Source organism: Micromonospora sp. NPDC005710 (assembly GCF_040630995.1).
Classification (GTDB): Bacteria; Actinomycetota; Actinomycetes; order Mycobacteriales; family Micromonosporaceae; genus Micromonospora.
In genome coordinates this window covers 70398-296070 of the sequence record NZ_JBEXYP010000002.1, presented here as the reverse complement: position 1 = coordinate 296070, position 225673 = coordinate 70398, and the positions used below count along the sequence as shown (strand labels likewise).

Sequence of the window (225673 nt, the reverse complement as noted above, 5' to 3'; positions counted from 1 at the left end):
GAGGTCACTCTCCGGCCGGCGGACCCGGATCTGTTGTGAGCGGCGAGGAGCGCGGGCCGGACGTCGGCCTGGGGGACTGGACGCCGGAGTCGCTGGATGTGCCGGGCGAGGTGCGGGCGGTGGTGTCCGCCCCGCATCCGGTGCTGAGTCGGGCTGCGGACGAGGTTGATCCCACGGCCAAGGAGACGGTCCAGCTCGCTGCCGATCTGGTGGCCACGATGAGGGTTTCCCCGGGTTGTGTGGGTTTGGCCGCGCCGCAGGTCGGGGTGGGTGCTCGGGTCTTCGTGGTGGATGTGACGGGGCACCCGAAGGCGGTGACCGTGCACGGCGCCTTCGTGCTGTGCAACGCGCGGGTGGTCGAGGCGACGCGCTGGAAGCCGGGCCGGGAGGGCTGCATGTCGGTGCCGGACCTGACCGGGGACGTGAAGCGGGCCAGTCGGCTGGTGGTGGAGGGTGACCTGCCGGGCAGTGGGGAGCCGGTCCGGTTGGTGACCGACGGGTTCGAGGCTCGGGCGTTGCAGCACGAGATCGACCACTGCGCGGGGCTACTCTTCCTGGATCGGGTGGCCGGTGCGCACGCGGTCTATCAGCGCAAGGTCTACCTGTGATCGGGTGCCCGGCCGTCCTCAGTGGACGCTGTGCTGAGCGCCCCGGGGTGGCTCCGGCGCGTCGCGGCGCACTGCCGGGTACGGCGCGGCTACGGTGGAGGGCATCATGCGTCTGACGGTCGGCCCCCTGCCACCCGCCGTGTACTGGCGGCGTCGCGCCGTCGTACTCGGAGCGGGCTTTCTGTTCCTGATTGTTCTGCTCTATTCCTGCACCGGTTCGGATCGTTCCGGTAAGGAGCCGAAGGCGGGAGGTTCGCCGTCGGCTGCGACGCCTGGTCCCGCCGGGCCGTTGCTGACACCGCAGACCGGGGCCCCGTCATCGTCGTCGTCCGCTGACTCGGGTGCGACGAATCCGAGCCCGGCGATCACCAGCAACACTCCGCCGCTGGGCGCGGCGGCCGGTTCGGAGGACGACGGCACCTGCACCGACGGGGAGATCAGCGTCGTCTCGTCGGCGAGCCCGACGTCGGTGCAGCGAGGCACGGTGGCCGAGCTGCAACTGAGGATCAAGAACACGTCGAACCGGACGTGCAGTCGCAACGTCGGCGCCGACCTTCAGGAGATCTTCATCAAGTCCGGTGCCGAGAAGATCTGGTCGTCGGACACCTGCGCCAAGGTCCAGGGCTCGGACGTGCAGACCTTCACGCCGAACTTCGAGCGCTCCTACGAGGTGCCCTGGAACGGGCGGGACACCAGCCGTTGCGACGGTGCGCTGGCCGGCGGCCCGTTCCCACCGATCGGGTCGTACCAGGTGTTCGCCCGGGTCGGCACGAAGCTCAGCGAAGCGGTGAAGCTCACCGTCACCGGCTGAGCCGGCTCAGACGTAGCGTTCCAGGATGGATGCCTCGGCGAGCCGGGACAGCCCCTCGCGGACGCCACGGGCCCGGGCGTCACCGACGCCTTCGACTGCTTGCAGGTCTTCCACTGTCGCACCGAGCAGGCGCTGGAGGCTGCCGAAGTGCAGCACCAGGCGGTCGACGACGGCCACCGGAAGTCGGGGCACCTTGGCCAGGAGTCGGAAGCCGCGCGGACTGACCGCGGCGTCGAGCGCGTCGGACGCGGCCGGGTAGCCGATCGCCTTGGCCACCGACACCAGGTCGATCAGTTCGGTGGCGCCGAGCAGGTCCAGTTCGACGAGGGCTTCGTCCAGGGTGCGTGATTTGCGGCCGACGGGGAGGTAGTCCCTGATGACGAGGGTGCGGTCGGCGTCCACGCCGGCCATCAGCTCGTCGAGTTGCAGCGCGAGCAGGCGGCCGTCGGTGCCCAGCTCGACCACGTAGCCGGCGATCTCGTCGGCGATCCGGCGGACCATCTCCAGTCGCTGCACGACGGCGACCGCGTCCCGCACGGTGACCAGGTCCTCGATCTCCAGGGCGGAGAGCGTGCCGGAGACCTCGTCCAGCCGGAGCTTGTAGCGCTCCAGGGTGGCGAGCGCCTGGTTGGCCCGGGAGAGGATGGCCGCCGAGTCGTCGAGCACGTGCCGTTGGCCGTTGACGTAGAGGCTGATGATCCGCATCGACTGGCTGACCGATATGACCGGATAGCCGGTCTGGCGGGCCACCCGCTCGGCGGTGCGGTGCCGGGTGCCGGACTCCTCCGTCGGGATGGACGGGTCGGGCATCAGGTGCACTGCCGCCCGGACGATCCTGGTGCCGTCGCTGGAGAGCACGACAGCGCCGTCCATCTTGCACAGCTCGCGGACCCGGGTCGCGGAGAACTCCACGTCCAGCGCGAAGCCGCCGGTGCACAGGCCCTCGACCACCTTGTCGTAGCCGAGCACGATGAGCGCGCCCGTGCGGCCCCGCAGGATGCGCTCCAGACCGTCGCGCAGGGCGGTGCCCGGGGCCATCAGGGCAAGATTGGCCCGCAGCGGATCTCCGGCACTCCCGGCGGCTCCCGCTGTCACGCTCACGCTGATCGGGCGGGCGGGCGAGCCCACGGCGCCGGTGCGGGCCTGGGGCGGCGCTCCGGCTGGCTTGGTGGTATCGCGGTCGATCGGCACGGGCACAGTCTACGGACTGCCGTGCGGTGGGTGCTGTCGTGGTTACTGTGATGTGTCACGATGCCGCCCTCTTCCCTGTTTCGCGCTTGCGACGTGGTGTCCGGTTTCGCCGCCCCCGTCGGCACCGTGGGTCACTCGGCGGACGCACGGGCCGCATGGTGCAGGGCCGAACGGACGTCGGTGACCTCGGTCACCCGCATCTGCTCCGGGCCGGCACCGGTGCTGGTCGGGCCGCAGCCGGGAGGCACCAGGGCCACCTTGAACCCCAGCCGGGCCGCCTCGGCCAGCCGGCGCGGCACCGCACCGACCCGACGCACCTCGCCGGTCAGCCCCACCTCGCCGATCGCCACCAGGTGCGGCGCGATCGCCAGGTTGAGCCCGCCGGAGGCGACCGCGAGCGCCACCGCCAGGTCGGCGGCCGGCTCCACCACCCGGATCCCGCCCACGGTGGCCGCGAAGACCTCTCGGTCGTGCAGGGTCAGCCGCTCGGTGCGCCGTTGCAGCACCGCGAGCACCATCGCCAGCCGCGCCGAGTCGAGGCCGGAGACGGTGCGTCGGGGAGAACCCGCCACGGTCGCGCCGATCAGCGCCTGCACCTCGGTGACCAGCGCCCGCCGCCCCTCCATGGCCACCGTCACGCAGGTGCCGGGGACCGGCTCCGCGTAGCGGGTCAGGAACATCCCGGACGGGTCGGCCAGGCTGCTGATGCCGCCCTCGTGCATCTCGAAGCAGCCGACCTCGTCGGCCGCGCCGAACCTGTTCTTCACGCCGCGCACCAGGCGCAGCGACGAGTGCTTGTCGCCCTCGAAGTGCAGCACCACGTCGACCAGGTGCTCCAACACCCGAGGGCCGGCCACCTGGCCGTCCTTGGTGACGTGCCCGACCAGCACGATGGCGATGCCCCGCTCCTTGGCCACCGAGACCAGCGCGGCGGTGACCGCGCGGACCTGGGTCACCCCGCCCGGCACCCCCTCGGTGCCGGTGGTCGAGATGGTCTGCACCGAGTCGAGCACCAACAGGCCCGGCTTGACCGCGTCGAGGTGACCGAGCACCGAGGCCAGATCGCGCTCCGCAGCGAGGTAGAGCTGCTCGTGCAGGGTGCCCATCCGCTCGGCGCGCAGGCGCACCTGACTGACCGACTCCTCACCGCTGACCACCAGCGAGGGACTGCCCGCGTTGACCGCCCACTGCTGCGCCACATCGAGCAGGAGGGTCGACTTGCCCACGCCGGGCTCGCCGGCGAGCAACACCACGGCGCCGGGGACCAGGCCGCCGCCGAGCACCCGGTCGAGCTCGCTCACCCCGGTGGGACGGGCGCGGGCCGGAGCGGCGCTGATGGTGGCGATCGGTCGGGCCGGCTCGGACGGCATCCGGGAGCTGACCACCCGACCGGAGACCGTCGGACCGGTCACGGTGTGCTCGACCACCGCCCCCCACTCGCCGCACTCGGGGCAGCGCCCCACCCACTTGGGCGGCTGGTGCCCGCAGGCGTCGCACTGGTAGGCGGGACGCGGGTCGCGGGCGGCGGACCGACCACGGGCGGCACCGGCCGTGCCGCCACGCGGGGGAGTCGATCGGGAGGTGGTCACATCAGGACGCTAGCCCTCGCGTACGACGAAAACACCCCGGCGTGGTGGTCACCACGCCGGGGTGTTCGTCGATGTGCCGGAGGGGTCACTCGTGGGTGGTGCCGCCCTCGTTGCCCTCGTAGCCACCCTCGCGCTCGATGATCGGCGACGGTGGGGCGGCCGGGGTGAGCGGCACCGCGACCGGTGCCTGGCCGGTGACCGTGTTGCCGTTGCCGAAGTCGAAGGTCACGACGACGTTCTGACCGGAGCGCAGCGCCTCGGTCAGGCCGACCAGCCGGAGCTGGGTGGTGGCCTCGGAGTTGAACTGGATGTAGCTCAACGGGGCCAGCTCGATCCGGGCCGGCTGGCCGGGAGCGGAGGGACTGGCCGATCCGGACGCCCGCGCCGACTCCGGGGCGGACGGGGTGGCCGACGACGACCCGGTCTCGGAGGGCGTCACCGACGGGCTCGGTGAACCAGAGGTCGTGTTGGAGGGGCTGGCCGAGCCGGACTCCGAGGCGGACGGCGACGGGCTCGCCGAGCCGCCGCTGATCACCACCTCACGGGCGCCCTCGGTGGTGACGGTGACGGTCACCGTCTCCTTGGAGTCGTTGTAGATCACCGCGCCGAGCCCCGCGTCCTGCCCGGCCTGGTAACCCTCGGTGCCCGGGTAGTCCACCAGCAGGCCCCGCACGGAGAAGGAGCCGTTGTTGGTGGTGAGGTTGACGCCCTGGACCGACGGCTCCTTCAACGCCGTCTCGGCGATCTGACCGGCGCCGCAACCGGAAGTCAACAGGCCGGTCGCCGCAATCCCGGACAGCAACAGAACCGCCCGCCGGGATCCCCTGATCGAGCGCGTCACGTCGGTCCTCCTCGTCACAATCCCCACCCGGGCCGTACGCCGGGCACGGTGGCCATACCCGCGCAGACCGCGCTCCAGGGTAGTTGGGACTGATCGAGGCCCGCACGCGGACCCGGCAATGCCACCTGCCCGGGCGGCGTTCAGACCACCCGACCGCTCGCCACCAGCAGAACCACGTCGATGAGGGCCACCAGCATCACCGCCCGGAAGGCCGCCACCGGCCGCCGGCCGGCCCGGACCGCCGAGCGCTCGGCGTACCAGCTCAGTGGTGGCACCACGGCGGCCGTGCCGACCGCCGCCCAGCCGATCGCCGACGGCGGCCCGGGTGGTCCGAGGACCAGTGTCGCGGTCGCCGCGAGGAGGAGACCGGCCGCAGCCACCCGGCTGCCGGCGGCGCCGAGCCGGTGTGGCAGGCCGCGCACGCCGGTGCGGGCGTCGTCGGCCAGGTCGGGCAGCACGTTGGCGAAGTGCGCGCCGGCGCCCAGGCAGGCCGCCGCCGTCACCAGCCAGACCGGCGGTGCCGGTTGGCCGGGCAGTGCCACCACCACGAAGGCGGGAAGTGCGCCGAACGACACGGCATAGGGCAGCACCGAGAACGCGGTGGCCTTGAGCGGCCAGTCGTAGAGCAGGGCGGAGACCAGGGCGAGCGTCAACCAGAACGCCGCCGTCGGGTTCGTGGTCAGCGCCAGCAGTGGGCAGGCCACCGCGGCGGTCGCGGCGGCCCAGGCCGTGACGCGTCGGCCGACCGCGCCACTGGCGACCGGTTTGTCGGTACGCCCCACAGTGGCGTCCCGCTCGGCGTCCAGCGCGTCGTTGGTCCAGCCGACGGCGAGCTGGCTGGCCAGCACGGCGAGCACCACGGAGACGATTCCGGCCGGCCGGTGGCCCACTCCCCAGGCCAGCAGACCGGCCACCGTGGTCACCGCCGCGGCCGGTTCCGGATGGCTTGCTCTGACCAGCCCTAACACCCTCGACGACATAAGGGAAGTCTGGTCGTTACCGAGCAGTCGTGCCACGCTCGGTGCCATGCGAGACGTGGCTGCGGCGGAGGCGTCCACCGGCCCGAGGGTGCTGCCGCGGAACGACCCGCGTCAGTACGACGATCTGGCCGGCGAGTGGTGGCGGCCGGATGGCGCCTTCGCGATGCTGCACTGGCTGGCGAAGGCCCGTGCCGCGATGGTGCCGCCGGCGACCCGTCCGGACGCGTTGCTCGTCGACCTGGGGTGTGGCGCCGGCCTGCTCGCGCCCCACCTGGCCGGTAAGGGCTACCGCCACGTCGGGGTGGATCTGACCCGGTCGGCGCTCGTCCAGGCGGCCGAGCACGGGGTGCTCGTGGTCCAGGGTGATGCGACAGCGGTCCCGCTGCCCGACGGCTGCGCCGACGTGGTCTCCGCAGGAGAGTTGTTGGAGCATGTGCCGGCCTGGCCGCGCGCGGTGGGCGAGGCGTGCCGCCTGCTGCGCCCCGGTGGCGTCCTGGTGCTGGACACCCTCAACGACACCGCGGTGGCCCGGCTCGTCGCGGTCCGGATCGCCGAGCGGCTGCCGACGGTGCCGCGCGGCATCCACGACCCACAGTTGTTCGTGGACGCGAACGCGCTCGTGGCCGAGTGTGCCCGACATGGCGTCGACCTGCGCCTGCGGGGCATCCGTCCGCAGGTCGGCGGCATGCTCGCCTGGCTGCTGCGCCGTGTCCTCGCGACCCGGAGGCCCGGCGCGGTGCCCACCGGCCGCGCGCCGCTCATCGTGCCGACCCGGTCGACCGCCGTGCTCTACCAGGGCCGGGGGGTCCGCAAAGGATAGTCAGGCCGTGGCGGGGTATGGAACGCCCAGGAGGGGACGAGATGACGGTGCACGCGCTTGAGGCAGCACGCCGGTTGGCGCCGCGGTTCGCCGCGCGGGCGGCCGAACACGACCGGGACGGTTCGTTTCCCGTGGACGACTTCGCCGACCTGCGCGAGGCCGGCCTGTTCGGGCTGATGGTGCCCCGGGCGCTCGGCGGCCTGGGTGCCACCTTCGCCGAGTACGCCGCGGTGGCAACCGAACTTGCCCGGGGCAACGGCGCGACCGCCCTGGTGTTCAACATGCACGCCTCGGTGACCGGTGCGCTGGGCGCGGTGACCGAGGAGTTGGCCGAGGCGCTCGGGGTGCCGGACGAGGCGCTGGCCGCCCGCGACCGGTTGCTCAGCGCGGCGGCGCAGGGCTCCTGGTACGCGGTCGCGATGAGCGAGCGTGGTGCGGGCGCGCGGCTGTCCCAGCTGACCACTGCGTACGAGCCGACCGACGGGGGTTGGCATCTCAAGGGCAGCAAGACCTTTTGCTCCGGTGCCGGGCACGCGGACGGTTACCTGGTGGCGGCACGCAGCGCGGCCGACCAGTCGGTGGTCTCACAGTTCCTGGTGCCGGCCGGTGACGGGCTGACCGTGGAGCCGACCTGGGATTCGCTCGGCATGCGCGCCACCTCCTCCCACGATCTGCACCTGGACGTGAGCGTTCCTGCCGACCGGCTGCTCGGCGGGGTGGAAGGGCTGGCGCTGGTGGTGGCCCAACTGATGCCGCACTGGCTGGTGGCCAGTTACGCGGCCGTCTACGTGGGGGTGGCCCGCGCGGCTATCGACGCGGCGGCCGAGCACCTCAACGCCCGCAACCTGGCGGGTCTGCCGGCGGTGCGGGCCCGACTGGGTCGGGCGGACGCGGCGACGGCCGCCGCGCAGCTGGTGGTGGCCGAGGCGGCCCGCCGGGTGGACGAGGCACCGGGTGACGAGGAGACCAACCGCTGGGTGTGGCGGGCGAAGCTGCTTGCCGGCACCACTGCCGCCGAGGTGGCGGCGTCGGTGCTGGAGGCGGCGGGCACCTCGGCCACCCGCCGTGGGCATCCGCTGGAGCGGCTCTACCGCGACGCCCGCTGCGGCTCACTGCACCCGGCCACGTCCGATGTCTGCGCCGACTGGCTCGGCATCGCCGCGTTGGGCGGCGACCCGGATCGTGACGGATCGGCACCGCGTTGGTGAGCCCGCGCCACCGGGCTCGTACGGAGGAACGACCAGCCGACGGGGCTGGTGGGACGGCCAGGGGGAGGACAGCATCTGACGAGAGGTGGGGATCGTGTCCGTACCAGTGATCGCGGGGCTCGGGACAGCGCAGCCGCCGTCCGCTTCGCAGGACGATTTGTGGGAGGGCTTCTTCTCCCGGCACTTCTCCGGCACCACCCGGTCGTTGGCCCAGCGGATCTTCGCCAACTCGGGGGTGACCCGGCGGCAGGCGGCGGTCAATCCGCTGCTGGAGGACGTCTCGGACTGGCCGACCGAGCGCCGGATGCGCCGCTACCAGGTGGAGGCGCTGCCGCTGGGCAAGGAGGCGGTGGGTCGCGCGTTGACTGCGGCCGGGCTGGACGCCGGCGACATCGGGCTGTTCATCGTCTGCTCGTGTACCGGGTACGCCACCCCGGGGCTGGACATCCTGCTCGCCCGGGACCTGGGCATGGCCGCGGACACCCAGCGGATGGTCATCGGTCACATGGGCTGTTACGCGGCGCTGCCGGGGCTCGGCGCGGCGAGTGACTTCGTCACCGCCCGGGGGCGTCCGGCGCTGCTGCTCTGCGCGGAGCTGACAAGCCTGCACATCCAGCCGTCGAGCGCCCGGGTGGACACCCAGCAGATCGTCTCCCACGCGCTCTTCTCGGACGCCGCGGTCGCCGCCGTGGTCGTGCCGGGTGGCCGGGGGTACGCCGTACGCGAGGTCACCGCCGTCACCGACACCTCGACCGCCGACCACATGACCTGGGACGTCACTGACGCGGGCTTCCGGATGGGGTTGTCGCCGAAGGTGCCGCAGGTGTTGTCGAGGCATGTCCGCGGGCTTGTCGACGACCTGTTGGCCCGGCACGGCGTGGCGAGTTCCGAGGTGGACGGTTGGGCGGTGCATCCGGGTGGGCCGCGGATCCTCAACGTGGTCGAGCGGGAGTTGGCGTTGCCCCCGGAAGGGCTGGCGGCGTCCCGGGCGACGCTCGACGAGCACGGCAACTGTTCCTCGCCGACGGTCCTGCTGATCCTGGACCGGCTGGGTCGGTCGACACCTGCGGCCCGGCGCATCGTCATGCTGGCTTTCGGCCCCGGGCTCACCCTGTACGCCGCCCTGCTCGATCGACAGGACTGAACCTCCGGCCGGTACGCTCACGGGGTGGATGCGACATCGGACGACAGGCTGCGCTCGGTGGTGCTGTTCGGCGCTGCGGTGGCCGTCCTGGCCGTCGGTGGCTGGTGGTGGCAGTCCGCCGCGCCCGCGTCGACGGCCGGATCGGTTGTCCCTCCGGCGGTGCCATCGGTCGGGCCGAGCGCCAGCACCCCGATTGAACGCTTTCTCCTGCCGGAGGAGCCTGACGAGCGGGTGGCGGTGCGGATGGACCCGAACACCGGCGAGGTTCTCCGGGTGCGTAGCGCTCCGCGGGCGGTGATCGACCCGGCGACGGGCTCGATCACCGACATCGAGGGCGATCCGGCGGTGCTCTTCCCGGCGGGTGACCTGCCGTCGTTCCGCGACACGATCTGGCGCGAGGAGCGGGAGTTCTATGCCGGCCAGGAGGTGACCCGGCAGGCTGGCGGCGACGGTGCCCGCTTCCTGCTGCAGTACCGGTGCACGCGCCTGGGCGCGATGGTGGTGACGAGCACCGGGGCGGAGATCGTCGGTCAGACGCGGATCGACTGTGACGGCACGATCGCCAACGCGGAGGTGCTGCCGGGTGACGGGCCGTTCCGGGTGTCGCTGTTGGCCGGCGACCGGCCCATCGACATCCAGGCGCAACTCGTCGCGCTGCCCCGGTAGGCGCCGTGGGTCAGCCGGCCAGGGCGCTCAGGTCGTCGCGGTAGGAGTCGACGGTGCGAAGGTCGGGCAGCACCCGGGCCACCGTGCCGGTGCGGTCGACGAGCACGGCGGTCACTGTGCCGGGGCGGGCTGGTTGGCCCAGGAACGAGCGCAGCCCTCCGGCGGGGTCGGCCAGGGCGCGCGCCTGCGGGTCGATGCTGGGCCCGACCGGTGGCGTTCGCCCGCCGGTGACGGTGACCACGGAGACGCCGACGGGTGCGGCCGCCAGGGCGTCGGTGACCCGGTCCGGGCAGGGGCAGCCGTCCAGCAGAATGATCATGGCGGGTAGCAGGCCGCGCAGCGGCACTGGTGCGTTGTCCGCGTCGACCAGGTCGAGTGCGGGCAGCGGTCGCCCGGTGAGGGTCGCGGGCGGTGCGGCGGGGGCCGGGGTCGGCCGGTCGGCGCCTCGACCGGTGCGGGGCCAGGTGACCGCCAGCAGACCGGCCAACGTGGTGAGGACGGCCACCAGCAGAACCACGAGCGGCAGGCCCAGGGCCCGGAATGCGCCCGGGATACGGCTGGCCTGGCGCAGCTCACGGCGGATCTGAGCGGCCTCGGCGGCCAGCGCGGACGCGTCGTCGGGAACCACCACCCGGCCCCATTCGGGCGGCAGGCCGGGCAGGCCGTCGGGCGGCCCGTGACCCTCTGCGTCCGGCTTGCCCATCGGACCCCCTGAAGCGTCTCGAGAGCGGAGTGCGGCTCGGTCTCCAGGGTCGCGCACCAGGGGCACCTCCCGCTACATCTGGGCGCGGTTCCGCTGGCCGGGCTACCATGGGAGGAGCGCATAGCCCTTGATCTCGACGTTCCGCTCACCCGTACCGGGCAGTCATTTCCGCGTTACGGAGCGTGTTTGAACCATCGGTTTGACCGCCTGTCAAGCTGAAGCAAGACCTCTCACAGGGCCCCTGAGCTGCGCCAATGGTCAGGACATCGGAGAGACATCAGTGCCTGACCGTGTTACCCTAGACACAGCGAAAGGGGTTTCGAACCTATGGTTTTCAGTGTCGGCGAGACCGTTGTTTACCCCCACCACGGGGCCGCACTCATCGAGGCAATCGAGACTCGGATCATCAAGGGCGAGCCTAAGAAATATCTCGTCCTGAGGGTCGCGCAGGGTGACCTGACGGTCCGGGTGCCCGCCGAGAATGCCGAGATCGTGGGCGTCCGTGAGGTGGTCGGCGAAGAAGGCCTCGGTAAGGTCTTCGACGTTCTGCGGGCTCCGCACACCGAGGAGCCGACCAACTGGTCGCGGCGTTACAAGGCCAATCTGGAAAAGCTGGCTTCCGGCAATCCGCTGAAGGTCGCCGAGGTCGTGCGTGACCTGTGGCGCCGGGAGCGGGAGCGGGGCCTCTCTGCGGGCGAGAAGCGGATGCTCGCCAAGGCCCGCGACATTCTCGTCGGCGAGGTCGCGCTGGCCGAGAAGAGCACCAAGGACGAGGCGGAGTCGCTGCTCGACAAGGTCCTCACCGAGGCCTAGTCCGCACAGCATCGTCGTACCCACTTCGTAGTGAAGAAACCACCAAGGACCGCGACGTGACCGCGCAGCTCAATCCGCGCGGTGACGTCGCGGTCCTTGTGCCTGCGGCGGGTGCCGGCGTCCGGCTCGGCCCCGGCCGACCCAAGGCGCTGCGCCTGCTCGCCGGTGAGCCGCTGCTGGTGCACGCCGTGCGTCGACTGGCAGCCGCGCCCTCGGTGCACACCATCGTGGTGGCCGCGCCGCCCGCCGACGTCCAGGCCGTCCGGGAGCTGCTGGCCCCGGTCGCCTCGGTGATCGTGGTGCCCGGTGGTGCCGAACGGCAGGCTTCGGTGGCCGCCGCGCTGGCCGCGGTGCCCGCCGGCCCGACGATCGTCCTGGTGCACGATGCCGCCCGGGCACTCACCCCGCCCGACCTCGTCGAATCCGTCGCGGCGGCGGTCCGTCACGGGTACGCCGCGGTGATCCCGGTCCTGCCGGTCGTCGACACGATCAAGGAAGTCGGCGCCGACGAGGTGGTGCTCGGCACCGTCGACAGGTCCGCCCTGCGCGCGGTGCAGACCCCGCAGGGTTTCCAGCGGGCCGTGCTCAGCGCCGCGCACGCCGCCGCCGGTGACTCTCTCACCGACGACGCCGGGCTGGTCGAGAAGCAGGGCGTCGCGGTGACTTGCGTGCCCGGCTCGGAGTACGCCCTGAAGATCACCCGACCGTTCGACCTGGCTCTGGCCGAGCATCTGCTTGCCGGGGCGGGTTGACGCGTACCCTCTGATCATGATCGTTCCCCGGGTGGCCATCGGCACCGACGTGCACGCGTTCGAGCCGGGTCGACCCTGCTGGGTGGCCGGGCTGCTCTGGCCCGACCAGGACGGCCTCGCCGGGCACTCGGACGCCGACGTGGCCGCCCACGCCGCCTGCAACGCGCTGCTCTCCGCCGCCGGTCTCGGTGATCTCGGTTCCGCCTTCGGGGTGGGCCAGCCGGAGTGGGCCGGCGCGTCGGGGGTGGCGCTGCTGACCGAGACGGCCCGCCGGGTACGGGCCGTGGGCCTGGAGATCGGCAACGTGTCCGTGCAGGTCATCGGCAACCGCCCCAAGATCGGCCGGCGTCGCGCGGAGGCGCAGGAGGTGCTCTCCGCAGCCGTCGGCGCCCTGGTCACCGTCTCGGCGGCGACCACCGACGCGCTCGGCTTCGCCGGCCGCGAGGAAGGCTTGGCCGGGGTCGCGGTGGCTCTGGTGTACGACGCGCCGGCCGCCTAAGCTCCCCGCGATGTCCAGCGACCCCGCCCCCGACCAGTCCGCCGCCGACGGTTACGTCCAGCGGGCCCAACTCCTCGCCGAACTCGGTCGCTACGACGAGGCGGCCGGGGAACTGGCCTACGGGTTGGCCCTCCAGCCCGACGACGTGGACGCACTGACAATGCTGGCCCGGGTGCACCTCGCCGCCAACCGCCCGGCCGAGGCGCTCACCTCCGCCGACACGGCAGTGGCCGCCGCGCCCGAGGCCCTACCCCCGTTGGTGGCCAGGGGGATGGCCCTGGCCGATCTGGAGCGCTACAGCGAGTCGGCGACCACCGCCGACCGGATCCTCGCCCTCGGCCCGACCGACGCGTACGCCCAGCGGAGCGCGGCGGCGATCCTGGCCGGCGCCCGCAACGGTCAGCCGGCGCTGAACGCGGCCTGGCGCGGCGTCGAGTTTGCCCCCCAGGAGCCGCAGGCGCACCTGGTGCTCAGCCTGGTCGCCGCCCGCCTGAACCTGTTCGACCTGGCCGAGCGGGCCTACCGGGAGGCGTTGCAGCTCGACCCGCGGATCGCCGAGGCCGGTCACGACGTCGGGGTCATGCGGTTGGAGCAGCGCCGTTGGTCGGAGGCGCTGGAAGACATCGCCGAGGCGGTGACGATCAGCCCGAGCCGGATCGACTCGCCACGGACCCTCGCCCACGGGCTGCACCGCCTGGTGCTCTACGGCGCGGGCTGGTCGTTGGTGGCGGCACTGCTCGTCGCGTTCGCGGCGTCGGCGAACGGCGGGTTCTCCCGCATCGTGGCGGTGCTCGCCGCGCTCACCGGCGGGATCGTCGTCTGGCAGCTCGCGGCTCGGCTGCCGGGGCTGACCCGGACCGTCCTGCCCGCCCTGCTGCACTCGGACCGCGCGATGGCCCTTGCCGTCTACGCCGTGGCCGCCGCACCACTGCTGTTGCTGGTGTACGCGGTGGTCGGCTCCCCATGGCCCCTGGTGCTGGCCATCGCCGTCACGGCGGTAGCCGAGTTCGCCATCTTCACCAGAACCGCTCTCCGGTAACCCAACCAACCCCACGGGCGACTACACCGAACGTCGTGCCCAGGTCCAGGCGTAACCCTCGTCTTCGCAGGCGGTGGCGGCGTCGCAGAGGTCCAGTGGGCGGAAGGTGTCGACCATGACAGCCAGTTCGTCGAAGTAGTCCGCGCCGATGGAACGCTCCGCGGCACCCGGCTGGGGGCCGTGGGTGAAACCGGACGGGTGCAGGGAGATCGAGCCCTGCTCGATGCCGGAGCCGCGCCGCGCCTCGTAGTTGCCGCCCGTGTAGAACAGCATCTCGTCGGAGTCGACGTTGTGGTGGTTGTACGGCACCGGGATCGACTGCGGGTGGTAGTCGACCTTGCGGGGCACGAAGGAGCAGATGACGAAGTTGGGCCCCTGGAAGGTCTGGTGCACCGGCGGGGGCTGGTGGATGCGGCCGGTGATCGGCTCGAAGTCGTGGATGGAGAACGCCCACGGGTAGAGGTGCCCGTCCCAGCCGACCACGTCGAACGGGTGGTTCGCGTAGACGTGGCGGGTCCAACCGCGTCGGTGCCGGACCAGCACCTCGACCTCCTCGCCGTCGACGAGCAGCGGGGCGTCGGGGCCCCGGACGTCCCGTTCGCAGTACGGCGAGTGCTCCAGGAACTGGCCGCGTACGGAGAGGTAGCGCTTGGGTGGGCCGATGTGCCCGGACGCCTCGACGGCGAGGAGCCGGACGGGCTGGTCGCCGGTGGGCACCAGCCGGTGGATGGTCGAGGTGGGGATGACGACGTAGTCGCCGGCGACCGCGTCCAGCACCCCGAACGGTGACTCGACCCGCAGGGTGCCCGCCTCGACGTACAGGCAGTGGTCGCCGGTGGCGTCGCGGAACAGCGGCGAGGGTCGGTCGGCGAGGACGTACCCGATCCGTACGTCGTCGTTGGCGAGCAGGTACTGCCGGCCGAGGATCGGGTCGGCGCCGCCGGTGTCCAGTTCGTGGGTGCGCAGGTGGCGGGGCTTGAGCGGCAGGTTCGGTGCCCGGGTGAACGCGGCCGGGGTGAACTCGTCGGCGGCCAGAATCGCGGTGGGGGCGTACCGGTGGTAGAGCAGTGACGAGTCGGAGGAGAAGCCCTCCTGGCCCATCAGTTCCTCGGCGTAGAGGCTGCCGTCGGGCTGCCGGAACTGGGTGTGGCGCTTACGCGGCACCTCGCCGACGCTGCGGTAGTACGGCATCTCGCCTCCCGATATGTCCCGTTCACCGGCCGAAGGCGTCCGATAATCGGACGCTGTTGTCCGTTCCTCGTAGCGTCCCGTACATTCTTGTTCCGTGTCAACGCAGGTGCCCGCACTCCTCCACGGCCTGGTGGACGACGCCGCCGTCTTCCCGCCCGGCAGCGCCGCGCTGCACGAAGCCCTGACCGCGCACCGCCAGCACCGCGCCGGCTGGTACGCCGACCTGGTCGGCCCGCTACTGATCCCCGCCTCGACAGTCACCGCCGGCAAGCTGAACGGTCTCGTCGACCCGAACGAGAGCCTGGTGATCGGGCTGATCGGTGACACCGGGATCGGGAACCTGCCGATCGCGCTGTCGCGTCTCGCCCCCGACGGCGTGACATCGCGTCAGGTCGAGGTGGCGGTCGCCAAGCGCGGCGAGGACCCGCTGCCCGGCATCGCCGAGCTGCTGCGACTGACCGACGCGCTGGCCGGCGTGGAGGCCGTCTACGCCGAACTGCCACTGACCTTCGGACTGATGGGCGCGCTTGACGCGCTCGTCGCCGCACGGGCCGACGGGGTGCCGATCGCCGCCAAGTTCCGCACCGGCGGCCTGGCCGCCGAACTCTTCCCCACCCCGACCGAGCTGGCCGCGGTGATCTGCGCCTGCCGGGACCGGGGCCTGCCGTTCAAGCTCACCGCCGGGCTGCACCAGGCGGTGCGACACCTGGACCCGGAGACCGGGTTCACCCACCATGGGTACGCCAACGTGCTGGCCGCCACCCTCGCCGCCGCCGACGGTGAGAGTGCGCGCGCGGTCGCCGAGCTGCTGACAATCGTCGACCCGCGCCCCCTGGTGCAGCGGGCGACGGCACGGCTCGACGGGCCTCGCCCCCTGTGGGTGGGCTTCGGCTCGTGCAGCATCCTGGAACCACTTGACGATCTGATCCGGCTTGGGCTGGTGAACGGGGGCTACGACGCATGACCTGGGTGACCGGCGCCGACGGATCGCCGTACGGGGTGACGAACCTGCCGTACGGGGTGTTCCGGCAGAACGGGGGTCCGGCGCGGATCGGCGTACGGATCGGCTCCTGGGTCCTCGACCTCGCCGCGGCGGAGGCCGCCGAGCTGGTGCTGGCCGCCGGGACGCTGGGCCGGCCCGTGCTCAACGACTTCATGGCGTTGGGTCGTCCGCAGTGGACGTCGGTGCGGCAGCGGATCACCGAGCTGCTGACCGACCCGGCGCACCGGGCCGCAGTGGAACCTCTGCTCGTGGCCCTCGACGACGTGGAACTGCTGCTCCCCATCGACGTGTCCGATTACGTCGACTTCTACTCCTCGGAGCACCATGCGGCGAACGTCGGGCAGATCTTCCGTCCCGGCCAGCCGCCGTTGCTGCCCAACTGGAAGCACCTGCCGATCGGCTACCACGGTCGGGCCGGCACTGTGGTCGTCTCCGGCACGCCGGTGACCCGGCCGACCGGGCAGCGGGCCTCCGCCGAGGGCCCGGTCACCGGCCCGTCGGTACGCCTCGACATCGAAGCCGAGGTCGGTTTCGTGGTGGGCGTACCCAGCGCTCTGGGTGACCGGGTCGCCGTGGACGACTTCGCCGAGCACGTCTTCGGGGTGGTGCTCGTCAACGACTGGTCGGCCCGGGACATCCAGGCCTGGGAGTACCAGCCGCTCGGCCCGTTCCTGGGCAAGTCGTTCGCCACCTCGGTCTCGGCCTGGGTGACGCCGCTGGACGCGCTCGCCGACGCCAACGTGGCGGCCCCCGACCAGGATCCGCCGGTGGCCGACTACCTGCGCGACGTACCGCACCTGGGGCTGGACCTCCGGCTGACGGTCGAGTGGAACGGCGAACAGGTGAGCGAGCCCCCGTTCGCCACCATGTACTGGACTCCCGCGCAGCAGTTGGCGCACCTCACCGTCAACGGTGCTTCCCTGCGTACCGGTGACCTGTACGCCTCCGGTACCGTCTCCGGCCCGGACCGGGGACAGGTCGGCTCGTTCCTGGAGCTGACCTGGGGCGGGGCCGAGCCGGTCAAGCTGGGCGACGAGACCCGTACCTTCCTGGACGACGGCGACACGGTGACCATCACCGCCACCGCTCCCGGCCCGGACGGCACCACCATCGCCCTCGGTGAGGTGTCGGGCACGGTGCGTCCGGCCCGCTGAGCGCACATCCGCCATCCGTCTCGTGCACGGGACCCGTGATCGCACCGGCTGTGCGATCACCGGCCCTGGTTGATCCGTTGATCGTCCGGATTCCCTTGCCACACCGCGCAATCCGAGCCGGGCTCTGTCCGGCCGTCAGCGGTGGGGCAATCCTGACGTACACGGAGGTAACAACTATGAACGATCTTGCGGGCGCGGTCTGGCGTACCAGTAGCCGCTCCAACGACCAGGGGCTCTGCGTGGAGGTGGCGGACAACCTGGTCGACGTCCATGGTCTGGTCGGAGTCCGCGACTCCAAGGACCAGGCCGGTCCCACACTCGCGGTCAGCCCGCCTGGGTGGACAGCGTTCATCGGCGCGATCCGGGCCGGTCGCTTCGAGCGCTGACCGCCGCTTCGGCACCGGTCGACGACGACCGGTGCCGAAGCGACAGCCGAATCGGACAGAGTGGCCTCCGGGTGGTGGAAATGCCGCTACCGGGGCCCCGCTCGGCCCTCACTCCGCGTACCGTCGGGGACACGGGAGGGTGACATGTCGACGGTGGCGATTACCGGGATCATCGAGGCGCACGCTGTCGACGTCTGGCGTCTGCTGACAGACCTGCCCGGCCGCGCGGCCCGGCTGACCGCAGCCGGCCCGATCGAGGTGCTCACCCCGGGTCTGTTCGGGCCGGGCACCTCCTGGCGCGAGGAGCGGGTCCAGCCGGGCGGCGGCACGCTGACCGAGGAGTTCCTGGTGGTGGAGGCCCTCGCGCCGCAGCGTCTGGTGCTCTGTTCCTCCGGTGCCGGCGCCGACTACCGCATCACCTGGAGCCTGCGACCGGTTCGGCGCCGTCGTCGAGGCTGCACGGCGATCACCGTCACCCAGGAGGCGGTGCCCACCGCTCCGTACGGTCGGGTGGTGGCGTTGCTGCTCGGCGGCCTGGCCGCGCGGGCGGTCGAGGCGGCGCTCTGGCGTGATCTCGCCGACCTGTCCGTGGCGGCCGGTGCCATCGGCTCCGTCGAAGCCGCCTGAGCGCCAGCCGGCCAACTCCCCTCGCCGTGACCTGACCGGGGTCCGACCCTCCCCGCTGGGTAGGGTGCCGGGCGGAGGTGCGGCATGAGGTTCCCGAGAGGCCGGCGGCTGCTGGTGATCGCGGTCGCGGCGCTGCTTGCGACGGCGGCCGTCGCGGTCATCGTCCACCGGGTCCTCGCACCGGCAGAGGTGAGCACCGTGGCGCGGGCCGACTACCCGGCCCCGGCCCGACCCGCGGCCGGAGTGATCGGCCGGTTGCCGGTCGCCCCGCTCATCGTCGACGGCAGGCTGCGGGTGTACGCCGCACACCGCCAGGTCTACGCCGACCGGCCGGTCGACGGGCGGTACCGGACCAGCCCGTACTGGTCCTACCGGCGGTGGCCGGCGGAGCTGACCGGGGTGGTGGCGAGCGGCGGCACTGTGGTCAGCCGCTGGTCGGACGGCCGCCTTGTCGCGCTCGACGCGCGGACCGGCGGGGTGCTCTGGCGGGCCGACGGCCCGAAGCCCGCCGCGACCGAGTCGCCGGTGCGGCGTACCGGGGCGGCGACCGTCTGGGATGCGCCTGGCCTTCAGCTCACCGACCTCCCCGACGGGCGGGTCGTGCTCGTGGTGACCGGGGACGCCCAGGCGCGTGGGGTCGAGCTGAGCGGCGGTCGGGAGCTGTGGCGGGTCGAGTTGCCCGGCCGGTGCCGCAGCGACGTCGGCACCACCGCCGCCGGCCAGTTGATCGGTCTGGACACCTGCGCCGGGGCAGCCACGCTCGAGTTCCGGGACGCGGCGACGGGTGCGGTGCGGGAGCGTTGGCGACCGCCGGGCGGCCCGGACGCGTTCGTGGTGACGCCGCTCGGCTGCCGTACCGGCTGGTCGGACTGTCTCGGGCTGCGTACCGCCGGGCCGGGCGACGAGGGCGGTCAGGGTTGGCTGGTGGGTGCCGGCCCGCCGGTCCCCGCCCCCGCGCTGGACCCGGCCGGCGCCGCGCTGGTCGGTGAGCAGTCGGTCGCCGTGCTCGACGGGGCCGTTGTGGGTCGGTCGGCGCGTACGGGCACCGAGCTGTGGCGGTCCGAGGGCCTGGACGCGGCTCGGGTGCTGGCCGGGCAGCCCGGCCGGGTGCACCTGCTGACTGAGGCGAACGACCTGGTGACGCTGGATCCGGCGACCGGGAGGCAGGTGTCCCGCTTCGTGCTGAACGTCGGCTCGGACGGGACCGGCTGGGCGCCCGGGGCGGTGACCGCCGAGGACGGGTTCGTCGCGATCGAGCGGCTTCGCAAACCGGTCGACCCCACCGGCGACGACCGGCGCTACTACTACACCGGCGAGGCGGTCATCCTGGCCGCCACCTGATCGTGGCGTCTTCGACAGCGGAACACCCAACCGTTCCATTCTCTTTGTCGTAAAAGGGTATGTTTTTCACGGTTCAGGTTTCCGGTGGAAGGGGTCGGCGCATGGCCAGGACAGCAGCCAACTACCTCGTGGGCGGGGCGCTCGCCGCCGCCGCGAGCCTGGCGTTGGCGGCGTCGCCGGTGCTGGCCGCCGACCCCGCCTCGGCGCGGGGATTCGGTGTCGTCCGGGTCGAGCCGTCGGCGGACACCGGCGTCACCTTCGAGATCGTGCCGGCGTCGCCGACCCCGCCCCCGACCCAACCGCCACCCACGTCCACGCCGACCGCACCACCGCAACCCACACCCAGTCACGGCGAGTTGCCGGTCACCGGGACGGGCGGGTCGGCGCTGCTGCTCGCCGCACTGGGCGCAGCCCTGATCGTCGTCGGCTGGTTCGCCGCCCGCCGGAGACGGCCGAGCTGACCGTCTCCTGCGCCCGCCCGGTATGACCGCTGACCCTCAGACCACTGCGGCCTCGGCCGCAGCCAGGAACGCGTCGTTCTCGGCCGGGGTGCCGATGGTGACCCGGACCCCGTCCCCGGCGAACGGCCGCACGATCACCCCGCGCGCCTCGCACGCCTTACCGAACGCCACCGCCCGCTCGCCCAGCGGCAGCCAGACGAAGTTGGCCTGGCTGGTCGGCACCTCGGGCACGAACTTCCGCAGCGCCTCGGTGACCCGGTCCCGCTCGGCGACGACCAGGGCGCAGCGGCGCTCCATCTCCGCCACCTGGGTCAGTGCGGCGAGCGCACCGGCCTGGGCCGCCGTGCTGCTGGAGAACGGGGTCGCCACCTTGCGGATGGCGGCCGCCACCACCGGCTGGGCAACCAGCCAGCCCATTCGCAGCCCGGCGAGGCCCCACGCCTTCGACAGCGTGCGGAGCACCGCGACGTTGGGCCGGTCCAGGTAGTCGAGGCCGTCCGGCACCTCCGTGTCGGTGACGAACTCCCGGTACGCCTCGTCGATCACCACGAGCACGTCGTCCGGCACCGCGTCGAGGAACCGGTCCAGCTCGGCCCGGCGTACCGCCGTACCGGTGGGGTTGTTCGGGTTGCACACGAAGATCACCCTGGTCCGGTCGGTCACCGCCGCGGCCATCGCCGCCAGGTCGTGCCCGTGCCCGGCGTCGTTGGGCACCCGCACGCTCGTCGCGCCGCTCGTCGCCACGATGATCGGGTACGCCTCGAACGACCGCCACGAGTACAGCACCTCGTCACCGGGCAGACAGGTGGCCCGCACCAGGTGCTCGGCGAGCGCCACCGAACCGCAGCCGGTGGCGATCCGGTCGGCGTCCACCCCGTACCGCTGGGCCAGGGCGTCACGCAGCGCGACAACGCCCATGTCCGGGTAGCGGTGCGAGGTGGTGATCGCCTCCGTGACGGCCTCCACCACGCCGGGCAGCGGCCCGTACGGCACCTCGTTGCTGGCCAGCTTGATGGCCTCCGCCAGGCCCAACTCACGGGCCAGGTCGGCAGGGCTGCGCCCCGGCACGTAGCTGGGCAGCGCGTCCAGGTCGACGCGGGTCAGCCGCAGCGCCGGCTGGTGACGTCCGGAGTCGGTCATGGGGTGTCTCCCGGGGGCTGGTTGCGGTCGTTCGAGGGGGCGGGATCGGTGTGGTGCGGCACCTCGACGACCACCGTCTGCGCACGCTTGTCGTGCAGCGCCTGACGCAGGGGGTGATCAAAGAGGGGGGACAGGGCATCGACCAGTTGCAGCACCAGGCCGAGCCCGGCGCAGTACCAGAGCAGAGTTGGCAGACCCATCGTGCTCCACCGGCTCAGCGCCCGGCGTACGCCAAGCGGCTGGTCGGCGGCCAACGGCACCGCCCGGATCCGCATCAACCGCTTGCCGAAGGTCTGCCCACCGGAGGCCATCGTCGGCACCTCGTACGCCAACCAGAGCGCGGTGGCGATCAGCAGGATCACCACCAGCAGGGACTCGACCTGTTGGCTGGGGATCGGCAGGTCACTGCGGGAGGTGTCGCCGCGCGCCGCGCGCCGGAAGGCCTCCTGCCAGAACGGCGCCCACTCCTGCGCCCAGCGCCAGACGAACCAGCCGTTGACGAGCACGTTCAGTGCGAAGAGGATGCCGAAGTCGATCAGCCGGGCGACGAACCTCCGGCCGTACCCGGCGAGCCTGAGGCCGTGCGGCCGCGGCTCGGGCGGTCTTCCCGGCCAGCCGGGAGGGCCCCCTTGTGGCGCCCAGCCGGGAGGCTGGCTCTGCGGACCCCAGCCCGGAGGCCCGCCCTGTGGACCCCAGCCCGGGCCGTGTCCCGGTTGCGGGCCGTATCCCGGAGGTGGACCCTGCTGCGGCGACCAGCCCGGCGCGCCCGTCACCGAGTCAGGGGTGGTCGACGCCGCGGGCGCGGCGGGAGTCACCGGCGGGGGCGGCGGCTCGGGCGGCGGCGGGCCGTCCGGCGGGACGGCGTCGACGGGAATGGGCGCGCCGAGCCAGCCCTCGCCGTCCCAGTAACGCCGGGTCTCGGTGGCACCGGGGTCGACGTACCAACCAGGTTCAACACTCACGCCGTCGCTCCGCTTCGCTTCGCGGCGGCGCGAGGCGCCACGCTACTGAGCCTGCTGGTTCGCTCGCTGCGCTCGCTCACGGGGACACCTTAACGACGACAGTTCCCGCTAACCCGGCATGGCGGTGAGACGGGGCGTACCCGTGGGAATGTGGGCCGGGTTGCGGCGCGACGCCGCCGGTGGTGGGTCGGGGCCCACCGGCCGGCGGCGTCGGGTACGACAGAGGTTGCGTCACGCTGGCAAGTGTTACAGGTTGCCGCGGGCTTCCTGCTCCCGCTCGATCGCCTGGAAGAGCGCCTTGAAGTTGCCCTTGCCGAAGCCCAGCGAGCCGTGCCGCTCGATCAGCTCGAAGAAGACAGTGGGGCGGTCCTGGACCGGCTTGGTGAAGATCTGGAGCAGGTAGCCGTCCTCGTCCCGGTCGACCAGGATCTTGCGGGCCTTCAGCTCCTCGATCGGCACCCGCACGTTGCCGATCCGCTCGCGCAGCTCCGGGTCGTCGTAGTACGAGTCCGGGGTGTCCAGGAACTCCAGGCCCGCCGCGCGCATCGCGTCGACGCTGGCCAGGATGTCGTTGGTGGCGACGGCGATGTGCTGCGCGCCGGGGCCCTGGTAGAACTCGAGGTACTCGTCGATCTGCGACTTCTTGCGGGCGATCGCCGGCTCGTTGAGCGGGAACTTCACCTTGCGGGTGCCGTTCGCCACGACCTTGCTCATCAGCGCCGAGTAGTCGGTGGCGATGTCGTCGCCGACGAACTCCGCCATGTTGGAGAAGCCCATCACCCGCTTGTAGAACTCGACCCACTCGTCCATCCGGCCCAGCTCCACGTTGCCGACCACGTGGTCGACGGCCTGGAAGAAGCGCTTCGGCTGGATGCCGGCGTCGATCATCGGCTGTCGGTCCACGATCGGGCCCCGGGCCACGAAGCCGGGCAGGAACGGGCCGGTGTAGCGGGACCGGTCGACGAGCGTGTGCCGGGTGTCGCCGTATGCGGCGATGGCGGCCATCCGGACGGTGCCGTGCTCGTCGGTCACCTCGTGCGGCTCGACGACGCTCGCGGCGCCCTGCGAGAGGGCGTGCGCGTACGCGGCGTCCACGTCCGGGACCTCCAGCGCGATGTCGCTGATCCCGTCGCTGTGCCGGGCCACGTGCTCGGCGCCGTCGGCGTCGGGGCGCACCGCGCCGGTCAGCACGAACCGGGCCGAGCCGCTGGTCAGCACGTACTGGGCGTGGTCCCGGTAGCCCTGCTCGGGGCCGCGGTACGCCACGCAGGTCATGCCGAAGGCGGTGGAGTAGTAGTGGGCGGCCTGTTTGGCGTTGCCGACCAGGAAGTGCACGTGGTCGAGGCCCCGGACCGGGAACGGGTCGTGGCTGATGTCGTGGTCGACAGCGCCGACGAGCCGGTCGACGTCGACGTCCTCGGTCGACTTGGGTCGGTCGATCGCCTGGGTCATCGTGGGCTCCCTCGCGTACCGGCCGGCCTTGTGGGCCGCCGTGGTCGGTTCTTGTGGGGAGGATCGCTGTCTCGACATCGGGTGGGCAACTGGTGCCAGAAATGCTGGTCAGGTTGCGCATTCGGTATGGTCATTACTTATGAATGGTGAGCAGAATGTACAGCTCGACGCGCTCGACGTGCGCTTGATCGAACTGCTCGCCGAGGAGCCGCGGATCGGGGTGCTGGAGTGCTCCCGGCGGCTCGGGGTGGCCCGGGGCACCGTGCAGGCGCGGCTGGACAAGCTCGTCGAACGGCGGGTCATCACCGGTTTCGGGCCCGAGATAGCGCCTGCCGCGATCGGGTTCGGGGTGACCAGCTTCGTCACCCTGGAGATCAGTCAGCGGCACGGCCACGACCCGGTCACCGCCCACCTGGCTGCCATCCCCGAGGTGCTGGAGGCGCACACCATCACCGGCTCCAGCGACCTGCTCTGCCGGATCGTGGCCCGCTCCAACACCGACCTGCAACGGGTCATCGACCAGATCGTCTCGTCCGCCGGCATCACCCGGGCCTCGACGATCATCGCGCTGGCCGAGCAGATCCCCTACCGCACGCTGCCGTTGGTGCGCAGCGCTGTTCGGGCCGAGGGAAGGGTGCTCTAACACCTCCGAGCGCAGAAAGCGCGGCGACACGGCGGCGCGGGCGTACGGAAGATCCGCGATCGTGGCTACGGTGTGCGGGTGGCGAAGGGGAGCGTGCGCGGTGGGCTGCTGCTCGGCCTTGCCGTGGTCGTCGCGCTCGCGGCGACAGGGGTGTGGAATCCGTTCCCGGGCCTGTGGGACTGGGTGGACCGCAGCGAACCCATCTCCGAACCGGACGTGGTCTGGCAGCAACGGGTCGGCGGCACTCCGCGCAGCGTGACAATCGCCGGCGACGCCGTCGTCGTCGAGCAGCGCACCCGGGTCGAGGCTCGCAGCCTGGCCACCGGCGCGCAGCTCTGGGAGCGCAAGGCGGACTGGGCGGCGGTCGCCGGCGGTGACCGCGACCCGGTCGTGGCCGTGGGCAAGCTCCTGGTCAAGGGGTACGAACTCCTCGACCCGACGACCGGGGCGACCCGACGACGTGACGATGACGCGGTTGCGGTCTGGACGTACCGCAATCTGCTCCTCGACGCCCGTTGCACGGAGGCCACCGACTGCACCCTGAGCGCCTGGGACCCGCGCGGCACCGCGCCGCTCTGGACGGCCTTCCTGCCCGGGGTGCACAGCGGCCTGCTCGCCGACAACCCCGGTCTGCGCGGCACCCGGCGGCTCACCACCACCCGGATCGACGACGGCGTGGCCGGGGCGGAGGCCGCGCCACCGCTGCTCGGGTTCCCCGTCGACGGTCGGGTCCACGTGGTGGACACCGCCACCGGCCGGGTGTTGCAGAACGTCGAGCCCGGCCGGGAGGAGCGGCTCTCCGTGGTGGGTGGCCGGCTGCTGCGGATCTCCGCCCGATCCCAGGACGGCACCTGTTACTTCGCCATCTCCGCCCGGGACTCGGCGACCGGGCAGGAGGCCTGGCAGCGGGCCGGCATCAACCTGCGGACCGCCGACTCCGCCGGCTGCGTGCAACGCGAGGACCCGCAGGGCGCCCGGAACGTGCTGATCGGTGTCGCCCCGGACGGCCGCGAGACGGTCATCGACGGGTACGACGGCCGGCTGCTCTGGGTCGGTGAGCCGGGCACCAAGTTGATCGCCGTGGACGACCGTTCGGCGGTGTTCCGGGCCGCCGACAAGCGCTCTGTCGTCGCCCGGGAGCTGGGCACCGACAAGGTGCTCTGGACGCGGCCGGCGAGCGGCAAGGCGGGGGCGTCCCTCACCCCGTACGCGGCGGTGGTGGCCGACGAGAAGCCGTCCCGGCTGGCGGCGGTGGACCCGCGTACCGGCCGGGAACTGGCCGTCCTGCGTACCTCGGCGAACGCCCTCGCCGTCGGGTCGCAAGGCATGATCATCGGCGAGGGGCGGGAGATCGGGTACGTCCGGTTCGGCACGTCCGGAAACTCGCCCGCCCGTCCGCCCGGCGAAGGTGGGAATCCCGGGCCGGGCGGCACCGGCCCCGGTGCGCCGAACAATGACGACTGCGGCCCGAAGCGCGAACTCTGCCCGGACCCGGACGGCGGCAAGGACGGCTGAAAGGGCGGCCCACCTCATGTTCCGGAGGGCAGCCGGGCGCGGCGCGCCTGGTAGATGAGAGCGGCGTCCCAGCACCCGCCCGGCGGGTGGGAGTGATCGACCGGTCTGCCCTAGGCTTGCCGCTCATGAGCAGTGCCGCCGCATTCTCGTACGCCCCTCTGCTGCCGACCGGCCCGGACCAGACGGACTACCGCCTGGTCACCGACGAGGGCGTGGACGTCGTACACGGCCCGGGAGGCCGCCGGTTCCTCACCGTGGAGCCGGCCGCGCTCACCGCGCTGACCGCCGAGGCGATGCACGACATCGCGCACTTCCTGCGCCCCGCGCACCTGGCGCAACTCCGGGCGATCATCGACGACCCGGCCGCCTCGCCGAACGACAGGTTCGTCGCGCTGGATCTGCTGCGCAACGCCAACATCGCCGCCGGTGGTGTCCTGCCCATGTGTCAGGACACCGGCACCGCCATCGTGATGGGCAAACGCGGTCGGCACGTGCTGACCGACGGTGCCGACGCGGAAGCCATCTCCCGGGGCGTCTACCAGGCGTACACCAGGCTCAATCTGCGCTACTCCCAGCTCGCCCCGCTGACCATGTGGGACGAGCGGAACACCGGAAGCAACCTGCCTGCCCAGGTGGACCTGTACGCCGAGGACCCGGACGGGCACCCCGACGCGTACAAGTTCCTGTTCATGGCCAAGGGCGGTGGCTCGGCCAACAAGTCGTACCTCTACCAGGAGACGAAGGCGCTGCTCAACCCGGTGCGGATGATGCAGTTCCTGGAGGAGAAGCTGCGGCTGATCGGCACCGCCGCCTGCCCGCCGTACCACCTGGCGGTCGTCATCGGTGGCACCTCCGCCGAGTACGCGCTGAAGACCGCGAAGTACGCGAGCGCCAAGTACCTCGACGCGCTGCCGACAGCGGGTTCGATGAGCGCCCACGGTTTCCGCGACCTGGAGTTGGAGGCGGAGGTGCTGGAGTTGACCCGCAACTTCGGCATCGGCGCCCAGTTCGGCGGGCGGTACTTCTGCCACGACGTACGGGTGGTCCGGTTGCCCCGACACGGCGCGTCCTGCCCGGTGGCGATCGCCGTCTCCTGCTCGGCGGACCGCCAGGCCGTTGCCAAGATCACCCCGTCGGGCGTGTGGCTGGAGCGGCTCGAAACCGACCCGGCGCGGTTCCTGCCCGACGTCACCGACGACTCCCTCGACGCCGAACTCGTCGTCCGGGTCGATCTGAACCGGCCGATGGACGAGATCCGCGCCGAACTGTCGAAGTACCCGGTGAAGACGCGCCTCTCGCTCTCGGGGCCGCTCGTGGTCGCCCGGGACATCGCGCACGCCAAGATCGCCGAGCGGTTGGACGCCGGTGAGCCGATGCCGCAGTACCTCCGTGACCACGCGGTCTACTACGCCGGCCCGGCGAAGACCCCCGAGGGGTACGCGTCCGGCTCGTTCGGCCCGACCACCGCCGGCCGGATGGACGCCTACGTGGAGAAGTTCCAGGCCGCCGGCGGCTCGCAGGTGATGCTGGCCAAGGGCAACAGGTCCGCTCAGGTGACCCGCTCCTGCCGGCAGCACGGCGGTTTCTACCTCGGCTCCATCGGCGGCCCGGCGGCCCGCCTCGCCCAGGACTGCATCAAGCACGTCGAGGTGCTCGAATACGCCGAGCTGGGCATGGAGGCGGTCTGGAAGATCGAGGTGGAGAACTTCCCCGCCTTCATCGTTGTCGACGACAAGGGCAACGACTTCTTCGCCGAGGTCACCAAGCCGGTGCTCACCGTCGGCCGCCGCTGACCCCACCCGGCACGCGAACGGGCGCCGGGCGAATTCGCCCGGCGCCCGTCCTGTCGTCCGTGCTCTGCCGACATCGGTACGCCCGCCCCGCTGGGGTGGGACGGGCGCACCGCCCCCGTCGGATGCCGTCACCGACAACCTGTAACGAGTGTGCTGCGCACCGCTGTCGATCCGCTCTCACATCGCTATCACCACGCTGTGTCGGGCGGTGACAACGGGACTACGCTGCTGGTTGGTGTGCCACGGGGGTGGAGGAACAGATGCGGTTCGGGATCCTGGGGCCTCTGCGGGTTGGTGGTGGCGAGTCCACTGTCACCGCGGGTCGGGATCGGGTCGTGCTCGCCACGCTGCTGCTGCGGGCCGGTCGGCTCGTGCCGGTCGACGAGTTGGTGGACGCCGTGTGGGAGGACAGCCCCCCAGCCACCGCGCGGGCCCAGTTGCAGACCTGCGTGTCCCGGTTGCGCCGTCGGTTCGCCGAACTCGACCTCGCACCCGAACTCATCGTCACCGACCCGGTCGGGTACGGCGTCCGGACCAGCCCGAACGACCTGGACGCCCATGTCTTCGTTCGGGGGGTGGAGACGGCCCGGGGCGCGGTGGTGGCCGGCCGGTTGGCCGAGGCGCGTACGGGTTTCCGTTCCGCCCTGGCGCTGTGGCGAGGGCCGGCACTCGCCGGCATTCCGAGCGTCAGCGTCCGTCGTCGCGCGCAGACGCTCGACGAGCAACGCCTCACCGCGCTGGAGGAGTGTGTCGACGTCGAGCTGCGGCTCGGCCGGGCCGCGGAGCTGATCGAGGAACTGGCGGAGAGCGTCGATCGGCATCCGTTGCGGGAGCGCCTGCGCGGTCAACTGATGCTGGCCCTGTCGTCGGTCGGGAGACAGGCGGACGCCCTCGCCGTCTATCGGGAGGGCCGGCAGACGTACGCCGACGAGTTGGGCATCGAGCCGGGCGCCGAGTTGCAGGAGCTGCACCAGCGGGTACTCGCCGGTGACCTCGCCCTGGCCGGTCGACCGGCCCAACCCGTCGGCCCGGTCCGTTCACTGCCCCGGGCGATCGGGGATTTCATCGGCCGGCAGGAGACGGTGGCCCGCCTGGTCAAGGAGATCGAGGAGGACGGCACCCGGATCCAGGTGGTCGACGGAATGGCTGGCAGCGGCAAGACCACGCTCGCCGTTCACGTCGCGACAGCGCTCGCCGACCGCTATCCCGACGCCCAGCTCTTCATCGATCTGCACGGGCACAGCGAACGCCAGCCGTTGACGCCGGCCACCGCCGTGGCGGCCCTGCTGCGCCAGCTCGGCGTGCCGGCGGAGCGGGTGCCGGAGAACCTGGACGACAGGTTGGCGCTGTGGCGGATCGAGTTGGCCGGTCGGCGGGCGTTGGTGGTGCTGGACAACGCCGGCTCCGCCGACCAGGTTGCCCCGCTGCTGCCCAACGGCCCGCACTGCCTGGTCCTCATCACCAGTCGTCGTCGACTGGTCGGGCTCGACGAGGGTCGTCCGTCGTCACTGCCGGTCCTCGACGCCGACGAGGCGATCGAACTGCTCGGCCGGGTCGCCGGGGTGGATCGGATCGCCGCCGAACCGGAGGCGGCGGCCGAGGTGGTGCGTCGCTGCGGCCACCTGCCGCTCGCCATCCGGTTGGCCGGCGCTCGGCTGGCGCACCGGCCTCGCTGGCGGGTCGCCGACCTCGCCGAGCGGCTGGTCACCGGGGCGGGGCCGTTGGCCGAGCTGACCGCCGGGCAGCGCTCGGTGGGTCAGGCGTTCGCCCTGTCGTACGAGCAGGTTTCACCGGCGGCGCAGCGACTGTTCCCGCTGCTCAGCCTGTATCCGGGGGGACGCCTCGACAGTCGGGTGGCCGCCGCCCTCGCCGAGCTGTCCCTGACCGACACCCAGGACGTGCTGGACGAGTTGGTCGACGCGCACCTGGTGGACGAGGTGCAGCCGGGCTGGTACGGCTTGCACGACCTGCTCCGCGAGTACGCTCGGCTGCTGCTCGCCGGCCCGGAACGGCAGACGGAGCGCCGGGCCGCCCTGGAGCGGTTGCTGGACCACCATCTGTCCATCACGTTGGCGATCGCCCGGAAGATCGAGGCGGCGGGCAGTCGCCGCAACATTCCCGCGGACACGCCCCGCCGTCCGGATCTGATGGCTGTGCCGGTGGCCGAGGGGCGGGCGTGGTTCGAGGAGAACCACGCCGGGCTCACCGCCCTCGTTCGGGTCGCCGACGAGGAGGGCTTCCCGATCCACTGCTGGAAACTCGCTCGGGCCTGCTGGCGGCTCAACTTCGACGGCGGGCACCTCGACGAGCTGATCGAGACCCACACGATCGGGCTTCGGGTCGCCGAGCGGCTGGGCGACGACGAGGCCATCGCCCTGATGCTGAACTACGTCTCCTCGGCGTATTTCCGGCTGGCCCGCTTCCCGGAGGCGATCCGGTCGATTGAGGTGGCGCTCAGGCTGCGCCGCCAGCTCGGGCTGCGCGGCGACGTGCTCAGCACGCTGTGGAATCTCGGCGTCTCGTATGCCTCGAACGGTGACTTCCGGCAGGGCAAGGTGAAGTTCGACGAGGCGCTCGGCATGATCCGCAGCCTGGACGACGCGCATGAGCTGACCAATCTGCTGCACAACCTGTGCTACGCGTTGATCCGGTGGGGGCGGTACGACGAGGCGCTGCGGCACGCCCGGCTGCACCTCCTGCTGGCTCGACAGGCGAAGGACCTGCGGCAGACCCACAAGGCGCTGGGACAACTCGGAATGATTCGGCACCGGATGGGCGACCTGGGTCCTTCCCGCCGACTGCTGCGGGTCGCGCTGTCCCTCAAACGCCAACTGGGCGACCGTTTCGGCGAGGGGGAGGTGCTCAACGAGATCGGCGTGATGGAACGCGTCGCCGGCGATCCGGAACGTGCCGCGGCGCTGCACCGGGACGCGTTGGTGGCGATGATGGAGACCGGCGACCGGATGGGGGAGTACGCCTCACGCAATCTGCTCGCCCGGGCGATCCTGGAGCAGGGGGACGCTGCCAGCGCGCTCGACCTGCACCGCCGGGTGCTCGCCGACACCGGCCGGCTCGGAGCCCGCTACGAGAAGGCCCGGGCGTTGGAGGGCATCGCCCGCTGCGTACGGGCCACGGATCCGATGGCGGCCCGCGCGCACCTGGAGCAGGCGCTGACGCTGTTCCGGCAGATCGAGTCGCCGGACCGGCACGAGGTCGAGCGGCTACTGGCCGAGTTGGGCTGACGGATCATCTGCGAGTCGGCCACGGGCGCGGCAGGATGGTGAGCGTGACGACTCCAGAGGCGACCGGTTACCGCATCGAACGCGACTCGATGGGCGAGGTCGAGGTGCCCGCCGAGGCGCTGTGGCGGGCGCAGACCCAACGTGCGGTGCAGAACTTCCCGATCTCGGGCCGGGGCCTCGAACCGGCCCAGATCAAGGCCCTCGCCCAGATCAAGGGTGCGGCGGCCGAGGTCAACGGCGAGCTGGGCGTCATCGACGCCAACGTGGCCGCCGCCATCGCCGCCGCCGCCGCGCACGTGGTCGACGGTGGCTACGACGATCAGTTCCCCGTGGACGTGTTCCAGACCGGCTCGGGCACCTCGTCGAACATGAACACCAACGAGGTGATCGCCACCCTGGCGAGCCGTGAGCTGGGCTCACCGGTGCACCCGAACGACCACGTCAATGCCTCCCAGTCGAGCAACGACGTCTTCCCGTCCTCGATCCATTTGGCGGCCACCCAGTTCATCGTGGAGGACCTGCTGCCGTCGCTGGCGCACCTGGCAGCCGCGCTGGAGGCCAAGGCGGCGGAGTTCGACACGGTGGTCAAGGCCGGGCGTACGCACCTGATGGATGCCACACCGGTCACCCTCGGCCAGGAGTTCGGTGGGTACGCCGCCCAGGTCCGCTACGGGATCGAACGGCTGGAGGGCGCGGTGCCCCGACTGGCCGAGCTGCCGTTGGGCGGCACCGCCGTGGGCACCGGGATCAACACCCCGCTCGGCTTCGCCGCCGCCGTGATCGACAAGCTGCGCGAGTCGACCGGGTTGCCGCTGAGCGAGGCGCGTAACCACTTCGAGGCGCAGGGCGCGCGGGACGCGCTGGTGGAAACGTCGGGGCAGTTGCGGACCGTGGCGATCGGCCTCTACAAGATCGCCAACGACATCCGCTGGATGGGGTCCGGCCCTCGCGCGGGTCTGCGTGAGCTGCGCATCCCCGACCTTCAGCCCGGCTCGTCGATCATGCCGGGCAAGGTCAATCCGGTGGTCGCCGAGGCGATGCGGCAGGTCTGCGCCCAGGTCATCGGCAACGACGCGACGGTAGGTTTCGCCGGCTCGCAGGGCGACTTCGAGCTGAACGTGATGCTCCCCGTGATGGGCCGCAACCTGCTGGAGTCGATCCGGCTGCTCTCCGCCGTGAGCCGGCTCTTCGCCGACCGCCTGGTGGCCGGCCTGGTCGCGGACGCCGAGGTCTGTCTGGCGTACGCCGAGGGCTCACCGTCGATCGTCACCCCGCTCAACCGCTACCTGGGGTACGACGAGGCCGCGTCGATCGCCAAGGAGGCCCTGGCCAAGCAGTCCTCGATCCGCGAGGTGGTGATCTCCCGGGGGCACGTCGACTCCGGCAAGCTCACCGAGACTCAACTGGACGAGACGTTGGACCTGCTCCGGATGACCCACCCCTGACCTGCCTGCCTGCCTTGCCCTGGTCAGGGTAGGTGCCGTGGTCTCGCCCAGCCGAGGAAGCGGGTGAAGAGCGCGGCCGGGTCCGGGCCGTCGTGCGGGTTGAGTCGGTACAGGTCGGCAGCCGCCTCATGCAGGACCGTGCACAGGTAGATGCTCAACCCGATCCGGTCCTGCGCGTACTCGCGGCGGAGGGTGAGTCGGGCGATCGGGCACGGCCAGGGCGCGGCACAGACCCGGCAGAGCCAGAGCGGGCGCAGCGGCAGGTGCGGCCGGCAGGAGCTTGAGGTGAGCCTGCCCTCGGTGCTCCGGGTCATGGTTGGCCCTCCTTTGGAGCTGAATCGTTCGTGGCATCAACCCCCGCGCCGCTCGGCCGCTCGCCGACCCGCGCTGACCGGGCTGCTTGCGCTGACCGTGCTGGTCGCGTTGGCCGCGTCAAGATCGCGCTCTGTCCTGGATGTAGTGGCCTGGGTGCGTCGGGACACCACTACATCCAGGATCGAGCGTCATCTTGGAGGGTGGTTGGCTTTCGTCGGGGTGGGACCGCCCGGCACGGGGGAGCGGGCGGTCCCGTACGGCACCGGCAGATCCCGGGGGACGGGGAGCGGTGCCGCACTTCACAGTCTGGTGATCAGACGACTACGGTCGGAAGGGTTTGGCCGCCTCGTCATAGTCGCCCTGTTTCGGGTGGTACCACCGCTGGCGGCCGGCTGGAGATGATCGTCGGCGGGGTGGAGGGCGGGCACGGCATGGCCGATGGACAAATGACGGCGGCGGCGTTCCTGGTCGCGGAGCTGCGCCGGGCGCGGGTCCGGCGCGGTTGGAGTCAGGACGAGCTGGCCAAGGCGGTCAACTACTCGGCGTCGATGGTCAGCGCCGTCGAGCTGGGCCAGCAACCGCCCACCGCCAAGTACCTGGAACTCGTCGACCGCGCCTTGGAGACCGGCGGCCTCTTCGGCCGCATGTCCACTGAACTGGTCAGCCTGGACCGGGCGCAGCCCTGGCTACGCGGCTGGCAGGCGATCCTTAGCCAGGCGCGCACACTGCGGTGGTACGAGCCCCGCTACGTGCCCGGGTTGTTCCAGACGGAGGCCTACGCGCGGGCGGTCTTCGAGGCGGGTGGCCTGCTCGCTCCCGAAGAGGTCGACCGGCGACTGATCGCCCGGATGGACCGTCAGGACGTGCTGCACAGCGGACTGTCAGGTCCGTGGCCAGGAGCTGGACCAGCCGAAGGATCTGTTGCGGTTGCAGCGGGTCTGGGAGGCTACGTTGGGTGAAGCCCTGCCCCCGCAGGCGTCGATCGAGTTGATGAACGAGGTGGCCGAGTCGTGGAGCTGACCGTTGCTCGATGGCGCAAGAGCAGCCGCAGCAACCAGGACGCCAACTGCGTCGAGGTGGCGACGAATCTTGGGGACGTCGTCGGGGTGCGAGACAGTAAGGACTCGGACGGGCCCGTGCTCGTTGTCGACGCGTACTCCTGGCGGCTCTTCGTGGCCGCGCCTCCGCGCTGACCCGACCGCCTTGCCCGCGACGGTCGTCGGGATCTTCGGCGCACCCCCACCGGGGGAAAAGGGGTCGACGGGGTCCTCGACGGTCCGGATGATCCGGGCTATGGGTGACGAGGGCGCTGTTGTGCCGGCGGGGACCGAGCGGCTGCTGTTGCGGCGGCTGACGATTGCCGACGTGGACGCGCTTGTCGAGTTGGACAGCGACCCCGAGGTGATGCGCTTCCTGACCGGTGGTGTCGCGACCCCGCCGGCCAGCGTGCGGGACGAGCAGTTGCCGAGGTTGCTGGCGCAGTACGACAGGCATCCCGGGATGGGGCGGTGGGCTGCGCACGATCGGGCGTCCGGCGAGTTCCTGGGCTGGTTCGCGCTCGACCCGTCGGAGGACGGCGCCTCGGCCGAACTGGGCTACCGGCTGCGCCGCGCGACGTGGGGGCGAGGGCTTGCCACCGAGGGGTCACGGGCGCTGGTCCGTTACGCCTTCGACACCGTCGGGGTACGTCGGGTCTGGGCCCAGACGATGACTGTCAACGAACGTTCCCGGCGGGTCATGGTGAAGGCCGGGCTGCACTACGTGCGGACCTTCCACCTGCAGTGGGACGACCCGATCCCGGGCACCGAGCAGGGCGAAGTGGAGTACGAGGTACGGGCCGAGGAGTGGGCGAGCGGCGGTCAGGAGCGGCCGGCGGCCCGGCGGGCGCGGTAGGCGGTCACCGCGGCTCGGTTGCCGCAGCCAGCCTCGCAGAACCGTCGGGACCGGTTGCGGGACAGGTCGATGACCACGTTGTCGCAGTCCGGGTACTCGCAGATCCGTAGCCGGCTCAGCTCGCCGGCACGAACCAGGTCGGCCATCGCCATGGCGGCCTCCACGGCGATCCGGGTCGCCAGCGGCGCGTCGCGGGGCACGGCGTGCAGGTGGTACGGCTCGTCGTCGTGCTCGATGAGCTGGGGGAGCGCCTTGTGTTCCAGCAGCAGGCCGTTGACCATCGCGACGATCTCGGGTGGTTCGGCGTACCAGATGCGGCGCAGTTGGGGCCGCAGCTCCCGGACCGACCGCAGCTCGGCGTCGGTGTGCTCGTGCCGGCCGCTGTAGGAGTAGCGGACGAAGAACGCGTCAAGTGCCGCGATGTCGGGCAGCAACTCACCGTCCCGACCTGCGGTGTTCACAAGCGCCGTGGCGGCGATCAGCGAACATTCGGTGTCATGAGCGAATAGCAACTTGACTCCTGTCATGGCTTCCGCCTAGCGTCATCGGCACAAGGATAGTTTGCTCATGACACAGTGCCCATCCCGAGGAGCGCGACATGCACTCACGACCTGCTGCCGGCGTCGGGTTGGCGCTGCTCTCCGCAGTCACCTTCGCCACCTCCGGAACCTTCGCGCGGTCGCTCATCGAGGGCGGCTGGTCGGCCGAGTCCGCAGTGATCGCCCGCGTCGGCGTGGCCGCCCTGGTGCTGGCGATCCCCGCCCTGCTGTCGCTGCGGGGCCAATGGGACGTGCTGCGGAGCAACGCCACCTCCATCGGGCTGTTCGGGCTCCTCGGGGTAGCGCTGGCCCAGGTGTGCTTCTTCAACGCCGTGCGTTACCTGCCGGTCGGTGTCGCGCTGCTGCTGGAATACCTGGGCATCATCCTCGTCGTGGTCTGGATGTGGCTGCGCCACGGGCAGCAGCCCCGCCGGCTCACCGTCGCCGGTTCGGTGGCCGCGCTCGCCGGGCTGGCGTTCGTACTCGACCTGGCCGGCACCGCCGACTTCGACCCGGTGGGCGTGCTCTGGGGGCTGGGCGCAGCGGTCGGCCTAGCCGGATACTTCGTGCTCGCCGGGCGGGTCGACCCCCGGCTGCCCTCGGTCGCCATGGCCAGCGGCGGAATGGCAGTCGGTGCCGCGGTACTGCTCCTCATCGGGCTGACCGGCCTGCTGCCGCTGCACGCCACCTTCGGTGAGGTCACCTTCGCCGGGCAACCCACCAGCTGGTTGGTGCCCATCGCCGGGCTGTCGCTGGTGGCCGCCGTCATCGCGTACCTCACTGGTGTCGCCGGCATCCGGATCCTCGGCCCGCGCCTGTCGTCGTTCCTCGGGCTGACCGAGGTGCTCTTCGCGGTGCTGATCGCCTGGCTCCTGCTGAACGAGCTGCCGACCGGTTGGCAGTTGTTCGGCGGCGCACTGATCATCGCCGGGGTCGCTCTGGTACGCGTGGACGAGTTGCGAGGGTCGCCGACGACGGCTGCACCAGTGGCGGCATCGCCAGAGCCCGAACTGGCGCTCGACGGGCGCTGAGCCCGCGCGGGCGGTGCGTTCGGCTCGGGCGGGTGGTGCGTTCCGCGCGTGCGGTGCGTTCCGCGCGGTAGGGCGTTCGGCTCGGGCGGGTGGTGCGTTTCGCGCGGGGGCGGTGAGAGAGTGGGCGTCGTGCTGACCACAGTGGTGTTCGACGCTGACGAGACGCTGCTGGACCTGCGTCCGGCGGTCACGGGCGGGCTGGTGACCGTCCTCGACGAGATGCGGCGACGCACGCCGGCGGCGGCCGGGGTGACGCTCGGCGAGCTGGAGTCGGACTGGGGCGCGGTCTTCGGTGAACTGAGCGCCGCCCCGGTGGCGGAGATCCGGCGCGCCGCACTGGCCCGTTCGCTGGCCCGCGCCGCGCTCGTCGACCACCTGGACGAGATCACCGACCTCTTCTTCGCCCAGCGCTTCGCGCTCACCCGACCGTTCCCGGACGTACCGGCGGCGCTGGCCACGCTGCGCGGACGGTACACGCTGGGCTTCGCCACCAACGGCAACAGCCGCGCCGAACGGTGCGGGCTCGCCGGCGAGTTCGCCTTCGAGTTGTACGCGCACGAGAACGGCCTGCCCAAGAAGCCGGCCCCGGAGTTCTACGCCGCGGTTGTCGCGGCAGCCGGCGTGTCAGCCGGGCAGGTCGTGTACGTAGGCGACTCGTGGGAGCACGACGTGGTGGCGCCTCGGCGGGCCGGCCTGCGATCGGTGTGGCTGAACCGGCACGGCCTGCCCCGCCCGGCAGGCTGCACGCCCGACGCCGAAGTCTCCAGCCTGGCCGACCTGCCGGCCGCGCTCGCGGGTCTCGGAGTCGACGCGGTAGGTGTGTGACGCGACGCGACGCGGCCGGGCGTGTGTCGGTGCGGGCGGTTTGAACTGGCTGGATTCACTGCCATAACGGGCGCTCAACTGGCGTAATCCGGATCGGTGTTGTGTGATGGCTGCCACGTCCCTCAACGAGAGGATCCGATGTGGTGAGCAAGCGCTTCACCGCCCGTACGGTCGCGACCGCGGCAGTGCTGGCACTTACGGCTACGGGGTTGGGTGTGCCGGCCAACGCCGAGCCGAGCAACTCCCGCACCTTCACGGTCGTCGCCGAGGATGGCGTCTCCGTCGACACTGCCGTCGCCGCGATTCGGGCGGCTGGCGGCACTGTGGTGTCGCGGTCCGACGAGGTCGGCATGTTCCAGGTCAGCAGCGACCGGGCCGACTTCGCGGCCAGGGCGACCGCCGCGCCGACGCTGATCGGCGCCGCCGAGCAGAAGGCCATCGGCCGCAAGCCGAAGCTGGACCGGGTCGAGCAGGAGCACCTGACGGCCGGTGCCCGTGCCGGTGCTGCCGGTGCGGCCAAGAAGGGTGCCAAGCTCGACCCGCTCGACGACAAGCTGTGGGGTCTGGAGATGATCCGGGCCGACAAGGCCCGCAAGATCGAGCCGGGCGACCGTCGGGTGACCGTCGGCGTACTGGACACCGGCGTCGACGCCAGCAACCCGGACATCGCGCCGAACTTCAACTGGTCGCTGTCGCGCAACTTCGCGCCCGACCTGACCGACGTGGACGGCCCCTGCGAGGTGGCGAGCTGCCTCGACCCGGTCGGCACCGACGACGGCGGGCACGGCACCCACGTGGCCGGCACCATCGGCGCCGCGGCCAACGGCTTCGGCCTTTCCGGCGTCGCCCCGAACGTTTCGCTGGTCGAGCTCAAGGGTGGCCAGGACTCCGGCTACTTCTTCCTCGACCCGGTGGTCAACGCTCTGGTCTACGCCGGCCGGTCCGGCATCGACGTGGTCAACATGTCGTTCTACGTCGACCCGTGGCTCTACAACTGCACCGCGAACCCGGCTGACTCGCCGGAGGACCAGGCCGAGCAGCGGGCCATCATCAAGGCGATGAAGCGGGCGCTGGTCTTCGCGCACAACAAGGGCGTCACCCTCGTTGGTGCGCTCGGTAACAACAACGAGGACCTGGGCGCGCCGCGCACCGACGTGTCGAGCCCTGACTACGGAGCCGACCCGTACCCCCGGCCGATCGACAACGAGAGCTGCTGGGACCTGCCCACCGAGGGCCCGCACGTCATCGGTGTGTCGTCGGTCGGCCCGTCCGGCAAGAAGTCGGACTTCTCCAACTACGGCACCGAGCAGATCTCGGTCGCCGCGCCGGGTGGTTGGTTCCGGGACGGCTTCGGCACCGACACCTTCCGTACCGACGCCAACATGATCCTCTCGTCGTACCCGAAGCACGTGCTCCAGGAGGAGGGGTCTGTCGACGCCGACGGCAACATCGTCGCCGGCTTCGAGGATTCGGTCTTCAAGCAGTGCAAGGCAAACGGTGAGTGCGGTTACTACACGTACCTCCAGGGCACGTCGATGGCGTCCCCGCACGCCGCCGGTGTCGCCGCGCTGATCGTCAGCCGGTACGGCAAGGCGCAGGGTCGGACTGGCTTCGGGATGGCGCCGGACCAGGTCGAGCAGCACCTTTACCGCACGGCCGCCGAGCACGCGTGCCCGGAGCCGCGCCTCCAGCAGTATCGCAACGAGGGCCGGGACGAGACCTACGACGCCTACTGCGCCGGTGGGGTCAACTTCAACGGTTTCTACGGCTACGGGATCGTCGACGCCTACTCGGCGGTGAAGACCCCGCTCAAGCCGAACGCCCGCCCGTAGCGCACGTCGCACTGCGGTGGCCCCACCGCCACCGTGCCCCGGGGCCCGGTCGACACGTCGTCGACCGGGCCTCGGGTCGTCTCTGCCCGCCGTCACGGCCGTCGCCGCCCCGATGACCGGCCATGATCGACTCGGTTTGCAGGAAAGTGCGGTGTTGGTGAGTGAAGGATGGAGCGGTTTCCAGGAACCCGAGTCGATCCTGGTCATGTGGACGGCCCCTGGCGCCAGCCGCGGCTGACCAGCGCGTCGCGTACCTCTCGCAGTACCGCCGGGAACTCACCGTGCAGCCGCCGGCTGGTCACGTGCAGAACCAGCCAACCCGCGCCGACCAGCAGATTGAGCCGGCGGCGATCGCGGTGCAACTGCTCCACGTCGGAGTGCCACTGGCCGTCGTACTCCACCGCCACCCGATATTGCGGCCAGGCCAGATCGGGATGCAGAACGATGCCGGTGGGCAGGCGCACCGGATGTTGAACCGCCGGGCGCGGTAGCCCGCCCAGCACCAACCGCACGCGCAGCTGAGATTCCGGCGGAGACTCGGCTGCACCGTCGGCCAGGTCGAACACCCAACGCGCTCGCCGGCCACCGGGGCGGTCAGCATTGCGGGCAGCCATGGCGGCAAGAGTGTCGCGGTCGGCAAGCCCCTGCCCGAGCAGCGAGTCGACGATAGCTACTGCCCGGATCGGGTCGAGCCAGACAGCCGTCTCCCAGGCGGCCCGCCCCGGATCGGACCGGGGGACGGGGAGGTCCCGCTCCCTGGACGCGGGCGGACTGGACGCCGCCCACCCATCGCCTCGACCGGCCACCAGCAAACCCCCTGCTGGGGCGGGCCGGGCAGCCGGGCGGGACAGTTGCCGTACCGGGCGTGGTGCTGTCCCGCCGGCAGGTGGGCGCCCCGCTCCCGCAGGTCGCGCTGAATCACATCTGCTTGCGGCGCTCGACCGCACCTCGTTCGGCGGTTGGCTCGTGCCGGTTGGTTGGCTCGTGCTGGGTGGTTGGCTCGTGCCGGTTGGTTGGCTTCTGCTGGGCGGTTGGCCTGTGTCCGGCGGTCGGGCTGCGGTTGGCTGATGCCCTGAGGTCGGGGGGCGGCTCACCTGCGGTGGGCGGCCCGATGGCCGCCTCGTGCCGGCCGGGCGTCGTGTGGTTTGCGCGGCTGGGTCGGGGACCTCACTCGCCACGAGCGGGGTGATGCTGTTGACGTGCACGCGGAGGCCGCGCTGTGGGCCGATCCGTAGCGGTCGAGGCACGAGAACGTGCACATCGTCGGTGAAGCTCGCGGCATGTTGGACGCCGTGCAGGTAGGCGGCCGACGGGCCGCCGACCACCACCCCGGGCGGCAGCCGGAGGAGAGCGGCGCGGCAGGCGAGAGCGTGGTCCCGGTCCAGCCGCGAATCGGCGTAGATGTCGTGGCGCAACCGCACCCAGGCGGAGTTGCGCAGCTGATGTTCGGTGAGCAGGCCGTCCCGGACAGCGTCGGAGCCGCGGAAGACCTGCCAGGCCAGGGCATCGGGGCGATGCGGACGTGGGGGCATGCCGAGCAGCTTGCCGACCACCTACCGGCCACCGGAACCCCTGTGGACAACTCGGCCCCTCGCGTGCCGCCGACCCTGTGGACAACCACGAACCCGCCTGTCGATCGTGCTATGGATCGCGGCGCACCAACCGCGAACCGAAGCGCCGGCGACGGCCGGAGTGGCCAGGTCGTGCTCACCCTGAAGAACACCACCGAGGACGCCGACCGATCGGGCATGAGGGCGCTGTCGTCGGTCCGCGCGCTCCACCGACCCGGGGCCGACCCGAAGCTGACCCGGTGCCGGCAGCCGCGTCAGGATGCCGGCGGGGTCGGTGATCTACTCGCGTTCCTGGAAGTCGCGCGGTCGCCGGCCTCGGGACACCGCGACTTCCGTGAACGCGAGTGGATCAAGCCCTGGCCGCAGCCGGAAGGGGCGTACGGGTGTGGCGGCGGTCAGCTGAGGGCTGTGGTGATGGCTCGGGCGGCGGCCAGAACCTGGGGGCCGATCGTCTTGACGTCCAGTGGAGCGAGCGCGACCACGCCGACGCTGGCCTCCAGGCCGGGTACGCCGAGCACCGGCGCGGCCACCCCGTACGCCCCGGCCTGCAACTCTCCGCTGCTGTCCACCGGCTCTGCCACACCGGCCCGGCCGGCGAGGATCGCCCGGCCGGCCGCTCCCCGGTCCAGTGGATGCCGTGCCCCGGCGCGGTATGCGACGTGGAACGACGTCCAGCTCGGTTCGACCACGGCCAGGGCGACGCCCTCTCCCCCTTCGACGACTGTCAGGTGCGCTGTCGCGCCTGCCTGTTCGGCGAGGCGGCGTAGCGCGGGCAGCGCGCCTTCGGCGAGCAGTGGCTGGGCGCGTCGGGCCAGGTGCAGCAGTCCGGCTCCGAGGCGCAGCCGGCCGTCTCCGTCGCGGCGGAGCATGCCGTGCCCGGTCAGGGCACTGACGAGTCGGTAGACGGCGGCCCGGCCGATGCCGAGTCGGTTCGCGGCCTCGGTGACGGTCAGGCCGCCGGGGGCGTCGGCGACCAGGTGCAGCAGCCGCAATCCCCGGTCCAGCGTCTGCGACGTCTCCCCGCCCCGGCCCGTGACAGCGTCGGCTGGCCCGGTGGCCCGGTCGGGGGCCGGGTCGGGGGCCGGGTCGCTGGGGGCGGTGGGGATGGTCGGTGGGTCACCGGAGCCACCGGAGCGTGCGGTCGCATCCACGCCTGGCAGCGTACGACCCGGCACCGGCGGACCCGGACAGGCACGGACAGCTACCCTTGTACGGTGACGCTACGCCTGTATGACACCGCCACCCGATCGGTGCGGGACTTCGTCCCGCGGGAAGCCGGCAAGGTGGGGGTCTACCTGTGTGGTCTCACCCTCCAGGCCCCGCCGCACATCGGCCACCTTCGCTCCGGCGTCAACTACGACGTGCTGCGCCGTTGGCTGTTGGCCGCCGGTTACGAGGTCACGTTCATTCGCAATGTCACCGACATCGACGACAAGATCCTGGTCAAGGCGGGTGAGCAGGGTCGACCGTTCTGGTCGATCGCGTACGCCAACGAGTTGCTGCTCGCCGAGTCGTACCGTGCGTTGAACGTGTTGGCGCCCACCTACGAGCCGCGCGCCACCGGGCACATTCCCGAGATGCATGAGCTGATCACGAAGTTGATCGCCGACGGGCACGCCTATGCGGCGAGTGACGACTCCGGTGACGTCTACTTCGACGTGGCGTCCTGGCCGGCGTACGGGTCGCTGTCGGGTCAGTCTCCGGACGCCATGCAGTCGGCCGGGGACGCCCCGGATCGGGGCAAGCGGGACCCGCGCGACTTCGCGCTGTGGAAGGGCGCCAAACCGGACGAGCCGGCGGACGCGTACTGGCCCTCGCCGTGGGGGCGGGGCCGCCCGGGTTGGCACATCGAGTGCTCGGCGATGTGCTGGCGTTACCTCGGGCCGGAGTTCGACATCCACGGCGGTGGCCTGGACCTGACGTTCCCGCACCACGAGAACGAGATCGCCCAGTCCCAGGCGGCCGGGTTGCCGTTCGCCCGCTACTGGGTGCACCACGGCCTGTTGAGCATCGGCGGGGCCAAGATGGGCAAGTCCGCGGGTAACGCGTTGGGCCTGGCGTACGTGGACTCGCTCGGGGTGCGGCCGGTGGAGCTGCGCTACTACTACGCCGCCGCGCACTACCGTTCGGTGATCGACTACTCGGAGGATTCGCTGCGCGACGCGGCGACCGCGTACCGGCGGATCGAGGGTTTCGTGCAGCGGGCCGCCGAGCGGGTCGGCGCCGGGCAGTTGGGTGAGCTGCCTGCCGGCTTCGTCGCGGCGATGGACGACGACCTCAACACGTCCGCCGCGCTGGCGGTGTTGCAACAGCACATTCGGGACGGCAACACCGCGCTGAGCGTCGGTGACGATGTGACCGTCCGCACCACGCTGGCCGTGGTGCGGGCAATGCTGGATATTCTCGGGATCGACCCCCTCGACCCGGCCTGGACCGGTGGCGGCCGATCGGACGATCTTCGCGCCGTGGTGGATTCCCTGATCGCGCTGGCCCTGGAGCAGCGTGCGCAGGCGCGGGGCCGCAAGGACTGGGCCGCCGCGGATGCGGTGCGGGACCAGCTCAAGCTGGCCGGCGTGGTGGTCGAGGACACCCCCCAGGGCCCCCGTTGGACTATTGGAGAGCAGGACTGATGGCCGGCAACTCGCAGCGCCGTGGCCGGCGACTGACGTCGAAGGCAGGCGCCCCCAAGGGCACCGGCGGCAAGAACAAGGACTCGTTGGCCGGGCGGGGTCGCACCCTGCCCGCGGACGAGCGGCCGTGGCACAAGGGTTACTCGGGCACCGAGAAGCTGCCCCAGCGCACCGCCTGGAAGCAGGACAAGGAGCGCCGCGCGGCGGCCGATGAGGGGCGCGCCCCCAAGATCGGTCAGCCGGGCAGCAAGGACACCACCTGGGGTCGGGGCGGCGGTCGGGGCGTTCCGGCCGGTCGGGGTGCGAACACTGGCGGTCGGGGCGGCAAGCCCACCGGGCGGTCCGGCCCCCGGGTCGCGCCGGGTCGCAAGTCGAACCCGTCGAAGGATTCTCCGGAGTTGCTGGTCGGGCGTAACCCGGTGCTGGAGGCGTTGCGCGCCAACGTGCCGGCAACGGCGCTGTACACGGCCCAGGGCATCGACATGGACGACCGGATCAACGAGATCATCCGGACCGCCGCCGACCGGGGCATCGCCAACCTGGAGATCAGCCGCGCCGAGTTGGACCGGATGACCGGCGGGGTGCTGCACCAGGGTGTCGGTCTGCAGGTGCCGCCCTTCGCGTACCAGCCGTTCGAGGACCTGGTCGCCGCCGCCCTGGAGCAGCAGGCTCCGCTGCTCGTCGCACTGGACGGTGTCACCGACCCGCGCAACCTGGGCGCCGTGATCCGGTCGGCTGCCGCGTTCGGCGCGCAGGGTGTCTTCGTACCCGAGCGTCGTGCCGCCGGGATCACCGCGACCGCCTGGCGGACAAGCGCCGGCGCGGCCGCGCGGGTGCCGGTGGCGCAGGTGACCAACCTGACCCGGTCGCTGAAGGCGTGCCGGGACGCCGGCTTCATGGTCGTCGGCCTGGATGCCGACGGCGACACGGACCTCTACAACCTGGAGGCCGCTGTCGGTCCGCTGGTGGTGGTGGTCGGTTCCGAGGGGCGCGGTCTGTCCCGCCTGGTCGGGGAGACCTGCGACCTGACCGTCAGCATTCCGATGATCTCCGAGGTCGAGTCGCTCAACGCCAGCGTGGCAGCGGCGGTCGCCCTGGCCGAGGTCGCCCGTCGGCGTTCCGTCGAGCTGTAGCGCACGTCCCGAAGGCCCCCTCCCGCCACTTGCGGGAGGGGGCCTTCGTGGTCAGATCTGACGGGTCCACGCCCGCCGTGACGGTAAGAGGACGGCCAGCCGTGCCGAGTCACCCCGCGGAGCCGTGTCAGCACTGGCACCACGGGATGAAGAGCCGCTTCGGGTACGACGACAGGGGCGGCCCGCCGAAGCGGACCGCCCCTGTCGGTACGGCGTTACGTCAGATCCGGCCACCGGTGGCGGCGTGGAAGACGTGGCTGCGACCGGCGACCGGCTTGACGAACACGGTGTCACCCATGTTCGGCATGTTGCGCCGGTCGGTGCGGACGACGAAGCGCTCCGAGTTGCCACCCAGCGCGGCGTGGCCGTAGACGTTGGCGTCCGAGCCGAGGTCCTCGACCAGCTCGACCACGACCGGCATGCCGCCCTCGGTCGGGCTGACCAGCTCGCAGTCCTCCGGGCGGAAGCCCACGGTGACCTTGCCGTCGCCACCCTCGGCGCGGGCCGCCTCGACCTGCTCGCGGGTCAGCGGGATCTGCAGCTCGGCGAACTCGGCACCCCGCTCGTTGAGCGGAACGGTCTTGATGTTCATGGCGGGCGAGCCCATGAAGCCGGCGACGAACACGTTGGCCGGGGTGTCGTAGAGCGCCCGGGGGGTGTCCACCTGCTGGAGGACACCGTCGAGCAGCACCGCGACCCGGTGACCCATGGTCATGGCCTCGACCTGGTCGTGCGTGACGTAGACAGTGGTGACGCCCAGCTTGGCCTGGAGCGACGCGATCTGGGTACGGGTCTGCACGCGGAGCTTGGCGTCGAGGTTCGACAGCGGCTCGTCCATGAGGAAGACCTGCGGCTCGCGGACGATCGCCCGGCCCATCGCGACACGCTGCCGCTGACCACCGGAGAGCGCCTTCGGCTTACGGCCCAGGTATTCCTCCAACTGGAGCAGCGCAGCCGCCTCCTTGACCCGCCGGTCGATCTCCGACTTGGAGGTCTTGCGGAGCTTCAGGGCGAACGCCATGTTCTCGTACACCGTCATGTGCGGGTAGAGGGCGTAGTTCTGGAAGACCATCGCGATATCGCGGGCCTTCGGGGGGAGGTGAGTGACGTCACGCTGGTCGATGTAGATCGAACCGGCGTCCACGTCCTCCAGGCCGGCGAGCATCCGCAGGCTGGTGGACTTACCGCAACCGGAGGGGCCGACCAGGACGAGGAATTCCCCGTCGCCGATTTCGAGGTCCAGCTCGTTGACGGCGGGACGCTCTTGGCCCGGGTAGACCCGGGACGCCTTGGAGTAGGTGACAGTAGCCATGGTGAAGCGCTTCCTTTCACCGGCAGGAACGTGCCGGACGATCCGAGTGAAGGAGCAGACCGGCACGTGTCCGTGCCGGTGAGCAGACGGCGGGCCGGTCGCGAGGGCGCCCGGTTGTCGTCCGTGTCAGTGAACCGTAAACGCGTTTACCCGTGCTGCCAAGGCGGGGGTGCGCCGAGCCCACCAGGCGGGCTACGCATTCCGGTCACTCGGGCACGGGCGGACATCAATCGACGCAGCTTCAAGCGTGAGTGCGTCGGGTTGTTGACGATTCCCGTGGTCGGGAGGCCTGGGCATCGGGATTACCGGACGTCAGTCGCTATGCTGACCTCGACGCACGCGCCCCTGTAGCTCAGCTGGCCAGAGCACTCGCCTTGTAAGCGAGATGTCGCCGGTTCGATCCCGGCCGGGGGCTCCAATTACATCAGACCTTTTCGGGCGGCACTGCCGCGAGTCGATCAGTCGACAGTAGCCGCACGGTTACTGGCAACGACGATATGCGCCCGTCCGTCCCGGACGGTGCCCACCGGGTGTGGCGGCTCCGCCGAGGCCATCGGATGACCTGTCGGTCGCGGCCGGATCAGGGCCGTCGATCCGCTGTCCGACCGTGGGGGGCACCGCGCGTCGATCATTTTCGCTATCGTGCCTCCGTCCCGCCTCCAGGCGGCGGTCCACGGGGGAACCACAATGAAACAGCGCACCACCCTGCTCGTGCTGGGTCTGACCGGCGGTCTGCTCATTGCTGCCGGGTGCACTCCCAAGACGGAGCCGACGAGCGCCGAGAAACCGGTTCAGGTCACCACTGCCGTGCCGTCGCCGACGCCCGACGCCCGCAGCGAGCTGGTCGCGGAATTACAGCGGTCGCAGGGGGTCGCCCACCGGTACGCGGTGCGTGGCGGCCTGCCCGAGGGGCAGAAGGTCACCGGCACGGGCGCCTTCGACCCGAAGAAGCGCCGATTCCAGTCCACCGTCGCGGTCACCGGCGGGAAGTACCCGTCGGCGGGAAGCCGGATCGTGATCGGCACCGACAGTTACGTACGGCCTTCCGACGACAAGGACTGGGTGCACGTCGATCTGAAGCGGGTGAAGCGCGACGACATCTTCCTGCGCTTCGACTGGGTCGACCCGACCGGTCTGAAGGCGTTCACGTCGTCGATCATCTCGGTGGATCGCGTCGATCCGCACACCTACGCCGGCCGATTCGACCCCAACGGCAACAGCACCACGTCGTTCCTTCCCGTGGGCGCACCGAGCATCGTCTCGATCGGCACACGCCTGGCACCGTTCAGGATCACCACCGACGACGCGGGTTGGGTCACCTCGATCACTGTGGAGTTGAGCCCCAACGACGGCCCGAAACTGACGATGACGACCACCATGAAGGATCACGGCAAGCCCTTGAAGATCAACGCACCGAAGGGTGCCGGTGAGGCCGCCGACTTCTATTACCGCAAGTGACGGCCCGGCCGTGGCTGGCAGGTGTCGGTTCTGGCGCGCGGGTGCCGCTGACCAGGCGAGAGAACTCCTGGCGGTAGCCTGGGCTCCGGCGGCGAGCGGAGTGAGGCCGGGGGGTCGATGAGTCGCGCGGTGGAGGAGTCGAACCGGGCGATGCTGCGCGCCCGGGACGCGATGGACCGGGCGTACGCGGAGCCTCTGGACATTCCGGCGCTGGCCCGGATCGCGCACGTCTCGGAGGCGCACTTCATCCGCACCTTCCGGGCCACCTTCGGTGAGACCCCGCACCGTTACCTGCAACGTCGTCGGGTGGAGCGGGCGATGGCCTTCCTGGTGGAGACCGATCGGGACGTCACGGACATCTGTTACGCCGTCGGCTTCGGAAGCCTGGGTACGTTCAGCCGGACGTTCCGGCAGATCGTCGGAGAGTCGCCCTCGGAGTTCCGGCGGCGACGTGTCGCGGCGGCGAACGTGCCGTCATGCTTCGCCAAAGCCTGGACCCGTCCCAGCAGTTTTGGATAAGCAGCAGGTCACGGCCTACGTCTAGCGTCATGGGCATGACGATGAACGCGATCAGCCGCTCCCAGATATACGTCCTCGACCAGGACGCCGCGCTTGACTTCTACGTCAACAAGCTCGGCATGGAGGTCAACACCGACCAGGACCTCGGCTTCATGCGGTGGCTCACTGTCAACCTGCCCGGCGACCCGCAGCGGGAGATCCTGTTGGAGAAGCCGGGCCCGCCCGCGCTGGACCCGGCCACCGCGGAGCAGGTCCGGGAGTTGCTCACCAAGGGCGCCCTCGGTGGGTACCTCTTCATGACGACCGACGACGCCCGCAAGACCCACGAGGATCTGGTGGCGAAGGGTGTCGAGATCACCGACGAGCCGACCGAGCGCCCGTACGGGATCGACTTCGGCATCCGGGACCCGTTCGGCAACCGGATCCGCATCGGCCAGATGTTCTCCCAGGCGTAGGGGTCGGTGCTGAGCCACACCGCGGCGAGCGCCTGAGCCGACAGCCGCAGACCGGGAGGTACGGGGGCACCCCCGTACCTCCCGGTGTGATGGGGTGGGGTCATGGTGCCCCGGTTGCTGTACCTGACCCGACACGCCGAGCAGGATCTGTCCGAGCTGGAGGGGACCGAGGCCGGGGAACCGGATACCGGCCTGTCGGAGCGGGGCCGGCGGCAGGCCACCCTGCTGGGCGAACGACTGCGGGGCCGCCGGTTCGCCGCCGTCCATCACGGGCCGCTGCTCCGGGCCGCGGAGACCGCCGCGCTGATCGCCACGTCGCTGCCCGAGGTTCCGGTGTACGAGACGGAGCTGGCCGGCGACCACCTCCCACACGACACGGACCCGGCCGGCCTGCCGTCCGCGTACGCCGAATTTCTGACCCAGTTCTCGGCGGCCGAGCGGGTCGACGGGCCGCGGGTGACGGCGGACGCGGTGCGGCGGTTCGCCGGCCCGGTCGCCGAAGGGCCCGGCGGTGGCGAGCCGGTCCGCGAGCTGGTCGTGACGCACAGCTTCCTGATCGCCTGGCTGGTGCGGCATGCCCTGGATGCGCCGGAGTGGCGGTGGCTGGGCTTGAACTCGCACAACGCGGGGCTGACGGTCATCCGGTACGGCGCGACCGGCCCGCCGAACCTGGTCGCCGTCAACGATGTGGCCCACCTGCCGCCGGAGTTGCGGGGCACCGGCCTGCCCCCGGACTACCTGACGTAGGTCGCTGTGGTCCGCAGGAGCAGCTTGACCACCGCCTGGGTGGCGGGCGGTGGCGGCCCGTCGGTCGGGCAGTCGACGTACCAGGTGTCGTTGTCGGCCACTGTGAGGCGGTAGTTCATCACGTCCGCGCAGTTGGTAGCCGTGCTGGGCCGCCGCGCCTCGCCGGCGAGCCGGGGGTCGGCGGTCAGGCCCGCGAGGGTGGCCTGATCGGCAGGTGTGAGCCGGCCGTTGCGCCGACTGCCGGCCCGGTCCGTCACCGTCCACCGACCGTCCGGCTCGACGGCGATGGAGTCACCGCGCCCGGCGAAGCCACCGGAGATCCGCACCGTCACCCGGGGGGCCGCGCCGCCGGCTTCGGGGCTTGCCGTGGGGGCGGCGGTCGGCGGCGGAGCGCCGGTGGTCGGAGCGGACAGGGTCGTGCCGGGGCTGCTCGGCTGCTGGTCAGGGGTGCTGTCGGCCCGGTCGGCGCTGGTGCAGCCGGCCAGGAGGGCGACAAGTAGCGCGATCGTGACGCCGGTGATCGGGGCGGGTCTCATGGTCGTCGGACGCGCGGCTCAGGGTGTTGGTTCCCCCGTCAAGTCCCATCATCCGAACGGCCATTGCCGATGTCTGGAAGCAGTCGAGGGCTTTTCTCTTCGCGCATGTATCGCTATATCTACATGTGTGACTACCCCCGTCACACTCTTCTCCTTCCAGGAGGGCACGTGAAAAGACCCCTTGCCGCAGTCAGTGCAGCGCTGCTCACCAGCGGCCTGCTGACCTGCGTCGTCACCACGGCGCACGCGGCTCCGCCCAACTCGCCGGACGCCTCCGCCGTGGCCCGAGCGGCAACCGTCCTACAAACGAACCCCGGCGCGGTCCAGGGTTCGAGCGCCGAGTCCTACCAGGTGCACAGCACCAAGGTGGACCCGAGCGGCGCCGCGCACACCCGCTACACCCGGACCTACCAGGGCCTGCGGGTGTACGGCGGTGACTTCGTCATCCACACCGCGCCGAACGGCACGTACGCCGGCAGTTCGGTCGGACTGGCCGCACCGCTGACCCTCGCCACCTCGGCCAGGACCACCGCGGCAGCCGCGAAGAAGGCCGCCAGCTCCCGGTTCGCCGGTAAGGCCGAGGCGGTGGGCACGCCGGAACTGTTCGTGGACGCCAGTTCCGGACAGGGTCGGCTGGCCTGGGAGACAGTGGTCAGCGGATGGCAGCCCGACGGGCAGACCCCGTCCCGGCTGCACGTGATCACCGATGCCACCACCGGCGCGGCGGTCGGCGCGTTCGACGAGATCGAGTCGGTGACCGGCACGGGCAACAGCCTCTACTCGGGCTCGGTGAGCGTCGACACGACGCTCTCCGGCAGCACCTACCAGATGGTCGACCCCTCGCACGGCAACGGGTCGACCTGCGACATGAACAACGGCACGTCGAGCTGCACCACCTTCACCGACGCGGACAACACCTGGGGCACCGGGGCCACCTCCAGCCGGCAGTCCGCGGGCGTGGACGCCCACTTCGGTGCCGCCAAGACGTTCGACTACTACAAGAACACGCACGCCCGCAACGGCATCTTCGGCAACGGCACCGGCGTGCCGAGCCGCGTGCACTACGGCAACAACTACGTGAACGCCTTCTGGGACGGCTCCCGGATGACGTACGGCGACGGCTCGAGCAACTCCCGCCCGCTGGTCGCGCTCGACGTGGCCGCGCACGAGATGAGCCACGGCGTGACCGAGAACGTCGTTCCCGGTGGTCTGACCTACTCCGGGGAGTCCGGTGGTCTGAACGAGGCCACGAGCGACATCTTCGGCAACATGGTCGAGTTCTACGCCAACACCTCCGTCGACCCGGGCGACTACCAGGTCGGCGAGAAGATCAACATCAACGGCAACGGGACGCCGCTGCGCTACATGTACAACCCGTCGCTTGACGGCTCCTCGGACAGCTGCTGGTCCACCAGCACGAAGAACAAGGACGTGCACTACTCGTCCGGCGTCGCCAACCACTTCTACTTCAACCTCGCCGAGGGCACCGGTTCCACCGCGTACGGCACCTCACCCGTCTGCGGATCCGCCCCCGCCGTGACCGGCATCGGCCGAGCCAAGGCCGAGAAGATCTGGTTCCGGGCGCTCGACGTCTACTTCACCTCCAACACGGCGTACGTCAGCTCCAGCAACCCGGCGAACACCGCCCGCGCCTACAGCCTGCGGGCGGCCACCGACCTGTACGGCAGCTGCTCCACCGAGTACAAGGCCGTGCAGTCCGCGTGGACCGCGGTGAACGTGGCCGGCAACGACGCACCCTGCTCGACCGGCAACGACTTCTCCGTGACGCTGTCGCCGACCGCAGGCTCGGTCAACCCGGGCAGCTCGGCCTCCACCACCGTGTCGACCGCCACCACCAGTGGCTCGGCGCAGACGGTGACGTTCTCCGCGTCCGGCCTGCCGAGTGGGGCGAGCGCCGCGTTCAGCCCCGCCTCGGTGACCTCGGGCGGCTCGTCCACCCTCACCATCAGCACCTCGGCGAGCACGCCGCCGGGCACCTACTCGGTCACCGTGAACGGCGCGGGCGCTGTCACCCGCAGCGCCACCTACACGCTCACCGTGAACGGCACCGGTGGCGGCTGCACCGCCCCGGGGCAGAAGCTGGCCAACCCGGGCTTCGAGTCCGGCGCGACCGGCTGGTCGGCCTCCTCCGGCGTGATCACCAACGACAGCGGCCAGGCTGCTCGCACCGGGTCGTACAAGGCCTGGCTGAACGGGTACGGCACCACCCGCACCGACACCCTCGCCCAGTCGGTGAGCCTGCCGGCCGGTTGCTCGTCGTACACGGTCAGCTTCTGGCTGCACATCGACTCGGCCGAGACCACCACCAGCGTCGCGTACGACACGCTGCGCGTGCAGGTGCTGAACTCGGGCGGAACGGTACTGGCCACGCTGGCGACCTACTCGAACCTGAACAAGGCCACCGGCTACAGCCAGAAGTCCTTCTCGCTGGCGTCGTACGCCGGTCAGACTGTCAGCCTGAAGTTCACTGGCGTGGAGGACTCCTCGCTCCAGACGTCCTTCGTGGTCGACGACACCGCGGTCACCGTCTCCTGACCTGACGGCCCACGTGCGGGCCCGGCGACCACCCCTCACGGTGGTCGTCGGGCTCGCGTCGTTATGGTCGCGGCAGCGGGGCGACGACGGCAGATCGGCGCCGCCGGGCAGGTGACGCGGGAAGGAGCCGACGTGTCGGACGCGGAGTTGACCGTCGAGGTGACCGGGCCGGTCGCCACAGTGGTGATGCACAACCCGGCCCGGCGCAACGCGATGACCGCGGCCATGTGGCGTCGCCTGCCCGAACTGCTCGACCGGTTGGAGCCCGACCCGGCCGTACGATCGCTGGTGCTCACCGGCGCGGGCGACGCCTTCTGCGCGGGTGCCGACCTCGGTGACCTGGCCGAGCTGCTGGACGCTGGTGACACCAGCATCGCGGTGGCCGCCGAGGATCGACTGGCCCGGTTCGCCAAGCCGACGATCGCGGCCATCCGGGGCGCCTGCGTCGGCGGTGGGGCACAGCTCGCTGTCGCCTGCGACCTGCGGATCGCCGCGGACGACGCCCGTTTCGGCGTACCGCCGGCCCGGCTCGGGCTCGTCTATCCGGCGCCGACGACACGCCGGCTGGCCCGGCTGGTCGGCCCGTCCGCCGCCAAGCATCTCCTGTTCACCGCCGAACTGATCGACGCCGAGCGCGCCCTGCGGATCGGCCTGGTCGAAGAGGTGCTACCTGCCGACCGGCTCGCCGCACGGGTGGACGAGCTGACCGCGACGATCGCCCAACGGTCGCCGCTCAGCATCACCGCCGCCAAGGAGATCATCGACGAGCGGGCCGAGCCCGCCCGGATCGCCTGGTGGCACCGGAAGGTGGTGACCACCGGGGAGGCACGGGAGGGGGTCGCCGCGATCGCCGAACGCCGACAGCCCCGCTTCGCCTGGCGGCCCCCGACCGGCGACTGACCCGGCCGACCCGCTCCCACCCATCGCAACACCTCGATCCCGGGTACCTGAACCTCGGGCCGGTACGGCAGGCTGTCGGTCGTGCAGCGTGATCAGTTGCTTGCGGGCCGCTACCGGCTCTTGGAGCGCCTCGGCAGCGGTGGCATGTCGGCGGTGCACCGGGCGTACGACGAGGTGCTCGAACGGGACGTGGCGGTGAAGGTGCTCGTCGCCTCGGACACCAACGCCCGACAACGGATCCGGGGTGAGGCCAAGGCCGCGGCCCGGCTGTCGCATCCGCATGTCACGAGCGTCTACGACTACGGCGAGTCGGCGTTGGACGGTGACCAGGTTCCGTTCGTGGTGATGGAGTTGCTCGGCGGGCACACCCTCGAACGGCGGTTGGTCGTCGGGCCGTTGCCGCCGCGCGCCGGTCTGCGGGTGTGTGCCGAGGTGGCTTCGGCGCTTGCCGCCGCCCACGACCAGGGGTTCGTGCACCGTGACATCAAGCCGAGCAACGTGATGCTCACACCCACCGGCGCGAAGGTGCTCGACTTCGGCATCGCGGCAGCCACCGGTGCCCCGGAGATCGACTTCGAGGGGCGGTTGCTGGGCACACCGGCGTACCTGGCGCCGGAGCGGTTGCAGGCCGGCGAGGTGTTGCCGGCCAGCGACGTGTACGCCCTCGGCCTGCTGCTGCATCGGGTGCTCACCGGCCGGCTGCCCTGGCCCGCCGAGGAGCAGGCGGGGACGCTCAGCACGTACGCGCACCTCGAGCCGGACCCGCTGCCCGAGATCGAGGGTGTGCCGCCCGAGGTGTACCGGCTCTACCGTTGGTGCCTGGCCGGTGACCCCGCCGACCGACCGTCGGCCGCCGACGCGGCCCGCATCCTGCTCGCCGCCGCCAGCGGGGCCGCCGCCAGCGGGACTGCCGCCGTCGCCGACCCGAAGGTAGACGTCATCGAGCAGATCAGCACCGCGACCGGTGCTGAGCCGACCAGGGCTGAGCCGACCAGGGCCGAGCCGACCGGTGCTGAGCCGACCAGAGCTGAGCCGGCCGGTGGTTCGCCCGGGCGGCCCAGGAGGCGCGGGCCGGGGCGTCGGGGGCGGGCCATCCTGACCGTCGGGGGTGCCGTGATCGCCGCGGTGGCGTTGGCCGGGTCGCTCGGTGACTTCGGTAATCGTCGACCGGGGCAGAGCACCCCGCCGACCGGCAGCGGTACGGGCACCACAGCGGTGGGAATGCCCCACACCGAGCAGCCGATCGAGGTGCTCGACGCCGGACCGTCAGCCGTGCCGCCGATCCGGACCACCGCGTCCGCCACCCGGACCGGCCCCACGACCGGTCCGGGTGGCTCGGTGGCACCGGGCCCGCCGCCGCCCACCGCCGCGGGCCCGGCCCCGACCCGGGTCGCGCCGACTCCCGCGCCCACCGCCACAGCGGGCAGACCCGTCGAGGCGCGCGGCGGGACGGTCGTCGTTCGTTGCGTGGGTAAGTCGGTCGAGGTGCTCGAGGTGGTGCTCGCGCCCGGATTCCGGGTCGAGGCGTACGACCCGGGGCCGGCGAGGAACATCACCGTCGAGTTGACGTCCACGGCGTACCGCAGCGAGATCCGGGTGCAGTGCCCCGGTGGCCAGGTGAAGTCGAAGGTCAGGGAAAGCGCCGCCTGATCGGGGGCCGGCGGGTGCCGCGCCCGGGACGTACCCGGGGCGCGGCCCCCCGTTCCCGCCGGCCGGTCCGTCACCGCCCCGCCAGCGCCCCCCAGCCCGGGTTCACCGGTTCCCGGCGCAGCGGCATGCCCGCCTCCGCCGGTGTCCGGTCCCCCTTGCGCTGGTTGCAGGCGTAGCAGGCGGCGGTGGTGTTCTTCCAGGTGTTCCGGCCGCCGCGCGAGCGGGGCAGGATGTGGTCGATGGTGGTGGCCGCGCCGCCGCAGTACGCGCAGCACCTGTCGTCGCGGCGCAGCACACCGGCGCGCGACCAGGCCGGCCCGGAGTTGAACCTCCACCGGGTGACCACGAAGCGGACCAGGCGCACCACCCGGGGCATCGGGAAGACCCCGATCACCCGGTCCGGCTCGGCCTCGTGGATCTCGGCCACCCGACGGCAGAGCATGCGGACGGCGTGTTGGACGGTGACCCGGTGCAGCGGGCCGAGGTCGGCGTTGATGACGAGGACGGCGTCCACCGGAATCTCCCTCCGTGCTGGTGGCGAACAGGACGACGACGAGCGGGACGACGCCGGGTCGGACAGCAGAAAGCCGCCCGGTCCGGCTGTCGGACGGGGCGGCTGGGCGCGTACGGGTACGCGTCAGTCGGGCCGGCCCGCCCGGGGACCTTCCGCTCGGTAACCGTCACGGGGCAGCGTCGACAGCGCGGCGGTGACGTGCCACATCGTCATGACCTGCTCCCGTGGTGGTGGTTGACAGTGCGCGCTCACGGTAGGTCGACGCGGGACGTACCGGCAACGTATTTCGATCGACCGGTCTCCTCGGGGCGTCGCTGGCGGCGGGTGCGGGGAGTTGCCGCTTTCGCCGCCACCTGGGCGGTGGTGAGCGGCCGGTTCAGCCGTAGGGCCATCCGTGCGGTGAGTTCGCTGTCGAGCAGGGGCCTGTTGACCTCGCCCGCGACCGCCAGCGCGGGCCCGGAGACCGATCGCCAGATCGCGGCCAGCCCGGCGCCCAGACCCACCAGGGCGACGGTGGCCCGGGTGGTCGGTGAGCCGGCGGCCGCCGCGGCACTCACGCCGACGACAGCGAACAGCACCAACAGCAGGGGTACGAGCACCGGCCAGAAGATGCCCCGGGCCGCCTGCGCCACCAGCCGACGGTCCCGGATGATCAGGTTCCTGGCGATCACCGCGTAGTCCTCCTCGTCGAGCAGGTCACGGGGGTGCAGACCGCCGGTGAGCACGTCGCGCCAGAGGTCACCCTGGCCACGTAGGGCCCGGCTCAGGGCGGCGGGCGCCGGCTCGGTCGGATCCCCGCGGCCGGCGCTGTCGACAGCGCTCGCCCAGGCGGCCATCGACCGGCGCACCACGGCGGCCGAGTAGGGCGGCAGAACGCTTGCCAGCTCGTCCAACCATCTGCTGATCTGGACCTGCCGGCCGCCGAACTGGCGCAGCAACTGTGTGACGTCGCCGGCTCGGACGGTGTCGGCCACCGATCGGCCCAGCCGGTAGGCCAGCCCGACCCGGTGGTTGGCGGCCATCGCCCAGCGCAGCACCTCCACGTTGAGGTCGTCGAGGGCGAGCAGCAACGGCACCGGGTCGGCGGGGTCGGGCCGGCCCAGGTCGGGCAGCAGGGCTCGGGCGGCGGCCGTGTCGGGCACCGGCCCGGTGTGCCGGGTGAGGTCGGCGATCTGGGCCAGGGCGACGTCCACCCCGTCGAGGTACATCCGCATCCGCCGGTGGGAGGACATCTCGGTGAGGTTGGAGAGTTTGGCCGGCGGTACGGCGGGACGGGCCTCGACGAAGGCGCGCGGCTCGGCGTGCTGCCCGTGGTGGTAGGCGTCCGCCATCCACCAGCCCAGCCGGAGCGCTGTGACGATGCAGGCGCGTTCGTCGCGGATCAGCGGGTACGCGTCGTCGCGGCCGATCTCGTCGATCGACGAGCCGTTCTCGGTGCCGGCGCGATGCAGTGGTGACATCTCCCGCTGCCCTCCCGCCTGGCCGATCGACGGTTGATCATTCGAGCGTACGGCAGCGTACCGTGGCTTATGTTGTGTTTTGTCGTTTCGGGCCGGTGCGGCCGGCCAGCAGCCCACGCGGCCGGATCGAGCGCACCGGCTCGGCAGCGCCGCCCTCGGCGCGCAGGATGTGGTTCGCCGCGATGATCCCGGTCGCGGCCGAGCGTTCCATCAACGCACTCGGGAAGTCCGTGGCGATCCCGTCGCCGGCCAGGTAGATGCCGTCAGCGTCGGTGCGTACCCCCGGTCGCCAGGCATGGCTGCCCGGCGTGAACGCCGGCGCCTGCGCCTCGACCCGGGCTCGCAGCTCGCGGACCCGCAGGTCGCCGGCCTCCGGCCAGAGCGCGACAAGCTCGCGGCGCATCCGCTCGGCCAGCTCCTCGGCGGGCACGCCGGGTTCGCAGGCGTACGCGTGCAGCTCGATCACCGACCCGCCGGTCTGCTGCGCCCAGCGCCGCGGCTCGTTCTCCAGTCGGTGGTACAGCGTCACCGAGTCCAGGGTGGGCTGGCGGGACACGCCACTGAACACCGCCCGACCGGCTGCCACGTCCCCGTCACACCAGTAGCGCGCCACCGCGTACGGCGGGCCGGGGGTGCCGAAGGCAGGCATCTTCGCGGCCAGCTCCGGGGCCTGCTCGGCCAGGTCCGGGGAGGCGGAGACAAGCGCGGCGAGCGCCGGCGGGTCGACGGCGAGCACGACGTGACCGGCCGGATGGCTCTCACCGTCCGTGGTCGTCACCCGCCAACCCTCGCCATCGCGGTGCACCCCGGTGGCGGCGCAGCCGGTGAGGACCCGGCCGCCGTGCTTCTCCACGTGCCGGGTCAGCGGCTCCCAGATCGCCGTGGCGTAGTCCTCGTCCGGGCAGTCGAAGGCCAACCCCTCCGGGTTTCCGAGCAGGTAGAAGTGGAACTGGGCGACCATCTCGGCCGCCGACATCTCCGCCTCGTGGTTGAAGAACGAGTGCGAGAACACCTCGAACAGCATTGCCCGCGCGCGGTCCGGCAGCCGCAGCGACGCCAGCAACTCGTCGGCGGTGGTGTCGTCCAGCTCGGCGTAGGTGCGCACCGGGTCGTAGGTGAGCAGCGGCAACGCGGCGTCCCGATCCATCAGCCGCAGGTCGGCCAGGCGCAGGCTGGGGCTGCGCAGCAGCAGTGCCAGCAGATTCGCCGGAGGTGCCGGCGGCAACTTGCCGAACTCCTCCGTCGGCCACTGCTCGCTCAGGATCGGGTAGCCCGGGATGGGCTTCAGGAAGCCCAGATCACCGTCGACCCGGCGGAGGATGGACCGCCAGTTGTAGTACTGCCGGAAGAACGCGTGAAAACCGTGCTCGTTCTGCTGGCTGCCGTCGGCGAGCGCCTCCGGCCAGGCACCCAGTCGACCGCCGAGCGTGGGTGCCGCCTCCAGCACCGTGACCGCCACACCCCGTTCCGCCAGCACCACAGCCGCCGACATGCCGGCGATGCCGCCACCCACCACGAGCGCCGTCGTCGGTCGCGGCACCCGGTCGGCACCACCGCCGCCCGGGTCCACCTGATGCTGCCGTACGCCAATCAACCGACCTACCACTTGCGACAGCGCCATGGGGGCCAGTCTGCCCCACTTTCGGCTCAGTCGACTGGTAAGCATCGGCGGGGACGGTCCGAGGCGGGCCAGACGTACTCCAGATCCTCCGGTACGTCATCGCCGAACAGCGGGCGGTAGTGCGCCGGATCCTTGCGCAGCAGCGACGAGCGGTGGCTCAGGTGCAGGTCGTCCCGGCCCAGCCACGGTGGCAGCTCACCGGCACCGGCCAGCTCGTCCTGCGTTCGGATCACGCCGGCCCCGCAGGCGGCGGCCAGGTCGACTGTCATCGTGGTCGCGCAGGTGTCCGCCCGCCCCGGCTCGGTCCACACCGCGCACATGTCCAGCCCGTAGCGGACGAGCGCCTCCTCGTACCCGGCCCACATCTTCACGGCCGGGTGGTTGCGCCAGCCGTACCCGGGTCGGGTGAGCCCGCGCAGCACCTGGATGGCCTCCACCCGCTGCTTGCCCAGCCGCTTCTGGTCCAGCGTGCGGGCGCTGGCCAGAAAGCCCGGGTACGGGAGGAACGTCTGCATGTCGCTGCTCTACCCGTCGCCGACCCGGACATACCTGGTCGCGGGATGATCCGGACGGGGTCGCCCACGGTGGCCGTGCTGATTACGATCCGGGCATGGCGGAGCCGTGGCGGGACCGGGCGCGACGGGCGGTCGAGTGGAACTGGCGGCTGCGATCCGTCGGTGATCCACGCCCGCACTACGTGATCTGCGGGAAGGACGCGCTCGCCTACTACGTGGCCCGGGCGATGCTCGAATCCGAGCTGCCGCTGGGTGGGGCCCGGGTGACTGTGGTCGTTCCGGAGCGCTACCGCAGCAACGGCCCGGACGTGGCCGGGCTGCGCGGGGTCCGGGTGGTCCGCTCGGACCGGCTGGACGTGGACACCTTCGAGGCCGCCGGCCTGGCCGGCGCGACCGGGCTGGCCCTGCTGCACCAGGACGACGTGGGCAACCTGTACGCCGCACTGTGCGCCCAGGCCGTCGACCAGCGGGTCCGCCAGGTGCTGCGAATGTTCAACGGCACCCTCGCCGACGGCGTACGCAAGCTGCTCAAGGCACCGGTCGAGGTGCTCTCCGACGCCGAGATGGCCGCACCGGCCTTCGTGGCCGCCGCGCTCAACGAGGTCGACCCCAGTTCCTTCCAACATCGGGACAAGACCCTGCGGGTGGCGCGGCGGGCCGATGTCCGACCGCAGGACGTGGTCTGCGCGTTGGCGCACGTCACCGAGGCGCACGGGGTGGTGCTGCTGCCGGCCGAGCAGGCCGGCGCCGACCTGGTGCTCGCCGAGGCGACCGGCCAGCCGGCGGGCACCGAGGTCGCCGCCCGCCGGCTGGTCCGCGCGCGTCGGCGCCGCCGCCCGGTCACTGTGGTGATGGGCGCGATCCGTGGCTTCGCCACCCGCAAGATCGGCATCGCGGTGATGGCGGTGCTCGCGCTGATCGCGGTGCTGGGGGCGCTGATCTCCCGTGCCGAGGACGTCTCTCCGCTGGAGGCGCTGTACCTCACCCTCGTCACCACCCTCAGCGGCGCCGATCCGGACACCACGAAGGCGGCAGACGCGCAGATCATGCAGGTGGTGCTCAACCTGGCCGGGTTGGCGCTCATCCCGCTGATCACCGCCGTCGTGGTGGACGGCATCGTCAACGCCCGGCTTGCCCTGCACACCGGCCGCCTGCAACCCGCGCGGGTCGGGCACGTGGTGGTGATCGGCCTGGGCAACGTCGGCACCCGGGTGGTCGCGCAGCTGCGCGAGTACGACGTCGAGGTGGTGGCGATCGACAAGAACCCGGAGCCGCGCGGCGCGGCCCTGGCGCGCCAACTGGAGGTGCCGCTGATCGTCGGCGACGCGGCGCTGCCGGAGACGCTCGTCGCCGCCTCGGTGGCCGACTGCCAGGCGCTCGTGGTGGCGTCCACCGACGACGTGGCCAACCTGGAGGCGGCGCTCGCCGCCCGCGATCTCCGTGCCGACCTGCGCGTGGTGCTCCGGCTCTTCGACGGTGACTTCGCCGAGCGGGTGGAGGAGACCTTCGCGCTCGGAGTGTCCCGGTCGGTCTCCTACCTGGCCGCTCCGGCATTCATCGGGGCGCTCACCGAACGTGCCGTGATCACCACCATTCCGGTCGACCGGCACGCGCTCCCGGTCGCCGAGGTGCCCGTCGCCCCCGGCTCCGAGTTGGACGGTCGACCGCTCGACGTGGTGAACCGGGACGGCCAGGTCCGGCTGATCGCCCGCACCCCGGCCGGTGGTGCCAGGACGATCTGGTGGAAGGACCTCGACCCCCGTCAGGTGATCTTCGCCGGTGACCGGTTGACAGTTGTCGCCCGGCGACGCGGGTTGGACTGGCTGACGCGGCAGTGCGCCCCGCCCGCTTACCCGGTCCCGGTGCCTCGGCCCGGCGGCCCGGTCCACGGCGGGTCGAAGATCCCGGTGGCGGCGTCTCCGCCGGTGCCCGGCCCGACGGACCCCGAGGTCGCCGCGTCCGCACCTGGCGCGGCGCATCCCGTTGCGCCGGCCGAGGCCGCTTCCTCGACGACCGCCGGCCTGCCTGACGAGATGACCCGCCGGCAGGACGCGGCCGGTGAGGTGAGCTGACCACGGTGCGGAAGTTCCGTGACGGCGCTGATCGGGAGGCAGGAACCGGCCGGCGTTGAGCGACAATCAGTGGCATGCGTTTCCGCATCCTGGGGCCGACCCAGGTGGTGCTGGCCGACGGGCGAGAGGTTCCCGTGGGCGGCCCACGGCTGCGTGCGTTGCTGGCGCTCCTCCTGCTCGACGCGGGCCGGGTGGTGTCCGCCGAGCGCCTGATCGACGGCCTGTACGGGGAGCATCCGCCCCGGGGCGCGGCGAACGCGCTCCAGTCCCAGGTGTCGAGGCTGCGCCAGGCTCTGCCCGCCGGGCACGATCCGGTCGAGTTCCACCCGGCCGGTTACCGCCTGGCGGTCGATCCCGACGAGGTCGACGCGTACCGGTTCGAGCGGCTCGCCGAGGCGGGACGACGCGCGCTCGTCGACGGCGACTGGCAGCGGGCGTCGACGGTGTTGCGCGAGGCGTTGGAGCTGTGGCGTGGTCCCGCTCTGGCCGATGCCGTCGGCCCGGCCGGCGCGCCGGTGCAGGCGGCCCGGTTGGACGAGTTGCGGCTGGCCGCGACCGAGGATCGGGTCGAGGCGGACCTTGCGCTGGGCGTACACGGCACGCTCGTCGCGGAGCTGCGTGAACTGGTCGTCGCGCATCCCCTGCGGGAGCGCCCGCGGGGCCAGCTCATGCGGGCGTTGGCCGCGCTGGGTCGGCCGGCGGAGGCGCTTGCCGAGTTCGAGGACGCCCGGCACACACTGGCCGAGCAGTTGGGCACCGACCCGTCGGCGGAACTGGCCGCCATCCACGTCGCGGTGCTGCGTGGTGCGGAACGCGGGCCGGCCGATCCGGCGCTGCCGAGCCAGCTCACCACGTTCGTCGGGCGGGAGGAGGAGCTCACGCGGGTCGGCGAGCTTCTCCGCGAGCGTCGGCTCGTCACCCTCACCGGGCCCGGGGGAGCGGGCAAGACCCGCCTGGCGATCGAGGCGGCGGGCCGGGTCGACGGGGAGGTCCGTTTCGTCGAGCTGGCCGGGCTGACCGACGGTCCGGACGTCCCGCAGGCGGTGCTGAGCGCGCTCGGCCTGCGCGACGCGGGCCTGCGCGCCTCCGGCGAGTCGGGCTGGCAGACCACCGATCGGCTTGTCGAGGCGCTGGCCGAGCGGCGGCTGCTGCTGGTGCTCGACAACTGCGAACACGTCCTCGTCGACGCGGCCCGGCTGCTGAGCGCGTGCCCGGCGATGCGCGTCCTGGCGACCAGTCGGGAGCCGCTCGGGCTGGCCGGCGAGGCGCTGTGCCCGCTCTCCGGGCTGACAGTGCCCCCGATCGGCGCGTCCGCGTTCCACGCCGGCGAGTACGCGGCGGTCGGCCTGTTCGTCCAGCGGGCCGTCGACGTCGCGCCCGACTTCCGTGTCACGCCGGTGAACGTCGAGACGGTGCTGCGGATCTGCCGGGCCCTGGACGGCCTGCCGTTGGCGATCGAGTTGGCCGCCGCGCGCCTGCGTGGGCTGCCCGTCGCCGAGGTGGCGGCCCGGCTCGACGATCGGTTCCGGCTGCTCTCGACGGGCAACCGGGCCGCTTCGCCTCGACACCGCACCCTCCGGGCGGTGGTCGAGTGGAGTTGGGATCTGCTGAACGACGCCGAACGGGAGGTGGCCCGACGGCTGACAGTCTTCGCCGGAGGGGCCACGCTGGAGGCGGCCGGGCGGGTCTGCGAGCTGCCCACCGCCGAGTTCGTCGACGCGCTCACCGGTCTGGTCGACAAGTCCTTCGTGGAGATGACCGGCGGCCGGTACCGGATGCTCGAAACGGTGCGGGCCTTCTGCGCCGAGCGTCTCGTCGAGGCCGGTGAGGCCGACCGGCTCCGCCGCGCGCACACCGCGTACTTCCTGGAGTTCGCCTGGACCGCCAGCGACCATCTCCGGTGCGCGGAGCAGCTGCACTGGTTGCGACGGCTCGACGCGGAACGCGACAACCTGCATGCGGCGTTGCGCCGCGCCACTGCCGCCGGCGACGCGTCCGACGCGGCCGGGATGGTCGCGGCCCTGTCGTTCTACTGGTGGCTGCGCGGAATACGCGGGGAAGGGGCGCGGCTCGCCACCGACGTCCTCGAACTGCTCGGCACCGAAGCGCCGCCGGGGCTCCGCGAGGAGTTCGCCCTGTGCGTCTACAACGCCTCGCTCGCGGGCTCCGGCCACCTGCCGTCCGTCGGGACGCAGTCGTCAGTGATCCGCAGCCTCGACCGGCCGCCGCGACAGCCGTTCCTGCTGTACCTGTCGGGGATCTCGACCGGGCCGCCGGCCGGTGGTGCCGATGATGTCGACGAGCTGATGGGGGAGCTGCGGCGGCTGGTCGGCCCGGACACCTGGATCACCTCACTCGGTGCGATGGGCAGTGGCGCGTCGCTGATGTGGAGTGGTGAGTGGGACCGGGCCCGGACGGCGCTGACCACCGCGCTCGACGGCTTCCGCAGCAGCGGGGACCGGTGGGGCACCATGATCACGCTCGGTGCCCTCGGCGAGCTGGCCGCCTGGCGGGGCGACCCGGAGGCGGCGGGTGCGCACATGGATGAGGCGATGGGGTTGGTCGAGGCGCTCGGGTCGGCCGTCGACCAGGCCGACATGCTGCGTACCCGGGGGGAGATAAGGCTGCGCGCCGGTGACCTCGCGGCGGCGCACGACGACTTCGCCGGCGCGTTGCTCCTCGCGCAGCGCAGCGGCGCGCCCGAGTTCGTGGCCGCCGCCCGCCTCGGCCTCGCCCAGGTCGCCCGGTTGCGCGGTGATTTGGCCGCCGCGCGACGGTTCGGCGAGGAGGCGTTGGCCGGTGGGCTCACCGGGTGGTACGTCGGCGAAGCCGCCCGAGCGGAGATCATCCTCGTCCTCACGCAGATCACCGAGGCGGAGAAGGCCGGTGCGGCGCCGTCAGCGGACGGTGCGTGATCCGTCAGCGCCCGACCGCACCGTGGGGGCATGACGACATTCGAAGTGGTCGCCGAAGGGCTGGGCAAGCGGTACGGCCCGACCCGCGCGCTCGACACGTTCGACCTGACGGTGCCGCCCGGCACTGTCCACGGGCTGCTGGGGCCGAACGGGGCGGGCAAGACGACTGCCGTGCGGATCCTCACCACGCTGCTGCGCTTCGACACGGGACGGGCGACGGTGGCCGGGTACGACGTGCGGCGTCAGCCGGACGAGGTCCGTGCCCGGATCGGGCTGACCGGGCAGTACGCCGCTGTCGACGAGATCCTCAGCGGCCGGCAGAACCTGGAGTTGTTCGGCCGGCTGTTCCGGCTCGGCCGGGGGGAGGCCCGTCGACGCGCCGGCGAACTGCTGGAACGGTTCGGGCTCGACGAGGCGGCGGGTCGCTCCGCCGGTGAGTACTCGGGTGGGATGCGCCGCCGGCTGGATCTGGCCGCCAGTCTGATCCGTACGCCGCGGGTGCTGTTCCTGGACGAGCCGACGACCGGCCTGGACCCGCGCAGCCGCAACCAGGTGTGGGACCTGGTCCGCGGTCTCGTCGCGGACGGGACCACCGTGCTGCTCACCACGCAGTACCTGGAGGAGGCCGATCAGCTCGCCGACCGGATCTCGGTGATCGACGCGGGTCGGGTGGTGGCCGAGGGCTCACCGGACCAGTTGAAGGCGATGACCGGCGGCGACCGGATCGAGGTGGTGGTCCGCGACGCGGCCGAGGTGAGCCTCGCTGCCCGTCTCGTGGAGCGGATCTGCGGCGTGGAACCCGAACTCGACCCGGAGGTCCGCCGGCTCAGCGTGCCGGTGCGTGACCGCGTCGCCGGACTGGTCGACGTGGTACGCGCGCTCGACGACGCCGGGATCGCGGTCGAGGACATCGGCCTGCGGCGCGCGACGTTGGACGAGGCGTTTCTGTACCTGACCGGGCACCGACCGGACGAGGCCCGCGAGCCCGTCGGGGCGGGACGAGAGGCGGACGTGACATGACCACCGCAATCGCTGACGGCTGGACGATGACCAGGCGGAACATGACGCACGTGATCCGCGCGCCGGAGGAGCTGATCCTCTACTTCTCGTTGCCGATCATGTTCGTGCTGGTCTTCGGGTACGTGTTCGGCAGCGGTATGCAGGTGCCCGGTGGTGGCAGCTACCGCGAGTTCCTGCTGCCCGGGGTGTTCGTGATGACGATGTTGTACGGGCTGGGGGCGACGGCGACGGGTGTGGCGCTGGATCTCAGCCGTGGTGTGGTCGACAGGTTCCGGTCGATGCCGATGGCACGGTCCGCCCTGATGACCGGTCGCAGCGCCGCCGACCTGCTGCGCGCGCTGCTGGAGATGTCCACCCTCCTGGTCTGTGGGCTGCTCGTCGGGTGGCAGTGGCGACAGGGCGTCGGCAAGGCGTTGCTCGCCGTCGGGCTTCTCCTGCTGCTGCGGGTCGCCATCACCTGGGTCGGGATCTACCTGGCGTTGCTGGTCCGCAACCCGGACACGGTCGGCGTGATCGTCTTCCCGGCGGCGTTTCCGTTGAGCGCGATCTCCAACGTCTTCGTGTCGCCCGAGCTGATGCCGCCGGTCATCGGGACGATCTCGGAGTGGAATCCGTTGTCGGCCACCGTCGCGGCGATCCGCGAACTGTTCGGCAACCCGGGCCTGGGCGGCGACTCCTGGCCGGCGGAGCACGCGATGCTGTTGGCGGTGCTGTGGCCGGTGCTGCTGATCGCGACGTTCGCCCCGTTGGCACTGAGCCGCTACCGGCGGTTGAGCCGCTGAACCCCGCGCCGGTGGCCCCTCCGGGTCACCGGCGCGCGAGGCGGAGCGCGTACCAGGCGGCACCGGCCGCGAGCACACCGCCTCCCGCCAGCACGCTGGTCACTGGCAGGTTGACAGCGAGCAGCAGACACCCGGCCAGCCCCAGCCCGGCGAGCACCTGCACCGGCAGCCGACGACCGGGTTCCCGCCCCAGGGTGAGCGCCGCCGCGTTGGTGATCGCGTAGTAGACGAGCACCGTGCAACTGGAGAAGCCGATCGCCGCACGGACGTCACCGAGCAGCACCACCACGATCACCACGGCGGCGACAGCCAGTTCGGCGCGGTGCGGCACCTGGTGGACCCGGTGCACGGCGGCCAGCGCGCCGGGCAGGTCACGTCGGCGGGCCATGGCGAGGGTGGTCCGCCCGACCCCGGCGACCAGGGACAGCAGCACTCCGACGACGGCGACCGTGGCACCGGCGCGGACGACCCACGCCAGGCCGGGCAGCCCGGCGGCGGTCACCACGTCGACCAGGGGCGCGGCGGACCCGGCCAGCCGGTCGACGCCCAGCACACCGAGGGCGACCACCGCCAGCACCAGGTAGATCACGAGCACCATTCCGAGCGCCAGCGGCACCGCCAGCGGAATCGTCCTCTGCGGGTCGCGGACCTCCTCGCCGAGCGTGGCGATCCGGGCGTACCCGGCGAAGGCGAAGAACAGCAACCCGGCCGCGGTGAGCACGCCCCGCGCCGAACCGCCGGGCCCGCCGAGCCGGTCCAGGTGCACCGGCCCGCTCACCACCCCGACCACAGTGACCACAATCAGCACCGCGAGCACCAGCGCGACCAACGCCCTGGTCACGGTGGCGGTCTTGCCGATGCCACGCAGGTTCACGGCGGTCACCGCGACCACCGCGCCGACGGCGACCAGCCGGGCCTGACCCGGCCAGAGGTACGCCCCGATGGTCAACGCCATCGCGGCGCAACTCGCCGTCTTGCCGACCACGAAGCCCCAGCCGGCCAGGAATCCGGCGAACGGCCCGAGGCGCTCCCGGCCGTAGACGTAGGTGCCACCGGATTCCGGGTAGCGGGCCGCGAGCCGAGCCGAGCTGGTCGCGTTGCAGAAAGCGACGAAGCCGGCCAGCACCAGAGCGGGCAGCAGGCCGCCGCCGGCCGCCGCCACCGCCGGGCCGAAGACCACGAAGACGCCCGCGCCGAGCATCGAGCCCAACCCGATGACAACCGCATCGGGTACGCCCAGCCTCCGCGCCAGTTGGTCCACGAGCCGAAACCCTAGGGGTACGAGATGAACGGCCGATCCCACGCGCGTAGCCGGCCGGGGAGCGGAACGCCGTCCCAGGGCACCCGGTGCAGCAGCCGGTCCAGGATCAGGCCCAGCAGCAGCCCGGCCACCGAGTCGGTGAGCCAGTGAAAGCCGAGGTAGGTGGTGGTGGTGAGGACGACGAGCGGCGGCACGACGCGGATCACTGTGACGAGCCGGGCCGGCAGGTGGCGGCCGTAGCTGCGGGCCAGCGGGGCGAGCAGCAGCGCGATGATCCCGTACCAGACGATCGCGTTGGCGACGTGCCCCGACGGGTAGGACTGGGCGAACCGCACCGGCAGGTCGTCGTGGAACATCGGCAGGGTCTGCTCGGGGGTCAGGAACGGCTCCTTGACACTGGCGCTCGGTGCCGCCCGCGCCGTCCAGACCTTGAACGGGCCGATCGTCAGGTAGGTCAGCACGAACCCCACCACCAGCGGCAGGATCGGTCGCACCGAGCGCAGCCGGACGGCCAGCCACACGCTCAGCCCAGCGGCGATCAACGTCAGTGGGCTGCCCTGGCCGAGGAAGTTCAGCACCCGGGCAGTCCAGTAGACGGCGGCCGGCCGGTGCCCGGTGGACCAGTCGTCGACCGCCCGGTCCAACCCGAAGAGGTGGTCGGTGGCGAGTGCCACTGTCAACCCGACCAGACCAACGAGCAGGAGCGCGTCGAACCACCAGCCGGCCGGGCGGACGGGACGTAGCCGCAGGTCACGTCGTACCACTGTGGGTTTGAGCACGCGACCACGCTACCGGTCGCGTGCGAGGCCGGGGTGTGCGGCGCTGTGGGCACAACCACGATGTGAGGCGATGCGGGGGGTGAGGCGTCATGCTTGTGCCCGTGCGGATCACGTCTGCCCTCGTTGACCCGGCGCTGCTCGACCTGCCCTGGTCGACACCGCTGGAGGAGTGGCCTGCCCAACACCTGGTCGCGCTGCCGCAGGGCATCTCCCGGCACATCGTCCGGTTCGTCCGGTTGGGCGAGTACGTGTACGCCTTCAAGGAGACCCGCGAGCGGATCGCCGAGCGGGAGTACGACCTGCTCCGGGCCCTGGAGCGGATCGGCTTCCCGTCGGTCGAGGCGGTGGCTGTCGTCGCCGACCGGCAGACCGAGGACGGGGAGCCACTCGAATCGGTGCTGATCACCAGGCATCTGCAGTTCTCGCTGCCGTACCGCGCGCTCTTCTCGCACACCCTCCGGCCGGAGACGATGAGCCGGCTGCTCGACGCGCTCGCCGCCCTGATCGTGCGGATGCACCTGACCGGTTTCTTCTGGGGCGACTGCTCGCTGTCGAACACGCTGTTCCGGCGGGACGCGGGCGCCTTCGCCGCCTACCTGGTGGACGCGGAGACGGGTGCCCTGCACCTCTCGCTCTCCAAGGGTCAGCGCGGTGAGGACCTGGAGATCGCCCGGGTGAACATCTTCGGTGAGGCGTTGGACCTGCAGGCCGCCGGCCTGCTGCACGAGTCCATCGACCCGGAGGTGGTCTGCGAGGAGGTCGTGCAGCGCTACGAGCGGCTCTGGCACGAGATCACCTACGAGCAGGCGATCGAGCGGGAGGCCCGGCACGACATCGAGGGCCGGATCCGCCGCCTCAACGAGCTGGGCTTCGACGTCGCCGAGGTGGCCATGTCGTCCATCGACGACGGGCGGTTCCTGGTCCGGCCGAAGGTCGTCGACGCCGGCTACCACACCCGACGGCTGTTGCGGCTGACCGGGCTGGACGCCGAGGAGAACCAGGCCCGCAAGCTGCTCAACGACCTGGACGCCTACCGTGCGGAGAGCGACCTGATCGACGAGCAGCAGGCCGCCCACCGCTGGCTCACCGAGGTCTTCGAGCCGGTGGTCCGGGCCGTTCCCGCGCACCTGCGCCGCAAGCTGGAGCCGCAGGAACTGTTCGCCCAGATCATCGAGCACAAGTGGTTGCTCTCCGAGCAGGCCGGCCGGGACGTGGGGATGCGCCACGCGGTCCAGTCGTACCTGTCCGAGGTGCTTGTGCACCGCCCCGACGAGCAGGCCGTCCTCGGCGTGGAAGTCCCCAGCCTGAGCTGAGTCCAGCCCGGTTTGTTGGTGGCCCGGTTTGTTGGTGGCCCGGTTTGTTGGTGGCCTGGTGGTCCGAGGCATGGCGCTTCGCGGCCCGGTGTCTGGCTCGCTCATGAGGTTGCTGGTCGGCTCGGTGGCTGGACACTTGTCCAAGCCGCTGCCTTTGGAGCTGATGTCGTAAACGATTCAGCCGAGGTCGGCTGGGCCGGGCCGGTGGGCTGGCGCGGCTCCTGGGCTGATGCCGCAAACGACTCAGCTCCAAAGACATCCCAGGAGCACCGTGGGGCTGGTCGCAGGCGGAACAGCCTGCGCCATGGGCCGCCCGTAGGGCAGCTCGGCAGTCGCGCAACGGGCGTGTCACTCCACCCAGGAGCCCCCACGCAGCACCCGCACCACAGTGAGGTCGTCGTCGAGCACCACCAGGTCGGCGCGGAGACCCACCTGGAGGGACCCGACCCGGTCGCCGAGGCCGATGGCCCGCGCCGGGGTGGTGGCCACCATCCGGGCGGCGTCGGCGATGGGGATTCCGGCGTTCACCGCGTGCCGCAGCGAGGCGTCCATGGTCAGCGTGCTGCCGGCGATCGCGCCGTCGCGGGCGAGCCGGGCCACCCCGTCAGCGACGGTGACGGCCTGGCCGCCCAGCTCGTACTCGCCGTCGGCCATGCCGGCGGCGGCCATCGCGTCGGTGATCAGCGCGGCGCGGTCCGGGCCGGCGGTCGCCGTGACGAAGGTCAGCATGCCGTCGTGCAGGTGCACCCCGTCGGCGACCAGCTCGCAGATCACGGTAGGGGCGTCGAGCAGGGCCACCACCGGACCGGGCTCGCGGTGATGCACCGGCCGCATCCCGTTGAACAGGTGGGTGCCGACACTGGCGCCGGCGGCGACGGCGGCGCGGGTCTGCTCGTACGTGGCGTCGGTGTGACCCACCGCCGCCACCACCCGCTGCGCGGTGAGCAGCTTGATCGCCTCCAGGGCGCCGTCGCGCTCCGGTGCGAGGGTGACCATCCGGACGGCGCCGCGGCCCAGCTCGATCAGCTCGGTCAGCTCGTCGGTCGACGGGTCCCGCAGGTACTCCGGGTTCTGCGCACCGCAGCGCGCGGCCGACAGGTACGGCCCCTCGAAGTGGATTCCCGCCAGCACACCCTCGTCGACCAACGGGGCGAACGCCTCGGTGGCCGTCCGCATCAGCGGAAAGGGTGCGCTGACCAGGCTGGCCAGCAGAGTGGTGGTGCCGTGCGAGAGGTGGAAGTCGGCCGCCGCGCGGGCCTCGTCGGCGTCACCGGTGGTGAACGTGTGCCCGCCACCGCCGTGCGTGTGCATGTCGACGAAGCCGGGCAGGATCCAGTGCCCGTCGCGCACCGACGGGTACTCGGCCACCGCTGTGATCCGATCACCGTCCCACTCGACGCACCCCTGACGGACGACTCCGGTCGGGGTCACCACTCGGCCGTTCACCCGTACGGTCATCGTTTCTCCTGAAGGTCACGGACACCCACGGCGTCCAGGGCGAGCAGGGCGGCACCGAGGCAACCGGCCTCGTCGCCGAGTGCTGCCGCGACGAGGTGCGGCTCCCGGTGGAAGGTCATTCGTTCGTGCAGCGCCGCCCGCAGCGGGGTCAGCAACCGGTCCCCGGCCTGGGCGAGACCGCCGCCGAGCACGATCGTCGCCACGTCGAACAGCGCCTGCCCGGTGGCGAGGCCGTCGGCGAGCGCCTCGACCGCCTCCTGCCACACCCGACCGGCGAGCGGTTCGCCGGCGGCGGCCCGTTCGGCCACCTCGGCCGCCGTCACCGAGGCGTCGGCGGACCCGCCGGCCAGTTCGGCGTAACGACGGCCGATCGCCGCCGCCGACGCCACCGCCTCCAGGCAGCCGGGTCGGCCGCAGCCGCAGCGCGGGCCGTCGGGCCGTACCAGGATGTGGCCGATCTCCCCGGCGGCGCCGTGCGCCCCCACCGCGGCCGTGCCGTCCACGACGTGCGCGGCGGCGATGCCGGTGCCGATCGCCACGAACAGCACGTGCCCGGTGCCCCGTCCGGCGCCGAGCCGGGCCTCGGCGAGACCACCGACGCGCACGTCGTGGCCGAGCGCCGCCGGCAGGCCGAGCCGCCTCACCGTCAGGTCCCGCAGCGGTACGTCCCGGAAGCCCACGTTCGCCGACCAGACCGCGACCCCGCGTGCCTCGTCCACCACCCCGGGTACGGCGACGCCCACCGCGATCGGGGTGAGCCCGTCCGCGCGGGCCTTGTCGGCCAGCCCGCCGGCCACCTCAAGAATGGTGCCGACAACGGCGGCCGGGCCACGTGCGGCGTCGGTGGGGTGCCGCTCGGTGCGGATCACGACGCCGTCCGGCCGGACCAGCGCGCACTTCATGCCGGTGCCGCCGACGTCCAGCGCAACGACCACCCGGTCGCTCATGACGCCTTCCCGGTTCGCGACTGCGGGGCTCGCAAGCCCGGCTCACTCCTCGCGCTCACGCCAACACCACGGACCGGGTGAGGTGGCGGGGCGCGTCCGGGTCGAGACCCCGGCTGGTGGCCAGCGCGACAGCGAAGCGCTGAGCCAGGATCAGGTCGGCCATCGGGTCGACCGGGGTACGGCCGGCCGACCAACTGCCCAGCACCGTGCGCCAACCGTGCGTGCGGCTGTGGACGAAGGCCGCCCCGGTGGCGGCCACGTCCTCGGGCAGCCCGTCGGGCAGGTCACCCAACGCCCACACCAGCCGCCCGGGGGCGGCGACCGAGATGGGGCCGTGCCGGTAGTCCATCGCCGGGTACGCCTCGGCCCAGAAGGTGGCCGCCTCGCGGCACTTCAGCGCCGCTTCCTGGGCCAGCCCGATCGTCCACCCCCGACCGAGGAAGGTGACCTGCTCGATGGTGGCCGGGTCGATCGGCAGCGGGGACCGCACCGCCACCTCCGCGTCGGCGGCGAGGGCTGTCACCGGGTCGCCGAGCTGGGCCCGGAGCAGGGCCAACGCGGTGGTCGCGAAGCGGGTCTGCACCACCGACCGTTCGTCGGCGAAGGGCATTGCCACAGTGGCGTCGGCGAGGTGCACCGCCGGGGACGTCGGGTCGCCGACGATGACCGTGGTGGGTGTCTGTCCGCGCAGCGCGGCGAGCAGTTCCAGCACCTCGGTGGTGGTGCCGGAACGGGTGATGGCGATCAGCCGGTCGTAGCGGCGGCCGGTGGGGAACTCGGAGGCCTGGAACGCGTCGGTCTCACCCTGGCCGGCCTGTTCGCGGCGGGCGGCGTACGCCATCGCCATGAACCACGACGTGCCGCAGCCGACGACGGCGACTCGTTCCCCGGGGCGCGGCAGGTCACCGCGTACGACCTCGGCCAGTGTGGCCGCCTCCCGCCAGCAGTCGGGTTGGCTCGCGATCTCCGCGTCCACGTACGCCATGGGAAACTCCTCGCAGGGCCGATCGGTGCGCAATACGGCTCGTTAGACCCGCATTTCGCGCGTTATTCTGCGCGAACGCAGGTGACCATGGCAACCGACAGAGCGATCGCGCAGGTAGTTCTTTTGCGCCAGCCTAGTTTCGCGCACTAGTGTGCACGCAATCAATCACCGTGCGTGCAGTTGCTCGGAGGGCCCGCAGTGGACCGGTACGCCAGATGGAACGCGCTGCTCGAAATGCTCACCGACAACGGCCGGGTGAGCGTCGAGGCGGCAGCCGAGCGGCTGGACGTCTCCCAGGCCACCATCCGGCGTGACTTCGACCAGCTCGCGCAGCAGCAGATGATCACGCGAACCCGGGGCGGCGCGGTGGCCAACGGCGTGTCGTACGACCTGCCACTGCGCTACAAGACGGCCAAGCACTCGGCCGAGAAGCAGCGGATCGGGGCCGCCGCCGCAGCCCTCGTCACGCCCGGCACCGTGGTCGGCCTGAACGGCGGCACCACGAGCACCGAGGTTGCGCGGGCGCTGGCGGTGCGACCGGATCTGAACACCAGTGCCGAGGGCGCCCAGCTCACAGTGGTGACAAATGCGCTGAACATCGCCAACGAGCTGCTGGTCCGATCCCGGATGAAGGTCGTGGTTGCCGGCGGCGTGGTGCGTCCGAAGTCGTTCGAGCTGGTCGGCCCGCTGGGCGGGGCGTTGCTGCGCGAGGTCACCCTGGACGTCGCCCTGCTCGGCGTGGACGCGATCGACCCGCACCTCGGCGCCGCCGCCCACCACGAGGGGGAGGCGGCGATGAACAACCTGATGGTGGCCCGCGCGAAGCGCGTGGTGATCATCGCGGACTCGTCCAAGCTGGGGAGTCACGCCTTCGCCCGGATCTGCCCGATCGAGCGGGTGGAGACGCTGGTGACCGACTCGGGTGCCGCGCCCGAGGTGGTGGACGGGTTCCGCGCTGCCGGCGTACAGGTCGTCTGCGCCTGAGCGGTCACGCTCCGTCGATGAACTAGCCCGATCGGCGCGTCGATGCATACCGCGTATTGCGCACTGCTGCATACCGCGTATGGTGTCGCCTGTCACGCCCACCCATCGGGGGAGGTGCAGCTTGCCAGCTGTCCTGGAGATCGAAGGTCTACGTAAGACGTACAAGAGTCGTCGACGCGGCACCCGCAATGCGCTCGACGGCTTCGACATGCGGGTCGACGCGGGGCAGGTGCACGGCTTCCTGGGCCCCAACGGGTCCGGGAAGACCACCACGCTGCGTACCCTGCTCGGCCTGATCCGACCCGACGGCGGCCGGATGGCGCTGCTCGGGCACGAGGTTCCCGACGCGCTGCCCGCAGTCGCCGGCAAGGTCGGCGCGATAGTGGAGAGCCCGCAGTTCTTCCCGCACTTCACCGCCCGGGACACGCTGTCCCTGCTCGCGGGGGCGGGCGAGGTGCCCGCCGTCCGGGTCGACGAGGTGTTGGAACTCGTCGGGCTGCGCGACCGGTCCGGAGAGCGGGTCAAGACGTACTCGTTGGGCATGAAGCAGCGGCTCGCGGTGGCCTCGGCCCTGCTGAAGAACCCGCAGCTCCTCATCCTCGACGAGCCGGCCAACGGCCTCGACCCGGGCGGCATCCGGGAGATGCGCACGCTGATGCGTACCCTCGCCGAGTCCGGGATGACTGTGGTGCTGTCCAGCCACATCCTCGGTGAGATCCAGCTCATCTGCGACTCGGTCACCATCATCTCGCTGGGCCGGCGGGTCGCGTTCGGGCCGGTCGACGAGGTGCTCGCGCAGCACTCGTCAGGTGCGGTCCGGATTCGGCTGGAGGCGGTCAGCGACCTGCCGGTGGCCACCGAGGCGCTCACCGAGGCGGGCATCCGGGTCACCGGTCACCCCGACCACCTGATGCTGACCGGCGTCGACAAGCCGGCGTCGGTGACCCGGCTGCTCGCCGAGAAGAACCTCTATGTCAGCGAGTTGGCGCCGATCGCCGTCGATCTGGAGAGCGTCTTCCTCGAACTGACCGCCACCGCGCCGGTTCCCGGTCAGCACCGGCAGGTCGACGAGTCCACGAAGGTCGGTGGAACGGGTCAGCCCGGTCCCGCCGCGGGAGGGTGGGGCGCGTGAGCCTCTTTCGTACCGAACTGCGCCGGCTGAGCAAGCGGCGCTTCACCCGCTACATGACACTGCTCGGCCTGCTGGTGCTGGCCGCGGTGGTGGTCGGGGTGTTCTTCACCAATCAGAAGATCGACGCCGGCCAGCTCGCCCAGGCCGAGCGTCAGGCCGACCAGCAGTACCAGGAGCAGGTGCGCTGGAGCGAGCAGGAGCGCGCCGAGTGCGAGAAGGCCAAAGCGGCCGGCACCTCGAGCGACGGCCGCTACCCGGACGACTGCTCGATGATCACGCCCCCGTCCCGGGACCAGATCGAGGCGAGTTGGTTCCTGCCCTCGACGTTCGACTTCAAGGAGACGTTCGACGAGACCCTGATCCCGTTCGCGGCGATCCTCGCCCTGGTCGGGTTCGTCATCGGCGCGTCCTTCGTCGGCGCCGAGTGGAGCACCGGCGGCATGATGAACCTGCTGCTCTGGCGGCCGAAGCGACTCACCGTCCTGCTCACCAAGCTGGCGGCGTTGCTCACCGGCATCCTGGCGGTGACGCTTCCCGCCGCGGTGCTGTGGTTCGCCGGGTTCTGGGCGGTCGCTTCCTTCCGGGGGAGCACCGAGAAGATGACCTCCGGGGTCTGGCAGTCGTTCATGCTGACCGGCGTACGCGGTGTGGTGCTGGTGTTGGTGCTCACCACCATCGGCTTCGCCCTCGCCTCGCTGGGTCGACACACCGCGATGGCCCTCGGTGGTGTGGTGGCGGTGATGGTGGTCGGCCAGTTCGGCCTGGGCATCCTGCTGGCCATGGCGAGCGTGCGGTTCGCCGAGGCATGGCTGCTGCCCACGTACGCGTTGGCCTGGATGACGAAGACCGTCACCCTGCAGGACTGGAACGCCTGCAACGCGACCTACTACGGGGAGTGCAAGCCGGCCACGATGGACATCACCTGGCAGCAGTCCTCCGTCCTGCTCTCGGTAGGGGTGGTGGTGATCCTCGGGGCGGCCCTCTGGGCGATGCGTCGCCGCGACATCACCTGACCTGACCGAAATGACGCGGCGCGGTCGGCCCGGCCGTCGGGGTTCCCGGCGGTGCGGACCGGCCGCGCCGCTTGCTGCGTCAGTGGTCGTCGCTGGCTAGGCTGAGCGACATGTCCGCCGACGCCACCCCGGCCGCCTCCGAGCCGTCCATCGACGCTCGTCCGGCTGAGGTCGCGGATGCCGCCGGGCCGACGGTCCCGAATCCCCGACCGGCGCCGCCCATCGAGACCACCGACGTGTCGCCGGCGGACGAGTCGGCGCAGCCAGCCGATCCCGCTCCTGGCCTGACCGAGCGGGAGCGGGCCATCCTCGCCTTCGAACAGCAGTGGTGGCGGCACGCCGGCGCGAAGGAGCAGGCCGTCCGGGACACCTTCGAGATCTCGTCGACCCGGTACTACCAACTGCTCAACGGTCTGCTGGACAATCCGGCCGCCCTCGCCGCCGACCCCGTGCTGATCAGCCGGCTCCGCCGGTTGCGCTCGTCGCGCGCCCGTAATCGCCGCCGCTGACCCAACGCCCGGCGTCCTTGCCGATTCGTGCCCCTTTCAACCCTTTGTCGGCGCACCAGGCGCACGATCCCGTCTCCGTATCTTCGTCGCCGTCGTCCCGTCGGTCTGTCGCATGGCGGCTGGGTGGGCGGGTAGGCGGTGGGCGTTCCGGGGTCGCACGCGACCTCGGGCCCAGGAGGGGAGCGGGGTATGACGGCAACGAACCAGAGCGGCACCGGACAGCAGGCCCGCCAGGAGGCGTCGCGCGTCGGCCAGCAGGCCGCCCAGGCCGGAGGGCAGGTCGCCCACAGCGCAGCCGAACAGGGCGGGCAGGTGGCCGCAGAAGCGCGGCGACAGGCCCAGCAGTTGACAGGTGAAGCCACCGGGCAGCTTCGAGATCAGGCGCAGACGCAGCAGCAGCGGGCCGCCGCAGGTCTGCGCGACCTCGGTCAGAACCTCAGCTCGATGGCCGAACAGGGCGGCGACTCCGGACTGGCCGGCCAGGTGGTGCGCAAGGCGGCGGACGCCGCTCAACAGGCCGCCGGTTGGCTCGACCAGCGCGAACCGGGTGAGGTGCTCGACGAGGTCCGCACGTACGCGCGGCAGCATCCGGCGACGTTCCTCGCCGGCGCTGCGGTGGCCGGGCTGCTGGTCGGGCGGCTCACCCGTGGCCTGACCGCGCCGGCGGCCGGCAACGGCCAGGGCGGCGCGTCAGGTGCTCCGTCACCCGCGCAGGGCGCACCGGAGAGCCCCGGTCAGCAACCGTACGTGGGGACGGCACGGGCGCAGAACGTCTCGCCTCCCGGCGAACCGGGGCGGGACCTGCCCGGCGGGGTGGCACCGTGAGCGCCCCGGAGAAGGAGCGGACGCAGGCATCGGTCGGCGAGCTGATCGGTGACGTGACCCGGGACATGTCGACACTGGTGCGCAAGGAGGTCGAGCTGGCCAAGGCCGAGCTGCGCGAGGAGGCCAGTCAGGCGGGCAAGGCCGGTGGCATGTTCGGCGCCGCCGGGCTGGCCGGGTTCCTGGCGGTGCTCTTCGTGTCGTACGCCGTCTGGTGGGGGCTGTCGAACACGATGGACCAGGGCTGGGCGGCGCTCATCGTCGCTGTCCTCTGGGCCGCCGTGGCCGGTGGTCTGTTCATCAACGCCCGGACCCAGCTGAAGCGGGCCCGCGCGGTACTGCCCCGGACGAAGCAGACCGCCCGGGAGTTGCCGGACGCCCTGCGGGGTCGGTGAACGAGTCGGGAGGGAACAGGTCATGTCCAGTGATCCGGATCGGATCCGGCGGGAGATCGAGACCACCCGCAACGAGTTGAGCAGTGACGTCGACGCCCTGACCGACAAGGTCAACCCGCGTCGGATCGCCGGTGACCGCGTCGGGCAGGCCCGCGGGGCGTTCACCCGAGCGAAGGAGATGATGATGGGCAACTCCAACCAGCTCGGTCAACAGACCGGCCAGCGGATGTCGCACGCCGCAGGCTCGGTACGCGACGAAACCCGCTCGCTCGGGCAACACTCCCGCGAGCAGGCTCAGGGCAACCCGATGGCTGCCGGCCTGGTCGCGTTCGGAGTTGGTCTGCTGGCCGCCTCGCTGATCCCGCCAAGTGGGCGGGAACGGCAACTCGCCGGACGTGCGCGGAACATGGTGAGCGAGCACTCCGGTGAGCTGCGCGAGCAGGCGAGCCAGGTTGGCCACCAGATGCAGGACAACCTGCGGGAGCCCGCGCAGCAGGCGGCGCAGTCGGTCCGGTCCAGCGCCCAGCAGGGCATGTCAGCGGTACGCGACCAGGGCCGTTCGGCCGCCGGTCAGGTGCAGGGAGAGACGCATGCGGCCGTCGACGACATTCGACAGCGCTGACCCGACCGGCGTGCCGGGGTCGGCGCCGGTGATGCGGGTACGCTCCGCGTCCGCGCCCGCCCCGGGCCGGCCCGTGAACGAGGACATGGTCTTCCGGTTCGGCCCGTTGGTGGGTGTCCTGGACGGCGCGACGGTGCCGGACGGCTTCGACACCGGGTGCGTGCACGGACCCGAGTGGTACGTCCGGCACCTGGCCGCCCGGGTCGTCGTCGCCGAGGCGGTACGCCCGGCCGCCCGGCTGACCAGCAACCTGGCCGCGGCCATCCTCGCGGTCCGCGCCGACCACGGCGGGCAGTGCGACCTGGACCATCCGGGCACCCCGTCCAGCACTGTCTGCCTGCTGCGGGACTGCGGCGATCAGGTGGACTACCTGGTGCTCTGCGACAGCCCACTGGTCCTCGACATCGGCGGTCAGGTGAGCGTGGTCACCGACAACCGGTTGGACGCGGCGATGGCGGAACTGCGGGAGACGGTGGCCGTCGTACCGGGTGGCAGCGCCGACCCGGTCACCCGGTTCCGGCACGCCGTGAGCGTCCAGCGGGAGCGGATGAACCGTACCCACGGCTACTGGGTGGCCGCCTCCGACCCGGACGCGGCGTTCCACGCGGTCACCGGCACCGCGCCCCGGCACGGCCCGGGGGCGCTCCGGCGGGCGGCACTGCTCAGCGACGGGGCGTCCAGCGCGGTGGACCAGTTCGCGCTCACCGACTGGGCCGGACTGCTGAACCTGGTGGGGGCCGACGGCCCGGGCGCGTTGATCGACCGGGTGCGGGACGCCGAGCGTGACCACCCCGACCGGTTGCGCCGGCACAAGTCGACCGACGACGCGTCGGTGGTGTTCTGCGAGTTCGGGTAGGCGGTTCGACAGTTCGCCACCCGTGCGGGTGACAACAGAGCGTGATGCGAAACACCCGAGCCGCCCGACCGGCCGGTACCGCTGTCCAGACCGCCAGTGGATGGCCAATGGGGTGGACTTCGGCCGATGAGGGCGGCAGACTGCGGCACGTGGCGGGTGCGGTCCGGCTGGAGCCGGTGGACGAACGGAACCTGGAGCCGTTGCTCTCCGTAGCGGCTGCGGAGGCGGAACCCGGTGATGTGATGCCTCCGGTCGAGGCGCCCGCCGGCTGGTCGCTCGCCCGCCGCGAGGCGTTCCGGGAATTCCATCGGGCCAGCTTCGAAGGCCTGGACGGCCCGACCGGTTCGCAGATGTACGCCATCCTCGTCGGCGGCGAGGTGCTGGGCATGATCCGGATGACGCGCTGTGACGAGCCGCTCACCGTGGAGACCGGAATGTGGCTCGGCCGCTCGGCGCGCGGGCAGGGCATCGGCGCGGCGGCCCTGCGGGAGTTGCTGAACGCCGCCGCTCGGGCCGGCATGCGGGCGGTGGTCGCCGAAACGACCCCGGACAACATCGGCGCTGTCGCCGTACTCGAAAAATGCGGCGCGAAACTGTACGAGGACCACGGCAAGGTACGCGCCGAGATCTGCCTCGACTCCACGCCGCCCGTCCGCTGAGACGGCTGGTCCGATCACATCCGGTTGGCGTACGCGGCCAGGGCGGCGACCTGGCCCGGGTCCAGCGACGGGCGCACCCGGGACCGTGCCGTCGACACGTGCTCGGCGGTGACGGTGGCGGCGGCGAGCGACTCCCGCATCGCGGCCAGCGCCGCCTCGCGGACCAGCGCCGCGCAGTCCGCGGCGGAGAAGCCGGTCAGCTCGTCACCGAGAGCGGACAGGTCGACGTCCGGTGCCAACGGCACCTTCCGGGACGCGGCCCGCAGGATCTCCGCGCGGGCGGGCCCGTCCGGCGGTGGCACGTAGACCAGCCGTTCCAGCCGGCCCGGCCGCAGCAGCGCCGGGTCGACGAGGTCCGGGCGGTTCGTCGCCCCGACCACCACCACGTTGCGCAGCGTCTCGATCCCGTCCAACTCGGTGAGCAGGGCGGCGACCACCCGGTCGGTGGTGCCACCGTCGGTGGCCTGCCCACGGGCCGGCGCCAGCGCGTCCACCTCGTCCAGGAAGATCAGGGTGGGGGCCGCCTCCCGGGCCCGACGGAACAGCTCGCGAACAGCGCGTTCGCTCTCACCGACCCACTTGGAGAGCAGTTCGGCGCCCTTCACCGACAGCACGTTGGCCCGCCCCGAGCCGGCCAGCGCGGTGACCAGGTAGGTCTTGCCGCAGCCCGGCGGCCCGTAGAGCAGCACCCCGCGCGGCGGCTGCACGCCGAGCCGGGCGAAGGTGTCCGGGTAGGTGAGCGGCCACAGCACCGACTCGGTCAACGTCTGCCTGACCTCGTGTAGGCCGCCCACGTCGTCGAGGGTCACCGACGCCAACTCCAGTGTGGACGCCGCCATCGTGGTGGGCCGGACCACCTCCCGGGCGGCAGTGAAGTCGGCCATCGACACGGTGGGCGTATCGGCGGACTTCTGCCGCAGTGCCGCGCGTACCCCGGCCTCCCGGACCAGCGCGGCCAGGTCCGCCGCCACGAACCCGGGGGTACGCGCGGCCACGTCGTCGAGCCGTACGTCGTCGGCCAACGGCACCTGGCGGGTCAGCACCGTGAGCTGTTCGCGGCGCAGCGCCTGATCCGGCAGCGGGACGCTGATCCGCAGGGACAGCAGGTCGGGGGCGCGCAGCGCGGAGTCGACAGCCTCCGGCCGGCCGGTGGTGCACACCACCGCGACACCGGAGCGGATGCTCTCCGCCAGCACCTGCCGGAACACCGTCGCCACCGGGCCGGGATCGTCAGCGGGCGCGAGCGCCTCGACGTCGGTGATCAGCAGAACCGCTGGCCCGCCGGCCCCGGCCGCCGTCGCCGCCTCGCGCAGCCGCCCGGCGGCGGACTGACTGGTGAGCGCTGCCACCTCCGGTGCCCAGAGCGGGTGAACGCGGGCACCGACCCGGGCGGCCACGGCTCGGACCAGCGCAGACTTCCCGGAACCTGCCGGCCCGACGAGTAGCACCCCCAACGAGATGGTGGTGCCGAGCCGGCCCAGCACCTCCCGGTGGTGGAAGCCGAGGTCCAGCAGTTCGGTCAACTCTTCGGCCTGGGTCCGCAGCCCGGGCAGCTCGTCCACGTCGGGCGTGTCCTCGACCGGAACCGCGTCGGCGCTCGTACCCGGTCGGGCCGGCACGCTGTCGACCAAGGCGGGCCCGCCGTGGGTGGTCGCGCCCTGCTGCCAACCGACCAGGGTGCCCATGGTGACCAGCGCTCCGGCCGCTGGTTCGATGGTGACCACCCTGAGCAGGGTGCTGGTCCAGGCGAAACCGACGGTGTTGGCGAGGCTGTGCCGTGCCGCCTCGACCAGGCTGCGGACCGAGGCGTCCGGCAGCACGTCCTGCGGCAGCAGCGACACGTCGTCCCCGGCGGTGAGCACCTTGCCCAGCAGGGCGAGCCGGAGCATCTCCGGGCTCACCGCCGCCACGACCCCCACCGGCCCGGCCAGGACCACCCGACTCGCCGCCACGACCGGGACCGGGCTCACCCGCACCTGACCGCCGTCGCGCAGGCCGAGATTGCCCAACGTCAGGTCGTCGGCGTACAGCAGCGCGCTGCTCGCGCCCGGCCCGGCCTCCGCCGCGATCCCGGCCGTCTCCCGGCGGCCGGCAAGGCGGACCGGGTCGCCGGGGCGCAGCCCCAGCGCGGTCAGTGCCTCCGGGTGCAGGCGCACGATGCCCCGTCGGGCGTCCAGCGCCGCCGGCCGCAGGCTCGCCATCATGGTCAGGTCGGGTTGCGCCACTGCCCGACCGTAGCCGCCGGTGGCCACCCCCGTCGGTCAGCGCCGCGGATCCAGCTCGTCCAACAACGTCGGGTCGCGCCGGATCAGCTCGGCCAACCGGGCCGCCGGGTCCGGGCTCACCCCTTCCGGTCCGGGAGCCCACGCGGGCACCGTCCGACCGGAGAGCGGCCAGGCCGGCGGGGGTTCCGGTGGGGCCGGCGGGGGCACCGGCCCGACCGCGACACCAGGCCCGTCCCAGGAGACCCGCATCGGGTACGTCTGCCCGGCGTGCTCCACCTGCACCGTCACCGCCAGCCCTGGGTACGCCCCGACGACCTGGCGGATCGCCTCGGCCACCTCCTCGACGGGCCCCCACCCGGGCACGTCGTTCGGCGTCTCCACCCCGGCGTGCCGGCCCGACCGGGCGATGCGGGGGTCACCGCCGAGGCCGGGTGGGCCCGACGGCGCGGTGACGTCGTCACGGTCGGCGGTCCGACGGCGCGACGCCTCCACACGTCGGGCCAGCCGGGCCAGCGTCTCGTCCAGGTCGCCCCTCACCAGATCACCTCTTCCCGCCATGGCCGGAGCTGGTCGGCTCAGGCCCTCCTGTCCCGGGTGGCGCGGTCCAGCGCGCGGTCCAGGACGACCAGTAGGGCGTCCCGCACCGAGAGCCGGTCGCGGGCGTCGAATTGCACCAGAGGAACGTGATCGCCGATCGCCAGCGCCCAGCGGATCTCGCCGAGTTCCAGGGCCAACCGGCCGTCGAAGGCGTTGACCCCGACGACGAACGGCAACCCGGCCCGCTCGAAGAAGTCGACGGCCGGGAAACAGTCGTCCAACCGTGCGCTGTCCACCACCACGAGAGCGCCGAGCGCCCCCCGGGCCAGGTCGTCCCACATGAAGCCGAAGCGGGTCTGCCCCGGCGTGCCGAACAGGTAGAGCTTCAGGCTGCGGTCGATCGTCACGCAGCCGAAGTCCATCGCCACAGTGGTGGTGGTCTTGGTGGACCGGGCACCCGGGTCGTCCACGCCGATGCCGGCGGTGGTCATCTCGGCCTCGGTGGTCAGGGGTGCGATCTCGGAGATCGCACCCACCGTGGTGGTCTTGCCCACCCCGAACCCACCCGCCACCAGGATCTTGACCGGAATCGGCGGAGCGGCCGGCTTACCGCTCGGTGCTCCCGACCCGGCGCCGGACGGGGGCCGGTACGGCGGCGGCGCGGTGGGCGGCGGGCCGGCCCGCCCGACTATCGGCCCGGTGCCCGGGGACATGCCGTAACGGGCGGCGGCGCTGTTCGCGGCGACCCCGCCGAGCGGGGCGACCGGCCATTCAGGAGATCGCACGGAGTCCATCAATCACTCGCAGGATGAGATCGGGGTCGACAGCGTCGTCGGTGTCGGTGACGTGCACGTCCAGGTGCCCGGCGGCGCGGAGGTCGCCGACCAGCACCCGGGTCACGCCGAAGTGCAGCCGGGCGCGGGCCGAGATCTCGGCGACCGAGATCGGCTCGGCGCAGAGCGCGATGATCGTCTGAAGTTCCGTTGCCAACAGGGCGCCTGGTGGGCCGGCCCACCAGCCGCTGTCCATGCGGGCGGTCACCTGGGTCTCCAGCCCGATCGCCGGGTCGGCGCCCGCCACCCGCCCCGAGGTGAGCACGAACGGACGGGGCCCGGCCGGTTGGCCCCGATCCGGCTCCGGCAGGGCCGGTGTCGCCGCCGTGCCCTCCCCGGGCGGGGGTGGCGTGCGCAGGTACGGGCGGATCCGAACCCTGGGGTCCGGATCCGGATCGTCGCCGGCGACGTCGGGGCTCACTGCTGAACGGCGTTCTTCAATTCGACGATCAGTCGCGGAGTCAGGGCGCCACCGGCCCGCCCGGCGAAGAGCGTCATCTCGTACGCGACGGTGCCCAGGTTCGCCGAACGGTCGGCGACCACCCCGAGCACGGAACCGCTGCTGATCGCGCTGATCAACAGATAGCCGTCGGCCATGTCGACGATCACCCGGTTCAAGCCGCCGAGCGCGTACCAGCTGGCAGCCCCACCGGCGAGGCTCGTCATCCCGGACACCACGGCGGCCAACCGCTCCGCGTTGGACCGGTCCTTGATCGCCGACATGGCCATCAGCAGGCCGTCCGAGGAGACCGCGATCGCCTCCAGGACCCCTGCCGTGCTGGAGGTGAAGGAGTCCAGCAGCCAGTTGAACGTACGGGCCTCCGGGCTGAGGTCCCCAGTGGCGCTGGGCTGGCTCTGGTCGACGTTTTCGTGCAGGAAGGGGCTGGTCACCGTGATGATCCTTCTTCGTTCCGGTGGTCGGGGCTGACGTCGCGGAGGGCGCGGGCGACGCCCGCCTCGAACTCGTTGATGAGGTCGCGGACCTCGGCCGGGTCGCCGAGGTGGGTGCTCAGCGGTTGGCAGGCCGGGATGGCGGTGAGGTTCGCCCCCGGCACCCGTCGGCTCAGCCGGGGCCGGCCCGGTGCGGCATCGGGTGAGCCGCCACCGCGCGGCACCGTGGGGCCGGCGCCTCCCGGGGTGCTGGGCAGGTCGACGGTCGTGCCGGGATCCATTATGGCCGCCCCGGCGCCGGCCGACGGATCGCCGGCCGTCCGCGTCGACCCACCGGTGAGGCCCGGTGCCACGTGCAGTTCGGCGCGGCGTACCCCGGCCTGGAAAGCCTCGACCAGCGCGCGAGCGGCGGCGGGGTCCGCGCCGGTGGCGTCCACCGGCCGGGTCGTGGGGGCGGCGGCGTGCAGCGAAGCCCCAGGCACCCGCTGCCGCACCCGCGACCCGGCCGGCTTGTCAGCCGGTTCCGGGCTCGGCGGTTCGGGAGCGGCCTGCTCCGGCTGAGCCTGACCGAACGCGTTCCACGACGGGCCGGCGCCCAGGCTGCGGGTGGCGCGGCTGAGCAGGTCCGAGTCGAAGCGGGCCGGCGCGGCGACGGCCACCGCGCGGGGCTGCGCGTCCGGCTCGGGGGTGGGCGTCGGCGTCGTACGCCGATCCCGGGCCGGCACCGCGGCGCGGGCCACGGCGGACCCGGCGCGGTCGGCGCGGCGCAGCACCAGCGACGTCGACGGGATCTCCAGCTGTGCGGTCACCCCACCGCCGCCGGTGGCGGCCAGGGCGACCTCCCAGCCGTGCCGACGGGCCAACCGGCCCACCACGAAGAGACCGAGCACCTCGGTCGGCGCCAGGTCGAGCCGCTCCCGGCGGGTGAACCGGGCGTTCTCCTCGGCCAGCCGTTGCTCGCTCATGCCGATGCCGTGGTCCACCACGGTGATCCGCGCGCCGACGCCGGCCGTCTCGGCGGACACCAGCACCCGCGTGTGCGGCGGCGAGAAGACTGTGGCGTTCTCCATGAGCTCGGCCAGTGCCAGGACGAGGTCACCGACGACCGCCGGCGCGGCCGAGACGCCCGCCGGCACCTGCACCTCCACCCGGGTGTAGTCCTCGATCTCGCCGAGGGCCAACCGGACCACGTCGGCCAGCGGCACCGGCGCGGTGTGCGCGTCGGCGCCGGCCGACCCGGAGAGCACCACGAGGCTGCCGGCGTTGCGTCGCAACCGGCTGGAGATGTGGTCGAGCCGGTACAGGTGCTCCAGGCGGCCGGGGTCGGCCTCCTGCTGCTCCAGCCGGTCGATGAGCGCGATCTGTCGACCCACCAGATTCTGGGTACGACGCCCGACGTGGCCGAACATCTGGGCCACGTTGCGCCGGCCGGCGACCTGCCGCTCGACCAACTGCGCGGCGGTGTTCTGCACCCGGTCGAAGGCCCGCGCCAGGTCGCCGATCTCGTCCTGGGCACGGATGTCCACCGGCTCCAGCCGGACCGACTGAGCTTTCTCCGACTCGTCGTCGGTGACCCGGACCAGCTCCGCCTCGGCGACCCGGGCGACCCGGTCGGCCGAACGGGTCAGTCGGGTCAGCGGTCGGGCCACCGTCCGCGCCACCGCCACGCTGAGCAGCACCACGAGCGTCAGGATCAACGCCGTCACGGCACCGACCAGGTACGCGGCGGTGAGCGCCCGCTTCTGCTCGGCGGTCACCTCGGCGAGCACGTCGGCGACCAGCTTCTTCTCGACGAACTGACCGAGCCGGATCATCGTGCGGACGGCCGGGAAGAGCGCCTCCAACGGCACGTCGCGAACCGCGGCGGCCGGATCACGGGCGCTCCGGACCAGGAAGTCGGGGCTGGTACGGGCGGCCACGGCGGCGTCGTTGAGCTGGGCCACGGTGAGCTGCTCAGGTGTGATGAGGCTGCGGAAGCGCGAGTTGTCGACCACGAGCGCGGCGATGCACGCCACGTACCCGGCTGTGGTGTCCGGGGTGCCGATGGCCTTGACCAGCAGGCTCAGGGTGGCGCACGCGCCCAGGCCCTCGTCGGCACGGAGCAGCCCGTCGAGGGCGAGCACCTGCCGGCCCGGCAACGTGTCGGTGTCCACCCCGACCACCAGCCGCAGGGACTCGATGATCCCCTTGTTGATCGGGCCGAACGTGTCCATCACCTGACCCGGGTTGGCGGCCCTGGCCAGCACCGCCGTCCGCAGGTCGATGAGGCTGGCCACCCGGTCGAGGGCGCGGTCGACCTGGTCGGTCAGCGCGTCGCTGCGCGCCGCCCGGAGGTCGGCCACCCGGTCGTCCACGTCGGCGGACTTGAGGACCAGCTCGCTGCGGTCGACCCGGCCGAGCAGGAAGCCGACGGAGAGGATGCGTTCCTGCTGAAGGTCCTGGACCAGGCTGCCGACCCGGCTGGCGAGCCGGACCCGTTCGGCGGTGTCGCCGGCCCGCTGCGCCGCGGCGACCCGGTCGAGCATGACCGGCACGGCGAGGCCGACCATGCTGAGCAGTGGGATCACCACGAGCAGCGCGAGCTTGCCGCGGATCCGGAGCCTACCGAGCAGCATCGAATGCCCCCCACTGTGCGATCTCCGGGTCGTGGGCGGAGCCGACCGGCTGCAACGCACGCGGTTCGTCGACGGGCGGTTGCCAGGGGTCGCGGTGCGGTGGGGTGTCCGGGCTGTCCACGGGGGTGGCGGACTGGGCCGTCCGCCGCTGGGTCCGGCGGCCGGCGGTGACGAGCAACGCGGCGAGCCAGCCCAGCAACAGGACGGCGGCGACCGCCGCCCCGACGGTCAGCCACCGGTTCCGGTCGAGCCGATCGATGCGCTCGACGAGCAGCGAGTCCAGCTCGTTGAGGATGACCGGTTGGAGTTGGCGGGCCGAGCGGTGCGCGTTGAGCGCGGCGGCACTCAACTGGCCCGGGTTGACCACACCGGTGTCCTTGCCCGGCAGCGAGTACGCGGCGAGAGCCTCCACCGAACGCTGGTAGGTGTCCAGCGGGGTCAGCACGTTGGCACCCAGATCGGTGCTCTCCGAACCGTCCACGGCCGAGCGCAGGTTGTCGACGAGGTCGCCGGCGGGGGTCAACGCGGACACCCGCAGGCCGGTCAGCTCCATCAGGCCGCGTGGTTGCTCGGCGGCCGGCCGGCGGGAGACCAGCGTGCCCAAATCGGCGAGGCGGCCGGCGCCGACCACCGCCTCGGGCAGTTCCTGGCCGACGCTGTCCTGAAGGAAGAACGAGTCGGCCTCCGGGTCGCGGACCAGCCCGGAGCTTTCCCGGACCTTGCGGTGCAGGGCAAGCAGCAGGTCGGAGACCTCGCCGTACGCGGTGTAGGCGGCCTCGGGGTCGGCGGCGCTCCGGCCGCGCAGCGCCTCCAGCTTGGCCCGTACGCCGGCCCAGCGTTCCTGGCTGAGTAGCTCCTTGCCGATCCGGGCGTCGACCGCTGCGGCTTCCTCGACGGCCCCGTTCAACGCTTCCCGGGCGACGGGACGGCCGTTGACCGCGTTGGACTGGGCCTCCACGAGGGCGTCGGTGACCGCCGCCAGGGCGGCGAGGTACTGCACGCCGAGCCGTTCCCGGGCGGCGAGGTCCCGGTCGGCGGTGACCTGCCGCCAGTTCGACGTGACGAGCAGGCCCAACGGTGCCACGAGTGCTCCGATGAGCAGCAGGGGCAGCAGTCGGCCCAGCGTGGACGGCCGTCGACGGGCCCGCGGCGCGGGGACTGACATGTGTTTCTCCTCCGGCGTGGAGCGCGGATGGGCGCGGCGTCGAGCCAGCCGACAAAGTCCCGTCCACCGGACCGGAAAACTAATCGAACCCCCGCCTGGTCAGACCTCACTCAGCGAGTCAGGTTCGCGTCACTTCGAGCCATGTCACCATTTGTCCGCGTTGCCGGCACGCTCCGTGTCGGCTGTGGGTGTGACATGGAGGGATCGAGGTGGATATCCACGAAAGATCGGAATTCACGGGATCCGAAGTCAACTCGCTGTGCCGCGCTGGACGTTGCGCGCTCGCACCCTCCTTGGCACCGATCGGGGTAACCGGACGGACGTACGGCGGATCTCAGCCAACGCTCAGGCTGCGGGCCGTACCGTGTGCCGCATGACATCGCCGTCGCCGGCCGCGTGGTTCCGGCGTGCCCTGCCCACCCGCTGCCGCGCGACCGCCGCGGCGGTCGTCGTCGTGCTGCTGGCCGCCGCCGTGACCTGGGCGGTGTGGCCACAGGGATCGGGCGTACGCACCGAGAGCGCGATGCTCACCGTCCGCTCCGGACCGTCCGGCGACCAACCGGTGAGCCTGGACACCACCTTCTACCTGCCGGACGACGCCTCGTCCGGTCGGAAGGTGCCGGCGGTGCTGCTGGCGCACGGGTTCGGCGGCACGAAGGAGTCGGTGCGGTCGGACGCGGAGGAGTTCGCCGGGCGGGGCTACGCGGTGCTCACCTGGACCGCGCGGGGGTTCGGCCGCAGCGGCGGTGAGATCCACCTGGACAACCCGGACTACGAGGTACGAGACGCGGAGCGGCTGCTGGACTGGCTGGCCGCTCGGCCGGAGGTGCGCACCGACGCCGCCGGTGATCCGAAGGTCGGTGTGGTCGGCGGCTCCTACGGCGGTGGGTTGGCGTTGCTGCTGGCCGCCCAGGACCGTCGGGTCGACGCGATCGTGCCCATGATCACTTGGAACGACCTGTCCCGCGCCTTCCTGCCGGAGAGCACCGGGGCCGCGCCCACCGAGGGCGTGTTCAAGAAGGGCTGGGCCGGCCTGTTCTTCGGCGGGGGCGGCAACGTGGGCTCCGGCCCGGCCGGGCTCTCCGGCGGGACCGCGGCCCAGCCCCAGGGAGCTCCGGCGTCGGCCGGGCCGCCCAGCCCCGGCCCGGGTGCCGGCCCTGGCACCGGCCCCGGGGGTGCCCCGGCCGGGGCCGCCGACCCGTCCTGCGGTCGGTTCGCCGCCGATGTGTGCGCCGCGTACCTGCGGATCGCCACCACCGGGCGCGCCGACCAGGCGGCCGTGGACCTGCTGCGCCGGTCCAGCCCGGCGGGAACGCTGGACCGGATCAAGGCCCCCACCCTGCTGGTGCAGGGCGAGGCGGACACCCTCTTCCCGCTCGGTGAGGCGGACGCGAACGCACGCGGCATCGCCGCCACCGGCACCCCGCTCCGGGTCGCCTGGTTCACCGGCGGGCACGACGGCGGCAGTGGACCCCGCTCGGACTCCGACCGGGTGAAGTTCCTGACCGTCCAGTGGCTCGACCACTACGTGAGGGGTGAGGGCGACGCACCCGGCGACGACTTCACCTGGTCGCGGATCGCCGGCTTCGACGCGCTCGACAGGGGTCTCGTCGCCACCGGGTTCCGCCGCGCCGACTACCCGGGCCTGACCGGCAACGCCCGTCGGGAGGTGACTGTCGCCGGCCCGGCGCAGCCGATCGCCAACCCGCCGAACGGCAACCCGGCCGCCATCTCCTCGATCCCGTTCGCGGGCGGGCTCGCCTCGCTGCTGGACGGTGTGGCCGGTGACGTGCCCGGCCAGCACGCCCAGTTCGAGTCGACCCCGCTGACCGAGGCGGTCGACGTGGCCGGTGCGCCGACAGTCACAGTGCGGGCCGCGTCGCCGACCGGCGAGGCGGTGCTCTTCGTCAAGCTCTACGACGTCGACAAGGACGGCGCGGCAACCCTGCCGAACGGCCTGGTCGCCCCGATCCGGCTCACCGGCCTACCGCAGCGGGTGCAGGACGCCCGCCCGGTCACCGTGACGCTGCCCGGGATCGTCCGCCGGGTGGAGGCCGGGCACCGGCTGCGGCTGGTCGTGGCCACCTCCGACCAGGCGTACACCACGCCCGCCGCGCCGACCGTCTACACGGTCGCCGCGGACGGCGCGCTTAGCCTTCCCACCGTCGCCGGCGAGCCGATCCCCACCGCCGCCACGGTCTGGCGCTGGGTTCTCGCCGGCCTGCTCGCCGCCATCGTGATCGGGCTCGTCGTGGTCGTCGGCCTGGTCCGCCGGCGGCACCGCCGCCAGGACCGGTCGGTTCATCCGGAGTACGCGGACACCCCGCTGGCAGTGCGCGCGCTGCGCAAGGAGTACGCGGACGGCTTCGTCGCGGTGTCGAACGTGGACTTCGAGGTGCACCCCGGTCAGGTCGTGGGTCTGCTCGGGCCGAACGGTGCCGGCAAGACCACCACCCTGCGGGTGCTGATGGGGCTGACCCAGCCGACCGCCGGGGAGATCTACGTCTTCGGCCGTCGGCTGGTGCCCGGCTCACCGGTGCTGTCCCGGATCGGGGCCCTCGTGGAGGGGCCGGGCTTCCTGCCGCACCTGTCCGGGCTGGACAACCTGAAGGCGTACTGGCGGGCCACCGGCCGGCCGTGGGAGGACGCGCAGTTCGACGCGGCCCTGGAGATCGCCGGGCTGGGTGACTCGGTGCACCGGAAGATCAAGAACTACAGCCACGGGATGCGCCAACGTCTCGCCATCGCCCAGGCCATGCTCGGCCTCCCCGAACTGCTGGTGTTGGACGAGCCGACCGACGGGCTCGACCCGCCGCAGATCGCCGAGATGCGCCGGGTGCTCCAGCGGTACGCCACTGACGGCCGGGCGGTGCTGGTCTCCAGCCACCTGCTGGCCGAGGTGGAGCAGACGTGCACGCACGCGGTGGTGGTGAACAAGGGCCGGATCGTGGCGTCCGGGCCGGTGGAGGAAATCGTCGGCGAGTCGCCGAGCGTGCTCTTCGACGTCACCGACCCGGTGGCCGCGCGGGCGGTGCTGGACCGACTCGACGGGGTCCGGGTGTTGCCGGAGAGCGACGGCCAACTGGTGGTCGACACCAACGGCACGGCCCGCAGCGAGGTGGTGGCGGAGCTGGTGCGCGCCGGCATCGGGGTGGACCGGGTGGTGCCTCGGCGGCGCCTGGAGGACGCGTTCCTCGCCCTGGTGGGCGAGAACTCTCGGGGAAGCGGTGACCGGTGATGGCTGTTGTCGATGCGGGTGAGGCCAGCGGTTATCGGCCGTCGGCCACCATGCCGTTCGGGGCGGAGTTCCGTCGGCAGGCGTCCCGGCGGCGGACCCAGCTGGCGCTCGGGTTCATGGTGCTGCTGCCGCTGATCATCCTGATCGCCTTCCAGTTCAACTCCGGTGGCGACGACGACAACGGCAACAACGAGTTCGCCAGCCTGGTCGACCTGGCCACCTCCGGCGGGCTCAACTTCACCCTGTTCTCGATCTTCGTGTCGGCGTCGTTCCTGCTGGTGGTGGTCGTCGCGCTGTTCTGCGGCGACACGGTGGCCAGCGAGGCGAGCTGGGGCAGCCTGCGGTATCTGCTGGCCATCCCGGTGCCCCGGGCGCGGTTGCTGACGGTGAAGCTCGTCGTCGCGCTCGCGTACTCGGGACTGGCCCTGTTGCTGTTGGCCGGCACCGCGTTGCTGGCCGGCACCCTGCGCTACGGCTGGTCGCCGCTGCGCAGCACCGTCGCCGCCGAGCTGGAACCCACCGAGGGGTTGCTGCGGTTGCTGGCCGTGCTGGGCTACCTGGCTGTCGTCCTGCTGGTGGTGGCCGGTCTGGCGTTCCTGCTGTCGGTGATCACGGACGCCGCACTGGGCGCTGTCGGTGGTGCGGTTCTGCTCTGGATCCTGTCCAGCATCCTGGACCAGATCACCGCCCTGGGCGGGCTGCGCGACTTCCTGCCCACCCACTTCAGCACCGCCTGGCTGGGTCTGCTGTCGACTCCGGTGCAGACCGACGACGTGGTGCGCGGCTGCATCTCGGCGATCAGCTACGCAACGCTGTTCTGGGGGTTGGCGTTCTGGCGCTTCACCCGCAAGGACATCACGTCGTAGCCTTCTTCCAGGCGCTGACGCCGATCCGGCCGGTGTTGCCGAGGTCGATCGGCCCGTCCGGGTCGACGTCCTCGGCCGGCTGCCCGGCGGCGGGTGCCACAGTCAGGAACTCGCCGTTCGTGGCCACCACGGTCGAGTCGGTGACCAGGTTGCACCACAACACCACGGCGGTGGCCCGCTCGCCCTGGGCAAGGGTGACCTTCCGGGGCGGTTGGTCGAAGCCGGAGGTGATCTCCCTGGCGCCGTTCACCATCCGCAGCATGACCGGCTCGTGCGCTTCGTCGAAGACGTGCAGCACCGGGTACCCGTTGAGCTGGTAGGGGCGCTCGCCGCAGTTGACCAGCTCGAGGTCAAGGGCGCGAAGGCCCATCGCGGCGTCCCCGCCGGTCGACCGGATCCGTACGCCGGTGGCCGGGCACGCCGCGGGCGGCTCGGTGCTCGCGGACGGGCCTGCTTCTGGCAACGATGCGGCGGGCGGCGGTCCGCTCGGGTCCCCGCCCTGGCCCCGGTGCTCGTCGCGAGTGCAGCCACCGAGAACGAGAGCCATCGCGACCGTCGCGCCGACGCGTCGCCGCGTCGCCGTGTGGTGGGAGATCATCCGTTGATCCTCGCCCATCTGGGTGGCGCATCACCGCCCCGCCCCGGCCCCGGCTTTGGCCCCGGCCCCGGCCTCGCCGGCTCTCGCCGCGCTGCCATACGAACAGGTAGGCAACGTCTCCTGGCGCCCCTTTGGAGCTGAATCGTTTGCGACATCGCTCGCCGGAGCGGACCCGCCGTCGTCGGCCCGGTAGAGGATCAGCTCGGCGGCAGGATCGGTCGCTTGCGGCTCCTGGCCTGGCACGCTACGACGGAGACTCCCGGTGCTCATCCGAGCATGTTCTTACGGCTGCTGGGACGGCTCTGCACAACTCGCCGGGGTGGTCGACCCGCAGGCTGCAGCGGGCACCGCCGGGGAGGCGGTGATCGCACCAGACCCGGGTACGCAAGAACTGACGGTCCTCTTCGCTCAGCGTAGTCTCGCCGAAGTCGATGGTGCTGACGTGGCAGAGCGAGTCGCATCGCCGACATCAGAAGGCGTATCGCCGCGGGCGAATGGCCGCCTGGCCACAAGCTGCCCTCGACCAAGGACATGGCGGAGCTCTACAACGTAGGCAGTCAGTCGACAGTCCGGCAGGCCATCACTATCTTGATCGAGACCGGCGAGTTGTACGGCCCACCAAGGGCTCGGCGTCTTCGTTTCGGAGTAATCCCGTTCGCTCGCTGCTGCGCAAGCGTGAGCTTGCTGGACTCTCCGGGCTTGTGCCGGTGCTTCCGGTCGTCCTTCGGTGTGCCGGCCGCCCCACGCCTGGGGGCTTCAACGAGGCGGCTTCGGCGGCCGACCGGCGGCTCTCGGCTGATGTCGTAAACGAGTCAGCTCCAAAGCGCGCGCAAGTAGTGGGTTCCACCAGCCCGCCGACACCGACGCGCCGCCCGTCGAGCCGACACCGACGCACCGCCCGTCGAGCCGACACCGACGCACCGCCCGTTGCGCTGGGCGGCGCACCTGCGGACCACGGCCGGTGGGGTGGGACGCTCAGGCCGGCGGGTGCTCGGTGAGGACCGCGTCCAGCAGGCCGGGGTAGAGCGTGTCCAGCTCGTCCCGGCGGAGCCGGACCAGTCGGCTGGTGCCGGCGGCCCGGGTGCGGGTGAGGCCCGCCTCGCGCAGCACCTTGAGGTGGTGGCTACGGGTCGCCTTGGAGACGCCGAAGTCGAAGCTGCCGCAGGCGGCCTCGCCGCCCTCGGCGAGTGCCCGAACGATCTGTAGCCGCACGTCGTCGGCGAGTGCGGCCAGGACGCTGGTGACCGGTACGGCGGTCAGGTCGGGTTCGTGCGGCTCCATGTGACCAGTGTAACCCTTGTTCGACAACTATCGAACAACGCCCTACTGTCGGTGTCGTTGGTTCGACGATACTCGAACATTGGAGTTGCCGATGCGATCCCGCGCCACCGCGTACCCACTTGTCGCAGTGCTCGGCTGGGGCGTGATGTTCCCGATCCTGGCCAGCGCGCTCAACCGGGTCGACCCGCTCAACCTGACCACCGCGCGGTACCTGCTGGCCGCCGTCGTCCTGGTCGCCATCCTGCTGCTCCGCGAGGGTGCCGGCGCGCTGCGGCACGGAGGCCGGGCGCTGGAGGTGGTGGTGCTCGGAGTGGTCGGCTTCGCGGGCTTCAACCTGCTCACCAACCTGGCGCTCGAACACGCCGCCCCACAACAGATCTCCCTTTTCGTGGCCACCACCCCGGTGATCACCCAGCTGGTCCGCTGGGCCCGCGACGGCGTACGCCCGAAGCCGCTCCTGCTGGCCCTCTCCCTGGTGGCGCTCCTCGGAGTCGGTTTGGTGATCACGCGCGGCAGCCTGGCCGGGCTCGGCCAGTTCGGCCTCGGCGGGCTGATGATGATCGGTGCGGTGCTGGGGTGGGGCATCTACACCCACGGTGCGAGCCGTTTCGGCGAGTGGTCCCCGCTGCGCTTCACCACACTGACCGCGCTCGCCGGCACCGCCGCCATGCTCGCGCTGAGCATCGGCGCCGACGCCGTCGGCTGGCAGCACGCGCCGGCCGCCGCCGACCTCGTGGCGGTCGCGCCGCAGTTGACGTACGCCGTGCTGGTGGGTGCCGTGATCGCGGTCCTCGCCTGGAACACCGGTGTGCAGCGACTCGGTGCCGCGAACGCCGCGCTGTTCATGAACCTCGTCCCGGTGACCACCTTCGCGGTGCAGATCGCCCGCGGCTACCGGCCGGAGCCCGTCGAACTGGTCGGGGCCGCCATCACGATCGCCGCCCTGATCGCCGCGAACCTCGCCGCACGGCCCCGAACCGCGTCGCTGCCCCGGCCGACAGCGGTGACGGACCCGGTCGCGGTGACCGAACCGGTGGCGGTGAGTGCTCGCTGACCCACTACCTGGGATCAGCGGTAGCAACCGTCGACAGCGTTGTCCTAGACTCGGCGGCACAACTGAATACCTCATCCAGAGGGGCTGAGGGATACGGCCCGACGACGCCCCGGCAACCACCCCGCGCGCTCACCGCTGAGCGACCCGCGGGGCAGGTGCCAATTCCGTCCCCGCCGCACCGTGCGATGCGGGGAAAGATGAGAGGGATCTCGACATGACGTCGACGCTCGTCAGCTCCGGCATTGACACCTCCGCCAGCCCGGCCCGCGCCCTGGTCTGCCGTGCCTGTTCGGCCCGGTACCCGCTCGCCGCCCAGCACGCCTGTTACGAGTGTTTCGGCCCGCTGGAAGTCGACTACGACACCGCCGCGCTGGCCACCGTGACCCGTGAGCAGATCGAGGCCGGGCCGGACAACATCTGGCGGTACGCCGCGCTGCTCCCCGCCGGTCAGGACCCGGCCACCCGGGTCACCCTCGACCCGGGGCTGACCCCGCTCGTCGCGGCCCCGCACCTCGCCGCCGAGCTGGGCATCACCGCGCCGCTCTGGGTCAAGGACGACAGCGCCAACCCCACCCACTCGTTCAAGGACCGGGTCGTCTCGGTGGCGCTCACCGCCGCGAAGGCGCTCGGCTTCAGCCGGTTCGCCTGCGCGTCGACAGGCAACCTGGCCAACTCGGTCGCCGCGCACGCCGCCCGCGCCGGGGTGCCCTCGGTGGTCTTCATCCCCAGCGACCTGGAGCAGGGCAAGGTCATCACCACCGCCGTCTACGGCGGCGAACTGGTCGCCATCGACGGCTCGTACGACGACGTCAACCGGCTCTGCGGCGAACTGGTGGAGACCGACGAGTTCGAGGACACCGCCTTCGTCAACGTGAACGTCCGGCCGTACTACGCGGAGGGCTCCAAGACCCTCGGCTACGAGGTGGCCGAGCAGCTCGGCTGGCGGATCCCCGCACAGGTGGTCATCCCGATGGCCAGTGGTGAGCTGCTCACCAAGATTGACAAGGCGTTCTCGGAGCTGGTGGAGATCGGCCTGGTCGAGGCGCCGGCCGGCGGTTGGAAGGTCTTCGGCGCGCAGTCCGCCGGCTGCAACCCGATCGCCACCGCGCTGCACGCGGACACCGACACGATCATCCCGGTCAAGCCGACCGGCATCGCCAAGTCGCTGAACATCGGCGACCCGGCAGCCGGCCTCTACGCCCTGGAGGCGGTCCGCCGCACCGGCGGCTGGATGGAGTACGCCGACGACGACGAGATCCGGGCGGGCATCCGCGACCTGGCCCGCACCACAGGGGTCTTCGCCGAGACCGCAGGCGGCGTGACGGTCGCCGTGCTGCGCAAGCTTGTCGAGTCCGGTCGGCTCGACCCGACCGCCGAAACTGTCGTCTTCAACACCGGCGAGGGCCTGAAAACCATCGACGCGGTGGCCGGGCAGGTCGGTCCGACCCATCACATCAAGCCCTCGCTGCGCGCCGCCCGCGACGCCGGCCTCCTCGGCTGAGCCGGACTGCCGAGTGGATCACTCGGTAACTGGGTTTTCGCTGTGAGTGTGGAAAACCCGCCGCTACGGACTTGACGGCAGGAACCGGACGGCGCAAGATGCTCCGTGCGGGAGGGCATTTCGCCGAAGACTTTTGAAGTTCTTACGACCCAACGCCGGAGGCGTTGTGCGAGTGCTCCTCCCGACCACGTTCGATCGGGCCAGCGATTAATCGCTGGCCCGATCGCTTTGTCCGGGTGCACCCTCAGCGGCATGAGCATCACGATCGCGTCGTTCGACGGCGCCGACCAAGCTTCGGTCGACGAGGCGTACCGGATCGGATCGGCCGTCAACGGCGTCGATCTGCCGGATCTGCCGCCCTTCTGCCGGCGGCGGTTCGACGCGTTGTTCCACACACCGATGCCCGGCACCCAGACGCTCTGGGCGCTGGCCCGACTGGACGGCGTGCCGGCCGGCTATCTTCAGCTGGACCTACCGCAGCTCGACAACACCGACAATGCCAACGCCGAGCTGAAGGTGCACCCCGAGCTGCGGCGCCGGGGCGTCGGCCGGGCACTGCACGAGTACGGAGTGCGCCTGCTGCGCGAGCACGGCCGCAAGCGGGTCGTGGCACTGACCGTCTCCGCGCTGCCCGACGGCCCGGCCCGAAGCGTGGCAGGTGACGCGTTCGCCGCCTCGACCGGTGCTCAAGCCGCGTTGGTCGAGGTGCGTCGCCGGCTCGACGTCGCCGAGATCGACCGGATCGCACTCCGGGCGGCGCTCGCCGAGGCCCAGCCCCGAGCCGAGGGCTACCGGTCGGTCTGCTGGCAGGGTGCCACCCCGCAGGAGTATCTGACGGATATCGCCTACCTGGACGGCCGGCTGATGATGGACGCGCCCCTGGGCGACGTGCAGTGGGAGCCGGAGCAGGTGGACGCCGAGCGCATCCGTGGAACCGATCGGGCTTCGGAGGCCAGGGGCCGGCGGCGATACCACCTCGGGATGCGACACGAGGCATCCGGTCGGCTGGTCGCCTGGACGCTGCTGGAGGTGAGCGCCTCCGCCGACTGGCACGCGTTCCAGCAGATCACCATCGTCGACCCTGCCCACCGTGGGCGCCGGCTCGGCCTCATCGCCAAGGCGGAGAACCTGCACCACCTGCTGACCCACGAGCCGGGGGTGCGGAGCATCGACACCATCAACGCCGCCAGCAACAGCTACATGGTGGCGATCAACGAGCAGCTCGGCTTCCGCCCGGTGGACTCCTGGACGGACTGGCAGCTCACCCTCTGACAGGTATCGGCGCTACTGCTCGCGGACTTGGCTCAGGCATGATGGCGGGCATGACGGAGACCCCGCATCCCCTGTACGACAGGCACGCCGACACCCTCAACCGTGCGCTGACCGCGATCACGGAGCGGGGCTACTGGTCCGCCTATCCCGAATCCCCCAGCCCTCGGGTGTACGGCGAGACCGCCGCCGCCGACGGTAAGGCCGCCTTCGAGGCGTACCTCGGTGGTGATTTTCCGCTCGACCAGCCCGGCAGCGGCGAGCCAGTCGCCACCGAGACGAGCCCGTTCGGCGTGGAGCTGGCGGTGCGGTACCCGCACGCCGGCCCCGGCGAGCTGGTCAGCGCCGCCTCCGCCGCGCTGCCGGCGTGGCGCGACGCCGGCCCGCAGGCCCGGGTCGGTGTCTGCCTGGAGATCCTCGACCGGCTGCACAAGCACATCTTCGAGCTGGCCAACGCTGTGCAGTTCACCAGCGGGCAGGCGTTCGTGATGGCCTTCCAGGCCGGTGGCGCGCACGCGCTGGACCGGGCACTGGAAGCGCTCGCGTACGCGTACGCCGAGATGACCCGGCACCCGGGCACGGCCGGCTGGGAGAAGGCCGCCGGCAAGGGTGACCCGCTGCGGATGACCAAGACGTTCCACGTGGTGCCGCGCGGGGTGGCGCTGGTGATCGGCTGCAACACCTTCCCGACCTGGAACTCGTACCCCGGGCTGTTCGCCTCGCTCGTCACCGGCAACCCGGTGATCGTCAAGCCGCACCCGCGCGCGGTGCTGCCGCTGGCCATCACCGTGAAGTACGCCCGGGAGGTGCTCACCGAGGCCGGGTTCGACCCGAACCTGATCATGCTGGCGGCCGAGGCGCCAGGTGAGAAGCTGGCCAGTGACCTGGCCCTGCACCGCTCTGTCAAGATCGTCGACTTCACCGGCTCCACCGAGTACGGCGACTGGCTGGAGACGCACGCCCGGCAGGCATCCGTCTACACCGAGAAGGCCGGCCTCAACACAGTCGTCATCGATTCCACCGACGACTTCGCCGGCCTGTGCCGCAACCTCGGGTTCACGCTGACCCTCTACAGCGGGCAGATGTGCACCACCTCGCAGAACATCCTCATCCCGGCCGGAGGCATCGAGACCGACCAGGGGCACAAGAGCTTCGACGAGGTGGCGGGCGGGATCGCCGCCGCCGTCGGCAAGCTCACCGCCGACCCGGCCCGGGGCGTGGAGTTGACCGGCGCCATCGTCAACGACGGGGTGCTGGAGCGGCTGGCCGAGGTGACGAAGGTCGGCGAGCCGGTGCTGGAGTCGCGCACCGTCGCCCACCCGTCGTACGCCGACGCCGTGGTGCGTACCCCGACGATCGTCAAGCTGACCGCGGACGACACGGAAACGTACGGCCGGGAGTGGTTCGGGCCGATCTCGTTCGCCATCGCCACCGACTCCACAGCCCACAGCCTGGAGTTGCTGCGCCGCACTGTCGGCGAGAAGGGCGCGCTCACCGCCGGGGTCTACTCGACCGACGAGGCGGTGCTGGACGCCGTCGAGGCGGTGGCGGTGGAGGTCGGGGTGCACCTGTCCTGCAACCTCACCGGCGGTGTCTTCGTCAACCAGTCGGCGGCGTTCTCCGACTTCCACGGCAGCGGAGCCAACGCGGCGGCCAACTCGGCCCTGACCGACGGCGCGTACGTGGCCAACCGGTTCCGGATCGTGCAGTCTCGGCGACACGTCTGATCAACTGCTCTCGGTGATCAAGAGGTTTGCGTCAACGTCAGCGCCGTTTCTGACGCAAACCTCTTGATCACCGGACCGGGTCAGGCTGGGCGGCGCATTTGTAGCTCGGTTAGGGCTGGGATGGTGGGGTGGGGGACCCGTACGCCGGTGTCCTTGAAGCCCAGCCGTTGGTAGGCGCGGTAGGCGCGGTCGTTGCCGACGACCACCTCCAGCAGCAGTTCCGGTCGGCCGCAGGCTTGCGACCAGGCGGCCACTCCGTCGATCAGTTCGCCGAGCAGTCCACTGCCGCGCCAGGTCGGCGTGACGTACACGGCGTAGATCACGGTGAGCCCGGGTTCGTCCGGGGTGCTGGTGCCACCGGCGTGCCCGACCAGCCGGCCGCCGGGGTCGGCGATGAACTGGGCGTTGCGGGACCCGGCCGAGGTGTACGCGATCCGGGCCGCGTACTCGTTGTGGGGTCGGGCCGCCGCGTCCGCCAGGGTCTCCAGGAAGGCCAACGGCGCGTCGGCGAGCATTTCCAGGCGCAGCGCCCGCGTCCGGGCGGCGTCTTCCGGTCGGACCCGGCGGATCTCCGCGAGCCGCGAGCCCGACGAGCCCATGTCGGTGGTCATGTCAGCATGCCTACCACAGCGGATCTTCGTGAGCTGTGCCCGATTGCCGCCGCCGCGCGGGCACCTCGCGGCCGTTGGTCAATTCGCAATGACGCTCACGAATCCGGTGCAGTGGGCACCCGGGCCGATCGGTGTGTCGGCAGCGCCCCGGAGTGTGTCCGATTTGTGGCCGTGCGTGGCCGTCGTAGCTCGTGTAGCGTGCGATTTCCGTCACCTGTTTCAATGGCGGTCATCGATCGCTGGGGCGGTGATCGGGGCGCCCGGCCGCGCCGTGCGCCGGGTCAGGTAACACCGCGCAGAGTGAGGGAAGTGCACCGTGGCACAGGGCAGCGTGAAGTGGTTCAACGCCGAGAAGGGCTACGGCTTCATCGCCGTCGACGGCGGTCAGGACGTCTTCGTCCACTTCTCCGCCATCGAGATGGACGGTTACAAGGCGCTGGACGACGGTCAGCGGGTCGAGTTCGAGGTCGCCCAGGGTCAGAAGGGCCCCCAGGCAGAGCACGTACGCGTCATCGGCTGAGCTTCCTGGCTGATCGGCCCGGTGAGTCGGGGCTGCGGCAGGGGCGTGTAGCCGGGAAGATCGTGAACCGTTCCAGCCGATGCTGAGGAGCGTTCATGAACGACCAGCCACCCCCGCCCCCTCCGTCCCCCGGGCCGGGGGAGCCGGACCCGTCCTCGCCCGTCGGCGGCCCCGGCCAGCCCGGTCCGCCGCCCGGCTGGGGGCCGGGCCCGCCTCCGTCCGGTCAGGCAGGTCCGCCGCCCGGCTGGGATCCCGCGCCGGGTGCCGGGGGTGCCGCCCCACAGCCGGGCTGGGTGTTTCCGCCGACCGGGGGTTACCCGCCCGGGGCGGGTCCCTACGGCGGGCAGCCGTGGTATCCGGGGCCGCCGGTCGGCTGGTACCCGCCGGGTTACGGGTTCGACCCGAACGACGCCCTGATCACGCCGCCCGGTGCCGGCGTCGGCGGCTGGTTCAACAGGTGCGGGGGAGCGCTGCGTCGAGGCTGGCGGCAGTTGGTGCCGATCATGCTGCTCACCCAGGTGCTGCCGGCGGCGGTGCTCTCGGTGATCGCCCTCGGGGTGGACCCGTCGGCTAACTGGGCCGCGCAGGCCGAGTCGAATCCGAACCCCGTGCTGCCTGACAACTTCGCCACCGAGGTGCTGAGCCTCCTGGTCGTGCTCGTCGGCGGCAGCCTGGTGATCGGGTTGGTGCAGTCCGTCGGGTGGGCCGCCGGCACCTGGGTGATCACCCGGCAGGCGGCCGGTCAACCGGCCAGCCTGGAGTCGGCGCTGCGCTACGGCCTTCGTCGGGCGCTCGGGCTGTGGGGCTGGACCCTGCTGGTCAGCCTGATCATCGGCGTCGGTGTCTGTTTCTGCGTGCTGCCGGGCATCTACCTGGCCTTCGCGTTGAGCATGGCCGGCCCGGTCTATCTCTTCGAACGCCAGAACCCGATCGGTCGGTCGTTCCGGATGTTCCACGACCGGCTCGGCCTGCTGCTCGGTCGGGTGGCACTGGTCGCCCTGGCGGTGATCGTCGTCAGTGTGGTCTCCAGTTCCCTGGAGGGGGTGGGCACCTCCGCGTTCGGTACGGATCCGTTCGCGTCGCCAGGTACGGCGGTCGGAGCGGTGGTCGTGATCGGGATCACCGCCGTGCTGGCCCTGCCGGCTCATCTCGCCCAGCTGATCGGTCTGGTGCTGACATACGCCGAGCAGCGCGCTCATGAGGCGCCGGTGAACACCTCCGTGCTGGCCGCGGAACTCGGCTGAGCGGCGGCATCGTGCTTGCACTCGGCAGGGGAGAGTGCTAAACAAGTCATTGGCACTCGCATACCGTGAGTGCCAGCGGTCGGGACGGTGGGGCCAGGTTGCGCCGGTGTGGAGACACCGGGGCGGCACATGGCCGGTCGTCGCGGGCTATCCGGCCCGGCCGAAGGACGTCGTCGTCGCCAGGTGGCGACGTCCCAAGGTGCGCACACCAGGCGGCCCATCCGGGGCACACAAACTCGGGTGGCCCGTGAGTGTCCAGGAGGACAACGCCGTATGGCCAAGATGATCGCTTTCGACGAAGAGGCTCGCCGCGGCCTCGAGCGGGGCATGAACCAGCTCGCCGACGCCGTAAAGGTGACGCTCGGCCCCAAGGGCCGCAACGTCGTGCTCGAGAAGAAGTGGGGTGCCCCCACCATCACCAACGATGGTGTGAGCATCGCCAAGGAGATCGAGCTCGAGGACCCGTACGAGAAGATCGGCGCTGAGCTGGTCAAGGAAGTCGCCAAGAAGACCGACGACGTTGCCGGTGACGGCACGACGACGGCGACCGTCCTGGCCCAGGCCCTGGTTCGCGAGGGCCTGCGCAACGTGGCCGCCGGCGCCAACCCGATGGCCCTGAAGCGGGGCATCGAGGCTGCTGTCGCGAGCGTCTCGGAGGAGCTGACCAAGCTCGCCAAGGACGTCGAGACCAAGGAGCAGATCGCCTCCACCGCCTCCATCTCCGCTGGCGACAGCACCGTCGGCGAGATCATCGCCGAGGCGATGGACAAGGTCGGCAAGGAAGGCGTCATCACCGTCGAGGAGAGCAACACCTTCGGGCTGGAGCTGGAGCTCACCGAGGGTATGCGCTTCGACAAGGGCTACATCTCGGCCTACTTCATGACCGACCCGGAGCGTATGGAGGCCGTCTTCGACGACCCGTACATCCTGATCGCCAACAGCAAGATCTCGTCGGTGAAGGACCTGCTCCCGATCCTGGAGAAGGTCATGCAGTCGGGCAAGCCGCTGCTGATCATCGCCGAGGACCTGGAGGGCGAGGCCCTGGCCACCCTGGTGGTCAACAAGGTCCGTGGCACCTTCAAGTCGGTCGCCGTCAAGGCGCCGGGCTTCGGTGACCGCCGCAAGGCCATGCTCGGTGACATCGCCATCCTCGCCGGTGGCCAGGTCATCAGCGAGGAGGTCGGCCTCAAGCTCGACGCCGCCAGCCTCGACATGCTGGGCCGCGCCCGCAAGGTCGTGGTGACCAAGGACGAGACCACCATCGTCGACGGTGCCGGTGACGCCGAGCAGATCCAGGGTCGGGTCAACCAGATCCGGGCCGAGATCGACAAGAGCGACTCCGACTACGACCGCGAGAAGCTGCAGGAGCGGCTGGCCAAGCTGGCCGGCGGCGTTGCGGTCATCAAGGTCGGCGCGGCCACCGAGGTCGAGCTCAAGGAGCGCAAGCACCGCATCGAGGACGCCGTTCGCAACGCGAAGGCCGCCGTCGAGGAGGGCATCGTCCCGGGTGGTGGCGTCGCGCTGGTGCAGGCCGGCAAGACCGCTTTCGACAAGCTCGACCTGGTCGGCGACGAGGCGACCGGTGCGAACATCGTCAAGGTCGCGCTGGACGCCCCGCTGCGGCAGATCGCCGTCAACGCCGGCCTTGAGGGCGGCGTCGTGGTGGAGAAGGTCCGTAACCTCGAAGCGGGTCACGGTCTCAACGCCGCCAACGGCGAGTACGTCGACCTGCTGGCCGCGGGCATCATCGACCCGGCCAAGGTGACGCGTTCGGCGCTGCAGAACGCCGCTTCCATCGCGGCGCTCTTCCTCACCACCGAGGCAGTTGTCGCGGACAAGCCGGAGAAGACCCCGGCTGCCCCGGCTGGCCCGGGTGGCGGGGACATGGACTTCTGAGTCCAGTTCCGACACCGACCGGGGCGGGCCGCTGACGCGGTCCGCCCCGTTCGTCGTCAGGTCGGTAGCCTGCGCTGGTTGCGCCGTTTCTGCGCCCGGCCGTACGGCGGAAGCAGTTGGACCGGCGCGTCCACCATCTCCTGCGGCTCCTCGGCTGCCAAGGGCTCACCGTCGGTGGTCATTTCGGCCAGTTGTTCGGCGTCGCCGTAGTCGAGCCGGTCGAACGGCAGTTGGCCGGGGAGTTCACCCACCGGTTTCCAGGTGATCGGCTGGCCGTCCTCGGTCTGGTTGTCGTCCGTGGTCATGGCTGCCTCCTCTACCGAAACGGTAGGGGGCCGCGAGGACCGATGCGGGCGAATGGATCTATGTCCTTTTTGCCCCTGTTATGTCGTCGGTAGGGTCCGCCGGAACAGGAAGAAGACCCGCTCGATCCGCGCGCCCGCACTGCCCGAATAGAACGGCACCGGCCCCACCCAGCCGATCTGTGCCTGGCTCAGCCCCGCCGCCTGCTGATCACGCAGGCAGCGCCGCAGCAGCACCCCGCCGATGCCCGACCCCTCCGCGGCCGGCGCGGTGCCCATCGGGCCGAACCAACTTGGCCGGGACGACCCGTACGCGGCGAAGCCGAGCACCTCGCCGTCCCGCTCCGCCAGGTGGCAACCGGCGTCGGCGCGCCCCACCGACCCGGTCAGCTCGCCGTCCCACGCGCCGCCGAAGGTGGACCGGGCGAACGCCGTCAGCGCCGGCAGGTCCGTCGGCTCCGCCCGGCGTACGGTGACGCCCTGCTCCGCCAGCCGCCGCTCGGCCGCCTCGGTGGACCGCAGCGCGGGCGACCCCTCGTACGACAGGTCGGCGGTCATGTTCCAGGCGGTCCGGTCCTGCTGGTAGCCGAGCGCGAGGGCGGCGCAGACCGCAGGGGTGTAACGGACGTCGATTCCCGGCCACGCGTAGTACGGCGGGTTCCCGGCCAGCAGCACCTCGGTCGCCCCGCGCTCCGCGAGCACCCGCTCGGCCTGCTGGAGCAGCGCCCGGCCGACGCCCTGACGCCGCTGGTCCGCAAGGACCGCGACCAGGTCCACGTGCCCGATCCCCGGCTCGGTCGACGACACCGAGCAGATCAGCGCCCCGACCAGGTCCGCACCCCGATACGCGCCGAGCCCGACGACCTGCCGGTCGGCGGCGGCCCGGGTCCGGAGCACGTCGACGATGGAGGCGGCCTCGGCGGCGTCCTCGGGCAGGTCGAGAGCCTGTCGGCAGAGCTGTACGACGCTGGGGACCAGGTCGGTGGCCAGCTCGGTGACGGTGATCTGGGCGTCCATGGTCGCCGACCCTAGATCACCCGGTGGAGGAGTGCACCCCCGGCTCAGTGCTTCAGGAAGGAAACCTGCCTATTGTTGGGCGGCGCGAACGGCGGCGTAGGCGTCGACCTGCCCGGCACCGGTGACGTTCGACGGCGCACCGCAGGCGTCGGAAGGGCTGTCGGAGCGGTAGGTGGGCGTCGCCGCCGTGGCGGTGTCCCGCAGGATCTGCCGGGTCCGGGTCACGTCGCCGACCAGCGCCGGGTTCGCCGACCACATCAGCGCGACCACCCCGGCCACCTGCGGGGTCGCCATCGACGTGCCGTCCAGCGCCGCGTACGTGCCGCCCGGCATCGCCGACACCACGCCCACCCCCGGTGCCAGCACGTCCGGCTTGCCCGATCCAGGAACCGGGCCCCGGGAGGAGAACTCGGCGACCCGCCGCTGGTCATCCACCGCACCCACCGTCAGCACATCCGCGTACGGGGCCGGCGGATCGTCGATCGACGCGCACCATGGGCCGGTGTTGCCGGCCGCCGCGACCACGAAGATCCCGGCGGCGTCCAGGGCGGCGGTGGCCGGCCGCAGAACCCGCCTGTCGCAACCCTCGATGGGCGGGCAGCCCCACGAGTTGGTCAGCACCTGCGGGGCGCGCTCCGGCCGGCCGTCGGTGAACGGGTCACCGCCGGCCGGAAAGGGCGCCAACATGAACTGCAGACAGTCCAGGTAGTGCGCGGGACTGCCCAGGTTGCGGTCCAGGTTGACGCAGCCCACCCACTGCGCGTCCGGTGCCACCCCGATCCCGTCCCGCCCGACCGCGCTACCCACCGTGTGGGTGCCGTGCCCACCCTGGTCGGTCGGGCTCCGGGTGTCGTCCCACGGGTCGTACCAGGAGTCGTCGCCCCCACGGAACCCGGCCCGCAGCGCTGGATGGGTGCCGTCCACCCCCGAGTCGGAGCTGCCGACCACGATTCCCGACCCGGTGACCCGCAGTTGCGACCACACCCGGTCGGCACCGATCTGACGGATGTTCCACTCCGGGCCGGTGGGCTTGGGCGCGTCGCCCCGGCTCTGGCCGGCCGGGGCCGGCAGCGGGCGCAGGCGCTGGCTGACCAGCACCCGAGTTACCTCCGGTCGACGGGCGAGCCAGGCCCGCACCGCCGGACCGCCGTCCACCTCGACCGCGTTGACCAGGTAGTACGGCACCGGGTCGAGGCGCAGCCGGTTCAACCCCCGGAGCAGGTCGCGCTGGCTCTGCTCGGCGGTCGACACCAGCCGCCGGTAGACCTCCGCCGCACGGGCGTCCCGCCCGGCCTGACCCGGCGCGCCGGCCGGAAGATCATTCAGGTCGGCCTGCGCGCGCAGCACCACGAAGAGCCGCTCGCCGTACAGGCCCGGCTGGCCGGGACCGAGGTCGACCACGCCGAACGCCACCAGCAGCACCACCACCGCCACCGCGGCGAACCGCCGGCTCGGGGTACGTGCCGTCGGCCGGGCGAGCAGCACCGCGTACCCGATGGCGACCAGGACCGCGACGGCGAGCCCGACGCCGGCGGCGACCGCCACCCAGAACGGAATGTCCCTGGTGCCGACCAACAGCAGGCTGATCTCCTCCGGGTCGGTGAAGGCCAGCGGGCCGAGCGCGGCCAGGCCCACGAGCCAGCCGGTCGCGGTCCGGCCGGCACGGGTGGCCTCGGCCGGGTCGGCGCTCGGCCGCCAGGCCGCCGCCCAGAGCGCGGCCAGCGCGAAACCCACCGGCGGCAGGGTCACCAGCGCGGGCAACTGCGCACCGGACTGGCCGGCCCCCGCCGCGAGCAGCAGGAGCGCCACCCCGGCGACCAGGCCACCGACAGTTATCAGCCGGGCCGGCCGGGGCGGTCGCCCAACCGCGAACGGTGACCAGAACGGGGCATCCAACAGCGCCGCGGCCAGGACCCCGAGCGCGGCGGCCGCCAGCAGCGCGAGTGCGGTCTCCAGGAGGCCGCCGAGCGCGCCCAGCCAGGCCCACGGCAGCAGCAGCGCCAACCCGGCGGCGATCGCGAGCAGCGGCACCGTGCCGAGCGCCAGCAACCCCCGCCGCCCGACCGACCCGGCGGCCTCGGGTCGTGTGGCGTCGCCGTCGCCGTCGCCGTCGCCGGTGGGTGCCGGGCCGCCGACCGCGCCGACCAGCCCTGGGTACGCCCACCGGCGCGCCGACCGGCGCACGGCGAGTGCGCTGAGCAATGCGACGCCGGCCAGCGCGGCGAGGTATGCCTCGTGGTGCACCGGCGGTACGACCCGCAGAAATGTGAGCAGGCCGAGCGCGAGTGCCCCGATCAACCAGGCCCGCCCGGTGGCCCGGACCGCCGCCGATCGGGGCAGCACGGCAAGCAGCAGGGCGGGCGTGCCGGCCAGCACGGCGCCGGTCAGGCCGAGCACCGGCCAGAGCCAGCCGAGCCGGTCCCGTCCGAAGCTCAGCAGCACCTGATCGGTGAGCCAACCACCGGTCTGGGTGCCCGCGGTGACAGCGACCGTCCAGCAGCCGACGAGCACTGCCGCGACCACCGACCACGGGGAATGACGGGTGCTGGCTCCGGGGTGCACAGGCTGACCTTGCATCCGAGAACCTTACGACCACAGTGAACGGTTTCGAACCGACAGCCTGATCTCCGGCGGCCGGGACTCCGCCGGCCGGCGATCCGGTGCCCCGTGTGATCTGTGCGGGACATGACAGGTGGGCGGCGCGGGGCGGGCGGCGAATGTCGACACGGTGGTACGGCGGTTACGGTGGACGGGTGCGTGACCCCAATGTCTCCCGATCCGTCGCCGGTCAGCTCTCACCGGTCCGCCGTGCGTCCGACCTGCGCCGACTGCGTGCCGAGCGCTTCGACGTGCTGGTCATCGGGGGCGGGGTGACCGGTGCGGGCGCCGCCCTGGACGCGGCGTCCCGGGGCCTGAAGGTGGCACTCGTCGAGGCCCGTGACCTCGCCGCCGGCACCTCCAGCCGGTCCAGCAAGCTCATCCACGGTGGCCTGCGCTACCTGGAGCAGTTGGAGTTCCACCTGGTCCACGAGGCGCTCACCGAACGGGGCCTGTTGGCCACCCGGCTCGCACCGCACCTGGTACGCCCGGTGCCGATCATGGTGCCGCTGCCGGCCGGGCGGGGCCTGCGGGACCTGCCGGCCCGGATCTTCCGCCGCTCGTACTACGGGGCCGGGGTGGCCGCCTACGACGCCTTCGCCGGGGTCTTCGGTGGCGGCCGGGGCATGCCCCTGCACCGGCACCTGACCCGGGAGGGCGCCCGGCGGATCTTCCCGAGTCTCCGGGCGGACGCACTCGCCGGGGCGATCCGCTACTACGACGGGCAGGTCGACGACGCCCGACTGGTGGTGACCCTGGCCCGCACCGCGGCCAGCCTCGGTGCCACTGTGGTGAGCAGTGCCCGCGCCGTCGGGCTGATCCGGCAGGCCCGCGAGGTGACTGGCGTCCGCGTCCGGGACCTGGAGGCGCCGCCGGGTTCGCCGGACGCGGAGTTCGAGGTGCAGGCCCGCACCGTCATCGCCGCCACCGGCGTGTGGAGCGACGACATGTCCCGGATGCTCAACGACGTGGGCCTGCGGCCCGGCGTCCGGGTGCGCGCCTCCAAGGGGGTGCACCTGGTGGTGCCCCGCTCGGCGATCACCGGCGAGACGGGGCTCATCCTGCGTACGGCGAGTTCGGTGCTCTTCGTCATCCCCTGGGGTGGGCACTGGATCATCGGCACCACTGACACCGACTGGCAGCTGGACCGCTCCCACCCGGCCGCGTCGGCCCGCGACATCGACTACCTCCTTCAGCAGGTCAACACCGTGCTGGACCGGCCGTTGACCACCGACGACATCGAGGGGGTGTACGCCGGGCTGCGGCCACTGCTGTCCGGCGAGGCCGACTCGACCTCGAAGCTCTCCCGTGAGCACGCGGTCTTCGAGCCGATGCTCGGGTTGCTGCTGGTCGCCGGCGGCAAGTACACGACGTACCGGGTGATGGCGTCCGATGTCGTCGACCGGGCGGCTCGCCGGCTCGGTGGCACCCGTCCGTCGCGTACCGCCGATCTGCCGCTGCTCGGCGCCGACGGGTATCCGGCGATGTGGCGGGACCGGGCCGACCTGGCTCGCCGACACGGTGTGCCGGTGGGCGTGGTGGAGCACCTGCTGGAGCGGTACGGCACCCTCACCCTGGATCTGCTGGCGCTCGTCGACGCCGATCCGCTGCTGGCGTCGCCGCTGGCCGGTGCCCCTGAGTATCTGGCGGCGGAGGTCATCTACGCCACGCGGGCCGAGGGTGCGCTGCACCTGGAGGACGTGCTGACCCGGCGGACCCGGATCTCGTTCGAGACCAGCCACCGGGGGCTGGAGTCGGCGGAGCACACCGCCGAGTTGATGGGTGCGGTGCTGGGTTGGGACGCGGCCACCAGGGCGCGTGAGGTCGAGCACTACCGCGCCCGGGTGGAGGCGGAGCGGCAGTCCCAGTTGATGCCGGACGACGCGGCGGCGGACGCGGCTCGGCTCGGGGTCCCGGACGTCCGGGGTTACGCCGCCGACCGGGGTGGCGACGATCAGGCGGAGCTTCGTCCGTCCGCTCGATGACGAATTGCACGTTACCGATGGGTAACCATCGATACCGGCCCGGATGGTGGTTTCGGACGCTACCTACGGTGGGGTAGGTTTCCGCGCGTGCTACGCCGCGCGCGCCCTCGTCTGCTCGTAACCCTGCTCGCCGTCGCACTCGCCGTGACCGGGTGCTCGCTCTTCGAGCGGGACAAGCCGAGCACACCGGCGGCGCAACCGACACCCGGCACGGCCGGGGGCGGATCGCAGTTGGAGATCCCCACCACGGTTGCCGCCGGTCAGGTCAGCCTGCTCCAACGGCTCGGCGAGGACGGGCCGATGCGCACCCTGAGCGTCGAGCGCAACGGCGCGTGGCAGTGCGTCGACTGCGCCGGCGACGGTGTCACCTCCCGGGGCACCCTCGCCCCGGAGCTGACCGAACGGCTGCAGGTGCTGCTCGCCAACCCCGCGCTCGCCAACGAGACCGATCAGGCCCGGCGGTACCGGACCACCTGCATCGACGCGCTGACCTCAAGCCTCATCACCTCGACCGGGCTGATCACCTCACAGGACTGCCCGGGGGAGGAGCTCACCCCGGTCGCCGGGGAGATCCTGCTGCTGCTCACCCAGGCGACCCCGGCCGAGGTCAAGGGCTGACCGCGACCGAGGGTCCGGGGCCGACCCCGGCCAAGGTCAAGGGTGAGCCCGCCGGTCAGAGCACCTTGCCCGGGTTGAGCAGGCCGGCCGGGTCGAGCGCCGACTTGATCGCCTGATGCACCCGGACGCCGACCGGCCCGATCTCCCGGGCCAGCCAGTCGCGCTTGAGCAGCCCCACCCCGTGCTCACCGGTGCAGGTGCCGCCCAGGTCCAGGCCGAGCCGCATGATCTCGTCGAACGCCCGCCGGCCCCGCTGCACGCTCTCCGGGTCGGCCCGGTCGACGACGATGTTCGGGTGCATGTTGCCGTCCCCGGCGTGCCCCACCACGCCGATCGGCACCTCGCACTCGACAGCGATCCGGGCGACCCCGTCCAGGAGCGCGGCGAGTGCGCCGCGCGGCACCGCCACATCGTCGATCACCAGACCGCCGTTGCCGCCCGGGAAGGTGTCCGCCGCGAACTTCTCCATGGCCGGGTGCGCCAGCCGGCGGGCCTGGAGCAGCGCGGCCGCCTCCACCGCGTCGGTTGCCGCGTAGACCTCGTCGGCGCCGACCGCCTCGCACACCTCGGCCAGCAGCGCCAGGTCGTCGGCCGCCCTGGTGCCGGTGTCGGCGGCGGCCAGCAGCAGGGCCTGCGCGTCGGTCCGCAACCCCATCGGCCGGTATGCCTCGATCGCCCGCAGGTGGGTCTGGTCCAGCAACTCCAGCAGGCTGGGGGTCAGCCCGCGAGCCGCGATCTCGGCCACCGCCGCACCGGCAGTGGCTGTCGATCCGAAGACCGCCACCAGGGTCAGCGACTCGGCCGGGGCGGGCCGCAGCGCCACTGTCACCTCGGTGATCACGCCGAGGGTGCCCTCCGACCCGACGAACAGTCGGGTCAGGTCGTAGCCGGCCACCCCCTTGGCCGTACGCCGCCCGGTGCGCAGCACCTCACCGGAGGCGAGCACCACCTCCAGGCCGAGGACGTACTCGGTGGTCACGCCGTACTTCACACAGCACATGCCGCCCGCGTTGGTGGCCACGTTGCCGCCGATCGTTGACGACTCCCAGGAGCCGGGGTCGGGCGGGTACCAGAGGCCCTGTTTCGCCACCGCCCCGGCCAGCGCCGCGTTGACCACCCCCGGTTGGACCACCGCGATCCGGCTCACCCTGTCGATCTCCCGGATCTCGTTCATCGCGACGGTGCTGAGCACCACCGCGCCGTCCACCGCGTTCGCCGCGCCGGCCAGCCCGGTCCGGGCGCCCTGCGGCACCACTGGTACGCCGTGCCGTGCCGCCGCCTGCACGACAGCGACCACCTGCTCGGTGGTGCGCGGTCGGGTCACCACCAGCGGGACGCCGGCGGGGCACAGGTCGGCCTCGTCCCGCTGGTGCAGGCGCAGCAGGTCCGGGTCGGTGAGCACGGCGTCGTCACCGAGCGCGGCGCGCAGGTCGTCGAGGAGCGCGGTGGGGGCCATGCAGCCGAGGCTAGGTCGCCGACGGGCGATCATCAACATGATCGACTGCGCGGGATAACTTGGGCATCATGCTCTACCTGGACCGGCCGGCCTGGCCGTGGCGCGGTCGCCTCTGGTCGCATCTGATCAGTGACGTCTCGTACGCCGAGTTGCACGCCTTCGCCGAGGCGCTCGGGGCGCCCCGGCGCGGCTTCGACAGGGACCACTACGACATTCCGGCCGACCGGTTCGCGGCGGCGGTGTGGCTCGGCGCCGAGGTGGTGCCCAGCCGGGAACTGGTCCGGTTGCTTCGCGCCGCCGGCCTGCGCCGACCGAAGCACCTGGTCAGCCCGCGTTCTCCTGTTCCCCGGTGAGGTCTGCCAACTCGCGGCGCACGTTGTCCCGGGCGGGCTCCTCCCACCCACTCGCGAGCGGTGGCGACCGGAACAACGCGGGCAGCGCCAGCAGGCCGGTCAACACGGCAGCCCGCCCCGCCCGGAAGGCCGGCTCCGGCACGTGGGCGTACTCCCGGCGGATCGCCGCCGCGTACCGCTCGTATTGGGCCGGCGGCGCGGCCAGCACGGCCAGGTCGGCGTCGCACAGCAGCGCGCCGTCCCGGTCGCCCGGTGCCACTGTGTGCCCGGCGGTGAGCAGCACCAGCCGGCGCACCTCGGCAACAGTGGGCGCCGGCACCCCGAGCCCGGTGAGCGCGCTCCCGGCCAGCGCGGCGCTGTCCCGTTCGTTGGCGTCGCCGGCGGCCCGCGGGTCGTAGACCGCGTCGTGGAACCAGGCCGCCAGCCGCACCGGGTCGGCCCGCGTGGCCAGGTCGGCGTGCTGGTCGACGACATCGAGCACCGCCGTGAGGTGGGCCAGCGTGTGATAGTGCCGGTGCGGCTCCCGCCACCTGACGATCAACTGCTCGCCGGCTCGGGTGATGTCCTGATCGGGCCGCGCGCCCGCACCCCGGGCCGCCGCCCGCCATCGGTCCAACAGATCAACCACCGCCCGAGTCTCCCGCATCGGGCCCCGACGCGTGGGAAGGGAGGATTCAGCCGGCCCACCACGGGTAGTCGCGCCCATGGCCGTGGCCCGGGACAAGCGACAGCCGATGGTGCGACGGACCGCGCTGCGCGACGGCCTGGTGGACGTCGACGGCGCGCGGATCGCCGAGGCCACCGAGAAGCTGCGCCACCGCAGCCGTGCCACACTGCACGACCGGCTGCACCGGGTACGGATGGCCGGCGGCCTCGCGGTGCAGGCCGGGCTGGCCGCCGGGCTCGCGTACCTGATCTCGCACAAGGTGCTCGGCAACCCGCAACCCGTCTTCGCGCCGATCTCGGCGGTCGGCACCCTGGCCGCATCGGTCGGCCAGCGGTTCCGCCGGACCATCGAGTTGATCGTCGGGGTGGGCGTCGGCGTGGCCGTCGGTGACCTCCTGATCTACCTGCTCGGCACCGGGGCGTGGCAACTCGGCCTGGTGGTCACAGTGGCGATCCTGCTCACCATCTTCGCCGGGGCGAGCGTGGCGATCGTCATCCAGGCGGCGGCCACCGCGGTGCTGATCGTGACGCTGAGCCCGTCGACTCAGAACCTGGAGATCCCCCGCTTCGTGGACGCGTTCCTCGGCGGCGGGATCGCGCTGCTGGTCACGGCGGTGCTGCTGCCACTGAACCCGCTGCGAGTGATCAACCGGGCCGCCCGGCCGGCCCTGGACCTGCTCGCCGCCCAGCTCGACGCCACAGCGGACGGGCTGCGCCACCGCAACCGCGCCACGATCCAGGGCGCCCTGGAGAGGCTGCGCAACAACAAGGACGAGCTGGCCACGTTGGGCGAGGCGATCGAGGGGGCCAAGGAGACCGCCACCCTCTCCCCGGCCCGCTGGCACCGCCGCGACGAGCTGACCCACTACGCGGAGGCGGCCGACCCGATCGACCGGGCGATGCGCAACAGCGGCACGCTGATCCGCCGGTCCGTCACGCTCGTCGAGGACGACGAACCGGTGCCCGATCCGATGCCGGACGCGATCGGCCACCTCGCCGAGTCGGTCCGGCTGCTCAAACACGAGTTCGCCGCCGGCGAGGAGCCGGAGAAGGCCCGGGAACGGTCGCTGCGGGCGGTCAGTGAGGCCGGCCGGGCGTACGGCGCCGGGGTCGGTTTCTCCGGCAGTGTGGTGGTCGCCCAGATTCGCACCACGGCGAGTGACCTGCTGGTCGCCTCCGGGATCGAGCAGGAGGAGGCGAACCGGTGGATCCGCACCGCCTTCGGGGAGCAGGAACGCCCGGTCGGTGAGCCCGCCGAGCCCGACGAGGCACCGAAGCCTCCCACCGCCCCGCCGGTCGGCTGAGCGCCGGCCTCAGCCCAGCTCAGCCAGCGCCGAGAGCAGCCGGTCCACCTGGGCGGCGGTGCTGCCCAGCCCGATGCTGGCGCGCAGCGCGGTGGGAGGCAGGTCACGCCGACCGGTACGCCCCGCCGCCTCGCTGAGCAGACGCCGGGCCAGCGGGTGGGCGCAGAACAACCCGTCCCGTACGCCGATGTGGTGCTCGGCGGCCAGCCGCGCGGCCACCTCTGTCGAGTCCCGGCCGGCCACCACGAACGAGACGATGCCGACCCGGGGCGCGTCCGGGTCGAAGGTGTGCAGCTCGACGACGTGCGGCAGGGCGGCGAGGCCGGTCCGCAGCCGGGCCAGCAGGGCCTGCTCGTCGGCGGCCAGCGCGACCTGGTCCGCCTCGTCGAGCGCCGCGCACACCGCCGCCAGCGCCACCGCGCCGAGCAGGTTCGGGGTGCCGCCCTCGTGTCGGGCCGGGCCGGTCGCCCAGGTCACGTCGTGGGTGGCCGGCCCGACGTGGCTGGTGGCCCCACCACCGGCCAGGTACGGCGGGGCGGCGTCCAGCCAGTCCGCCCGGCCGATGAGCACGCCCGCGCCGAACGGCGCGTACAGCTTGTGACCGGACACGGCCACGTAGTCGACGTCGAGCGCGAGCAGGTCGACCGGGGCGTGCGGGGCGAGCTGGGCGGCGTCGAGCACGATCCGGGCACCGTGCCGGTGGGCGACCCGCGCCAGTTCGGCGACCGGCCACCGCTCACCTGTCACGTTGCTCGCGCCGGTCACCGCGACAAGCACCGGCAGCGCCGGGCTGCTGCCCCGACGCAGCTCGGTGAGGGCGGCGGCGAGAGCGCGTACCGCCCCGTCCGGGTCGGCGGGGACCGGCAGTCGTACCGACCCTCGTGGCCAGGGCAGCAGGTTGGCGTGGTGCTCACCGGCGAACGTGACCACTGTGGTGCCGGCCGGGACCGCCCGCGCCAGCAGGTTGAGCGCGTCGGTCGTGTTGCGGGTGAAGATCACGTGATCGTCGGCGCGCGCACCGAAGAAGTCGCCGATCGTCTGCCGGGCCTGCTCGTACGCCAGGGTGCAGCGCCGCGACAGCGCTCCCGCCCCGCGGTGCACGCTGGCGTACCACGGCAGCAGCTCGGCCACGGCGTCGGCGGCGGCCCGCGCGCACGGCGCGGTGGCCGCGTAGTCCAGGTTGATCTCGCCGGGCACCCCGAGGACGTCGAGCGACCCGGACGGCACGGTGGGCAGGGTGGGCAGCGAGGGAACGAGAGTGACGGACACGCCGGAACCTCCGGGGTCAGGGACCCCGGGTGCGACTTCGGGACGGGGTCCGCGCTTGCCCAGCACACCGATCGGGCTGGGCCCGGTCATCACCCGGGGCACCCCACCGCGAACTCGACGAGGGTTGCCGGCCAGCAAGCCGGGGCTTGACGCTGGCGCTCGTGACCTGCCCGCAGCATAGCGGCTACCGATGCGGCCGAACCAGCCGGCGACGGATGGCTACGCTGACCGCATGGACGACACCCCGCCCGGTCCACCGCTGCCGCAGTCGCCCGCCGCCCCGCCCGCGCCGGCCGCCCCGCCGATGGGTGAGACGCCCCGGATGCCGCTGCGCCGACTGGGCTGGCGGCGGTTCCTGGCGCTGGCCGGGGTGGTGCTGCTCATCGCGGCGTGCGCGGTGTTCATGGTCTTCACGCTCGGCCAGTCGCTCGGCGCGCAGGCCCTGCTGATCGGGGTGGTCGCGGCCATCCTGCCGGTGCCGGTGCTGGTCGGCTGCTTCCTGTGGCTGGACCGATACGAACCCGAGCCGCTGAAGTACCTGATCTTCTGCTTCGCCTGGGGGGCGTTCGTCTCCACCGCGGCCTCGCTCACTGTGAACGACTTCGCGGCCAACCGCTTCGCCGACTGGGGCCTGCCGTCCGCGCTCACCGGGGTGCTGGTGGCGCCGTTCATCGAAGAGCTGACGAAGGCCATGGGTCCGATCCTGCTGCTGGTGTTCCGTCGCCGCGAGTGGTCCGGGATCACCGACGGCCTGGTCTACTGCGGGCTCTCCGCGGTCGGCTTCGCGATGGTGGAGAACATCCTCTACCTGGGCGGTTTGGGGTACGCCTCCGGCGCCGACCGCTACGGCCCGGCCACCGGCATCCAGCAGGTCATCGCGATCTTCATCCTGCGGATCCTGCTGTTCGGGTTCGCCCATCCCCTTTTCACCTCGATGACGGGTGTGGGGTTGGGTATCGCCTCCCGGACCGCCGACCGGCGCATCCGGGTGCTCGCCCCGATCGGCGGCCTGCTGCTGGCGATGATGCTGCACGGCACCTGGAACCTGCTGCCCACGCTGACCCAGGCCACCGGCCAGGCCATGATCATGCTGTACGGATTCCTGGGCCTCATGGTGCCGGTCTTCTTCGGCACCGTCGGGCTGGCGCTGTGGCTGCGCGCCTGGGAGGGGCGGCTCACCGAGCGGGTCCTGCCCGACTACGTTCGCGCCGGCTGGCTCAGCCCGCCCGAGGTGGCAGCGCTGAGCAGTCTCGGCCGGCGGCACGCCGCGCGCAGTTGGGCGCGCCGGGTGGCAGGCGATTCCGGGGTGCGGGCGATGCGCAGTTACCAGTCCGCCGCCACCCGGCTGGCGCTGCTGCGCGACGGGGCGCTGCGCGGCCTGGACCGCAAACCGGCCGACCAGGAACGGACCGCCCGCGAGGAGCGGGAGTTGCTGGACGCGATCACCGCGTACCGGTCGTTCTTCGTGGGTCGCGACCCGCAGGCCCCGGCGGGGGTCTGGGACGGCAGCCGCTACCACCTGCGCTTCCCGGACGGCAGGCAGCGCCCGGTGGACGCGCCGGACGAGCCGGTGGTGCCGATCCCGGTGGTGCTGACACCCGCTCCGGCTCCGGTCGGGTACGCCCCACCCGGCTGGCCCGGCCCGCATTCGGCGCCGCCCTGGCCGCCGGCGCACCGCTGACAGGGCGGACAGCTGACGGGCTGATGAGCTGAGCCGGCTCAGCTCATCAGCGAGGTGAGGAAGTCACCGAACCCCTGGAACATCGCGATGAGCGCGGCGCCGATCGCCCGGAACATCTGCGCGGCGCCGTCCGGCCGAAAGGCCACGAAGTAGATCAGGAACGCGACACTGCCCCAGGTCAACAACTTCTTCACGAATACCGGCATCGTCCCTCCCCAGGGCCACGGTCGCCGGATGGCTTCCCGTCGTGCGGCCGGGCAAACGGTGCGCGACGGGGCCGGGTGGTCGGGGGAGGTGCGTCAGAGGTAGAGGCCGGTCGAGTCGTTGTCGTTCCGATCGGCGGCCACAGCGTGCACGTCCCGCTCCCGCAGGAGCACGTAACCGCGGCCGTGCAGCTCGACCTCGGAGCGGTCGTCCGGGTCGAAGAGTACCCGGTCACCGGAGACGATGGCGCGGACGTTCGGCCCCACCCCGACCGCCGTGGCCCAGGCGAGGCGCTTGCCGACGGCGGCGGTCGCCGGAATGACGATCCCAGCGGTGGAGCGGCGCTCGCCCTCGCTGCCCTCCATCCGCACCAGCACCCGGTCGTGCAGGAGACGGATCGGCAGGCCGGCGTCGAGATCGTTGTCGGCTGTCACGCCGCAGACGCTACCGTGTGGCCGACGGTCGCCCACCGGTGGTTACGCCGGAGGTGGTCGGGGCATTGTGTGGCGGAACCGCCCTAGGGTGTCGGAGCGGACGTATGCTTTCCGACCTGTCGCCGTCGGCGGGCCGTGTTCTTCTTCCAGGAGGTGCGCTTGAGCCGCTTCGAGCGGGTACGCGGGCAGCTTCGCCGCGCCTACCAGTCACGACAGGAGTCGGCGCACGCCGACGAGGACACATCGACTGACGCGCTGAGCGACGCGTCGGAGGCGGTCCGGGTGGCGTCGCCGGCCGTGCCGGGGCCGACCGCGCCGCCGAGCGCCAGTGTCTACGGCGCGGAACCGGAGGTGGACCTGCACAGCTCCACCTCCAGTCGCGACGACGCCGACGTTCCGCACGGCCTGCGGATCGCTTCCGCGTGGTGTTGGCGACTGATCGTGATCGGCGTGGTGGCGTGGGCCCTGCTGCGGATCGTCAGCACGGTCAAGATCGTGATCATTCCGCTGGCCATCGCGCTGCTGCTCTCCGCGCTGCTCGCCCCGGCGGTGGGCTGGCTGCTGAGGGCCCGGTTCCCCCGGTCGATGGCGACGGCGGTTGTGCTTGTCGGCGGCCTGGCCGCGGTGATCGGCACGCTGACGCTCGTGGTCAACGAGTTCATCCGCGGTGTGCCGGAGCTGAGCCAGAAGTCGTCCGAGGGTGTCCGGCAGATCCAGGACTGGCTGAAGACGGGCCCGCTGCATCTCTCCGACACCCAGCTCGACCGCTACATCGACGAGGCGCAGGCCTGGATCAACAACAACACCTCACGGTTCACCAGCGGCGCGTTGAGCACCGCGGCCACCCTTGCCGAGGTGCTGACCGGCACGTTGCTGGTCCTGTTCGCGACGTTCTTCTTCCTGCGGGACGGCAGCCGCATCTGGCGTTTCCTGGTCCGGTTGCTGCCGGTGGCCGCCAGGTGGAAGGTCGACGACGCGGGTCGCGCCTCGTGGCAGACGCTTGTCGCCTACGTCCGGGCGACGGTCCTTGTCGCCTTCATCGACGCGGTAGGCATCGGCATCTTCCTGGTCATCTTCGACATCCCGTTCGCCTTTCCGCTCGCGGCGCTGGTCTTCCTCGGCGCGTTCATCCCGATCGTCGGTGCGGCGCTCTCCGGTGGCGTGGCGGTGTTGGTGGCCCTCGTCGACAGCGGCCCGGTCACCGCGCTGATCATCCTCGCTGCGGTGATCGTGGTGCAGCAGGTGGAGGGTCACATCCTGCAACCGCTGATCATGGGCCGGGCGGTCGCCCTGCACCCGCTAGCGGTGATCATCGGTATCGCCGCAGGTGTCGTACTCGCCGGCATCACCGGGGCGCTCGTCTCGGTGCCGCTCATCGCGGTGCTGAACACCGCTGTCCGTCGGCTTGCCGCCCGGCGGGTCCCGGACACCCCACCCGACGCCGTGGTGGTCGCCGCCCAGGCCCCCTAGACCGGGACTGGATCACGCGCGAACCTGGAAAGAGTGGCCTCCCGCCAGCGGGAGACCACTCTTTCCCCGTTGGAGGGCGATCGTGTGGCTGCGCGGCGCGCAGCTCAGGACTTGGCCAGGCGTTCCAGGGCGCCCCGGGCGACCTCCGGACGGGTCGTGTACCAGAACGGGGGCAGCGAACGGCGCAGGAACGGCCCATAACCCCGGGCCGTCTCCAACCGCGAGTCGAGCACCGCGACCACGCCCTTGTCACCGGTCGCCCGGATCAACCGACCCACGCCCTGCGCCAGCCGCACCGCCGCGATCGGCACGCTCACCGCCGCGAAGCCCGAGCCGCCGCCCGAGTCCACAGCCGCCGCGCGGGCCGCCGCCAACGGCTCGTCCGGGCGGGGGAAGGGCAGCCGGTCGATGACGACGAGCTGGCAGGCGTCACCCGGCACATCCACCCCCTGCCAGAGCGACATCACCCCGAACAGGCAACTGGCCCGCTCCTCGCGGAAGCGACGCACCAACAGCGGCAGGGCCTCCTCGCCCTGGAGCAACACCGGCAGGTCGGTCCGCGCCCGCAACAATTCCGCCGCCTGCTGCGCGGCCCGCCGGGAGGAGAACAACCCGAGAGTACGACCACCGAGCGCCTCGACCAGCCCGAGCAACTCCTCCCCGGCAGCCTCGGGCAGCCCGGAGACGCTGGGGCGGGGAAGGTGCGAGGCGACGTACAGGATGCCCTGCCGGGCGTAGTCGAACGGCGAACCGACGTCGAGTGACCGCCAGCCGGGGCCCTCGGTGGCCGGTACGACGGCGCTCGGGGTCACGTCACCGGCCAGGCGACGGCCCGGCGACTCGGCGGCCGGGCGACCCGGCCCGGTGCGGGCGGCCAGCGCGGCCGCGGCGGGAGTCGGCGGGGCGGGCGGCGGCGCGTCCAGCCCGAGGGCGCGGGCCACCGTGTCGAACCTGCCGCCCAGCGCCAGGGTAGCCGAGGTGGCCACGACGGTGCGCTCGTCGTACAGGTGGGTGGCGAGGGTGCCGGCCACCGACAGCGGCGCGACGACGAGCGCCCGCCGGTTGCCGCTGTCGTTCTTCTCCACCCAGGCCACGTCGTGGTCGCCCTCCTCCAGCAGCCGCTGCGCGGTGGTGGAAAGCTCGTCCAGGGCGGCCTTGGCCTGCTGCTTGCGGACCGGGTCGGGGTCGTCGGACTTGACGTCGCCGATGGCGTCCAGGGCCGAGCGGGTCGCCGCGTCGAGCAGCGTGCACGCCTCCCGCAGTGGGGTCGGCAACCCCGCGGTGATCCGCCCGGCCGGCGCCTCGGCCAGGCCGACAGCGAGGGCGTCCCCGGCGGCGGTGAGCGCCTCGGCGGTCTCCGGGCGCAGCAGCGTACGGGCCCGCCTGGTGGTCCGGTCGATCAGCTCCGGCACCAGTTCCGCCTGGGCCGCCGAGGAGACCCGGTCGGCCAGCTCGTGCGCCTCGTCGACGATGAGCAGCTTGTGCGGCGGCACGATGTGCCGGTCGGCGAGCATGTCGACAGCGAGCAGGCTGTGGTTGGTCACCACGATGTCGGCCTCCCGGGCGCGGGCCCGCGACGCCTCGGCGAAGCACTCCTGCCCGAACGGGCAACGGGCAGCGCCGACGCACTCGCGAGCCGGCATCGACACCAGCCGCCAGGCCTGCTCGTCGACGCCCGGGTCCAGTTCGTCCCGGTCGCCGGTTGCGGTCTTCTCAGCCCAGGCGCGCAGCCGCTCGACCTGCTTGCCCAACCGGCCCGCCTCACCGAGCCACTTCACCGGCTGGGCCGGGTCAGGCTTGCCGAGCGCCCCGCCGCCGGGACGCGCCGCCGGGGCGTCGAAGAGGGCGTCCTCCGGCTCATCCTCGGTGGAGTTGTCCAGTCGGGCGAGGCAGAGGTAGTGGTGGCGGCCCTTGAGGACGGCGAACGTGGGCCGACGGCCGAGCACCGGCTCCACCGCGTCGGCGAGCCGGGGCAGGTCATGGTCGACCAGTTGGGACTGCAACGCCAGGGTGGCGGTGGAGACCACCACCGGGCCGTCCACAGTGAGCGCCGGTGCGAGGTAGGCAAGCGACTTGCCGGTGCCGGTGCCCGCCTGCACGAGCAGATGCTCGCCGCTGGCCACGCACTCCTCGATCGCGGTGGTCATCTGCAACTGGCCGGGGCGTTCCGCGCCACCGGGCACCGCGCCGACCGCCGCCGCCAGCAGCTCCGTGCCACTGGGTCGGGCACCCCGCCGCCGCCCCTTGGCACGGGCCGACGGGGTGGCGGAACCGGTGGCGGTGCGGGGCGGAGTCACCGTGCGACGGTACCCGTCGCCGCCGACACCGACCGCGCCCATCCGCCGCGTGGCGCGACGCTAACCGGCCGGAGTGGCTGGCCGACCCCGTCCGGTTACGGCCGCGCTACGACGCGTTGGGCTGTATCGGTTAGGGTGCGAATCATGCCGAGCGACATGGTCCGCGTGATCTACCGCAAGTACGACGGCAGCGCCCACCGCGACTACCCGGCCCGCCGGCTCACCGAGGACGATCTCGGCGTCTGGCTCGGCGTGCCCGAGGGCACCGAGTCGGTCTACCACGGCCGGCCCTCGGTGGAGAAGATCCCGTTCGTGCTGCTGGTGCCACACCGCGCCTGGTGGACGGCCATGTTCAACCCCCCGCCCCGCACCAGCGAGGTCTACTGCGACATCGCGACCCCGGCCCGCTGGGAGTCCGACGACACCGTCCACCTGATCGACCTCGACCTGGACGTCGTCAGGCGTCGGGCCACCGGCCTGGTGGAGCTGCTCGACGAGGACGAGTTCGCCGAACACCGGGCCCGGTTCGGCTACCCGGACGACGTGGTGGTCGAGGCCGAGGCTGCGGCTCAGCGGCTGTTCGGGGCCCTGGGCGACGGCACCGAGCCGTTCGCCACCGCGTACCGCAAGTGGTTGGCACTGGTGGTCTGAAGGCCGCACGCCCGGGCGGGCCGGCTCACCAGCGTGGTGGCCAGCCGTCGTCGGTGCCCAGCGCCGGCAGGTCGGTCAGCTTCTCCGGGTTGAGCTGGTTGTAGATGGCGGTGATCCGGCCCTGGTCCACAGCGAACGCGGTGACCAGGCGGATCGGCCGCCCGTCGCTGTGCACGGTCTCCAGATGCAGGCCGAGCGCGCCGTCGACGAGCACGGGCCGAGCCAGCACCCGGTGGGCGTACCGGCCGGTCCGGCCGAACAGGCCGAGCGTGAGGCGACCCACGGCGTCCGCGCCGAGCACCGGCCGACGGGCCGCCGGGTAGTGCCCGCCCGAGTCGCCCACGAAGACCACATCCGGTGCCAGCACCTGGACGAGCTGGTCCAGCTCGCCGGACTCGGTGGCCGCGACGAACGCCTTGAGGACCCGGCGCTGCTCGGCCGGGTCGGCGGTGTGCCGGGGCACGTCCGGCGCGGTGACCGCCCGGCGGGCCCGGGAGGCGAGTTGCCGGGCGGCCACCTCGGTGGTGCCGAGCACCCCCGCGACCCGGGCGAACGGCAGCGCGAACACGTCGTGCAGCACCAGCGCGACCCGCTGCTCGGGTGCGAGCCGTTCCAGCACCACCAGCAGCGCCGTGCCGACCTGGTCGGTCCGGACCGCCCGCTCCGCCGGGTCGGGCGCGTAGCCGTCGGCCGGCGCTCGGCCGCCCAACTGGCTCACCACCGGCTCGGGCAGCCACTGCCCGGGGTACGCCTCGCGGCGGACCCGCGCCGAGCGGAGCACGTCGAGGCAGATCCGGGCGCAGGTGGTGGTCAGCCACGCGCGCAGGTCACGGATCTCGGCGCGGGCCGCCGGCTCGGCCAGCGCCCCGGCGTAGCGCAGCCACGTCTCCTGCACCGCGTCCTCCGCCTCGCTGCGGCTGCCCAACATCCGGTGGGCCACCGCGAGCAGTCGGCCCCGCTCCGCCTCGAACTCCGTCGCCAGCTCCCGCACGACCCACCACCCCTTCCGGTCGGCGTTCCGGTCCCCATCCTCCCGTTCGCCGGGCGCGCCGGCAGCCCCGCCGGCCCGCCGGGCCGGCGCCCTCGGCGGCCGAAGGTTGGGGTGCCGGTCGACGGCCAGGGCGGGAGGTGGCCCTCGGCGGGCGGATCGGCGGTGGGTGGGCGATGATCCGTGCATGAGCGAACCCCAGCAAGGGCGGATCTCGGCGCCGGACGGCGGGCCCGTTCGGGACCTGCTGCGGGTCACCGCGCCGGTGGATCTCGGCGCGATCGACCCACGGTCCATGCCCGGTCTGCCGGAGCTCGCGGGCCGTGGTGAGCACCGTAAGACCTGGGCCCGGGAGCAGGTGCAGCTGGTCGGCGAGGAGTTGGGCCGCCAGCAGGAAATGCTCTTCGCGATGGCCAAGGCCGGGTCGGAGCGACCACGGCAGCGGGTGCTGCTGGTGCTCCAGGCCATGGACTGCGGCGGTAAGGACGGCACTGTCAAGCGGGTGGCCGGCGCGATGAACCCGCTGGGCCTGCACATTCGCTCGTTCGGGCCGCCGACCCGTCAGGAGCTGCGGCACCACTTCCTCTGGCGGATTCGCCGGGAGCTGCCACCGCCCGGGTACGTGGGGATGTTCAACCGTTCGCACTACGAGGACGTGTTGATCGCCCGGGTCGGCTCACTGGTGCCGGAGACCACCTGGCGAGCCCGCTACGACGAGATCAACTCGTTCGAGCAGGAGCTGACCGAGGACGGCGTCACCCTGATCAAGGTGATGCTGCACATCTCGTACGACGAGCAGGGCAAACGCCTGATGGACCGACTCACCGACCCGCGCAAGCACTGGAAGTACAACCCCTCCGACATCGACTCGCGGGGGCACTGGGACGACTACCAGGCCGCGTACGCCGAGGCCCTGAGCCGGTGCGGCACGGACGCCGCGCCCTGGTTCGTGGTGCCGGCGGACCGCAAGTGGTACCGGGACTGGGCGGTCGCCCATCTGCTGCGTGAGACGTTCGACACGCTCGACCTGGGGTATCCGGCAGCCGATTTCGACGTGGCGCGGGAGCGGAAGCGCCTGTTGGCTGGGGGAGCGGGTGCGGGTGGGGCAGCCGAGATGAACGGCAGGTGAACGAGCGGTGAATGGTGCCTGGCCAGGGGTGGGCCGGCGAATTCCCCGTTCAGCCGTTTCCTAGCATTCACCGAGCGGGCGCTCTCGGGTGCCGCCACCCTTCCACCGACGCGACGAGGTCTGTGCTGTGAAGTTTTCCTTCCGCCCCACCGAGGGCGCCTTCTACGAGCTCTTCACCAGGGCCGCGCAGAACCTGGTCCGGGGCACCGCGCTGCTCAACGAGCTGGCCCTGCCCGGCGTGGACGTGCAGTCCGTCAGCGAGCGGCTCACCGAGGTCGAGCACGACAGCGACCAGATCACCCACGACCTGTACAAGAAGATCAACTCGACCTTCATCACCCCGTTCGACAGGGAGGACATCTACCGGCTCGGCTCACTACTCGACGACGTGATGGACCACCTCGAGGCGGTGGGCGACCTGCTCTACCTGTACGGGCTGACCGAGCTTCCGGCGCTGCCCCGCGAGCTGCACGAGATGGTCAACGTGCTCGACCAGCAGGCCAAGCTGACCGCCGACGCCATGCCCCGGCTCAAGTCGATGAAGGACCTCGAGGACTACTGGATCGAGTGCAACCGGCTGGAGAACGAGGGCGACCGGATCAACAGGCAGCTTCTCGTCCGGCTCTTCTCCGGTGAGTACGACGCGTTGACGGTGCTGAAGATGAAGGAGGTGGCCGACGAGCTGGAGGCCGCCTGCGACGCCTTCGAGCACGTGGCCAACACCGTCGAGACCATCGCCGTCAAGGAGTCCTGAGCCGGTGTCCCCTGAACTCATCGCCGTGCTGGCGGTGATCGCGGTGGCCCTGGCGTTCGACTACACCAACGGCTTCCACGACGCCGCCAACGCGATCGCCACAAGCGTCTCCACCCGGGCGCTGACACCCCGCATCGCCCTCGGGCTCGCCGCGGTCGGCAACTTCGTCGGCGCCCACTTCGGCGCCGGCGTGGCCAAGACCGTCGGCGACAACCTGGTCACCCTCCCCGCCGGGGTCAGCAGCCTCGGTGTGGTCTTCGCCGGGGTGCTCGGGGCGATCGCCTGGAACCTGATCACCTGGTACTTCGGTCTGCCCTCGTCGTCCTCGCACGCGCTCTTCGGCGGCCTGGTCGGCGCGACCCTGCTGTCCACCGGCGGCATCGTGCAGTGGGGCAACATCGGCGAGAAGGTGCTGCTGCCGATGGTGCTGTCGCCGATCGTCGGCCTCACCCTCGGTTACCTGCTGATGCTGGCCATCCTCTGGCTGTTCCGGAAGGGGCAGCCGGGCAAGCTCAACCGGGGCTTCCGCTGGGCGCAGACCGGCTCGGCGGCCGCCATGTCGGTCGGTCACGGAATGCAGGACGCCGCCAAGACCATGGGCATCGTGGTGCTGGCGCTCTACACCGGCGGCTTCCAGGAGAGCAAGACGCACATCCCGGGGTGGGTGTTCTGGACCTCGGCGACGATGCTGGCCCTCGGCACGTACGCCGGTGGCTGGCGGATCATCCGCACCCTCGGCCGCAAGATCATCGACCTGGGGCCGCCGGAGGGCTTCGCCGCCGAGACTGTCGCCAGCGCGGTGCTCTACTTCAACGCCCTGGTGCTGAAGGCGCCCATCTCCACCACCCACACCATCACCTCGGCGATCATGGGGGTGGGCGCGACCAAGCGACTCTCCGCTGTTCGCTGGAACGTCGCCGGCAACATCGTGCTCGCCTGGATCATCACGTTCCCGGCCGCCGCGCTCATCGCCTGCATCATGTACCTGCTGGTCCGGCCGCTCTTCGGCTGACCCCGTTCCGCCTGGCTTCGGAGGCCCCCGGTCACCCGGGGGCCTTCGTCGTCTCACTCGTACCGCACGCCGATCTGCTCGCGGACCGTGTCCAGCAGGGTCATCACCTCAAGTGTCGTGGTGTGCGGCACCACCGGGCTCTCGGTGAGCCCGGCGGCCAGGCAGCGCTGCACCTCGATCGCCTCGTACTGGTAGCCGTTGCCGGCCGCCTCGATGGTGATCGTCTCCGGCTCCGCGCCGGCCCGGTGCACCGTCGCCGAACCCGGCCGGAAGAACGGCTCCGGCAGGTCGATCCGACCGGTGCTGCCGATGATCGACGCGGACAGCTCACTCGCCCCGACCATGCCGCAGCTCAGCGTCGCCAGCGCGCCGCTGTCGTACCCGAACAGGATGCCGGTGTTCTCGTCGGTGCCCTCCGGGCCGAGCTGCGCCCAGGACCGGACGTGCTGCGGCACCCCGAGCAGCAGGTGAGCGAGGCTGATCGGATAGATCCCCAGGTCGAGAAGGGCACCCCCGCCCAGCGCCGGGTTGCGCATCCGATGCTCGGGTGGGAACGGTCCAGCCACCCCGAAGTCGGCCCGGACGCCGGTCACCGTGCCGATCGCCCCGTCCGCGATCAGCTCGACCACGCGCAGGATCATCGGGTTCAGCCGCATCCACATGGCCTCCATCAGGAAGACCCCCGCGGCGCGGGCGGTGTCGATCAACTCGGTGCTGGTGGCCAGGTCGAGGGTGAACGGCTTTTCCAGCAGCACCGCCCGCCCGGCGGTGAGGCAGGTCATCGCCGCCTCGTAGTGCGCCGAGTGCGGCGTCGCCACGTAGATCGCGTCCACCTCCGGGTCGGCGGCCAACTCCACCCAGGAGCCGTAGGCGCGTTCCGCACCGTGGGTGTCGGCGAAGCGCCGCGCGCTCTCCGCGGTGCGGGAACCGACCGCGACCAGTTCGGCGTCCGGCACCAACCGGAGGTCTTCGGCGAAACGACTGGCGATGTGGCCGGTGGCCAGGATGCCCCAACGAGTCATGCCGGAACGCTAACCCCTGCGGCTGCCAGGTCGCCCGCCCCACCCCCTCGCCTACCAACCTCTGTTGCGTCGCCTTTGCTCTGCTGCCGCCGATGCGCCAGCACTCAGCCGGCATCAAGGGCGCAGCGCGAGCGTGGCGCGTAGAGCGCTGCGTAGAAGTGCTGCGTGAGGGTGGTGCGTGCGGGGGAGCGCGTGGGTGGTGGTGCACATCAGGCTGCGGAGCAAAGGCCGTGGTCGGTGGTCTGGCCCGGTGGTGGTCCGGCCGGGGGAACTAGGCTCGCGGCATGACGATCGACAGCGCCGGCTTCGCCGCCCCGGCCGCCCTGGTCGAGCACGCCCGCCGGTTCCAGGCCGAGGGTGGCATCCCGGCCACGCCGCGGGTCGCGGCCACCGTGTTGCTGCTGCGTCCGACCGACGACGACTTCGAGGTGTACGTCATCCGCCGGGTCGCCGCGATGACCTTCGGCGGGATGTACGCCTTCCCCGGCGGCGGGGTGGACCGCTCCGACTCGGAGGCGCACCTGGACTGGGCCGGCCCGACGCCGGACGAGTGGGCGGACCGCCTCGGTGTTGCCCCGCAGGCCGCGCAGGCGGTGGTCTGCGCCGCCGCTCGGGAGGTCTTCGAGGAAGCCGGCGTGCTGCTCGCCGGCCCGGACCGGGAGACCGTGGTGGGTGACGTCAGCGGCGACGACTGGGAGGCGGCCCGGCAGGACCTGGAGGGGCGCCGGTTGGGCTTCGCCGCGCTGCTCGCCGACCGTCAGCTGACCCTCCGATCGGACCTGCTGCTGCCGTGGAGTCGGTGGATCACGCCGGAGTTCGAGCCGCGCCGCTTCGACACGTACTTCTTCATCGCCCTGTTGCCGGCGGGCCAGCGGACCCGCGACGTCTCCGGCGAGGCCGACCACACTCTGTGGATCCAGCCGGCGGACGCGCTGGCTCGCGCCCAGGCCGGCGAGCTGACCATGCTGCCACCGACCCTGGTCACGCTGGACCAGGTGGCGGCGGCCGGCGACCTCGCCGGAGTGGCGCGCGCGGCGGCCGACCGGGACGCCGCCAGCCCGATCACCCCGCGCCTGGACCTACCGCCGAACGGCGAACCCCGCTTCGTCCTGGCCTGACCCGCCTGCCGCCGGACCGCGTCGGGAGACGCGGGGGTGGTGCCGGAAATGGGGCCGGCGCCCACGCCGGGAGGGCGGGGCGCCGGTGACCGGTCGTGGTCGGCTCAGCCGAAGCGGCCGGTGATGTAGTCCTCGGTCTTCTTCACGCTCGGGTTGCTGAAGATCTTCTGGGTGTTGTCGTACTCGATCAGCCGGCCCGGGTCGCCGGTCTTCTCGATCGAGAAGAAGGCGGTCCGGTCCGACACCCGCGCGGCCTGCTGCATGTTGTGCGTCACGATGATGATCGTGAACTTGTCCTTGAGCTGGAACATCAGGTCCTCGATCGCCAGGGTGGAGATCGGGTCCAGGGCGGAGCACGGCTCGTCCATCAGGACGACCTGCGGCTCGACCGCGATCGTCCGGGCGATGCAGAGCCGCTGCTGCTGACCGCCGGAGAGGCCCGCGCCGGGCTTGCCCAGCCGGTCCTTGACCTCGCCCCACAGGTTCGCGGCGCGCAGGGCCTTCTCGGCCGCGTCCTCCAGGATCGACTTCTTGCGGACCCCGTTGAGCTTCAGCCCGGCCACCACGTTCTCGAAGATGCTCATGGTGGGGAACGGGTTCGGCCGCTGGAAGACCATGCCGATCGTGCGCCGGACCGCTGTGACGTCCACGTCCCGGTCGTAGATGTCCTGGTCGTCGATGGTCAGGCTGCCCTCGACCCGGGCCCCCGGCAGCACCTCGTGCATGCGGTTGATGGACCGGAGGAACGTCGACTTGCCGCAGCCGGACGGCCCGATGAGGGCGGTGACCGTCTTCGGCTCGACAGTCAGGTTGATGTTCTCGATCGCCTTGAAGCCGCCGTAGTACGCGGTGACGTTCGAGGCGGAGACGCGCTTGGCCATGGTGGTACCTCCGGGGTTCATCGGCTGAGCCTGTTGCGACGGGCCAGCAACTTCGCCGCGATCGTCAGGATGAGTACGAGGGCGACCAGGGTGAGTGCCGCGGTCCACGCCCGTGCCGGCGCGTACTTCGACGCGTCGCCGGCCTGCTGGTAGACGAAGAGGGACAGCGACGACTGGTTGTTCTCGAAGGGGTTGGTGTTGATCGCGGCGCCACCGCCGGCGACCAGCAGCACCGGCGCGGTCTCGCCGGCCGCGCGGGCGATGGCGAGCATCACGCCGGTGACGATGCCGGGCAGCGCCGTCGGCAGCACCACCCGCAGGATGGTCTTCCACTTGGGTACGCCGAGCGCGTACGCGCCCTCGCGCAGGGGTGCCGGCACGAGGCGGAGCATCTCCTCGGTGGACCGGACGATGGTGGGCAGCATGAGCACGCTCAGTGCCAGCGCGGCGGCGAAGCCGGAGAAGCTGGGCCGACCGTCGTTGAACCACGGCGACACGATCAGCACCCAGAACGCCAGCACGAAGAGGCCGGAGACGATCGACGGGATGCCGGTCATCACGTCCACGAAGAACCGGATCGTGAAGGCGAACTTGCCCCGCCCGTACTCGACGATGTAGATCGCGCAGAGAACGCCGAGCGGGACGGTGATCAGGGTGGCGATGCCGACCTGCTCCAGGGTGCCGACGATCGCGTGGTACGCGCCGCCGTTGGCGTCCCGGGCCCCGATGTTGTTCATCGAGGTCTGGAAGAAGTTGGCGTCCAGCCGGTCGGCGCCCTTGCTGACCAGCGTCCAGACCACCGACACGAGCGGCAGCACCGCCAGCACGAAGGCGGAGTGGATCAGTGCGCTCCAGGTGCGGTTACGGGCCGATCGGCGTCCTTCGACCGCGTTGGCGGTGGCAAAGAGACCGACCAGGTAGAGGATCGCGCCGAGGACGACGACGAGGACCGGGCCGCCGACGCCGGTGCCGTAGACGACCACGGCGGAGAGCGCCAGGGCGGCCACGGCGATGGCGGGGGCGGCGTACCAGGGCAGTCGCCTGGTCCGCAGCGAGTCCGGCTGGGCCGGCGGCCGGGTGCGGTGGGAGGTGACGGTTGTGGTCATGCGGCCGACTCCGTGAACTCCCGGCGGCGGTAGATGATCGCCCGCGCCGTGATGTTGACGATCAGCGTGATGGTGAACAGCACCAGACCGGAGGCGATGAGCGCGCCCCGGCCGGTCTCGTTCGCCTCGCCGAACGCGTTGGCGATGTTGGCGGCGATGGTGTTGCCGCCGTTCTGGATCAGGTTGAACGAGATGCCGAAGGTGATGCCGAGGGTCAGCGCCAGGGCGATGGTCTCGCCGAGCGCCCGGCCGAGGCCGAGCATCATCGCGGCGATGATGCCGGGGCGGCCGTAGGGGAGCACCGCGGTGCGGAGCATCTCCCAGCGGGTGGCGCCCAGGGCGAGGGCTGCCTCCTCGTTCGCCGTGGGCGTCTGGAGGAACACCTCGCGGGAGAGTGAGGTGATGATCGGCAACACCATGATCGCGAGCACCAGGGCGCCCAGCATCACGGACGCCCCGAAGGGGCCGTCACCGCCGAAGAGCGGGATCCAGCCGAAGTGCTGGTTCAACCAGATCGAGAAGTCCCGTACGGGGCTGCTGAAGACGTCCCGTCCCCAGAGGCCGAAGACGACGCTCGGTACGGCGGCCAGCAGGTCGACGAGGAAGCCGAGCGCGGTGCCCAGCCGGCGCGGCGCGTAGTGCGACAGGTAGAGCGCGATGCCGAGGGCCACCGGCACCGCGATGAGCAGTGCGAGTGCCGAGCTGAGGACGGTGCCGAACGCGAGCGCACCGATGCCGAACTTCGGCTGGGTGTCGTTGGGGGACCAGCCCTCGTAGGACCAGAAGTTCTCGGTGTTGGCGCGAAGGGCCGGCACCGCCTTGGCGACCAGGAAGATCGCGATGGCGGCGATGATGACCAGAACGGCGGTGCCGGCGGCCAGGGTGAGACCGCGGAAGGCCCGCTCGGCGCCGAACTTGCGGCTGCGCGCCAGCGCGCCGCCGCCGCCCAGCCCGGTGCCGCCCGGGGAACGGGTGCTGACTGGTGCCTCGGCCACACGCGCCGAGGCACCGGCGGGCCACTCGTGACTCTGGGTCACGCGCGTCCCGCCGGTGCCGGCGTCGGCCGAGCGGTGAGGGGTTTCACCCATCTGCTCGCTCGATTCGATTGCGGAGGTGTGGAATCGGGTCAGGAGAGGTTCTTGACCGCGGTCTCGACCTTGGTGCGGACCGTCTCCGGCAGCGGGGCGTAGCCCAGCTCGGTGAGAGAGGCCTGGCCCTCGGCGCTGGCAGCGTGGCCCAGGAGGCCCTTGACCAGCTTGAGCTTGTCGGCCGCGAGGCCCTTGCTGCAGACGATCTCGTACGTCGCCAGGACGATCGGGTACGCCCCGGCCTCCTTGGTGTTGTAGTCGATCTTCAGCTTGAGGTCGTCGCCCTGACCGTCGATGGCAGCGCCGGCGATGGTCTTGCCAGCCGCCTCGGCGGTCAGCGCGGCGAACTCGCCGTTGCCGTTGCCGATCTTCGACATCTTCAGGCCGGCGTTCTCGGCGAACGACCACTCCATGTAGCCGATGGAGCCGTCGGCACCCTTGACCCGGCTGGCCACGCCGTCCGAGCCCTTGGCGCCGGTGCCGCCCGGGGCCTTCCACGCCTTGGCGTTGCCGAGGGTCCAGTCGCTCTCAGCGGTCTTCGAGAGGTACTTGGTGAAGTTGTCGGTGGTGCCCGACTCGTCCGAACGGTGGACGGTCTGGATGGTGGTCGCCGGGAGCTTGGCGTCCGGGTTGTCGGCCTTGATCGTGGCGTCGTCCCACTTGGTGACCTTGCCGGCGAAGATCTTCGCCAGGGTGGCCGGCTTGAGCTGGAGGTTGTCCACGCCGCTGACGTTGTAGGCGACGGCCACCGGGCCGATCACCATCGGCAGGTGGATGGCCTTGCCACCGGCGCACTTGGCGTCGGCCTGCGGCTGCTCCTCCGGCTTGAGCGCGGAGTCGGAACCGGCGAAGTCGGCGGTCCCGGCGATGAACGCCTGGATGCCGGCGCCCGAGCCGGAAGCCTCGTAGTTGATCGTGGTGCCCTGGCACTTCTGCTGGTACGCCTTGATCCACTCGGCCATGGCGTTCTTCTGTGCCGACGAGCCCTGGGCGTTCAGCGTTCCGGTAGCGCAGTCGACCGCGGCGGCCGAGCCCGAGGCGCTCGCGCCGGAGGCGGGCTCGTTGTTGTCCGAGCCGCATGCACTGAGGCCGAGCGTCGCGGCGAGGGCGAGGCAGGCAATAGTGCCGTACCGCTGGAGCTTCACCTGAGGGGTTTCCCTTCGCGTCTGACTTGGCGCCCCGATCCCGGGGCCCGAGGACCGGCAGTGACCGGCTGACACGAAAGTTAGAAGTGCCAGGTAGCCGGTTCGCCGGTCGCAAGTGAACGCAAGGTGAACACGTACGGCCCCCGAGGTGACCGCTTGCTGAGGGTGAGTTGTCCGTTAAGTGAACCCGGATACACCTGTCGGAAGTATGGGCATATTTCCGGTTCGATGTTATGCCGCCGACGCTCTGCCGTTACCTACCGGTGACCCAGCCGGAGCGCCGGCCGCCGGTCAGCCCAGGTGGTAGTTGATGTGCGCCGACCAGCGGGCGAAGCCCAACCGCTCGTAGAGCGCGACCGCCCCGGTGTTCGAGTCGTCCACGTAGAGCATCACCCGATCCAGGCCGCGCCTGTCCCGCAGGTGGGCAAGCCCGGCGGTCGTCAGGGCCCGGCCGAGCCCGCCGCCGTGCGCGGTCGGCTCCACACCCAGGACGTACACCTCGCCGATTCGGGCCGACCCCGGCCGCTCGTGCACCTTGGTCCAGTGGAAACCGAGCAGCCGACCGGTGGCGGTCTCCTCGGCGAGCAGGAAGCCCGCCGGGTCGAACCACGGCTCGGCGAGGCGGACCCGCAGGTCGTCCGGCGTCCAGCGGCCCTGCTCGGGGTGCTCGGCGAAGGCCCGTGCGTTGAGGGTCAGCCAGGCCGCGTCGTCCGCCCCGGGTCGGAACGCGCGCAGCGCCACGCCGTCGGGCAGGCGCGGCTCACCGAGCGGGGCGGCCAACGGCCGGCGCAACTGCCAGAGCACCCGGGCGCGGGTGAAACCGAGGTCGACGGCGAGCGCGGCGGCCGAAGGGTGGTCGCCGTGCGCCCAGGCCCGCAGCGGCCCGGTTGCCGAGGCGAGTACGCCCCGGGCGAGCGCCCGGCCGGTGCCCCGTCGCCGGTACGCGGGGTGCACCACCAGCTCGACCCCGATCCCGCCGACCGGGTCGGTGGTGTCCAGGTGCGCGTACCCGGTGAGGGTGCCGTCGTCGGCGCGGGCGATCAGATGCACGGCGGGGGCGTCGGGGTCGCGCAGCCGGAGCAGGACGTGTTCGTCGAGCGGGTCGGCCCCGTCCGTGTCACCGGCGAGGCTGGCGAGGGTCAGCACGTCGGTGATGTCCGCCGACGCCAGTCGGTCGCTCCGGGTCACCTGGTCGCTTGTCGGCTCCGCGCTGCTCATTCCGCCACCGTATCCGTTGCGTGTCCTGACGCCCGGACCGTCGCCGCAAAGCCGCGGCTCAGGTCGGGTCGGTGGGGAGTGCCTCCAGCTCGAACCGGGCGGTCAGGTCGGGCAGGATCCGGCGTAGCGCCTCCACCGTGCCCTGCCGGTCCCCGCCGGCGTCGTGCAGCAGGACCACCGAGCCCGGTTGGGCCTGGCCCACCACCGTCGCGGTGATCTTGGTGGCGCCGGGCAGTTCCCAGTCCGACGGGTCCACCGACCAGTGCAGCGGGGTCATGCCGAGCTGCCGCGCCACCGACACCACCGGGTACGTCCAAGCGCCGCCGGGCTGGCGGTACCAGACGATCGGGGCGTTCGGCACCGCCGCCCGGATCGCCGCGTTGGTGCGGAGGAGGTCGGAGCGGATCGCGTCGGGCGATCGGGCGCCGAGGCCGACGTCGTGGTGCCAGGAGTGGTTGCACAGGGTGTGCCCGGCCTCCACGATCGACTGGACCAGGTCGGGGTGGTTCTGCGCGTTCTCGCCGACCACGCAGAACGTGGCACGTACGTCGTATTCGCGGAGCAGGGCGAGGACCTGCGGGGTGTAGCGCGGGTCCGGCCCGTCGTCAAAGGTGAGCGCGAGCCGCGGGGTGCCGGTGGTGGCGTGTGCCCCGAACAGGTTGTCGCCTCCGGCGTCCCGTCCGGTGCCGTCCTGGCCGGCTTCGGCCGGGCCGGTCGCGGTCGGGCCGGCGCTGTTGCGCGGTGCCGCACCAGTGGTCGGGGCCGCGTTCGGCTCGCCGATGCTCGGTTGGTCGGCGTAACGCGGCCCGTCGGCGCTCGTGGTGGCACCTGCGGAGTGTGGAGGTGGCTGGTCGGGGACGAGGCTGCGGCCCAGCACGTACGCGGACCCGAGCAGCCCCGCCACCACAAGTGTCACGATCCCCGCGGCCCGCGCGGTGGAGCCGCCCCGCGTCACGACTTCCGCCCGGCCTGCCGGTCACGCCGGCCCGTCGCCCCCGTGGTCAGTGCGCGCACCGTCGCCCCTTTCTCCGACAAACCCGGCAGTCAGAATAAAACTGCCAAGCTGCGCAAAAAGGGCATATGGGAAATCACCCACTGCGGTCCACGGCTCAGACCGGCAGGGGCGCGTGCTCCGGCTCGGCAAGCGACCGCGACGGCGGAACCACGAACTTGTAACCGACCTGGCGGACGGTGCCGATCATCGACTCGTACTCCGAGCCGAGCTTGGCGCGCAGACGCCGGACGTGCACGTCGACGGTGCGGGTGCCGCCGAAGTAGTCGTAGCCCCAGACCTCGCGCAGGAGCTGATCCCTCGTGAACACCCGGCCCGGGTGCTGAGCCAGGAACTTCAGCAGCTCGAACTCCTTGTAGGTGAGGTCGAGCGGGCGGCCCTTGAGCTTGGCCGCGTAAGTGTCCGGGTCGATGGTCAACTCGCCGGCCCGGATCGAGCCACCCGCACCGGCGGTCGCGTTGCTGAGCCGGCCCACAGCGAGCCGCAGCCGCGCCTCGACCTCGGCGGGGCCGGCCGAGGCGAGAATGACGTCGTCGACACCCCAGTCGGCGTTGAGCGCGATCAGACCGGCCTCGGTCACCACCGCGACGAGCGGCACGCCGAGCCCGGTGGCGTGCAACATCCGGCAGGTCGCCCGGGCCTCGCTCAACTCCGATCGGGCGTCCACCATCACCGCGTCGGGGCTGGGGCCCGCGACCAGGGTGCGAACATCACGCGGCGCGGTACGGACCGAGTGCGGCAGCAGGTCAAGTGCCGGCAGCACAGCCGACGGTTCACCTGCGCGCGCGGTCACCAGCAGCAGGATCTCCACGATCACCTCCGTCCCGGCGGCGCGAGGCCGCACGCGACCAGTCGCACTCATCAAGGAGTGCGCTGAGAAATTGCGTGGTCCCGGCGTCGCTGACGGGCGGGTAACGCGTTGAGAGTAACCGATCGCCCCGGCCGCGCCGTCAGGCCATTTCCTGTTTGTCTATCTTGCCCCTGATCGTGGCACGGATTTTAACGTCGCCGAAACCCTTGACCACCGCCTCGGGCGGTCGGTCTGGCACGATCGGGTCGTGTTTCCCTCCACCTCGCCCGAGGCCGGCCGCGAATCGTGGCCCGCCGGGCCCCAACCGGGCCCGGCCACCACACCGACGCGCGGCCAACCGCCCGCGCCGCGTACCGGTCCGGCCACCACCGATGGCGATCGCCGCGAACGAGGTGGGCCTCGCCGTGCCCGTCGTTCGGGCGAGCCGGCCCGCCGGTCCGAAGACGAGATCGACGAGCCGGAAGAGGAGGTCATCCCCCCGGTCGAGGTGGACCGCCAGTTGGCGCTGACCATCGCCGGCTTCGCCGCGCTGCTCGGCGTCGGCCTGGTGCTCGGCGCGCAGACGTCGGGCCCCGGTCACCGGCTGCCATTCGCCGTCGTCATCTTCGGCGTCCAACTCCTGTTCGTGCTCGCCTGGACGATGGCCATGCGTCCCCCCGCGTTGCTCGTGGTCGCCGGGATCAGCGCCGCCGTCGCGGCGCTCGCCGACATCGCCGCGGTGCAGACCGACGTCGCGGGCCTGGCGCCGCTCGGCTACCTGGCCGCCGGCGGGTTCCTCGCCGCGGTGCTCGGCCAGCTGGTGCGTCGGGTCGACCGGGTCAGGGTCACCGACTCCCTCGGCGCCACGCTGCTCATCGTGGTCGGAGTGGTGGCCTTCGGCACGCTGATCGTGCTCAGCCGGATCCCGGCCGGCACCCAGGCGATCGCCGTCTGCCTGACCGCGAGCGGAGTCGCGCTCACCGTCGCCCGGCTCACCGACGCCGTACTGCCGTGGCCCCGGCTCGCCCCGCAGGTGCCCCGAGGCGCCGCCGGTGTGGTGGCCGGCGCGATGGTCGGCACGCTGACCAGCGCCCTCCTCGGCAGCTACCTGGTGGCTCCGTTCACGCCGACCCGGGCCGCCGTGATCGGCCTGGTCGCGGCGGTCACCGCCGTCCTCTCCGACCTCGCCGTGGGGTACGCGGAGGCGGGCCGGTTGATGGCCGGCGAACCGCCCACGATGTGGGTGGCCCGGCACATGCAGGGCCCGCTCGGCGGCTTCGCCCTGGCGGCGCCCGCCGCGTACGCCATGTGCATGCTCTTCCTCTGAGTCACGGTTGAGCGCGGAGGCGGTCGGGTACCTACGGGTGCGCCGCCCCCGCGGCGTCGGTACGAACGACCCGTCGCGGCGCGACGGGCGGAGACAGGAGGCGGCGTGGCGCAGGACTATCCGGTGGACGAGGCGCGACCCCGACGCCGTGGCCGCAAGCTGCTCATCGGGCTGTTCGTTCTGCTCCTGCTGCTGGCGGGCCTGCTCGTGGTCGCCGACCGGGTCGCGGTCGGGGTCGCCGAGAGGATGATCGGCGACCGCGTACGTCAGGAGATCGCCAAGCAGGGCGCGCAGTCCGCCGCTCCCGAGGTGGAGGTGGGCGGGACCCCGTTCCTCACCCAGGTGCTCGACGGGCGTTACCAGCGGATCACCATCAACCTGCGGGACGTGCAGGCATCCGTCGAGGGCGACGCCGTCCGGCTGCCGGTCCTCGACGTGACGGCCCGCAACGTCCGGGCCTCGCTGGACACGCTTCGCACCGGCCAGGGCGACATCGTCGCGGACACCGTCAGCGGCGCCGGCACGATCAGCTACGAGAGTCTGGCCGCGCTGCTGAACCGCCCGGGTCTCACCCTCGGCGAGCAGAACGGCAAGCTCACCGTCAAGGCCCCGGCCGACATCCTCGGTCAGAAGCTCACCATCAGCGGCACCGCCGACGTCACAGTCGCCGACAACGGCGCGGTAGCGCTGCGGTTCAACGACCTGGACGCCGCAGGTCTGCCGAACCTGCCGCTGGCCCGGGCCTTCCTGAGCAACTACGCCAAGAGCATCTCCATCGACGTGCCCCTCCCCGAGTTGCCGTTCCAGCTCGCAGTCCGGGAGGTCCGGCCACTGCCGGAAGGGCTGGCGGTCACCGGCGACGCCAAGAACGTGCCGATCAACTCCGTCAACTGACACCGGATCGCCGGGGCCGCCGACATCCTCGGCGGCCCGGCGATTCCCGGATGGTGGTCGGCTGAGTGGCAGCTCGGTCACTGGCTGGTAGGCTCCCTGGCCATGGGGACCCACCTCACCAAACGGCGCGCGGTCGACCTGTGCCGCGTGGCCACCTGCCTGTGTCGCCCCGTCATCTGACGGCGGGGCTGTCTCCGGCCGCCTGACGGCGGCCACCGGCACAGGGTTCTCACACCCTCCGGTCATCCCACCGAACGCCCGGCAGCGGCGCCGTCGCACGATCCCGTGATCCCGTCCTTCCGCTGGGTCCCGCGCGTGGTGCGACAAAAACGTCCATCGATTCGCGCGCGTTGGCTCACCATCCATCCTCACCAGGGAGTGATTCGATGAGTCGCGACACCGCACTCGTTTCGGCCGAGTGGGCCGAGAAGAACCTCGACGCCCCGGGCGTCGTCTTCGTCGAGGTCGACGAGGACACCTCGGCCTACGACACCGGCCACATCGCCGGCGCCGTCAAGATCGACTGGAAGCACGACCTGCAGGACCAGGTCCGCCGGGACTTCGTCAACAAGACCCAGTTCGAGGCGCTGCTCTCTGACAAGGGCATCAGCAACGACGACACCGTCATCCTGTACGGCGGCAACAACAACTGGTTCGCCGCGTACGCCTACTGGTACTTCAAGCTCTACGGCCACGGCGACGTGAAGCTGCTCGACGGTGGCCGCAAGAAGTGGGAGCTGGACGCCCGCCCGCTCGTCACCGACGCGGTGTCCCGCCCGGCGACGCAGTACGTCGCGCAGGAGCCGGACGTCTCCATCCGGGCCTTCCGCGACGAGGTCGTCTCCGCGATCGGCACCAAGAACCTGGTCGACGTGCGCAGCCCCGACGAGTTCGCCGGTCGCCTCCTCGCCCCCGCCCACCTGCCGCAGGAGCAGGCGCAGCGGGCCGGCCACATCCCCACCGCGATCAGCGTCCCGTGGTCCAAGTCGGCGAACGAGGACGGCACCTTCCGGTCCGACGACGAGCTGCGCAAGATCTACGGCGACGCGGGGCTCGACGACGGCAAGGAGACCATTGCCTACTGCCGGATCGGTGAGCGCTCGTCGCACACCTGGTTCGTGCTCCAGGAGCTGCTGGGTCACCGCAACGTCAAGAACTACGACGGTTCCTGGACCGAGTACGGCTCGCTCGTCGGCGTGCCGGTCGCGCTCGGCGACGAACCCGGGGAGGCGTGATCATGACTCTTCCCATCGCCGCGGGTTGCGCCGCACCTGACCAGGCCGCGCCGCTGCCGGCCAGCCTGGACCTGGAGAAGGAAACCGTCATCACCGGCATCGTCCGGTCCGCCGAGGCCGAGCCGGTGCCGGGCGCGTACGTCCGGCTGCTCGACTCGACCGGTGAGTTCACCGCCGAGGTGGTCACCTCGGCCGCCGGGCAGTTCCGGTTCTTCGCCGCGCCTGGTTCCTGGACGCTGCGGGCGTTGTCCCGGCACGGCAACGGCGACACCGCCGTCACTGCCGGCCGGGGTGTCAACGAGGTTGCCGTCACCGTCGCCTGACCCATGCTCTGATCGACCGGGGCCGGTCACCCTCCTTGGGTGGCTGGCCCCGGTCGTTTCTCCGCGGCGTGCCGGCGCGCCGTACGGGTGTCGAAACCCATCGGCGTACGTCACTATCTTTGGGTGGAATTCAGGGATGAAGGTGGCGGGTCCGGCGAAGGGGTCCCCATCGTCCTCTGCGTCGGCACGGACGTGGCGATGCGGGAGCGGATACTGAGCCAACTCGACGGGCGCGCCCCGGTGCTCAGTTGTTCCGATCTGACCGAGCTACGCGTGCTGTTGTCATCGCCGGGCCCGGAGCCGGTCCGTCCGCTCACCGAGGCGAGGGGCCTGGTGGAGTGGGGTGAGCTGGTCGTCGACCGGGCTGGGCAGCTGGTCACCTGGCGCGGCGACCCACTCCCGCTGACTCCCACCGAACGGGAACTGCTCGTTCTGCTCGTCGGCCCGCCGCTGGTGGTCTGGACCTACGAACAGCTCTGCGCCGCCGCGCTGGGTGGCGCGGACACCGCCGTGCTGCAGTCCGCGATCAAGCGGCTGCGCCGCAGGTTGCGGAGCTTGCCGGGCGGGCCGCAGGTGCACACCGTGCGAGGGGTCGGCTATCGGCTCGACGGGCCGCCCCGGCCCGACGATCGCTGATCCGCAGTCGCGGGCGGTCTGGCCGTCCGCCTCCGCCGGCGGGCGGGCGGCGGGCGCGTGACACCATGGCCGGGTGAGCGGTGCTGTCCAGACGGGTTGGGCTTCGTCGGCCGGCCCCGCCGCGCCGGCGCCGGCCCGGTCGCGGCGGCGTTGGCTGCTGGCCGGGACGGTGGCCTGGGCCGTGTTGCTGGCCGGGCTCGCCTGGCTGTCGGTGCGGGACGACCCACCAACAGTGCGCGAACAGCGTTCCCTTGACCAGGCTGGTCAGGTGGTCGACCGGGCGGTCGGCGAGTTGGTCCGCGCGGCGGGTGCGGCTGCTCTGCTGGAGCTGGGCCCGGCGCGGATCGCGTCCGGCTGCCGGGTCACCCCGTTCGCCGACGGGGCGAGGCTGCGGCGCGAGGTCGGGGTGCTCGCGGCGACCGGTGACGAGCAGGCCGTGTTGGCCGGCATCGCCGACCGGCTGCCGGCGGGCTGGCGGGCCGGGGTGGGGCCCGGGGTGGACGGCCCCGAGCTGCGCGCCGACGCCGGAGAGTTCGTTTCGGTGAACGGTCGGCCGACCGACGACGGCCGGGTACGACTCGTCGTCGACACCGGTTGCCGGCCGGTCGGCGCGGGTTATCCGCCGCCTCCGGCCGCCGCTGCCGGCCCGGAGACCGCCGCGCTGACCGCCGCGCTGCGGGCACTGGACCGGCCGGGTGACGCCGCGCCGGAGCTGGTCACCGCCCCCTGCCCGGGCGGCGGGTTCGCCCGTACCGCGTGGTCCGCGAACGGCCCCGGCCCGGTGGCCTCGACGGCCGCGCTCGCCCCACTGGCCGGTAACGCCCCCCTGTTGGACCAACCCCCGGTGTACGCGTACCGCACCGGCGCTGTCACCGTGCTGGCCGAGATCGGCCCGGACACCACCCGACTCGCCGCCACCGTCGGCTGCCCGAGCTGAACCGGGAGGCGGCCCGGGTCAGCCGGTGCCCGGCCGGTCCTCCGGGTCACGGCTGCGGCCCAACGCGTCGACGGTGCCCCACCGGCCGGGGATGTCCAGCAGTTCTAGTCGACCCATCCCCGGCGGCACGGCCGGGTCGATGATCAGGTGCTCGCCCTGCGGCTCCAACCCCAGCATCACGCGCAGCAGCAGCAGCGGGGTGCCCGTCGACCAGGCCTGCGGGCTGCACGCTGTCGGGTATTCCACCGGGTAGTCGGTGAGGTCCCGGGCGTAGCCGGCGAACGCCTCCGGCAGTCGACCCTCGAAGTAGCGGGACGCCGCGAGCATCGTGTCGCAGAGCAACCCGGCCTCGTCCCGGAAGCCGTACCGCCACAACCCCCAGGCGATGATCGAGTTGTCGAACGGCCAGACCGTACCCACGTGGTAGCCGATGGGGTTGTAGCGTCCCTCGTCCATGGCGAGCGTCCGCACCCCCCAGCCGGAGAACAGTCGTGGCCCGAGCAGGTGCTCGACCACCTTGCCGGCGCGCGACTCGTCCACGATGCCGCTCCACAGCAGGTGCCCGATGTTCGAGGTGAGGGCGTCGACCTGCCGGCCGTCGGCGTCCAGCGCCAGCGCGTAGTACTCACCGTCGGGGATCCAGAAGTCCCTGTCGAACCGCCGTTTCAGGTCGGCTGCCTGTCGCTCCAACTCGTCGGCGAACTCCGGGTCGTTCCAGAGCTGCCGGGCCAGCCGGGCGGCCCGGATCTTCGCGTCGTACGCGTAGCCCTGCAACTCGCAGGTGGCCCGGGGGAACCCGGGCAGCCGACCGTCGGCGTACGAGATGGCGTCCCAGGAGTCCTTCCAGCACTGGTTCTGCAGGCCGGTCTCCGGGTTGCGGGTCTGGTACCAGAGGTAGCCGGTGCCGAGCAGGTCACCGTAGGTGTCGATCCACTCCAACGCCGCGCGGACCTGCGGCTCCAGCCGGCGCACGAGTGCGGCGTCACCGGTCCACCGCTCGTACTCGTCGAGCAGGATGATGAACAGGGGCGTCGAATCGGCCGAACCGTAGTACGGCGAGTGGGGCTGCTCCTCGAAGCCGGCGGTCTCCCCGTACCGCAGCTCGTGCAGGATCTTGCCGGGCTCCTCGTCCCGGAAGTCGTCCACCCGCTGCCCCTGTAGTCCGGCCAGCATCACGATGGTCGGCGGGACCAGTTCCGGCAGGAACGGCAGCACCTGCAACGAGGTGATGATGCTGTCCCGGCCGAACAGGGTCATGAACCAGGGCAGTCCGGCGGCGATCAGCCGTACGCCCAGGGCGATCGACTCGTAGCGCAGCGCGGCCAGGTCGTTGAGGCTGCGCCGGTACGCCCCGGCGAGTGGCTCGCAGTCGCAGCCGAGCTTCGGCGCCCGGTCGATCAGCTCCTGCTGCTCGGCCCGGATGGCGTCGGCGTTGCGGCTTCCGCCGTACGGGAGGGTGGCCCGGATGTCCTCACCCCGGGCCCCGTAGACGACACTCGACACGTGCAGCCGGGTGGTCCAGCTGTCGTTGCGGGCGATCCGGATCCGGAAGGTCATCCCGGTCTCGTCGACCTGTGCGGGCGCTGTGGTGCTGACCACCATCTCCCGGTGGAACGCCTCCCGCCGGTAGGTCAGCCGCAGCTCCTTCTCGGCAACCGTGACGGTGGTCCGGCCGCGCTTCTGCCGGGAATTCTTGATCTCGAACAGGTCGGCGAAGTCCGCTCCGATCTCGAGCCGGACGGTGCACTCGACCTCCGCGCCGAGGTGGTTCAGCACTGTCAGGTTCTCCTCGAAGCTGCCCACTATCGCGCGGCTGCGGATCACCGACGCCTTGGCGTCCAGGTAGTGCGTGGGTTCGCCGGGGGCGAGGAAGAACTTGGTGCGGTACGACTCGCTGTCGTCGACGGAGAGGGCGTGCAGCCGTTCGCCGTCCAGGGTGAGCACCCAGGTGGACAGGAAGCGGGTGTCGAAGGAGAACAGCCCGGTGGGGAAGTCGTAGGACGGCTCGATGTCCCCACGCCGGTCGCTGACCAGGAAGGTGTTGCCGTCCAGGATGCTGACGAGGTCCTTCACCCGAGTCGTCCGGCTGCTCGACGGGCCGTCTCGCGGGGGTCGCGGGTGCCGGGCGGGTTCGGGAAGAACCGGCGGAAGGCGAGGAAGAGCACCACGTTCCCGCTGAACGTGCTCTCGTTGCGCAGCACCGCCGCGACCCCCTGGGCCTCGCCGGTGATCAGCCGGTCGAAGAGGGCGGCGCTGCTGTACCAGATGGCGTCGGCCGGGCCGCGGCCCCGGCTGACCTGCACCGACCCGGGTCGCATCCGGACCAGCCAGTGTTCGGTCCGGTGGTCGTCGCCGAGGTCTATCTGGAGGGTGCCGTCGGCCAGGCCACCCAGCACCTCGGGGGCGCGCGACGGCAGTGCCTCGAAGAACCTCTCCGCCGCCTCGGTCACATCCGAATCGTAGGCAGCCGTCCGAGATGTCGGGTCGGTATCGGAACTCCGCTCGGATCGACCCAGCGCCGTCGTGGGGTCAGTAGACGAGCGCCTGCGCGCCCTCGGCCAACGCCTCCTCGACGAAGACCGCGGCCCCGGCGATCCGGACCCCGGGGAGCACGTCGTCCGGGCCGATCTCCCGCCGGGCCGCGCACTGCGTGCAGGCCGTCACCCGGCCGCTGGTCAGGATGACGTGCAACAACTCGGCCAGGGGCGCGGAGTGCGGCAGGTCGAACTGCTGGGCGCGACCGGGCAGCGCGAACCAGGTCGACTCACCGGTCAGCCAGAGTGAGACGTCCACTCCCGCCGCGACAGCCGTTGCGGCGACTGTGAATGCCTGCGCGCACCGCTCCGGGGCGTCCGCCCCCGCGGTGGCCTTGACGACGAGACTGCGAGCCATGGGCCCAGCATAGGATGGCCGGGATGGTTACCGAGATCGGGTTTGTCAGCCTGCTGGTCGCTGGCCTGGGCGGGCTCGCCGGTGGCCTGGTCTACCTTGCCGTACGCATTTCGAGAGGACGCTGGTGAGCGCGAGGAGTGAGCCGGGTTTGCGAGCCCCGCAGTCGCGAACAAAGGTGGTCCGGTGAGCGCGAGGAGTGAGCCGGGTTTGCGAGCCCCGCAGTCGCGAACGAAGGTGGTCCAGTGAGCGAGAACCCGCTGCAGCCGCCGTGGCTGAACGCGCCGCCGGTCGAGGAGTACCCGTTCGAGGAGAGCCACGACCTGCGGGTCGGGCCGAAGCTGCACCCCGCGCTGGACGCCCTGCTGCCGTACATCGGTCTGTGGCGTGGTCGGGGCAAGGGTGGCTTTCCCACGATCGACGATTTCGACTACGCGCAGGAGATCCGGATCAGCCACGACGGCCGACCGTTCCTGCACTACGAGTCGCGTGCCTGGATCCTCGACGAGCACAGCAAACCGGTCCGTCCGGCCGGTCGCGAGGTGGGCTGGTGGCGGCCGGTGCTGGTGGACGGGCGGGCTACCGACGAGCTGGAGGCGCTGCTGACCACCCCGACCGGGGTGATGGAGCTGCACCTGGGCAAGCGCACCGGCACGCAGGTCGAGTTCGCCACCGACGCGGTGATCCGGACTCCGACCGCCAAGGAGGTCACCGGCGGGCACCGGCTCTTCGGCATCGTCGAGGGTGCGCTTCTCTACGCCCAGGAGATGGCGGCCATGGGGCACGGGCTCAGCCCGCACCTGTCGGCCCGTCTCGTCCGGGTCGGCGGCTGACCTGGTCGGTCGGCGGCCGGCTAGACGGGGTGACCCAGCAGGGCCTGTAGGGCGGGGGTGCGCGGGCAGCGAGCTCGACGCACCCCGTCCAGGGTGTGGACCTCGGCGGCTCCGCGCAGTGACGAGGTGAACCACACGCCGTCCGCCGCGTGCAGTTCGGCGCTGGTGGCCATCCGCTCGGCGGCGTTCAGGCCCAGCTCGGCGGCGTGGGCGAGCAGCCAGGTCGCCGTGGTGCCGGCGAGAATGCCGGTGCTGGCGGCCGGCACCGTGCAGAGCGTGTCGTCGGTGAGCCACACCACATTGGCGGTGGGGCCTTCGAGCGCGTACCCGTCGGAGGAGATCCAGAGCACGTCGTCCACGCCGGTCCGGCGGGCCCAGCGGCGGGCGGCGCTGTTGACCGCGTACGACGTGGACTTGATGCCGGCCGGCAGCCAGCTCAGCCCGTTGCGGGCGGCGGCGGGCAGCCCCAACGGCAGGGTGGCCACACCGATGCCGTCCCGCCGGGCGGCCCGCGACGACGCGGGCACCTCGGTCAGCGTGGCGTAGACGGTGGGTGGGCCGCCGGCCTCCGGGCCTCGGGTGCAGACCAACCGAAGTGCGCCTTCCACAGGCGCTGGCCAGCCTGTTCGTACCTCGTCGAGCAGGTCGACGAGCGCGGCCGTGGGGGGCAGTGTCAGGTCGACGGCGGCCGCGGCCGTGGTCATTCGGGCCAGGTGTTCGTCGCGCAGCCACGGCTGGCCGTCGCGCAGGTGCATGGTCTCGAAGAGCCCGTCGCCGTGCAGCACCCCGAGGTCGTCACCGCGGAGCACCGGCTCGCCGGGCGGCACCGCGCCCCGGCCGAGGACGGCGATCCGCGCGGCCCGGTCGGCCGCGGCGTGCCCGGAGGACGACCGCACCATGACAGTGCAGCGTAGCGGTGATCGATCGCGGTGCGGGGAACAGCCCGGTGGCCGAACTATGATCGGACGGTGTCCGAATCCTCCCTCGCGGAAATGCTGCGGGCCCGTGGGCTGCGGCTGACGGCCCAGCGGCAGCTCGTCCTCCAGGCGGTGCTCGACCTGGGCCACGCCACCCCGGAGCAGGTGCACACAGCGGTCCGGGAGGTCGCCGCCGGGGTCAACATCACCACCATCTACCGCACGCTTGAGCTGCTGGAACGGCTCGGTCTGGTCACGCACACGCACCTGTCGCACGGTTCACCGACCTATCACGCCGCCGGTGAACACCAACACGTCCACCTGGTCTGCCGGGAGTGCGGCGCCATCGACGAGATCGATCCCGAGCTGCTCCGTCCTCTCGCCGACCAGTTGGTCGCGCAGCGCGGGTTCCGGGTGGACATCGGGCACGTGTCACTCTTCGGCGTCTGCGCACGCTGCGAGAACGGGGACGAGAAATGATCGACATCGCGGGTGCGGTGGCCGTCGAGAGCATCGACGAGGCCAGCCGTGACCAGCCGGATCCGGCGCACGTGGCGGCTGGCGTGCGGGGGGTGGCCGCGCACTACGGCGACCCGCTGCGTGAGCAGCGCACCCTGGACACCGCCGTCGGTCTGGTGGATCGGTCGCATCGCGGGGTCATCGCGGTGCCCGGGGAGGAACGGGCCGGCTGGCTGCACACGGTCACCTCGCAGCATCTGACCGCGCTCTCCGCGGGCGAGGGCACCGAGTTGCTGGTGCTGTCGCCGCACGGCCACGTCGAGCAGCACGCCATGGTCGCCGAGGACGGCGAGACCGCCTGGCTGGACACCGAGCCCGGTGCCACCGAGGGCCTGCTGACCTACCTGGAGAAGATGCGGTTCTTCAGCAGGGTCGAGCCCCGCGACGCGACGGCCGAGCGCGCGCTGTTGTCGCTTGTCGGGCCGGCGGCCACGGACGCGCTCGGCACGCTCGGCGTGACCGGGCTGGCCGCGCCGGACGTGGTAGCGGTGCCGGGTCCGAAGTTCCCGCACGGTGCCGTGCCACAGCGGGCGAGCGTCAGGTACGACGTACGACCGCTGCCGATCGGCGGCTGGGCCCGGCGGGGTCCCCTCGGGGTGGACCTGCTGGTGCCCCGCTCGGCGATGGATCAGGTGGTGGCGGAGTTGCGCGGCGCTGGCGTCCCGGTCGCGGGGCTCTGGGCGTACGAGGCGATCCGGGTGGCCGCCCGGCAGCCCCGGGTCGGGGTGGACACCGACCACCGGACGATTCCGGCCGAGGTCGACCTGATCGCCCCGGCGGTGCACCTGGACAAGGGTTGCTACCGGGGGCAGGAGACGGTGGCACGGGTGCACAACATGGGCCGGCCGCCGCGTCGCCTCGTACTGCTGCACCTGGACGGGGTGACCACCGACCAGCCGCCGGTGGCCGGTACGCCGGTGACCCTCGACGGTCGGGCGGTCGGCTTCGTCGGCACCGCCGTGCTGCACCACGAGCTGGGTCAGGTCGCCCTCGCGGTGCTGAAGCGGAACGTCCCGGACGACGCCGCGTTGCTGATCGGCGAGACGGCGGCGGCGATCGACCCGTCCTGAGCCTGGCGTCTAGGATCGCCGGCATGACGACAGGGACGTTGATCACGGTGGCCCCGACCGGCGCGGAGTCGGCCAAGGCGGAGGTGCCGGCGCTGCCGGTGACTCTCGACGAGTTGCTGCTCACCGCCAAGGAGTGCGAGGCGCTCGGCGCCGCCGTGATCCACGTCCACATCCGCGACGACGAGGCCCGGCCGACGCTCGACCCGGTGCGGCTGGCCGACACGGTGGCGGCGCTGCGGGAGAGCACCGACCTGATCGTGCAGCTCTCCTCCGGCGGTGCGGTCACCGACCCGGAGGCCGCCCGGCTCGCCGTGCTCGACGCACGGCCGGACATGGCCTCCTGCACCATGGGCACTGTCAACTTCGGCGACGACGTCTTCCTCAACCGCTGGGAGTTCATCGTCGACCTGCACACCCGGATGCAGGAACGCGGGATCGTGCCGGAGTACGAGATCTTCGACCTGGGCCACCTGTCCGCGCTGCAACGGTTGCTCGGCAGGTACGGGTTGCCGGCCGGGGGGCACGTGCACGTCGACTTCGTGATGGGCGTGCCGGGCGGTATGCCGGGCAACACCGAGACCCTCGTCGCGGCCCACCGGATGTTGCGGGACCTGCCCGAGGGCACCACCTTCGCGGCCACCGGTGTGGGCCGGAGCACCATCGCGGTGCTGCTGGCCTCGCTGTCGACCGGCGGGCACCTGCGGGTCGGCATGGAGGACACGGTGACGTACGCGAAGGGCCGTCCGGTGGAGTCCAACATGCAGTTGGTCGCCCGGGCGGTGGGTTTCGCCCAGCTCGCCCAGCGCCCGCCGTTGACCACCACCGAGGCCCGCGAAATGCTCGGGCTGTAAGGCCGGGTCTGTCCCGCGCTCCTGTCACCCGGGCGGTGGACCTCCTGGTCACCCCGCCGCCGGGCACCAGTGGACCGTCGGTACCGTCCAGCGCGTGACGAAGACGTACGAGGGCGGCGCGCCGCTCGCCGAGGTGGTCCGTTCCGGGTTCGTGGAGGGGTCGCACCGCGGTTCGGTGGTGGTGGTGGACGGCGCCGGTGAGGTGGTGGCGTCCGCCGGGGACGTGACCTCGCCGATCTTCCCCCGTTCGGCCAGCAAGCCGATGCAGGCGATCGGGATGCTCCGGGCCGGCCTGGCCCTGACCGACCCGGCCGACGTGGCGCTCGTCTCGGCGAGTCACGCGGGCGAGGAATTCCATCTGGCCCGGGTCGGTGCGTTGCTGGAGCGCGCCGGGCTGGACGAGTCGGCGCTGCACTGCCCGCCCGACCTGCCGGTGGGGGCCGCCGCCCGGGAGGCGGTGCTCCGCGCCGGCGGTGGCCCGAGCCGGGTGCAGATGAACTGCTCCGGCAAGCACAGCGGGATGCTGTTGACCTGCGAGGCCGCCGGTTGGTCGCGGGAGGGCTACTGGCGGCCGGAGCACCCGTTGCAGCAGCGGTTGCGGGCGGCCATCGAGGACTTCACCGGCGAGCCGGCGGCGGCCGTGGGGGTGGACGGCTGCGGTGCCCCGGTGCTCGCGGTGTCGCTGACCGGCCTGGCCGGGGCGTACCTCCGCCTGGTCGACGCCGAGCCCGGCTCGGTGCCGCGCACCGTGGCCGACGCGATGCGGGCACACCCGGAGATCGTGGGCGGCACCCGGGCCGACGACACCCGGTTGATGCGGGGGGTGCCGGGGCTGCTGGCCAAGGTCGGCGCCGAGGGCGTGATCGCCGTGGCGCTGCCGGGCGTCGGCGCCGTCGCACTGAAGATCGACGACGGCGCCGACCGGGCCCGGATGCCGGTACTCGTCTCCGCGTTGCGCCGGCTCGGCGTGGACGCCCCGGTGCTCACCGAGTACGCCGAGGTGCCGCTCTTCGGCGGCGGGGTTCCGGTCGGGGCGGTCCGCCCGCTCTGGTGACCGCGCGTCAGCTCAGGAAGTCGAGCAGTGCGGCGTTCACCGGCTCCGGACGCTCCAGCGGCAGCAGGTGTGCGGCGTCCGGCACGTCGGGCAGTCGGATCGCGCTGGGGACCTCGGCGGCGATCCGGTCGGCGAGTCGACTGATGTCCGGCACGTCAGCGGCCCCGGCGGTGACCAGGACGGGGATCTTCAGCTCGCCGAGACGGTCGATCGCCGGTGGCGTCAGTTCTCCCACCTCGACCGCGCCCAGGGCCAGTTCGGCGGCGAGGGCGCGGTGGTCCATCTCCTGCGCGAACGCGAGTAGCTCCCTGTCGACGTCCTCCGGCTGGCGTCCCGGGCCGACCACCCAGAACCGCACCTCACCGGCCGAGCCGGCGGCGAAGTCGTCCGGGTCGACCTCTCCGACCAGCTCGTCCCAGAGGTCGTTCGCCTCGTCGGACCACTCGTTGCCGGAGACCGCCGTGTCGAACAGCGCGAGCGCGCTCACCCGGTCGGGGTGGGCCAGTGCGGTGTCGATGGCCACCGCCCCGCCGAAGGAGCAGCCGACCAGGGCGGCCCGGGGCAGGTCGAGGGCGTCCAGCAGCCCGGCCACGTCGTCGTGGTGCGTGAACGGGGTCGGGGGGAGTTCCGAGTCGCCGTAGCCGCGCAGGTCCGGAACGATCACCCGGTGTCGGGCGGCGAGCGCGGACACCTGCCCCCGCCACATCCGCCGGTCGGCGATACCGGCGTGCAGCAGGACGACTGGCGAACCGGTGCCGGCCTCGTCGTACGCGATGCTTGCTCCATTGACTGTGATCTTGTGCACGGACGGACCGTACGGATCGGTCGGGCGGTGCGCAAACGGCATGCTGAGACCTTGCTAACTATGGTTAGCGTTTTGCTTGCAGGAGCTAGCGCGGGCGATTAGCGTCGCTGCCATGGCCACACCCAAGGACCTTTCCGACGTCGGCGGGTTCATCCGCGATCTGCGGCGCAACGCCAAGATCTCGCTCCGGCAGCTCGCCGAGCAGGCCGGGGTCAGCAACCCGTACCTCAGTCAGATCGAGCGCGGGCTGCGCAAACCCAGCGCCGAGGTGCTCCAGCAACTGGCGAGCGCGCTGCGGGTCTCCACGCCGGCGATGTACCTGCGTGCCGGTCTGCTCGACGACAAGGAAGGCCACGGGGTCCTCGCCGCCATCGCCGTGGACGCCGACCTGACGATGGCCCAGAAGCAGTCGCTCAGCCAGATCTACGAGACGTTCCGCCGGGAGAACACCCGGCTGGCCGAGACCCAGGCCGAAGCCGAGGCCCCCCGGACCGACCAGCCCGCGGCTCAGCCCACCAGCCAGGCCGCCGACCTGGCGAACGTGGCTGCCACCGGCCCCACCACCGTGGACGGCACCCCGACCGAGGCCGTGCTCGAGTCGGTCGCCGTCACCGAGGCGGGCACCGCCCCCGCCCCGGGCAGCACCAGCATCCCCCAGAAGAAGAAGGCCGCCGAGGCCGCCGAAGAGGAGACGTCATGAGCGAGCCGAAGACCAACCGCATCCCCGCCCCGATCTACGCCGCAGCCGGCGCCGGTGAGCTGGCCTTCGAGCAACTGCGCAAGCTGCCCGCCGTGGTCGGCGTCCTCAGCACCCGGGTCGTCGCCGACCTGGGTGGACGGGCCGTGCTGACCGGCTTCGAGCTGAAGCAGAAGGCCACCGAGACGCTGCGCACCGCCAACGAGACCGCCGACCTGGCGAAGCTCCGCGAGGCGGCCGACATCGACAAGCTGCGCGCCGCCGCGACCCGCAACGCCGCCCTGGTGGTCGCGAGTGCCCAGGTCGCCCAGGAGCGCGCGTTCGCCGCGTACGGCGCGCTCGTCGCCCGGGGCGAGCGGGTCGTCGGTGCCGGTGTGCTGGAGGCCGCCGAGACGGTGAACGCCGACATCGAGGCCACCGAGGCCGTGACGCCGGCCACCGCCACCACCACGGCCCCCGTCGACGCGCCGACCCCGGCCGATGTGGCCGAGATCGCCGCGGCCAAGCCGGCCACTGTCAAGAAGGCCGCCCGTGCGCCGAAGGCCGGCAAGCCGGCCGAGACCCCGTCGGCGAAGCTCCCCCGGGCCACCAAGCAGACCCGTCCGGCGGCCGAGTAACTCGTCGGTCGACGACCCCGGCGGCGTCCTTGTCGGACGAAGCCGGGGTCGTGGACATAAACTTGCCGGCATGGCCAACGCCGCGCCGATCTTCGCGTTCGAAGTCCGCTACGTGATCGAGCTGATTCTGCTCGTCTTCGCGCTGATCATCCAGGGTGTCGCGCTGGTGCACGCCGTCACGCAGCGCTCCGACGCCTTCCCTGCCATCGGGACGCTGCCCAAGGGCGGCTGGATCGCCATCCTGGCGGTCTGCCTCGTGCTCACCCTGCTCGGCTTCGGTCCGATCAGCCTCTTCGGTCTGGTCGGCATCGCCGCCGCTCTCATCTACCTGCTCGACGTCCGGGTCGGTCTGCGCGACCTGAGCGACGGCAAAGGGTTCTGGTGAGAGGTTTTCGCTGGCCGCCCCCACCCGACAGCGGGCCCCGCACCTGGGGGCCCGGGCCGGGTGGGCCGCGTACCGGGCGGCCGGCGTTGCCGGAACCGGAGACCGAGATGGTCACCACCCCGCACGACGTACGGCTGGAGCGACTGGTCACCGGCACCGGTGACCCGGTCACCGTGTTCGCGCACGGGCTGGGCCAGGGCATCGCCACCACCCGGCCGTTCGGCAGTGGGGTGAACGGGCGAAAGCTGTTCTTCCAGTTCCGCGGGCACGGCCGCTCCGAAGCCCCGGCCGGGCCGTGGGACTACCTCGACCTGGCCCGGGACCTGCGGGCGATCGCCGACCTCGGCGGTGCCAGCCGGGCGTTCGGCGCGAGCCTCGGGGCCGGTGCGCTCTGCGCACTTCTCGCCGAGAGCCCGGAGCGGTTCGACAAGCTGGTCTTCTTCCTGCCCGCGGTCCTCGACGAGCCACGTGGGCCGACGGCCCGGGAACGCGTCACCGACCTGCTGGAGGCGGTGGAGAGCGGGGTGGCCTCGGAGGTCGCCGACATCGTCACGCTGGAGATGCCCCCGGCGGTGCGCAACACCCCGGCCGGCTGGGCGTACCTGCGACAACGGCTCGACCAACTGCTCCGCGACGGGCTGGCCGACGGGCTGGCCACGCTCACTGACCAGACACCGCTGCGGCGGATCGACGACCTGACGGCGGTCACCACGCCGGCCCTGGTGATCGGTTGCGCGGGCGACGACCTGCACCCGGTCGAGGTCGCCGAGCGGCTCGCCGTCGCGCTGCCCCAGGCCACCCTGCACGTGTACGACCGGCCCGGGGTCCTCTGGTCGGAACGCGCCGATCTGCGGGACCGCATCTCAGGCTTCCTGAACGGGTAACCCGGGTGCGGGTCCGACTGGTGGACTAGATCGGGTGACGAATTCGGACGTCGGTTGTCAGGTATTCCTGGCACCGTCGCTGGCATGACGCAACCGCTCGAAGGAAAGATCGCGCTCGTCGCCGGTGCCACCCGTGGTGCCGGCCGGCAGATCGCCGTTCAGCTCGGCGCGGCCGGTGCCACTGTCTACGCCACCGGTCGCAGCACCCGGGCCGCCCGCTCCGAGATGGACCGACCGGAGACCATCGAGGAGACCGCCGAGCTGGTCAGCGAGGCCGGCGGCACCGGCATCGGCGTTCAGGTCGACCACCTGGTGCCCGAGCAGGTCCGCGACCTGGTCGCCCGGATCGACGCCGAGCAGGGCCGCCTCGACGTGCTGGTGAACGACATCTGGGGTGGAGACCCGTTGGTCACCTGGGACAAGCCGGTCTGGGAGCAGCCACTCGACGCCGGTTTCCGTACTCTGCGACTGGCAGTCGACACGCACATCGTCACGAGCCACTTCGCCCTGCCGCTGCTGATCCGCAGGCCCGGGGGACTGGTGGTGGAGATGGGCGACGGCACGAAGGCGTACAACGACGAGAACTACCGGCTGTCGGTCTTCTACGACCTGGCCAAGGTCTCCGTCAACCGGCTCGCCTTCAGCCAGGCGCACGAGTTGAGGCCGCACGGCTGCACCGCGGTGGCGCTCACCCCCGGCTGGATCCGTTCCGAGGCGATGCTGGAGCACTTCGGTGTGACCGAGGACAACTGGCGCGACGGCGCCGCCACCGACCCGAACTTCCTCATCTCGGAGACCCCGGCATTCGTCGGCCGGGCGGTGGCCGCGCTCGCCGCCGACGAGGACAAGGCCCGGTGGAGCGGCAGGTCCGTCGACGCCGGCACGCTGTCCAAGGTGTACGGGTTCACCGACCTCGACGGCAGCCAACCCGAAGGTTTCCGCTACATCACCGAGGTGGTCGACGCCGGTAAGCCGGCCGACGTGACCGGCTACCGGTAGAGCGCGGCAAGCCGGTCGGCTGACTCCGCGAACATCCGGCGCAGCTCGGGTGGATCGAGCACCTCCACCTCGGGGCCGAGCCCCAGCAGTTGGTGGTACGCCACCGGGACCGACTCGACGGGCAGCCGCGCCACCACCCAGCCCTGCCCGTCGGGTTCGCCGGCGGCGGCGACAAGGTCGTCGTACACGAAGGGGGCATCGACCAGGTGCCGGAGCTGGCGCAGGCCGGCGGGGCTCAGCCGGACGGCGACCTCGGCCCGCAGCATGGTCCGCAGGAACGACCCGGCCTGTTCGCGCCAGTGCCCGGCCAGGTCGAAGCCCTCGTCGCGGTCGAAGTGCTCGTCGTTCACCTCGACCCCGATGACCCGGTCCACCCGGTAGGTGCGCACATCCGCGCCGACCCGGCCGACCAGATACCAGACACCACTCTTGAGGACCAGGCCGTACGGCTGGACCCGGCGGGTCACCTCCCGGTCGCCGCGTCGGTAACGCAGCTCCACCACCCGGTCCGTCCAGACCGCCCGGGCCAGCTCGGGCAGCCGGGGCGGCGGCGCGGTCTCCCGGAACCAGCCCGGCACGTCCAGGTGGAACCGCTGCCCGGCGCGGGCCGGCGCGTCGCGCAGGGCGGGCGGCAACGCGGCGAGCACCTTCAGCTCGGCGGACGCGACCGCCTCGGCGAGCCCCATCTCGCCGGCCGGCCCGGGCAGCCCGGCGAGGAACAGCGCCTCCGCCTCGTCCCTGGTCAGCCCGGTCAGTCGGGTGCGGTACCCGCCCAGCAGGCGGTAACCGCCGGCCCGCCCCCGGTCGGCGTAGACCGGCACTCCCGCCGCGGAGAGCGCCAGCACGTCCCGGTAGACGGTCCGCTCGGAAACCTCCAATTCCCGGGCCAGCTCGCTCGCGGTCATCGACCCGCGCGCCTGCAACAGCAACAGCAACGAGATCAGTCGGGACGCGCGCACCCGCCCATCCTGCCCGGTGCCGTTCACCGCCCGCCGGGCGTCAGCAACCCTCTGTCGTACGCGGTGGCCACCGCGGCAGCCCGGTCGTTGACCCCGAGCTTGGCGTACACGTGCAGCAGGTGCGTCTTGACGGTGGCCTCGCTGATGAACAGGCGGGTGGCCGCCTCCCGGTTGGAGGCGCCCCGGGCCACCAGGGTGAGCACCTCCAGCTCTCGTTGACTGAGCGGCTCCTCGGCGGGAGCGCGCAACCGACCCATCAGCCGGCCGGCGACGCTCGGCGCGAGCACCGACTCACCACGGGCCGCCGCCCGGACCGCCCGAACCAGATCCTCCCGGGGGGTGTCCTTGAGCAGGTAACCGGTCGCACCTGCCTCGATCGCCGGCAGCACGTCCGCGTCCGTGTCGTAGGTGGTGAGCACCAGGACCCGAGTGGCGCTGCCGGCACGCGCCAGCCGGCCGATGGCGGTCACCCCATCCATCCCGGGCATCCGCAGGTCCATCAGCACCACGTCCGGCCGCAGCGCCGCGACCAGGGCCAACGCCTCCGAGCCGTCCGCCGCCTCGCCCACCACCTCGAAGTCGCTGTCGCCGGTGAACATGCCCCGCAGGCCGTCCCGCACCACCGGGTGGTCGTCGACGATCAGCAGTCGTACCGGGGCGGTCAACCGGCACCCCCGGGAAGCGCGGGGACGGACGCCGAGATGGCGGTGCCGGTGCCCGGCTCGGACTCGACGGCCAACTCACCGCCGACCCGGGTCACCCGCTGGCGCATGGCGGTCAGCCCGTACCCGCCGCCCGGCTCGCGGGGCACCGTTGCGGTGACGTCGAAGCCGGTCCCGTCGTCACGCACGTCGAGCGTGACCACGTCTGCCATGTACGACAGGGTCAGCCCGACCCGCGACGCGGCGGCGTGCCGCGCCACGTTGGAGAGCGCCTCCTGGGCGGCCCGCAGCAGTGTCACCTCCACCTCCGGGTGCAGCGGGCGGGGCGTGCCGGTAGTGGCCACGTCGGCCCGTACCCCGTTCAGGGCCGACCAACGCCCGCCCAGCTCGACCAGGACATCGGGTAGCCGGGCCGTCTCCAACGGTTCCGGGCGGACCGCCTGCACCGAGCGGCGGGCCTCGGTGAGGCTCTCCCGGGCCAGTGCGAGCGCGTTGTCGACGTGCCGACGCCAGTCGGCGGACCGGTCGCGGCCCTGCTCGGCCGCCTCCAGTTGGGTGATGATGCCGGTCAACCCCTGCGCCAGGGTGTCGTGGATCTCCCGTGCCATCCGTTGTCGCTCGTCCAGCACGCCGGCCTCCCGGGCCTGGGTGAGCAGTTGGGCGTGCAGCCCGGCGTTCTCCCGGACCGTCTCGGTGAGCTGGTGGTTGGCCTCGCCGAGTTCCGCCACCAACCGCTTGCGTTTGGAGTCCTCCTGTTCGGCGACCAACGCGAACCAGCTCACCGAGCCGGCCACCACCAGGTTGAACAGCACCAGCACCAGCCAGAGCGGCAGGTGCGACACCACCACCGACAGGCCACCGCCCTGAGACGTGGCGACCAGGGAAGCGGTGGTGACCACGCCCGCGACCCGCCAGCGCCCGGGCAGCACCGGGAAGGCGTGGATGTAGCCGATCCAGGCGAAGAAGCCGTACCACGGGCTGGCCGCCACCAGCGCGGCGGCGAACGTGAGCAGCCCGGCGTAGTAGACCGCCATCAATTTGCGCCGGTCCTGCCAGGCGGGATGCAGTGTGACGAACCAGGCGACCCAGCAGCCGGCAGCCACGGCGACGGCAAGGGTGGGCAGCGCCCCGACATGATGGGGTGCCGGTGCGACGAGCGCCAGCAGGGTGCCCAGGGCCAGCCCGCCGAAGGGGAACACCCGATAGAGGCTCGCCTCGCGCTCTCGCCAACTGGTCAGACGGTCATGCCCACCGTTGCAGGTCATCACATCTCCGCTCACTCCCAGCGGAACAGTTTCGCCGCGCCGGCCCCGGCCGCCACGGCGATCACCGCCATTATCCCCAGATGCAGCGGCTGCGGTGGGGTGCCGGTCCAGGCGTCGAGAAGCGCCTGGACCCCGGGCGGCGTGTAGTCGCCGATCCGCGCCACGACGTCCGGGAGCAGGAACCGGGGAAGGTAGACCCCGCCGAAGAACATGGTGACCAGGAACAGCGGTACGGCCAGGGCCTGTGCCGCCTTCGTCGTCCGGGCCACGGCGGCGACCAGCAGGCCGAGCGCCAGCAGCGCCGCCGTCCCCAGGACGAACGCCAGCGTGAAGCCGAGCGGGTGTCGGGGGAACGGCACCCCGAACGCCACCCGGGCGACGACGATGAGCAGCAGCGCGCTGGCCAGGATCCCGGCCAGGGCCAGCACCAGTTGGGCCGCGAGCAGGGCCGCCGGGTGCGCCGGAGTGGTCGCCAACCGCCGCAGCACGCCGCGCTCCCGGTAGGTGGCCAGCACGGCGGGCAGGGTGTTCACCCCCACCATGGCGAGGGTGACGACGAGCAGCGACGGGGCGAAGTAGCTGACGAAGGTCTGCCCGTCGAAGGTCGGATCCGGCTTTCGAAGCGACGGGACCAGCCCGAGCACCACCAGGATCAGTGTGGGCAGCCCGACGGTGACGAGCAGCGTCGGCAGGTCCCGGAGATAGAGCCGCGCCTCGACCTTGAGGATCTGGCGGAAGGCGTGCATTGTGGCTCCCTCTCAGTTGGCGGGCCGGTGCCCGGTCAGCTCGACGAAGGCGTCGTCGAGGGTGGACTGCTCCAGCCGCAGATCCGCGGCGACGATCTGGTGACGGGCGAGCACCGACGTGACGGCGTGCAGCAGCTCGCCGGTTCCGGTCACCACCACCTGGCTTCCGCTGCGTTGTACGGCGGACACCTCGGGCAGTTCGGTGAGCAGCCGGTCGTCGACCGGAGCCGAGGGTCGGAACCGGATCCGCTGCTGCGGAGCCACCGTCGACACCAGGCCCGCCGGGCTGTCCAGGGCGACCACCCGGCCCCGGTCGATCACCGCGACCCGGTCGCAGAGCCGCTCGGCCTCCTCCATGAAGTGGGTGACCAGCACGATCGTCACCCCACTGTCGCGGACCTGTTCGATGAGGCCCCAGGTGTCCCGGCGGGCCTGCGGGTCCAGCCCGGTGGTCAGCTCGTCGAGGATGGCGATCTCCGGGTTGCCGACCAGGGCCAGCGCTATCGAAAGCCGCTGCTTCTGACCGCCGGAGAGCTTCTTGTACCCGGTGTTCCGCTTGTCGCCCAGACCCAGCTTGTCGATCAACTCGGCCGGGTCGGCCGGGTTGCGGTAGAACGAGGCGTACATCTCCAGCGCCTCCGCCACCCGGAGCCGGTCCGGCAGTTGGCTCTCCTGGAGCTGAACCCCCACCCGCTGGCGTAGCTGGGTCGCGTCCCGGCGGGGGTCGAGTCCGAGGACCGACACCCCGCCCCCGTCGGGGACACGCAGCCCCGCCACACACTCCACGGTGGTGGTCTTACCGGCGCCGTTCGGGCCGAGGACACCGAAGATCTCCCCGGCCTCCACGGTGAGCGACACGTCCTCCACCGCCACCAGGTCGCCGTACCGCTTGTTCAGGTGGGTCACCTCGATGACCGGCATCGTGCCGCCTTCCGCCGCCGCTGACTTCGTACCCCCTCAAGGGTTGTCGGGTTGGCCCGGCGGCGAATCGACCGGTCGGCGACGGGTCCCGGCGTCCCCGGTTGATCTCTGCCGTCAGCCAACCGGTTGATGTGTACGCGCCGAGTCGCTGCTGGCGCTCTGCCCGGCGGATCCGATCACGGCTGGTTAGGCTGCTCGATCGTGGATGCCAGCAGAATCGCCAGCCCGGTGACCGGGGTCGTCGGACGCTTCTTCGCCGGGGCGGGGCTGCTCCTGCGCGGGTTGGGCCTCTACGTCCGCAGCCCTGGGTTGATGCTCCTCGGCATCGTGCCGGCGTTGATCTCCGGCGCGCTCTTCCTGGCCGCGCTCGCCACCCTCGTGTACTTCGTGGACGACCTCGCCGCGCTCGTCACCCCGTTCGCCGACGGCTGGTCGACCACCGGGCGCAGCCTGGTCCGGGTGATCGCCGGGCTGGCCTTCCTGGGCGTCGGCGGTCTGCTCGGCGTGCTCACCTTCACCGCCGTCACCCTGGTCATCGGCGACCCCTTCTACGAGAAGATCTCCGAGCGGGTCGAGCAGCGGTACGGCGGCACGCCCAATGCGGTGGACGTGCCCTTCTGGTCGTCGCTGCGTCGCAGCGCGGCCGACTCGGTACGGCTGGTGGCGCTCACGGCGCTGGTCGGCATTCCGCTGTTCGTCGCCGGTTTCATCCCGGTGGTCGGTCAGACGGTCGTCCCCGTCATCGGGGCGGCGGTGGGCGGGTGGTTCCTCGCCCTGGAGCTGGTCGGCGCGCCGTTCTACCGTCGCGGGATGCGCCTGCCGCAGCGCCGGACGATCCTCAAGGCCGACCGACCCGCAGCGCTCGGCTTCGGGGTGGCCGTCTTCCTCTGCTTCCTGATCCCGCTCGGCGCCGTGCTGATCATGCCGGCGGCGGTCGCCGGTGCCGCACTGCTGGCCCGCCGCTCGCTCGGCCAGTCGATCGACGGCCCACTGTCCGCGCCGCCCGCCGGCCACCCCGTCGAAAGGAGCTAGCCGTGGAGATCACCCTGGTCGAGGGCGACATCACCACCCAGCGGGTGGACGCCGTCGTGAACGCCGCGAACTCGTCACTGCTCGGCGGCGGTGGAGTCGACGGGGCCATCCACCGGCGCGGCGGCAGTGCCATCCTCGCGGAGTGCCGCGCGCTGCGGGCCTCCCGCTACGGCAGGGGCCTGCCGACCGGGCAGGCGGTGGCGACCACGGCCGGGGAACTGCCGGCCCGCTGGGTGATCCACACCGTCGGACCGGTCTGGTCCGGCACCGAGGACCGCTCGGCGCTGTTGCGCGACTGCTACGCCAACAGCCTTCGCGTGGCCGACGAACTGGGCGCGGCCACCGTGGCCTTCCCGCTGATCTCCGCCGGCATCTACGGCTGGCCGGTCGACGACGCGGTGCGGCAGGCGCTCTCAGTGCTGCGGTCGGCCACGTCAACCACCGTCACCGAGGCCCGCCTGGTCCTCTTCGGCGCCGACACCCACGCCACCGCCCGCCGGGTCCTCGAAGCACCCTGACCCGCCGCCCTGACCCACCCTGACCCGCCCTGACCCTCCCGCGCCGATCTCCTCCACCGTCGATCTTGCAGTTTCGGTTGTCGAAGTGAGGCAAATACCCCTTTTGTCGCGACAGAGAGTGCAAGATCGCGGGGGCAGGTCAGGTCAGGTCAGGTCAGGTTGGCTAGGCAGCTCCACTCGGCTGCCACTGGGCGGTAGCCCAGCCTCTTGTTGATCGCGAGCATGGGTTTGTTCGCCTCGTCGTTCGAGGTGTAGGCGGCGCGCACGCCGTTCGTGGCAGCCTGGTGCAGGGCCGCCATCTTGGCCAGCCGGGCCAGCCCTCGCCCCCGGTAGGCCGGGATGGTGCCGGTGAAGTCCGACCACATCCGGTCCCCATCCCGCTTCACGAGACTGAACGCGGCCACCTCCCCATCGACTTCGACAGCGGTGCTGGCCTCCTTGTCCAGGCCCAGGTTGTTCCAGACGTCGTACTGCCAGCTCTCGTAGCTGATCGAGTCGACAGGCACGTCGCCCGGCTCGTCCAGCGCCGCTGCCACGTCCGCCGCGTAGAGGCGCTGCGGGTCCAGGTCCCCGATCGGGAGCAGCCGTACGCCCGGCGGCGGGTCGGGCAGCGCGGGTGCCGGGTCCAGGTCGAGCGCTGAGAAGCGCAGCTCACGACTGGGCTCGTAGCCGTGCCGACGGGCGAACGGCAGCGCGTCGGGCTGGGCGAAAGCGCGGAGCCGGTTGACGCCCAGCGGTGCGAGGTGACCTGTCGCCGTCGTCAGCAGCGCGGTGCCGATGCCGCGCCGCCGGTGCTCCGGGTGGACGTGCAGGAGGTTGATGTCGCCGAAGTTCGCCGTGGAGGTCGAGGCGTTGCGTTGGGCGGTCACCCAACCGACGACCTGGGCATCGACCTCGGCCACGAAGGCCACCCAGTCTCTTCCCGGTATCGGCTCGGCGATCATCTTCCGGGTCGACTCGACCCCGCGCACCTGGTACGGGTAGACGATCGCCCGCAGGGCCACCACGCCCGGCGCGTCGTCCGGGTGCGCCACGCGGATCCGCATGTCAGGCCCCCATCCGTACGGCGGCGACCGCCTCGACCTCGACGAGTGGGTCAGAACAGCTCAGCACGTGCGGCAGCGCAACAAGATTCGGCATGTCGGCGAGGCTAACCACGATCGCCCGCCCGAGCGAGGCAATAACCACTGGCCCTCCGCAGCCAGCAGGCAGCAACTTCGGGGAAACTGTGGCCTCGCGGCGCTCCGAGGCCACAGTTTCCCCGAAGTTGTGCGGATCTTGAGGCCCAGGCCCAGGCCCAGGCCCAGGCCCAGGCCCAGGCGCGGACGGCGCGGTCAGGCGGAGGCGCGGCGGATCAGTTCGGTGGGCAGCATGATCGCCTGCTCGATGGTCTCCCCGGCGGCCAGCCGGAGCAGTTGGCGGGTCATCCGGCGGCCGAGTTCCACGATCGGCTGCCGGACGGTCGTCAGCGGCGGCTCCGTGTAGGCGGCGGTCTCGATGTCGTCGAAGCCGACGACCGCCACGTCGTCGGGCACCCGCCGACCAGCTTCGCGCAGTGTGCGCAGGGCGGCGTGCGCCATCAGGTCGGAGGCGGCGAAGACGCCGTCGAGGTCGGGGTGATCGGTGAGCAGCCGGCGCATCGCCGCCGACCCGGATTCCCGGGTGAAGTCACCGATGGCGATCAGCTCGGGCAGCCCTGCGTCGGCGACGGTGCTGCGGTAGCCGCTGAGCCGTTCGATCCCGGCGACCATGTCCTGTGGCCCGGCGATGGTGGCGATCCGTCGACGACCGCTGTTGATCATGTGTTGGACGGCGGCGGTCACCCCTGCCACATGGTCGACGTCGACGTACGGGACGGGCACGTCGCCGAGCGGGCGACCGCTGACCACCACCGGGATGCCGAGTCGGGCCAGTGTGCCGGGCAGCGGGTCGGCGCCGTGCAGCGACGCGAAGAGCACGCCGTCGACGTGCCGGCCGGTGGTGTACCGCTCGACCCGGTGGTGCCCGGCCGGCGAGCCGGCGAGCATCAGCACCAGTTGCTTGTCGGCCGCCTCCAGTTCCTGGCTGACGCCCCGGATGATGCCGGGGAAGACCTGGTCGTCGGAGAAGACCCGGGTGGCTGCCTCCGGCATGACCAGGGCGATCGAGTCGGTGCGCTGGGTGACGAGGCTCCGGGCGGCCAGGTTGGGGACGTACCCCAACTCGGCGACCGCCCGGGTGACCGCCTCGCGGATCGGTTCGGCGACGGTGGTGGAGCCGTTGACCACCCGGGACACGGTGGCGCGGGACACCCCGGCCCGTGCTGCCACCGCTTCGAGCGTCGGCCGCTGCGCCGTCGTCATCGCGCCTTCCCCCCGCTCGTCACAGCCCGTTCCGGGAGATCACCTCCTGGTACCACCGGGCGCTGGCCTTCGGTGTGCGCCGCTGGGTCAGGTAGTCGACGTGCACGATCCCGAACCGCTTGCGGTAACCCTCCGCCCACTCGAAGTTGTCCAGGAATGACCATACGAGATAACCGCGCAGGTCCACGCCCCGGGAGATCGCCTCGTGCGCCGCACGGAGGTGCCCGTCGAGGTAGGCGATGCGATCGGCGTCGATCACCTGCGTCGTACCGTCGGGCGAGTCGGCGCCGGGCTTGTCGGGGAATGCCCCGCCGTTCTCGGTGATCAGCAGCGGCACCCCGGGGTAGTCGGCGGCGATCCGTTCCAGCAACCGGGTGAGCCCGGCCGGCTCGATCATCCAGCCCATGTCGGTGAGCGGCCCGGCCGGCGGCAGGAAGTGCACAGCGCCCTCGGTGCCCGGATACGCGCCGTTGCCGGCACCGTCGGGCCGACCGGCCACGTAACTCGGGGCGTAGTAGTTGATGCCGAGCAGGTCGATCGGGGCGGCGATGAGTTTCTCGTCGCCATCGCGGATGAACGTCGGCTCGACGATCCGGGCCACGTGCTCGCGGACGTCGTCCGGGTAGCCGCCGGCCAGCAGGGGGTCGAGGAAGATCCGGTTGTGCAGCCCGTCGACCAGGCGTACCGCGGCGGCGTCGGCCGCGCTCTCGGGGTCGGCCGGGCGGACGTCGGCCGGGTTGACGGTGACGCCCACGCTGCGCGCGCCGGCCGCCCGCAGCGCCCGCGCCGCCAGGCCGTGCCCCAACAGCAGATGGTGTACGGCGGTGAAGGCCGCCGCCGGGTCCTGTTCGCCCGGCGCGTGCAGACCGTTCGCGTAACCCAGGTAGGCCGAGCACCACGGTTCGTTGAGCGTGGTCCAGGTGTCGATCCGGTCGCCGAGGCGGGCGTACACAGCTGTGGCGTAGGTGGCGAAGTGCTCGGCGGTGTCCCGGTTGGTCCAGCCGCCCCGGTCGCCGAGGGTCTGCGGCAGGTCCCAGTGGTAGAGGGTGACGATCGGGTCGATGCCCGAATCGAGCAACGTGTCGGTGAGCCGGTCGTAGAAGTCCAACCCTCGTGGGTTGACGGGGCCGGTGCCGTCGGGCTGGATCCGCGGCCAGGAGACCGAGAACCGGTACGCCCGCAGACCCAGCTCGGCCATCAATGCCACGTCGTCGGCGTACCGGTGGTAGTGGTCGCAGGCGACGTCGCCGGTGTGGCCCTGATACACCTTGCCCGGCGTACGGCTGAAGGTGTCCCAGATGGACGGACCGCGACCGTCGTCGCGGGCCGCGCCCTCGATCTGGTACGCGGCGGTGGCCGCACCCCAGAGGAAGCCGTCGGGAAAGTTGAGTTCACTCACGCCTTGACCGCACCTTCCATGATTCCGCCGATGATCTGCCGGCCGAACACCACGAAGACCAGCAGCAGGGGGAGTGTCGCGATGGCCGTACCGGTGAACACCTGCGACATGTCCTGGTAGTACCCGTCCGACAGGGCTCGTAGGGAGAGTTGCACTGTCGGATTGGCCGGATCGTTCAATACAGCGTACGGCCAGAGGAAGTCGTTCCAGGTGGTCATGAAGGTGAGCAGACCGAGGACGGCGGCGGCGGGACGCAGGGCGGGCAGCACGACGTGCCACCAGATGCGGGTGGTGCCGCAGCCGTCCATCCGGGCGGCCTCGATCAGTTCGTCGCTGATGGCCTGGCCGGCGTACTGGCGCATCATGAACACCCCGAACCCGGTGACCAGCACCGGAACGATGACGGCGGGCAGCCGGTCGTTCCAGTGCAGCTTGGTCATGAGCAGGTAGAGCGGGATCACGCCGAGCTGCGTCGGCACCATCATGGTCGCGATGATCACCAGCAGCAGGGCGTTACGGCCACGGAACGTCAACTTGGCGAAGGCGAACCCGGCCAGGCTGGAGAACAACACCACGGAGACGGTCACTGTGGTCGCGACGACTGCCGAGTTGATCAGGCCGGTCAGAAAGTACGCGTCGGTGTTGGCGAACAGGCGGGCGATGTTCGCGCCCAGGTTTCCGCCGGGAGTGACCGGGGGTGGCAGTTGGCCCATCGCGTCGTTGCTGCGGCTGGCGACGACGAACATCCACCAGATCGGAAAGACCGACAGGCCGGCGGCGACGACCAGGGCGAGGTAGGTGAGCGGACTGGCCCGCCAGAGCCGGCTCATCGGGTGGTTCCCTTCCGGGAGTTGGGGCGTTCTCTGCCGCCGAGTCGGCGCAGGATCAGCACGTTCACCGCCGCGACGATCGCGATGAGCGCGAAGAGCAGCCAGGCCACTGCTGAGCCGTACCCGAAGTTGTAGTGCGGGGCGAACGCGTTCTCGAACATGTACATGGTCAGGGTCTGCGACTCGCGCAGCGGTCCGCCGCGGATCGGGTTGGTGCCGGAGTGGAACATCCGGGGCTCGGTGAAGAGTTGCAGGCCACCGATGGTGGCGATGATGGTGCAGAAGATGATCGTCGGTTTGAGCAGCGGCACGGTGACCGACCAGAACTGTCGGGCCCGGCTGGCGCCGTCGATCGCCGCTGCCTCGTACAGGTCGCGGGGGATGGCCTGCATCGCGGCCAGCAGGATCAGCGCGTTGTAGCCGGTCCACCGCCAGTCGACCATCGCGGAGATCGCCACCCAGGAGGCCAGCCGGTTGGACTTCCAGTCGATCGCGTCCAACCCGACCAGGTCGAGCAGCCAGTTGATCATGCCGAACTCGCGGCCGAACAGCACCCCGAACACGATCGCCACGGCGGCCGTCGAGGTGACGTTCGGGACGAGCACCGCCATCCGCCATCCGGTGCGGGCCCGCAGCCCTCGATTCAGGAGGTTGGCCAGCCACAGCGCGGCGAGCAGTTGCGGGATCGTCGAGATCACGAAGATGCCCAGCGTGTTGACGAGCGCATGCCAGAAGTCGACGTCGGCGAGCAGCCGGGTGTAGTTCTCCGCGCCGACGAACGGATGGTCCGCGCCGAGCAGGTCCCAGTCGTGCAGCGACACCCAGAAGGTGTACGCCAGCGGGTACGCCCCGAAGACGCCGAAGATCACGAAGAACGGGGCGATGTAGAGGTACGGCGAGTAGCGGGTGTCGAGCCGGCTGAGCCGACCTGACGAGCGCTGGGTTGCCGGTCGGACCGGCGGACGGGCGTCGAGCTGGACGGTCATGCCCGAGGACTCCTTTCCGTCGCGCGGGCGGGACCTCAGCTCCCGAGGCCCGCCCGCACGCTCACTCGGGCTACTTGGCGGCGGCCTTCTTCGCGTTCGTCACCGCGTCGGTCCAGCCCTGCGCCGGGCTGCGCTTACCCAGCTCGACGGTCCGTACGGCGTTCTCCACCTCGGTCCGTACGGCCTGGTTCTTTGGGCCCATGTAGACCGGCTTCAAGCTCTTCGCGCCGGTGCCGAAGATGGCGCCTACCGGGGCCCCGGAGAAGTACGCGTTCGTCGCGCCGGTGATCGCCGGGTCGTCGAGCGCCTGCGGCGAGGAGGGCAGCGGACCCTTGGCCTTGAACGCCCCGATCTGCCCCTTGGCGCTGGTCAGGAACTTGGCCAGCTCGATCGCCTCGGCCTGGTGCTTGCTCTGCTTCGGCACGGCCAGGTGCGATCCACCCCAGTTGCCGCCGTCGCCGGGCACCCGGGCGATGTCCCACTTGCCCTGGGCGCCGGTGCCGGCGTTGGCCTCGATGACGCCCGTCATCCAGGCGGGGCAGGCGATGGTGGCGAACTTCGACTGTTTGAAGGCGGAAACCCACTCCTCCGACCACGAGCCGTACTTGCCGGACAGGCCCGAGTCGATGATGTCCATCGTGGTGTCCCACGCCTGTCGTACCGACGGGTTGCTGTCGACGACCAGGTTGTCGCTGGTGTCGTAGTAGCTGTAGCCGGTCGTGTTGCCGGCGGTCTGGAGCAGGATGGTGTTGAAGGTGTTCGTCGCCCCGTCGAGGAATGACGCGCCGGTCTTCGCGGCGGTGAACTTCTCGCCGGTGGCGATGTAGTCCGGCCAGGTCGGCCAGAGCTTGGACACCGCGTCCCGCTCGGTGGGCAGGCCGGCCTTCTCGAAGAGGTCCTTGCGGTAGCAGATGGCGATGCCGCCGACGTCGGTGCCGAGGCCGATGAGCTGCTTGCCGTCGGCGGTCAGGCCGGCGTTCCACTTCCACTCCAGGAAGTTGCCCTTGAGGTCGGCGGCGCCGTGGTCCAGCAGGTTGACGAAGTTCGCAGGATTGGCCTTGTACTCGACGAGCAGACCTTCCTCGATGGCCACCACGTCGCCGGCGCCTCGGCCGGCGGCGAGCCACTGGGTCAGCTTCGGCGAGTACTCGTCGAGGTTGGTGCCGGTGCCGCGTTCGACGATCTTCACGCCGGGGTTCGCTGCCATGTACTCCTGGTAAAGCTGCTCGTAGCCGAACTGGCCGAAGACGTCGACGGTCAGGGTGATCTGTCCGTTGCCCGGCTCGTCGCCACCGCCGCAACCGGCGGTGACGAGCAGGGCGGTGGTGGCGGCGAGGGCCACCGCGGCGAGGCGGCGGCGCGGGAAGACAGCCATGGGGTATCGACCTCTCTCAAGGCGGGCGGGTGATGGCGATGGCTAAGAGAGCGCTCTCACGACAGGGTGGTGGCTCACCATCCCGGTGTCAAGAGAGCGCTCTCTCAGCGTTGCGGTCCCGTGATGGACGGCCTCGGCATCGGGTGAGCTGAGCACCCGTGACGCCAACGAGGGCGGCACCCCCGCCGGGGTGACGCCCTCGTCGACGGTGCGTCGGTCAGCCGGTCCGCAGACCGTCCAACAGCGTGCGGTCGCCGACGACGTCAAGCGTCTCGAAGCTCACCCGCCCCCACAACGCCAACAACAGGTCGCTCGCGGTGCCACTGACCTGAGCCCGAGCGTGGTGATCGTCGTGGTCGAAGATGGTCGCCGTGTCGAGCAGCGCCACCCCCTCACCGCGCAACCGCAGATACCACTCCTGGGCCGCGTCGGTCGCGCAGAGTTGCACCACCCCGTGCCAGTCACCAGGCACCCGCCGCCGGCCCGCCGGCAGCCAGGTGTCCAGCACCTCACTCACCCCGTCGGCAGCGAGCTTGCCCTCCACCGGATCGCCAGCCGCGATGGCGAGCTGGGCGTCCCACCGGTGCACAGCAGTCTCGTGCGCCATCCGACGCGGCCAGAAACCGGCCTTCTTCGGCTGCGGGGCCCAGTTCCACGCCGGCGCCTCCGGGTCGAGCCCGTCGAAGAGGGTCATCACCCGGTCGTAGCCCTGCTGCCAGAGCTGCAACGCGCTCACACCCGGGTCAGTCTCGAACCGCTCCGGCCGAGGCGGCTGGCTGGTCTGGCCGGAACCGGCGAACGACGACACCCAGTGGTAGGTGCCCGCCATGTGCAGTGTGAGGTCGTTGACCGTCCAGCCCGGACAGGACAGCACCGGTGTCTCCGGCGGTGCCTCGGCCACCGCTGCCGCGAAAGCCGGACCCTCCGTCCGGAGCGCCCCGATCCAGAAATCCTTGCTGCCCTGCAGTCTGCTCATCGCCATCCTCCCGGGGGTGCCGGGCGACCAGTGGGTGCCACGGCTATCTGTCAGCCTAAGGTGAAGGGCGTGCCAGACGCCTCCGCCCAGCCGACAACCGACGCCGATCGTGCCATCCCCGATCCACTAGCCGGCTACACCACCCTACGAACCGGTGGGCCAGCCGAGCGGATCGTGGCCGCCGGCAGCGCCGACGAACTCGTCCACGCGGTGCGGACCGCCACGGAGCCGGTCCTCATCCTGGCCGGCGGCAGCAACGTCGTGATCGGCGACGCCGGTTTCCCCGGCACCGTCGTCCTGGTGCGCTCCCGTGGCATGCGGGTCATCGCCGAGGACACCACCTCGGTCACCGTACGGGTCGACGCCGGCGAGCCGTGGGACGACCTGGTCGCGGCCACCGTCGCCAACGGCTGGGCCGGGCTCGAATGCCTCTCCGGCATCCCCGGCTCCACCGGGGCCACCCCGATCCAGAACGTCGGCGCGTACGGCCAGGAAGTCGCCGAGACCATCACCGGCGTCGAGGTGTACGACCGGGTCGAAGGCATCCGCCACGTCATCCCCGCCGCCGACTGCGGCTTCGCCTACCGGGGCAGCATCTTCAAGTACGTTGACCGCTGGGTGGTGCTCTCGGTCGACTTCCGGCTCGCCCGGTCGCCGCTCTCCGGGCCGGTGCGCTACGCGGAACTGGCCCGAACCCTCGGTGTCGAGGTGGGCGATCAGGTGCCACTGGCCGACGCCCGCGCGGTAGTGCTGCGGCTACGTGCCGGCAAAGGAATGGTGCTGGATCCCAACGACCCCGACACGCGCTCCGTCGGCTCATTCTTCACCAACCCGGTCCTCGACCAGGCGACGTACGAGCAGCTCCTGGAACGCTCCGCCGACCTCGGTGACCCGCCCGCCTGGCCCGGAGCGGACGGCCTGGTCAAGGTGAGCGCCGCCTGGCTGATCGACAAGGCCGGCTTCACCAGGGGCCACCCCGGCGAGAGCGGGGTGGCCATCTCCAGCAAGCACACCCTGGCGCTCACCAACCGCAGCGGCACCGCCCACACCGCCGACCTGCTCACCCTGGCCCGCACCATCCGCGACCAGGTCCACGCCCGCTTCGGCGTAACCCTGCATCCCGAACCAGTCCTCATCAACTGCACCCTCTAACCACCCTCACCCCGCCCACACCCTTCACCCTCACCCCCGCGCCCCGGGCGATCTTGCAGTTTCTGCTGCGACATAAAGGCTGCACAAGGCAAATCGCCAACCAAAAGTGCAAGATCGGCGTGGGGGTGAGCCGCCCCGCCCCCGGTTGATCAAGGGGTTTGCGTCACCAGCGCGCCAGAACTTGACGCAAACCTCTTGATCACCGGAGGTGGGCACCGGGGGTGGGGCCCGGGGGTGGGGTGTGGGGGGTGCGGGGTTCTGGGTTAGGGGAGGGGCCAGGGGATTGTTAGTTCACCGTGGCGCCAGCGGCTGGGACTGTCGAGGATGGGCCAGCCTGATTCACCGAGACGGGTCACCGCGCGAAGCCAGCGTTGGCGGGGGCCGAAGGTGGCGTACGGGGCGGCGGCCTGCCAGGCGTCGTCCAGGGCGCGGATCAGCGCGTGCACCGGTTCACCGGGAACGTTGCGGTGGATCAGCGCCTTGGGCAACCGCTCGGCCAGCTCGGCGGGGCTGCCCAGCGTGGTGAGTTTCGCGGCCAGGGTCAGCGTCCGGGGGCCTTCGGCATCGATCAGCAGCCAGGTGGCCAGCCGCCCCAACTCGTCACAGGTGCCCTCGACGAGCGCTCCGCCGGGGGCGAGCGCCGCGGTCATGGTTCGCCAGGCTTCGGGCACATCGCTCTCGTCGTACTGTCGAAGCACGTTGAACGCGCGGACCAGCACCGGCCGGAGCCCGGCCAACTCGAAACCACCCCGGGCGAACGTGAGACCGGGTGGGTCGGCGGCCGACGCGGCGGCCGCCACCCGGGCCGCGTCGATCTCCAATCCGACCAGCCGTACGTCCGGGCGTACCCCGGCCGCCAGCCGAGCGCGCAACTCCACAGCGGTGACCGGGGTGGCCCCGTAGCCGAGGTCGACCACCAGGGGGTCCTCCGCCGCCAGCAGCCGGTCGGCGCAGGTGGCGACGATCCAGTTGTCCACCCGACGGAGCCGGTTCGGGTTCGTCGTGCCGCGGGTGATCGCACCTAACGGCCGCCGCCGTGCCGCAGGGCTCATGCCGACCTCAGGCCAATCCGTTTGCGACTGCGGGGCTCGCAAACCCGGCTCACTCCTCGCGCTTCACTGCGTGGTCTCCGTTCGCGACTGCGGGGCTCGCAAACTCGGCTCACTCCTCGCGCTTCACTGGCCGACCCGGTGCACCTTGTGCTGGGCCGCCTGCGCCCGGGGCCGGACCACCAGCCGGTCGATGTTGACGTGCTCCGGGCGGGTGGCGCACCAGGCGATGCAGTCGGCGACGTCCTCGGCGACCAGGGGGTCGGGTACCCCGGCGTAGACGGCGGCCGCCCGTTCCGCGTCGCCCTCGAAGCGGACGAGCCCGAACTCGTCAGTTTTCACCATGCCCGGGTCGATCTCGATGACCCGCAGCGGCCGGCCACACAGTTCCAGGCGGAGCGTGCCGGCGATGGCGGTCTGCGCGTGCTTCGCGGCGGTGTAACCACCCCCGCCCTCGTAGACGCCCAGGCCGGCGGTGGAGGAGACCACCACGACGGTGCCGGAGCCGGAGGCCTCCAGCGCCGGCAACAGCGCCTGGGTGACCCGAAGGGTGCCGAGGACGTTGACGTCGTACATCCACTGCCAGTCGGCGACCGAGCCGGACTCGACCGGGTCCAGTCCGCGCGCGCCGCCGGCGTTGTTCACCAGCAGGGTGACCGGCCCGGGGGCTGCGCTGGCGGCCTCGGCCAGCCGGGCCACCGACTCGTCCGAGGTGACGTCGCAGGTCACGGCGGTGGCCTGCCCTCCGGCGGCGGTGATCTCGGCGACCAGGTCGGTGAGCCGTTCGGCGCGGCGGGCGGCGGCGAGCACGTGGAAGCCCTCGGCGGCGAGCCGGCGGGCGGTGGCCGCGCCGATCCCGCTGGACGCTCCGGTGACGATGGCGACTGAGGTCATCCCGACATTGTCACCCCAGGCGCACGACCCGCCCCGACCGGGCGTACGGCGGCCGATGGCGGACGTTCGGTGATGAGGTCCGTCACGCCGGGGGGCCGCGCCGGGGTATTTCCGAAGCCCGATGGGGAAGATGACATCCGGCGTACAGGTTGACCGAGAAGCGCCGGTCGTGCGTGACGGCATCAACCGTGAAGAAGGAGCGGATGTGGCGGAAATGCACACCGGCGTCGGGCGTCAGCGAGGTGCCCAACCGTGGCCCCGGCCTCGCCGTATAGCCACCCTGTCGGTACACACCTCTCCCCTGCACCAGCCCGGCACGGGTGATGCCGGCGGAATGAACGTCTACATCCTCGAAGTCGCCAGGCGTCTCGCCGAGGCCAACGTCGAGGTGGAGATCTTCACCCGGGCCACCTCCGGTGACCTCCCCCCGGTGGTCGAGATGGCGCCCGGCGTGCAGGTCCGGCACATCACCTCCGGCCCCCTGGAAGGTCTCACCAAGGAGGAGCTGCCCGGTCAGCTCTGCGCCTTCACGGCCGGGGTGCTGCGTGCGGAAGCGTCCCGCCCGCCCGGTCACTACGACCTGATCCACTCCCACTACTGGCTCTCCGGCCAGGTCGGCTGGCTGGCCAAGGAGCGCTGGGGCGTGCCGCTCGTGCACACCGCGCACACCTTGGCGAAGGTCAAGAACGCCCAGCTCGCGGCCGGTGACCGCCCGGAGCCCAAGGCCCGGGTCATCGGCGAGGAGCAGGTCGTCGCCGAGGCGGACCGGCTGGTCGCCAACACCCGGGTCGAGGCCAGCGACCTGCTCGACAGGTACGACGCCGACCCCACCCGGGTTTCCGTTGTGCAACCCGGCGTCGATCTGGCCCGGTTCCGGCCCGCGCCGGGTGACCGGTCCGCGGCCACCCGCGAGGCCCGTCGCCGGCTGGGGCTCCCCCTCGACGGGTACGTGGTTGCCTTCGTCGGTCGGATCCAGCCGCTCAAGGCCCCCGACGTGCTGATCCGCGCTATCGCCGCGCTGCGGGAGCGCGATCCGGCGCTGGCCGACCAGGTGACAGTGGTCATCTGCGGTGGGCCCAGCGGCAGCGGACTGGACCGGCCGACAGCCCTGATCGAGCTGGCCGCCAAGCTCGGGGTCAGCGACGGCGTGCGCTTCCTGCCACCGCAGACCGGGGACGACCTCCCGGCCCTGTACCGGGCGGCGGACCTGGTCGCGGTGCCGTCGCACAACGAATCGTTCGGGCTGGTCGCCCTGGAGGCGCAGGCCTGCGGTACGCCGGTTCTGGCCGCCGCCGTCGGAGGGCTGGTCACGGCCGTCCGGGATCAGGTCAGTGGCGTACTCATCGACGGGCACGACCCGGCCGACTGGGCCGTGGCGCTGGGCAGCCTGCTGCCGAACCGGGCGCTGCGGTCGGTGCTGGCCCTGGGTGCCGAGCAGCACGCCCGGCACTTCTCCTGGGACCGTACGGTCGCCGGCCTCCTCGGGGTCTACGGCGAGGCGATCGCCGGGCACCGCGCCCGGCTCGCGGCCGACCTGGCTGGTGACCCTGCGCTGTCCTGCTCCTGGTGACCGCCGCCGGGGCAGTGGCACGGGTCGGGGTGGGCCGCTGTCACCCGGTGCGGGGGCGGGGTCGGTCGTAGAGTGGGTCCGGTGAGCCCGAAGAGCGATCTTGCGACCCTGATCGAGTCGGTGTGTGCCGAGCGGGACCTGGCCTGGGAGTTGACCGGCCCCGGCTCGTACGCGGTGACTCTGCCGGGCACCCACAAGCTCAAGACGATCTGCAACCTGATCGTCGGCGAGCACGCGCTACGGATCGAGGCGTTCGTGATGCGCCAGCCGGACGAGCGCCGCGAGGAGCTGTGGGCCTGGCTGTTGCAGCGCAACGCCCGCATGTACGGCGTCTCCTTCTCCACCGACGCCGTCGGCGACGTGTACCTCACCGGTCGGGTCAACCCGGCCGGCGTGGACGCCGACGAGTTGGACCGATTGTTCGGCGCCGTGCTCACGTACGCCGACGAGTCCTTCGACACGATGTTGGAGATCGGCTTCGGTAGTTCGATCCGGCGCGAGTACGAGTGGCGGGTCAAGCGGGGCGAGTCGACAGCCAACCTGGCGGCCTTCGCTCATCTCTTCGAGCCCTCGGCCGCCGGCCCCGACCCAACCTGACGTCCACGCCTCAGGCTCCGCGCGCTGTTCGCAATCTGGCCCGCCTGGCTCGGCGATCTTGCACTTTCTGTCGCGACACACCAGGCATTCCACGCGTGTCGACGACCGAAACTGCAAGATCGGCGCGATCTTCCCAGTGCTGAACACGATCATGGCGAACTGACTGGTTCGGACTGCTCCTGACGGGTATGCCGCACCGCGCGGTGCGGCAAAGGGACCCCCGCGCGCCGATGACGGAGTGCCAAGGAGCGGAGCGTCCCATGGCTCAGCGGAACAGCTCAGGTCGCGGCGCGACTGCGACAAGGACGAAACGACAGGCCGGCAATCAGTCGCCGGGTACGCCAGGGGTCTCCGAGTCGGAGATCTCGCGGATGCGGGTGGAGGACATCAGGGGGCAACTGCGCAAACGCGGGGTCTCCGGGATCTCCGCACTGCGCAAGCCCGAGCTGGTGAAACAGTTGGTGCGCTCGATGCGTGCCGGCGCGGGTCGGAGCAGCACCGGCCCGTCGGGCCGGGCCACCGGCACCCGGGCGTCGGCGGGTCGTGCTGCCGCCACCAAGAGGTCGGCGGCCAGGCCGGCGTCGAGCCGCGCGAAGGCAGCGCCGGCGAACAAGAGCGCACCCGCGAAGCGGGCCGCCGCGACGAAGGCGACCGCCACGCGGAAGTCGACGGCGGCGGCGAAGAGGGCGCCGGCGAAGAAGACGACGGCCGCGAAGAAGACCACGGCGGCGGCGAGGTCGACGGCGGCCCGCAAGACCACCGCCGCGAGCCGGACCACCGCCGCCCGCAAGACCACGGCAGCTCGCAAGACGGCGACGGCGCGTACCGCGCCCGCGCGGAAGGCACCGGCGAAGAAGGCGCCGGCCCGCCCGGCGGCGAAGCGCACGGCACCCGCGAAGACCACGGCGGCCAAGCGCGCGACGGCGAAGCGCACGGCACCGGCCAGGAGCACGACGGCCAAGAGCACCGCGGCCAAGTCCACGGCGGCAAGGCGCGCGGCACCGGCCAAGCGCGCGCTGACGCCGTCGACCGGTGGCGGGACGACGGCCGGCGGGATCAGGACCGGGCGGGGTACGGGTCGGTCGGTGCGGAGCTCGCAGGTGATCTCGTCGGTGATGGATCGGCCGGAGCGCCCGGGGCGGAGTCTGATCACGGCGAACCACGAGGTGATCCAGCGCTGGGCCCGGGAACGCGGGGCGAGGCCGGCGACCATCGCCGGCACCGAGCGGGATGGCCGGGCGGGTGTGTTGACCTTCAACATTCCCGGATACCGGGAAAGCAGCCGGATTCGCGAGATCACCTGGGATGAGTGGTTTTACACGTTTGACCTGCGGCGGTTGAACCTGATCTATCAGGAGCAGTTGCGGGACGGCCGGCAGAGCAGCTTCTTCCGGACCGAGTCACCCGATCGGGAAGACGGTTGAGGCGTTTGCGGGAATGGCCGACGGGTAGTCGGCTGTTGCCAACGGACGAGGCCGGAGCAGCGGATACTCGCCAGTTGTGACGGGCGAGACAGGCGTTCTGGGTTGAATCCAGAATCCGGGCGAACTAGCTTTATTGCACCGCGCCACGTTTGGAAACGTTCGGGGGAGCGGCGGATCGATCAGATCCGCGCACCAGACGAGGCGCGAGGGGACGGGTGGATCAACCGTTGGGGGACGGTGCCCACCTGTTAGGACCGGCGGCGTGAGCGGGCGATGCTTACGGGGGTGAGTGTTGCCCGCCGCCGCCGGCCCCACCGGCGGGCGCCCACCACGACCTCAGGGGACGTGGTGGGCGCTTTGCGTCGTCATGCGGCCGGTACGTGGTCTGCGGTGGTTGTCGGTTCCCGCTCTGTGCGCAGCGCGGCGACGTGCCGCTCCCGGTGTGGTCCGGCGAGCAGGTGGCCGAGCGCGGCCAGCAGGCCCAGCCCGCCCACTATCAGCCAGTGCCGGTCGCCGAGGTGCTGAAGGCTCACTCCGCCGAGGGTGGGTGCGACGAACGCCGCGGCGGGGAACGTCAGGTAGAAGACCGACTGGTAGCGGGCGCGGAGCTGCGGTGGTGCCAGGTCCGCGTTGATCTGCGCGTTGGGTGGGGCGGCGAGCATCGAGCCGACCGTCCAGACCACTGCGGCTCCGAGGTAGACGGCAAGTTCGTCGGCGATGGCGAGGGCCCCGAAGCCGAGCGCCAGCAGCGCTGTGGAGGCCGCCAGCACGACGTCCTTGCGGTGCCTGTCGATCAGCCGGGGCACGAACAGTTGGCCGATCACGATCAGCGCGCCGCCGAGTGCCACCACGAGCCCGTACGCCGACGGCCCCAAGCCGTCCGCGCGCATGGCCAGCGGCATGATCGTCGACGTCTGCATGGTGAGTACGGCCAGCACGAAGGTGAGCCCGACGAAGACCAGGAACGTGCGGTCGGTGAGCGCGGTGTGCAGTCCCGGCCGGCGGGAGCGGACGGGCGTGGGTGTCGCCGGGGTGGCGGGCGGCAGGTCGGCCGCTGGCCGGGCCAGCCGCAGGGTTTCGGGCACCTTCCAGCCGATCACGGCGGCGGCGGTGAGGGTGGCGCCCGCGTCGACCAGGAACAGTGCGGTGAAGCTCGCTTCGGCCAGCACCCCGGCGAGCAGCGAGGCGACAGCCATGCCGAGGTTGAACGCCCAGAACTGGAGGTTGAACGCGCGCGAGCGGCGCTCGGCGGGCACCACGTCGACGATCGCCGCCACGAACGCCGGGCTGGGCATCGAGTGCACCACGCCGATCAGCGCGGAGAGCGCCGCGATCAGCAGCAACTGGTGGGTGAAGGCGAGCGCCACCATCAGGCCGACGGTGGCCAGGTGCGAGGCGAGCAGGGTCGCCCGGCGGCCCCACCGGTCGGCGAGCACCCCGCCGAGCAGCACGCCGGCCGCCCCGCCGGCCCCGTACGCGCCGACCACGGTGCCGGCCAGGGCTTCACTCGCGCCGCGTACGTCGGTGAGATAGAGCGAGAGGAACAGCATGGCGAACGCGCCGGCCCGGTTGATCAGGAGGCCGGCCCAGAGGTACCAGAAGGTGGCGGGGAGTCCGCCTGCGGTGTCGTGCCACCAGCGCCGCAGGGCGTGCACCCGACCTCCCGACAGTTCGGATTGTTAACTGTTTGAACTGCACAGTAGGAACTTCGGCACCGCCGCGCCACTCGTCACGCGTCGGCGGGCTGCGCCGTCCGGGAGACCACGGTCGGGGTCAGTGCCTCCCCGGAGCGGCGCAGTGCCACCGCCCGCCGTTCCCGGGCCGGCCCGGACACCAGGTGGGCCACTGCGGTGAGGAGGCCGAGAGCCGCGCAGGCGTACCAGAGCGTGTCGTTGCCGGCGTGCTCGCGGACCAGACCACCGAGGATCGGCGCGCTGGCCCCGGCGATCTGCCAGGAGAGGGAGAACACACCCTGGTAGCGACCACGCAGTTCGGCCGGGGAGAGTTCGGCGATCAGGGTGGAGTTGGAAGGCGAGTTCAGCATCTCGCCGACCGTCCAGATCAGCACTGTCAGCCCGTAGAACCAGGCGGTGCCGGCGAACGCGGTGAGCCCGAACCCCACGCCCGTCACCACTGATGCGAGCGCGAGCACGTGGGAGCGGCTCCGCCCCCGGATCAGTCGGGGCACGAAGAGTTGGCCGACCACGATGAGGATGCCGTTGAGCGCGATCACCGAGCCGTAGGTGGCCGGGCTCAGACCGTCGTCGCCCATGGCGATCGGCAGCATCGAGATGTGCTGGAGGAACACCAGCGCGGCGAGCAGGTTGAGGGCCACGAAGCCGAGGTAGACCCGGTCGCTGAGGATCGTGCGCAGGGCGCCGGGGGTGGTCGTTGCCGCCACCGGGGTGGTGGTGTCACCGCTGTGCCGGGTCTCCGGCACCTTGCTGAAGATGATCAGCGCGGTGATCAGCATGGTGGCCGCGTCGATCACGAAGAGCAGCAGGTAGTCGGCCTGGGCGGCGAGGCCGGCGAGGACGGCGGCGCAGGCGAAGCCCAGGTTGATCGCCCAGTAGTTGAGCGAGAAGGCGCGCAGCCGGTCCTTCGCCGGCACCACGTCGATCATCATGGCCCCGAACGCGGGCCGGGCCGCCTCGGCGAACATGCCGAGCAGCAGTGCGCCGAGCGCCACCGCCCACAGGTCCCGGGCCAGCCCGAGCGCGAGCATCATGGCCGCGGCGCCCACGTGGGCGGTTAGCAGCGTCGGCCGGCGACCCCACCGGTCGGCGAGGATGCCGCCGGCGGTGGTGCCGAACGCCCCGCCGACGCCCCAGAGGCCGATCACCAGACCGGCCTGCGAGGCCGAGAAGCCCCGTTCCTGGGTCAGGTAGATGGCGAGGAAGACGAGGACGAACGAGCCGAGCCGGTTGATCAGGGTGCCGGACCACAGGTACCAGAAGGTGGTCGGTAAGCCGCCGGTGGTGTCCCGGAACCAACTCCGCATCGTCCGCATATGGCGCCCCCGTTTGCAAGTAATGACCGATGTGACTGCCGTGCCTTACAACCCTAAGGGCGGCCGGATCCGCTGGTCATCAGCTTTTTCACGTGGTGGTCGTCACGACGGCTGCCCGCGTGTCCGCCGGGCGGTTGAGGCAGGATGATCCGCATGACTGCGAGCGAAGGGCCCACCGTCGGGACGCTGGTCCTGCTGCGGCACGGCGAGAGCGACTGGAATGCCAAGAACCTCTTCACCGGCTGGGTGGACGTCGACCTGACCGAGAAGGGCGAGGGCGAGGCGCGCCGCGGCGGCGAGTTGCTGCGCGAGCACAGCCTGCTGCCGGACGTCGTGCACACGAGCGTGATGCGCCGCGCCATCCGCACCGCCGAGCTGGCGCTCAACGCCGCCGACCGGCACTGGATCGCCGTACGGCGGTCGTGGCGGCTCAACGAGCGGCACTACGGCGCCCTGCAGGGCAAGGACAAGAAGCAGACCCTCGACGAGTACGGCGAGGAGCAGTTCATGCTCTGGCGCCGGTCGTACGACACCCCGCCGCCGCCGATCGAGGACAACGACGAGTGGTCGCAGGTGGGTGACCCGCGTTACGCGCTGCTGCCGACCGAGCTGATGCCGCGCACCGAGTGCCTCAAGGACGTCGTCGACCGGATGCTGCCCTACTGGTACGACTCGATCGTGCCGGACATCCTGGCCGGCCGGACGGTGCTGGTGGCCGCGCACGGCAACTCGCTGCGCGCCCTCGTCAAGCACCTCGACCAGATCTCCGACGAGGCGATCGCCAAGCTGAACATCCCGACGGGCATCCCGCTGCGCTACGACCTCGACCCGCAGTTGCGCCCGCTCACGCTCGGCGGCACGTACCTCGACCCGACCGCCGCGAAGGCGGCCGCCGCAGCGGTGGCCAACCAGGGGCGCTGAGCCGACGGACAGGGGCCCCTCGCCACCGCGAAGAGCGGTGACGAGGGGCCCCTGGCGTGTGCCGGTCAGTTGCTGCTGGGCGTGCTCTCCCCGGTGATCAGGTAGATCACGTGCTCGCCGGCGTTCACCGCGTGGTCGGCGAAACGCTCGTAGAAGCGGCCCAGCAGGGTGGCGTCGATAGCCGTCTCGACCCCGTACGGCCAGTCGTCGCCGAGCAGCACCGCGAACAGGTTCTTGTGCAGCTCGTCCATGGCGTCGTCGTCGCGGTCCAGTTCGCCGGCGAGGTCGGCGTCGGGCTTCGCCAGCACCGAACCGATCTTGACGGCCATCCGGTCGGCGATCTCGGACATCTCGGTGAAGACCGTCCGCAGCTCGGCCGGGACGGCGGGGGAGGGGTGCCGGCGCAGCGCGGTCTTCGCCACGTGCTCGGCGAGGTCGCCCATCCGCTCCAGGTCGGCTGCCACGTGCAGCGCGGTGATCATCGCCCGGAGGTCGGAGGCGACCGGCGCCTGTCGGGCGAGCAGGTCACAGACCCGCTCCTCGACGTGCCGGTAGAGGTCGTCGATCTCGGCGTCCCGCTCGATGACCGTCTCGGCGGCCTGCCGGTCGGCGGTGAGCAGGGCCCGGGTGGCCTGGCGCATGGCGGCGCGGACGCCCTCCGCCATGTCCACCAGCAGTTGGCTGACGATCTGGAGGTCGGCCCGGAACTCGTCGCGCATCATCACGTCCTGTGGTCGGTCGCCGCCGACGGGTGCCGGCGCAGGGGGGTTGAGCAGGTGCGACGCCAACGGTAGGGCGCGTGGACGGATCCCGGATGAACCACGGTGAACGACGCCAGACGTGGGGGTGAACACTTCTGAAAGTGAGGGTAGTTCGTCCCGGTCTGTGTGGTAGCCAGGTTAACAATGACCCTACGATCGCCGGGTGGAGTGGGTAGTGGCGGTCGTGGTGGCCGTGGCGTTGGTGGCCGGATTGGCCGCCGGTCTGCTGCTGCCCCGGTTCCTGCCGAGGCGGGACGGTCGCTCCACGTCGACGGGGAGCGTCAGCTTCCGCTGGAGCAAGGGGAGGCCCGCGATAGCCGACGAGCAGCAGGCCGGGCTCGGCCGCCGGACGATCGACTCACTCCGGGCCGGTGTCGTGGTCCTGGACAACGACGACGTCCCCGTACTGGTCAACCCGGCCGCCCGCGCGATGGGGCTTCTGCGTACCGGCAGCACCCCCGGCTCCATCGCCGCGCACCCGTTGATCCGTACCCTTGCCGGCCAGGTGCGACGCACTGGCGTGCGGCGCGAGATCGAGCTGGACCTGCCCCGGGGTCGCGACAGCGCGGGGGAGAACCCGCTCGGCGTGCACCTGCGGGCGATGGGTCTCGGCAACGGTTTCATCGCGGTCGAGGCGGTCGACGTGACCGAGTCGCACCGGTTGACCCGGGTACGACGTGACTTCGTGGCGAACGTGAGCCACGAGCTGAAGACCCCGATCGGGGCCCTGCAACTGCTCGCCGAGGCGTTGCTGGACGCTACCGAACCGGCCGACGCGGCGACGCCCGACCTCTCCGAGGACCTGGTGGCCGCCCGCCGGTTCGCCGAACGGATCCAGCACGAGTCGACCCGGCTGGGCCGCCTGGTGCAGGAGTTGCTGGAGCTGACCCGGTTGCAGGGGGCGGAGCCGCAGCCGCCTCCGGAGCCGGTGGCGCTGGACTGGGTGATCGCCGAGGTGGTCGACCGGACCCGCACCACCGCCTCCGCCCGGGGCGTCGCGGTGACAGTGGACGGGGAACGTGGTCTCACCGCGTACGGCAGCGACTCCCAACTCGCCACCGCGGTGGCAAACCTGGTGGAGAACGCCATCAACTACTCGGGCGAGGACACCACGGTGCGGGTGACCCTCCGCGGTGACGACGAGCACGTCGAGGTCGCCGTCGCCGACCAGGGCATCGGTATCGCCCCCACCGACGTGGACCGGATCTTCGAGCGGTTCTACCGGGCCGACCAGGCCCGCTCGCGTGCCACCGGCGGCACCGGGCTCGGCCTGGCGATCGTGAAACACATTGCGAGCAACCATGGCGGACGGGTCGAGGTGTCGAGCACTCTTGGTGGTGGATCGACGTTCACCCTCCGGCTGCCCGCCAGCCCACCGGACGACCTCCTGGCGACACTGCCGCCGGTTGGGATCGAGTCCGGTCCGACTGGGCTACGGCAGGTCTGACAGCAAATGGAAAGGAAATCCCCGTTGAGCCGCGTTCTCGTGGTCGAGGACGAGGAGTCGTTCTCCGACGCCTTGTCGTACATGCTCCGTAAGGAGGGCTTTGAGGTTTCGGTCGCCGCGACCGGCACCGACGCCCTCACCGAGTTCGACCGGACCGGCGCCGACATCGTGCTGCTCGACCTGATGTTGCCCGAGATGTCGGGGACCGAGGTCTGCCGGCAGTTGCGGCAGCGCTCCGCCGTGCCGATCATCATGGTCACCGCCCGGGACAGCGAGATCGACAAGGTGGTCGGGCTGGAGATCGGCGCCGACGACTACGTCACCAAGCCGTACTCGCCGCGGGAACTTGTCGCCCGGATCCGGGCGGTGCTGCGCCGGCAGAGCCCGGAGGTGGCCGAGGCGGGTGCGCCGACGCTGGCCGCCGGCCCGGTGCGGATGGACATCGAACGCCACGTGGTGACAGTCGACGGCGGGGCCGTGCAGCTGCCGCTGAAGGAATTCGAGTTGCTGGAGCTGTTGCTGCGCAACGCGGGCCGGGTGCTCACCCGCGGCCAGCTCATCGACCGGGTCTGGGGTGCCGACTACGTCGGTGACACCAAGACACTGGACGTGCACGTGAAGCGGCTTCGTTCCAAGATCGAGCCGGAGCCGTCCGCGCCGCGGTTCATCGTGACCGTCCGGGGTCTGGGCTACAAGTTCGAGCCGTGATCGGCGTACGCGAAGGGGGTCTGCGCTCGACGCAGGCCCCCTTCGGGCTGTTCGCGGCTGCTCAGCGGACGACCTTGATGTTGAAGATGGCGGTGTCGAGCCGGCCGTAGAGCCGCAACCAGAGGGGCAGCAGCATTTCGGTGCCCCGGGCGGTGGAGAGGTCACCGAGGTCGATCACATCGGTGTGCCCGAAGCTGACGAGCAGGCCGGTGACGATCCGCTTGGCCTCCGCGTCGTCACCGGAGACGAAGACGCTGTGCTCCCCGCCGGCGAGCTGACGCGGATGCACCATCAGCTCGGCAGTGAGCGTGTTGAGCGACTTGACCACTCGGGTCTGCGGAAACTCGCGCTGGATGCGTTCCGCGAGGGAGTCGGTGTTGTGCACCGACAGGCTGGGCGGAAAGCCCGCACCGAAGTCGAGTGGGTTGGCGACGTCGAGCAGGACCTTGCCGGCCAGGTTCGCCGCGCCGGCCGCGGCCAGCGCGGGTAGCGAGCCGTCGCCGTTGGTGGCGTTCACCACCAGCTCGGCGGCGCTGGCTGCTTCGGCGAGGGTCGCCAGGCTGACCTCGGGGTGCTGCGCCGTCCAGTGGGCGTGTTCGCCGGCCCGGACGGCCGCGACGTCGCGGGTGCCGATGGTCACCTGGTGACCCAACTCCGCCGTGCGGGCGGCGATGGCTCGACCGACCGAGCCGGTGCCGACAACTGCGATACGCATGGGATCGATCCTCCGTCGGGACATCGAATCGGCTCGCGCCGATGCCAAGCAGGCTAACAGACAGGTCTGTCCACCGCAGCCCCTGTCGAGTCGCGAAGGTCTCGGCGTGCAGCCCTCACTGGACACCCCGAGGAGCGGCAGTGCGGTTGGCAGTCCTTCGGAGCTGATGTCACAGACGAGTCGTCCGCCGTCGCCGGCCGGTGTCTTCCGCTGATGTCACAAGCGATTCAGCTCCAAAGCGCTCCCGACCCATGTCCCGCCCTTGTCCGCGAGGCCTTCCCGAAGCCGTCGCGAAGTCGTCGTGCCCCCGTCTTACGGCCCTCGCGAAGTCGTCGAAGCCGAGGGCACTGCCTCCGTAGACGAAGCCGTCTATAGGATCAGGGCTGTCATCAGCAGAACGAGGGAGCACCGATGCCCGCGCCCCGCACTCCGGCCGGCTCGGCCAGGGACCGGATCCTGGACACCGCGTTCCGGCTCTTCTACGCGCACGGGCCGCGCGGCGTCGGGGTGGACACGGTGATCGCCGAGTCGGGCGTGGCCAAGGCGACGCTCTACAAGCACTTCCCGCGCAAGGACGACCTCGTGCTGGCGTACCTCGATCGGGTCGACCAGGCATGGTTCGGCGCGTTGCGGTCCGCGGCCCGGGATGCCGGCGACGAGCCACGCGACCAACTGGTGGGGATGTTCGACGCGCTGACCGGCGCCTGTCGTCGGGAGGGCTACCACGGCTGCGCGTTCATCAACACCGCGGCTGAGTCGTCCGCCGGTGGGCCGGTGCACGCCCGGACGGTCGAGCACAAGACCGTGGTCCGTGCCTGGGTGACCGAGCTGGCCCGCCGGGCCGGCGCGGCCGACCCCGAACTGCTCGCCCAGCAGCTCACCCTGCTGCTGGACGGCGGGCTCGTCGCCGGTGTGCTGGACGGCGACCCCCTGATCGCCGACGCGGCCCAGCGCAGCGCTCGCACGCTTGTCGACGACGCCCTGCGCTGAGCGACGACCGCCGGACGCGGGTCAGAACAGCTTGTGTAAGGCTGCGGCGATCTCCGCCACCTCCGTGAGGCGGCTAGACCTCGTCGGCGGGGTGCGGGGCGACCATGCCCTGCCTCGTCCGGGCCGCGCACAGCTCGGCCAGCCGCTCGTACGCGGCGCCGCCGATGAGCGCGGTCAGCTCCGGGGAGTACGACAGGTACATCGGTTCGGCGCCCACGTGCGCGTCAGTCGAGGAGGTGCACCACCAGTCCAGGTCGTGGCCGCCGGCTCCCCAACCCCGCCGGTCGAACTCGGACAGAGTGGAGACCAGCACCTTGCTGTTGTCCGGCCGCTTCACCCAGTCCTGATCGCGGCGGATCGGCAGCTGCCAACAGACATCCGGCTTGTATTCCAACGGGTGCACCCCGTCGCGCAACGCCTGGGCGTGCAGCGCGCAACCGCCGCCACCGACGAAGTCGGCGTCGTTGAGGAACACGCACGGGCCGTCGGGGCCCTGCGTGGCGGTGCGGCGGGCCGGGTTCTTGCCGTCGATCGTGTCCTCGTCGGTCCAGTTCTTGAACCCGCGCCGGAAGTGCTGCCAGGTCTCCGGGGTGAGCCGCTTGACCGCGCCGCGGACCCGCTTCTCGTCGTCCGAGTCGGTGAAGAACGCGCCGTGCGAGCAGCAACCGTCGGAGGCCCGGCCGGCGATGATGCCGTGGCAGCCCTTGCCGAAGATGCACGTCCAACGAGAGAGCAGCCAGGTCAGGTCGGCCCGGATCAGGTGCGTCTCGTCGGCCGGGTCGTTGAACTCGATCCACTCCCGAGGGAAGTCCAGGGGCACCTCGCGGCTGCGCGGGTCACCCGGGTCGTCCACCAGCACACGGAGCTCCATCGTCACTCGGCCCAGCGTACGCGCGGTCACGTCCGCGGGCCGGTGAGCCGCGCAAACGTGTTGCGCCTAAGGTTTCCCCATGCGACTGGGTGTCCTCGACGTCGGATCCAACACGGTGCATCTCCTTGTGGTGGACGCGCACCACGGCGCGCACCCGTGGCCCGCGCACTCCGAGAAGGTGGTGCTCCGGCTGGCCGAGCAGATCGGCCCGGACGGCGCGCTCACCGAGGCGGGCGCGGACGGCCTGGTGAAGGCAGTGGGCATGGCCAAGGCGGCGGCCGCCGGGTTGGATGCCGACGACCTGATCGCGTTCGCCACGTCCGCGGTGCGCGACGCCACGAACGCGGCCGAGGTGCTGGCGCGGGTCCGGGACGAGACCGGCGTACGCCTGGCGGTGCTCTCCGGGGCGGACGAGGCGCGGTCGACGTTCCTGGCCGTGCGGCGCTGGTTCGGCTGGTCGGCGGGCCGGCTCCTGGTGCTGGACATCGGTGGCGGCTCGTTGGAGATTGCCGCCGGCATCGACGAGGACCCGGACGTCGCGATCTCTCTGCCGCTCGGGGCCGGTCGGCTGACCCGCGAGCGGCTGCGGGTCGACCCGGCGAGTGCGTCCCCGCCGTCGACGGAGGCCGTCGACAAGCTCCGGGAGTACGTGGACGGCCGGCTGGACAAGGTCGTCGACCAGGTCACCCAGGTCGGCTGGGACCGGACCGTGGCCACCTCGAAGACGTTCCGCACGCTTGCCCGACTGGCCGGGGCCGCCCCGTCCGGTTCCGGGCTGTGGGCGCGCCGCAGTCTGACCCGGGCCGGTCTGCGGCAGGTCATCGGCTTCATCAGGCACATCCCACCGGCGCAGTTGATGGAGCTGGAGGGGGTCAGCACGGGCCGGGCCCACCAGTTGCTTGCTGGTGCCGTCGTCGCCGAGGCGGTGATGCGCCGCCTCGATCTGGAGTCGCTCGACATCTGCCCGTGGGCGCTGCGGGAGGGCGTCATCCTCCGCCGGCTCGATCAACTGGAGCCGATCTGATCCGGCAGCCGTTTTCGGTCGGTTTGCCGGTGCTCGTCACGATGCCCCCGGCGCTCCCGGGCTACGCTGGCTGATGTGACTTCCCGCGTTCCCGTGCTTTTGTCCAGCTCGTCGGTCTTTCCCGAGCCGACCGCGGCGGCGTTTCAACTGGCTGCGGCGCTCGGCTACGACGGCGTCGAGGTGATGGTCTGGACCGACGTGGTCAGCCAGGACGCGGGCGCGCTGGGCGGCCTCTCCAAGCACTACGACGTGCCGGTGCTCTCGGTGCACGCGCCCTGCCTGCTGGTCACCCAGCGGGTGTGGAGCCCGGACCCGTGGGAGCGGCTGCGCAAGGCCGCCGAGCTGGCCGAGACACTTGGCGCGCCGACGGTGGTGGTGCACCCACCGTTCACCTGGCAGCGCGACTACGCGCGAAACTTCGCCGAGGGTCTGGCCACCGTCGCCGACCGGTTCACCGGGCTGCGCTTCGCCGTGGAGAACATGTACCCGGTGCGGATGGCGGGTCGGCAGTTCGTGCCGTACGTGCCCGGCTGGGATCCGACCGATGCCGGCTACCCGTCGTACACCCTTGATCTGTCGCACTGCGCGGCCTCGCACAGCGACCCGCTGGAGATGGCCGACCGGATGGGCGCCGGCCTGGCGCACGTGCACCTCGGTGACGGCACCGGCGAGGGCCGCGACGAGCACCTGGTGCCCGGCCGGGGCACCCAACCCTGCGGGGAGCTGCTCTCGTCGCTGGCCGGCAGGGGTTTCACCGGGGCGGTGGCGGTGGAGGTCGCCACCCGGGGCGCGAAGAGCCGCGCGGTACGCGAGGCGGACCTGCGCGCCGCGCTGGAGTTCGCCCGCCAGCACCTGCCCGCGTCGTCACCTGTCGACGCCTGACCCGCCCGCCCACGATCGGGCGGAGGCGGGGTCAGCTGACCGGTGAGAGCGAGTCGGCGGTGGAGGTCGGCTGCGGGGCGACGGTCACCTGCTCGCCGACCGCCGCCCGCTTGCGAGCGCGGTGCGCGGCGACGTGCGAGCGGGTGGCGCAGCGCTCCGAGCAGAACCGCCGGCAACAGTTGGACGACGTGTCCAGGTAGACGTTGCCGCACCGCTCGTCGGCGCACACCCCGAACCGGGCGCTGCCGTACTCGCAGAGCCACACCGACAGCCCCCAGACCGCCCCGGCCAGGTATTCGGCACTGACCGAGGCGCCCCGACTGGTCACGTGCATGTGCCAGTCGCTGGAGTCGTGCCCGGAGATGCGCGGCTGCACCGGGAACGCCTCCAGCAGCGCGTTCAGCTCGGTGACCGCCTGGGCGTCCCGCCCCGAGGTGCCGTACTCGAAGACGTCGCGCAACCGCTTCTGTGCCCGGCGGAAGATCGCCACGTCCCGGTCCGCGACCTCGTCGCGCATCCAGGCGTTCTCGTCGGGGAAGAGGGCCCGCAGGTCGTCGAGGTCGTCCAGGCGGGCGTTGACCAGGTCAACGCCGGTCCGGGCGTACGCGTCGAAGTTCACGCCCCCAACGGTAGACGACTCAGCGGGGGCGCGGCGCGTCGATGTAGTGCGGCAGGAACCGCGCGTAACCGTCGGTGATCAGACTGGCGCTCTCCCGCACCCCCACACCTGCCGACCCGCCGTCGACGATCCAGCTGCCCAGCACCGTCCGGTTGCCTTCGAACTGCGGCAACGCCCGGAACTCCTGGTAACACCAGCCCTCGTCGCCGTAGATCCCCGGGTTGGTGATCTCCCCGTCGGCGGTGACGATGCGTACCGAACCGCCCTCGCGGCCGAGCAGCGGCTTGGCCACGTACTCGGACATGCCGCGCGGCGAGTCGAGGTACGCCGGGAGCAGGTACTCGTGGCCGGGGTACAGCTCCCAGAGGACCGCGAGCAGCGCCTTGTTGGAGAGCAGCAGTTTCCAGGCCGGCTCGATCCAGGTCGTAGGGGTGCCCGGGGCCACTGCCGCCGGCCCGTACGGCTCGGCCAGCATCCACTCCCACGGGTAGAGCTTGAAGCAGGTGGTCACCGGGTGGTCGTCGGCGTCGACGAAGCGCCGGCCGTCCCAGCCGATCTCCTGGATGGGTTGGAGTTCCACGGTCAGACCGGCCTGCCGCGCGGTCTCGGCGAGATAACCGGCGGTCATGTGGTCCTCGCCGGACTCCTCCTCGTTCGACCAGAGCACGTGCACCAGAGGGTCGTGCAACCCCGCCCCGATCTTGGCCCAGGCGCCGACCAGCCGCTCGTGCAGGCTGTTCCACTGGTCCAGCTCCGGCCGGGTCTGCTCCAGCCAGTACCACTGGATGATGCTCGCCTCGACCAGGGCGGTGGGGGTGTCCGCGTTGTACTCCAACATCTTCGGGGGCCAGGTGCCGTCGTACGCGAGGTCGAAGCGCCCGTAGAGCGTTGGTGGGGCCTCGCGCAGCGACCGGGCCACCGCCTCGGCCGCCCACTCCGGGATGCCGAACTCGGCGTACCGGCGCTTCGCCACCACGTGCTCGGCGGCGGCCACCGACATGCGGTGCAACTCCTCGGTGGCCTCCTCCAGTCGCAGCACCTCGTCGAGCTCGAAGGCGTACGCGGCGGTCTCGTCCCAGTACGACATGATCCCGCCGTCGGGCAGTTCGGTGTCGACGTAGACCAGCCCCTGCGACCGGATGGTGGCGTCCCAGTCGATGCGCGGTGTGACCGACTCGCGGCGCACGTCAGCCCCCGCAGGAGGCGAGGTGGGTGCCGAATCCGCCGCGCTCGGGCACTGCCGTGCTCGCCGGTTCCGGGGCGGTACGACCGGCGGCCGGGTCGCTCACCCGCATCGCCAGCGCGACGGTGTCGCCACCGCCGACCGGCCCGAGGGCGCAGTCGTCGTCATCGTCGTCGTCCGAGGTCATGTTGCAGCCGGACAGGGCAAGCGCGAGAGCGGTGAGCGCGCCGAGTTGCACGGAGGCCGACCGGAGCCGGCGGCGGGGGCGTTGGTCCACGGCATCGTTGTAGCCGATCAGCGCCACCGCCGCCGCCCCGCCCCCCGCCGAGGCGCCCCGGCCGCCCCTCGGCGGGGGCCCTCGCAGGGGCGTTACGCTCGGCTCATGCTCCGTTCCGTCATCCTCGCCGCCTCCCGGTCATCCCAGGTCGAGCGGCTCGTCGCGACAGCCCCGTACACCCGGGACGTCGTCCGCCGGTTCGTCGCCGGCGCCGCCACCGACGACGCGTTGCGCGCGACCCGCGGGCTCGTCGACGACGGCCTCGCTGTCACCCTCGACCACCTCGGTGAGGACACCGTCCGCCCCGAGCAGGCCACCGCCACCCGGGACGAATACCTGAAACTGCTGAGGATGCTCGGCGCCGCGGGGCTGACCCCGGCCGCCGAGGTGAGCGTGAAGCTCTCCGCCCTCGGCCAGAAGTTCGACGAGCAGTTGGCGTACGACAACGCGCGGGCGATCTGCGCGGCGGCCGACGCGGCGGGCACCACCGTCACCCTGGACATGGAGGACCACACCACCACCGACTCGACCCTCGAGGTGTTGAGCCGGCTGCGCAAGGACTTCCCGTCGACCGGCGCGGTGCTCCAGGCGTACCTGCGCCGGACCGAGTCGGACTGCCGGGAGCTGTCCTCGGCCGGGTCCCGGGTGCGGCTGTGCAAGGGCGCCTACAAGGAGCCGGAGTCGGTGGCGTACCAGTCGGCCCGCGAGGTGGACAAGTCGTACGTGCGCTGTATGAACATCCTGATGTCCGGCGACGGGTACCCGATGCTCGCCACCCACGACCCGCGGATGATCGCCATCGGTGAGGACCGGGCCCGGTGGTTCGACCGGGGGCCGGAGCGCTTCGAGTTCCAGATGCTGTACGGCATCCGCCCCGATGAGCAGGCCCGGCTGGCCGGCGAGGGCTACACGGTGCGCACGTACGTCCCGTACGGCGACGAGTGGTACGGCTATCTGATGCGCCGGCTCGCCGAGCGCCCGGCCAACCTGGTCTTCTTCGGCCGCGCCCTGATCTCCAAGAAGTAACCGCTCCGATTCGGCCGACGGGTCGGCGGCGAACCCTCGGGTTCGTCGCCGGCCCGTTCTGGTCGGCCGACTTGCCACCGTTGGCTAATCGGCTTAGCTTTAAGGCTATGACAACTAGCCAGGTCCGTCGGGACGGCGGACACATCGCGTACGAGACGCAGGGCCACGGGCCGTTGGTGGTCCTCGCGCACGGCATGGGCGAGAACAGGGCGAGCTTCCGGCACCTCGTGCCGCTGCTGGTGGCCGCCGGGCACCGGGTCGTCTCGGTGGACGTTCGCGGTCACGGCGAGTCCAGCTCCGGCTGGCCCACGTACGCCCCGGCGGAGGTCGGCGCGGACCTGCTGGCCGTGGTCCGCGACCTCGACGCCGGCCCGGCCGTGCTGGTCGGCAGCTCCTCCGCCGCCGCAGCCGTGGTCTTCGCCGCCACCGACGCACCCGAGCTGGTCAGCGGCATCGTGCAGATCGGCGCGTTCGTCGGTCAACCGAAGCTCAACCCGCTGCTGCGGATGGCGATGTGGTCGGTGCTGCACAGCCCCCGACTGTTCGGGATGTTCCACAACACCCTGTTCCCGGTGCACCGGCCCACCGACGACGCCGCGTACCGCCGTGCGATGGTGGCCAACCTGCGCGAGCCCGGCCGGATGGCCGCCACCCGGGGCGTCATCGCACCCTCCGAACCGCACTGGACCGCCCGCGCCCGGCAGGTGCGGCAGCCGGTTCTGGTGCTGATGGGTGCCAAGGACCCGGACTTCCCCGACCCGGGCGCCGAGGCGCGGGCGGCCCGCCGGCTCTTCGGCACCGCCGAGGCCCGGATGATCGAGGAGTCCGGCCACTACCCGCACGCCGACCGGCCGCAGCGCACCGCCGAGGAGCTGCTCGGCTTCCTGGCGGTGTGCACCGGTGCCTAGGGTCGGCCTCAACCAGCAGACAGTCGTCCGGGAGGCGGCCCGGCTGGCCGACGAGGTCGGCTTCCAACAGCTCACCCTCGCCGCGCTCGCCAGCCGGCTCGGGGTCGCGCTGCCCAGCCTCTACAAGCACGTGCGCGGCGCGGACGCGCTGGCCCAGAAGTTGGCCGCCCTGGCCACCGCCGAGCTGGCCACCGCGATGACCACCGCCGCCGTCGGCCGCTCCGGTGGCGACGCCCTCCGCGCCATGGCGGACGCCTACCGTGACTACGCAGTGCGGCACCCCGGCCGCTACCCGGCGACCCAGCGGGTGCCCGACCCGGCCGACGCGGAGCACGTCGAGGCGGGCGAACGCGCCGTCGGAGCCATCTTCGCGGTGCTGCGCGGGTACGGGCTCACCGGCGACGACGCGGTGGACGCGACCCGCGCGTTGCGCAGCGCCCTGCACGGCTTCGTGACCCTGGAGGCCGCGGGCGGCTTCGGCCTGCCCCGCGACGTCGACCGCTCGTACCGCCAGTTGGTGGCGAGCATGGACATTTCCTTCCGCTCCTGGCCGCGCGACGGCAGGTGAACGAGCGGCCGGGCCGATCGGCCCGGGGTGGCCGCACCGCTTTCAGGGTTTGGTCGTACCCTTCGGCGGGTGACTGACGAGGTGCAGCAGCCAGCACCACGGCGGCTCTGGCCGCTGTGGACGGTGCTCGTGGTGTTCGTCCTGCTGCTGGGCTGCGGCCTGCCGGCGGCGCTCGTCGTCGGAGTGATCCGGGAGACAGGCACACGCCCCACTCTCAGCCGGGCCGGTGCCTCGGCGGCCGACGACCCGGCCACCGCCGTGGCCCGCGGGCTGTCCGACCTGATCACCGCCCAACTCCACAAACAGTCCGCAGCGCTTCTCGGCGGTGACCGCGCCGGGTTCCTCGCCGTCGCCGACCCCGCCGCCCACACCGAACTACGCCGACGTTTCGCCGCACTCCGCGCACTGAAGGTGACCGGCTGGCGGGCCGAGCCCAGTGGTCTGCCAGTGCCGATCATCGGCAAGCCCGGCGAGTGGCGGCTGCTGGTGCGCTTCCAGTACTGCTTCGTCACGCCGAACTGCCGGCCCAGCCCCGTGCTGATCGGCACCCGGTGGCGGGAGAACGGCGACCAGCCCCGCATGGTCGCCATGGAGGAATCCAAGTCGGTGGAGACCGGCACCCGGCCGTGGGAGATCAGCGACCTGGCGGTCGCCGTCGGCCCGCGGACCATCGTCGCCACCACCCCGGCGCTGCGCGGCAAACTGCCCGGCCTGCTCGCGCAGGCCGAAGCGGCGGCCATCGTCGCCGACGGGTACGCGGTGACCGGCTCACCACCGGACCGGTATCGGATCTTCTACGCCGGGCGCACCGAGTGGCAGCGCTGGTACGGCGGGGAACGCCCAGAATGGACCGGCGGCTACGCGGTCACAGTGGGCGGCGGTCACCACGAGGTGGTACTCAACGCCGAAGGGCTCACCACCAACGGCACCGACGACCTGCTCCGACACGAGCTGACCCACGCCGCGTCGCTGCCCGAGCGCGGCTACCCGGGCAAGCTCACCTGGTGGTTGGTGGAGGGCCTGGCCGAGTTCGCCGGTGCCGGCGGCCAGGCGGTCGACAGGTACGAGGGCGTCGCCGACGTCCGCAAGATGGTCCGGGGCGGCTGGGACGGCAAGTTGGAGGGCGTCAACCCCGCCGACGACGCCTCCGCCGAACGGGTCGCCGGCAGCTACGGCATCGGCTACCTGGCCGTTCGCCATCTCGTCGACAGGTACGGGCCGCTGCGGCTGCTGACCTTCTTCAAGACAGTGGTGCACGACGGCCGGACCATCGAAGCGGCCTCCGAGAAGGCGTTCGGTGAGCAGTGGTCCACGCTGCACGACGAGTGCGTGGCGTACGTCCGCGCCACCGCCGGCTGAGCCGCTCGTTTGCCTGCTGGCGGCGGTGGGTCGGGCGGACACCCGACCCACCGCCGTCGTTCACCAGCCGGTGGCGATCGACGCCCGGGTACCGAGGCTGCCGTTCGCTGCCCCCGGGTACATCCAGAGAACGCCCGACGAATCCCGGGCGATGATGTCGGGCTTGCCGTCCCCGCTGAAGTCGGTCAGCCCGAACGGGGTGAAGGTCGCCCAACCGTTGCCCACCTGGGTGATCGCCCTCGACTGGAGGTCGTACACCCGAAGCAGGCCGGTGTCGCTCTCCCGCCCGTACAGCTCCGGCGTGGTGTCACCAACCACGTCGGCCACACCGAAACCGGTGTACTGACCGTCCCAGCCGTCACCGACGTCGATCCGGGTCATCTTGCCGCCCGCCAGATCGCCGGGATAGGCCCACATGTCATTGGTCGTGCCCGCAGTGAAGATGTCCTGATAACCGTCCTTGTTGAAGTCGCCAATCCCGAACGGCCGCCAGCTGCACCACCCGGTGCCGAAGAACGTGGGCGTGGGGCTCAGGTCGTCGGCAGTGCCCAGGAACACCTGCAGGTCACAGCTGGTGTTGTCCCGCACGACCACATCCTGGTAGCCGTCGTGATCCATGTCAGCGATGCCGAACGAGGTGAACTGGCTCCACCCCGAGGAGATCAACCGGGGTGCGGCGAGCTGGTTGTTCACCTTCCGGTATCTCCACAAGCTGCCGATGGTGTCCGTCGCGTAGACGTCGGTCTGCTTCGTACCGGTGCCCGGCGGAGTCCAGGTGGTGGCGCCGACCGGGGTGAGCGAGCCACTCTTCGTGACGTTCGTCGCCCCGACCTGGGTGGGGGTGAGGGCCCGCTTCCACACCTGCAGATTGCTGAGCATCCCGGAGTAGTGCGCCGTGGCCACGCCCTGGTACTTGTAGCGGCCCACCACGAACTTGCCGGTGCTCGGCCACGTCGGGGTGGCTTCGTACCTCGCGCTCCCCTTGATCACCCCGTTGACGTAGAGCACGATCGTGCGGGTCTCGGCGTTGTACGTACCGACCAGGTGCGTCCAGACCCCCAGCGCCGTACCGGCAGGTGTCACCACCTGGGCGTACGACCAACCCGTGTCGGCGTTGCCCAGACCGAACCGCCAGGTGTTGTCACTCTGGTTGTTCCAGAGCAGGAAGCGCGACGCGTTCGCGCCGTCCTCGCTGGCGATGACACCACCGGCGGCGGTGGGCTTGGCCCAGACCGAGATGCTGAACGACTTGGTGGTGTCGATCAACGGCTCGTTGATCGCCAGTGCACCCTGCTTGGAGGTGTCGACGACGGTGCCGGTCTTGTCGACGTTGAGGAACAGGGCCGGGCTGAAGAGTTCACCGCCTCGCCAGTAGGCGTTGCCGCCCTCCACGGAGAGGGACTTGCCGCCGGAGACGTCCTTCGCGCTGGTGACCGCGGCATCCGACAGGTCGTCGAACTGCCACGTGTGGTCCGAGGTGACAAGCGTCTGCTTCGGCTGGGCGGTGATGGTGGCGCTGCTGGTCTGGAGGTTGGTGACCAGCCAGGTGGTGGTGACCGCGCCAGCGCCGACGGTCCACAGGTCGGGGGTGCCATCGGCGTTGATGTCCCCGGCGCGCAGGCTGAGCGCCGTACCCGTGTTCCAGCCGCTGGCGGCGAGTGTGCGGGCGGTGTAGGTGAGCTGTCCGGTGTCCTGGTTGTAGGCCAGGTTGGACCAGAGGTGCAGCGCGCCGGTGGTCCGGTTCCACAGGAACATCGCAGCGCCGGTACTCGTCTGCGTGGTGCTGATGGTCCAGTTGTTCCAGTCGACGCCACCGGTCGGGGTCAGTGCCCCGGTCGAGGTTGCCCCAAAGAACAGGCTGGTCCCCGGGAAGCTGGGGTAGTAGGTGAGCTGGTAGCCGTTCGTGGCGTCCCCGCTGGTGCCGATCAGGTCCGGGAAGCCCGAACCGGGCCCCCGCGCCTCACCGGCGTTTGCCAGTTGGATCGGCGATCGGCCGTACTCGTCGCGGAGGTAATCGGCCATGAGGCTGGTCTGGACGCCACCGCGCTCCGGCATCAGGGTCGAGCCGTCGCCGTTGCCGGCAAGGATCCCGCCACCGCCGGCGTTGTTACCGGTCGGGTAGTAGATCAGCACGTCCTGGAGGTTGCCTCCGGTGAATCGACCCGTGATGACCTGAGCGCCGTTGAAGTCGGCCGGAGAGTTCTCGCCGGTGACCCCGTTGCCCCGCGCGCCCATGTTGCTGATGCCCGGGTTGACCCCGGCCGAGCCGTTGTTCTTTGCCAGCCACAGACCGGCCTTGAGGTTGTTCACCGAGCCACTGGTGAGAAGGTCGGCTCGGCCGTCGCCAGTCAGGTCACCGTCCGGTGCCACGACGGACGAGGGGTCGGCATTGAACGGCAGGATCGCGGTGTCGCCGAAGTTCTTGCCCGCGGCAGTGACGCTGGTCACCGAGATCGTATTGGTGAAACGGGTGGGGGTGATCTGGAGGCTCGCATTGCCGCTCGCGTCGGGAACGACGCTCTGCGGCGGTGCCGCGTTCAACTGGTAGACGTAGTTGGTGGGCACGGTGCCGCTGGACGGCGGCTTGACCGAGATGGTGACCGGTTGCCCGATCGTCGGCTGGACGGCGAGTTCCGAGATGCTGGGCGGTCCGGCCCTCGTCGCGTCGAAGGTGAACCGACAGGTGATCGACCAGCTACTGGACGTACGGAAGTCGGTCGTCTGCACCTTCCACGCGAAGGTGGTCGGTGTTCCCGTACTGCTGCCTGTCACGCCGGCTGCGGCCGCCAACGCGGCTCGCGGTACGACGAATACCGCAGTCGTTCCGGAGGAGTACGTCAGCAGGTTGGGATTGGTGCTGGCGATGGCCGTCTGGGAGGCATCGCTGTTCTTCCACACCTTGAAGGTGACCCCGAGGGCTCCTCTGTCCGCGTCGGACACTGGCGCATACAGGGAGACGGCGGTGTCACCGACCACTGTCGGGCTGGCCGCGATGCAGTCCGTTGCGGGAGAGCTGGTCAGTCCCGTCGGCGCGGCGGGTGCGTGGTTGTAGCGGATGGTCAGCGTGGGGCTGGTCTCCAGGAACTCCTTCCAGCTCTGGGCGTCGCTGGCCTCGTTGGCGGCAACCATCCACAGGGTGCGGGTCGACCTCTTGGCGGTGACGTCGGCCTTGATCTGCCCGGTGATGTCGAAGGAGACGCCCGCGGCGTCGCAGCCGCTGTAGCCGTACGCGAAGCTCTTGCTGGCGATGGCGCTGCCCTTACTCACCCCCTCCCAGTAGTTCCAGGTGGCGTTGCTCGAGCTCAGGGCGGTGCCGGGGCCGTAGATGTTGACCGTCTTGTCTACGCAGCTCCAGGACGTGGTGTTGGTGATCTTGAAGATCGCGTCTGCGATTTCGGCGCCGGCCAGAGTGGCGTACGGGACGGCGAAGTTGATCAGCGTGTTCGAGCGCTGGCTTCCCGAGTTGCCGACCTGCATCCGGCCGATGGGGTCCGGGGTGTTCTTCCAGTAGTTGGTCGACTGGTGCTGGTAGGAGATCGAGGCCCAACCGCCCATCTTCGGGCCGACCGGCGTCCAGTTGAAGGTGGGGTCGATATAGAGGGGGTAGACCGCTGCCGGATCGTTCAGCAACGCGCGGTCAGGGGTGAGCCTCAGCTTTCCGGCGGTAATCCGTACACCGATCGGTGCCGTTTTCGCGCCACGGCCGGGCCTGCCCGGGGTGGAAGCGGCTCCTCGCTCGTTCGTGCCCGTCTTCGCGCCTGCGCCCTTCGCGGAGTCCCACATCGCGGGGGCGGGCGCAGTGATCACCGTCCGGCCGCCACGATCGCGGCCGGTGATGTTGCCGGCTGAGTCGGCCGTCAGCTCGACGCCCTTCGTGGCGGTGCCGAGGTCGAGGGCCGCCAGACGCGGATTGGCCGCAGCCTGTCGGTTCTTGACCACGAAGACGTGCGAGAAGGAGCCCTCGGTGTCGACCCGCACGGTCAGGTCGACCCCGGGCAGCACCTCGGCGTAGGTGGCTGTCGGCCCCGACAGCGTCGGCGCCGGCAGAGCCAATGGGGCGGTTACCGACAGTGCGCGGTCCCCGCTGGTCATCTCGGCGAGCGGTCCACCGCCACCGGCCGAGACGCGGATCGGGTTTGTGGTGACGGCGGCCGTGATGCTGCCGTCGGCGTTTCGGACCAGGGTCGGGTCCAGGTCCTTCCAGGTGCCGTTAACCCTGGTGCGAGTGGGCACTGCCGACTCGGTCAGCTCCATCATCCCGTCCGGGCGGGCGGTGTGGGTGGTGGTCGACGTCCGGGCGCCGGTCGCCTCGACCGGCTTGCCGGTCCGTTTCGCCTCCGCCATCGCTTGTTCGACGCTGAGTGGTCCGTCCGCCGACTTGGGCGAGGGCTTGCTGGGTGCGGCGGCAGTCGGAGCGGCGGGTAGGAACGTGGCTGAGGTGGCCAGGAAGAGGCTTGCGGCGACACCTGTGGCGAGCGCTCGTCTGGTTGTCCATGTCCTCGGCTGAGGACCGATTTTGAGCATGAAAAAGGTATCTCCCCCGTGAGTGAAGCCGGCGGACGCGGAGCACGTCCGTTAGGCGGCCACAGTGAACCAGTACCGGGGCACCCGTGGAACAGGCGGCATCACAGGGAGTTGTCCCTTTCGGACTCACTGCAGCGCATTTGCCGCTGTGATAGTCATCATTCGTTATCGCACCGTTACCTTCGGTGGAAGACGGCATGCAACATTGTTCGCGCCACGGGGGTGCGCGACGAGACACCCTGCGTGGATTTTTCAGCGATCTCGCAGAGGTGAGGGTGAAATGGTCGGGCACGGGGGATTACGCCTTCTTACACGGCGCAAACGTCTGGCGGCGTTGACTACGGTGACGTCGCTGGTGGCGAGCTTGTTGGTGGGTGCACCGGCGGCTGCGAAACCGGATGAGGGCGGTCTGTCAAAACTTCCGCCCATGTCGCCCGGGCGATCGGTGACCGGTGTCAAGCCACTACCCATGAACTTCGTGACACCACCAGACCAGGCCAAGTCGACCTATCGACCGTCCCGGACGGCATGGCCGACTGCCACCTCGACGACTGTGGAGTTGACTGGATCGGCGTCCGCGACCCGGGCTGCCGCACCGGCGAAATCCCGCGCCGCGGGCACCCCGGTCTGGCTGGAACCGGTCGTCAAGCGCGGACGGCCCGCCAGCCCGCAGCAGATGCGGGTGTCGGTCGCCGACCGCAAGGCGGCCGAGGCAGCAGGCGTTGGCGGCGTGCTGCTCTCGGTGACCCCGGCGTCGACCACGCCGGTCAACGGATCGGTGCGCGTCGGTGTCGACTACGCCGAGTTCGCCGAGGCGTACGGCGGCAACTACGGCTCCCGACTACGGCTCGTGCGGATGCCCGCATGTGCCCTCACCACCCCGGCGCTCGCTGAGTGCCGCACGTCGACCCCGTTGGCCTCCACCAACGACCCGGCAAGCAACTCGGTCTCGGCGGAAGTGCCGCTGACGACCTCCAGCGCCGACAGCCGGTCCGCCGGATCGGCGATGGTGCTCGCCGCCGTGGCGGGCGCTGGCGACGAGGGCGGTAAGGGTGGCACCTACGCGGCGACCGACCTGAAGCCGTCCGGTTCGTGGACGGCCGGCGGCAGCACCGGCTCCTTCAGCTACTCGTACCCGTTGACGGTGCCACCGACCCGCTCGAAGCTCGTGCCGCAACTGGCCCTCTCCTACGACTCCGGTGGTGTCGACGGTCAGACCGCCGCGACCAACGCGCAGGCGTCGTGGGTCGGAGAGGGTTGGACCACCCCGAAGTCGTTCGTCGAGCAGACCTTCGTCTCCTGCTCGGACGACCCGGGCGGCAGCCCGTCCCCGGTCAAGACGAACGATCGTTGCTACGCCGGCCCGGTCCTCACCATCGCCCTCAACGGATCGTCCAGTTCGCTGATCTGGGACTCCGCCAAGAGCATCTGGAAGATGCAGAACGACACCGGCGCGGTGGTCACCCGGGTCATGAACTCGGGCAACGGCAGCGGCACCAAGGACACCGACTACTGGCGAGTCACCGAGCGGGACGGCACCGTCTACGAGTTCGGCCGTAACCGCCTGCCGGGTTGGACCACCAACAAGCCGGAGACCAAGTCGGTGGACCACGTCCCGGTCTACTCGGCGCACTCGGGAGACCCCTGCTACAACACGGCCGGCTTCAGCTCGTCGGTCTGCACCATGGCGTACCGGTGGAACCTCGACTACGCCAAGGACGTCCACGGCAACGCGATGGCCTACTACTACAACCAGGCCACCAACTACTACGGCCGCAACGAGGGCGCCACCGACGTGTCGTACATCCGGGACAGCAACCTCGCCCGGATCGACTACGGCTTCCGCGACAACGGTGCGTACGGCACCATCCCCAACCAGGTGGTCTTCAACACCGGCGACCGCTGCCTCTCCGGCACCTGCACGCCGCTGAACGAGGCGAACAAGGCCAACTGGCCGGACGTGCCGTTCGACCTGGTCTGCAACTCGGGCACTGACTGCAAGGCGTGGAGTCCCTCGTTCTTCTCCACGGTGCGGCTGACGTCAATCGAGACCCAGCAGTACGACGTGAGTCTCAGCCCGCCGTACCGGAAGGTCGACTCCTACGCGCTCGCCCAGACGATGCCGGCAACCGGGGACGGCACGGCGCCGACGCTGTGGCTGTCGTCGATCGCCCGCACCGGGCACGACACCACCTCCGGCGGCTCGGCCAGCGCCATCACCCTGCCGTCGGTGTCGTTCACGGGCATCAAGCTGCCCAACCGGGTGGATGTCACAGGTGGCTACCCGTCGTTCTACCGGCAGCGCATCGCGACGATCACCACCGAGGCCGGTTCGGTCATCTCTCCCAGCTACGAGCTGCCGCAGCCCTGCACCGCACCGGTGACGGTCAGCCCGGCGTCCAACACCTTGTCGTGCTACCCCGTCTACTGGACGCCGGAGGGACTGTCGGACCAGATCCGCGACTGGTTCCACAAGTACGCGGTCACCCGGGTCACCGCGACCGATCCGACCGGTGGCGCCCCGGCCACCTCCACCAGTTACCAGTACGTCGGCGGTGCGGCATGGCACTACGACGACAACGAGGTGGTCAAGGCCAAGTACCGCACCTACGGCCAGTTCCGCGGCTGGGGCAAGGTCCAGGTGCGCAACGGTGACGGTGCGAACGACCCCCGCACCTTGGGCGAAACCACCTACTACCGTGGCATGAGCAAGAACAACAACACCACCGTCGTGAACGTCACCGACAGCGCGGGTGGCGTCCACGAGGACGTCGACCAGCTCGCTGGGCGTGCCCTGGAGACCACCTCGTACCTGGGTGACGGCGGTCCGATCGACAACTCGACTGTCACCTCGTACTGGGTGTCGGGCGCGACCGCGACCCGGAGCCGAACGGGACTCCCGGCGCTGACAGCGACGTTCACCGCGCCGGTGCAGACCTGGCGACGGCAGGCAGTCACCTCCGGATCCAGCACCACCTGGCGATACAGCCAGACCGACATGTCGTACGACGCGTCGACCAGCTCGGCGACCTTCGGCCTGCTGCAGCACTCGTACGACCACACGGTGCCGACGAACCCCGCCTACGACCGGTGCACGAGCACGACGTACGCCCCGGCCAACACCGGGCTCAACCTGGTCGGCCTGACCAGCCAGGTCGAGACCGTGTCGGTGGCCTGCGCCGGCTTCAGTGCCGGCTCGCCGACCTCGGTGCCGGGAAGCACCAACACGCTGACCGCTCCCACCACCGTCAGCCGGCCGGCGCAGGTCGTCTCGCACGTTCGGACCTACTATGACGACCCGCAGTTCGCGACCACGTTCCCGCAGGCGGCTGCTCCGAGCCGGGGCAACGTCACGATGGCCCGCAAGGCGTCCGACTGGGTCTCCGGCGGGTACGCCTACCAGACCACCGACCGGGCCGAGTTCGACGCCTATGGTCGCGCCACCGGCACCTGGGACGGCAACGGCAACAAGTCCACCACCAGCTACACCGACAATGCCGCCGGCCTGACCACCAGCATGACCCTGCAGAACGCCGAGGGTCACGCCACCTCCACGACGATGACCACGCTGCGCAATATCCCCACCAGCAGCACCGATGCCAACGGGGTGGTCACCCGAACGCAGTACGACGCGGTCGGTCGGCTGAAGGCGGTCTGGTTGGCGTCCCGGCCCACCAGCGCTCTGCCGAACGTCAAGCACACGTACACGGTTTCCAAGAGCGGACCAACCGCTACGACAACCGAGACGTTGAACCTCAACAACGCGTACGCGACCACGACCACCATCTATGACGCCCAGTACCGGGTGCGGCAGACCCAGTCGGACACCAACCCCGGCGGTCGGATGGTCACCGACTCGTTCTACGACAGCCGGGGATGGGTGCGGGCGACCTACAACGGCTGGTGGGACGCCGCCAGCATGCCGGACACGACTCCGGTCTACGCCGACTCGCTGCTGAAGAAGGCACTGAACCAGACCTTCAACACCTACGACGGCCTCGGCCGGGTCATCTTGGCCGAGAGCGCCCGCGACGGGGTGGTCAAGACGTCGACCAGGACTGTGTACAACGGTGACCGCACGATGGTCATCCCGCCGATGGGTGGCACTGTCACGGCCACGGTCAACGACCCGATGGGCCGGTTGGAGAAGCAACTCCAGTACACCGCGGCGCCGACGCTGGTCTCCCCGTCGAACCCGTTCACCGGCGTCTACCGGGTCACCGGCGGTACCACAGTGGACAGCAGCTACGGCTACGACACGCATGGCAACCAGTCGACAGTGACCGACACTGCCGGAAACCCTTGGACCAGCACGTTCAATCTGCTGGGGCAGGTGGTCAGCATGGACGACCCGGATGCCGGCACCAGAACCATGCGCTACGACGGTGCGGGCAACGTCATCGAGTCGACTGACGGCCGCGGCAAGGCCGCCTCGTACACCTTCGACAAGATCAACCGTCGTACGGCGAGCTTCGCCGCGCTGGCCTCCGCCCAGTCGACCAGCAACAGGCTGGCCGCCTGGGTGTACGACAACGACAACAGCGCCGCGTCGATCACGAACCCGATCGGCAAGCTCACCACTGCGACGGCCTTCCGCAACGGTGCCGAGTACAGCACCCAGTGGATCAACTTCGACTCCTTCGGCAACTCTAAGGGCGAGACGATCACCATTCCCGCCGTCGAGGGAGCGCTCGGCAACACGTACGCGTTCGGGCACACCTATTCGACGCTGAACGGGCTTCCCTACACCGACACCTACCCTGCCAGGGGCAACCTGCCCAGTGAGACAGTAATTCGTAGCTACGGCGGGGTTCTGGACCTGCCGACGATCGTCGGTGGGCTCGCTGGCTACAGCGCGTCCGTCGACTACGACGCGTGGGGACGGGTCACCCGTAACCTCGTGGGCCTTGCGAACAGCGGGGCTTCGATCGTCAACATCTACGACGACCACAACGGGCGACCCAAGCAGCAGGTCGTCACCAAGACGACGACCACCACCAAGGACGTCGGCAAGCGTGACTACGAGTACGACGCGTTCGGCAACATCACTAAGACCATTGACACTCGCTCCGACCCGACTGCCGCGTCGGAGACGCAGTGTTACCGGTACGACTCGCTGCGGCGGCTCACGAAGGCATGGACGGCTACCGACGCCTGCGCGGTCGCCCCTACCACCGGTAACCGTGCCATGGTCGGCAGTGGCATCGGTGCCACCAGTGCCTACTGGACCGAGTGGAACGTCGACTCACTCGGCAACCGGAAGAGCCAGATCCAGTATTCGACGTCCGGTGGGACCGACACCACCACCAACTACGCGTACGACGGCAACGCAAAGGGCCAGCCGCACACCTTGACGAGCACCGCCACCTCCGGCGGACTCACCGGCAGCACCTCGTACGCCTACGACGACGCGGGCAACATGACCACCCGCAAGGCCGGACAGGGCACCCAGACCCTGAACTGGGACGACGCCGGAGAGTTGGCGTCGGTGACCGGCGGCACGGGCGGCAACAGCTCGTTCCTGTACGACGCCGACGGCAACCTGCTGATCCAGAAGGACCCGGGAGTCACCACCCTTTACCTGCCCGGTCAGCAGATCACCCTCAACACCAGCACCCAGGCGTTGAGCGGCACCCGCTACTACCAGCTGCCAAGCGGCGCGATGGCCTATCGCACGGGCAGTGGCACCGCGTACGGGTTCACCATCCCGGACCACCAGGGCACGCCGAACCTCTACCTGAACAACACGGCCCAGGTGCCGACGTGGCGGCAGTACACCCCGTACGGTGCGCCCCGCGGCTCCACCGTCACGGCACCGGACAACCGTGGCTTCCTCAACCAACCGCTCAACACGAACACCGGACTGACTCAGGTCAGCGCGCGGAATTACGACCCGACGATCGGCCGGTTCGTCTCGGTTGACCCGTTGCAGGACCTGACCGACCCGCAACAGTGGAATGGCTACTCCTACGCCAACAACTCCCCGGTCACGATGAGCGACCCGGACGGCCTGATCCCGGCCGACTGCCTGGAGTTCGACTGCCGCGGTTACGACCCCCGCCCCCTTAAGGACGGCGACGGCCGTGGGGCAGGTGGCTGCCCGGGCGGCTGTGGCACCGACGCAAACATCCTGTGGGGCGACACGAACGGCAAGTCGAGTACCAAGTCAGCGAAGGTCGACAACCCGCGCAGTCTGGGTTACGGCATGGTGGTGCCGGAGGCTGTGCGGTTCGAAGAGTTCATGCGCCGATGGAACGACCAGCGTGCTGCCTGGTTCCGGAGAATGAGCCAGGACGGCAACGACATGCTGATGGAGCAGGACACCCGCCAGCTCGCGATGCTCATCTGCGCAGAGCTACGTTCTTCGAACGTATGCGGCGATTGGGAGGAAGATTTGTTCTTCTCCCATGCCGACTGGATTCTCGCAAACATGCCGGATGACGATCGCCTCTTCTCTATCAAGACCGGAAAGGGTGGGAAGAGTGGGGCAGGCTGCAATTGCGGCTGCAAGAGCTTCAGTGGTGACACCGAGGTACTGATGGCGGATGGTTCCACTAAAAGCCTCAAGGATATTGAGGTCGGAGACGAGGTTATGGCCTCAGATCCGGAGGTGGGTGAGCAAGGGCCAAGAGTTGTCACGCACGTTTGGGTCCACGACGATTACCTCATCGATCTTCAGCTTCTCGGATCTGCCGTTAGAACTACAGAGGATCATCCGTTCTGGAATCAGACAGATAGGCAGTGGCAGCGAGCTGATGAGTTCGATTCGGGTGACCGGGTCTTGTCGGCCGACGGCGGCACCCGACCCGTGCTGGGCATTCTTCCGAATACCGTCCGTGTAGGCGCGGCCTACAACCTCACCGTAGACGGCATTCATACGTATTATGTGGTTGCCGGAGGCGCAACGGTCCTCGTGCACAACACTGGTCCGGGAGGCTGTGTCCCTGGCTATGAGAATCCTGGACATCACGACCCACGAGGCGGGCCGAACCCTTACAATCCCAAAAAGGGGGTTCTGCCGGCCGACGCGGCCGAGCAATTCCAGAACAGTGTTGAGTTCGCCGGAGTGCGTTGGACTAGAATTGGTTCCGGCAAGAAAGCCGTCTACTACAGATACTCCAACGATGGGCATGGGAACTGGCACTTCAGCGGCAGCTCCAACGGGCGTGATAATCGGGGCAATCCAGCAGAGATTCCTGCGGAGCACATCCCAATTCAGATTCGGCGGAGGTAAGGGGTTGAGATTTCTCGACGATCGCGGTCAGTTCGGCTTGCTGGTAAGCCCTCTTGCCTTTCACCGCCTCTTCCGCTTTCAGTTCATCGTTGAGGGACGGCTCGTCGGCGACGACGAGGGTTGCATCATCGGATCAGTGATGACGCAGCTTACGGATCGTCCACGTATTGATGACGAAAGACTCGATTTGTTGGAGGTGGATCCTGCCGCATTCATGGAAGTCATGGCTACAGATGAGTATCTTCACGACTCGACAATAATGTCTAGTGTTGAGTCCCTAGACCGTTGGACGGTCTACAGCTACGTGCGTGCAAAGTGCTTCACAATGGTGGCGCGGCAAGTGTCGATCCAGGAACCTGGGCAAATTCTCGTGGCGAATGTCGACGAGGTCGAATTTGAGGCTATAGTGAACGCCGCCCGAACTTATTGGCTCAATAGCCAGTAAATCTCAGGAAGGTCATGGCTGCCTCGCTATGGCCGGACGTGTGCTGACGATCGACTGCCAGCCGAATAGAATATGGACCTGCGGTGTTGCTCCGTGGCGGCACCGCAGGTCCACCATTCAATTGCAAGGTGTCAAGGCGGTACAATTCGTCACTCCTGGGCGTCAGCCTCGTAGCTTCAGCTGCATGGGCCGAAGTGGTTGCTGGCAATACGGTCCCGTACCATCGATGTGTGCGCCGCCCTCAATTGTTGCGGCCCGCCAGCACCATGCGGCCCCGCCTGCTCGTCGCCCTGACCGCCGTCGCCGTTCTCACCGCCACCACCGCCGCCTCCTGCGGCGACGAAGACCCGGACCTCGCGCTGGCCTCGGCCGCCCGTAACCCGGTGACCGAGGTGATCGACGCCCCGGCCACGGTCACGGCCCGCGCCGCCGCCACCCTCACCGCTCCCGCCGACGGCACCCTCGCCAGCCTGCGCGTCCAGCCTGGACAGCGGGTGAAGCGCGGTCAGGTGCTGGCCGTTGTCGACTCGCCGAGCGCGCAGCAGCGTCTCCGGCAGTCCAAGGACGCGCTGTCCGCCGCGAAGCGTGCCGGCCGAGGCGTCGGAACGGGCAGTCTGACCAGCAGCCGGCGCGGCACCGACAAGGCCGCCACCGAGGCGTTCGACGCCGCCCGTAAGGCCGCCGACAAGATCTCCGACCCGCAGTTGCGGGATGCGCTGTTGACCCAGGTGACGTCCGCGCAGAAGCAGTACACGGCCGCCGCGCGCAGCGCCGACCAGGCGGTTCGCGCGGTGCAGCGGGGGATCAACGGGTTGAGTTCCGCCGTCGGCGCGCTCTCCGCGGCGCAACGGCTCCAGGCCCAGCAGGCGTACGACCTGGCGAAGGCGAGCGTCGACGCGCTGACCCTGCGTGCCCCGATCGCGGGTGTGGTGCAGCCGGGCGGCACCCGGGCCGGCGGTGGCGCGAACGCAGGTCTCGCCGGTCTGTTGGAGCAGGCTGGCGGGGCGGGCCTCGGTCCGTCCGCGCTGGCCCCCAGCCAGAGCGGGCCACCGGCCGGGGTGGACGACGCGGTGGTGGTCGGCGGGCTGGTCAGCGCCGGCGCGCCGGTGCTGACAGTGGTGGACACCGGACAGCTCGGGCTGCTCGCCGAGGTGGACGAGACCGACGTACTTCTCGTCAAGGCCGGCGTGACCGCCACCGTCGAGCTGGACGCGGTCACCGGTGCCAGCTACGACGCCAACGTCCGGTCGGTCGACGTGCTGCCGACCAACTCCGCGCAGGGCGGGGTCACCTATCGGGTACGCCTCGCGCTGGGCGCCGGGAAGCTGGCCGAGGACGAGCCGGCGCCGATGCCCCGCCCCGGCATGAACGCGATAGTGCACCTGCGGGTACGGGAGGCCGCCGACGCGGTGACAGTCCCCGCGTCGGCGGTGTTCTCCGCCGACGGCCGGGACGCGGTCTGGGTGGTCCGGGACGGTAAGGCCGGCCGGGCATCGGTGACTGTGGGCGTCCAGGGGTCCGACCTGGTGCAGATCCTCAACGGTGTGCAGCCGGGCGACCGGATCGTGGTGCGCGGAGCCGACCAGGTCCGCGACGGCCAGGAGGTCAAGTGACCGAATCCGCCGGTCCGCGCGGCGACGGGCCGACAGCGGAACGCGTCCCGGCCATCGAGGCGGTGGACGTGTCCCGGACGTACCAGCTCGACGGGGTGTCGGTGGCGGCGCTGCGCGGGGTGTCGCTGACCGTGCAGGCGGGGGACTACGTGGCTCTGGTCGGCCCGTCCGGCTCGGGCAAGTCCACCCTCATGCACCTCCTCGGTGGGCTGGACCGGCCGACCGGCGGCAGGTTGGTGATCGGCGGGCGGGACGTCAACGCCCTCGCCCCGCCGGAGATGGCGACCCTGCGCAACGAGACGATCGGTTTCGTCTTTCAGGCGTTCCATCTGCTGCCGCGTACCTCGGCGGTGGAGAACGTGGCGTTGCCCCTGGTCTATCGGGGGGTGTCGGCCCGGCAGCGGCGGGAGCGGGCGGCGGCGATGCTGGGCCGGGTCGGCCTCGGGCACCGGCTCGACCACCGACCCAACCAGATGTCCGGCGGTGAGCAGCAGCGGGTGGCGATCGCCCGCGCGCTGGTCACCGAACCGACTGTGCTGCTGGCCGACGAACCCACCGGCAACCTGGACAGCGTCACCGGCGCCGCCGTACTCGAATTGTTGGAGCAGTTGAACGCGGAGTCCGGCGTGGCGCTGGTGATGGTCACCCACGACCAGGAGGTCGCGGCCCGAGCCCACCGTCGGATCACCATGCGCGACGGCGTTGTCGTGGCGGACAGCGCCGCGAGCCCACTCCCGACCGCGGACAGCGCCAACCCGAACACCGGCCATGATCGACCGCCGTCCGTTGATCACGGTCGACCTGCGACACTGGTCCCCGCTCCCAGCGCGGAGCCCCGGTCCGCGTCCGGAAGCGGTCCGGGGCACCCGTCCGGTGGCTCCGGTGGCGCCGCCGGAGCCACCGGGCGCCTTCCGCACGAGGTCGAGCAACCCGGGGGTACGGCGTGAGGGTCGCCGAGGCGTGGCGGGTGGCGCTGGACGCCCTCCGGGCGAATCGGCTGCGCAGTGCGCTGACCATGCTCGGGGTGATCATCGGGGTGGCCTCGGTGGTTCTGCTGGTGGCCATCGGCACCGGCACGAAACAGAAGGTCGAGCAGCAGGTCGAGGGCCTCGGCTCCAACCTGCTGCTTGTCGTCCCCGGTCGGATCGAGGTGGGGAACGCGCCTGTCGTCTCGCCGCTGACCCTCAAGGACGTGGACGCCGTGACCAGGGTGGTCGGTGACCCGGACCGGGTGGCGGTCACCGTCGCCTCCGGGGCGACCGCGCGGGCCGGTGCCCGTTCGGACTTCACCACTGTGCAGGGCGTCCTGGAGACGACCCCGGCCGTGTTCACCAGGTCGCTGGCTCGGGGTCGTTACCTCACCGGCACCGACGTGGACACCAGCCGACGGGTGGCGGTGCTCGGCGACTCGGTGGCCCGTGCGCTCTTCCCGGACCGGGATCCGCTCGGCCAGCAGGTGGCGCTGGCCGGGGTGCGGTTCCGGGTGATCGGGGTCTTCGCGCCCCTCGGGCAGAGCCTTGGCGTCGACCGGGACGACGAGGTGCACGTACCGGTGACCGCCGCGCAGCGTCTCTGGGGCACCCAGCGGGTCGACGGCATCGCGGTGAAGGCCCCGGACCGGGAACGGATCGACGAGCTGGGTGAACGGATCGTCGCCGAACTGAACCGCCGTCACCCGGACACCGAGTTCAGCGCCGTCACCCAGCAGCAGATCCTCGGTGTGCTCGGCGACATCCTCGGGGTCCTCACGGGTGTGCTGGCCGCCATCGCCGGCATCTCGCTGCTCGTCGGCGGCGTCGGCGTCTCCAACATCATGCTGGTGAGCGTCCGGGAGCGGACCCGGGAGATCGGGCTGCGGAAGGCGGTGGGCGCGCGTCCCCGCGACATCGGTGTGCAGTTCCTGCTGGAAGCGGTGCTGCTCACCACGATCGGCGGGCTGACCGGGATGGCTCTGGGTGTGGGAAGCGCTCTGCTGGTCGACGCGCTGTCGCCCATCCCGGCGGCGATCACCTGGTGGTCGTTGGCGCTCGCCTTCGGCGTGTCGGCGGTGGTGGGCATCGTCTTCGGGGTGGTCCCCGCGCAGCGCGCCGGCCGTCTGGACCCGGTTGTCGCGCTCCGTACCGAATGAGCAGCTTCGGAACAACCGGACGACGGACGCGGACGGGCGGATACCGGGACCACGGATCGGGTGAACCGACCACCGAAGCATGATCAGTTGCAGGAAGGGATCGCGCCGGTCACAACCGCCCCGCTACCGTACTGGTAACACGCGCGTCGCCGGCTCGACCCGGAGCATCCGTCGGGTTGGCGCGCGCCGGGCATGGGATGGGTCGGTGAGCCATGGCCGGGTCACAATCCGACGGACGGCTGTCGGAGGTCAAGTTCCTGACCGTTGCGGAGGTGGCGACGGTCATGCGGGTGTCGAAGATGACTGTCTATCGCCTGGTGCACAGCGGTGAGCTCACCGCAGTGCGGGTCGGCCGGTCGTTCCGGGTGCCCGAGCACGCGGTGCACGAATATCTCCGAGGCGCGTTTCAGGAAACCGCCTGAGCCACCACGCCGCCCTCCGATCGCCGGTTGACCGGCATCGGCGGGCGCAGAGAGTGGGCTGTGCCCTCCGAGGTCGCGAGCCAGAGGCCGCTGCGACCGGGGGCGCGTTGGTCCGCCTGACGCCCTCCGGCTACCCTGGAGCCCGACCGAGACCCCTCCGGTGCGCCCCGCCGCCCAGACTGGTCCGGTCCGTTGTCCGCAAGCGGTCGCCGTCGCCACCTGCGTGGTGTCATCCGGTCCGCCCCGCACGTTGTATCGAAAGGCTGTCGTATGGGCTCGGTGGTCAAGAAGCGCCGTAAGCGCATGGCTAAGAAGAAGCACCGCAAGCTGCTGCGCAAGACCCGCGTCCAGCGTCGCCGTCTCGGCAAGTGATCGCTGCCGGGCTCCTGGCCCGGCGTTCGGCGTCACTTGCCTAACTGTCGATCTCCGGAGGCTCAGGTGATCAGGCCGTGGTCGTCCCGGCTCGGTCCATCCTGTCGGGGTAGGTGCGTCAGATGACCCTCGGTGGCACCTCAGGTGCCCCGGGGGTCGTCGTCGTCACCGGAGTGGGTCGTTACCTGGGTGCCCACGTGGCGGCCCGACTGGCCGCCGACCCGCGCATCGAACGGGTCATCGGTGTCGACGCACCTGATTCCGGCACCGAGTTCACCGACCTGCTGGACCGGGTCGAACGGATCCGCGTCGACAGCGGTTCGCTCGGTGGCCTCCTCGCCGACCTGGACGTCGACGCGGTGGTGCACCTCGCGCTCGTCACCTCACCCGACCCGCAGCACGGTGGCCGGTCCGCGATGAAGGACCAGAACGTCATCGGCAGCATGCAGATGCTCGCCGCCTGCCAGCGGGCACCCCGGCTGCGTAAGCTCGTCGTCCGCTCGTCGACGGCCGCGTACGGGGTGTCGTTCCGGGACCCGGCGGTCTTCACCGAGGAGACCGAGCCCCGCGAGGTGCCGCGCGGCGGCTTCGGCCGCGACATCCTCGACCTTGAGGGGTACGTGCGCGGTTTCCGTCGCCGTCGATCCGACGTCACCGCCACGGTCCTGCGCTTCGCCCCGTTCATCGGCTCGACCGCCGACACCACGTTGACCCGGTACTTCTCGCAGCCGTTCGTGCCGACCGTCTTCGGCCGTGATCCCCGTCTGCAGTTCCTGCACTTCGACGACGCGTTGGAGGTGCTGCACCGGTCGATCGTGGAGGACCATCCCGGCACGTACAACGTCGCCGGCCCCGGGGTGCTGTCGCTGTCCCAGGCGATCCGGCGCGCCGGCCGGGTGGCAGTGCCGGTGCTGGAGCCGAGCCTGTCCGGGGCCGCCGCGCTGGCCCGCACCATGGGCTTCGGTCGCTACGGCCTGGACCAGGTCGACCTCTTCGTGCACGGCCGGGTCGTCGACACGAGTCGGCTCGAGCAGGAGTACGGCTTCACGCCCCGGTCGACAGCCGACGCATTCGAGGACTTCATCCGTGCCCATCACGGCGGGGTGGTGGTCAGCCGGGACCAGTTGGCCGCTGCCGAGCAACTCGTCCTGGACGGCATCCGGCAGGTCCGGTCAGCGGTGCGGGAGCGGTTGTCATGAGCGCGAGGAGTGGGCCGGAGGAGGGGCGCGACCCGCAGTCGGTCGGGCGTTTCGACGTACCGCAGCAGGTGCCCGCGCCGGACGCGGAGCCGGCGCGGCGCAACGGACATCGACCGGCCCCGCAGGCCGCGCCGACCTCGACCGCAACGTCACCCCCGGCCCCGGCCCCGACTCCGACTCCGACGCCGGCCCCGACTCCGACCCCGGCCGACGAGGTCGACGCCGGGTTGCCCGGCGGCACCGAGCCTGCGGTGTCGGACCGGCCCGGTGACCACTGGGACCGCAAGGTCGCGAACGGGTTGGCGTTCCTGCGCCGGCGGCTCTCGGGTGACTACGAGGTCGACGAGTTCGGCTTCGACTCGGAGTTGACCGACGCGGTCTTCCACCCGTTGCTGCGGTTGCTCTATCGGGACTGGTTCCGCACCGAGGTCGGTGGGCTGGAACACGTCCCGGTGGACGGGCCCGCCCTGGTCGTCGGCAACCACTCCGGAACGGTGGCACTGGACGCCCTGATCCTCTCGGCGGCGTTGCACGACAAGCATCCCGCCCACCGCTACCTGCGGCTGCTCGGCGCCGACCTGGTGTTCCGGATGCCGGTGATCTCCGAGCTGGCCCGCAAGACCGGCGGCACTGTGGCCTGCAACCCGGACGCCGAGCGGCTGCTCGGCGGCGGTGATCTGGTCGGTGTGTTCCCGGAGGGCTTCAAGGGCATTGGCAAGCTCTACGCCGACCGCTACAAGCTGCAACGCTTCGGGCGGGGCGGGTTCGTCTCGGCGGCGCTGCGCACCGGCACCCCGATCGTGCCCGTCGCCATCGTCGGCGGCGAGGAGATCTACCCGATGCTCGCCGACATCAAGCCCCTGGCGCGGCTGCTGAAGCTTCCGTATTTCCCGGTCACGCCGACGTTCCCGCTGCTCGGCCCGCTGGGCATGGTGCCGCTGCCCAGCAAGTGGCTCATCGAGTTCTGCCCGCCGATCCCCACCGCCCACCTGACCGACTCGGCGGACGACCCGCTGGTGGTCTTCAACCTCGCCGACCAGGTGCGGGAGACCATCCAGCAGACCCTGCACACGCTGCTGGAGCGGCGGCCGGACCCGTTCGGCCCCTAGGGCCTCAGGCCCTAGGCGGGCGGCTCAGCCGGTGCGGCGGCGGCGTTGCAGGGCCAAGCCGGCGGTCACCGCACCGGCGACCAACCCGGCCGCCGCGGTCGACGGCACGGCGATCTTGACCGCCCGCCGGCCGGTGCGGAAGTCCCGCACCTCCCAACCGTGCTGGCGGGCCTGACGCAGCAGGGCGCCGTCCGGGTTCACCGCCACCGCCCGGCCGACCGTGCTGAGCAGCGGCAGGTCGTTCGCCGAATCGCTGTAGGCCGCGCAGCGGGTCAGGTCGAGCCCTTCCACTGCCGCGAGCTGGGTGACCGCCTCGGCCTTGGCCGGTCCGTGCATCAGGTCACCCACCAACCGCCCGGTGTACGCCCCGTCCGCCACCTCGGCCACCGTGCCGATGGCACCGGTCAGGCCGAGCCGGGCGGCGATCACCCGGCCGATCTCGACGGGGGCGGCGCTCACCAGCCAGACCCGCTGCCCGGCGTCCAGGTGACGCTGAGCGAGCTGGTGGGTGCCGGCCCAGATCCGGGGGGCCATCATCTCGTCGAAGATCTCCTCGGCGAGGTGCTCGACCTCGGTGACCCGCCAGCCCTGGACGAAGGCCAGCGCCGCCTCCTTGGCCAGTGACATGTCACCGGCGTGCTCCCGGGCCAGCAGCCGGAAACGGAGCTGCTGCCAGGCGAAGCGGGCCAGGTCGGCGGTGGTCACGTAGTTCCGGGAGGCGAGCCCTCTGGCGAACCAGTAGATCGACGCGCCCTGCATCATCGTGTTGTCCACGTCGAAGAACGCCGCGGCGGTCCGGTCGGGTGCGCGGACCGGGGCCAGGTCGGTATCGGCCCAGCCGGCGGTGTGCCCCTCGGCGTCGGTGCTGACCGCCACCTTACGGCTACGCGACACACGATTCCTTCCTCACCGGTACGACGGATGCTTCCCCGCGAGGGTATCCGCCGTAGACGGGCGACCGGCCGAGCACACAGTTTCCTGTGGCGCGGCCGGTCGGACGTGCGGTATAGGGATGCTGGTCAGCGGGCCCCGGGGCAGGTGCTCGGGGCCGGGCCGAGGGTGTCGCTGGCGGTCGGTGCCGGCAGGCCGCAGGCGATCGCCGCACGCAGGTCGTCCGAGCGTTCCCGGATGGTGTCCAGCAGCAGCAGCGACCGTTGGGTCCGTTCCCGGTCGACGCGGGTGCTCCCGTCGAGCAGACCGCGTACCACGCGGCGTTGACTCGACACGAAGATGTTGAGGGTGTCCAGGCTGCCCGGCTCGGCCCGCTGCACCGCGGCCGAGGTCAGCAGGCGTGCTCCCTGCCGGCTGTCGGCGTCCATGTCGTCGAGGACCGCGCTGTAGCCGATCCGGTCGCCGCGCAGCTTGGCGGCTTCGCCGACCCTGGTCCGGGCGAAGTCCAGGAAGAGCTGGCCTCGGCTGATGTCGGAGCTGGCCAGAGCGAGCTGTGCCCGTTCGGTGGAGCGCTTCATGCCGTACAGCGCGTCACCGGGCACCGCGTTCTCGCTGGCCGCGGAGATCCCGGAGACGGCGATGGCCCCGGCGGCGATACCGACCAGGATCGCGCCGCGGGCTCGGGCCCGCCGGGCGGTGGCCGCCGGCAGGAGCCGCCCGCGGGTGGTCGTGGCGGCCGGTTCGCTGACCGCCGCTGGTGTGGCGCCCAGACCTTCCCGTTCGGCGGTGGCGAGCAGCATCGCCCGCAGGCCGGTACGGAAGTCCTGGTCCACCTCGACAGCCAGGGGGTCGACGCTGAGCCGTTGACCCACTGCGACGAGCGGCGCCAGTTGGCCGTCCACCCGGGATCGCACGTGGTGTCGTCGAGCGCCGTTGGCCTCGTCGAGAAGCTGCGCGAAGCGCTCCGCGCGCCGGCGGGAGAAGAGGGTGTTGTCCACCGCAGGCACCTCCTCTCGCTGGTCACGGCCGGTCGGCCGCCGTCGTTGCCAGCGACCGGGCGGCAGTGTGACACCACGGAGGTGAGGTGCCGCCGGCGTGCCGGTCGGACCTCGGTGACCCGGGCCTGCCGGGACATCCACCGGTCGCACCCGGAGAAACGCGGCGGACCGGGCACGGGTTACGGGCCGGGCGGAGCGAAAATTACAGAAAGTGATGGTCATCACCAGGCGGGACCGACTCTGAGCTGCGCGGACGTTGATGACGCCCGTCGGTCCCGCCGTAACAACCTACGGCTGGAAGCCGTCGGGCAGCAGCCGGGCCAGGGCGCGGACGGCACGGTACTGAAGGGCCTTGATGGCGCCCTCGTTCTTGCCCATCGCGCGGGCCGTCTCGGCGACCGAGAAGCCCTGGAGGAAGCGGAGCACGATGCACTCCTGCTGCTCCGGGTTGAGCTGTTTCACAGCGGTGAGGAGCGCGACGTTCGTGATGTGCTCCACCACCGCCGCTTCCGGGCTGCCCTCCGGGCCCCGGTCCTCCCGGTCGGCGTCGAGGACGTCGCCGGTGGTGACCTCCAGCCGGTACCGGCCGGACTTGAAGTGGTCGGCGACGAGGTTGCGGGCGATGGTCACCAACCAGGCGCCGAGGTCGCGGCCCTGCCAGGTGAAGCTGCCGATCCGCTTGAGTGCGCGCAGGAAGGTGTCCGAGGTGAGGTCCTCGGCGAGTTGCCGGTTGCCGACCCGGAAGTAGACGAACCGGAAGACGGTGTCCACGTACCGGTCGTAGATCAGACCGAACGCCTCGGACTCGCCGGCCTGGGCCCGCTCGATCAGCGTCCAGACCTCGGTTGCCGGGTCGGACGGGTCCGGGCGGCTCGGGAAACCGGTGGGGGTGGTGGCGGTGGTGGTAGCCGGCACCGCCGGGATCACCGCTGTCTCACCCGCCGCCGGGTCCGCACTGACCGACGGTGTGTCGCTTACCCGACGACCCTGCACGGGCATCGTGGGTCGGGGCGGCACGGCGACCCGGCCGCCGGCCGGCTTCGCGTTGCCGCCGGGCACCGCGGGCCGAGGCGGTGGCTCGTTGTGGTGTGGCCGGCTGCGGGTTCGTGGCGCCGCGCCGTCACCCCGCAGCACGCCGCCGTGCTGCTCGTCCATCGGGGCACGGGCCGCCGGCCGTTCGTTGACGTGGGAGCGGGCCGGCTGGCCGGTCAGGCCGACCGGGCGTTCCGCGTAACCGAAGGTGGTCACCGTGTTGCCCCCGTCCCGTCGGTCGCCGGGCGGGCCGGTCTGGGTCTCGTCAATGCGGACCGGCCTGATGGCCGGTCGGGCGGGACTGTCGCGGGAGTTGCCGACGCACGGCAATTCCGCTGGAGGTGCTGGTCCAATGCGCTCACAGGCACGGGGGCCTCCTCGGGCTGAGGGGTGTCGACTCACGGCAAATGGGGTGAGCCGACCCGAGTGATGATAGGGCCAACGTCACCCGCGCGTGGCAAGTCCGTTACACAAGGCGGAAGTATTTCCCGCTCCCCCGCACTGGCGGCGGACCGGTTGTCCGTCGTGTGCGATTGACTTTCCGCCGACCGGGTGTTCCACGATGGATGCCCAGGTAGGGGGCTTACCGACCGTTCGGTTGGCGCGACGCGCCGGGCGGTGGGACAGGGCGACCGAACTGCCCTCGGCAACTGTCGCACGTCCCACCGACAGGACCTGATCGGATCGCCGATGGCACACCGGACAGTCCCGTACATGGGACTGTCGCGGGTCGTCCTCCGGACGCCCGACCCGACCGTCGGGCGTGGCCCGTCGCCATCCGCTGTGCCAGACTCGATCACCGTGCAGGACGCCTCGGAAAACCCCGCGCCGAACCTCGCCGACCGGGTTCGCCGGGCGGCTCTCGACCACCCCGACCAGCCCGCGTTGCACTGGCGGGCGCACACCCTCAGCTGGTCCGAACTGGACGCCGCGGTGGACGCCGCCGCCCACGGCCTGTCCGCCGTCGCACCACCCACCGACCCCGGCGGTACGCCGCCCCGCGTCGCCATCGCGCTGCCCAACACGCCGGACTTCGTGCTCGCCTGGCTCGGTGCCCTGCGCGCCGGGCTGATCACCGTGCCGGTCAATCCCGGCTTCACCGCCCCGGAACTGCGGCACGTGCTGGCCGACTCGGGTGCGTCGGTGCTCATCGCCACCGACCGCGTCCGCGAGCTGGTCGTCGACGTGGCAGCCGACCTGCCCGCGCTCACCTCCGTACACGCCGCGCCACCCACCGCCGAGGCGCCCGGACCGGCAGCCCGCCCCCGACGGGGCGGCACCGACCTGGCTGTCCTGCTCTACACCTCAGGCACCGAGGGGCGACCCAAGGGGGCGATGCTCTCGCACCGGGCACTGCTCGCCAACCACGAACAGGTCGCGGAGATCGAACCGCCGGTGGTCGGGCCGACCGACACCGTTCTGCTCGCGTTGCCGCTGTTCCACGCGTACGGGCTCAACTCCGTGCTCGGCGCCGTGGTGCACCACGGGGCGACAGGCGTGCTGCTCGACGAGCCGGGCCCGACGGCGGGGCTGGACGAGATCGCGCGGCACCGGGTCAGCGTGCTGGTCGGCGTACCGTCGATGTTCCTGACCTGGGCCGACGCGGAGTCGGCAGGCGCGGCGACAGCGTCGGTGCGGGTGGCGGTCTGCGGCGCGGCGCCGCTCGAACCCGCCGTCGCGGCGCGCTTCACGGCGGTCACCGGGCATCAGGTGCACATCGGGTACGGCCTCACCGAGACCGCGCCGGTGCTCACCTCCACCCTGGTCGGCGGCGTGGCCAAGCCGGGTTCGATCGGCCGGCCGCTGCCCGGGGTGCGGCTACGCCTGGTCGGCGCGGACGGGGTGGACCTGTGGCGCGACGGGCTCGCCGTCCCCGACGACGACCCGGATGAGCTGGACATCTCCGACGTGGCGCCGGGCACCGACCCGGGGCAGATCGTGGTGTCGGGCCCCAACCTCTTCACCGGCTACTGGCCCGACGGTCGGGGCGGTCCGGACGCCGACGGTTGGTGGGGCACCGGGGACATCGCGTACGCCGACGAGGACGGCGACCTCTTCCTGGTCGACCGGCTCGGCGAGTTGATCCTGGTCAACGGCTTCAACGTCTACCCGCACGAGGTCGAGTCGGTGCTCGCCGGGCACCCCGGGGTGGCCGAGTCGGCGGTACTGGGTGTGCCGCACCCGCGGACCGGCGAGACTGTGCGGGCGTACGTGGTGCCGGCGCAGGGCCAACCGGTGACCGGCGAGGAACTGCTCGCCCACTGCGCGCGGAACCTGGCCCGGTTCAAGTGCCCGACCACCGTCGAGTTCGTCGACGCCCTGCCACACTCGGCGATCGGCAAGGTACGCAAGACCCAGCTCCGGTCGGCGACGCCGACCGACCGCACGGAGGTAACCGATGGCCACTGACGCCCGACTCGCCCTGATCACCCGACCCGGCTGCCACCTGTGCGACGACGCGAAAGCGGCGCTCGACCGGGTGGTCGCGGTCACCGGCGACAAGTGGGTCGAGTGGGACGTCACCGGCGACGAGGGGCTGGAGCGGGAGTACGGCGACCGGCTGCCGGTGGTGATGCTCGACGGCAAGGAGCACGGGTACTGGCGGGTCGAGGAGGACCGGCTGCTGCGGGACCTGACCACCCCGCAGCTCTGAGGAGTGCCTATGGTGCTCTGATGACCTCTGCGCCCCCGCACCTCGTCTGGGACTGGAACGGCACCCTGCTCAACGACCTGAGCCTGGTGGTCTCCGCCACGAACGTCGTGTTCGCGAGCCTGGGCGGGCCGACCGTCACCCCCGACGAGCACCGGGTGCGGTTCCGCCGGCCGATCGCCGAGTACTACGCCGAGGTGCTCGGGCAGGCAGTGGACGCCGACGAGTTCGGCCGACTCGACAAGATCTTCCACGACGCGTACCGCACCGGGTTGACCACCTGTGAGCTGGCCGCCGACGCGCGCACCGCGATGGCCGCGTGGCCGGGTAGCCAGAGCCTGCTGTCCATGTGGTTCCACGAGGAGCTGGTACCCACAGTGCACACCTTCGGGTTGACCGACCACTTCACCCGGGTCGACGGGCTGCGGGCCACCGTCGGCGGCGACCGCAAGGCCGAGTCACTTCGACAGCACCTGGCCGAGCTGGGCGTGGACGGCCCCTCGGTGGTGCTGATCGGTGACTCCATCGACGACGCGGACGCGGCGCTCGCGGTGGGCGGCCGTGCCGTCCTCTACACCGGCGGTTTCACCGACCCGGCCCGGCTGCGCGCCTCCGGTCACCCGGTGGCCGACACCCTCACCGACGCGGTGACCCTGGCCCGGGAGATCAGTTCCGCAGATAGGTGAGGACGGCCAGCACCCGCCGGTGCTGTTCGGTGTCCGGCGGCAGGGTGAGCTTGGTGAAGATGTTGCGCACGTGCTTCTCCACAGCGCCGTCGCTGACCACCAGGGCACGGGCGATGGCGGTGTTCGAGCGCCCCTCGGCCATCAGCGCGAGCACCTCGCGCTCGCGCGGGGTCAGCTCGCGCAGCGGGTCGTCCCGGCGACGCCTGGCGAAGAGCTGCCCGACCACCTCCGGGTCGAGCACCGTGCCGCCACCCGCGACCCGGAGCAGCGCGTCCAGGAACTCGTCGATCGCCGCCACCCGGTCCTTGAGCAGATAGCCGATCCCACCGCCGGCGCCGCCGGTGGTGGCGAGCAGATCATCGGCGTACGAGACCTCGACGTACTGGGACAGCACCAGGATCGGGGTACGCGGCACCAGCCGACGCGCCTCCACCGCAGCCCGCAACCCCTCGTCGGTGTGTGACGGCGGCATCCGGACGTCAACGATCGACACGTCGGGCCGGTGCTCGACCACCGCCTCGACCAGGGCGTCCCCGTCACCCACAGCGGCCACCACCTGGTGCCCGCTCTCGGTCAGCAGCCGGACCAGCCCCTCCCGGAGCAGGACGGCGTCGTCGGCGATCACGATGCGCATGGCTGTGGTGTCTACCACGTCCGGCCCGTACCCCTCGCGCTCACAGGGGAAGTTGGGCGCGGATCTCGGTGGGGCCGCCGGTCGGGCTGACCACCAGCAGTTCGCCGCCGGCGGCCCGAACCCGGTCGGCGATGCCGGCCAGCCCGTGCCCCTTCGCCAGGTGCGCCCCGCCCTGCCCGTCGTCGCCCACCCGTACCTGCAGGTGGGTGCCCTGGCGGGCCACGGCCACCGTGGCCTCGGTGGCCCGGCTGTGCTTGGCGACGTTCGTCAGCGCCTCGGACACCACGAAGTACGCGGTGTTCTCCACCGCCGGGTCGAGCCGCCCGGCCGGGGTGCCGAGCTGCGGGTCCACCTGAAGCTCGATCGGGATCAGCCCGCGCCCGGCGATCGCGGCCAGGGCGCTCGGCAGGCCCCGGTCGACGAGGATCGGCGGGGCGATGCCCCGGGACAACGCCCGCAGCTCGGCAAGCGTGTCCCGGGTCTGGGTGACCGCCTCGTCGATGGTGCGGCCGGCCGCCTCCGGGTCCGAGGAGAGCTGCATCCGGGCCCGGCTGAGGTCCATCGCCAGCCGGACCAGGCGCTGCTGGGGGCCGTCGTGGATGTCCCGCTCCAACCGTCGCAGCGCGGACGCCTCGGCGGACACGGCGGCCCGTTTCTGCTCCTCCAGCACGGTGATCCGGTCGCGCATCTCGGCCACCCCGGTCAGCATGGCCTTGGCGAAGCTGGCCTGAAGCAGGGCGCAGCCCCGCACCACGATCGGCAGGGTGATCAGGAAGAACACCCCGAGCGCGGTGTACAGGCCGATCCGGGCGGTGGTCGAGTCGCCCAGGCCGAGAAGCTGCGCGAGGTCCTGATTACCCTCGCCGTCGGCCCGGGGCAGGGCCCAGTCGTACGCCCAGTAGAGCGAGCCGGCGGTCGCCGCAGCCCACCAGGAGACGGTCACCACGAAGGTGCCCGCCGCCACGATCAGCCGCAGGATGCCGTGCGCCAGGTCGAGCCAGGACTGGGCGTCCCGCATCGGCACGAAGATCCGCCGCCAGGCGTTCGCGCCCGCCTCGGGCAGCCGGTAGTGCGGTCGGATCCGGGGTTGGTGGAGCACCGCGGGCAGCCGCAACCGCTCGACGTCGGCCAGCCCACGGGCGGCGTACAGGGTGCCGCTGAGGATCGGCAGGCCGATCACAGTGACCACCAGGCCGATGCCGACCGCGAGGCCGACGATCAGGACCACGAAACTGGCCACCGCCAGGGGCAGACCGAGCACCACGTACCCGGAATCGACGAAGAGTTGGCGGGGAATGCTCGGTGCCAGCGCGGGTCGGTCGCTGGTGGCGGCAACGGCGGTCATGCTCAAAGGCTAGGCAGTAGGACCCGGTCCCCCCATCCCGAAACCCAGCCTCTCCTCCGTAGTGCTGCCCCTACCCCGCCCCCGCCCTCCCGCGCCTACCGCCCTACCCCCGTCTGCGTCGATCTTGCAGTTGTGGTTGGGGGTTTGTCCTTCTTTGGGCGAAAGGCGGGGACGGGAAGTGCAAGATCGCGGGCGGGGGTGATGCCGGTGGGCTGGGTCGGCGCGGGATTGGTCAGAGAAGTCGGGATTGAGCAATAATCGCCCGGGCGGCGCGCGGACCAGGCCGTTCAATCGATCTTGTGGAATGGAGGGGCTGGTGGGGTCGCGCCACGCAGCGGCAAGATCGCGATTTGTGCACGTCTTCACAAGCGCCTACGCTGTGACTCCGACGCGCCCTGCTAGCACAGCCGCCAACCTCGGTCGCCAGCGGGAGTCCACAAACGGCCGACCAGCGGAGTTGGCCGAGGATCGCACCGCACGGAGTCTCATGAGTCAGCACCGTCACCCAGGCGCGCCCGGCCGCGCCGGTGCCGTACCGACGCTCCCGGATCTGCCCGAGGCGACAGTTGCTCGGCTTCCGGAGTACCTGCGCGCGCTGCACAACCTCGCCGACACCGGGCACGAGACGGTCTCCAGCGAGGGTCTCTCCGCCGCCGCCGGGGTCAACTCCGCGAAGCTCCGCAAGGACCTGTCGCACCTCGGCTCGTACGGCACCCGGGGCGTCGGCTACGACGTCGCGCTGCTGATCGAGCAGATCGAATATGTGCTCGGCCTCACCCAACGCCGGGCGGTCGCCCTGGTCGGCGTGGGTAATCTCGGTCACGCTCTGGCCGGGTACGACGGCTTCGCCAGCCGGGGCTTCCGGATCGCCGCACTGCTCGACGCCGATGCTTCCCGGGTCGGCGAAGAGATCAACGGGCTGGTGGTCAGGCATATCGACGACCTGCCGACGGTCGCTGCGGCGGAATCCCTCGCGATCGGCGTGATCGCCACCCCGGCCGCCGCCGCCCAGCAGGTCGCCGACCAACTGGTCGCCGTCGGCGTGACGAGCATCCTCAACTTTGCGCCGTGCGTACTCTCGGTTCCGGAGGGGGTCGACGTGCGCAAGGTCGACCTCGCCATCGAGCTGCAGATTCTGTCCTTCCACGAACACCGCAAGGCGTCGCTGACCGCGCTGCCCGCCACCGGCGGGGCCGCGCTCACCGCCCTGCCGGGCGGGTTCGCGGCCACCGACACCCAGGAGGCGATCGGCACGTGAAACTGCTCGTCGTCGGCGCGTCCTATCGGACCGCCCCGGTTGCCACGCTGGAGCAGCTGGCCGTGCCCCCTGCCGACCTGACCCGCACACTCGACCGCCTGGTCGCCCAGCCCTACGTGGCCGAGGCGGTCATCGTGTCCACCTGCAACCGGGTGGAGGTCTACGCCGCTGTGTCCGGTTTCCACGGCGGGCTCGGCGATGTCTGCGCCGTGCTGGCCGAGCAGGCCGACAGCTCCCCGACCGCCCTCGCCAGCCACCTGTACGTGCACTACGACACCGCCGCCGTGGACCACGTCTTCCGGGTCGCCACCGGTCTGGACTCGATGGTGGTGGGCGAGGCGCAGATCCTCGGCCAGTTGCGTGACGCGTACCACTGGGCCACCGGTGCCGACTCCGCCGGCCGGCTGCTGCACGAGCTGATGCAGCAGGCGTTGCGGGTCGGCAAGCGGGCCCACGCCGAAACCGGCATCGACCGGGCCGGCCAGAGCGTCGTCACCGCCGCACTGGAGTTGGCCGCCGGGCACCTCGACGGTGACCTCGTCGGTCGTCCGGCCCTGGTGATCGGCGCCGGCGCGATGGGTTCGCTCGGGGTGGCCACGCTGTCCCGGCTGGGCGCCGGGCCGCTCACCGTCAGCAACCGGGGCGCCGACCGGGCCGTCCGGCTGGCCGAGTCGTACGGTGCGAGTGCCGCCCCGATGACCGAGCTGGCCGACACCCTCTCCACAGTGGACATCGTAGTGGCCGCCACCGCGTCCACCGAACCGGTCCTCACCCGGGCGGTGGTCACCACGGCGCTGGCCGAACGCGACAGCGCACGGGGCCCGCTGGTCCTGCTCGACCTGGCCGTCCCGCGCGACGTCGAGGAGGGCGTCGCCGAACTGCCCGGCGTCGAGGTGATCGACATCGACCGGATGGCGGCGCTGCTCGCCGACGGTCCGGCCGCTGCCGACGCCGCTGCCGTCGAACGCATCGTGCTCAGCGAGGTCGAAGGCTTCCTCAGCTGGCTGCGTGGGGCCGACGTGGCACCCACGGTGGCCGCCCTGCGCGGCCGGGCCGACGACGTGGTCACCGCCGAGCTGCGCCGACTGGCCCAGCGCCGCCCCGACCTCGGCGACGACCTGCGGGCCGAGGTGGCCCGTACCGTGCACCGGGTCGTGCAGCGGCTGCTGCACCAGCCCACCGTCAAGGTCCGCCAGTTGGCCGCGGAGCCCGGCGGCGACCAGTACGCGGCACTGCTGCGCGAACTGTTCGACCTCGAGGTGCCGCAGACCTCACCTGTCGACACCGTCCCGGACGTGCTGGCACCCGACCTCGGGATGGCATTCCCCGGCACCGACCGGGTGTCCGGAGCCGACGCCGCCGAGCCGACCCCACCCACCGGAGGTGCGCGATGACCGCCCCCCTTCGCCTCGGCACCCGGGGCAGCACCCTGGCGCTGGCCCAGTCCGGCCAGGTCGCCGAGGCGGTGACCGCCGCCACCGGCCGTGCCGTCGAGCTGGTCGAGGTGGTCACTGCGGGCGACCGCTCCAGCGCGCCTGTGCACCGGCTCGGCGTCGGGGTGTTCGTCTCCGCGCTGCGCGACGCGCTGACCGCGGGCACGATCGACTTCGCGGTGCACTCGTACAAGGATCTGCCCACGGCTGCCGCCAGCGGGCTGCACATCGCCGCGGTGCCGGCCCGGCAGGACCCGCGTGACGCGCTCATCGCCCGCGAGGGCCGGACGCTCGCCGAGCTGCCGCCCGGTGCCACAGTGGGCACGGGTGCGCTGCGCCGGATCGCCCAGTTGCACGCGCTCGGGCTGCAACTGGAGGTCACCCCGATCCGCGGCAACATCGACACTCGCCTCGCGCGGGTGCTCGGCCCCGAGGCCGACCTCGACGCGGTCGTCCTGGCCCGGGCCGGGTTGGCCCGGATCGGCCGGGCCGACGTGATCACCGAGACGCTGGACCCGATGCTGATGCTGCCCGCACCCGCTCAGGGCGCGCTGGCCGTGGAGTGCCGGGTCGACGACCAGGACCTCGTCGAGCTGCTCGCCATGCTCGACGACACACCGTCGCGTGCCGCGGTCACCGCGGAACGCGCGTTTCTGGCAACCCTGGAGGCCGGGTGCAGCGCACCCGTCGCCGCCTATGCCGAACTCGCCGAAGGCGACAACGGCGATGAGATCTACCTGCGCGGGGCGGTGATCAGCCCGGACGGCACTCGTGACATCCGGCTGTCCCGCACCGGAACGCCCGCCGACGCGGCGGAGATCGGTAAGGCACTCGCCGCCGAACTCCTCGACCTCGGCGCCGACTCGATCCTCGGCCAGGAAGGACACACCGGCCCGGGGACCCAGCAATTTGGGAGCACAGAATGACCCGCACCCGTAAGCCCGTCGGCCGTATCGCGTTCGTCGGGGCTGGCCCCGGTGACCCGGGCCTGCTGACCCGTCGGGCCCACGACGCCCTGGTCGACGCCGACCAGGTGATCTACGACCGGGGAGTCCCGGAGTCGTTGCTCAGCGTCGTTCGCGCCGAGGCCAGGGACGATGCCGAGTTCACCCCGGCCGAGGGCGCGCCGGGGGACGTGGCGAAGGTGCTGATCTCCGCGGCCCGTTCCGGGCTGAACGCGGTGCACCTGGTCGCCGGCGACCCGTTCGGGCACGACTCGGTGGTCAAGGAGGTGCAGGCCGTGGCCCGCACCGCCGCTCACTTCGAGGTGGTCCCGGGCGTCGGCCAGGCCGAGGGTGTGGCCACCTACGCCGGGGTTCCGCTGCCGGGCGTACGGACCGCCGCCGACGTCGAGGACGTCAGCGCACTGGACTTCGAGGCGCTGGCCACTGCCGTCGGCCGGGGTTCGCTCGCGCTCGCCGTGGACGCCGGTGACCTCGCCGCCGTCCGGGACGGGCTGCTCGCCGCCGGAGTCGACGGCACGACGGGCGTCGGCGTGACCGGCGACGGCACCGGTGAGACCCAGTACACGACCACGTCGACGGTGGACAGCTTCGTGGCCGCCGCGCTCGGGTTCACCGGCCGGGTGGTGCTCACCGTCGGTGTCGGGGTGGGCCAGCGCGACAAGCTGAGCTGGTGGGAGAACCGCCCGCTGTACGGCTGGAAGGTCCTCGTACCTCGGACCAAGGAGCAGGCCGGCGCGATGAGCGCCCGGCTCCGCGCGTACGGGGCGATCCCGTGTGAGGTGCCGACCATCGCGGTCGAGCCGCCGCGTACCCCGGCGCAGATGGAGCGGGCGGTCAAGGGCCTGGTCGACGGCCGGTACGCCTGGGTGATCTTCACGTCGGTGAACGCGGTCCGCGCGGTCTGGGAGAAGTTCGCCGAGCACGGCCTCGACGCCCGGCACTTCGGCGGCGTCAAGATCGCCTGCATCGGTGAGGCCACCGCGGACGCGGTTCGCGCGTTCGGCATCCAGCCGGAGCTGATCCCCGCCGGGGAGCAGTCCTCGGAGGGCCTGCTGGCCGAGTTCTCGCCGCACGACGAGATCCTCGACCCGGTGGGCCGGGTGCTGCTGCCGCGCGCCGACATCGCCACCGAGACGCTCGCCGCCGGGCTCACCGAGCGCGGCTGGGAGGTCGACGACGTGACCGCGTACCGGACGGTGCGGGCCGCTCCGCCGCCCGCCGAGATCCGCGACGCGATCAAGTCGGGCGGGTTCGACGCGGTGCTCTTCACGTCTTCTTCGACAGTGCGGAACCTCGTCGGTATCGCCGGGAAGCCGCACGCCCGGACGGTTGTTGCCGTTATTGGGCCCAAGACGGCGGAGACCGCGACGGAGTTCGGCCTGCGGGTCGACGTCCAGCCGCCGCACGCCTCGGTGCCCGACCTGGTGGAGGCGCTCGCCGCCTACGCCGTCGAGCTACGCGAGAAGCTGGCCGCCATGCCGGCCAAGCAGCGCCGTGGCTCGAAGGTGCAGGGTCCGACCGCCCTGCGCTTCCGGTAGTCGTTCGAGGAGGCCTGCAATGTCGTACCCAGAGATCCGGCCCCGCCGCCTGCGCCGCAACCCGGCGGTCCGCCGGCTGGTGTCGGAGACCCGGGTCGACCCGGCCGAGCTGGTCGTGCCGATGTTCGTCAAGGAGGGGCTGACCGAGCCCCGGGCCATCGGGTCGCTCCCGGGGGTGCTCCAGCACTCCCGGGACTCGCTGCGCAAGGCAGCGGCCGAGGCGGTCCAGGCCGGTGTCGGCGGAATCATGCTCTTCGGCGTGCCGGAGCAGCGGGACCCGACCGGCTCCGGCGGCATCGACCCGAACGGCATCCTCAACGTCGCCATCCGCGACGTGGTGGCCGAGGTGGGCGCTGCCACTGTGGTGATGAGCGACCTGTGCCTCGACGAGTTCACCTCGCACGGGCACTGCGGTCTGCTCACCCCCGACGGCGAGGTCGACAACGACGCCACCCTGGCCGCGTACGCCGAGATGGCGGTGGCCCAGGCCGCCGCCGGGGTCGGCATGGTGGGGCCGTCCGGGATGATGGACGGCCAGGTCGGCGTGGTACGCCGGGCCCTCGACGCCGCCGGTCACCAGGACGTGTCAGTGCTGGCGTACGCCGTGAAGTACGCCTCCGCCTTCTACGGCCCGTTCCGCGACGCCGTGGAGTCGGCGCTGGAGGGCGACCGGCGCACCTACCAGCAGGACCCGGCCAATCTGCGTGAGTCGCTGCGTGAGGTGGCGCTCGACGTCGCCGAGGGCGCCGACCTGGTGATGGTCAAGCCTGCGCTGCCCTACCTCGACGTGGTCTCGGCGGTGCGGGCCGCAGTGGACGTTCCGGTAGCCGCCTACCAGGTCTCCGGCGAGTACGCGACTGTCGAGGCCGCCGCCGCGAACGGTTGGATCGACCGGGAGCGGGTGATGATGGAGACGCTCACCTCGATCAAGCGCGCCGGAGCGCAGGTCATCCTCACCTACTGGGCCGTCGAGGCCGCCAACCTGCTCCGCCAGCGCTACTGAGCGGCCCGTCCGCAGCCATCCGGGTCCCGGCGCCTGATCGCGGCGCTTTCCGGCTCCTGGCTGTGCCGGATCCCTGGCTCCGATGTCTCCGCGACTGCCTTTGCTCTGCACCCGCGGATGCGCCGGCCACGGTCTTGGGTCGGCGCCGACCAGGATGGCGCGTATCAGCAGGGATGGCGCGCGTCGGGGTGGCGCATCAGAGGGCCCGTCTTGGTGGCGCGTGTCAGAAGCGCCGTCGGGGTGGTGCGTATCAGGGTGCAGAGCAAAGGGGAGAGGTCAGGGATTACCTCCCCGCTCCGCCGCCCGACGCCGTGCCGCTCAAGGCCCACGACTTCGCCGCCTGAGCGGAAGCCATCCTCGCCACCGTGACGGATGCCCCGTTGTCCACAGGTCCTGTAGTTGTCCACAGGCCAGCCGAACGGGACTGCGAGAAACGGGGCGAGCCGAGGTCGCCGGGTGTCGGCTGGCCGCCGTCGACGACCTCGGCCGGGTGCTCAAGCCGATGCGGGACTGGGAAGACACGCGTGACGGTGCGGGGCGCCGCTACCCGACGCACCTGGACACCATTCTCGACCCGAAGCCGGGGGAGTGGTGGGCGGACGTCTACGGGCTGGCCCGCCCGCCCGAGACGTTCTACCGCAACCGGGAGGTCCGTGACGCGATGCGTCGGCGTAGCCAGTGGGAGGTGCGGGTGGCCAAGCACCGCGGCGATCCACCGCCGCCACAGCGCTGGCGGTACGACTGACCGCGGAACGGCAGACGGCCCGCCGTCCCCTGGGCGGGGTTCGGCGGGCCGTCGACGACCACTCCAGAATCAGTCGTCGTTGGTGATCGTTCCGGTCGCGAGCGGGTCCGCCAGCCGCAGGCCGGGCACACCGGCCACCAGCAGCGTCAACTTCTCGTCCGCCTCCCGCCTGCGGTCACCCCGCACCGACACCGGGAACGCCACCGACGTCTGCCCGGCCGCCAGGACCTTGCAGCCGGCGTACGGGTCGAAATCCGAGCCCACCTGCGCCGTGAGGCCGACGGTGGCGGCGCAGAGCAGCACCGACTGGGACAGCGGCCGGGAGACGGTGGCGGTGAAGGTGAGCTGTCGGGTGCCCTGGTCGCCCTCGGCCACCGTCGCGTCGGCAACCGTCAACGACGCCCGGGACCGGAACCGGGCCACCTGCGGGTCGTGGTCACTGGAACCCCGCGAGCCGTCACCGGCGAACTCCGCCGGCCAGTCGGCGTTGATGTGCGCCGCCCGTACCTGCACCAGGTCGCCGTAGAACGCGTCGTTGACGAACAGGTGGTCGAGAGTCTGTGCGTGCCCCTCGAAACTGTACGAGTAGGCCGAAGCCGGCACGTCCGCGACGAGGTTGTCCCACAGGTTGTGCAGGCCCGCCTCGTACAGCGGCGCGAGCTGGTCCGACGGCGTGGGCTGCTCTCCGGTCGCGATGGGATCATCGGGACGGGGGAACACGTTCAGATCCCCGCCGTAGACCACCCGGGCGGTCTGGTCGGCCGCCTCGATCGCAGTGACGATCGCCGCCCCGTAGCGCGCCTGCTCCCGCCGCTGCCCCACCCGGCTGTCCGGGCCGGAGGAGTAGTGGTTGCTGAGCGCGTACAGGGTGAACCGCTCGGTCGAGCCGGGTGCCGCGGCCACGCTGAACTTGCCCAACTGCGGAGCACGCGTGAAGACGTTGTTCCCGTCCTTGCCGGTGGACGTGTCCACGTCCGCCGGCAACACCGCGTTGAGGGCCTTCGGGTTCTGCACGTCGGCGTTGGCCGGCAGCCCCGGAGCCCGGTACTGGACAGTCGGTGCCGAACCCAGCAGCGGGTCGTCCGCCATCGCGGCAGCCAGCGACACCCGGTCCGTGCGGTACAGGAAGGCGGCGGTGATACCGCGGGCGTCCGCGCCGGTCCGGTCATAGGCGGCGGCGTACGCCGGGCCGCCGGCCGCCGCGACAGCGAGCGCCAACTCCTGGATGCTGTCCGGAGCGCCATCGGCGTTGTTGGTGTCACCGCAGCTCAGCGCCGCCCCGGAGACCGTGCAGATGTCCTGGTCCTCGGCCTCCTGCACCAGGATCAGATCCGGTGCGTGCAGGTCCTTCACGATCTGGTCGGCGAGCGCGGCCAGTTGCTCGCGGTACTCCGCCTCGCTGCCCGGCACGTAGTCG

208 protein-coding genes, 1 tRNA gene, 4 pseudogenes and 2 riboswitches (2 of these 215 only partly in view) are annotated in these 225673 nt (G+C 71.4%); of the genes and pseudogenes, 125 read left to right on the top strand and 88 right to left on the bottom strand.

Features of this window, described 5'->3' with window-relative positions:
• The 3 genes from ABZ406_RS03700 to ABZ406_RS03690 form a co-directional block, all read left to right on the top strand.
• On the top strand, positions 1-39 hold the 3' end of the coding sequence (locus tag ABZ406_RS03700; protein WP_355419506.1) for an ACT domain-containing protein. Its footprint begins 474 nt before the window's first position; 39 of the gene's 513 nt are visible here — the last part of the coding sequence; its start codon lies beyond the left edge, outside the window; the stop codon is at positions 37-39.
• Positions 36-608 carry a peptide deformylase gene (locus ABZ406_RS03695; protein ID WP_357755787.1) on the top strand — a complete coding sequence of 191 codons (573 nt, stop codon included), beginning with the start codon at positions 36-38 and terminating at the stop codon, positions 606-608. Before ABZ406_RS03700 ends, ABZ406_RS03695 begins: the two co-directional genes overlap by 4 nt.
• A gap of 106 nt (positions 609-714) precedes the next feature.
• Positions 715-1419: a hypothetical protein gene (locus tag ABZ406_RS03690; protein WP_357755786.1), complete on the top strand. Its 705-nt coding sequence runs from the start codon at positions 715-717 to the stop codon at positions 1417-1419.
• 6 nt (positions 1420-1425) lie between these two features.
• Here ABZ406_RS03690 and disA read toward each other — a convergent pair whose 3' ends face one another.
• From disA to ABZ406_RS03670, 4 genes are all read right to left on the bottom strand, one after another.
• Positions 1426-2610, bottom strand: a complete 1185-nt coding sequence (gene disA / locus ABZ406_RS03685) for a DNA integrity scanning diadenylate cyclase DisA (RefSeq protein WP_357755785.1) — start codon at positions 2608-2610, stop codon at positions 1426-1428.
• A 131-nt stretch (positions 2611-2741) separates the two neighbouring features.
• Entirely contained in the window at positions 2742-4199 is a 1458-nt protein-coding gene (gene radA, locus ABZ406_RS03680) for a DNA repair protein RadA (RefSeq protein ID WP_357755784.1), read from the bottom strand.
• A gap of 85 nt (positions 4200-4284) precedes the next feature.
• The gene (locus ABZ406_RS03675) at positions 4285-5040 is read right to left on the bottom strand and encodes a hypothetical protein (protein ID WP_357755783.1); all 756 of its coding nucleotides are present in this window, start codon (positions 5038-5040) and stop codon (positions 4285-4287) included.
• Positions 5041-5180: 140 nt separating this feature from the next.
• Positions 5181-6068 carry a UbiA family prenyltransferase gene (locus ABZ406_RS03670; protein WP_357755782.1) on the bottom strand — a complete coding sequence of 296 codons (888 nt, stop codon included), beginning with the start codon at positions 6066-6068 and terminating at the stop codon, positions 5181-5183.
• Between ABZ406_RS03670 and ABZ406_RS03665 the strand changes: the two genes are divergently transcribed.
• From ABZ406_RS03665 to ABZ406_RS03650, 4 genes are all read left to right on the top strand, one after another.
• Positions 6067-6840, top strand: a complete 774-nt coding sequence (locus tag ABZ406_RS03665) for a methyltransferase domain-containing protein (RefSeq protein ID WP_357755781.1) — start codon at positions 6067-6069, stop codon at positions 6838-6840. The genes ABZ406_RS03670 and ABZ406_RS03665 overlap by 2 nt on opposite strands.
• A gap of 41 nt (positions 6841-6881) precedes the next feature.
• The gene (locus ABZ406_RS03660; RefSeq protein WP_357755780.1) at positions 6882-8048 is read left to right on the top strand and encodes an acyl-CoA dehydrogenase family protein; all 1167 of its coding nucleotides are present in this window, start codon (positions 6882-6884) and stop codon (positions 8046-8048) included.
• Between the two features lie 94 nt (positions 8049-8142).
• On the top strand, positions 8143-9192 hold the full coding sequence (locus tag ABZ406_RS03655; protein ID WP_357755779.1) for a type III polyketide synthase: 1050 nt from the start codon (positions 8143-8145) through the stop codon (positions 9190-9192).
• 24 nt (positions 9193-9216) lie between these two features.
• Positions 9217-9858, top strand: coding sequence for a hypothetical protein (locus tag ABZ406_RS03650; RefSeq protein ID WP_357755778.1), 642 nt, complete (start codon positions 9217-9219; stop codon positions 9856-9858).
• 10 nt (positions 9859-9868) lie between these two features.
• On the opposite strand, the gene ABZ406_RS03645 is transcribed toward ABZ406_RS03650, so the two are convergent.
• On the bottom strand, positions 9869-10561 hold the full coding sequence (locus tag ABZ406_RS03645) for a hypothetical protein (protein WP_357755777.1): 693 nt from the start codon (positions 10559-10561) through the stop codon (positions 9869-9871).
• Between the two features lie 327 nt (positions 10562-10888).
• Here ABZ406_RS03645 and ABZ406_RS03640 point away from each other — a divergent pair, with 327 nt between their 5' ends.
• The 4 genes from ABZ406_RS03640 to ABZ406_RS03625 are packed head-to-tail and all read left to right on the top strand — an operon-like array spanning position 10889 to position 13664.
• Positions 10889-11374 (top strand): CarD family transcriptional regulator, encoded by a 486-nt coding sequence (locus tag ABZ406_RS03640; protein ID WP_357755776.1) that lies wholly within the window; start codon positions 10889-10891, stop codon positions 11372-11374.
• A 56-nt stretch (positions 11375-11430) separates the two neighbouring features.
• On the top strand, positions 11431-12126 hold the full coding sequence (gene ispD, locus ABZ406_RS03635; RefSeq protein ID WP_357755775.1) for a 2-C-methyl-D-erythritol 4-phosphate cytidylyltransferase: 696 nt from the start codon (positions 11431-11433) through the stop codon (positions 12124-12126).
• Between the two features lie 13 nt (positions 12127-12139).
• A complete protein-coding gene (ispF, locus tag ABZ406_RS03630) occupies positions 12140-12625 on the top strand; it encodes a 2-C-methyl-D-erythritol 2,4-cyclodiphosphate synthase (RefSeq protein WP_357755918.1) in 486 nt (161 codons plus the stop codon).
• Positions 12626-12635: 10 nt separating this feature from the next.
• Positions 12636-13664, top strand: a complete 1029-nt coding sequence (locus tag ABZ406_RS03625; RefSeq protein WP_357755774.1) for a tetratricopeptide repeat protein — start codon at positions 12636-12638, stop codon at positions 13662-13664.
• A 21-nt stretch (positions 13665-13685) separates the two neighbouring features.
• On the opposite strand, the gene ABZ406_RS03620 is transcribed toward ABZ406_RS03625, so the two are convergent.
• On the bottom strand, positions 13686-14855 hold the full coding sequence (locus ABZ406_RS03620) for a homogentisate 1,2-dioxygenase domain-containing protein (RefSeq protein WP_357755773.1): 1170 nt from the start codon (positions 14853-14855) through the stop codon (positions 13686-13688).
• Positions 14856-14949: 94 nt separating this feature from the next.
• Between ABZ406_RS03620 and ABZ406_RS03615 the strand changes: the two genes are divergently transcribed.
• The 6 genes from ABZ406_RS03615 (at position 14950) to ABZ406_RS03590 (ending at position 19827) form a co-directional block, all read left to right on the top strand.
• Positions 14950-15819 (top strand): hypothetical protein, encoded by an 870-nt coding sequence (locus tag ABZ406_RS03615; protein ID WP_357755772.1) that lies wholly within the window; start codon positions 14950-14952, stop codon positions 15817-15819.
• Entirely contained in the window at positions 15816-17012 is a 1197-nt protein-coding gene (gene fahA, locus ABZ406_RS03610) for a fumarylacetoacetase (protein WP_357755771.1), read from the top strand. The genes ABZ406_RS03615 and fahA overlap by 4 nt, the downstream gene beginning before the upstream one ends.
• 176 nt (positions 17013-17188) lie before the next feature.
• Positions 17189-17398, top strand: a complete 210-nt coding sequence (locus ABZ406_RS03605; RefSeq protein ID WP_357755770.1) for a DUF397 domain-containing protein — start codon at positions 17189-17191, stop codon at positions 17396-17398.
• A gap of 144 nt (positions 17399-17542) precedes the next feature.
• On the top strand, positions 17543-18025 hold the full coding sequence (locus ABZ406_RS03600) for an SRPBCC family protein (protein ID WP_357755769.1): 483 nt from the start codon (positions 17543-17545) through the stop codon (positions 18023-18025).
• Positions 18026-18109: 84 nt separating this feature from the next.
• The gene (locus ABZ406_RS03595; protein ID WP_357755768.1) at positions 18110-19366 is read left to right on the top strand and encodes a PQQ-binding-like beta-propeller repeat protein; all 1257 of its coding nucleotides are present in this window, start codon (positions 18110-18112) and stop codon (positions 19364-19366) included.
• 101 nt (positions 19367-19467) lie between these two features.
• The gene (locus tag ABZ406_RS03590; protein WP_357755767.1) at positions 19468-19827 is read left to right on the top strand and encodes an LPXTG cell wall anchor domain-containing protein; all 360 of its coding nucleotides are present in this window, start codon (positions 19468-19470) and stop codon (positions 19825-19827) included.
• A gap of 36 nt (positions 19828-19863) precedes the next feature.
• On the opposite strand, the gene hisC is transcribed toward ABZ406_RS03590, so the two are convergent.
• The 3 genes from hisC to hppD all read right to left on the bottom strand — a co-directional run bounded on the left by hisC (position 19864) and on the right by hppD (position 23381).
• A complete protein-coding gene (gene hisC, locus ABZ406_RS03585) occupies positions 19864-20967 on the bottom strand; it encodes a histidinol-phosphate transaminase (RefSeq protein WP_357755766.1) in 1104 nt (367 codons plus the stop codon).
• On the bottom strand, positions 20964-21929 hold the full coding sequence (locus ABZ406_RS03580) for an RDD family protein (RefSeq protein ID WP_357755765.1): 966 nt from the start codon (positions 21927-21929) through the stop codon (positions 20964-20966). The genes hisC and ABZ406_RS03580 overlap by 4 nt, the downstream gene beginning before the upstream one ends.
• 246 nt (positions 21930-22175) lie before the next feature.
• Complete coding sequence (gene hppD / locus ABZ406_RS03575; protein ID WP_357755764.1) at positions 22176-23381, bottom strand: 4-hydroxyphenylpyruvate dioxygenase; 1206 nt, start codon at positions 23379-23381, stop codon at positions 22176-22178.
• A gap of 139 nt (positions 23382-23520) precedes the next feature.
• Here hppD and ABZ406_RS03570 point away from each other — a divergent pair, with 139 nt between their 5' ends.
• The 5 genes from ABZ406_RS03570 to ABZ406_RS03550 all read left to right on the top strand — a co-directional run bounded on the left by ABZ406_RS03570 (position 23521) and on the right by ABZ406_RS03550 (position 32019).
• The gene (locus ABZ406_RS03570; RefSeq protein WP_357755763.1) at positions 23521-24024 is read left to right on the top strand and encodes an Lrp/AsnC family transcriptional regulator; all 504 of its coding nucleotides are present in this window, start codon (positions 23521-23523) and stop codon (positions 24022-24024) included.
• 78 nt (positions 24025-24102) lie between these two features.
• The gene (locus ABZ406_RS03565) at positions 24103-25539 is read left to right on the top strand and encodes a PQQ-binding-like beta-propeller repeat protein (protein WP_357755762.1); all 1437 of its coding nucleotides are present in this window, start codon (positions 24103-24105) and stop codon (positions 25537-25539) included.
• A 125-nt stretch (positions 25540-25664) separates the two neighbouring features.
• Positions 25665-27332 (top strand): fumarate hydratase, encoded by a 1668-nt coding sequence (locus tag ABZ406_RS03560; protein WP_357755761.1) that lies wholly within the window; start codon positions 25665-25667, stop codon positions 27330-27332.
• Positions 27333-27592: 260 nt separating this feature from the next.
• Positions 27593-30574: a BTAD domain-containing putative transcriptional regulator gene (locus ABZ406_RS03555; protein WP_357755760.1), complete on the top strand. Its 2982-nt coding sequence runs from the start codon at positions 27593-27595 to the stop codon at positions 30572-30574.
• Positions 30575-30609: 35 nt separating this feature from the next.
• Positions 30610-32019 carry a class II fumarate hydratase gene (locus tag ABZ406_RS03550; protein WP_357755759.1) on the top strand — a complete coding sequence of 470 codons (1410 nt, stop codon included), beginning with the start codon at positions 30610-30612 and terminating at the stop codon, positions 32017-32019.
• A gap of 23 nt (positions 32020-32042) precedes the next feature.
• Here ABZ406_RS03550 and ABZ406_RS03545 read toward each other — a convergent pair whose 3' ends face one another.
• Positions 32043-32333: a hypothetical protein gene (locus ABZ406_RS03545; protein WP_357755758.1), complete on the bottom strand. Its 291-nt coding sequence runs from the start codon at positions 32331-32333 to the stop codon at positions 32043-32045.
• Between the two features lie 432 nt (positions 32334-32765).
• Here ABZ406_RS03545 and ABZ406_RS03540 point away from each other — a divergent pair.
• From ABZ406_RS03540 to ABZ406_RS03530, 3 genes and pseudogenes are all read left to right on the top strand, one after another.
• Positions 32766-33354: pseudogene (locus ABZ406_RS03540) on the top strand (Scr1 family TA system antitoxin-like transcriptional regulator).
• Positions 33345-33527: a DUF397 domain-containing protein gene (locus ABZ406_RS03535; RefSeq protein ID WP_357755757.1), complete on the top strand. Its 183-nt coding sequence runs from the start codon at positions 33345-33347 to the stop codon at positions 33525-33527. The pseudogene ABZ406_RS03540 and the gene ABZ406_RS03535 overlap by 10 nt, the downstream one beginning before the upstream one ends.
• Positions 33528-33627: 100 nt before the next feature.
• Positions 33628-34227, top strand: a complete 600-nt coding sequence (locus tag ABZ406_RS03530) for a GNAT family N-acetyltransferase (protein WP_357755756.1) — start codon at positions 33628-33630, stop codon at positions 34225-34227.
• Here the strand turns inward: ABZ406_RS03530 and ABZ406_RS03525 are convergent.
• A complete protein-coding gene (locus ABZ406_RS03525; RefSeq protein ID WP_357755755.1) occupies positions 34194-34739 on the bottom strand; it encodes a CGNR zinc finger domain-containing protein in 546 nt (181 codons plus the stop codon). The two genes, ABZ406_RS03530 and ABZ406_RS03525, sit on opposite strands and share 34 nt — an antisense overlap.
• An 86-nt stretch (positions 34740-34825) precedes the next feature.
• Between ABZ406_RS03525 and ABZ406_RS03520 the strand changes: the two genes are divergently transcribed.
• The 3 genes from ABZ406_RS03520 (at position 34826) to ABZ406_RS03510 (ending at position 38454) form a co-directional block, all read left to right on the top strand.
• Positions 34826-35797 (top strand): DMT family transporter, encoded by a 972-nt coding sequence (locus tag ABZ406_RS03520; RefSeq protein ID WP_357755754.1) that lies wholly within the window; start codon positions 34826-34828, stop codon positions 35795-35797.
• 129 nt (positions 35798-35926) lie between these two features.
• Entirely contained in the window at positions 35927-36622 is a 696-nt protein-coding gene (locus ABZ406_RS03515) for an HAD family hydrolase (RefSeq protein ID WP_357755917.1), read from the top strand.
• Between the two features lie 143 nt (positions 36623-36765).
• On the top strand, positions 36766-38454 hold the full coding sequence (locus ABZ406_RS03510) for a S8 family serine peptidase (protein ID WP_357755753.1): 1689 nt from the start codon (positions 36766-36768) through the stop codon (positions 38452-38454).
• Between the two features lie 203 nt (positions 38455-38657).
• Here the strand turns inward: ABZ406_RS03510 and ABZ406_RS03505 are convergent, their stop codons facing one another.
• The gene (locus tag ABZ406_RS03505) at positions 38658-39260 is read right to left on the bottom strand and encodes a hypothetical protein (protein ID WP_357755752.1); all 603 of its coding nucleotides are present in this window, start codon (positions 39258-39260) and stop codon (positions 38658-38660) included.
• A 1160-nt stretch (positions 39261-40420) separates the two neighbouring features.
• Complete coding sequence (locus ABZ406_RS03500) at positions 40421-41029, bottom strand: helix-turn-helix domain-containing protein (RefSeq protein WP_357755916.1); 609 nt, start codon at positions 41027-41029, stop codon at positions 40421-40423.
• A 210-nt stretch (positions 41030-41239) separates the two neighbouring features.
• On the opposite strand from ABZ406_RS03500, the gene cysS reads away from it, so the two are divergent.
• Positions 41240-42655, top strand: a complete 1416-nt coding sequence (gene cysS, locus ABZ406_RS03495) for a cysteine--tRNA ligase (protein ID WP_357755751.1) — start codon at positions 41240-41242, stop codon at positions 42653-42655.
• On the top strand, positions 42655-43788 hold the full coding sequence (gene rlmB / locus ABZ406_RS03490) for a 23S rRNA (guanosine(2251)-2'-O)-methyltransferase RlmB (RefSeq protein ID WP_357755750.1): 1134 nt from the start codon (positions 42655-42657) through the stop codon (positions 43786-43788). The genes cysS and rlmB overlap by 1 nt, the downstream gene beginning before the upstream one ends.
• A 220-nt stretch (positions 43789-44008) precedes the next feature.
• On the opposite strand, the gene ugpC is transcribed toward rlmB, so the two are convergent.
• Positions 44009-45100, bottom strand: coding sequence for a sn-glycerol-3-phosphate ABC transporter ATP-binding protein UgpC (gene ugpC, locus ABZ406_RS03485; protein WP_357755749.1), 1092 nt, complete (start codon positions 45098-45100; stop codon positions 44009-44011).
• Between the two features lie 341 nt (positions 45101-45441).
• Here ugpC and ABZ406_RS03480 point away from each other — a divergent pair.
• The 5 genes from ABZ406_RS03480 to ABZ406_RS03460 all read left to right on the top strand — a co-directional run bounded on the left by ABZ406_RS03480 (position 45442) and on the right by ABZ406_RS03460 (position 48279).
• Positions 45442-45518: transfer RNA gene (locus tag ABZ406_RS03480), tRNA-Thr, on the top strand.
• A gap of 269 nt (positions 45519-45787) precedes the next feature.
• Entirely contained in the window at positions 45788-46558 is a 771-nt protein-coding gene (locus tag ABZ406_RS03475) for a hypothetical protein (RefSeq protein WP_357755748.1), read from the top strand.
• 117 nt (positions 46559-46675) lie between these two features.
• A complete protein-coding gene (locus ABZ406_RS03470; RefSeq protein ID WP_357755747.1) occupies positions 46676-47077 on the top strand; it encodes an AraC family transcriptional regulator in 402 nt (133 codons plus the stop codon).
• 35 nt (positions 47078-47112) lie between these two features.
• The gene (locus ABZ406_RS03465) at positions 47113-47532 is read left to right on the top strand and encodes a VOC family protein (protein WP_357755746.1); all 420 of its coding nucleotides are present in this window, start codon (positions 47113-47115) and stop codon (positions 47530-47532) included.
• 102 nt (positions 47533-47634) lie between these two features.
• Positions 47635-48279 carry a histidine phosphatase family protein gene (locus ABZ406_RS03460; protein WP_357755745.1) on the top strand — a complete coding sequence of 215 codons (645 nt, stop codon included), beginning with the start codon at positions 47635-47637 and terminating at the stop codon, positions 48277-48279.
• Here ABZ406_RS03460 and ABZ406_RS03455 read toward each other — a convergent pair.
• A complete protein-coding gene (locus tag ABZ406_RS03455; RefSeq protein ID WP_357755744.1) occupies positions 48267-48815 on the bottom strand; it encodes a hypothetical protein in 549 nt (182 codons plus the stop codon). The genes ABZ406_RS03460 and ABZ406_RS03455 overlap by 13 nt on opposite strands.
• A gap of 168 nt (positions 48816-48983) precedes the next feature.
• On the opposite strand from ABZ406_RS03455, the gene ABZ406_RS03450 reads away from it, so the two are divergent.
• From ABZ406_RS03450 to ABZ406_RS03440, 3 genes are all read left to right on the top strand, one after another.
• On the top strand, positions 48984-51371 hold the full coding sequence (locus tag ABZ406_RS03450) for a M4 family metallopeptidase (protein ID WP_357755743.1): 2388 nt from the start codon (positions 48984-48986) through the stop codon (positions 51369-51371).
• A 132-nt stretch (positions 51372-51503) separates the two neighbouring features.
• A complete protein-coding gene (locus tag ABZ406_RS03445) occupies positions 51504-52271 on the top strand; it encodes an enoyl-CoA hydratase/isomerase family protein (protein ID WP_357755742.1) in 768 nt (255 codons plus the stop codon).
• Positions 52272-52352: 81 nt separating this feature from the next.
• A complete protein-coding gene (locus ABZ406_RS03440; protein ID WP_357755741.1) occupies positions 52353-53921 on the top strand; it encodes a serine/threonine-protein kinase in 1569 nt (522 codons plus the stop codon).
• Positions 53922-53991: 70 nt separating this feature from the next.
• Here the strand turns inward: ABZ406_RS03440 and ABZ406_RS03435 are convergent, their stop codons facing one another.
• From ABZ406_RS03435 to ABZ406_RS03420, 4 genes are all read right to left on the bottom strand, one after another.
• Entirely contained in the window at positions 53992-54435 is a 444-nt protein-coding gene (locus ABZ406_RS03435; protein WP_357755740.1) for an HNH endonuclease, read from the bottom strand.
• A 248-nt stretch (positions 54436-54683) separates the two neighbouring features.
• On the bottom strand, positions 54684-55895 hold the full coding sequence (locus tag ABZ406_RS03430; RefSeq protein WP_357755739.1) for a hypothetical protein: 1212 nt from the start codon (positions 55893-55895) through the stop codon (positions 54684-54686).
• 67 nt (positions 55896-55962) lie between these two features.
• Positions 55963-57516: an FAD-dependent oxidoreductase gene (locus tag ABZ406_RS03425; RefSeq protein ID WP_357755738.1), complete on the bottom strand. Its 1554-nt coding sequence runs from the start codon at positions 57514-57516 to the stop codon at positions 55963-55965.
• Positions 57517-57542: 26 nt separating this feature from the next.
• A complete protein-coding gene (locus ABZ406_RS03420) occupies positions 57543-58031 on the bottom strand; it encodes an MSMEG_6728 family protein (protein ID WP_357755737.1) in 489 nt (162 codons plus the stop codon).
• A 95-nt stretch (positions 58032-58126) separates the two neighbouring features.
• Here ABZ406_RS03420 and ABZ406_RS03415 point away from each other — a divergent pair, with 95 nt between their 5' ends.
• The 4 genes from ABZ406_RS03415 to ABZ406_RS03400 all read left to right on the top strand — a co-directional run bounded on the left by ABZ406_RS03415 (position 58127) and on the right by ABZ406_RS03400 (position 64820).
• On the top strand, positions 58127-60103 hold the full coding sequence (locus ABZ406_RS03415; RefSeq protein ID WP_357755736.1) for an NAD-binding protein: 1977 nt from the start codon (positions 58127-58129) through the stop codon (positions 60101-60103).
• Between the two features lie 74 nt (positions 60104-60177).
• The gene (locus tag ABZ406_RS03410; RefSeq protein WP_357755735.1) at positions 60178-63018 is read left to right on the top strand and encodes a BTAD domain-containing putative transcriptional regulator; all 2841 of its coding nucleotides are present in this window, start codon (positions 60178-60180) and stop codon (positions 63016-63018) included.
• Positions 63019-63048: 30 nt separating this feature from the next.
• A complete protein-coding gene (locus tag ABZ406_RS03405; protein WP_357755734.1) occupies positions 63049-64038 on the top strand; it encodes an ATP-binding cassette domain-containing protein in 990 nt (329 codons plus the stop codon).
• On the top strand, positions 64035-64820 hold the full coding sequence (locus ABZ406_RS03400; RefSeq protein WP_357755733.1) for an ABC transporter permease: 786 nt from the start codon (positions 64035-64037) through the stop codon (positions 64818-64820). Before ABZ406_RS03405 ends, ABZ406_RS03400 begins: the two co-directional genes overlap by 4 nt.
• A gap of 25 nt (positions 64821-64845) precedes the next feature.
• Here the strand turns inward: ABZ406_RS03400 and ABZ406_RS03395 are convergent, their stop codons facing one another.
• Together ABZ406_RS03395 and ABZ406_RS03390 are read right to left on the bottom strand one after the other, a co-directional pair.
• Positions 64846-66081 (bottom strand): APC family permease, encoded by a 1236-nt coding sequence (locus ABZ406_RS03395; protein WP_357755732.1) that lies wholly within the window; start codon positions 66079-66081, stop codon positions 64846-64848.
• 11 nt (positions 66082-66092) lie between these two features.
• Positions 66093-66830, bottom strand: coding sequence for a phosphatase PAP2 family protein (locus ABZ406_RS03390; RefSeq protein WP_357755915.1), 738 nt, complete (start codon positions 66828-66830; stop codon positions 66093-66095).
• Between the two features lie 119 nt (positions 66831-66949).
• Here ABZ406_RS03390 and ABZ406_RS03385 point away from each other — a divergent pair, with 119 nt between their 5' ends.
• Positions 66950-68173 (top strand): DUF4032 domain-containing protein, encoded by a 1224-nt coding sequence (locus ABZ406_RS03385; protein WP_357755731.1) that lies wholly within the window; start codon positions 66950-66952, stop codon positions 68171-68173.
• Between the two features lie 348 nt (positions 68174-68521).
• Here the strand turns inward: ABZ406_RS03385 and nagA are convergent, their stop codons facing one another.
• From nagA to ABZ406_RS03370, 3 genes are read right to left on the bottom strand one after another with little or no spacing between them, the layout of a single operon-like run.
• Entirely contained in the window at positions 68522-69631 is a 1110-nt protein-coding gene (gene nagA / locus ABZ406_RS03380) for an N-acetylglucosamine-6-phosphate deacetylase (protein WP_357755730.1), read from the bottom strand.
• Entirely contained in the window at positions 69628-70578 is a 951-nt protein-coding gene (locus ABZ406_RS03375) for an ROK family protein (protein WP_357755729.1), read from the bottom strand. The genes nagA and ABZ406_RS03375 overlap by 4 nt, the downstream gene beginning before the upstream one ends.
• A 55-nt stretch (positions 70579-70633) precedes the next feature.
• On the bottom strand, positions 70634-71563 hold the full coding sequence (locus ABZ406_RS03370; protein ID WP_357755728.1) for an SIS domain-containing protein: 930 nt from the start codon (positions 71561-71563) through the stop codon (positions 70634-70636).
• 198 nt (positions 71564-71761) lie between these two features.
• On the opposite strand from ABZ406_RS03370, the gene ABZ406_RS03365 reads away from it, so the two are divergent.
• The 9 genes from ABZ406_RS03365 to ABZ406_RS03325 all read left to right on the top strand — a co-directional run bounded on the left by ABZ406_RS03365 (position 71762) and on the right by ABZ406_RS03325 (position 78555).
• On the top strand, positions 71762-72547 hold the full coding sequence (locus ABZ406_RS03365) for a DeoR/GlpR family DNA-binding transcription regulator (RefSeq protein WP_357755914.1): 786 nt from the start codon (positions 71762-71764) through the stop codon (positions 72545-72547).
• Positions 72548-72668: 121 nt separating this feature from the next.
• Positions 72669-73679, top strand: a complete 1011-nt coding sequence (locus tag ABZ406_RS03360) for an ATP-binding cassette domain-containing protein (RefSeq protein WP_357755727.1) — start codon at positions 72669-72671, stop codon at positions 73677-73679.
• Entirely contained in the window at positions 73676-74692 is a 1017-nt protein-coding gene (locus tag ABZ406_RS03355) for an ABC transporter permease subunit (protein ID WP_357755726.1), read from the top strand. The genes ABZ406_RS03360 and ABZ406_RS03355 overlap by 4 nt, the downstream gene beginning before the upstream one ends.
• A gap of 110 nt (positions 74693-74802) precedes the next feature.
• Positions 74803-75201, top strand: a complete 399-nt coding sequence (locus tag ABZ406_RS03350) for a DUF3263 domain-containing protein (RefSeq protein WP_357755725.1) — start codon at positions 74803-74805, stop codon at positions 75199-75201.
• Between the two features lie 189 nt (positions 75202-75390).
• Complete coding sequence (locus tag ABZ406_RS03345) at positions 75391-76026, top strand: hypothetical protein (RefSeq protein ID WP_357755724.1); 636 nt, start codon at positions 75391-75393, stop codon at positions 76024-76026.
• The gene (locus ABZ406_RS03340) at positions 76023-76418 is read left to right on the top strand and encodes a phage holin family protein (protein WP_124860412.1); all 396 of its coding nucleotides are present in this window, start codon (positions 76023-76025) and stop codon (positions 76416-76418) included. The genes ABZ406_RS03345 and ABZ406_RS03340 overlap by 4 nt, the downstream gene beginning before the upstream one ends.
• Before the next feature lie 22 nt (positions 76419-76440).
• A complete protein-coding gene (locus ABZ406_RS03335) occupies positions 76441-77040 on the top strand; it encodes a DUF3618 domain-containing protein (RefSeq protein WP_357755723.1) in 600 nt (199 codons plus the stop codon).
• On the top strand, positions 77009-77896 hold the full coding sequence (locus ABZ406_RS03330; RefSeq protein WP_357755722.1) for a hypothetical protein: 888 nt from the start codon (positions 77009-77011) through the stop codon (positions 77894-77896). Before ABZ406_RS03335 ends, ABZ406_RS03330 begins: the two co-directional genes overlap by 32 nt.
• Positions 77897-78045: 149 nt before the next feature.
• Positions 78046-78555, top strand: a complete 510-nt coding sequence (locus ABZ406_RS03325; protein WP_357755721.1) for a GNAT family N-acetyltransferase — start codon at positions 78046-78048, stop codon at positions 78553-78555.
• A 14-nt stretch (positions 78556-78569) separates the two neighbouring features.
• Here ABZ406_RS03325 and ABZ406_RS03320 read toward each other — a convergent pair whose 3' ends face one another.
• The 7 genes from ABZ406_RS03320 to ABZ406_RS03290 are packed head-to-tail and all read right to left on the bottom strand — an operon-like array spanning position 78570 to position 86821.
• Positions 78570-80780 carry an AAA family ATPase gene (locus tag ABZ406_RS03320; RefSeq protein WP_357755720.1) on the bottom strand — a complete coding sequence of 737 codons (2211 nt, stop codon included), beginning with the start codon at positions 80778-80780 and terminating at the stop codon, positions 78570-78572.
• A gap of 36 nt (positions 80781-80816) precedes the next feature.
• Positions 80817-81317 (bottom strand): hypothetical protein, encoded by a 501-nt coding sequence (locus ABZ406_RS03315; protein ID WP_357755719.1) that lies wholly within the window; start codon positions 81315-81317, stop codon positions 80817-80819.
• Positions 81318-81355: 38 nt separating this feature from the next.
• Positions 81356-82111 (bottom strand): ATP/GTP-binding protein, encoded by a 756-nt coding sequence (locus ABZ406_RS03310; RefSeq protein WP_357755718.1) that lies wholly within the window; start codon positions 82109-82111, stop codon positions 81356-81358.
• Positions 82089-82571 carry a DUF742 domain-containing protein gene (locus ABZ406_RS03305; RefSeq protein ID WP_357755717.1) on the bottom strand — a complete coding sequence of 161 codons (483 nt, stop codon included), beginning with the start codon at positions 82569-82571 and terminating at the stop codon, positions 82089-82091. The genes ABZ406_RS03310 and ABZ406_RS03305 overlap by 23 nt, the downstream gene beginning before the upstream one ends.
• The gene (locus ABZ406_RS03300) at positions 82568-83041 is read right to left on the bottom strand and encodes a roadblock/LC7 domain-containing protein (protein WP_357755716.1); all 474 of its coding nucleotides are present in this window, start codon (positions 83039-83041) and stop codon (positions 82568-82570) included. The genes ABZ406_RS03305 and ABZ406_RS03300 overlap by 4 nt, the downstream gene beginning before the upstream one ends.
• Positions 83038-85656: a nitrate- and nitrite sensing domain-containing protein gene (locus ABZ406_RS03295; RefSeq protein WP_357755715.1), complete on the bottom strand. Its 2619-nt coding sequence runs from the start codon at positions 85654-85656 to the stop codon at positions 83038-83040. The genes ABZ406_RS03300 and ABZ406_RS03295 overlap by 4 nt, the downstream gene beginning before the upstream one ends.
• The gene (locus ABZ406_RS03290; protein WP_357755713.1) at positions 85643-86821 is read right to left on the bottom strand and encodes a hypothetical protein; all 1179 of its coding nucleotides are present in this window, start codon (positions 86819-86821) and stop codon (positions 85643-85645) included. The genes ABZ406_RS03295 and ABZ406_RS03290 overlap by 14 nt, the downstream gene beginning before the upstream one ends.
• A gap of 373 nt (positions 86822-87194) precedes the next feature.
• On the opposite strand from ABZ406_RS03290, the gene ABZ406_RS03285 reads away from it, so the two are divergent.
• Entirely contained in the window at positions 87195-90059 is a 2865-nt protein-coding gene (locus ABZ406_RS03285) for an alpha/beta fold hydrolase (protein ID WP_357755711.1), read from the top strand.
• Positions 90059-90925 carry an ABC transporter permease subunit gene (locus ABZ406_RS03280; RefSeq protein ID WP_357755709.1) on the top strand — a complete coding sequence of 289 codons (867 nt, stop codon included), beginning with the start codon at positions 90059-90061 and terminating at the stop codon, positions 90923-90925. The genes ABZ406_RS03285 and ABZ406_RS03280 overlap by 1 nt, the downstream gene beginning before the upstream one ends.
• On the opposite strand, the gene ABZ406_RS03275 is transcribed toward ABZ406_RS03280, so the two are convergent.
• Entirely contained in the window at positions 90915-91523 is a 609-nt protein-coding gene (locus ABZ406_RS03275) for a DUF4232 domain-containing protein (protein ID WP_357755707.1), read from the bottom strand. The genes ABZ406_RS03280 and ABZ406_RS03275 overlap by 11 nt on opposite strands.
• A 244-nt stretch (positions 91524-91767) precedes the next feature.
• A pseudogene (locus ABZ406_RS03270) lies at positions 91768-91977 on the bottom strand (hypothetical protein); the annotation flags it as partial.
• Positions 91978-91982: 5 nt separating this feature from the next.
• Between ABZ406_RS03270 and ABZ406_RS03265 the strand changes: the two are divergent.
• Positions 91983-92330 carry a GntR family transcriptional regulator gene (locus tag ABZ406_RS03265; RefSeq protein WP_357755913.1) on the top strand — a complete coding sequence of 116 codons (348 nt, stop codon included), beginning with the start codon at positions 91983-91985 and terminating at the stop codon, positions 92328-92330.
• Positions 92331-92498: 168 nt separating this feature from the next.
• Here the strand turns inward: ABZ406_RS03265 and ABZ406_RS03260 are convergent, their stop codons facing one another.
• A complete protein-coding gene (locus ABZ406_RS03260; RefSeq protein WP_357755704.1) occupies positions 92499-92804 on the bottom strand; it encodes a metalloregulator ArsR/SmtB family transcription factor in 306 nt (101 codons plus the stop codon).
• Positions 92805-92895: 91 nt separating this feature from the next.
• On the opposite strand from ABZ406_RS03260, the gene ABZ406_RS03255 reads away from it, so the two are divergent.
• The 4 genes from ABZ406_RS03255 to paaN all read left to right on the top strand — a co-directional run bounded on the left by ABZ406_RS03255 (position 92896) and on the right by paaN (position 98355).
• Entirely contained in the window at positions 92896-93858 is a 963-nt protein-coding gene (locus ABZ406_RS03255) for a DMT family transporter (RefSeq protein WP_357755703.1), read from the top strand.
• A 68-nt stretch (positions 93859-93926) separates the two neighbouring features.
• Positions 93927-94062: riboswitch (SAM riboswitch) on the top strand.
• Between the two features lie 10 nt (positions 94063-94072).
• Entirely contained in the window at positions 94073-95359 is a 1287-nt protein-coding gene (gene thrC, locus ABZ406_RS03250; RefSeq protein WP_357755701.1) for a threonine synthase, read from the top strand.
• A 252-nt stretch (positions 95360-95611) separates the two neighbouring features.
• On the top strand, positions 95612-96631 hold the full coding sequence (locus tag ABZ406_RS03245) for a GNAT family N-acetyltransferase (protein ID WP_357755700.1): 1020 nt from the start codon (positions 95612-95614) through the stop codon (positions 96629-96631).
• A gap of 50 nt (positions 96632-96681) precedes the next feature.
• The gene (gene paaN / locus ABZ406_RS03240; protein WP_357755698.1) at positions 96682-98355 is read left to right on the top strand and encodes a phenylacetic acid degradation protein PaaN; all 1674 of its coding nucleotides are present in this window, start codon (positions 96682-96684) and stop codon (positions 98353-98355) included.
• Positions 98356-98435: 80 nt separating this feature from the next.
• Here the strand turns inward: paaN and ABZ406_RS03235 are convergent, their stop codons facing one another.
• Positions 98436-98966, bottom strand: a complete 531-nt coding sequence (locus ABZ406_RS03235; RefSeq protein ID WP_357755696.1) for a GNAT family N-acetyltransferase — start codon at positions 98964-98966, stop codon at positions 98436-98438.
• 316 nt (positions 98967-99282) lie between these two features.
• Here ABZ406_RS03235 and ABZ406_RS03230 point away from each other — a divergent pair, with 316 nt between their 5' ends.
• The 3 genes from ABZ406_RS03230 to groL all read left to right on the top strand — a co-directional run bounded on the left by ABZ406_RS03230 (position 99283) and on the right by groL (position 102626).
• The gene (locus tag ABZ406_RS03230; RefSeq protein WP_357755694.1) at positions 99283-99486 is read left to right on the top strand and encodes a cold-shock protein; all 204 of its coding nucleotides are present in this window, start codon (positions 99283-99285) and stop codon (positions 99484-99486) included.
• A gap of 95 nt (positions 99487-99581) precedes the next feature.
• The gene (locus tag ABZ406_RS03225) at positions 99582-100730 is read left to right on the top strand and encodes a hypothetical protein (protein ID WP_357755692.1); all 1149 of its coding nucleotides are present in this window, start codon (positions 99582-99584) and stop codon (positions 100728-100730) included.
• Positions 100731-101003: 273 nt separating this feature from the next.
• Entirely contained in the window at positions 101004-102626 is a 1623-nt protein-coding gene (groL, locus tag ABZ406_RS03220) for a chaperonin GroEL (protein ID WP_357755690.1), read from the top strand.
• 56 nt (positions 102627-102682) lie between these two features.
• Here the strand turns inward: groL and ABZ406_RS03215 are convergent, their stop codons facing one another.
• The 3 genes from ABZ406_RS03215 to ABZ406_RS03205 form a co-directional block, all read right to left on the bottom strand.
• Positions 102683-102931 (bottom strand): hypothetical protein, encoded by a 249-nt coding sequence (locus ABZ406_RS03215; protein WP_357755688.1) that lies wholly within the window; start codon positions 102929-102931, stop codon positions 102683-102685.
• 78 nt (positions 102932-103009) lie between these two features.
• Positions 103010-103945 carry a GNAT family N-acetyltransferase gene (locus ABZ406_RS03210; protein ID WP_357755686.1) on the bottom strand — a complete coding sequence of 312 codons (936 nt, stop codon included), beginning with the start codon at positions 103943-103945 and terminating at the stop codon, positions 103010-103012.
• A 69-nt stretch (positions 103946-104014) separates the two neighbouring features.
• Positions 104015-106522 carry a S8 family serine peptidase gene (locus tag ABZ406_RS03205; protein ID WP_357755685.1) on the bottom strand — a complete coding sequence of 836 codons (2508 nt, stop codon included), beginning with the start codon at positions 106520-106522 and terminating at the stop codon, positions 104015-104017.
• A gap of 140 nt (positions 106523-106662) precedes the next feature.
• Between ABZ406_RS03205 and ABZ406_RS03200 the strand changes: the two genes are divergently transcribed.
• Entirely contained in the window at positions 106663-108528 is a 1866-nt protein-coding gene (locus ABZ406_RS03200; protein WP_357755684.1) for a glycerol-3-phosphate dehydrogenase/oxidase, read from the top strand.
• Between the two features lie 87 nt (positions 108529-108615).
• Positions 108616-109146, top strand: coding sequence for a hypothetical protein (locus ABZ406_RS03195; protein ID WP_357755683.1), 531 nt, complete (start codon positions 108616-108618; stop codon positions 109144-109146).
• Positions 109147-109201: 55 nt separating this feature from the next.
• On the opposite strand, the gene ABZ406_RS03190 is transcribed toward ABZ406_RS03195, so the two are convergent.
• Complete coding sequence (locus ABZ406_RS03190; protein ID WP_357755681.1) at positions 109202-110602, bottom strand: FAD-linked oxidase C-terminal domain-containing protein; 1401 nt, start codon at positions 110600-110602, stop codon at positions 109202-109204.
• A 68-nt stretch (positions 110603-110670) separates the two neighbouring features.
• Here ABZ406_RS03190 and ABZ406_RS03185 point away from each other — a divergent pair, with 68 nt between their 5' ends.
• Positions 110671-110955, top strand: coding sequence for a DUF4031 domain-containing protein (locus tag ABZ406_RS03185; RefSeq protein ID WP_357755680.1), 285 nt, complete (start codon positions 110671-110673; stop codon positions 110953-110955).
• On the opposite strand, the gene ABZ406_RS03180 is transcribed toward ABZ406_RS03185, so the two are convergent.
• On the bottom strand, positions 110927-111583 hold the full coding sequence (locus ABZ406_RS03180; RefSeq protein WP_357755679.1) for a metal-dependent phosphohydrolase: 657 nt from the start codon (positions 111581-111583) through the stop codon (positions 110927-110929). The two genes, ABZ406_RS03185 and ABZ406_RS03180, sit on opposite strands and share 29 nt — an antisense overlap.
• Before the next feature lie 106 nt (positions 111584-111689).
• On the opposite strand from ABZ406_RS03180, the gene ABZ406_RS03175 reads away from it, so the two are divergent.
• Entirely contained in the window at positions 111690-112925 is a 1236-nt protein-coding gene (locus ABZ406_RS03175; RefSeq protein ID WP_357755677.1) for an FUSC family protein, read from the top strand.
• Between the two features lie 9 nt (positions 112926-112934).
• Here the strand turns inward: ABZ406_RS03175 and ABZ406_RS03170 are convergent, their stop codons facing one another.
• The gene (locus ABZ406_RS03170) at positions 112935-114194 is read right to left on the bottom strand and encodes an aminotransferase class V-fold PLP-dependent enzyme (RefSeq protein ID WP_357755675.1); all 1260 of its coding nucleotides are present in this window, start codon (positions 114192-114194) and stop codon (positions 112935-112937) included.
• A gap of 46 nt (positions 114195-114240) precedes the next feature.
• Positions 114241-114361: riboswitch (SAM riboswitch) on the bottom strand.
• A gap of 23 nt (positions 114362-114384) precedes the next feature.
• Between ABZ406_RS03170 and ABZ406_RS03165 the strand changes: the two genes are divergently transcribed.
• A complete protein-coding gene (locus tag ABZ406_RS03165) occupies positions 114385-115875 on the top strand; it encodes a PrsW family intramembrane metalloprotease (RefSeq protein ID WP_357755673.1) in 1491 nt (496 codons plus the stop codon).
• Between the two features lie 38 nt (positions 115876-115913).
• Here the strand turns inward: ABZ406_RS03165 and ABZ406_RS03160 are convergent, their stop codons facing one another.
• The gene (locus ABZ406_RS03160) at positions 115914-116081 is read right to left on the bottom strand and encodes a hypothetical protein (RefSeq protein WP_357755671.1); all 168 of its coding nucleotides are present in this window, start codon (positions 116079-116081) and stop codon (positions 115914-115916) included.
• Positions 116082-116174: 93 nt separating this feature from the next.
• Positions 116175-116513 carry a co-chaperone GroES gene (locus ABZ406_RS03155; RefSeq protein WP_357755670.1) on the bottom strand — a complete coding sequence of 113 codons (339 nt, stop codon included), beginning with the start codon at positions 116511-116513 and terminating at the stop codon, positions 116175-116177.
• Positions 116514-116648: 135 nt separating this feature from the next.
• Between ABZ406_RS03155 and ABZ406_RS03150 the strand changes: the two genes are divergently transcribed.
• A complete protein-coding gene (locus ABZ406_RS03150; RefSeq protein ID WP_357755669.1) occupies positions 116649-117983 on the top strand; it encodes an AI-2E family transporter in 1335 nt (444 codons plus the stop codon).
• A gap of 104 nt (positions 117984-118087) precedes the next feature.
• Here ABZ406_RS03150 and ABZ406_RS03145 read toward each other — a convergent pair whose 3' ends face one another.
• Positions 118088-120322, bottom strand: coding sequence for an ATP-dependent DNA helicase (locus tag ABZ406_RS03145; RefSeq protein ID WP_357755667.1), 2235 nt, complete (start codon positions 120320-120322; stop codon positions 118088-118090).
• Between the two features lie 102 nt (positions 120323-120424).
• Between ABZ406_RS03145 and ABZ406_RS03140 the strand changes: the two genes are divergently transcribed.
• The gene (locus tag ABZ406_RS03140) at positions 120425-120931 is read left to right on the top strand and encodes a DUF402 domain-containing protein (protein WP_357755666.1); all 507 of its coding nucleotides are present in this window, start codon (positions 120425-120427) and stop codon (positions 120929-120931) included.
• A gap of 25 nt (positions 120932-120956) precedes the next feature.
• On the opposite strand, the gene sigJ is transcribed toward ABZ406_RS03140, so the two are convergent.
• Positions 120957-121922 (bottom strand): RNA polymerase sigma factor SigJ, encoded by a 966-nt coding sequence (gene sigJ / locus ABZ406_RS03135; protein WP_357755664.1) that lies wholly within the window; start codon positions 121920-121922, stop codon positions 120957-120959.
• Positions 121923-122106: 184 nt separating this feature from the next.
• On the opposite strand from sigJ, the gene ABZ406_RS03130 reads away from it, so the two are divergent.
• The 3 genes from ABZ406_RS03130 (at position 122107) to ABZ406_RS03120 (ending at position 124814) form a co-directional block, all read left to right on the top strand.
• The gene (locus ABZ406_RS03130) at positions 122107-123048 is read left to right on the top strand and encodes a PPK2 family polyphosphate kinase (RefSeq protein ID WP_357755663.1); all 942 of its coding nucleotides are present in this window, start codon (positions 122107-122109) and stop codon (positions 123046-123048) included.
• 127 nt (positions 123049-123175) lie between these two features.
• Positions 123176-123802 carry a DUF47 family protein gene (locus ABZ406_RS03125; protein ID WP_053655020.1) on the top strand — a complete coding sequence of 209 codons (627 nt, stop codon included), beginning with the start codon at positions 123176-123178 and terminating at the stop codon, positions 123800-123802.
• A 4-nt stretch (positions 123803-123806) separates the two neighbouring features.
• Positions 123807-124814, top strand: a complete 1008-nt coding sequence (locus ABZ406_RS03120) for an inorganic phosphate transporter (RefSeq protein WP_357755662.1) — start codon at positions 123807-123809, stop codon at positions 124812-124814.
• Positions 124815-124867: 53 nt separating this feature from the next.
• Here the strand turns inward: ABZ406_RS03120 and ABZ406_RS03115 are convergent, their stop codons facing one another.
• A complete protein-coding gene (locus ABZ406_RS03115; protein ID WP_357755660.1) occupies positions 124868-125836 on the bottom strand; it encodes a Gfo/Idh/MocA family oxidoreductase in 969 nt (322 codons plus the stop codon).
• A 284-nt stretch (positions 125837-126120) separates the two neighbouring features.
• On the opposite strand from ABZ406_RS03115, the gene ABZ406_RS03110 reads away from it, so the two are divergent.
• Positions 126121-126954: an NUDIX hydrolase gene (locus tag ABZ406_RS03110; RefSeq protein WP_357755659.1), complete on the top strand. Its 834-nt coding sequence runs from the start codon at positions 126121-126123 to the stop codon at positions 126952-126954.
• Positions 126955-127058: 104 nt separating this feature from the next.
• On the opposite strand, the gene pstB is transcribed toward ABZ406_RS03110, so the two are convergent.
• The 7 genes from pstB to ABZ406_RS03075 all read right to left on the bottom strand — a co-directional run bounded on the left by pstB (position 127059) and on the right by ABZ406_RS03075 (position 134221).
• Positions 127059-127835 carry a phosphate ABC transporter ATP-binding protein PstB gene (gene pstB / locus ABZ406_RS03105; RefSeq protein WP_112584183.1) on the bottom strand — a complete coding sequence of 259 codons (777 nt, stop codon included), beginning with the start codon at positions 127833-127835 and terminating at the stop codon, positions 127059-127061.
• Positions 127836-127852: 17 nt separating this feature from the next.
• Complete coding sequence (gene pstA / locus ABZ406_RS03100) at positions 127853-128941, bottom strand: phosphate ABC transporter permease PstA (protein ID WP_357755657.1); 1089 nt, start codon at positions 128939-128941, stop codon at positions 127853-127855.
• Positions 128938-130029, bottom strand: a complete 1092-nt coding sequence (gene pstC, locus ABZ406_RS03095) for a phosphate ABC transporter permease subunit PstC (protein WP_357755656.1) — start codon at positions 130027-130029, stop codon at positions 128938-128940. The genes pstA and pstC overlap by 4 nt, the downstream gene beginning before the upstream one ends.
• Before the next feature lie 38 nt (positions 130030-130067).
• Complete coding sequence (gene pstS, locus ABZ406_RS03090) at positions 130068-131174, bottom strand: phosphate ABC transporter substrate-binding protein PstS (RefSeq protein WP_357755655.1); 1107 nt, start codon at positions 131172-131174, stop codon at positions 130068-130070.
• A gap of 291 nt (positions 131175-131465) precedes the next feature.
• The gene (gene mshD, locus ABZ406_RS03085) at positions 131466-132392 is read right to left on the bottom strand and encodes a mycothiol synthase (protein WP_357755654.1); all 927 of its coding nucleotides are present in this window, start codon (positions 132390-132392) and stop codon (positions 131466-131468) included.
• Between the two features lie 58 nt (positions 132393-132450).
• Positions 132451-133347: a polysaccharide deacetylase family protein gene (locus ABZ406_RS03080; RefSeq protein WP_357755653.1), complete on the bottom strand. Its 897-nt coding sequence runs from the start codon at positions 133345-133347 to the stop codon at positions 132451-132453.
• A 154-nt stretch (positions 133348-133501) separates the two neighbouring features.
• Positions 133502-134221 (bottom strand): response regulator transcription factor, encoded by a 720-nt coding sequence (locus ABZ406_RS03075; protein ID WP_357755912.1) that lies wholly within the window; start codon positions 134219-134221, stop codon positions 133502-133504.
• A 241-nt stretch (positions 134222-134462) separates the two neighbouring features.
• Here ABZ406_RS03075 and ABZ406_RS03070 point away from each other — a divergent pair, with 241 nt between their 5' ends.
• From ABZ406_RS03070 to ABZ406_RS03040, 7 genes are all read left to right on the top strand, one after another.
• Complete coding sequence (locus ABZ406_RS03070) at positions 134463-135521, top strand: hypothetical protein (protein ID WP_357755652.1); 1059 nt, start codon at positions 134463-134465, stop codon at positions 135519-135521.
• A 105-nt stretch (positions 135522-135626) separates the two neighbouring features.
• On the top strand, positions 135627-136415 hold the full coding sequence (locus ABZ406_RS03065) for a DUF2993 domain-containing protein (RefSeq protein WP_357755650.1): 789 nt from the start codon (positions 135627-135629) through the stop codon (positions 136413-136415).
• A gap of 102 nt (positions 136416-136517) precedes the next feature.
• Complete coding sequence (locus tag ABZ406_RS03060; protein WP_310503780.1) at positions 136518-136595, top strand: Ms5788A family Cys-rich leader peptide; 78 nt, start codon at positions 136518-136520, stop codon at positions 136593-136595.
• A gap of 206 nt (positions 136596-136801) precedes the next feature.
• Entirely contained in the window at positions 136802-137650 is an 849-nt protein-coding gene (locus tag ABZ406_RS03055; protein WP_357755648.1) for a sulfurtransferase, read from the top strand.
• A gap of 2 nt (positions 137651-137652) precedes the next feature.
• Positions 137653-137973 carry a DUF1416 domain-containing protein gene (locus ABZ406_RS03050; protein WP_130405043.1) on the top strand — a complete coding sequence of 107 codons (321 nt, stop codon included), beginning with the start codon at positions 137653-137655 and terminating at the stop codon, positions 137971-137973.
• A 192-nt stretch (positions 137974-138165) separates the two neighbouring features.
• Entirely contained in the window at positions 138166-138609 is a 444-nt protein-coding gene (locus tag ABZ406_RS03045) for a winged helix-turn-helix domain-containing protein (RefSeq protein WP_357755911.1), read from the top strand.
• Between the two features lie 73 nt (positions 138610-138682).
• The gene (locus ABZ406_RS03040) at positions 138683-139546 is read left to right on the top strand and encodes a hypothetical protein (protein WP_357755646.1); all 864 of its coding nucleotides are present in this window, start codon (positions 138683-138685) and stop codon (positions 139544-139546) included.
• A gap of 18 nt (positions 139547-139564) precedes the next feature.
• Here the strand turns inward: ABZ406_RS03040 and ABZ406_RS03035 are convergent, their stop codons facing one another.
• From ABZ406_RS03035 to ABZ406_RS03025, 3 genes are all read right to left on the bottom strand, one after another.
• Complete coding sequence (locus tag ABZ406_RS03035; RefSeq protein ID WP_357755645.1) at positions 139565-141619, bottom strand: glycogen debranching N-terminal domain-containing protein; 2055 nt, start codon at positions 141617-141619, stop codon at positions 139565-139567.
• On the bottom strand, positions 141616-141996 hold the full coding sequence (locus ABZ406_RS03030; protein WP_357755643.1) for an SCP2 sterol-binding domain-containing protein: 381 nt from the start codon (positions 141994-141996) through the stop codon (positions 141616-141618). Before ABZ406_RS03030 ends, ABZ406_RS03035 begins: the two co-directional genes overlap by 4 nt.
• Before the next feature lie 79 nt (positions 141997-142075).
• A complete protein-coding gene (locus ABZ406_RS03025) occupies positions 142076-142438 on the bottom strand; it encodes a DsrE family protein (RefSeq protein ID WP_357755641.1) in 363 nt (120 codons plus the stop codon).
• Positions 142439-142461: 23 nt separating this feature from the next.
• On the opposite strand from ABZ406_RS03025, the gene mtfM reads away from it, so the two are divergent.
• Both mtfM and ABZ406_RS03015 read left to right on the top strand, forming a co-directional pair.
• The gene (gene mtfM, locus ABZ406_RS03020; RefSeq protein WP_030327764.1) at positions 142462-142566 is read left to right on the top strand and encodes a small membrane protein MtfM; all 105 of its coding nucleotides are present in this window, start codon (positions 142462-142464) and stop codon (positions 142564-142566) included.
• A 114-nt stretch (positions 142567-142680) separates the two neighbouring features.
• Positions 142681-143268 carry an FABP family protein gene (locus ABZ406_RS03015; RefSeq protein ID WP_357755639.1) on the top strand — a complete coding sequence of 196 codons (588 nt, stop codon included), beginning with the start codon at positions 142681-142683 and terminating at the stop codon, positions 143266-143268.
• Positions 143269-143288: 20 nt separating this feature from the next.
• Here the strand turns inward: ABZ406_RS03015 and ABZ406_RS03010 are convergent, their stop codons facing one another.
• Positions 143289-144167 (bottom strand): aminotransferase class IV, encoded by an 879-nt coding sequence (locus ABZ406_RS03010; RefSeq protein WP_357755637.1) that lies wholly within the window; start codon positions 144165-144167, stop codon positions 143289-143291.
• 93 nt (positions 144168-144260) lie between these two features.
• On the opposite strand from ABZ406_RS03010, the gene ABZ406_RS03005 reads away from it, so the two are divergent.
• From ABZ406_RS03005 to ABZ406_RS02990, 4 genes are all read left to right on the top strand, one after another.
• Positions 144261-144665 (top strand): Fur family transcriptional regulator, encoded by a 405-nt coding sequence (locus ABZ406_RS03005; protein WP_357755910.1) that lies wholly within the window; start codon positions 144261-144263, stop codon positions 144663-144665.
• On the top strand, positions 144662-145774 hold the full coding sequence (locus tag ABZ406_RS03000) for a folate-binding protein (protein WP_357755635.1): 1113 nt from the start codon (positions 144662-144664) through the stop codon (positions 145772-145774). The genes ABZ406_RS03005 and ABZ406_RS03000 overlap by 4 nt, the downstream gene beginning before the upstream one ends.
• A gap of 23 nt (positions 145775-145797) precedes the next feature.
• The gene (locus tag ABZ406_RS02995) at positions 145798-146625 is read left to right on the top strand and encodes a 3-keto-5-aminohexanoate cleavage protein (RefSeq protein ID WP_357755633.1); all 828 of its coding nucleotides are present in this window, start codon (positions 145798-145800) and stop codon (positions 146623-146625) included.
• 94 nt (positions 146626-146719) lie between these two features.
• Positions 146720-147679, top strand: coding sequence for an asparaginase (locus tag ABZ406_RS02990; protein WP_357755631.1), 960 nt, complete (start codon positions 146720-146722; stop codon positions 147677-147679).
• Positions 147680-147686: 7 nt separating this feature from the next.
• Here the strand turns inward: ABZ406_RS02990 and ABZ406_RS02985 are convergent, their stop codons facing one another.
• A complete protein-coding gene (locus ABZ406_RS02985) occupies positions 147687-148484 on the bottom strand; it encodes an alpha/beta hydrolase (RefSeq protein WP_357755629.1) in 798 nt (265 codons plus the stop codon).
• Between the two features lie 112 nt (positions 148485-148596).
• Between ABZ406_RS02985 and ABZ406_RS02980 the strand changes: the two are divergent.
• The 5 genes and pseudogenes from ABZ406_RS02980 to ABZ406_RS02960 form a co-directional block, all read left to right on the top strand.
• Positions 148597-149067, top strand: a pseudogene (locus tag ABZ406_RS02980) (helix-turn-helix transcriptional regulator); the annotation flags it as partial.
• A 113-nt stretch (positions 149068-149180) separates the two neighbouring features.
• Positions 149181-149798 carry a hypothetical protein gene (locus tag ABZ406_RS02975; RefSeq protein WP_357755627.1) on the top strand — a complete coding sequence of 206 codons (618 nt, stop codon included), beginning with the start codon at positions 149181-149183 and terminating at the stop codon, positions 149796-149798.
• 70 nt (positions 149799-149868) lie between these two features.
• The gene (locus ABZ406_RS02970; protein WP_357351174.1) at positions 149869-150183 is read left to right on the top strand and encodes a DUF2516 family protein; all 315 of its coding nucleotides are present in this window, start codon (positions 149869-149871) and stop codon (positions 150181-150183) included.
• Positions 150180-151067 (top strand): alpha/beta hydrolase, encoded by an 888-nt coding sequence (locus ABZ406_RS02965; protein ID WP_357755624.1) that lies wholly within the window; start codon positions 150180-150182, stop codon positions 151065-151067. Before ABZ406_RS02970 ends, ABZ406_RS02965 begins: the two co-directional genes overlap by 4 nt.
• 84 nt (positions 151068-151151) lie before the next feature.
• Complete coding sequence (locus tag ABZ406_RS02960) at positions 151152-152066, top strand: SDR family oxidoreductase (RefSeq protein WP_357755622.1); 915 nt, start codon at positions 151152-151154, stop codon at positions 152064-152066.
• On the opposite strand, the gene ABZ406_RS02955 is transcribed toward ABZ406_RS02960, so the two are convergent.
• Genes ABZ406_RS02955 through ABZ406_RS02935 form a run of 5 tightly spaced genes read right to left on the bottom strand, consistent with a single transcriptional unit; the run spans position 152057 to position 156619 of the window.
• Entirely contained in the window at positions 152057-153025 is a 969-nt protein-coding gene (locus ABZ406_RS02955) for a YafY family protein (RefSeq protein ID WP_357755620.1), read from the bottom strand. The two genes, ABZ406_RS02960 and ABZ406_RS02955, sit on opposite strands and share 10 nt — an antisense overlap.
• A gap of 23 nt (positions 153026-153048) precedes the next feature.
• Entirely contained in the window at positions 153049-153690 is a 642-nt protein-coding gene (locus tag ABZ406_RS02950; protein ID WP_357755619.1) for a response regulator transcription factor, read from the bottom strand.
• The gene (locus ABZ406_RS02945; RefSeq protein ID WP_357755617.1) at positions 153687-154952 is read right to left on the bottom strand and encodes a sensor histidine kinase; all 1266 of its coding nucleotides are present in this window, start codon (positions 154950-154952) and stop codon (positions 153687-153689) included. Before ABZ406_RS02945 ends, ABZ406_RS02950 begins: the two co-directional genes overlap by 4 nt.
• Before the next feature lie 11 nt (positions 154953-154963).
• Complete coding sequence (locus ABZ406_RS02940; RefSeq protein ID WP_357755616.1) at positions 154964-155698, bottom strand: ABC transporter permease; 735 nt, start codon at positions 155696-155698, stop codon at positions 154964-154966.
• 12 nt (positions 155699-155710) lie between these two features.
• Positions 155711-156619: an ABC transporter ATP-binding protein gene (locus tag ABZ406_RS02935; protein WP_357755615.1), complete on the bottom strand. Its 909-nt coding sequence runs from the start codon at positions 156617-156619 to the stop codon at positions 155711-155713.
• A gap of 201 nt (positions 156620-156820) precedes the next feature.
• On the opposite strand from ABZ406_RS02935, the gene ABZ406_RS02930 reads away from it, so the two are divergent.
• Together ABZ406_RS02930 and ABZ406_RS02925 are read left to right on the top strand one after the other, a co-directional pair.
• Positions 156821-157651, top strand: a complete 831-nt coding sequence (locus ABZ406_RS02930) for an EI24 domain-containing protein (protein WP_357755614.1) — start codon at positions 156821-156823, stop codon at positions 157649-157651.
• Positions 157652-157653: 2 nt separating this feature from the next.
• Positions 157654-158169, top strand: a complete 516-nt coding sequence (locus ABZ406_RS02925) for an O-acetyl-ADP-ribose deacetylase (protein ID WP_357755613.1) — start codon at positions 157654-157656, stop codon at positions 158167-158169.
• A gap of 149 nt (positions 158170-158318) precedes the next feature.
• On the opposite strand, the gene ABZ406_RS02920 is transcribed toward ABZ406_RS02925, so the two are convergent.
• The 7 genes from ABZ406_RS02920 to ABZ406_RS02890 all read right to left on the bottom strand — a co-directional run bounded on the left by ABZ406_RS02920 (position 158319) and on the right by ABZ406_RS02890 (position 166077).
• Positions 158319-159215, bottom strand: a complete 897-nt coding sequence (locus ABZ406_RS02920) for a GNAT family N-acetyltransferase (protein ID WP_357755611.1) — start codon at positions 159213-159215, stop codon at positions 158319-158321.
• Positions 159216-159503: 288 nt separating this feature from the next.
• Positions 159504-160511 carry a LacI family DNA-binding transcriptional regulator gene (locus tag ABZ406_RS02915; RefSeq protein ID WP_357755610.1) on the bottom strand — a complete coding sequence of 336 codons (1008 nt, stop codon included), beginning with the start codon at positions 160509-160511 and terminating at the stop codon, positions 159504-159506.
• Between the two features lie 19 nt (positions 160512-160530).
• A complete protein-coding gene (locus ABZ406_RS02910) occupies positions 160531-161910 on the bottom strand; it encodes a GH1 family beta-glucosidase (RefSeq protein ID WP_357755609.1) in 1380 nt (459 codons plus the stop codon).
• Entirely contained in the window at positions 161907-162740 is an 834-nt protein-coding gene (locus tag ABZ406_RS02905) for a carbohydrate ABC transporter permease (protein ID WP_357755608.1), read from the bottom strand. The genes ABZ406_RS02910 and ABZ406_RS02905 overlap by 4 nt, the downstream gene beginning before the upstream one ends.
• Positions 162737-163726, bottom strand: a complete 990-nt coding sequence (locus ABZ406_RS02900) for a sugar ABC transporter permease (RefSeq protein WP_357755606.1) — start codon at positions 163724-163726, stop codon at positions 162737-162739. Before ABZ406_RS02900 ends, ABZ406_RS02905 begins: the two co-directional genes overlap by 4 nt.
• A 70-nt stretch (positions 163727-163796) precedes the next feature.
• On the bottom strand, positions 163797-165101 hold the full coding sequence (locus tag ABZ406_RS02895) for an extracellular solute-binding protein (protein WP_357755605.1): 1305 nt from the start codon (positions 165099-165101) through the stop codon (positions 163797-163799).
• Positions 165102-165318: 217 nt separating this feature from the next.
• Positions 165319-166077 (bottom strand): maleylpyruvate isomerase family mycothiol-dependent enzyme, encoded by a 759-nt coding sequence (locus ABZ406_RS02890; protein ID WP_357755603.1) that lies wholly within the window; start codon positions 166075-166077, stop codon positions 165319-165321.
• Between the two features lie 69 nt (positions 166078-166146).
• Between ABZ406_RS02890 and ABZ406_RS02885 the strand changes: the two genes are divergently transcribed.
• Entirely contained in the window at positions 166147-167229 is a 1083-nt protein-coding gene (locus tag ABZ406_RS02885) for a UDP-N-acetylmuramate dehydrogenase (protein WP_357755601.1), read from the top strand.
• Positions 167230-167492: 263 nt separating this feature from the next.
• Here ABZ406_RS02885 and ABZ406_RS02880 read toward each other — a convergent pair whose 3' ends face one another.
• Both ABZ406_RS02880 and ABZ406_RS02875 read right to left on the bottom strand, forming a co-directional pair.
• Positions 167493-168281 carry a class I SAM-dependent methyltransferase gene (locus tag ABZ406_RS02880; RefSeq protein ID WP_357755599.1) on the bottom strand — a complete coding sequence of 263 codons (789 nt, stop codon included), beginning with the start codon at positions 168279-168281 and terminating at the stop codon, positions 167493-167495.
• A 123-nt stretch (positions 168282-168404) separates the two neighbouring features.
• On the bottom strand, positions 168405-169172 hold the full coding sequence (locus ABZ406_RS02875; protein ID WP_357755597.1) for an SDR family oxidoreductase: 768 nt from the start codon (positions 169170-169172) through the stop codon (positions 168405-168407).
• A 205-nt stretch (positions 169173-169377) separates the two neighbouring features.
• Between ABZ406_RS02875 and mshA the strand changes: the two genes are divergently transcribed.
• Positions 169378-170742, top strand: a complete 1365-nt coding sequence (gene mshA / locus ABZ406_RS02870; RefSeq protein WP_357755595.1) for a D-inositol-3-phosphate glycosyltransferase — start codon at positions 169378-169380, stop codon at positions 170740-170742.
• Positions 170743-170823: 81 nt separating this feature from the next.
• Positions 170824-171339 carry a YbjN domain-containing protein gene (locus tag ABZ406_RS02865; protein WP_357755593.1) on the top strand — a complete coding sequence of 172 codons (516 nt, stop codon included), beginning with the start codon at positions 170824-170826 and terminating at the stop codon, positions 171337-171339.
• Positions 171340-171664: 325 nt separating this feature from the next.
• Here the strand turns inward: ABZ406_RS02865 and ABZ406_RS02860 are convergent, their stop codons facing one another.
• The gene (locus tag ABZ406_RS02860; RefSeq protein ID WP_357755928.1) at positions 171665-172306 is read right to left on the bottom strand and encodes a hypothetical protein; all 642 of its coding nucleotides are present in this window, start codon (positions 172304-172306) and stop codon (positions 171665-171667) included.
• Between ABZ406_RS02860 and ABZ406_RS02855 the strand changes: the two are divergent.
• A pseudogene (locus ABZ406_RS02855) lies at positions 172248-172763 on the top strand (hypothetical protein); the annotation flags it as partial. The gene ABZ406_RS02860 and the pseudogene ABZ406_RS02855 overlap by 59 nt on opposite strands.
• A 365-nt stretch (positions 172764-173128) precedes the next feature.
• On the opposite strand, the gene ABZ406_RS02850 reads toward ABZ406_RS02855, so the two are convergent.
• Positions 173129-174418 (bottom strand): MFS transporter, encoded by a 1290-nt coding sequence (locus ABZ406_RS02850; RefSeq protein ID WP_357755591.1) that lies wholly within the window; start codon positions 174416-174418, stop codon positions 173129-173131.
• A gap of 74 nt (positions 174419-174492) precedes the next feature.
• The gene (locus ABZ406_RS02845) at positions 174493-175773 is read right to left on the bottom strand and encodes an MFS transporter (protein ID WP_357755589.1); all 1281 of its coding nucleotides are present in this window, start codon (positions 175771-175773) and stop codon (positions 174493-174495) included.
• A gap of 153 nt (positions 175774-175926) precedes the next feature.
• Between ABZ406_RS02845 and ABZ406_RS02840 the strand changes: the two genes are divergently transcribed.
• Complete coding sequence (locus ABZ406_RS02840; RefSeq protein ID WP_357755588.1) at positions 175927-176694, top strand: phosphoglyceromutase; 768 nt, start codon at positions 175927-175929, stop codon at positions 176692-176694.
• A gap of 65 nt (positions 176695-176759) precedes the next feature.
• On the opposite strand, the gene phoU is transcribed toward ABZ406_RS02840, so the two are convergent.
• Positions 176760-177413: a phosphate signaling complex protein PhoU gene (gene phoU, locus ABZ406_RS02835; RefSeq protein WP_151496297.1), complete on the bottom strand. Its 654-nt coding sequence runs from the start codon at positions 177411-177413 to the stop codon at positions 176760-176762.
• Positions 177414-177618: 205 nt separating this feature from the next.
• Between phoU and ABZ406_RS02830 the strand changes: the two genes are divergently transcribed.
• Positions 177619-178902 carry an ATP-binding protein gene (locus ABZ406_RS02830; RefSeq protein WP_357755587.1) on the top strand — a complete coding sequence of 428 codons (1284 nt, stop codon included), beginning with the start codon at positions 177619-177621 and terminating at the stop codon, positions 178900-178902.
• Between the two features lie 24 nt (positions 178903-178926).
• On the top strand, positions 178927-179610 hold the full coding sequence (locus ABZ406_RS02825; protein WP_030329696.1) for a response regulator transcription factor: 684 nt from the start codon (positions 178927-178929) through the stop codon (positions 179608-179610).
• A gap of 61 nt (positions 179611-179671) precedes the next feature.
• Here ABZ406_RS02825 and ABZ406_RS02820 read toward each other — a convergent pair whose 3' ends face one another.
• Complete coding sequence (locus ABZ406_RS02820) at positions 179672-180325, bottom strand: NAD(P)-binding domain-containing protein (protein WP_357755586.1); 654 nt, start codon at positions 180323-180325, stop codon at positions 179672-179674.
• Positions 180326-180736: 411 nt separating this feature from the next.
• Here ABZ406_RS02820 and ABZ406_RS02815 point away from each other — a divergent pair, with 411 nt between their 5' ends.
• A complete protein-coding gene (locus ABZ406_RS02815) occupies positions 180737-181315 on the top strand; it encodes a TetR/AcrR family transcriptional regulator (protein WP_357755585.1) in 579 nt (192 codons plus the stop codon).
• Positions 181316-181388: 73 nt separating this feature from the next.
• On the opposite strand, the gene ABZ406_RS02810 is transcribed toward ABZ406_RS02815, so the two are convergent.
• Positions 181389-182186, bottom strand: a complete 798-nt coding sequence (locus ABZ406_RS02810) for a hypothetical protein (RefSeq protein ID WP_357755909.1) — start codon at positions 182184-182186, stop codon at positions 181389-181391.
• Between the two features lie 79 nt (positions 182187-182265).
• Between ABZ406_RS02810 and ABZ406_RS02805 the strand changes: the two genes are divergently transcribed.
• Together ABZ406_RS02805 and ABZ406_RS02800 are read left to right on the top strand one after the other, a co-directional pair.
• Positions 182266-183210 carry a Ppx/GppA phosphatase family protein gene (locus ABZ406_RS02805; RefSeq protein WP_357755584.1) on the top strand — a complete coding sequence of 315 codons (945 nt, stop codon included), beginning with the start codon at positions 182266-182268 and terminating at the stop codon, positions 183208-183210.
• Positions 183211-183285: 75 nt separating this feature from the next.
• Positions 183286-184092, top strand: a complete 807-nt coding sequence (locus ABZ406_RS02800) for a sugar phosphate isomerase/epimerase (RefSeq protein WP_357755582.1) — start codon at positions 183286-183288, stop codon at positions 184090-184092.
• Positions 184093-184123: 31 nt separating this feature from the next.
• Here ABZ406_RS02800 and ABZ406_RS02795 read toward each other — a convergent pair whose 3' ends face one another.
• The 3 genes from ABZ406_RS02795 to ABZ406_RS02785 are packed head-to-tail and all read right to left on the bottom strand — an operon-like array spanning position 184124 to position 186171.
• Positions 184124-184711, bottom strand: a complete 588-nt coding sequence (locus tag ABZ406_RS02795) for a CGNR zinc finger domain-containing protein (RefSeq protein ID WP_357755580.1) — start codon at positions 184709-184711, stop codon at positions 184124-184126.
• Between the two features lie 19 nt (positions 184712-184730).
• Positions 184731-185897 (bottom strand): glutathionylspermidine synthase family protein, encoded by a 1167-nt coding sequence (locus ABZ406_RS02790; RefSeq protein WP_357755579.1) that lies wholly within the window; start codon positions 185895-185897, stop codon positions 184731-184733.
• 1 nt (position 185898) lies between these two features.
• Positions 185899-186171 carry a hypothetical protein gene (locus ABZ406_RS02785; RefSeq protein ID WP_357755577.1) on the bottom strand — a complete coding sequence of 91 codons (273 nt, stop codon included), beginning with the start codon at positions 186169-186171 and terminating at the stop codon, positions 185899-185901.
• Between the two features lie 105 nt (positions 186172-186276).
• On the opposite strand from ABZ406_RS02785, the gene ABZ406_RS02780 reads away from it, so the two are divergent.
• The 4 genes from ABZ406_RS02780 to ABZ406_RS02765 all read left to right on the top strand — a co-directional run bounded on the left by ABZ406_RS02780 (position 186277) and on the right by ABZ406_RS02765 (position 190032).
• A complete protein-coding gene (locus tag ABZ406_RS02780; protein ID WP_357755576.1) occupies positions 186277-187197 on the top strand; it encodes a proline dehydrogenase family protein in 921 nt (306 codons plus the stop codon).
• 107 nt (positions 187198-187304) lie between these two features.
• Positions 187305-188105 (top strand): alpha/beta hydrolase, encoded by an 801-nt coding sequence (locus ABZ406_RS02775; protein WP_357755575.1) that lies wholly within the window; start codon positions 187305-187307, stop codon positions 188103-188105.
• The gene (locus ABZ406_RS02770) at positions 188098-188673 is read left to right on the top strand and encodes a WHG domain-containing protein (RefSeq protein WP_357755574.1); all 576 of its coding nucleotides are present in this window, start codon (positions 188098-188100) and stop codon (positions 188671-188673) included. Before ABZ406_RS02775 ends, ABZ406_RS02770 begins: the two co-directional genes overlap by 8 nt.
• Before the next feature lie 69 nt (positions 188674-188742).
• Entirely contained in the window at positions 188743-190032 is a 1290-nt protein-coding gene (locus ABZ406_RS02765; RefSeq protein ID WP_357755573.1) for a hypothetical protein, read from the top strand.
• 60 nt (positions 190033-190092) lie between these two features.
• Here ABZ406_RS02765 and ABZ406_RS02760 read toward each other — a convergent pair whose 3' ends face one another.
• Entirely contained in the window at positions 190093-194376 is a 4284-nt protein-coding gene (locus tag ABZ406_RS02760; protein ID WP_357755572.1) for a LamG-like jellyroll fold domain-containing protein, read from the bottom strand.
• A 649-nt stretch (positions 194377-195025) separates the two neighbouring features.
• Between ABZ406_RS02760 and ABZ406_RS02755 the strand changes: the two genes are divergently transcribed.
• The 9 genes from ABZ406_RS02755 to ABZ406_RS02715 all read left to right on the top strand — a co-directional run bounded on the left by ABZ406_RS02755 (position 195026) and on the right by ABZ406_RS02715 (position 209078).
• Positions 195026-201790 carry an RHS repeat-associated core domain-containing protein gene (locus ABZ406_RS02755; RefSeq protein ID WP_357755571.1) on the top strand — a complete coding sequence of 2255 codons (6765 nt, stop codon included), beginning with the start codon at positions 195026-195028 and terminating at the stop codon, positions 201788-201790.
• A gap of 4 nt (positions 201791-201794) precedes the next feature.
• Entirely contained in the window at positions 201795-202235 is a 441-nt protein-coding gene (locus ABZ406_RS02750) for a hypothetical protein (RefSeq protein ID WP_357755570.1), read from the top strand.
• Positions 202236-202501: 266 nt separating this feature from the next.
• The gene (locus ABZ406_RS02745; protein ID WP_357755908.1) at positions 202502-203848 is read left to right on the top strand and encodes an efflux RND transporter periplasmic adaptor subunit; all 1347 of its coding nucleotides are present in this window, start codon (positions 202502-202504) and stop codon (positions 203846-203848) included.
• Positions 203845-204795 carry an ABC transporter ATP-binding protein gene (locus tag ABZ406_RS02740; protein ID WP_357755569.1) on the top strand — a complete coding sequence of 317 codons (951 nt, stop codon included), beginning with the start codon at positions 203845-203847 and terminating at the stop codon, positions 204793-204795. The genes ABZ406_RS02745 and ABZ406_RS02740 overlap by 4 nt, the downstream gene beginning before the upstream one ends.
• A complete protein-coding gene (locus tag ABZ406_RS02735) occupies positions 204792-205976 on the top strand; it encodes an ABC transporter permease (RefSeq protein WP_328652022.1) in 1185 nt (394 codons plus the stop codon). Before ABZ406_RS02740 ends, ABZ406_RS02735 begins: the two co-directional genes overlap by 4 nt.
• A gap of 212 nt (positions 205977-206188) precedes the next feature.
• Positions 206189-206398 (top strand): helix-turn-helix domain-containing protein, encoded by a 210-nt coding sequence (locus ABZ406_RS02730; protein WP_007465625.1) that lies wholly within the window; start codon positions 206189-206191, stop codon positions 206396-206398.
• A 270-nt stretch (positions 206399-206668) separates the two neighbouring features.
• Positions 206669-206770, top strand: coding sequence for an AURKAIP1/COX24 domain-containing protein (locus ABZ406_RS02725; RefSeq protein WP_007465623.1), 102 nt, complete (start codon positions 206669-206671; stop codon positions 206768-206770).
• 122 nt (positions 206771-206892) lie between these two features.
• Positions 206893-207969 (top strand): NAD-dependent epimerase/dehydratase family protein, encoded by a 1077-nt coding sequence (locus ABZ406_RS02720; RefSeq protein WP_357755568.1) that lies wholly within the window; start codon positions 206893-206895, stop codon positions 207967-207969.
• Entirely contained in the window at positions 207966-209078 is a 1113-nt protein-coding gene (locus tag ABZ406_RS02715; protein WP_357755566.1) for a lysophospholipid acyltransferase family protein, read from the top strand. Before ABZ406_RS02720 ends, ABZ406_RS02715 begins: the two co-directional genes overlap by 4 nt.
• Before the next feature lie 24 nt (positions 209079-209102).
• Here ABZ406_RS02715 and ABZ406_RS02710 read toward each other — a convergent pair whose 3' ends face one another.
• The 3 genes from ABZ406_RS02710 to ABZ406_RS02700 form a co-directional block, all read right to left on the bottom strand.
• Positions 209103-209972 (bottom strand): HAD-IB family hydrolase, encoded by an 870-nt coding sequence (locus tag ABZ406_RS02710; protein ID WP_357755564.1) that lies wholly within the window; start codon positions 209970-209972, stop codon positions 209103-209105.
• A 125-nt stretch (positions 209973-210097) separates the two neighbouring features.
• Positions 210098-210967: a DUF5667 domain-containing protein gene (locus tag ABZ406_RS02705; protein ID WP_357755562.1), complete on the bottom strand. Its 870-nt coding sequence runs from the start codon at positions 210965-210967 to the stop codon at positions 210098-210100.
• A gap of 288 nt (positions 210968-211255) precedes the next feature.
• Entirely contained in the window at positions 211256-212215 is a 960-nt protein-coding gene (locus tag ABZ406_RS02700) for an ECF subfamily RNA polymerase sigma factor, BldN family (RefSeq protein WP_357755560.1), read from the bottom strand.
• A 498-nt stretch (positions 212216-212713) separates the two neighbouring features.
• On the opposite strand from ABZ406_RS02700, the gene ABZ406_RS02695 reads away from it, so the two are divergent.
• Genes ABZ406_RS02695 through ABZ406_RS02685 form a run of 3 tightly spaced genes read left to right on the top strand, consistent with a single transcriptional unit; the run spans position 212714 to position 215335 of the window.
• Positions 212714-214408, top strand: a complete 1695-nt coding sequence (locus tag ABZ406_RS02695) for an AMP-binding protein (protein ID WP_357755558.1) — start codon at positions 212714-212716, stop codon at positions 214406-214408.
• Complete coding sequence (locus ABZ406_RS02690; protein WP_030329740.1) at positions 214398-214652, top strand: glutaredoxin family protein; 255 nt, start codon at positions 214398-214400, stop codon at positions 214650-214652. The genes ABZ406_RS02695 and ABZ406_RS02690 overlap by 11 nt, the downstream gene beginning before the upstream one ends.
• 20 nt (positions 214653-214672) lie before the next feature.
• Positions 214673-215335 (top strand): HAD hydrolase-like protein, encoded by a 663-nt coding sequence (locus ABZ406_RS02685; protein ID WP_357755556.1) that lies wholly within the window; start codon positions 214673-214675, stop codon positions 215333-215335.
• Here the strand turns inward: ABZ406_RS02685 and ABZ406_RS02680 are convergent.
• Complete coding sequence (locus tag ABZ406_RS02680) at positions 215316-215969, bottom strand: response regulator transcription factor (protein WP_357755554.1); 654 nt, start codon at positions 215967-215969, stop codon at positions 215316-215318. The two genes, ABZ406_RS02685 and ABZ406_RS02680, sit on opposite strands and share 20 nt — an antisense overlap.
• Positions 215970-216009: 40 nt before the next feature.
• Positions 216010-217314 (bottom strand): sensor histidine kinase, encoded by a 1305-nt coding sequence (locus ABZ406_RS02675; RefSeq protein WP_357755552.1) that lies wholly within the window; start codon positions 217312-217314, stop codon positions 216010-216012.
• Between the two features lie 487 nt (positions 217315-217801).
• Here ABZ406_RS02675 and ABZ406_RS02670 point away from each other — a divergent pair, with 487 nt between their 5' ends.
• The 6 genes from ABZ406_RS02670 (at position 217802) to ABZ406_RS02645 (ending at position 224256) form a co-directional block, all read left to right on the top strand.
• On the top strand, positions 217802-218572 hold the full coding sequence (locus ABZ406_RS02670) for a redox-sensing transcriptional repressor Rex (RefSeq protein ID WP_357755550.1): 771 nt from the start codon (positions 217802-217804) through the stop codon (positions 218570-218572).
• Positions 218569-219966: a glutamyl-tRNA reductase gene (locus ABZ406_RS02665; RefSeq protein WP_357755548.1), complete on the top strand. Its 1398-nt coding sequence runs from the start codon at positions 218569-218571 to the stop codon at positions 219964-219966. The genes ABZ406_RS02670 and ABZ406_RS02665 overlap by 4 nt, the downstream gene beginning before the upstream one ends.
• Positions 219963-220931, top strand: coding sequence for a hydroxymethylbilane synthase (hemC, locus tag ABZ406_RS02660; protein WP_357755546.1), 969 nt, complete (start codon positions 219963-219965; stop codon positions 220929-220931). Before ABZ406_RS02665 ends, hemC begins: the two co-directional genes overlap by 4 nt.
• Positions 220928-222508, top strand: coding sequence for a uroporphyrinogen-III synthase (locus tag ABZ406_RS02655; protein WP_357594848.1), 1581 nt, complete (start codon positions 220928-220930; stop codon positions 222506-222508). Before hemC ends, ABZ406_RS02655 begins: the two co-directional genes overlap by 4 nt.
• A 19-nt stretch (positions 222509-222527) precedes the next feature.
• Positions 222528-223511 carry a porphobilinogen synthase gene (hemB, locus tag ABZ406_RS02650; protein WP_357755544.1) on the top strand — a complete coding sequence of 328 codons (984 nt, stop codon included), beginning with the start codon at positions 222528-222530 and terminating at the stop codon, positions 223509-223511.
• Positions 223512-224013: 502 nt separating this feature from the next.
• The gene (locus tag ABZ406_RS02645) at positions 224014-224256 is read left to right on the top strand and encodes a hypothetical protein (RefSeq protein WP_357755542.1); all 243 of its coding nucleotides are present in this window, start codon (positions 224014-224016) and stop codon (positions 224254-224256) included.
• Between the two features lie 69 nt (positions 224257-224325).
• Here the strand turns inward: ABZ406_RS02645 and ABZ406_RS02640 are convergent, their stop codons facing one another.
• Positions 224326-225673: the 3' portion of a lamin tail domain-containing protein gene (locus tag ABZ406_RS02640; RefSeq protein WP_357755541.1), read on the bottom strand. The gene runs 1931 nt beyond the window's last position; only the last 1348 of its 3279 coding nucleotides appear in the window; its start codon lies off the right edge, out of view — the gene reads right to left on this strand; its stop codon occupies positions 224326-224328.

What these genes read in the sequence shown, in the direction of transcription:
- ABZ406_RS03690 (WP_357755786.1), top strand. Translation starts at nt 715, where the DNA reads ATGCGTCTGACGGTCGGCCCCCTGCCACCCGCCGTGTACTGGCGGCGT.
- ABZ406_RS03665 (WP_357755781.1), top strand. Translation starts at nt 6,067, where the DNA reads ATGCGAGACGTGGCTGCGGCGGAGGCGTCCACCGGCCCGAGGGTGCTG.
- ABZ406_RS03670 (WP_357755782.1), bottom strand. Translation starts at nt 6,068, where the DNA reads ATGGCACCGAGCGTGGCACGACTGCTCGGTAACGACCAGACTTCCCTT.
- ABZ406_RS03660 (WP_357755780.1), top strand. Translation starts at nt 6,882, where the DNA reads ATGACGGTGCACGCGCTTGAGGCAGCACGCCGGTTGGCGCCGCGGTTC.
- ABZ406_RS03645 (WP_357755777.1), bottom strand. Translation starts at nt 10,561, where the DNA reads ATGGGCAAGCCGGACGCAGAGGGTCACGGGCCGCCCGACGGCCTGCCC.
- ABZ406_RS03640 (WP_357755776.1), top strand. Translation starts at nt 10,889, where the DNA reads ATGGTTTTCAGTGTCGGCGAGACCGTTGTTTACCCCCACCACGGGGCC.
- ABZ406_RS03625 (WP_357755774.1), top strand. Translation starts at nt 12,636, where the DNA reads ATGTCCAGCGACCCCGCCCCCGACCAGTCCGCCGCCGACGGTTACGTC.
- ABZ406_RS03620 (WP_357755773.1), bottom strand. Translation starts at nt 14,855, where the DNA reads ATGCCGTACTACCGCAGCGTCGGCGAGGTGCCGCGTAAGCGCCACACC.
- fahA (WP_357755771.1), top strand. Translation starts at nt 15,816, where the DNA reads ATGACCTGGGTGACCGGCGCCGACGGATCGCCGTACGGGGTGACGAAC.
- ABZ406_RS03605 (WP_357755770.1), top strand. Translation starts at nt 17,189, where the DNA reads ATGAACGATCTTGCGGGCGCGGTCTGGCGTACCAGTAGCCGCTCCAAC.
- ABZ406_RS03600 (WP_357755769.1), top strand. Translation starts at nt 17,543, where the DNA reads ATGTCGACGGTGGCGATTACCGGGATCATCGAGGCGCACGCTGTCGAC.
- ABZ406_RS03595 (WP_357755768.1), top strand. Translation starts at nt 18,110, where the DNA reads ATGAGGTTCCCGAGAGGCCGGCGGCTGCTGGTGATCGCGGTCGCGGCG.
- ABZ406_RS03590 (WP_357755767.1), top strand. Translation starts at nt 19,468, where the DNA reads ATGGCCAGGACAGCAGCCAACTACCTCGTGGGCGGGGCGCTCGCCGCC.
- hisC (WP_357755766.1), bottom strand. Translation starts at nt 20,967, where the DNA reads ATGACCGACTCCGGACGTCACCAGCCGGCGCTGCGGCTGACCCGCGTC.
- hppD (WP_357755764.1), bottom strand. Translation starts at nt 23,381, where the DNA reads ATGACCCAGGCGATCGACCGACCCAAGTCGACCGAGGACGTCGACGTC.
- ABZ406_RS03570 (WP_357755763.1), top strand. Translation starts at nt 23,521, where the DNA reads ATGAATGGTGAGCAGAATGTACAGCTCGACGCGCTCGACGTGCGCTTG.
- ABZ406_RS03560 (WP_357755761.1), top strand. Translation starts at nt 25,665, where the DNA reads ATGAGCAGTGCCGCCGCATTCTCGTACGCCCCTCTGCTGCCGACCGGC.
- ABZ406_RS03555 (WP_357755760.1), top strand. Translation starts at nt 27,593, where the DNA reads ATGCGGTTCGGGATCCTGGGGCCTCTGCGGGTTGGTGGTGGCGAGTCC.
- ABZ406_RS03550 (WP_357755759.1), top strand. Translation starts at nt 30,610, where the DNA reads ATGGTGAGCGTGACGACTCCAGAGGCGACCGGTTACCGCATCGAACGC.
- ABZ406_RS03545 (WP_357755758.1), bottom strand. Translation starts at nt 32,333, where the DNA reads ATGACCCGGAGCACCGAGGGCAGGCTCACCTCAAGCTCCTGCCGGCCG.
- ABZ406_RS03530 (WP_357755756.1), top strand. Translation starts at nt 33,628, where the DNA reads ATGGGTGACGAGGGCGCTGTTGTGCCGGCGGGGACCGAGCGGCTGCTG.
- ABZ406_RS03520 (WP_357755754.1), top strand. Translation starts at nt 34,826, where the DNA reads ATGCACTCACGACCTGCTGCCGGCGTCGGGTTGGCGCTGCTCTCCGCA.
- rlmB (WP_357755750.1), top strand. Translation starts at nt 42,655, where the DNA reads ATGGCCGGCAACTCGCAGCGCCGTGGCCGGCGACTGACGTCGAAGGCA.
- ugpC (WP_357755749.1), bottom strand. Translation starts at nt 45,100, where the DNA reads ATGGCTACTGTCACCTACTCCAAGGCGTCCCGGGTCTACCCGGGCCAA.
- ABZ406_RS03475 (WP_357755748.1), top strand. Translation starts at nt 45,788, where the DNA reads ATGAAACAGCGCACCACCCTGCTCGTGCTGGGTCTGACCGGCGGTCTG.
- ABZ406_RS03470 (WP_357755747.1), top strand. Translation starts at nt 46,676, where the DNA reads ATGAGTCGCGCGGTGGAGGAGTCGAACCGGGCGATGCTGCGCGCCCGG.
- ABZ406_RS03465 (WP_357755746.1), top strand. Translation starts at nt 47,113, where the DNA reads ATGACGATGAACGCGATCAGCCGCTCCCAGATATACGTCCTCGACCAG.
- ABZ406_RS03460 (WP_357755745.1), top strand. Translation starts at nt 47,635, where the DNA reads ATGGTGCCCCGGTTGCTGTACCTGACCCGACACGCCGAGCAGGATCTG.
- ABZ406_RS03455 (WP_357755744.1), bottom strand. Translation starts at nt 48,815, where the DNA reads ATGAGACCCGCCCCGATCACCGGCGTCACGATCGCGCTACTTGTCGCC.
- ABZ406_RS03430 (WP_357755739.1), bottom strand. Translation starts at nt 55,895, where the DNA reads ATGTCACCACTGCATCGCGCCGGCACCGAGAACGGCTCGTCGATCGAC.
- ABZ406_RS03425 (WP_357755738.1), bottom strand. Translation starts at nt 57,516, where the DNA reads ATGGCGCTGTCGCAAGTGGTAGGTCGGTTGATTGGCGTACGGCAGCAT.
- ABZ406_RS03420 (WP_357755737.1), bottom strand. Translation starts at nt 58,031, where the DNA reads ATGCAGACGTTCCTCCCGTACCCGGGCTTTCTGGCCAGCGCCCGCACG.
- ABZ406_RS03415 (WP_357755736.1), top strand. Translation starts at nt 58,127, where the DNA reads ATGGCGGAGCCGTGGCGGGACCGGGCGCGACGGGCGGTCGAGTGGAAC.
- ABZ406_RS03410 (WP_357755735.1), top strand. Translation starts at nt 60,178, where the DNA reads ATGCGTTTCCGCATCCTGGGGCCGACCCAGGTGGTGCTGGCCGACGGG.
- ABZ406_RS03405 (WP_357755734.1), top strand. Translation starts at nt 63,049, where the DNA reads ATGACGACATTCGAAGTGGTCGCCGAAGGGCTGGGCAAGCGGTACGGC.
- ABZ406_RS03400 (WP_357755733.1), top strand. Translation starts at nt 64,035, where the DNA reads ATGACCACCGCAATCGCTGACGGCTGGACGATGACCAGGCGGAACATG.
- ABZ406_RS03385 (WP_357755731.1), top strand. Translation starts at nt 66,950, where the DNA reads ATGCTTGTGCCCGTGCGGATCACGTCTGCCCTCGTTGACCCGGCGCTG.
- nagA (WP_357755730.1), bottom strand. Translation starts at nt 69,631, where the DNA reads ATGACCGTACGGGTGAACGGCCGAGTGGTGACCCCGACCGGAGTCGTC.
- ABZ406_RS03375 (WP_357755729.1), bottom strand. Translation starts at nt 70,578, where the DNA reads ATGAGCGACCGGGTGGTCGTTGCGCTGGACGTCGGCGGCACCGGCATG.
- ABZ406_RS03370 (WP_357755728.1), bottom strand. Translation starts at nt 71,563, where the DNA reads ATGGCGTACGTGGACGCGGAGATCGCGAGCCAACCCGACTGCTGGCGG.
- ABZ406_RS03350 (WP_357755725.1), top strand. Translation starts at nt 74,803, where the DNA reads ATGTCCGCCGACGCCACCCCGGCCGCCTCCGAGCCGTCCATCGACGCT.
- ABZ406_RS03345 (WP_357755724.1), top strand. Translation starts at nt 75,391, where the DNA reads ATGACGGCAACGAACCAGAGCGGCACCGGACAGCAGGCCCGCCAGGAG.
- ABZ406_RS03335 (WP_357755723.1), top strand. Translation starts at nt 76,441, where the DNA reads ATGTCCAGTGATCCGGATCGGATCCGGCGGGAGATCGAGACCACCCGC.
- ABZ406_RS03330 (WP_357755722.1), top strand. Translation starts at nt 77,009, where the DNA reads ATGCGGCCGTCGACGACATTCGACAGCGCTGACCCGACCGGCGTGCCG.
- ABZ406_RS03310 (WP_357755718.1), bottom strand. Translation starts at nt 82,111, where the DNA reads ATGGACTCCGTGCGATCTCCTGAATGGCCGGTCGCCCCGCTCGGCGGG.
- ABZ406_RS03295 (WP_357755715.1), bottom strand. Translation starts at nt 85,656, where the DNA reads ATGCTGCTCGGTAGGCTCCGGATCCGCGGCAAGCTCGCGCTGCTCGTG.
- ABZ406_RS03290 (WP_357755713.1), bottom strand. Translation starts at nt 86,821, where the DNA reads ATGTCAGTCCCCGCGCCGCGGGCCCGTCGACGGCCGTCCACGCTGGGC.
- ABZ406_RS03285 (WP_357755711.1), top strand. Translation starts at nt 87,195, where the DNA reads ATGACATCGCCGTCGCCGGCCGCGTGGTTCCGGCGTGCCCTGCCCACC.
- ABZ406_RS03280 (WP_357755709.1), top strand. Translation starts at nt 90,059, where the DNA reads ATGGCTGTTGTCGATGCGGGTGAGGCCAGCGGTTATCGGCCGTCGGCC.
- ABZ406_RS03275 (WP_357755707.1), bottom strand. Translation starts at nt 91,523, where the DNA reads ATGATCTCCCACCACACGGCGACGCGGCGACGCGTCGGCGCGACGGTC.
- ABZ406_RS03260 (WP_357755704.1), bottom strand. Translation starts at nt 92,804, where the DNA reads ATGGAGCCGCACGAACCCGACCTGACCGCCGTACCGGTCACCAGCGTC.
- ABZ406_RS03255 (WP_357755703.1), top strand. Translation starts at nt 92,896, where the DNA reads ATGCGATCCCGCGCCACCGCGTACCCACTTGTCGCAGTGCTCGGCTGG.
- thrC (WP_357755701.1), top strand. Translation starts at nt 94,073, where the DNA reads ATGACGTCGACGCTCGTCAGCTCCGGCATTGACACCTCCGCCAGCCCG.
- ABZ406_RS03245 (WP_357755700.1), top strand. Translation starts at nt 95,612, where the DNA reads ATGAGCATCACGATCGCGTCGTTCGACGGCGCCGACCAAGCTTCGGTC.
- paaN (WP_357755698.1), top strand. Translation starts at nt 96,682, where the DNA reads ATGACGGAGACCCCGCATCCCCTGTACGACAGGCACGCCGACACCCTC.
- ABZ406_RS03235 (WP_357755696.1), bottom strand. Translation starts at nt 98,966, where the DNA reads ATGACCACCGACATGGGCTCGTCGGGCTCGCGGCTCGCGGAGATCCGC.
- ABZ406_RS03225 (WP_357755692.1), top strand. Translation starts at nt 99,582, where the DNA reads ATGAACGACCAGCCACCCCCGCCCCCTCCGTCCCCCGGGCCGGGGGAG.
- groL (WP_357755690.1), top strand. Translation starts at nt 101,004, where the DNA reads ATGGCCAAGATGATCGCTTTCGACGAAGAGGCTCGCCGCGGCCTCGAG.
- ABZ406_RS03215 (WP_357755688.1), bottom strand. Translation starts at nt 102,931, where the DNA reads ATGACCACGGACGACAACCAGACCGAGGACGGCCAGCCGATCACCTGG.
- ABZ406_RS03210 (WP_357755686.1), bottom strand. Translation starts at nt 103,945, where the DNA reads ATGGACGCCCAGATCACCGTCACCGAGCTGGCCACCGACCTGGTCCCC.
- ABZ406_RS03205 (WP_357755685.1), bottom strand. Translation starts at nt 106,522, where the DNA reads ATGCAAGGTCAGCCTGTGCACCCCGGAGCCAGCACCCGTCATTCCCCG.
- ABZ406_RS03200 (WP_357755684.1), top strand. Translation starts at nt 106,663, where the DNA reads ATGTCGACACGGTGGTACGGCGGTTACGGTGGACGGGTGCGTGACCCC.
- ABZ406_RS03190 (WP_357755681.1), bottom strand. Translation starts at nt 110,602, where the DNA reads ATGGCCCCCACCGCGCTCCTCGACGACCTGCGCGCCGCGCTCGGTGAC.
- ABZ406_RS03185 (WP_357755680.1), top strand. Translation starts at nt 110,671, where the DNA reads ATGCTCTACCTGGACCGGCCGGCCTGGCCGTGGCGCGGTCGCCTCTGG.
- ABZ406_RS03175 (WP_357755677.1), top strand. Translation starts at nt 111,690, where the DNA reads ATGGTGCGACGGACCGCGCTGCGCGACGGCCTGGTGGACGTCGACGGC.
- ABZ406_RS03165 (WP_357755673.1), top strand. Translation starts at nt 114,385, where the DNA reads ATGCGGCCGAACCAGCCGGCGACGGATGGCTACGCTGACCGCATGGAC.
- ABZ406_RS03160 (WP_357755671.1), bottom strand. Translation starts at nt 116,081, where the DNA reads ATGCCGGTATTCGTGAAGAAGTTGTTGACCTGGGGCAGTGTCGCGTTC.
- ABZ406_RS03145 (WP_357755667.1), bottom strand. Translation starts at nt 120,322, where the DNA reads ATGGGCGCGGTCGGTGTCGGCGGCGACGGGTACCGTCGCACGGTGACT.
- ABZ406_RS03140 (WP_357755666.1), top strand. Translation starts at nt 120,425, where the DNA reads ATGCCGAGCGACATGGTCCGCGTGATCTACCGCAAGTACGACGGCAGC.
- ABZ406_RS03130 (WP_357755663.1), top strand. Translation starts at nt 122,107, where the DNA reads ATGAGCGAACCCCAGCAAGGGCGGATCTCGGCGCCGGACGGCGGGCCC.
- ABZ406_RS03115 (WP_357755660.1), bottom strand. Translation starts at nt 125,836, where the DNA reads ATGACTCGTTGGGGCATCCTGGCCACCGGCCACATCGCCAGTCGTTTC.
- ABZ406_RS03110 (WP_357755659.1), top strand. Translation starts at nt 126,121, where the DNA reads ATGACGATCGACAGCGCCGGCTTCGCCGCCCCGGCCGCCCTGGTCGAG.
- pstB (WP_112584183.1), bottom strand. Translation starts at nt 127,835, where the DNA reads ATGGCCAAGCGCGTCTCCGCCTCGAACGTCACCGCGTACTACGGCGGC.
- pstA (WP_357755657.1), bottom strand. Translation starts at nt 128,941, where the DNA reads ATGACCACAACCGTCACCTCCCACCGCACCCGGCCGCCGGCCCAGCCG.
- pstC (WP_357755656.1), bottom strand. Translation starts at nt 130,029, where the DNA reads ATGGGTGAAACCCCTCACCGCTCGGCCGACGCCGGCACCGGCGGGACG.
- mshD (WP_357755654.1), bottom strand. Translation starts at nt 132,392, where the DNA reads ATGAGCAGCGCGGAGCCGACAAGCGACCAGGTGACCCGGAGCGACCGA.
- ABZ406_RS03060 (WP_310503780.1), top strand. Translation starts at nt 136,518, where the DNA reads ATGGGGACCCACCTCACCAAACGGCGCGCGGTCGACCTGTGCCGCGTG.
- ABZ406_RS03055 (WP_357755648.1), top strand. Translation starts at nt 136,802, where the DNA reads ATGAGTCGCGACACCGCACTCGTTTCGGCCGAGTGGGCCGAGAAGAAC.
- ABZ406_RS03050 (WP_130405043.1), top strand. Translation starts at nt 137,653, where the DNA reads ATGACTCTTCCCATCGCCGCGGGTTGCGCCGCACCTGACCAGGCCGCG.
- ABZ406_RS03025 (WP_357755641.1), bottom strand. Translation starts at nt 142,438, where the DNA reads ATGGCTCGCAGTCTCGTCGTCAAGGCCACCGCGGGGGCGGACGCCCCG.
- mtfM (WP_030327764.1), top strand. Translation starts at nt 142,462, where the DNA reads ATGGTTACCGAGATCGGGTTTGTCAGCCTGCTGGTCGCTGGCCTGGGC.
- ABZ406_RS03010 (WP_357755637.1), bottom strand. Translation starts at nt 144,167, where the DNA reads ATGGTGCGGTCGTCCTCCGGGCACGCCGCGGCCGACCGGGCCGCGCGG.
- ABZ406_RS03005 (WP_357755910.1), top strand. Translation starts at nt 144,261, where the DNA reads ATGCTGCGGGCCCGTGGGCTGCGGCTGACGGCCCAGCGGCAGCTCGTC.
- ABZ406_RS03000 (WP_357755635.1), top strand. Translation starts at nt 144,662, where the DNA reads ATGATCGACATCGCGGGTGCGGTGGCCGTCGAGAGCATCGACGAGGCC.
- ABZ406_RS02995 (WP_357755633.1), top strand. Translation starts at nt 145,798, where the DNA reads ATGACGACAGGGACGTTGATCACGGTGGCCCCGACCGGCGCGGAGTCG.
- ABZ406_RS02975 (WP_357755627.1), top strand. Translation starts at nt 149,181, where the DNA reads ATGAGCGAGCCGAAGACCAACCGCATCCCCGCCCCGATCTACGCCGCA.
- ABZ406_RS02970 (WP_357351174.1), top strand. Translation starts at nt 149,869, where the DNA reads ATGGCCAACGCCGCGCCGATCTTCGCGTTCGAAGTCCGCTACGTGATC.
- ABZ406_RS02960 (WP_357755622.1), top strand. Translation starts at nt 151,152, where the DNA reads ATGACGCAACCGCTCGAAGGAAAGATCGCGCTCGTCGCCGGTGCCACC.
- ABZ406_RS02945 (WP_357755617.1), bottom strand. Translation starts at nt 154,952, where the DNA reads ATGACCTGCAACGGTGGGCATGACCGTCTGACCAGTTGGCGAGAGCGC.
- ABZ406_RS02940 (WP_357755616.1), bottom strand. Translation starts at nt 155,698, where the DNA reads ATGCACGCCTTCCGCCAGATCCTCAAGGTCGAGGCGCGGCTCTATCTC.
- ABZ406_RS02935 (WP_357755615.1), bottom strand. Translation starts at nt 156,619, where the DNA reads ATGCCGGTCATCGAGGTGACCCACCTGAACAAGCGGTACGGCGACCTG.
- ABZ406_RS02920 (WP_357755611.1), bottom strand. Translation starts at nt 159,215, where the DNA reads ATGCGGATCCGCGTGGCGCACCCGGACGACGCGCCGGGCGTGGTGGCC.
- ABZ406_RS02915 (WP_357755610.1), bottom strand. Translation starts at nt 160,511, where the DNA reads ATGACGACGGCGCAGCGGCCGACGCTCGAAGCGGTGGCAGCACGGGCC.
- ABZ406_RS02905 (WP_357755608.1), bottom strand. Translation starts at nt 162,740, where the DNA reads ATGAGCCGGCTCTGGCGGGCCAGTCCGCTCACCTACCTCGCCCTGGTC.
- ABZ406_RS02900 (WP_357755606.1), bottom strand. Translation starts at nt 163,726, where the DNA reads ATGACCGTCCAGCTCGACGCCCGTCCGCCGGTCCGACCGGCAACCCAG.
- ABZ406_RS02895 (WP_357755605.1), bottom strand. Translation starts at nt 165,101, where the DNA reads ATGGCTGTCTTCCCGCGCCGCCGCCTCGCCGCGGTGGCCCTCGCCGCC.
- ABZ406_RS02890 (WP_357755603.1), bottom strand. Translation starts at nt 166,077, where the DNA reads ATGAGCAGACTGCAGGGCAGCAAGGATTTCTGGATCGGGGCGCTCCGG.
- ABZ406_RS02880 (WP_357755599.1), bottom strand. Translation starts at nt 168,281, where the DNA reads ATGAGCCCTGCGGCACGGCGGCGGCCGTTAGGTGCGATCACCCGCGGC.
- ABZ406_RS02875 (WP_357755597.1), bottom strand. Translation starts at nt 169,172, where the DNA reads ATGACCTCAGTCGCCATCGTCACCGGAGCGTCCAGCGGGATCGGCGCG.
- ABZ406_RS02845 (WP_357755589.1), bottom strand. Translation starts at nt 175,773, where the DNA reads ATGCGGACGATGCGGAGTTGGTTCCGGGACACCACCGGCGGCTTACCG.
- ABZ406_RS02840 (WP_357755588.1), top strand. Translation starts at nt 175,927, where the DNA reads ATGACTGCGAGCGAAGGGCCCACCGTCGGGACGCTGGTCCTGCTGCGG.
- phoU (WP_151496297.1), bottom strand. Translation starts at nt 177,413, where the DNA reads ATGCGCGACGAGTTCCGGGCCGACCTCCAGATCGTCAGCCAACTGCTG.
- ABZ406_RS02820 (WP_357755586.1), bottom strand. Translation starts at nt 180,325, where the DNA reads ATGCGTATCGCAGTTGTCGGCACCGGCTCGGTCGGTCGAGCCATCGCC.
- ABZ406_RS02815 (WP_357755585.1), top strand. Translation starts at nt 180,737, where the DNA reads ATGCCCGCGCCCCGCACTCCGGCCGGCTCGGCCAGGGACCGGATCCTG.
- ABZ406_RS02810 (WP_357755909.1), bottom strand. Translation starts at nt 182,186, where the DNA reads ATGGAGCTCCGTGTGCTGGTGGACGACCCGGGTGACCCGCGCAGCCGC.
- ABZ406_RS02805 (WP_357755584.1), top strand. Translation starts at nt 182,266, where the DNA reads ATGCGACTGGGTGTCCTCGACGTCGGATCCAACACGGTGCATCTCCTT.
- ABZ406_RS02780 (WP_357755576.1), top strand. Translation starts at nt 186,277, where the DNA reads ATGCTCCGTTCCGTCATCCTCGCCGCCTCCCGGTCATCCCAGGTCGAG.
- ABZ406_RS02775 (WP_357755575.1), top strand. Translation starts at nt 187,305, where the DNA reads ATGACAACTAGCCAGGTCCGTCGGGACGGCGGACACATCGCGTACGAG.
- ABZ406_RS02760 (WP_357755572.1), bottom strand. Translation starts at nt 194,376, where the DNA reads ATGGCGGAGGCGAAACGGACCGGCAAGCCGGTCGAGGCGACCGGCGCC.
- ABZ406_RS02755 (WP_357755571.1), top strand. Translation starts at nt 195,026, where the DNA reads ATGAACTTCGTGACACCACCAGACCAGGCCAAGTCGACCTATCGACCG.
- ABZ406_RS02745 (WP_357755908.1), top strand. Translation starts at nt 202,502, where the DNA reads ATGCGGCCCCGCCTGCTCGTCGCCCTGACCGCCGTCGCCGTTCTCACC.
- ABZ406_RS02730 (WP_007465625.1), top strand. Translation starts at nt 206,189, where the DNA reads ATGGCCGGGTCACAATCCGACGGACGGCTGTCGGAGGTCAAGTTCCTG.
- ABZ406_RS02725 (WP_007465623.1), top strand. Translation starts at nt 206,669, where the DNA reads ATGGGCTCGGTGGTCAAGAAGCGCCGTAAGCGCATGGCTAAGAAGAAG.
- ABZ406_RS02720 (WP_357755568.1), top strand. Translation starts at nt 206,893, where the DNA reads ATGACCCTCGGTGGCACCTCAGGTGCCCCGGGGGTCGTCGTCGTCACC.
- ABZ406_RS02715 (WP_357755566.1), top strand. Translation starts at nt 207,966, where the DNA reads ATGAGCGCGAGGAGTGGGCCGGAGGAGGGGCGCGACCCGCAGTCGGTC.
- ABZ406_RS02695 (WP_357755558.1), top strand. Translation starts at nt 212,714, where the DNA reads ATGGGACTGTCGCGGGTCGTCCTCCGGACGCCCGACCCGACCGTCGGG.
- ABZ406_RS02690 (WP_030329740.1), top strand. Translation starts at nt 214,398, where the DNA reads ATGGCCACTGACGCCCGACTCGCCCTGATCACCCGACCCGGCTGCCAC.
- ABZ406_RS02685 (WP_357755556.1), top strand. Translation starts at nt 214,673, where the DNA reads ATGACCTCTGCGCCCCCGCACCTCGTCTGGGACTGGAACGGCACCCTG.
- ABZ406_RS02680 (WP_357755554.1), bottom strand. Translation starts at nt 215,969, where the DNA reads ATGCGCATCGTGATCGCCGACGACGCCGTCCTGCTCCGGGAGGGGCTG.
- ABZ406_RS02675 (WP_357755552.1), bottom strand. Translation starts at nt 217,314, where the DNA reads ATGACCGCCGTTGCCGCCACCAGCGACCGACCCGCGCTGGCACCGAGC.
- ABZ406_RS02670 (WP_357755550.1), top strand. Translation starts at nt 217,802, where the DNA reads ATGAGTCAGCACCGTCACCCAGGCGCGCCCGGCCGCGCCGGTGCCGTA.
- hemC (WP_357755546.1), top strand. Translation starts at nt 219,963, where the DNA reads ATGACCGCCCCCCTTCGCCTCGGCACCCGGGGCAGCACCCTGGCGCTG.
- ABZ406_RS02655 (WP_357594848.1), top strand. Translation starts at nt 220,928, where the DNA reads ATGACCCGCACCCGTAAGCCCGTCGGCCGTATCGCGTTCGTCGGGGCT.
- hemB (WP_357755544.1), top strand. Translation starts at nt 222,528, where the DNA reads ATGTCGTACCCAGAGATCCGGCCCCGCCGCCTGCGCCGCAACCCGGCG.
- ABZ406_RS02645 (WP_357755542.1), top strand. Translation starts at nt 224,014, where the DNA reads ATGCGGGACTGGGAAGACACGCGTGACGGTGCGGGGCGCCGCTACCCG.